Origin of the sequence: Fictibacillus fluitans (genome assembly GCF_030418125.1) — a bacterium.
GTDB lineage: Bacteria > Bacillota > Bacilli > Bacillales > Fictibacillaceae > Fictibacillus_C > Fictibacillus_C fluitans.
This window is the reverse complement of sequence record NZ_JAUHTR010000003.1, coordinates 229,339-396,663: the sequence shown is the minus strand read 5'-3', so window position 1 is coordinate 396,663 and position 167,325 is coordinate 229,339. Positions and strand designations below refer to the sequence as shown.

Below are 167,325 nucleotides of genomic sequence, written 5' to 3'. Positions count from 1 at the left end.
CCCATTTCAGGGCTGTTTTCTTGTTTACTTCTCTTTTTTACACGGTTGTTTGGCTTTTAATGCTGACTCCCTGAATCACGAATCCGCTCTCAGGATACGTTGGCATTCGGGAAAGGCTGTAGCTTAAATCCTGCTCCATTGGCACGTTGTAAATCATCTCATTGGTTAAAAACGAGAAGCTTGTTTTCATAACCTGGAGGGTTGCCATTTCACCCGGACAGCGGTGGCCCGTGGCCTCATCTCCCCCACCCTGGGGAATCAGATCAAAAATGCCGCCGTTCCAGTTCCTGAACCGCTCCGGGTTGAACACGTAAGGCTCTTCCCAAAGCCGGTTATCATGGTTGGTTCCATACACATCGAGGAGGACGAGCTGGCCTTTTTCAAAGGTATGGCCCTTCCATTCGAAGTCGTTCTTCACTTTCGCACCCAGGAAAGGAGCAAACGGGTAGAAACGCCTCACTTCCTGCGCAAACATCTGAACACTTTCTTCATCACCGTCCTGCAGCTTTTCCTTCCAGACATTATGCTGGAACAACGCAAGGGCGCCGAACGTTACCAAGTACGTAACCGCTACGATTGGACGCAGAACATTCAGCAGCTCGACCGCAGCTGTATGTTCATCCAGATGCTTTTCCTTATGGTCGCGGTGCCAGGCCATTTTGTGAAGCGCCGATCCTTCAATCGGCTCCATTCTTCTGTGGCGAATTTCTACAATCAGCCCTTCAAAATAATCTTCCATCTTTTTTCTTGCCTTTCGCCCTTTCTGGTGCCTTGATCCAACCGCACCAAACGCTTCAACCATCGCAATAAAATCGCGGGCCAACGGCTTTACCTCTATCGCATCAATCGGAACGCCAGCCCACCTGCAGGCTACCCTGCACAGGATCTGCGGTACCTCGTCAAAAAGGACCGCTTTGTCCATCTTCGCCCACTCAGCGGCTGCGAGTCTCCATTCTTCTCTCGTCAGCTCCCCTAGCTGTTCCAGTCTTTCTTCCGTCATTAAGGACATAAATAACAGCTTGCGGTGTTCATGCGCCTCTCCATCCAGTGTATGGATGGCGTTTTCCCCAAAAAGAGATTTCTGGATTCGCTTCGGTACGGCCCCTTTTCTTTCAAACTTATCGTTATCATAGAAAAGCTCGGCCCCCTCTTGTCCGCCAATGCAGACGACCTTCTGCCCCAGAAGGCGGGTTTCGAAAAGATCGGTTTTAAATTTCGAACGGCGGCTGGGGATATATTCATATCCTTCCTGTATAAGAGCCAGGCTGTGATCCAACCCTTCTTCCTTTGGTATGTCTGAATGCTTGCTCATTTACTTACACATCCTTCCCATCGGATTTCTCTTTAAATGATACCCTCGTTTTTCATTTACCAATCAACAAAGCGTCACTGTTCCAACGACTCCCGCATCTTTTGCATATAGGCCGGTGCATCCATCGGGTCGTCCACAACAAGCTCGATCAGGCAGAGCTGTTCACCGTTTAATTTTTCCACTTGTGAAATGGCTTCATCCAGCTCCTGGTTTGTTTTAACTTGTGCGGTAAAGACTTCTCTGCCAAACACCTCAGGCAATTTTGTATATTGCCACATCGGAATATCATTATAGGTTTGTTTTTCCACCTTCACCTGAACATTCAGGTATTTTTCAATCGTATAGCCGTCATTGTTCAAAATAAAAATGATCGGTTTGCAGTCATTCTCAAGCATCGAACTGATTTCCTGAACGGTCAGCTGAAGTGAACCGTCACCTGTAAAGAGGAGAACGCGGCGGTCTTTGGCAGCGATGCATGCGCCAAAAGCGGCCGGGGTCGCATAACCTATGCTTTGCCAGCCTCCTTGAGCAATATAGGTTGCTCCCTTGGGCAGCCTTACTTGTGACATCCCATAAGAAAGGGTGCCTGTTTCCGTCACAATGACATCATTTTCCTTCAGCATATGTTGAATCCGCGGATAGTAATAGGCCGCCCTCAGGTGGTCCTCTGCACCTCCTGTAACCGAGTCATACGGAAACGAAGGATCAGGCAGCTTTCCTTCCTGCTTGTATCCTATACCGCACAATTCCTGGATAAAATCGGCTGCCTGAATCTTCATGTAGCTTGCTTCTCCCACTTTAACGGAGTCCGGCTGTATTTCCACCATCTTGAGAGGGTTAAGTTTGATGGTATTTTTCGATGTATTCACATCTGACCACAGCGCTCCGACTGCTATGACCGCATCCGCCCCTTCCACAATGTTTGTGACTTCCTGATCTCCAAACGCTCCTCCATATACACCTATGTACTGTGGATGGCTTTCATCAAATGCACTTTTCCCTTGCATAGAAGAAGCGACGGGAACGTTCCATTGCTCAGCCAGCTGCCTGACCTGTTCCTGAAGGCCATACCTGATGGTTTTCACGTCCGCCAGAATGACAGCACTTTTTGCGCCTTCCAGCAGCGTTTGGCTGTGTGCGATCGCCGCTTTCAAAGCAGAGTCCTTGGTTTCCTCTTCGTTTGTTTGTTTTTCTGAAGGGATGATCGGCTGGGTGACCAGGTCAATAGCAACACTAAGATAGACCGGTTTTTTCTTTTTCTTTGCCACTTCAATTGCAGCCGGTATTTCACGGGCGGCATTCTCCGGTGTTAAAATCGCCGTATATGCGGTTAGATTGTCATATACTTTCCGGAACACATCAAAGTCCTTGTCCATCAGTGTATGGTGGGGCAAAGCCTTTTCCTCCTGCATGGCTGTCTTTGGCGAACCGACAATGTGGATCACCGGGACACTTTCACTGTATGAACCCGCAATCGCGTTGCATGCGCTCATCTCTCCCACTCCAAACGTCGTAATGAGAGCCGAGAGGCCATTCAGCCGGGCATACGCATCTGCGGCATAGCCAGCGTTCAGTTCATTTCTGTTGTTCACGAACTGGATTTCTTCATAATCCTTGAGCGTATCAAGCAAGGAAAAGTTGTAATCTCCCGGCACACCGAAAATTTCTCCAATCCCTTCAGCTTTTAAACAATCCAGTAAATACACTCCTAATGTCTTGCTTTCTGCCAACATGCTCACTCCTTTAATCGTTTCAACTCCTACTCTATGTATATACCCAAACCTTTTTATGCTAATCCCACAGTCGAAAAGAGGCTATTCATGAAGTGTCTTTGAAGCTCTTGAAAGCGTTACTTTCCGTTCCAGGATGCTCGCTTTTACCGGCGTAAACGCCTACCTTGTCTCACCTGTCACGCTTCCCCTGCAGGACAAGGAAGGCTACGGCAGCTGTACATCGCACGAAGAAAATGTGATCTTCATTTTCGAGGAGTCTCGCATCCTCCACTCCAAGTAACCAGTCAATGAAGATGATGACCAACTCCATGCTGCCAAATAAAAAAAGGAGCTTCCATAAGTCAATTTTACTGACTTATGGAAGAGCTCCTTCTAACTTTTATTCTGTGGTTGTTGACTGGGCTTTACTGCGGTTATTGCTTACGCTGTTTGACTGAATTGTATCTTTTTTCGGAGGCGTGGTTGGCTCAGTTGGTTTTTCAGGTTTTTTGTTGTCCTTTGGCGGCGGAGTGGCTGGCGTGTCGGGTTTATCCTGCTGGCCGCCGTCCTGCCCTGTGTCTCCACCCTGATCGGTACCGCCACCCTGATTGCTTCCGTCATCCTGGTTGTTTCCATCATCCTGATTGTTGCCGCCATCCTGGTTGCTTCCGCCCTGTCCGTTGTCTCCATTTCCACCCTGATCGCTGCCGCCCTGATCATCTTTTGGCGGTGTGGCTGGCGTATCAGGAGTGGTGGTGGTTCCATCATCTTTCGGTTTATCTTGATCTGTTTTCTTATCTTCTTCTTTTGTATCTTTTTCTTTGTCGGTGTCTTCTTCCTTTTTCACCTCTTCTGGTTTATCGGAAGTCGATGTATTCTCATCACTTTTTGCGTATTTCGGCTGAGCCAAAGCGGGTACAGAAGTTCCTTGAACATACAGTTCAGAACCCCGGGCTACCACGGAACCCGGCTTTTCAAAATCAGCTGTCATCTTCCCTTCAGAAGCATGGGACACGAGCTGCTTGAAGATCAGCTTGGCGATGACCTGATCATCTTTTCGTACATAAGTGTTAGATCCCGTTTTATCATACCCGGTCCATACCGCTGCTGTATAGCGGGTGGTATAGCCGACAAACCAGGAGTCGCTTGATCCATTTCCATAGACGCCAGGAGGCAGATTGGTTGTTCCCGTTTTTCCGGCTACATCCAGACCCGGAATCTGGGCCATCCGGCCGGTTCCTCTGCTCACTACGCTCTTCAGCATGTCAGTTACCATATACGCCGTATAATCGCTCATCGCTTTTTTCGGTTTATGCTTTATTTCTCGGACTTTTCCGTTCGGATACTCTACCTTACGAAGGGTGGTGGGCTGATTATAGATCCCCTGGTTACCGAAGGCAGAAAATGCGCCAGCCATCGTCATTGGCGAAACCCCGGTTTCAAATCCGCCAATCGCATAGGACGGATAGACTTTATCCAAACCAAGACCGAGATTATTGGCAAACTTTTTTGCATTGTCTTCGCCGACTGCCTGGAAGGCTTTTATCGCCGGAATGTTATAGGATTGAACAAGCGCTTCTCTCATCGTGAGGGTGCCATGGTACGATTTATCCCAGTTCTGCACCTGCTTGCCATTGATTTCAAGCGGTTCATCCCTGATCGGTGTATTCGTAGACCACTTTAAATATTCAATTGCCGGACCGTAATCCAATACCGGCTTAATGGTTGAACCCGGCTGTCTCTTGGTATCAGTGGCATAGTTAAATCCTCTGGAAACCTGTTCTTTTTCGCTCAGGCGGTTACCACCAATAGCCCGGACTTCACCGGTTTTCGTATCAAGAAGCACCGCACCGGCCTGGAATTGATCGTCTGGATAAACCACATAATCATTGGTGCTCAGAATTTTTTCTGCCTGTGACTGGGCATCCGTGTCCAGCGTCGTGTAGATTTTCAAGCCGCCTTCAAACAGGTCTTTTTCAGAAATGCCTTCCTTTTCAGCATCATCAATGACCTGCTGGAGAAATGCTTCATACTTCGGGCCTGACTCCTCTTTTTGTTTAACGACCATCTTTTCTATTGATACAGCCTGGGCTTTCTCTTTTTCCTGCTCGGAAATGTATCCGTTTTTCTCCATAAGTGACAGAACAACATTTCTTCGATGCTCCGCCAGATCCGGACGTTTCACAGGATCATATCCGTTTGGACGCTGCGGCAACCCGGCAAGCAGCGCAATTTCACTTGTTGTTAATTCATCCAACGATTTATCAAAATAGGTTTTTGCTGCGGTTTTAATACCGTATGCCCCATGACCAAAATAAATCTTGTTCAAGTAGAATTCGAGAATCTGGTCTTTGGAGTATTCCCGCTCCAGCTTAAGCGCTAGATAAGCTTCCTGTATTTTTCTTGTTACCGTTTTTTCCGGTGAAAGGAAGGAATTCTTGATTACCTGCTGGGTAATGGTACTTGCTCCCTCTGAACCAAATCCGTGGGTAACGTTTGATAGAATCGCCCCGCCTACACGTTTTGGGTCAATTCCGGAGTGCTTGTAAAAACGGACATCCTCGGTCGCGATAAATGCATTTCGTACACGCGGAGGAATTTCTTTGATAGATGCATAATCACGTTTTTCCTTACCGTTGATGGATATGACCTTTTTATTGTTCATATCATACACGGTAGAAGAGCTTGCATACTTTAAGTTTTGTGCATTCAATTCGGGAGCCTTTTTAATCATTGAAAAGACTGTGATGCCTCCGCCAACGACAACGACAAGAAAGAGAACAAGAAAAGTGACTGCAGTATATGTGAGGAATTTAGAAAAACTCTTTTGTGGCTTTTTGTTCTGTTTTCTTCTTTCCATTCTTGAAGCTGAATTATTCTTTTCCATCATTACTCTCCTTCAATTGTTCCATGATATTTCCTATGCTGAAATAGTTAAATTTATCCTGAACACCAATTTTATACTATTTTCATAGAAAATCATACGATTATCACCCGGAAATGTTACAACTTTATTACAAACAGGCAGGAAGTACTAGATTCATCCAGCTGTTTATATGATATGCATCTGAAAAAGAACAAGAACCAGATGCCTTGTTCCATTTGCCTGTTCTAATGATATACAGGCTGGGAGGCCGTTGACCGAAACGGATGCTCTGGATAATAAAATGATAGATTATGATAGTTCCAGGCATAGCGGCTATGTTTAAAATATGGACTCAGCGGGAGCATTTTCATCTTCTGCCCTTCTATCCAAATTCCTTTATTCCTCGGTTTCTCGCTGTCAAAACCAAATTCTAACATATTATTATTGTAAACCATGGATTCTTTAGTGGTGCTTTCATACAAGTTGTTCACATGGGACAGGACAGCACGGTATCTGTTGAAGTGCTTTGTTATTTTAAAAACATAAATTTTATGCGGGGCATCTGTGATGGCGAGTGTGTATGGACTTTTTGCAACAGGAATAGATTGATAGTTTCTTGTGTTAAGTTCTTCCGCTTCCTTATTAATCACGGATTTTACCGCCTCGCTTTTTGACTGATAGCCGTAATGGATAACAGCTAAATAAAGAGAAGGAATGACCAAAATAAGAAGCAATAGTAAAAGCCATTTTCTGTTCAAATGGTTAACGCCGGTCTTTCTAATAGTAAAATGGTCAAGCTTTCGTTCCCAACCATATTCAGGATTAATTCCATAATTCTTCACCCTCCTGTTTCATTCCTCATTTTACCACAAGTTTCCCTATATATTGTAAAAAAAAGAAGCCTTTCTTCAAGAAAGACTTCTTTCGGTTACTTATGTTTTGGATGGCCAGGAACCCTGCAGTTTTCGAAGCTGAACAATCTGCCCGGTATGAAACGAATCATGCCTTATCAGGCTTGAAATATAATTCCCCATAGGATCACCTTCAGGAAGAAGGGTATCAAACTCTTCGTCATCTTTGGTTCCAATGATGTTCAGCAGTTCCTGCTGCACCTCCTCGATCCGGGAAACAGTCTGCTGCCAGGCCTCAGCATCATGGGGAGAGTGTACTAAAAACGTTTCATTGTTCGTTTGTGCGGGATCGGAAAGTTTTTCACCTTTTAAATAATGCAGAAGCTGCCGCTTGTAATACAGCAAATGATTGGCTGTCTCCCAAATGGTGTTCACATGTCCTCCTTCCGGCCGCCAGCTTGCCTGTTGTACAGACAAACCTTCGAGCGCCGGTTTGAGCGGCTCATGCCAATCCCTTTGATCATACGCATGCCTCATCTCACCCAGTAATAATTCAAACTTACTCATTGTTTTCCTCCTTTCGTTCCCAATACACCATATCTCCCTCTAATCCTGTACGCCTCATCTTCACTTTTTCCAATACACGTACCGATGGTTGATTGTCTCTCAGACATTCTGCAATAATTCTTTGGACATTGTCAGAGGTGAACGCCCACTGGATCAATCGTTCTACCGCTTCGGTGGCATACCCCTGATTACGGGCAGATGGATCAAACCCATATCCGACTTCCACTTTCTTTTCTTCATCCGGCTTTCCTTTAAATCCGATATCCCCCACAATGCGGCCTGTTTCTTTTTCCGTTACCAGCCAGACGCCCCAGCCGTATTCATCCGGATCCTGGTCCAGCTTTTTCAAATGTGTTGTGATGTGACCGCCCAGTGGATATTCATCCTCGGACAATGAGGCAACATACGGACGGGTACACGGCATGAGGGTTAATCGTTCTGTTTCCAGTTTCATGGATTGGTTCCCTTTCTCTTTAAGTCGTTCTAAGTCTTTTTATGTATTCTGCTTTCCTCCCGTAAATCCTTTTACACGCATAAAAAGGCGCCGGAACGCTGCCGGCACCCTTTACCACTATTCATTTATGCTTTTTACTTGTTTTTGATTATCATCCGGTTCTTCTTCCTCCCACCACAGGGCTTTTTCCGGATTTTTCAACACCTCTTCTACTTCGGCCGGCTCCTCAACTACTGGCAGAGAGCCACGAAGCGAGCGGCCGGCTGTCTCTCTAACAAAGAAAGCAACAACGATGATTCCTATGGTACATACAGCCATTAAATAGTACGCAGGGAACAATTTATTGTTGGTCTCTTTGATCATCCAAGACACGATCAGCGGTGTGGTTCCTCCAAAAATGGAGGTGGATACATTATAGGTTAGCGCAAGCGATCCATACCGGACGTTTGTGAAAAATAGAGATGGCAGGGTCGCAGGCAGCGTTCCTTGAAAAGCTGTCAGCAGGCATCCCAGGATCAGTACTCCCCAAAAGGCATTGATACCATGGCTGTTTCCGGCCAACATAAATGCCGGGATGCTGAGAACAATGGTTAAAATAAGAGCTGAAATGAGGATTTTATTCCGTCCGATCCGGTCTCCCAAATAGCCCATACCAATAACAAATGGAATCATAATAACCATTACGATCAGAATAAGGAGAAGGCCTTTGGTCTCGCCATAGCCGAGCTGCTCGGTCAGATAGGAAGGCATATAGGTTAATACCATGTAAACGATTGTATTATAAAACAGTACAACCCCCACACAAATTAGTAGAGATTTCCAGTGATTAACAAAAATTTCTTTAAGGGAAGACTTGCTTTTACTTTCCTCCTTTTCTTCCTCCATCGCTTTAAATGCCGGTGTTTCTTCGAGATGAGAACGGAAATAGAGGCCAATCAGTCCCAGTGGCGCCGCGACAAAAAACGGGATTCTCCAGCCCCATTCAAGCATGGTTTCTGTTCCAAGAATGAACGTAAGCAGCGTTACCAGGCCAGAGCCGGCAATATAGCCAACCAGTGTTCCCACTTCCAGCACACTCGACATCACACTCCGCTTTTTATCGGGTGTGGATTCTGCAATGAACGTCATCGCACCGGCATATTCTCCTCCAGTGGAAAATCCCTGGACAAGCCTTGCGACCAGCAAAAGAATGGGCGCTGCTATACCTATGGACGAATAGCCGGGAATCAGCCCGATGGTCAATGTGGCAATAGCCATCATAATCAATGTTATGGCCAATACCTTTTTTCTTCCAAGCCGGTCACCCAGCATTCCGAAAACAATTCCGCCAATCGGCCTGGCAATAAATGCGACAGCGAAGGTTGCAAATGCATAAATAACCTGGGTGGACGGGTCAACTTCCGGGAAAAACACTTTACCGATGGTTACTGCTAAATAGGAATAAATACCAAAATCAAACCATTCCATCGCATTGCCGAGTGAAGTTCCCAAAATCGACTGCTTTGCAATTTTCTTATCAACTACGGTAATATCCCCTTTTTTTAATTTCCTTCTCATACCTTTAGCCACAGCGTACCTCCTTCAATTTGCAAGAATTTTAGTTGCTTTACTAAACCATTTCCCCAAACATTTTCTTATTAACCGTTAACCTTGGTTTATGGCCCACGTCTTGCTTAAAACAGAAAGGCTGCCTGATGTCCGGCAGCCTTTTTATTCATTGAATATTGCTTGCGTTTTTCTGCTGAGATCCCAATAATCCTGGTGAAATGCCTGCTCGTTCTTCTCTTTTCACCAGTTCTTCCTTCCACCAGAATGCTGTCTCTGGATCGAGTTCCGCTGCTTCACTTTCATGCTCCACTGTTGGCTTTGAGCCCCTCAATGAACGCCCCCCTGTTTCTTTTACAAACAGAGTGACAACAAAGAGACCGATGACACATACGCCGATTAAAAAGTAAGCAGGAAGCATATTTACGCCCGTTGACTTCACAAGCCATGCGACCACAAGCGGTGTGGTGCCGCCAAAAATGGAGGTGGATACATTGTAGGTAAGTGCCAATGACCCGTACCGGACCTCTGTGAAAAACAAGGATGGCAGTGCGGCCGGCAGTGTACCCTGGAAGGCTGTAAATAAACAGCTCAGCACCAATAAACCAATAAATGCTGCCACGCTTGAACCTGTATCCATCAGGTAGAATGCCGGAATGCTCAGAACAATGGTGCCGATTAAGCCCGTTACGATTAACCGGTTCCTGCCAATGCGGTCAGCCCAGCGTCCCATGAGCAGAACACAGGGAATCATCGCGATCATGACAAACAGGATAAGGACAAGGCCTTTCATTTCTCCGAAACCAATCTGTTCCGACAGGTATGACGGCATATAGGTAAGAATCATGTAGTTGATGGTGTTATAGAAGAAAACAACTCCAATGCAGATGAGCAGCGAACGCCAGTGCTCTGTGAAAATCTTCTTAAGAGAGGCTTGATTCTTTCTCTCTTTGGCCGTTTCCTTCATTTCTTTAAATGCAGGAGTTTCCTCCAAATGTGAACGGAAATACAATCCGATCATACCTAATGGAGCCGCGATAAAGAATGGAATTCTCCAGCCCCATGCAAGCATGGTTTCGGATCCCAGCAGAAAAGTAAGCAATGTAACAAGGCCAGAGCCGGCGATAAAACCGACAAGGGTCCCTACTTCAAGGAAGCTCGACATAAAGCTCCGCTTTTTATCAGGGGTGGACTCGGCAATAAACGTCATAGCACCGGCATACTCTCCGCCTGTGGAAAACCCCTGAACCAGACGGGCAGCCAGCAGTAAAGCCGGAGCGGCGGCGCCAATGGTGGCGTACCCGGGGATGAGGCCGATGCTCAATGTCGCCACGGCCATCATGATCAGTGTGATGGCAAGGACTTTCTTTCGGCCCAGACGGTCACCCATCATACCAAAGACGAGACCGCCAATCGGCCGGGCAATAAAAGCGACAGCAAACGTTGCAAAAGCATAGATCAACTGGACAGATGGATCGATTTCAGGAAAGAATACTTTGCCAATGGTAACGGCCAGATAGGAGTAAATTCCAAAATCAAACCACTCCATGGCATTGCCCAGAGACGTTCCAAATATTGATTTCTTCGCGATCTTTGTATCAACAACTGTGATATCTTCTTTGGTCAGCTTATTGATTTGTCCTCTTTCCACAACGTACCTCCTCTTATTACCGTAATCTTGCCTCTTTCTTTAACCCTCTTTCACTTTTCAATTAGATAATTTGTAGCAAACAACTTTTGGCTCAGTCATTTCCTGTATGGCAAATTTGATGCCTTCTCTTCCAAGACCTGATTTTTTTACACCGCCAAACGGCATGGCGTCAATCCGGTAATCACTGCTGTCATTGATCATGATGCCTCCGACTTCCATGTTGGCAATGGCCTTTTGGGCTTGGTCCATGTTTTTTGTGAAAATGCCTCCTTGCAGGCCATAGCTGACCGCATTCGCTTTTTCAATCGCCTCGTCCACGTTCTCCACTTCAAAAAGAAGAACGACCGGGCCGAAAATTTCTTCCCTGGCAATAGCACAATGCTCAGGAACGTTTTTTAACACCGTTGGAGAGTAGAAAGCACCCTTTCTTTCCCCGCCTGTCAGCAGCTCTGCCCCTTCATCAATTGCTTCATTTACAAGGTTTTCGATACGCACCGCTTCCTTCTCTGTAATGAGCGGCCCCATATCCGTCAGCTCTGACAGCTTATCTCCCACACGATATTGTTTAGTTCGTTGTACAAAGCCTTCTTTAAATGGATCCATCACTTTCTGCTGGACGTATATGCGCTGGACGCTCAGGCAATTCTGGCCAGCTGCCCAAAACGCTCCGGACACCGTGGATTCCACCGCATCTTCCAAATCAGCGTCTTCAAGCACAATAACAGGGGAATTCGAACCAAGCTCCATGCTGATTTTTTTCAACCCCGCTTTTTTTACAATCTCTTCTCCTGCCTCTACACCGCCTGTAAATGAAATCATGCGGATCGCCGGGTGTGTAACCAGCACATCGCCAATTTCACTGCCATACCCCGTAATAACGGACAGCACTTTCGGCGGAAGCCCGCTTTGTGAAAAAGCTTCTGCAAGCAGCAAGGCACTGAGCGGTGTAACCGTAGCAGGTTTCACAATGATCGCATTTCCTGATGCGATGGCCGGTCCGACTTTATGGGCCACCAGGTTCAGCGGGTCGTTGAATGGAGTGATCGCTCCGATAATGCCAATGGGAAAACGCTGATAGTAGCCGACACGGTTTTGGCTGCCCTCCATCTGGTCAAAGGGAATGGTCTCTCCCTGGATGCGCCTTGCCTCTTCGGCACTGATCCGGAGAGTCTGAATGCACCTTGCTGTCTCTTTTGCCGCTTCACGGATGGTTTTTGAGCCTTCCTGAGCAATAATGGAAGCATATTTTTCCTTGTTCGCTTCGATGTAATCAGCCGCCCTGTGAATGACCGACATGCGTTCGTAAACCGGCATCGCGGCCGCAATTTTTGCTCCTTCTTTCGCAAGCTCGATACAGGACAGCATATCTTCCTCTGAGGCGGCCGGAACGGTGTCAATCAATGTATTATCCTGCGGGTCCCTTACCTCAATGACTTTTTCGCGATTTACCCAGGAGCCTCCTAAAAACATCTTTTGTCCAGCAATCTGAATGGTCATAATTTCCCCGCCTTTCTTGTTTAGATGTTTACCAGTTTCCGTTCACGGTCAATGTTGATCAAGTCAATGAGCAGAGAGAATCCCGTTTCCACTTTGCCTGCTCCGGCTCCGCTCAATGTTACGGTACCTAAAAGGTCACAGTCATAAGCAATTGCATTTACCGTTCCTTTGATGGATGCGAGAGGATCAGTGGCCTCTACTTTTTCGGGAGCAATGGAAGCAACAACTCTTCCATTCTCTTTTCGCGCCTTTGCGAGAAGCTTCCACCGTTTGCCCTCCGCTTTGGCGGTTTCAATATCATGCCGGTTAATTTCCGTGATTCCCCTGCAGGAAATCTCATCTACAGAAAGCGGCTGCTTCATGACATAGTTTGCAAGAATCGCAATTTTATACCGCGCGTCATATCCCTCCAAATCGCTTGTCGGATCGGCTTCTGCATAGCCAAGGGCCTGAGCCTCCATCAATGCTTCCTCATACGTAACCCCTTCATCCTCCATTTTCGTCAGGATATAATTGGTCGTCCCGTTTAAAATACCGCGGATTTCATAGATTTCATTTCCAGCAAGCGCAGCGATTGGCATGCGCAAGGATGGCGTCCCGCTCATCACAGTGCCTTCAAAACCCCAATGAACACCTTGCATTTCTGCCAGGTGTGACAGCTCCTGATACGCCAGCGCAACAGGGCCCTTGTTTGTCATCACCACATTCTTTTGGGCCCTAAACGCGGTGCGGCAATGGTCAATTGCGGGCTGCCCTGTTTTGACATCGGTATAGGATACTTCGACAATGGTATCCGCATTGGATTCACGGATGGTCGTAAGGCTGTCCCATCCCGTCACGAGACCAGGTGAAGAAGGATAGTTTTCCAGATTTCCGGTTTCCTTGAGCACTCCAAGCACTGTTCCAATTTCAAGACCTCTTGGGTGATAGATGGATCCTTTATTAAAGTCTGATATGGCCACTATTTCTGCTTCGAAATTTTCATTCACCTTTAACTGTTCTTTCTTGTTTTCTAAAATTTCAGCCAGCCCCTGACCGACTGTCCCAAACCCGATAAATGCGAGTTTATGTGCCATGAATGTCGACCTCCACCTTTTTGCGGTTTGGCAGAACTGCCTCGCCCTTTAAATAATTGATTACTGTTTGTGCCAGGATTGCCGTACCAATTGGCAGGCACTCCTCATCGATGTCAAAAATCGGGGTATGCAAATCCTTTTGCTCACCGTCAGGTTCAGCACATCCCAGAAAAAACAGCGCACCTGGTACCCTTTCCGTTACGTATCCAAAATCCTCCCCGCCCATTCCGAAAGGACCTCTTGTGATATTAATAGTTGGATACAACTGCTCGGCCGCCTTGATAAACCACTGATTTACTGTCGGGTCATTTTTCAACGCAGGCTCGCCGCGGTCGATTCGAAAGGAATACTCTCCGCCGAGCGGTTCAACAATGGAAAACGCCCGCTGCAGCTCCACCGCCAGCTTGTCCCGCACTTCCGGTGAATAGCTGCGCATGGTGCCAGTTATGGATACTTCGGTAGGAATAATGTTGCTTGCTGAACCTGCGTGTATTTCTCCGATACTGACCACAGCCGAATCCAAAGCCGAGAGTTTCCTTGCCACGATGCCATGAAGTGCCTGCAGCACCGGGCCCAGCATCCAGATTGGGTCTGTCCCCTGCTCCGGGTAAGCCCCATGGCCGCCTGTCCCCGTAATCACTCCCTGGAACACGTCGACATTCGCCATGCTGTATCCGTCGTTCACTTGCATGGAACCTGTGGGCAGCCACGGACACATGTGAAGAGCAATGGCCGCATCCACTCCATCATAGGCACCGGCCCTGATCATGTATGGAGAGCCGGAAAGACCATTTTCATCCATACTTTCTTCTGCCGGCTGGAAAATAAACTTCACGGTTCCCGCCAGCTCCCCTGTTTGTAAGTGTTCCGACAGCAATGTGGCTACTCCAAGGACAATCGACGTGTGTGCATCATGTCCACAGGCGTGCATCACTCCATCGTTTTCTGAGGAATAGCGCACATTGTTTTCTTCTGTAATCGGCAGGGCGTCGATATCCGCCCTGATCGCGATCACAGGTCCTTCTCCCGCAGACAAAGTGCCGACGACCCCGGTAGCCCAGCCTACTTCAGTTTCTGTCTTCATCCCCGGCATCTTTCTTAAAGCATTGGCAATGTAACTTGACGTTTCAAACTCCTGAAAGCTGAGTTCCGGCCTTTGATGAATATGCTCCCGCCAGGCCACAAGCTTTTCCTTCATACTCTCTGTCCATTCCGGATGTTTCATAGACCACTCATCTCCTCAAACCCGGAAAATGTCTTAAACCTTCAACCCGCTTTCCACATGCTGAAAGGCTTGTTCAAAATCGGCAATAATGTCCTCAATATCTTCAATGCCGCAGGAGATCCTGATTAATCCTTCCGGGATGCCCATGGCTGCCCGCTCTTCCGGCGTACATTCAACATGGCTTGTGGTACGCGCCGGTCCGACGGTTGTTTCTACCGCACCAAGGTTTGCTGCCCGGTTGGCATATTGCAATTTCGGAAGAAGGTCCCGCACCGTTTCGACGCCGCCTTTTACGGCAAAGCTGAGCATCCCGCCAAATCCTCTCATCTGTTTTTTGGCGATGTCATGGTTTGGATGTGTTTCAAGTCCCGGATAATAAACTCCCTCCACAAGCTCTTGCGTCTCGAGGAACCTGGCCAGTGCCAATGCATTTTCACTTTGCTGGCGGACACGGAGCTTCAATGTTTTCATGCCGCGCAGCATCAGGTAGGCTGCCATTGGATCCATGGTTGCTCCGTTAATTTCACGGAAATGATAGATTTTTTCCACCAGTTCGGCAGAACCGCACACAACGCCTCCAAGCGCGTCGGCATGGCCGCCAAGGAACTTGGTTGCACTGTGGATAACCAAATCCGCACCAAGTGCAAGGGGATTTTGATTAATCGGTGTTCCAAACGTGTTATCCACCACCACGAGTGCCCCGGCTTCACGGCCCGCCTTGGCCATTCGTTCAATGTCTGTGATCTTAACGGTCGGATTCGTTGGTGTCTCCAGATAAAGAATGGAACATCCTTTGCCTACTTCTTCTTCGATTTGTTCATGGTTGCCTGTTTCACACAGAACCACCTCTATCTGCTGGCGGGGAAGAAATTCAGTGAAAATCTTATTCGTTCCGCCGTATGTATCCTTGATGGAAACAATCCGGTCACCCGGCACAAGGAACGTGGACAGCGTGTTGCTGATCGCAGCCATTCCGGTTGAAAAACTTGTAGCCGCTTCTGCCCCCTCAAGAATCTTTACTTTATCTTCAAACGCCTGAACGGTTGGATTCGTATTCCTGCCGTAAATATGTCCTTTTTTCTTGCCGATGGCCACGTCATACCATTCATCCATATCGTCATAGCCATAAGCCACACTTAAAACCACCGGCACCTGGGTTGCGCCGTGCACCAAATAGTCTTTCTCTCCTGCCCAAACGGATTGTGTTCCTGCTTTTGCCTTCTGTGTCATACGATGACTCCTCCTTTAGTTTTGTTTTCAATTTTCAGGCCAAGACCCCGGTTCACCATCTCCTGAAAAGCGAACAGAGCAATCGCCGTATCCTGTACACCTGTTCCTGTCAGATCACACACTGTAATCTGCTCATCATTCTGACGGCCTGCAGCCTGCTTTGAGGTAAGCTCACCGACTTCTGGGATATCTTTTGTCTGCGAAATCACTCCCTGGGAGACCGCGTGATGAAGCTCGCCCATCCGCTCACATTGAGCGACCGTATCACAGACCAGAACGTCAGCTTTCGCCAGAACCTCTGCTTCAAGCTCCTGTTTGTGCTCTGCATCCGAGCCCATCGCCGTGATATGAATTCCGGGATGAAGCCACTCAGCTTTAATCACCGGTTCACTTGCCGGTGTTGTTGTAATGACAAGATCACTCTGGATAACGGCCTCTTTTGCACTGCCGGCCGCCAATACCTCTACACCAAGCTCTTTGGTCATTTCCTTCACATACGCTTGTACCCGGTCCTGTGATCTTCCATAGACAAGCACCTGTTTGAAATTACGGACAAGCTTAAGCGCTTTTACCTGATACCGTCCCTGGCTGCCGCACCCGATCACACCTACCGTATCAATATCCTTTTTCGCCAGGTATTTCGATGCGATCGCCCCCGCCGCGGCTGTCCGCACATCGGTCAGGTATCCATTGTCGAGCAGGAGCGCCTCAGGAACTCCGGTTGTTGCGCTTACGAGCATCATCAGCCCGCTTCCGCTTGGCAGTCCGAGCTGGTAATTGTTAAAAAATCCTGAAGACACTTTAATTGCAAACTTATCCTTGCCTTTGATATAGGCCGTTTTCACATCTACTTCGCCGTTGTGGTCATGCACGTCCACCCTCATGATGGGAGGCATGACCGCTCTTTTTTCAGCGAGGCTTGTGAACCCGTCTTCTACCACCGATAATGCTTTATGGTTAAGTGATATGTGCTGCCTTAACTCTTCTTCTGTAAAAATGTACATCTGCCGCTCTCCTTTTAGTTAAAGTTGGTTTCAAGAGCTCCTTCTTTAATCACCAGCTGTCTTGGCAAGGAAGCAAATGTTTCACAGCCTGTTGCTGTTACCCTTAGCGCTTCGCTCGCTTCAAATCCATACTGATCAAGCCAGATGCCCGGGATGAGATGGAACGTCATATTGGGCTGGAGGATCGTTTTGTCTCCCTTACGGATACTGGCTGTATGCTCGCCCCAATCCGGAGGATAGTTCAGACCCACTGCATAACCAAGACGTGATTCCTTAACGATCCCGCTTTTATGAATGGTCTTTCTCCACGTTTCTTCAATTTCTTCACAGGCAATGCCCGGTTTGATCATATCCAGACAGGCATTCAATCCCTCTACCACCACTTCGGAAAGGTATTGCAGCCGTTCAGACGGTTTTCCAATATTGACCGTTCTGGCAAGAGGGGAATGATACCGTTTGTAGCAGCCGGCCAGCTCCAGGATGACTGAATCCCCTTTTTTATATCTGTCATCGGTCCAGGTCAAGTGGGGTGTGGATGTTTTTTCCCCTGATGGCAGCAAGGGAACGATAGACGGATAATCTCCTCCGAATTCCTTGGTTCCCGTGATCTGGGTATGAAAAATCCTGGCCGCCACATCGCATTCCCGTACACCTTCGTTAATCATCCCGATTCCGTCCATCATAGCCTTTTCCACGATTTTGGCCGCACGTTTCATATACTCTATCTCTGTATCTGATTTAATGAGGCGGATCCAATTGACGAGCAGAGTTGCATCCTTGAATTCGGCGTCCGGCAGTCCCTTTTTCAGCTGTTCATAGCATTTGGCGGTGAAATAGTAGTTATCCATCTCTACTCCACACGTCCGTTTGTCCTGTCCGATCTGCTTTAAAATATCAGCAACAAAGTCCATCGGATGCTTCGTATCGGATTGAACATAATCATCCGGATAAGGAATCAGGTTCTCATGATAGAGCCAGGATGTGGCTTTGGCTCCATTCGCATCCTGATTGCGGCCGATCCAAATGGGCTGGTCTTCATCATCAATGACGATCAGCATTTGATGAACATAAAAGGACCATCCATCATAACCGGATAAGTAATTCATATTTGCGGGATCCGTGATCAGCAGGACCTCAACTCCCTTTTCCGCCATTCTTTGTTTCGTTCTCAAAATTCTCTCCTGATATTCAGTTGTTCCAAATGACATTGAACCCACCCTCCCCGTTACACTTATTGATTGAATTTTATGAATATTTAATCTATGAGTCTAGTATAAAAGAAAAGCCGGTTTTCTCTCATCTGCAAAAATGTATGAAGTTTTTGTAAAAATTTCAGCCACTTTATCAGAAATGTGTATAAAAAAACAAAGACCACACACACAGGTCTTTGTTTCAATACACGAACATCAAATGGTTTCTGAGTAAACAGGAGATTCAGTAAGACCCAGTCTCCACGTCTTTATACTGAGGTCAAGCAGGAATAAATCATCCGTATCAATGAGGGAAAGGCCTGTCAACGTTTCAATTTTGCGCAGTCTGTACAATAAAGACTGCCGGTGGAGATTGAGCAGGCGGGCAGTCTGGCTGACGTTCCCGTGGCATTCATTATAGGTGCTGAAGGTGCCGATCAGATCCATGTTACGCTGCTGGTCATATTGGATGAGCGGATCGATGGCAGTGACAATGATTTCTTTCATTTCCTTGTTTTGGGCGAGGGTTAACAGCACCCTGTCCACCTTCGTATTCTCATACAGCACCCGGTACCCTGCCCCTTTTTTCTTTCTGCCGATTTGAAGAGCCGTTTGTGCATGATCATAGCCCGTTCTAAATCCTGCGATGGTTTCTTGTGCCCCCCCGATTCCCCATGAAATGATCACATCCGGCAGCAAATTCCGGAGTCGCCTCTCCACCAGGTCCAGAAAATGATGGGCAGGATTTTCATTGTTTTTGGCCTGTACAAAGAGGATTAGTTTATCTCCCTGGTAAGTCATCATGACTTCTTTTTCAAGCGACCCGGCAGCATAATAAATCTCTTCCTCAATGTAACGGATCATGCTGTCGAGCCAATGCTCATATGAAAGGTCATGCTGCTTTCTTTTTTTAAACAGCATCTCAAGGTTCTCCGGATAACCGGCAATACAGACATAAGAAAGCTTAAGATTGAACCCGAGCAGTTTGGCCCGGGATTCCGCTTGTTCATCAGTAGTAAATTCGCCTTTGGCCAATTCCTGTATAAAATCACTGCGAAGGCGCATCTCGGTTTCTTCAATGGCATTTTGGCGCGACAGCCAAAGCGCGATGGTGGTAGCTGAATGCTCAAGCACATTTACCCGGTATTGAGTGAGAAAATCCTCAATTTTTTCATTCTTCGGGAACAAAACAAATAAATATCCTTGAACATCTCCGGAAGCATTCAGAATCGGAAGCCGGAGAACAGGTTCACCATCGAGCTCAATCATTTGGAACTTTTGATACATCGGATCCTGGGGCAAAAGGGAGGGCCTCTTTTTTGTGGAAATTCCATCCTTCAGGTTATAATACTTCCATTTTCCGTCCGGGTCGCCCGCTTCCGTCCGGTCCTGAACGATACCTGCCCGGTCGGTAATAATGATCGGACAGCCCACCTGATGCTGGATGTAACCGGAAATTTCCCCAAGACTCGTTTCCTTGAGAATCAGCTGGAGAAGCTCCTGCTGCGCTTTTTCCGACTTCTCCCGTTCTTTATGCTGAATATCATTCAGTTCTCTCAACACTTCTTCTATAATGGTAGAAAACCGGACTTCCCACGGTATCTCCATAATGATAAATTGATGCTTTTCGGCCAGCTCCACAACTTCTTTGGGAACGTCAAAGATATAACGCCCCAATGCAATAATCAAGGCGGAAGCTTCTGAATGGATAATATCCTCCACAAACGTTTTAAATAATTGAACATCATGCCCGCAGCCGATCGCTGTACTGAGGACGACTTCGTTCTTACGCACAAAGTTTTCCACAGGCATTTCAATGGCAGAAATCCACTGGACATGCTTTTCCTTAAGATGGGAGCTCCCGGTCCGAACCCTGGCATTTCCCATAATTTCTAAGCCTAACAGATCATTCACCGCTAACTTCAACCGCTCTCCCCCCTGGCAGCAAGATTATTTTCTAAATATTCATATAGTTAACTATACCAAAACTTGCAGCAGGCGGGGAGTCCTATTCAGGGTGATACCCATTCAGTACATGCTGAACAACTGATAAATCCACATTATGTCCTGTAATAATGACGGCGACCGCCCCATCCTTGTACTCGATATGATTTCCCAGCAGTGCCGCAATTCCAGTCGCCGCTGCTCCTTCCATAATCATTCGGTGATGGTCCATCATGAACGCCATACTGTGGGCAATTTCCTCTTCTGGAATTAATACCCCCCGGTCCATGTATTTTTGGACCATGCCAAACGTATACCGGTTATCCAGTCCGATGCCCCCGAGCAGGCTGTCGGCAAGCGTATCCTTTTCGGGCATCTTAACCGGTCTGCCTGCTCTTAAACTTTCATGCATGACGGCTGATTCTACCATGGAAACACCCGTCACACGAATGGAAGGGTCATTCGTTTTGACTGCCATACCGATTCCTGACAACAGTCCTCCCCCTGAAAGAGGGACCACCACATCCTTCAAATGAGGAATGTCCTCCAGAAGTTCGAGGCCGATGGTTCCCTGCCCGGCAATGACCTCCGGATCATCAAAGGGTTCGATGACGGTTAAACCGTGATCATTTTCCAGCATCAGACAGCGTTCGCCTGCTTCATCCTGGCTCTCTCCGCAAAATTCAATCGCGGCGCCGAGCCTTTTCAATGAATCTACTTTTGCCTTCGGTACCCGGTTGGAGATGCAAACGGTCGCTTGAATTCCGAGCTTTTTGGCTACATAAGCCACTGCCATTCCGTGGTTGCCGGTCGAATAGGTCGCTACTCCCAGCTTTCTTTCCTCCTCACTTAAACTGAGGATTTTATTGGCTGCTCCCCTCACCTTAAAGGCTCCTGTATCATGGACCGTTTCGAGCTTCAGGTAGACCGGACGGCCCAACTTTTCTGATAGAATAAAAGATTCGACAGCCGGCGTTCTGCCGATTAAAGAACTGATCCTTTTCCTTGCTCCCCATACATTTTGTATCGTTACCTGAGATTTGATTTCCTTCATTTTGTTCCCTCCCTGTTAAAGCATCTCTACTTCGGATTATATAGTAACAATATTCTGTAATCTATTGTGAAAAGTGACTAGTAACAGGAAGGGCTTTTACTACAGAATGATAAAAACCGCCGGAATCCTCCAGCGGTTTCTAAGCTTATTATTATCGTCCATCCAGCACAACGGTACTGAGGGCCGGTACTTTAACAGTTTTGCCCATTACGATTCCTAGGGGTTTGTTGCCCGCCTCTTCGCCATTTGCAAGGATTCTCCACGGACCGATCTTTGGAAGAGAGATCGTTTGAACGCTTGTGTTGGCGTTGTATACCACAACAAGATCCTTTGATCTGTCTTTGTTCGCATGACCTGTCAGATCATAGGCAACCGTATTTTTCGGTGCAGGGAGGAACTTGATATGGCTCCTGATATCAGCAGCCGTTCGCATCCGGAAGGCAGGATGGCCTTTTCGGAGCTTAATCAAGCCTTTCATATAGTCTACCTCTTTGCTGAAATCGGCACGACGCTGCCAGTCCAGCTGGTTGACCGCGTCAGGCGACTTGTAGCTGTTATGATCGCCGCCTTTCGTTCTCATGAATTCCTGTCCCGCGTGCAGGAAGGAAATCCCTTGAGAAGTCAGGATGATCGATGACGCAAGCTTGTGCATCTTTTTACGGGTATCCACCGGGCTTTCCGGATTTGTCAGCTGCAGCTTGTCCCACAGCGTGTGGTTATCGTGAGCCTCAACATAGGTGATCACCTGCTCCGGATCTTTATAGGTCGCCATTGTGTCCGGGTAATCGATCCCTGCTTTGACGCCTTCTTTAATTGTTTCTTCGGTATCAGGTTTTCCGTTCACAAACCCTTTGTCTGTATCGACAAACACGCTGCCCTTTAAGCCGTCGCGGATACCATCGTTAAAATGGGCAATGCCATTCATTTTTCCGGCATTCTTTTGATTGGCCTTCAAGGACGGATCAAGCGGGGTATTGAGGTCCCATCCTTCACCGAGTACGATGATCGAAGGGTCAATTTTGTTCAATGCCTTTCTGACCTCATTCATTGTTTTTACATCATGAATGCCCATCAAATCAAACCGGAAGCCGTCCAGATTGTATTCCTTTACCCAGTAGCTGACGGATTCCACAATAAATTTGCGCATCATTTTGCGTTCAGAAGCCGTATCGTTCCCTACTCCCGTTCCGTTTGCCAGTGTACCGTCTTCGTTATAGCGGAAGTAATAACCCGGTACAAGCTTTTGGAAGTTCGATTCCTCTGCTGAGAACATGTGGTTATACACGACATCCATTATTACTCTTAAATTGTTGTGATGCATTGTATTGACCATCTGCTTCATTTCTTTGATCCTGACAGCCGGCTTGTAAGGATTTGTCGAATAAGATCCTTCCGGTGCATTGTAGTTCTGCGGATCATATCCCCAGTTAAACTGAGGCTGGTCGAGCTTGGTTTCATCTACCGTCTTATAATCATAAATCGGCAGAAGCTGGACATGTGTCACACCGAGATCTTTGATATGGTTCAGCCCTGTTTTTACACCTTCTGGTCCTGTTGTGTTTTCTTCAGCCACTCCCAGAAATTTACCTTTATGCTTGATTCCGCTTTTCGGGTGCATGGAAAGGTCTCTGACATGAAGTTCATAAATGACAGCATCTTCCGGAGTGAAAGCTTTCATCCGTTTATGGAAGTGCTTTGGATCGGTTTTGTCCAAATCGATGACAGCCCCTTTTTGGCCGTTTACGGTAACCGCACGGGCATAGGGATCAACCGCCTCATTCCATTGGTTTCCGATCTTCACCTTGTACGTATAGACCAGACCTTCCTGGTTGCCTTTTAGTGTTACTTTCCATGTTCCACGCTTGCCTTTTTTCAATGGAACCTCTGTACCCTTTTCGTCCTGCCATGATTTGTACATCACGAGCTTCGCCTCACTGGCAGTTGGCGCCCAAAGCCGGAATTTTGTTTCCTTTTTGGAATAGCTGTTTCCCAAGTCATCTCCGCTGTAAAAGAACTTGTTGTCAAATTCCGGTGTGCGGACCACCTTGCCTGCTTGAACTGCAGCTTCTCCAAAGTTTTCTTTGGAAACCTTGTACACTTTGGTCAGATCCAAATCTTCGGAAGTGATAATCTTCACTTTATTTGTGAAGTCACCCGCTTCCTTGTCCGCAGGAAGAACTTGTTTGATGGACGCACCGCCGGCAAGGCTGATGCCATGTTCTTTTACATCAAACGGAAAATTGGTTTCAAAGGTAATTTCACGAAAGCCATCGATCGATGCTTTTACAATTTTCGGTGTACGGTCTATTTGGTCTTTATCATAGTAAATGCGCTCCTGCCCCTGCGCAATCCATACCTCGGCAGAGCCGTCTTCCTTAAACTTCGTAACATAGCGGTCATTGAACTCCTTTTCGGCCCAATCATTGCCTGGTATGCTCTTTCTTACAATCAGCCCCAGCTTGTGAACGTCTTTCAGGTTCTCCATTTTGATTGTTGCCACTTTGCCGAACGCATCTTCCTCTGTAAACTGGACCGCTTTTCCTTCACCGTTCTCCGGCCATGTCCACAGATTCCATCCGTCGTATTGATTATCGTATCGGAAATAATGCACTTTCACATTGAGGTTTTCATAGGCAGGCAAGTCACGGTATTCACCGTCAGGCGGCTCGGTATAGGTGTTGTCATCCCCTGACTTCACCCAGACCTCTCCTTCGCCTCCAGTAATATCAATGAAACGGTCGACTCCGTCTTTTTCCCAGCTGTCAGTGCGGACAATAAAGCCCACTTTTTTGTATGTACCATCCAGCTCGACCTCGGCCAGCTTTCCGAATTTGTCCTCTCCGGTAAACGGATATGCTTTTCCTTCCCCGCCTTCAGGAAAAATCCATAAACTCCAGTCCTTCGTATTCCCCTCGGAAGGCTTGTAATGAATGGTTACTTTTGTTTTCCCTCCTGAAGAAGTCCCCTCTGCAAACGATTGCACAGAATGGAATGAAAAAAAGACTCCCAGAAGCAAAGTGAAAATGGATACTAAAGAAATAAAGCGTTTGATCTTGGTCCCTGCCATATCCTGTCCTCCCCTTAACATGAAAATTTTGGATTGCTATCACAACTTTACCATGATAAAGCAGTAAGTGAAAGCGTTTGCATAATAGATGGGTCAAAAGGCACAAAAAAAAGCCGAAAAGCGATACTCAGCTTTTTTCGGCTTCTGCCTGCAACTCTTTCATTTTGTTTTGAAAATAGGTTACCTGTTCAGGGTAATCTCCTAATTCCTTTTTCCCTTTTTCACTTATCGAATAGATGCCCCGGGAAATTTTTTCAAACCAGCCATAGTAGTTTTTGTTTAAAATGGAGAGCGTTTTGTCTCCCGTTCCCCATCCGCGCAGTGCTTTCGGTGTCAGCGGACCGAATTCCTCCAGCAGGCAGGCGATGTAAATGCAGGTTTCCATGTAGGCGGTAATCAGTTTCGTTTTGCTGCTTCCGCCAACATTGTAATCCCCATTCCTGCCTCTGATCTCCTCCAGGAGCTTCGTCCGTCTTTTTTTATACCGCTGCTGGCTTTTCTTGCGGTCAAAGGCTCCGGGATCAAGAATTGTTTCCACGACCGCTCCTTTTTTTGTAAAAGATACATGGAGAAGCCCAAGCTCAAGACGCTTAATTAAGTGCAGCACATCATGCCACTTTTTTGAATTCCGTTTGTACTTAGGCTTGGGGACTGCTATATAAACAAAGTCTGTCAGCCGCTGCCGGTTCGTCGCCTGCACCAGCAGATCCACGTTTAGGGTGAGCTTGAGTTCAACGATAACGAGCTCTTCTTCTTTGATCATGGCGACATCACAATGATGGACTTCACCGTAGACTTCATATCCTTTTTCAATGAAATAATCCCTAACAGGCATATACAGGTCGGTTTCATAGCGTTTTTCTTTACTCGTCTTCATAACTACCTCGCTTTGGTGCCCATTATAATCGGTTCCCATATCTTTGAAAAGCTTTTTATCTCACCACTTTTCATTCCCTACATATTCTGTTAGTACTCACCGGGCGCCTGCCCATTGGCCCGGTACATGAATGCGAAGGGAGAGAACAGATATGGGCGTTGAATTAACAGCCCTTCATTGGATTTATGTTGTGTTCATCTTTTTAATCATCGGCTTTATGGCAGCAAGAAGAGATACGACCCTCATCTGTATTGTGGGGATTTTCTTGATTGCCCTCACTGCCACAAGCTCGCTGAGCGCCTCGATAAGCAGCATCTTCAACAGCTTTGCCTACGCGATCACCGAGCTCCTCTCCACGATCCTCGTCATCTCGATCATTGTGGCCATGAGTAAAACACTGACCGCTTCAGGAATCAATGATGTGATGATTTCCCCTTTTTCAAAGCTCATACGGTCACCGGCCCTCGCTTACTGGACGATCGGGCTGCTCATGATGTTGATCTCCTTTTTCTTTTGGCCCTCTCCCGCCGTTGCCCTGATGGGAGCTGTGTTGCTTCCTGTTGCCATTCGGGCCGGTCTTCCGGCTCTTGGAGTAGCCATGGCCATGAACCTCTTCGGTCACGGTATCGCATTGTCCGGTGACTTTGTCATCCAGGGTGCACCCAAACTGACCGCGGACGCAGCCGGCCTTCCCGTCAGCCAGGTTATCCAGGCCAGCTTACCACTTGTCATTGTCATGGGTGCCGTTACGACCGGTTGTGCATTTTACTTTTTAAGGCGGGATTTAAAAAACGGCAAGCTTACGGGCTCTATAGGATTGGCCGCAGTCCCCGCTTCTTCTCAGGAAAGCCTCGTCGAAAATGAAGAACCCGCCTTGCTCTCCTCCAGCCAAAAACGCTTTTTCGCGCTGCTCATTCCTGTTTTATTTGCTTTGGATGTTGCCGCCATGTTTATGTTTCACCTTCAGGGCGGTGATGCGACCGCACTGATCGGCGGCACCTCTGTTATCATTCTGCTTCTGATTTCGATGGCCGGACACAAAGGTACGGGATTGGAGAAAACCACCAGTTATCTTATTGAAGGTTTTCAGTTTGGATTTAAAGTTTTTGGTCCGGTTATTCCGATTGCTGCCTTCTTTTATCTCGGAGACGCCGGTTTCAACACCATCATCGGGAACCTGTTGCCCAAACATTCACACGGCATTGTGAATGACCTTGGCGTATCACTCGCATCTGTTGTGCCGCTGACCAAAGAAATCGGTGCTGTCACCTTAACAGGTGTGGGAGCCATTACGGGCCTGGACGGCTCCGGTTTCTCCGGTATTTCGCTTGCCGGCTCCATTGCCGCGTTATTTGCCCATGCCATAGGTGCAGGAGCAGCTACACTAACTGCCCTTGGCCAAATTGCGGCCATTTGGGTCGGCGGAGGCACACTGGTGCCATGGGCGCTGATTCCGGCTGCAGCCATCTGCGGAGTAGATCCTTTTGAGCTTGCCAGAAGAAATTTGCTCCCTGTGACCATCGGGCTTGTGGTCACCACCATTGTGGCTATGTTCTTGATTTGACACTAAAGAAGACCCCGGTTACAGGGTCTTCTTCTTTACATTTACAAAACAAATTCCTGTTTCATTTCCATTTTCACTCCAAATCCGTTATAATTCGCCCCAAGGGCAATTTTGAAAGGAGTGAAATAATGAAAAAGATTATTTCAATTTTAATGATCGCAATGCTTGCCATCGCATTGACAGCTTGCGGTTCAGATGATAAAGACAAAAAGGCTTCAGATACAAAGGACAAAGAAAAAACATCTCAAGCCGATAACCAGAAAAAGCAAGAAGAACAAATGAAAGAAATGCAGAAGAAACTGGATGCACAAAAAGTGGATGACAAGAAAGTCGTGGCAACGGTAAATGATGAGAAGATCGTAGGCAAAGATTACAACATGGCTCTTTCTTCTTCACAAATGCAAATGCAGCAGATGGGACAAGACCCTTCCTCCAAAGAAGCTGCAAAGCAAGTGAAAGACCAGACTGTAGAAAGCCTGATTGGACAATCCCTTATCCTTCAGGATGCAGAGAAAAAAGGATACAAAGCATCAGATAAAGAAGTGAACGAGCAGTTAGCTCAAACCAAGAAGCAATATAAAGATGAGAAAAAATTCGCAGCAGCCCTTAAACAAGCGAACCTGAGCGAGTCAGATCTTAAAGGGCAAATTGCTGACGGCATCGCTTCACAAAAGTATATCCAAAAAGAAGTTCCTGCGGATAACGTATCTGACAAGGAAATTCAAGATTACTACAATAAATATGCCAAACAAAGTACTGGAAAAGATCAAAAAGCGCCAAAACTCGAAGAAGTAAAACCTCAGATCAAGCAGCAGCTCGAACAGCAGCAGCAGCAGCAAAAACTCGTTAAAAAAGTTGAAGGTCTGAAAAAGAACGCTAAGATTGATGTAAAAATCTAATGTCGCAAAAAAGGATGGACTCCTTAGAGGTCCATCCTTTTTTTGTGGTCTTGTTTAACGAATTGACCATGAAGGATCCAGGGGAGTTACCGTGCCCTGATGAAAGTAAAGCTGCCACCTTCCATCCATGTGCTTCCAGATGGAACTCCTCAATGTGTTCCGGTCTTTTGTCTCATTACGGATAATATAGGTAGTTAATATAATGTCAGGCGCCAGCATCCGAGCTTCAAAATTAGAGAGGAATAAATCATCAACTGCCAGATCACCTGTCAAGCAGTCCTCTTTTCGTATCAGATAACCCGAACTGCCGAATTCAAGGAAATCATCGGCAAGCAGTTCATCCAGCTTTTCGACCGACGTTCGGACATCCGGCCGCAAATGGCTCTCCTCCAGCTCCCTCATCTGTTCTTTCATTATGTCATCCATTGATCTCATTCCTTTATACTGTGTTCCTTTTACTATTCTTCTTCTAAAAGGGTTATCCTTTCCACTCCGGCTCTATTTTTTTAACAAGAAATCACTCCTGTCCACATATAGTTTAAAGACAAGCTGATGGAGGTGGAGCAATTGAAAATTTGGTATGTTCCAAGAAAATGGATTTTACTGTTCTTTTTATGTATTTGTATCGGGCTCGGCACATGGTACGCTGTAAAACCGGATGCGGTAGAAACAACGGGGTCACCGGCCAGCGCAAAACATCTGACCATCAACATGGTCACAGGGGAGTTTAAATCCAAGCTGGATAACGGGAAAGAAATTGAAGCTTACCGATGGGATCCGGGCACGATTTATATTCCGCATGATCAGCCCGTCACCCTGAGCATTTATGGGGTAAACGGCAAAGCACATCCTTTTTACATCGAGGGAACGAATGTGAAGGGCAATGTCGTAAAAGGCAAGGAAACGGTTCTGAACCTGCGCTTTAAGAAGGAAGGAATTTACCGGCTGATCTGTAAAACACACGCAGACATTTCCCATAACGGCCCCATGATTGCCTACCTGGTTGTTGATTGATTCGTTTGAAAGCATTCGTAGCTGAATGCTTTCTTTTTTTTTTTTTGCGAAAAATGCTGCCTGACGATTGGAGTGCAAGGGCGAGACTCCAGCTGGGCCCCTTCCAATTCTTACAATCCAGCCGGAAGGTGATTTCCGTCCATAGAATCATCGGCCGAATCTATGGAATATCCATTTTTGTCAGTGTTCCGGCAGGTATTTATCTGGCTGTTTATGCCACAGGAGGTCTTGCCTCTTCGATCGCTTTTATCATTCTTGATGCTGCCTGGTTCATGACGGCTTTTATCGGCTTAAAGCGCATCCGCGAAAAAAAGGCGGTCAGGCATCAGGAATGGATGCTTCGGAGTTACGCCGTTACTCTCGTCTTCGTGACGTTCCGTGTCTTTCTTCCGCTGCTCACCATTGCCGGCCTGCCATTATCTCTATCGTTTTCCCTGTCTGTATACCTTTCAATGGCTGTTAATCTCGGATGGGCCGAATGGTACCTTTGGAGAAAAAAAGGAAGATCCCTGAAGCCGAATATTTCCGCATAAACGAAAGAAGGAGAAAAACAGGTTGGTTTTTCTCCTTCTTTCTACAGGTACTCTTTATACAATTGATTTACTTTTGCATAAAAATGGTTTGCATTTTTATATGAAAACTTTCTTGAATAATAAGCCGCCAGTTCTTCATACATTTCAATCAGGTGAAGACGGTCCTGCGTCTTTTCCAAAAACGGCAGCGCTTCCTCTTCGATAAACCGCTGATAGGCTTCTTCCTGATCCCGCTGGTTAACATTAAACTCTAATTTTTTTAACCGGATATAATGAATGGTAATTTCGCTCTGATCAATCGCTTGAAACCCTTTTTTCAGCCACTGTTTCGCTTCCTTTATTTTTTGCAGGTTAAAATAAGTATGAGCAATAAGGGCGATGGTGGACGCTGTATTGGACCCTTTTCTTTTTTCGAGACACTCTCTTAGCACGGAAAGGGCTTCATCATATTGTTCCGCCTGGAAATGGGAATGTCCCAAGTTATGAAGAATTCCTGGAAGCATTGCATTCAAGGCAGGGTTGAATTTGGATGCATTCAGTGCAATCGAATAATGAGAACGGGCACTTTCAAAGTCCTTTAGCCGGCTGTAATTGATACCAAGGATAATGTGGCAATCAATACTGCGGGAATAATTGGCTTCGGCATTGAACGCCTCAAGTGCGGTTATCCCATAAAAAAGGGATTGTGAAAAGTAGCCAAGCCTCATGGTGAGATTGGCCAGCTGGTAATAGAGCTCTTCGTCATCAATTCGCAGTGTTCTCGATAACACATACGCTTTTTTATAATAATCCAGAGAAAGCCTGTAGTTATCGTAAAGAAATTCATACAAGCCCCTGAATTGCAGGGTATAAAATTCAATTTCACTGGTAGACAGCTTTTTCACTTCAGCGAGCCGGTCAAGCAGGCCTTTCGCTTTATCCATGTCGTCTATATAAATATAATACCTGGCAGCCATAACCTCATAGAGGTTGACAAGCCCCGGGTCATCCATATCCTTCATCCGGTTTTCAAAATCAGCAAATTTTTGCCGGGCCACCTGTTCATTCCGGTACTTTATATCCTTGTACCAAATATGAATCTCTTTCCTCAGTGCAATGATGGCTTCCTCGCTGACATAGGAATATTCAATATCCAGCCGCTCACATAACAGCTGCAGGATTTCCGGGCTTGGGGTTATGCTGTTGTTCTCAATTTTACTTAAATATGAAACCGAGCAAATTCCTTCGCAAGCCGCTTTTTGTGTTAATCCCTTTTTAATTCTGTAAAAGAAAACTTTCTTGCCGTCAATCAATGGCTTCCCCCTTAAATTCTCAGAGCAGATAATATTTTCCTAGTAAAAATATTACCACAAAATCTACCAGACCAGCCACTTTACAGAATGAGAGTTTTACAGAAAAAAATTAGTTTTTATTATAGGTGGGAATGGACAGCAGTTTTTGGTAGCAGTTTAAAAGCTCGTTTAATTCATTTCCGCGGGTAAGGGTTTCTTCACTTTGAAAACCGGTCTCCCTTGCTGAATGAATCATTTCATTACGTTTATGTTCAATTAATTCTATTAATTCCTGGTTTAAATCCGGACTCATTTCATCCACTCCTGAAATATCATTTCTCCCCTCATGATAAATCAAAATATAATCCATTAGTAGCAAAATTCGACAATTTGAGGTTGAGAAAATCGGGGGGAAAACCACCTGTTTTAAGCCGATTTCAGGAAGTGTTTCTCAACCTGTAAAAAAATAACGGCTGTTTCCCCTGGGAAACAGCCGTTGATTCTTATCCTTTATAGATATATAGTGTTTGATTTTGTGACGGGCCAAAAGACATAGTGCTCTTCTTCTCATTGTCGCTTGACCTCCACTCATTCGCAGGTACTTTTTCACAATTTTCCTTAATCCAGTTGTTGACCTCCTCATTTCCTCTGCCACCCATTCGGCCATCGCTGCCGCCTGAAATCAAGAAATATTTAATCTCTCCTGCTTTGGCCAGCTTCTCCAATTTGTGTGCTGTCAGTGCAGGATCGCTTCCGGAAAAACCGCCCATCGCCATAACCGCATAATTTGTGTTTAAGATAATCGGCGCAGCAGATTGAGAACTTTCTGTAGCTACCAGATACTTTTCGCCCTTATACTGTTTCTTTAAATAGCTGATCAATTTTTTGTTCACCTGCTGGTTCATCGGGTTATTGCCTTTTTTCATTTCAGGTATTGCGGCACGATTGATCCGTTCGAAGCCCTGGCTGTTTCCTTTATTGCCCCCGCCATTCACTGGAAATCCATTGCTTCCAGGGGGATTGCCTTGCATATCACTTCTGGCAGACATTCCTGGAGGACCTCCCATACCTCCGCCAAATCCATGGTAGGAGGGGCCAGCTACCGGAATAGATGAATTTCCGCCTTGAATGGTGAGAACGCTCCAATACAGCGGTAAAACCAAAGTGAGCATCAGCCCGGCAAGAGAAGCCTTAAAGCTGGGTATCTTTCTTATGAAAAGAAGAACAGCCACCAGAATTCCCGCCAAGACGGCACCTGCCGCCCATCCAAGAGAAACCGATTCTTTGTTCTGGTAAACAATTAATGCTTCAAAAAGAAAAGTGATCAGGATTCCAACAGACAGAAGCCATTTCCCTGCTCCTTCCCCTTCTTTATATTGCTGCCATAACAGGACCCAGCCGGTTCCCACGAGTGCAGCAATGGCAGGTCCCATCATGCTTAAATAATATTGATGAAAGAAGCCGGCGACACTGAAGAACACCATCATCGGAAGAAGCCAGGCAAGCCAGAACAACGATTGCTTATGCTGGATCGTAAATTCCTTCGTTCGCCTGAATTGAATGAGGGAGCCGATGACTCCGAACAATACGAACGGCAGCAGCCAGCTGATCTGGCCAGATAATTCGCCCGAGAAAAGCCGCAGGACACCGGGTGACCCTGTGCCAAACATTCCGCCGCTCTGTTTCATTTTCTTCATTTGTCCATCTATGTTTGGAGGAGTTCCTGCACCTCCATTTTGAGTGTTATCTGCCGCAACCGTGCCAGATTTATTCTGCTGGGCCTGTTTCTGATTTTGATTGTTATTCCCTTGTGGCACCCCGCCTTTTGACCCTGGACCCTGGTTTCCTGTAAGCCGCGATATTCCGTTATATCCCAGAGCCAGTTCAAGAACCGAGTTGGTCTGGCTGCTTCCGATATACGGCCGTTCGCTTTTCGGTACAGAGTCTACAACAACCGCCCACGACAGGGACACGCCAGCCAACACAACAGAGGCTGTCAACAGATGCAGGATACGTTTTTTCCAGTTCACCTTAACACCTAAAAAGTAAAATAAATAAAATGCCGGTAACACCATATAGGCCTGAAGCATCTTTATATTGAAGCCAATTCCAACGAGCACCACACTCAGGATCAGCCAGCCCCATTTCTGCTTCTCTACCGATTTCATGAGTGCCCAGGCTGCGATCAATAAGGTTACTATTAAAATACTATCCACGTTGTTCGTTCGCACCACTCCGACAAAAATAGGGGAGCAGGCAAGAACAAGGCTTGCTATCAGGGCAGCACTTCGTCCAAACCCGGGCTTAATCAATACATACATCAACGCAACTGAAATGACTCCTGCCAGGGCTTCCGGCAGAAGGACGCTAAAATCACTGACACCTAGCAGGTAAGCGCTCCCTGCCTGTATCCATAAGGCGACTGGCGGTTTATCCACCGTAATAAAACCCGCGGAATCAAGTGATCCGTAAAAGAAAGCGTGGAAGTTCTGCAGCATGCTTTTCACGGCCGCCGTGTAATACGTATTGGAGCCTGCGTCTCCAAGACTGTAAAAGTTCAGTGCTGCAGAAAACAGGACAATCAAGAGCAGCAAATAGTCAATCTTCCATTTTCCCATTTGTTTCATCATATTAATGACCCCTCCCTTTCCGTCTCAGAACGATCGGCATCATTTCTTTCGGCTGTGCTTTTGTTGCCGGCAGAAACCGCGTTCCAAGGCCAGCAACAGGAATGACTGCTTTTCTTATTTTCATGTATGTTCCCCTCTTTTCCATTCTTTTTCCGAAAAAACCAATAGCTTCGTACCCGCGAAGTTAATCATTGTTCCGACGACGGTAGCTCCAAGTTTACTGCTGTAGACACCCAGGCTTCCCTGCTCATGGAATAGCCAGAGCACAAGTGAAGTGGCCAGGAATGTAACTCCATTGGTAAGCATAAAGCGGAAAAATTCCGCAAAGCTGGCTTTTTCTGTTTGTTTAAATGTCCATGTCCGGTTCAAAAAATAACTGTTAAGAACACCCGCACTGTATGAAATGCATTGTGCCGCCATATATGCCATTCCCGACCCGGCAAGAAGGCTAAAAAGACTGTAATCCAGCAGGGTGTTCAGCGCACCGACACTGCCAAACCTGGTGATTTCTGCTGTATTTCTACCCATGGCGCAATGAGCGGGGCCCTCTCATCTCCTGAGCAGATAACCCGTAAGTTTCCTTTACAATGTAGAGCGGCCTGTCTTTTGTTTCATCGTATATACGCCCGATGTATTCCCCCATCATGCCAAGGATCATGAGAACAAATCCGCCAAAGAGCAGCTGAATGACAACAAGGGAAGACCAGCCCGGAACGGTTGTCTCCGTAAAGAACGTTTGAAACAAAACAGCGAGCATATAGACAAAGCCAACAATTGATAAGGCCATTCCGCCATAACTCGCCAGCTTCAGCGGCTTATAGGAAAACGAGGTAATGCCATCGAGGGAAAGTTTAATCATTCTCTTCAGCGGATATTTGGTTGCACCCGCTGCCCGTTCGTCCCGTTCATACTCCACAGCGGTTTGGCGGAAGCCGACCCAGCTTACCAATCCCCGTACGAACCGGTTCTTTTCCTGAATGCCCTTGAGCTCATCGCACACTTTTCGGTCAAGCAGCCGGAAATCACCCGTATCTACCGGAATTTCAATATCCGTCATCCTTCTCAGTGTTCTGTAAAAAAGGGAAGCAGTCTGCTTTTTAAAAAGGGTCTCCCCTTTTCTCGCTGTCCGTTTGGCATACACCACATCATAGCCCGTTTCCCATTTACCAATCATATCCAGAATAAGTTCCGGGGGATCCTGCAGGTCTGCATCGATGACAATGACCGCTCTTCCCCTGGCATAATCCATCCCTGCAGAAATTGCCACCTGATGGCCAAAGTTCCTTGAGAAATCAATCAGCTTCACATTGAAATCCTGCTGCCGGATTCTTAGCAGCTTTTCAACCGTTGCATCTCTGCTTCCGTCGTTCACAAAGAGAAGTTCATAGGGTTCTTTTGTTGTATCCATCACCGCTTTCAGCCTGCGGTATGTTTGTTCAATGACTTCCTCCTCATTAAAGACAGGAACCACAACAGAATAAATACACGTCCTCTCTCTTTCCATTCACATCTCCATCCTTTCCAATAAATAACCTATGGTCAGTTTAGAGAAGCAAGCTTAACTCTTCCTTAAGTTCATTAATCAAAACAAAAAACCAGATTTCCGATGAACGGAGATCTGGTTTTGGTTAGATTTCATATACAATTTTCCTGAGAGGTGCAGGTCGTAGCCTTTTAATTGGCTGAGCTGGGTTTGATATTCGGGAGAAGCGATGGTGTCCATCACGTGCTGAATGAGGTTTCGGCTGTCTTTTAGCACCACCAGATCGTATTGTTCCTGAATCAGGGGGCTAAAATCCACTTCGGCCATTTTGGCTGCGTTCTCGATTCCTATTATAATAAGTTATAATGAATCTACTTAATTTGAAACGAGGGATATGGATTTGAAAAAAACAATTTATCTTGTACTCTTTCTCTTTCTATTTTCGATCTTGTCCGCTTGCGGGGAGAATCAGAACAACAACGCCAACAGCAAGAAAACGACAGAACTGACGATTTCTGCTGCAGCGAGTCTGAGTGATGCCCTGAAAGATGTACAGAAAAGATATGAAAAAGTGCATCCAAACGTTAAGCTTCACTTCAATTTCGGCGCTTCCGGAACCTTGCAGCAGCAGATTTCCCAGGGAGCCCCGGCCGATTTATTCTTTTCTGCCGCAGAGGACAAATTTAATGTGCTGGTAAAGAGTGGATTGATCAATAAAAGCGAAGGGATCAATCTCGTCGGTAATGAGGTGGTACTGGTTATACCCAAGGATTCAGATACAAAGATCTCGTCATTTACCGAACTTTCAAAGCCATCCATAAAAAAGATATCTATTGGAACACCTGAAGCCGTGCCTGCCGGCGCTTATGCTGAGGAAACCTTTAAAAACATGAAGCTGTGGGATAGTCTTCAGCCCAGGCTGGTTTATGCCAAGGATGTTCGCCAGGTTCTTTCCTATGTAGAAACCGGAAATGTTGATGCCGGTGTTGTGTATAAAACGGATGCCCTGATCTCAAAGAAAGTTAAGATTGTCGATTCAGCCGATCCAAAGACCCACAGCCCAATCGTCTATCCGGTTGGCATTATTAAAGATACAAAACATAAAAAAGAAGCAAAAGCATTTTACAAGTACCTGCAGAAGCCTTCCACTGTAAAGGTTCTGGAAAATTACGGCTTCAAAAAAATCAGCTGATTGCAAAAGGCAGTTCACACCATGGTGAACTGCCTTTTGCAGTATTCATATTGTCTTTGTCCTTTTCATACATATATAGGCAGCAGTAAACTCTATCCTTTGAGAGGTGAAGTTCTTGAATGTAAGAATCGTCAACCGCAAGCTTGCTGTTCATGAGTTCAATATCATAGGTGTGAGTATTTCTTCTGTTTTGCTGATCGGAGATGCAGAATCCATCTCCGCGGGTTCTACTTTCGATACTCCCCCCACCTCTCTTGTAGTCGGCCCTCTCCTTGTGCCTATTCAGGGTATTCTTGAACCTGCACCCCAGAATACAGCACCTCCAGAAACCGGTGCTTCTGTTCCGTTAACACCCGCTCCTCCTGCCGCAGCCTCTCCACCCGCAGGAGCAGCACCTCCTGCACCATCTGCAGGAAGCGGAGGAGCTCCTGCAGGAACATAAAAAAACAAAAAGCCAGTTTCCCAATAAGGGAGACCGGCTTTTGTCTTTATGATTTCAATTATTGATTACCCTGCTTGACCCACTCGGCAACATTAACCGTACGCTTCGCCTGATGCTTCACGGCACCCTGAACATCTTCAACCATATTGCCGCTCTGGTCGACAGTAACACTTGTGCCGTAAGGGTTTCCTCCCGCTCCATATAGCACTGGATCCGAATAGCCAGGCGTGGCAACAATCGCACCCCAATGGTACATCGTTGTATACAACGATAAAATGGTGGCTTCCTGTCCCCCATGAGGGTTTTGAGCTGAGGTCATGGCGCTGACCACCTTGTTAACCAGCTTCCCTTGAAACCAAAGGCCTCCTGTTGTATCCAGAAACTGTTTTACCTGTGCCGGGACGTTTCCGAAACGGGTCGGCACACTGAAAATAATGGCATCTGCCCACTCAAGATCGCTCAGTTGAACTTCAGGAACATGCTTTGTCTCCTCCACATGAGCTTTCCACGCAGCATTGGATTCAATCGCTTCTGGTGGCGCCAGTTCGGGAACCTTCAAAACTTTGACTTCCGCTCCCGCTTCTCTTCCACTTTCAGCAGCCCAATTCGCAAGTTGATAGTTTGTTCCTGTCGAGCTGTAATAAATGACAGCCAGATTGATTGCAGCCATTCTATTCATCTCCTTTTTAAAAAGTACACTATTTTCTTACTACCCTTAACATAACCTATTAAATATAATTTAAACCTCTATTTTTAGTTAATAAGGAATTGTAAGTATGTACCTTTAATTTATAGGAAATGATCTTATTTTTTGTTGCCTGTTCTAAGAATAATTACCTGATTGATATCATAAAAGTCTGCGGTTGGCTTAATATAGGCAATGCTCGTCAGGCCATATGGATCCGGCTTTACTTTAACAATGGTTCCGATATCCAAATTCGGAGGCAATATTTCTCCAAGTCCTGAAGTGACTACCTTTTCACCTTTTTTCAGATTTTTGTTCAGAATGTCACGGACCATTAAATACTTATTGCTCGGGTCAAAACCGTTCAATATACCGTTCACATTTTTTTTGCCTTGAATGGCGGCAGAAATACGATATCTTTTATCTTTGCTTGACAGCAGCTTCACTTCCGAGAGTGTAGGCTTTACCTGTGTAATCTTGCCGATCAGTCCATCCTTGGTCATGACAGCCATGTTCTCTTGAACGTTATCTTTACTTCCTTTGTCAATAATAACCGTCTCATACCAGTTGGCCGGATCTGCATCCCTGTGCATCACACTTGCCTGCAATGGATTATATTGCTGCACTTCTTTTGTTTTATCAACAACCGTCTGAAGGTTTTTATTTTCACGCTTCAATTCCAACTGCTGGACAGACAGCGTTTTCTGTTCCTCCAGTTTCGCCTTTAAAACCTTGTTTTCTTTTTCAATCGAGGCCATATCCTTAACATTTTGGACAATATTTGAAACGGATTGCTGCCCGGGAATCGTAATATTCGTAAAATAATACAGCAGCATTACTGCTAATACAGCGATACAAACCAACAGCAGTAAAAATCGCAAACTAAAAAATCTCATGAATGAAACTTCACCTTTCACATTTATCTGTTAATGAATCATTTTAAATTAATCATGTCATAGACAGAGACGCTTCGTCACATACGTTCCATCATAACTAATATCCGAAAGAAATTCGCATTTAGTGATTGATTTACACACAATGTTCAAATTCAGCCGTAAAACTTATACCATTGTACCATGAAATATAAAAAATGGTGCCAGCCATCTTGGAAATTCGATGAACCGGCACCATTGCATTTCTTAGCTTTATTTGTGTTTATGATGAAAAGGACACTTGCCTTCAATCGGTTTAACATCGTCGCCGATAAAATATTGCTTCCATTCTTTGTGTTCGGGATCTCCATAATGGCTGATGTTGGGATGAGTCGGCAGGTTGTCCCACTTCTCAACCCGTTCCCTTACCTTTTCACGGGACATGATGCCACCCTTTGATGTACCTTCCAGTCCTTCAAAGATACGTCGGGGCTGGAATCCGAGCACCAGGCTGTTCCCCAGATCCCGTGTCTTTCTTTGTTTGTAGGCGGGCGCATTTCCAAACACGAAGAATGGCTCTCCAGCAAACGTAAAGTTCCACAGATAGTGGTCCGGGTCGACCGGCTTATCCTCCGGCCAGGGAACGTTATCTACTTCATGCATATATTGAAGAAGGTTCCAGAAGTACTCTCTATAATAAGGTATGGATTTTTCATCACTTTCCGGCTCTACAAATACAAACAATCCGTGCCGGATCAACTTTGGTGCGTCGAACAGCTCCAGGAATTCTTCAACGGCACCTGGCAGGTTGGACCAATCGTCGCGGGTAACATAGGCGTAACGCAGCTCACCCTTCTTTTCGGCATTCATCCCGAAATAGCACGGAAACGTCTTGTCTGTTACCGTTTGATGAAAATTCTCGTACTCATCGATTACCCATTGCGGCACGATTTCCGGGTTCGTCATATCTTCTTTCTCTAAGAGATATCGATTGGCTGTTTTCAAATTACCACTCCCATGTAAAAATCTTGTACATAAGAGCCGTTTCCCTTATACCGAGTTAATTAAACAGTAAGAAGGTTAATTGGAATACCTTACCAATGGCAATGTGCAGCATCTGAAGGAGCCGCCGGATTTAATAATTTCCGAAAGATCTACTTCAATGACTTCATAGCCTCTTTCCCGCAGTTTGCGGTTAACCTTCTTATTAAAAGGCAGACTAAATACTTTCTTATTCCCAATGGAAAGAACGTTGGTGCCCAAAGTAAATTGTTCTTCCTGGCTCACTTCAATAAGATCATACATTTTGGATAGAATATCGAGTTCTTTTTCTTGAAAAGCAGGAGGGTAGATTAACGCTTCCTTGGGCGAAAGAATATTGAAGACACAGTCCAGATGCAAATACTTTTTATCAAATGGAATGGCCATCACATTTTTTTCGGGAAGATGTTGTTGAAGTGCCTTAATAGAAATGTTTGAAGTGCGGCCGCTCACCCCGACAAACACATTTTCACGGTCGGCAACCACGTCTCCGCCTTCAATTTTCGTGCCAGGCAGCGGCTGCATATTTACCTTTTGGGAAATAAGCCATTTTTTTAATATTTCTTCCTCACCTTTTCGGATCGTGCTACCCATGTTACAAAGAAAAACAGTCGAATCGATAGTAAAGCCGATATCACGGGTAAATACCTGTTCCGGGTATTGCTGATCTGGTTTCAATTCAACAACTTCCACCCCCTGATTGCGAAGAGCATGCACAAATTCTTTATGCTGGGTGGAGGCTAAGCTTCTGTTTATATTTTCGCGGGCATAATGCCGTTGGGTTTCATTGATAACCTCTGAGATGGACATGTACTGTGGCTCACATACAATAACGCGGGCAAGATAATCATATTCGCTTTGGCATTTGATGCTTTCTGTGGGCTTCAATGCGATAGACATGTGGTTCCTCCGATTCGATTAGTTACTATTTTATTTCCCATTGTATGCTTCCCTTTAAACATCAGGCAAAAGAAAAGCAGCTGTCGAAGCGACAGCTGCTCTATTCTTGTTTATCTATGATTTTCTACCGGAGAACTTGTTCTTGCAATTGATTCTATGATTGTGGCCCAATCTATGTGATGCAGTTCATGGCCAGAACCTTTAAGGGAGATCAATTGAGAATGTGGAATCGCCCTGGCAAGCGCCTTCCCGTGCTCATAGGGAAGAGCAGGATCTTCCGTACCATGGATGACCACTGCCGGAACCGCTATCTCACCCATCCGGTCGTAGTATTCTTCTCCGCCACCCAGCAGCGCATGATTAAACCTGCTTTGCAGCTGTCTGGCCCGGTCTACTTCCCTTTCTGCCAGCCGGTACATTCGTTCCTTTTCAAATGGCTTGGAGCCCGCCAGTGTTTTCCATCCATCAGCAAGATAGGCAATAACCGCTTCCCGGTCGGACCAGTCTATGGAAGCATTCTTCGCATGATGCTCAAGAACTTTCGGATCCATCGGCGGAAGCTTCTCCTGTTCCGTTCCGAACACACTTGAAGCAATCAGGGTAAGTGAAAGGACTCTCTGGGGGTATCGAACAGCAAGGATCTGGCCGACCATTCCCCCCATGGACATGCCGACAATATGAGCTTTTTCTAAAGAATACGCATCCAGCACTTGTATTGCATCATCAGCAAGGTCGGTAATGCTGTAATTGGAAGTCCCGGGCTCATACACAACGGATTTGCCCAAATCGCGGTGATCATACCGAATGACAAATCTTCCTTTCGATGCCAATGCGCTGCAGAAGTCTTCATCCCACCAATCAAGCGAGGACATGGCTCCCATGATCAGTAAAATGGCCGGATCCCCCGGTTTCCCAAAGTTTTCAGTACAAATATTCATTCCATTACAAGATATTATTTTTTCCTTCATAACGATCCCTCCGTACTTTTTATTATCCAACGCCGGCTGAATCAGGCGCAGATCCTTTACTCGTAACGGAGCAGCAGGTCTGCACCTGTCATTATCTGACTCTCATCCATTTGATAATCATGACGATGCAGCCTCCTTTGATTAAAATTGTGGGGATATCCCCCTTTCACTATACCATGGTATACGGGAAAATAATCCAATTACTTCTTAGCATTTTTCTATTCAGCAATCGACTTTTATTAGTCTTGAAGGTTAATAATCTATCTTCAGAGAATAGATTAAAACGCAGGTTTGGAAAGGGGATTATTACGATGGCTGATGAACTATTTGAGAATCCAAGACTCGCTTCAATTTATGACCCCTTTGACCCTGATCGTTCTGATTTAGATGCTTACGAATCCATGGTTCATGATTTTGGGGCTCATACTGTACTTGATATCGGTTGCGGAACCGGGACGTTTGCCTGTCGTCTGGCAGTGAAAGGGATGGGGGTTATTGGGCTGGACCCGGCTGCGGCGTCATTAAAGGTGGCTAAAACAAAGCAAGGGGCTGATCGTGTAAGGTGGATTCACGGAAGTGCCCGGAACCTGCCACCTTTAAAGGTAGATCTTGTTACAATGACTGGTAATGTTGCTCAGGTCTTCCTGACCGATAAAGAGTGGAAAGAGACATTACTTGCCATTCGAGACACTTTGCATCCAAGCGGACGATTGGTGTTTGAAACACGAAAGCCAGAGTCACAAGCATGGTTGGATTGGAACAAAGAAAAAACCTTTACGAGGGTTAATGTGCCTCATTGTGGGTTTGTCCATGGCTGGACCGATGTGACTGAAGTTTGGAACTCCTTCGTGTCTTTTCGTTCGACTTATGTTTTCGAAAACGATAATCAGTCCATTTCCTCAGATTCCACATTACGGTTTAGAAGCTTTCATGAAATAAACAAAACTCTTAACAGTGCAGGTTTCTCAGTGGAAGATGTAAGAGAAGCCCCAGACCGTCCAGGACGGGAATACGTGTTTATAGCCCGTCCAAATGAAATATGAGTTGAAAATACAAAAACCATTGCTGGCTGCAGTGGTTTTGCTTTTTCTGCTATATAAAGTACTCCTTATAATAAAACGCTGTGGCAATAACTGAACAGACCGTATAGCCGACAGCTGTATAGAAGGCAATACCGGGAGAAAAAGCCCTTTTTTCCTCTTCCTCTTTTATTCCTGTCTGGGCCTGTGCCTGAAGTCTCGCTTTGTTGGAGAAAAATCCACCGCTTGATGTGAAAAACTTCAGCAAAACTGCTGATGCGAGTCCGATGATAAATGCCACATCGATAAATAAAACGTTGGCTGCCCATGAGCAGACGAGGTTGAGTACGACTATCCCTATTAATGTAATACTGAACGTAACGATTGACCTCTTCATTGCTTCGCCTCCGCGTATCTCATATCTGACAACGTCACTGGCACTACCAGGACATCATATCCTTCTTTTACTCCTGTACAGCCTTCGAGTTGTATTGTGGAACCACTAAAGGCTTTACATTTATATGTTTTCCGTTCTCCAAGAGAAGGTACCGTATTTTTGTAGATGATTTGTTTTCCGTTATATTCCAGTGTATTCTCGTAAATCTTGTCGCCCAGAAAATAATGGATACTAGTCTTAAAAGGCATGCCCTGCTCCGCTTCCTTCTTTAAGCGCAGCATGTATTCAAGATTCTTGGTTTTGCTGTCAGGTATCCATTTTTCGTTTAAATACGAAACTACTTCTCCCTTCTTAGTCGCTTCTTTCACTACTTGTTGTTGTTTCATCTCGGTTTTCGTAATGGTTCTTCCTGAGGCGGGATCGAGCTTACCGTGATTCGTCACCAGAGAGGTCGATAAAAAGAAGAGCAATGCACAAACAGCGAGACTGGCAGCTGTCATAACCAATGGACGTTTGCGTTTTGTCCTATTTTCCGTCTCCATGCTTCTGTACCGCTGATGCACCGCCTTCCGGTTGCTTTCATCAAACTGATGGTCATTAAAGACCGTTGTCTTCAGTTGATTTCGTAATCCTTTGAGCTCTTCCATTTTTACTTCCCTCCTTTGATTGCATCTTTTAGCAGCGATCTTGCTTTCGTTAATCTGGATTTGACCGTACTCAGGTTGGTGTTGAGTGTATTGCTGATTTCCTGAAGGGTTAGTTCTTCATAATAGTATAAAAAAATAATTTCGCGGTACTTCAATGGCAGCTTGAAAATGTGCTGAGAGAGCATCTTCTTCTCATCCCTGTACAGAGCGATTTCCTCTACAGAAGAAGATGTTCCTTTTATGTACATTTGAATTTTATGGGTCACCATGGAATAACGGTAATGCGCGCTTTTTACATAATCTTTGCAGTGGTTTGCCGCAATCTTGTACAGCCATGTTTTTACCTTCGCCTCCCCCTTGAACGTATCCGCCTTCTCATAGACCTTAATGAAGACTTCCTGTGCCAGGTCCTCGGCCAGATTCCATTCCTTCACATAGGTGTAGCAAAGATACAGTACATCGTTACCATACTCCTTCATGAGTTGTTCCATGGTCTCTTCTTGTGTCATTGCTGCTGTTAAAACTGGCTTTCTGCTAAATGACTGTAAGTGCATGTGTTCACTCCCTCCACCCCTCTCTATAACTATAGACGAAGCAGACCTGGTAAAAGTTGATAAATTTTAAAAAATAGCAAACAAAAAAGGACCCTGACCAGGATCCTTCATGCTTAAGAATGGCTGTTCACTTTTTCTGCTTCAGTTTCTTCGCTTTCGCTTTGCCAGCCTTTGCAAATGTCCACCCATTCTTTGGCTGAGGCATATGTATACAATTCATCACATGTCAGTTCGATTGCGGAGCTGGGGCTGCCGCATGCCGGAAAGAGGGTGTCGAAGCGCTTCATGGATTCATCGAGATACACGTCGAGTTCATTTTTCAAACCGAAAGGACACACTCCCCCTACCGCATGGCCTGTTTGGTCAAGAACCTCTTCCGGTGAAAGCATTCGGGCTTTAAATCCAAACCGCTGGCGGAACTTCTTGTTATCTATCTTCGCGTCTCCTGCTGCCACGATTAAGATTGCCTGCTCTCCCTCTCCCCTGAACGACAGGGTTTTTGCAATCCGTGCAGGAATAACGCCAATCGTATCGGCCGCCTCCTGGACCGTTGCACTGGATGCTTCAAATTCCATTACATCCTGTTCACGGTTAAATTGTTTGAAATGTTGTCTAACACTTTCAATAGCCATTTCTATCATCCCTTCCAAGCAGATATTTCTAGCATCTTATCATTTCTAGTCAAATATATCGAAAAAAGCGATCACGGCTTAAAGTGCTGCAGGACGGTTCCACTTCCTTCGGCCGCTTCCACTTCCGCCCAGGCTCCATTAATGAATGTGATCTGAGGGGGCACATGCCCGCAATCTATATCATAGATGACCGGAATCTTCAGTTCTTGGGCAATATCTTGATAAACATCTTCAACTGTATATCCGCCTACTGGCTCATTGGCGGCACTTCGGCCAAACACGATACCTGCGCATCCGTCAAACCAGCCGGCCAGCTTCATTTGCACCAGGGATCGGCGAAGGTCTGCTGTATTTAGCTCGCAGTTTTCCAGATACCAGATCACTGGCTCTCCTGCAATATGTTTTTCTTTAAAGGCAGCGACATTGCCATAAGGAGTGCCCACCAAATGGCGGATGACATCAACACAACCGCCCAACAGGCGTCCTTTAATTTTTTCTGCCCTACGCGATACTGTTTTCCATTCGGTTTTTTCAGTCAGATGAAACACGTGTGGCGAAGGATGTTTATGGTCCCATTTTTCCTGATACTGAGCGGAAGAATGCTGCAGCACCGAACGGTCTTCTGTTGTGTACAATACCGTTTCCCACAAAGCTGTTGTGGCATCCGTCTCTTCTCCACGCAAATCGATCAGGCAAGTGCCATGTGCCGTTGCCATTCCTGTCGTTAATGTGGTTGCCAATAGCAGAGCACTAATGTCTGAATAACCGAGGATCCATTTTGGTTTTTCTATCGAATAATCAACAAAAGGCAGCATTTCGATTAACAGTTCCCCGCCCCATGGAGGGATAATAAGATCGACGTCGCTTCTTTTCATCATGTCATTGAATTCTGCTGCTCTTACTTTGGCATCCGCGGATTTTGCCTTTTGCTGTGTCCATGGTGTTTCTCCTAAGACCACTTTGTAACCCGCTTGTTCCAGCCTTTCCTTTGCCTGATGCAGAAGCGGATGAAGATCGGAATTCAGACCCGAGGATGGCGCAGTGACACCAATTGTTGCTTCTTTCTCTAAAGTCGGATAAATAATCAATGCCGTTTCCTCCCTTTACAAGCTTTTATTCATAACCGCTCGGTTTCCATTCACGAGATATCCGTTTTTCTCATAAAACCTTTGCGCAAGTCCGTCGGTTGCTGTTAACAAATAAATGCTCTGGACTCCTCTTCCCTTCAGTTCTTCTTCCAGTAGTTTTAACATTTTTGATCCATAGCCCTTCCCTTGATTCTCTGAATTTACGCAGCATTCCGCGATGTAGTAGGTGAGTCCCTGGAAAGTTCTCTTACTGTTGCCTGCGATGAACCCTGCCAGCTCTTCCCCTTCATAGAACATGAATCCGAAAAACTTTGGGGTATTCACCAGATCGTTCAGCCTTTCCCCTGCCGTTTCATGGGTCCAGCTCTCGTTCCATGGTTCACGGTTGAATACCTTTTGGTACAGCGTAACGCAGCCATTCACATTCTCATTGGTCATCAATACAGTGGTGAGCGGCACGGCAGTTCTTCCTTTCTCTTTTTGAAGTACGAAATATTCCGTCTATTATAACAAAAACGGTTCAGTTGTTTAACTGAACCGTTTGACTCCCTCTTTTGAATAATCCATTCTGGCAAAGGGCATACCGGACATGGTTTTTACAACCAGGACAGCAGAAAAAATACCGAACAGCCCGCCCGTCACAACATCCACAGGGTAATGCACCCCTACCCAGACACGGGATATAGCGACTAAGCACGCAATAAACATCCAGATGGCTCCTGTCTTTCTTTTAAAAAGCAGCAATACCGTACAGACAGAGAAAAAAATAATGGAATGGTCGCTAGGAAAGGAGTTATCAATCGCGTGGTCAATCAACTGGTTGGCGTCCGGCAGTACGGAAAACGGCTGATGATGGGAATAGAACAGCCCTGCCAGCCTCCCGAAAATCTCTGCCACCAGACAGCTTACAATCGCAAAACCCACCATAATCCGATTCCGTTTTGAACGGGTCAAAACATAACCAATCAACACCATTCCTAATATGTACAGCATATACTCTGCCATAAAGACCATAAAGGGATTTAAAGCGGACCAGGAATCTGCCAGCTGATTGATGCTTCGAAACGTTTCATTATTAAATTGAGTAAAATCCATTCGTTACCCCCTATTATTTTCAAGTATCCTTTTTCTTCTTTTTCTCTTTCTAATGTATATGGAAAATAAACGGGCCGGCATCGAAACATCTTACAATTCTCTTACAATGTTGTAAGAACTTCCTTACCGTTATTTGCATACAGCCGCATATTGGCCTTTTGTTACTTCAATTAAATCTTGTGGAGACAATTCTACTTGATGGCCAATTTTCCCCGCGCTTACAATGACCGTCTCCAGTCCGGCTGCTTGTTCTTCTACTATGGTGACATAGAGCTTTTTCATCCCAATGGGTGAACAGCCCCCACGGACATATCCTGTGACAGAAAGCAGTTCTTTGACCGCGAGCATCTCTACTTTTTTCTCGCCAGCCGCCTTTGCTGCCTTTTTCAAATCCAGTTCCGCTTCCACCGGAATCACAAAAACGTAATAATCCTTTCCAGCCCCCTGTGCCACCAGTGTCTTATATACCGTTCCAGGCTCTCTACCAATTTTATGGGCAACAGAAACGCCGTCTATTTTACCGTCATCCGTACTGTAATTCATTGATTGATAATCCACTTTGTCTTTGTCCAAAATTCTCATCGCATTTGTTTTTACTTTTTTCATCAAAAACTCCTTCTCTCTGCCATTACAAGTTTCGGCGGTTATTCCCTGCATATCGTAAATTTCACTAAAAGAAAAACACCCCTAAATTCTAGACACTGTCTAAAATTTGTGGTGCAGTACACGAACGTGTCATTTACTTTACCTTTTTGATTATATTAATGAATGAATGATGTTTGATGCTGTATGCAATCAAAGATACAACGGTTGATGTAACTACAGCTGTACCAATGACAGTGGGTATCCCATATGTATAGTAACCACCAAATAATAGCATGAAAATTAAGGGAAATCCAAACCATTTGGAAGCAAAAATGCTTCTTATAAAACTCATATTAATAACCCCTTTAGCGCTGTTCTTTATTATTTACGAGTATTAGCATTATTTTCCCTTCTTTTAATTATAAATCAGGTCCCTTTTATGTAAATTCATCATTTTGCAAGACTGTCCTAAGTTGTTCTTCTCTTTTCGATTTAAACATGGTATACTTATCTCTGCGATGAGCTTATTTTGCATAAGACGAGATTGACCCGCCGATTTTAGGCAATGCACAAATGTGGAGTGCTGTCTCTCGCCGCAAAACGCCAAAAAGACGTCCTTTGGGACGTCTTTTTTTATTACATAAATTTTTTTATGCTTTCACTCCATGAATAGCGCTCAACGCTTGTAAAAGATACTTTCTAAATTCCTCATGGTTTTCACTCATTGGGAAGTGGCCGATGCCCTCCATTTCAATAAATTCAGCATTCTTAATCTGGCTGGCAGTACGTTTCCCGGCTTCAGGTGGTGTTAGGTAATCATAACTCCCTGTAAGCATGACCACTTTTACTTTATCCCCTTGAATTTGCTCAAGCTTCCCGCGAAGGTCGTGATCAACAGAATAGTAATACAAGTCACCTTTAAACGCTTCTGCACCTTGAGAATAATAGAACCAGGTCGCCCAGCGTTCTTTATCTGGAGATTGCGGAGCCATTAAATCCCAGACCCCGCTCGCACAAACCTGTGCCGCGTTAGCGTGGGGATGCTGCCACCAGTCCAGATAAAATCCTGGTGAATAGTCAGCTCCTTCCACAGGAATAACTGCATCAAAACGATCGGGGTAATGAAGAGCAAGCTGAAGTGCTACGTTACCGCCAAAAGAGGATCCCATGAAAATCGGGTTCTCCAGTTCAAGAGCATCGCAAAAAGCCACAATGAACTTGGTAAAAAAGTCTGCTGTTAATTTATATTCTTCCTTCCACCATTCTTTATTAAGCGGCGGATCGGATTTGCCATGACGGGGCAGGTCATAGGCAATTACACGGTAATTCTCGGTAATTTCTTCATCCTCCAGCAGACCGCGCCATTGGTGGTTATGGCATCCTGCTGTATGCTGGCACACAAGAGGCTGTCCTGTTCCGTTCTCCAAATAAAATACCTTGTACTCTTCTTCCTCCACGTCAAAGGAAACATACCGGCCGACTACAGATGATATCTTAGCATTTGCCATTTTTTATCCTCCTTTAATTGTTCTTGATTTAAGCTGGTATTCCAACAACCCGCAGAAGCTCTAACTGAGTGGTCAGGCACCGGAGATTTTGCATCAATACAAGCAAATCACCCTCCAGCTTCATATCCCGCTGAAAGCTTGCCGCAAAAATCCCATGATACATTGGCGGCGGAGTTGGCATTGAAAACTTGCTCCATGTGTCTTGACTTGCCCGGATGGCAAATTGATAAGGATCGAGCGGGCCAGGATCCATCGTGATCTTTTCAATTTTCCCGCCGTGGGTTTGTACGAGAATTTTGGTTGTTTCCATATCTAATAGATAAGAACATGAAAAATATTTTCCGTGCGCATTTAATTCTTCATTTGAATCATTAAGCTCTTTGAAGCGATTGGACCAGTCATTTGTCGTAGTAACTGTCATATTATTTCCCCTCCTAATAATTTGATAGCGTTTTCAAAAACTATTTAAAGGAGCTGAATAACCCGGCATTCCTGCCAGGCTATTCAACAACTATTTACTGAATATCATTCTTGTATTCCATATAAACTGCATGGGTCACGAGGAAATCTCCGATACCATGCTTGCCGTCCGCACCGCCAAGGCCGGACTTTCTCTGGCCAGCGTGATAGCCCTGGATCGCTTCAAAGTTTTCACGGTTGACGAACGTTTCCCCATATTTCAGTTCATTGGCTGCCCTCATCGCTTCGTGCACATTCTCGGTGTAGATGGAGGAAGACAGTCCATACTCGGAATCATTTGACCATTCAATCGCCTGATCAAGAGTGCTGTAGGTCACAACCGGCAAAACAGGTCCAAAGATCTCCTGCTGGATAATTTTCATGTCCTGGGTGACATTCGTAATAACGGTTGGTTCATAAAAGAACCCCTTATCCATATTTGCACGCTTGCCGCCCGTTGCCACCTTGGCTCCACTGCTCACCGCATTCTCCACCATTTCATGCACGGTTTCCAGTCTGTCCTGACTGACCAGCGGTCCCATCTCTGTACGATCTTCTGAAGCATTGCCGACGGTAGTATCTCTCATGGCGTTGACCATCTTATCGACAAACGCATCAGCCACGCTTTCATGAACATAAACGCGTTCTGCATTCGTACAAGCCTGTCCGGCATTCGTGATCCTCGACGTTTTGATCTTTTCTACGGCCAAATCAAGATCCGCATGCTGGGTGACGATGGCCGGTGCTTTGCCGCCAAGCTCAAGGTTCACTTTTGTGATATTTTTCGAGGCGGCTTCCATGACCTTCGCCCCGGCACCGATGCTGCCAGTCATCGTTATGATGCCTACTTTCGGATGGGAGGCCATCGCATTGCCAATCACAGATCCTTTACCTGTAACCAGGTTATACACACCGGCCGGAATTTCATCCTTCATTCCGTCAATGAGCTTGGTGAACTCAACCGCCGTGTTCGGTGTCTGCTGGCTTGGCTTAAGAACAATGGAGCATCCCGTAATAAGCGCGGTCGCAACCTTTCTGGCCAAAATAAACACCGGGAAGTTCCATGGGACGATCCCCGCTACGACGCCTATTGGCTTGCGGTAAATAAATATATTTTCATTGGGCCGGTCGCTGGGGATGATTTCCCCTTCGATACGGCGCGCCCATTCAGACATGTAGTGGAAATATTCAATGGCTGTATCGACCTCCATGCTGGCCGCATCATACGGTTTGCCCTGTTCTTCAGACAGCAGCTGAATGAAGGTTTCTCTTTTTTCCTGAATTAAATCCCCAAGTTTCCGTACTGCTTTTCCGCGCTTAAAGCTAGGCACCTTCTCCCATTGCTTTTGCGCTTCAAATGCTGCATTTATCGCTTTATCAACATCTTCTTCTGTCCCGTTATAAATGGAAGAGATAACCTCCTCCGTTGATGGGTTTAAAATATCAATCGTTTCATCGGATGTGGAAGGTACGTATTCACCATTAATGTAAAGCTTATGTGGTTGCACTAAAAAATCCTCCCTTACTTCTTTTAAGTACATCCGTTATCTTCCACATTTTAGATATGGTGAAACATTATGGGTTTTTGAATACCCGCCATTTTGATCAATTTACCCGCCATTTTGATCAATTTACCCGCCATTATTATAAAATACCAGCCATTATCAACGATTTACCCGCCATTTCCCGATTATGTAAACATCAAACTCCCCAGTCATGTCATGTCCCGTCCATCTTCATGCATACAATTAAGGAGTGGACAAGAAGGAGTGGCGGAATGAACGATTGGATAACATTGATTCATTTTATTGTGCTGGGGTTAAGTTTAGCCGCACCGATCGGGCCGATGAATATAGAAGTTATGAGACGGGGATTGACGGAAGGTTTTTTCGCCTCATGGTGTGTGGGGCTTGGTGGATTGACAGGAGATATACTGCTGCTGCTCGGCATCTATATCGGATTGGGAAAGGTCATGCAGATACCGGGTGTACAGATTGGCATGTATATAATCGGAATTGTTCTCTTATCGTTGTTGGGCTGGCAAAGCTTCAGCCATGCGTTTCGGACAAAAGAAAGACAAGATACGGCTTCTAAAGAAACCAGCCCAAAAGGTGCCTTCATGACAGGACTTATGATATCCATTGCCAATCCAATCAGTTTAATTTTTTGGTTTGGTGTGTTTGGTACCTCCCTGCATGTTCTGACTGCCTCCCATTCGGCGGTCTTTTCGATACTTTGCAGCTTTGCCATTATACTTGGCTTATTTTTATGGAATCTTAATTTGGTGTTCACTGTTCATTTTTCCAAACGGCTGTTGAGCCTGAATGTGATGAGAACCATTATGGTCTTGGCCGGACTATGTCTGTTGGGTTTCGCTTGCCATTTTTCCTATCAATTATATAATTTAATTCTATGAATTTATCGTAAAAGGAGGGTCGTCATGGGAAATGTATGGGATGCTGAATACGTCGTTACTCCCTCACTCGCCGAGCTGCTAATTGAAGCCCAATTCCCTCAATTAACCCCAGTCTGTGTAACTGAGCTTGGCAAAGGTTTTGATAATACGGTCTACTCCGTAAACGAACAATATGTATTTCGTTTTCCCCGCCGCTCCATTGCCGTCCCGCTTTTGAAAACAGAGAATGCGTTACTTCCCCAACTGGCAAGGGTACTGCCCATTCCGATCGCCACTCCTTGCTTTTTTGGCCGCCCGGAACCTGGCCTGTTTCCCTGGCTGTTTACAGGATATCACCTTCTTCCCGGACGACTGCCAGGAAATTTACCCTATGAACAGCGCATAAGATCGGCAGCTGCTCTCGCAATCTTCCTGCGGGAGCTTCACTCCTTTCCTGTTGAAGAAGCGCTAAAAATGGGAGTGCCCTTTGATGATCTTGACCGGCTGGATGTTAACTTACGAAAACCAAGGCTCTTGGAGTTTTTGGAGAAAATAAAAGCAATAGGATTGTACAATGAGGTTGATAAATTGATCCAAATGGTCTTGCACACCTCTCCTCATCACACTGGCGCACAAACCTTTCTTGTTCATGGGGATCTGCACATCAGGAACATGATTTTAAATGAGGATGGAATCATATCAGGTATTATCGACTGGGGTGACGTTCATGCGGGACACCCTGCTGTGGATTTATCCATCATTTATAGTTTTCTTCCTCCCGAGGGCAGGGAGCGTTTTTATTACATTTACGGTGAAGTGACGCCAGAGACCAAAGAACTTGCAAGGTTTAAAGCTCTTTATACCACAGCGATCCTCCTGCTCTATGCTCATGACACAGGAGATTTGCACCTGCAAAAAGCTGCCGCTCAAAGCATGGATCTTCTTCGATCCTGAGCGGCAGCTTTACTTTATAGCGGAAACCGCAAGATAACGGTCGTCCCCTTTCCTTCTTCACTTTTCAGTTCCATGGTTCCCTCATGAATCTGCATAATCTTCCTGGATACCATTAAGCCGAGACCGATTCCTTTTTCTTTATTGGAATAAAAGGGCTCTCCCAGCCGGTCAAGGCGCTCAGCCGGCATGCCCTGTCCATCGTCCTTAAGGGTTATGCACACTTGCTGTTCATCCACAGCGGCAGAAATCCAAAGGTTACCGCCATTCGGCATGGCATCTGAAGCATTTTTGGCTAAGTTTAACATCAATTGACGAATGTGTTTTTCATCACATTTGATAAAAGGAATATCAATATTCAGATCGGAAATTATTGTAATGTTTTGCAGAAAGGGCTCTTTCTTCATCTGTCTCAGGAGATCTTTCAAGATAAGGGATATATTTTTCTTTATCAGCTTTATTTCATGGTGGGGCTTGGCAAGGATGAGAAATTCATGAAGAACTTGCTCGATCGTTTCAAGCTCAGACATAATGATCTCAGCATATGGAATATTTATATGCTCGTTCATTTGCATGAATCCTTTAACCGTCGTTAAAGGATTTCGAATTTCATGGGCAACCCCGGCAGCTAGCTGACTGACAATCTCAAATTTCTCCGCTTTTTGGATCTGTTGTTCCTTTTCTTTGAGGTCGGTGATATCCTCCCAGATGCTGACGTTTTTGAACACTTTATTTTTAACGGGAAACACAGGATATCTGCGCCACCGAATCCAGCGCTGTCCTCTTTTGGGATGATTCAGGCGGTAATCTATATTAATAATGGTTTCGGGACGCTTTCCACCGGTGGTACGCACCGCTTCCTGATCTTCAGGATGGATGCATTGCAATGCATGTACCGGGTGGTTCAGGATCTCAGCCAGCGGCTTGCCTAAAATATCCTCACCGCCAGCGCTTAAAAAGTAGATTTTGGAGAAATCGGGGGAATGGATGCAAAAGTTTTCCTTTGCATTCTCTGTAATTTCACGCAAAATTTCCTGGCTTTCCTGAAGTTTGTGAAGAACGTTCTGAAGTTCGGTGTAATCTTTTAAAAACACGGCTATACCGTTATCCGTGGGATAGGTGCGGATATCAAAATATTTTCCGAACGTTTTTGAATACACTTGAAAATTGCATGGAACCTGCTCTTCGATGGTTTTTCTGAAGTTCTCTTTAAAAGGATGCTGCAAAACAACCGGGAAAGCATCCGATATCACCTTGCCAATCAGGTCCTCGGCAGGAATCTTCCACATTTTCTGCAGCGGCTTGTTCATGTAGGTGAACCGCAATTCCTCGTCCAATGTGTAGAAACCGTCCGTTATGCTTTCGAGAATCGTTTCACACCGCTTATTGGCTTCCTTCAATTCCTCAGTTTTTCTTCCCAATTCCCACTCGATCCGTTTCCGCTTTGTGATATCTCTTGTTACAGCACTTAATGCGATTACATTGCCACTATCGTCCTGGATTGGAGAGATCGTAACACTTACGGAAATTAATTCCCCGTTCTTTTTCAATCTCTGTGTTTCAAGATTTTCAATTCTCTGGCCGGTTTTCGCCACCTCCAGATAATGAAGGAAACTTGGATACAGCAACGGTGGAATGGTGGATAATGTTTGTCCGATCATTTCATTTTGGGTCCAGCCGAACAATTCTTCAAAAGGCCGGTTTATGGCCAGTACATTTGTTTCGGGATCAATCATTACTGCCGGATCTGCTTGTTTTTCAATGACGGCCTTGTGCATATCAATCGTTACTTTCCCATGACTGACAGGCGAGAGAATACCTTTCAAATACAGCATCTGTTGATCAACAATCGCTCCATGGGTCCATTTCAACTGTCTGATATCCCCTGTTTTGACCAGAACCTGGCAATCGAACTGGGCAAATTCCGAAGTGCTCAGCCCGCTGCTCCAGCGTGTAAACTGCTCATGCAGTTCAGGTGGAAAAAAACTGATCAATGGCCGGTGAAGGGTTTCCTGCTGTTCATAGCCGGTGAGGTTATTCCAAGCTGAGTTTGTCTGTTGGATAAGGCCTTTTTCATTGCAAACAATATATATTTCTTCGGATACTTGAAAAAACCACTCTGCATTCAACTCTATCCCTCCTTTTCTTCTAATGATGAACCACAAATCCAAAAATTTCACCCGCTATTTTTTTACAATTATACTTCTCCGTTTTCTGTATCGGCCAAACCTGTGATGTTTCAATTCAAGTAAAAAAAATTCTATAAAAAAGAAGGAAATCTTTTTTAGATTTCCTTCTCGCTCAACGCCTCTTCTTTCTTTTTCAATTCCATATGCTCCACATGGGCAGCTCCCCACTTGTGCATGGCATCCATGACCATTTCCAGGCTTCTTCCGTATTCGGTAATTGAATATTCTACTTTCGGAGGAATCTGAGGATAAACCTTTCTTTGGACAATATCCTGCTCCTCAAGCTCTCGCAGGTGAAGAGTAAGCATGCGCTGAGTAATATCAGGCATTAACCTTCTGAGTTCATTAAAACGCAGTACATCTCCATTCAACAGATGTTGTATTATAACCGGTTTCCACTTTCCTACAATCATATCCAGGGCCACAACGACCTGGCATTGCTCCGGATTCTTCTTCATGTTGCTGCCTCCACTTTTACAGTACCTTTTTTTATACTATACCACATAAATGTGCCTACTTCACAAATTCAATCCTAAGAGTGATAATAACACATGCACATGTTGTGCGTTGAAATTTAGGAGAAAAGGTGGAATTAACAATGGCAAAAGTATTATACATCACTGCCCACCCTCATGATGAGGCTCAATCATTTAGCATGGCTGCCGGAAAGGCATTTATCGATGAATATAAAAACTTGAATGCCGGAGATGAGATCGTTCATATCGATCTTTATAAAGAAAACATCCCGCAAATTGATGCAGATGTATTCAGCGGCTGGGGAAAACTTCAAAGCGGTAAAGGCTTCGAAGAATTATCTGCAGGAGAAAAGGAAAAAGTGGAGCGTTTAGGTCAGCTTAGCGAGCAATTCGTTGAAGCCGACAAATACGTTTTCGTTACACCGCTTTGGAACTTCTCATTCCCGCCTGTAATGAAGGCATACCTTGACTCTGTTGCCGTAGCAGGAAAAACATTCAAATATACAGAGCTTGGGCCTGTAGGCCTTTTAACAGACAAAAAAGCAATTCACATTCAAGCTCGCGGCGGCATCTATTCTGAAGGCCCTGCAGCAGAACTTGAAATGGGTCACCGTTACCTTGGCATCATGATGAACTTCTTCGGTGTTCCTTCATTCGATGGCGTGTTTATCGAAGGACATGCAGCATTGCCGGAAAAAGCACAAGAAATCAAAGAAAATGGTGTTGCACGCGCTAAGGATGCAGCTCGCACTTTCTAAAAAAATACTCAATCAAGCAAGGCAGATCTTTCACTGAGATCTGCCTTTTTTGTTTGACTAAAAAAGCACAGGATCGAACGCCTCTTGTAAATAGCTGTTGATCAGGGGAATCGTAAATTCCTTGTTATATTTCTCAGAGGCCACACATCTTCCATCCCATTGAAGTGTATCCAGCTTGGTTTCGCTGTCTTCATTTCTCAACAGGATAGAAATGATGCCATTGGGTGACCGTTCAAAACAGAGCACCCTTTGTTTGATCATGATTTGGGCAAAGACACCGGGGATAGATTGATTAGTTACAATGTTAATTTCATCCGTTTTTTCTTCTACTGATTTTAATTTGTACTTCATATCACCAAAAAACACGTTAATGGAATGCTGGGCTTTATCGATATGAACACGAGCGTTATGGTCCAATATGTACATTTCCCTTACCTTTTGAATGAGTTTTTCTGAATATGACATACATCGCACCTGCCTTTTTCTTTTCCTGCAATACATTCGATAATCACACAAAAATTTCCTTCCTGTTTCTGTCTATTTTTCTGTTTTAACGTCATTTTGTGTCTATGTAATATCACTCTTGTAAAAAGGACAGACTATATTAAGTTTTGAACGAGACCATAAGCACATTGTTTTATCGCACAATTCGGATTGTGTTACCATGATTTTGATTATAATTCTTTTAACCACAGGAGGAGTCTTGTCCATGCCACATCTTTTTTCTCCACTAACCATTAAAGATATTACACTTCGAAACCGAATCGGTGTCTCACCCATGTGCCAATACAGTGCGGAAGACGGAATGCCCAATGACTGGCACTTCGTGCATTTAGGATCACGTGCAGTCGGTGGCGCCGGTCTTGTGATCGTGGAAGCTACTGCCGTAGAACCAAGAGGACGCATCTCACCAGAAGACCTGGGAATTTATACGGATGAGCATATCGAACCCTTCAAACGCATCAATGCCTTTTTGAAAGAGCATGGTGCCGTCCCAGGAATACAGCTCGCCCATGCTGGAAGAAAAGCTTCCACCTACAGCCCATGGAAGGAAAAAGAAGCACCCGCTGCCGGAGTACCAAACGACCAGGGCGGCTGGGATGTAGTCGGACCGAGTGCCATCCCGTTTAATGACGGATACAAAGAACCGAAGGAATTGAGCGTGGAAGAAATCAAGGACATTCAGGAGAACTTCCGCCTGGCCACCATCCGGGCACGGGAAGCCGGCTTTGAATGGATGGAATTCCATGGTGCACATGGATACCTGGCTCACAGCTTTTACTCCCCGCTATCCAATAAGCGTACAGATGAATATGGCGGAAGCTTTGACAACCGTATCCGTTTTGTATTGGAAACGGTCCGTATCATGCGCAAAGAATGGCCGGAGAACCTGCCGTTTACTGTCCGTATTTCATCTACAGACTGGGTGGATGACGGCTGGACACTGGAGGAATCCGTGGAACTGTCCAAACGCCTGAAGGAAGAAGGCGTAGACCTTATCGACTGCAGCTCAGGCGGCAATCTTCCAAAAGCGCCGATCCCGGTTGGTGCTGGTTACCAAAACCTTTTTGCTGAAAAAATCCGCCAGCAGGCAGGTATTGCAACAGCTGCCGTCGGCATGATCACACAAGGCATGCAGGCAGACGAAATTATTCGCAACGAAAAAGCAGATCTCGTTCTGCTGGCCCGCGAGCTTCTCCGCGATCCATACTGGCCGCTTCGTGCTGCGGAAACCGTGCATAAGAAAAACGAACTACAAATCCCGCCTCAATACGAGCGGGGATGGTAAGAAAAAGGGCAAGGGTGCTGCGGCATCCCTGCCCTTTTTTGATTTCCTGGGAAAATCTTTTCTTGGTGGTTATGGCCCAACCTTCTTTTTTATATATTAAAAAAGAACGATATGGAGGTGATATGGTGGCTGTTGTGCAAGCCAGCAATGCAGACATTAACCTTCTCGCCCGTCTGCTCAGAGCGGAAGGTGAAGGTGAAGGAGTCCGCGGGATGCAGCTGATCGGCAACGTTGGGATCAACCGGATCAGGGCCAATTGTTCCGACTTTAAAGGCCTCAGAACCATTCCTCAAATGATTTACCAGCCACACGCTTTCGAAGCCATCACGCATGGCTATTTTTATCAGGCTGCCCGATCAAATGAAAAACGGCTCGCCAAGCGTGCAATTAACGGAGAACGGTTTTGGCCTGCCAAATATAGTCTATGGTATTTCAGGCCGCAGGGTAATTGCCCATCGACCTGGTACGACCAGCCGTTTGTTGCACGATATAAGCTTCATTGTTTTTATCAGCCTACTGCTGAAGAATGTGACAATGTTTATAGCACATTTTAACCGGATGGGCATGATATAAGACTGCTGATTTCACGCTAAATTCAGCCTTATATCATGACTGTCCATTTTTTCCAGTTTAAAAGGAACGTACGTTCGGTTATCATAGGTAGAAAGGAGGATGAATGAAGTGATACGGGACCGTGGTAACATAAAATGGAAAACAAGCTTGATGCTGCCCGAGACAGTGACACATCTTAAGAACTATTTTCTGGAGGAATATTACAAAGAAGAAGAGTTGGAGATGGATGAACAGCACCTGCAGGAGATGGATCAGCTGATGCTTGAAGCCATGGAATTTTCCTATGCGTTACGGTTTGACGTCTATCAAAACGGCCATATGGTTAATGTAAAAGGAAAAATCCATTATATGGATGAAAAACAGCGCATCCTGAGAGTTATGGATGAAGACGACCAGCTACATATTTTGCGTATTCCAGCCATTAAAGACATTTCAAAAGCGGAGGAGTAAATAATGAAAGAGGGGGCAAACCGCCTTGGTTTGCCCCCCCTTTTTTAATGGATATTTTTAATGGCCTGCTTGACACTGCCATGTACCTTAATCGATGTAAAATCAATGCCTGCGTGAACAATCCGGCCGGCCAGTTCGGGACGTATTCCTGTAACCATGATATCAATGCCAAGAAGCCGAAAAACGCTGTGTATATTAAAAATATACATCGCTACTTCTGTGTTAATGTTCACGATTCCGGAAAAATCAATGATCAGGTGCTCAATGCGCAGCTGCTGAATCCTTGGAACGACCTGAGTGAGTAAATGATCTGTCCGGTCCGCATCCACCTTTCCAATCAAGGGAAGAATGGCAATTTTGTCTTGAATGGGGACAACCGGATTGGATAATTCTTTGATTTCATTTTGTGCATCTGTAATGAGATGATCTTTGAACCGTTCAAATGCCAGAACCGTTTCATTAATGCTGAGATCGAGTATGTGGTTCACACGCTTGATAACCTTTACAATATCCTGAGTGCCCAGCTGATATTCCAACCCCAGATTTGTCATATAATCAGCAAAAACGATCCGGGTATCTGGATATCTCATCAAAATTTGCGAGATTTCCAGCCCGCTTTTGGCAGCTGTCTCTCCGTTCTTTTTACTCCACTCCATTAACACCTCAGGAACAGAGCCTTCTTCACAATCCAGAGAATCTGCCAGAAACACAATAAATTCATTATACATTTTTTTTGCCTGTATAATTTCATCTTCCGGAATATGAAATTCAAACCGCTCTGTGATTTCGTTCACCACTTCTGAAGCAAGGGACGCTGAATGATTGGTAAGATAGTTTGCCAAGGTAATAATAGAGTCCATGGTTACTCTCCTATTAAGATAGTAATGTTTAATCGATAGGTGTTTTAATAGTTAAGCATCTAAACAACCTAAGCTAATTATAGCTTATTTCAACATAATAGGAAGAAAATTGTTATCACTCCGCCATGAAAACTTTTGCTGTGCTAGGATATAAGAAAAGAAGGTGAATCTATGAGTGAAAAAGAAGAATCTTTCCTTTTACAGCCAATAGAATCCCTCCATGTGGAATGTATGCTTCAGCTCGAGGTAAACAATCGTGAGTTTTTTCAAACGTTCACCCCTTTAAGGCATTCCGATTTCTACACACTGGAAGGCCAGCGGGAAAGGTTGAATATGATCAAGCGGATGCGCGAGCTCAGGCAGCAATATACGTTTGGGATTTTTGCTAAGGACACCGGCGATTTAATCGGGGATGCCTCCCTGTTTAAAATAGAAAGGGAACCTGTGCACAGCTGTATGCTTGGATACTGCCTGGACCAGGATTACAACGGAAGAGGATACATGAGCATCATCGTTAAAAGAATGGTTTCCTTTGCCTTTGGTGAACTCAAACTGCATCGTATTGAAGCGGGAGCCATGCCTCATAATAAGGGCTCCATCCGTGTCCTGGAAAAAGCCGGGTTCCATAAAGAAGGCATCGCCGTAAAATCCGTCAGGATCAACGGGAAGTGGGAAGACCACCAGATGATGGCTATCATCAATAATGACGTTTGAAAGACCGCTCGTTACAACGAGCGGTCTTTTTATTCATTAAATGATGTTTTTCTTCTCCAGAAACTCCTTTGCTACCCGGGCCGGTGACATGCCTTTCACATTCACCTTATAGTTCATCTCCCTCATTTCATCGTCTGTAATTTGCCCAGCCAGCTTGTTCAGTGCGGTTTTAATCTCAGGGTACCTTTCAGCTGTTTCCTTCCGCATGAGCGGAGCTCCCTGGTACGGCGGAAACAAGTGCTTGTCATCCTTTAGGACTTTCAGGCGGTATTGCTCGAGCTCGCTATCGGTGGAATAAGCATCCACAATATTAATGTCGCCCTTCTTGACGGCATTGTACCGAAGCTTCGGCTCCATCGTCTTCACATTTCCCAGTGTAAGGTCATATTTTTTCTTGATGCCCCGGTAACCGTCTTCCCTGTCGGCAAATTCCAGTGTAAACCCGGCGTTCATCTTCTGGCTGACCTTCCTTACATCGGAAATTGTACTCAGACCATATTGTTTTGCCGTTTGCTCCGGAACCGCCAGAGCATAGGTGTTATTATATTTCATGGGACGGAGCAGCTGCATGTCAAATTTTTCAGCCATTCCTTTCTGTGCCTGATCGTATACTTTCCCGCTATCTGTACTTGATGCGGTTTCTTTTAAAAATTCCGTGATAGCTGTACCCGTAAACTCAGGGTATACATCAATGCTGCCGGATTTCAGCGCGTTAAAGACGAAGGAAGTTTTTCCAAGACCCGGTTTAAGCTCAACCTTCAAATCGGTTTCATCTTCGATTAATAGCTTGTACATATTAATGAGTATTTCCGGTTCTGAGCCAAGCTTTCCAGCAATGACAATTTCCTTCTGTTCTCCCCGCATCGCAAAAGGAACTACTGCAACCAGAAGGATCACCAGACCCAAGATGCCAAAGGTCATCATGGACCGTTTAAATGAAAGAAGTTCAAATCTTCTAAGAAGCACATCAAACAGGATCGCCAGCAAAGCCGCGGGAATGGCACCCAGTACGATGAGGGTTGAGTTGTTCCGGTCGATGCCAAGCAAGATTATATCCCCAAGTCCGCCGGCACCGATCAGCGCAGCAAGCGTTGCTGTACCAATGATCAAAACCATAGCCGTCCGGATTCCTGCCATAATTACTGGCATCGCCAGGGGAAGCTCCACTTTTATGAGCCGCTTTCCGCTGTCCATACCCATCGCTTTTGCGGCTTCAATTAAGGATGGATCTACTTCCTTGATACCGGTGTATGTATTTCTGAGAATGGGAAGCAAGGCGTACACGACCAATGCGATGATGGCCGGAATTTTCCCGATTCCAAACAAAGGAATTAATAATCCTAAGAGTGCTAATGAAGGAATCGTCTGCAAAACCGCTGTGACGCCAATGATGGGTTCAGCTGCTTTTGGTTTTTTCGTTAAATAGATTCCAAGTGGTATGGAGATCAGGACCGCAAACAAAAGGGCAATAAAAGATATCTGGATGTGTTCAAGAAGAGCGCTTGCCAGTTCCCCTTTCCTTTCCTGAAACAGGTTAAAAAAATTATTCATGGCCGCTGCCCCTTTCCTCCAAATGATCTGAAAGGTATTGAATCACGGCTTGTCTGCTGAGGGTGCCGATCAACTCCCCTTCTTCCTCAACACACAGTTCTTCTTCATCCTTTAAAAGAACCAGAGCATCCTTTAACGAAGCTGATGCAGAAATTGTTTTCACCCCGTTCAAAAAACTGTCATCCGCCGGAAGCGGAACCGCCAAACAGGAAAGCTCCCCTTTCGCTTCATAGGTTTTTTCGTTACTGCCAACAAAATCCCGGACAAAAGGATCAGCAGGATGCTGCAGCAGATCTTCGGGGGTTCCAACTTGAACAATTTCTCCGCCATTCATGATACAAATGCGGTCACCCAGCTTTAACGCTTCTTTCATATCATGCGTAACAAATACAATGGTTTTCTTGATATTGCGCTGTAAGTCGTATAAATCATCCTGCAGCTTTTCCCGGCTGATAGGATCGAGAGCACTGAACGGCTCGTCCATGAGAATGATTTCCGGATCAGCGGCCAGCGCCCGGATCACGCCGATGCGCTGCTGCTGTCCGCCCGAAAGTTCTTTTGGCTTCCTTCCGCGGTAAGTACCGGGATCCAAACCAACCATATCCAGCAGTTCATCCACCCGCTTGTTTATTTTTTCTTTGCTCCATCCCCTGAGTTCTGGAACAACCGAAATATTTTCCTGAATGGACATATGGGGAAATAGAGCAATTTGCTGAAGAACATACCCTATATTCCAGCGCAGTTCGTGAATATCGTAATCACTGATCCTCTTTCCATTAATGAAAAGTGTCCCTTCTGACAATTGAATCAGACGGTTGATCATTTTGAGCATGGTCGTTTTACCGCACCCGCTCGGGCCGATAATGACAAAGAACTCTCCTGCCTGGATCTCCAGATTGAGAGATTTCACTGCAACGGTTCCATCCTTGTACTTTTTCGAGACATTATCAAATCTAATCATTCACATACTCCTTATTTTATGTTTACTAATTGCTTTTCTGGTATGTAACCATATCCTTTGTATTTTCACGCAACTGGATAAATTAAAACATCAGCAGCCTTCCTATAAAAAAACAGGGCCATACCTGCACAGTTTCCATAACTTGCGCAAGTAAAGCCCTTCTACAAAACGATACAGATTCCTCCTTTTACAACATGAACTCAGATTCCCAATGATTCTTTTAAAAAGGCGGTTAAATAATCGGTATTGGTTATTTTTTTATTGCACTCACTGCTGTCGGCGCAGATCAGATTGCCAATCGCTTTGTAGTAATCCGGATTTTTTGAATTCTTCGCTTTGGTTACAGTGGAAAAATAAGCGACCTCTCCAGCACATTTGCAAAATGAACAATAGCTCTTCTTGCCCGCTGGTTCAAATTTGCATTCAATGCCTACCAATTGTCCCTCCAGTTTATATACAATAAATTTTTTGTTGGATCTGAGATCATTCCAGCTCAGGTATGTTAGCTTACTGTGGTCCATCAATGATAAATCGGGCAGCTTTAACTTTTTATTTTTCGGAAACATTTTTTTCAATTGCTGCCCGGTTATGTTTGGAAAAGGCAGCAAAAAATCAGAAAGATGCTGAATATACTGGTCGAACTCATCATCGGTTTTCAATCTTGAAAGGTTCAGCATTTCTAGTTGAGTGGATGATGCATTTGGGAAAAGCCCGAGTATTTTAGCGTTGGCCATGTCAATGGCAGCTCTCAAAACAGCTGGAGCCACATGTTTCTGAGCCGTGTCCTTTATCAGTGCAATCTGCTTTTTTATAAAATTCAACTGTTCGTTTTTAATAAACTTCTCCGTCATCAATCGTCTCTCCCATCATTATCGGCGCCTTTTACATTCAGTATAAAAAATCCGGCAAGCTTTCAAAATGGAAAAAATGAATTAGAACCGTTTTTGGCATAAAAAGGGCACCGGTGAAAAGAATGCACCAGTGCCTTGAACTTACGTTTTTCGTGAATAGACAATCTTCTTAATGGTTTCAGTGGAAAGATGATATTCCCTGGCCAGCTGTTCGATGCTGCTCCCGTTATGAAAAGCAGCTTTCATTCCTGCATTGCGTTCGTCAAGCAGCCGCCTGCCGCCGCTCGTAACTCCCCATTGCCGGTACTCATTTTCCTGCTTTGGAATGTAAAGGGTCTCCCCCTGGACATACTTTTGGATTTCGATAATGAGTTTCTCAGGTAAAACTTTACTAGCATTACTATATTTCATTTTTGCCAGCCCCTTATTTTAATTTCCAACAAAATAAGGCGCAAAGCCAACATACTAGAAAAGCTGTATTATTGCGATCAATTAAAGGTTTCGCCCCATGCAAAGGATCGCCTTTCTAATAACAGGCTTTGCATGAGTGAAAGAAGTCCCGGACAATCGTATGTGATTCTCCAACCGGATGCACCCCCTTTAACCATTATCATACCAAAATTCGCAACCTGTTGAATATTTTTGTTGAATGTCTAAAATGTCCCACATTCCATGATAGCTGTGTACAAGCTGGTATAGTAAAGACATCCCAACAACCCCTTTTCATATTTAGACGTAATGCCCGGCTGTCCCGCCGGGTATTTTTTTATTTCTTATGTATCCGCTTACATCATAAACTGTATTAGTTTTTTTCTCTTTTTTACTCACACAGATTTCTATTCCAATTATTTTCCGCTGGGAAAGAAGTGTGTTTTTGTGGTACAATGCATACAATCAAAATATTCAAACAATGGAACAGAATTCAACAGTAAGGGATTACAGTTAAGGAAGGTGAAGTCATGACTACAACTTTAGAATCCGCAAAAGCTGAAAATAATAGCTCTCCCCTGCGCCGGGATGTCAAATACCTTGGGCAGCTGCTGGGTAATGTCCTGGTACAGCAAGGCGGACAGGATTTATTGGACAAAGTAGAAAAAATCAGAGAAATGACCAAGTCACTTCGCAACAATGACCAATTATCCTATCAAGAGCTGAAAAATGAAATTGCTGGGCTGCAATTGCCGCAAAGACAGCAGGTCATTCGTGCTTTTGCCATTTATTTTCACCTGGTTAACATCGCAGAACAAAATCACCGTATCCGTCGCCGAAGAGAATACCAGCTTCTTGACGGAAACCAGCCGGGTTCCCTTGAATCAACCGTAAGCTCGTTTAAAGAAAGTGGAGTCGAAGCCGATCTTATAAAAAATGTAATTGATAAGCTTTCGATGGAATTGATCATTACCGCGCACCCAACGGAATCCACCCGAAGAAGTGTACTTGAAATTCATAAGAGAATCGCCCTTTTGCTGCATCAGCTTGATCAGACGGTTCTTACCACCAAGGAGCGCCAGGACGTTCAGGACAAACTGTTCAATGAGATTACCATCCTGTGGCAGACCGACGAGCTTCGCGACCGCAAGCCGACGGTTATGGATGAAGTGGCAAATGGTCTTTATTATTTTGATGAGACACTCTTTGAGGTGCTGCCGCAAATTCATGAGGAACTCGAAGAAACCCTTCAGACGCATTATCCTTCTGAAGAGTGGCACGTTCCGAACATACTCCGTTTTGGTTCGTGGATCGGCGGGGACCGTGATGGAAACCCGAATGTCACTCCTTCCCTTACATGGGAAACGCTGACCAAGCACCGGAAACTGGCGTTGCGGAAATATCACCAGGCGCTGACCAGCCTGATGAAACAGATGAGTCAATCAACAAAGCACGTTCAGATTTCAGAAGAATTGATCGCTGCCAACAAAAAGGATGCTGCATTCCTTCAAGAGGATGAAAAATGGAAAGTCGAACATGAAGCCTATCGTGTTAAAATCGCCATCATGCTGAAAAAATTAAAGCTTGTCAGCAAAGATGCGCAAGGCTACGAGCATGCCAATGAATTTCTGGAAGATTTGCTGCAAATCAAGCAAAGCTTTGAGCAGCATTCCCCTGCTGGCAGCCGTTTGAAAGATCTAGACCAGCTGATCCGACAGGTAGAGCTCTTCGGGTTCCATTTGGCGACACTTGATATCCGAAATCACAGCGGCGAGCATGAGGCAGCTATTACAGAAATCTTCCGTTCGGTCAGCCTGGCAGAAGATTACGCCGCCCTGGAGGAAGAAGAAAAAGTAGCATTATTGACCGGGGTACTCGAAGATCCCCGTCCACTTCTGCTTCCTTTTTCTGAGGATTATTCCAAAGAGACCCGCCAGATCATTGATGTATTTACAATGATCAAGGAAGCTCATCAGGAGTTTGGGGATCGTGCAATAGAAGTCTACCTTGTCAGTATGACGGAATCGGTGAGCGATTTGCTTGAAGTGCTTGTTCTCGCCAAGGAAGCAGGGTTATACCGGCTTCATGCGGACGGCCGCATCGAAAGCAAACTGAATGTCGCGCCGCTGCTTGAAACGATTGATGATTTGATTGCCGGTCCTGCGATCATGGAAAAGCTGTTTTCCATGGATTTCTATCGCAAACAGCTTGAGAAGCATAACAATGTGCAGGAAATCATGCTGGGATATTCCGATGGAAGCAAAGACGGCGGCACATTGACGGCCAACTGGAAATTATATAAAGCTCAGCAGGAAATCCATGAAGTCGCTGAAAAATATAATGTAAGACTTAAATTTTTCCACGGTCGCGGCGGCTCACTCGGACGAGGCGGCGGACCGCTGTATCGAAGCATCCTTTCCCAGCCTGCCGAGACCCTCGGTGACGGCTTTAAGATTACCGAGCAGGGTGAGGTTTTATCTTCACGTTATTCACTGTATGACATATCTTATCGAAGCCTGGAACAGGCCACGTCTACCCTTCTTTCAGCCGCGGCTCATGTTTCATCAGAAGCGGAACAAAACAATATCCGGACGAAAGAATGGGAAAAGATGATGGACGAGATGTCGGCGGCGGCTCTTAAAAAATATCAGGAGCTTGTCTTTAATGATCCTGATTTCTTAACTTATTTCAAACAGGCGACGCCTCTGCCGGAACTTGGTTCCCTGAACATTGGTTCACGTCCAATGAGCCGGAAAGGGAGCGAGCGGTTTGAGGACCTGCGGGCAATCCCTTGGGTATTCGCATGGACGCAGAGCCGCCAGCTTCTTCCCGCCTGGTATGCGGCCGGCACCGGACTTCAGCGTTTTACAGAAACAGAAGAACAGCTTCGCCTGCTTCAGCAAATGTATCAGGAATGGCCGTTCTTCCGTTCCACTATTGATAATCTTCAAATGGCGTTGATGAAGGCTGACCTGACTGCCGCACGTGAATATACAGCGATGGTGGAAGACCAGGAGATGGCCCAGCGCATTTTTGCAGAAATTGAAAATGAGTATAACCTGACAAAAGATGCGATTTTACTTATTACCCGCCAGGAACAGCTCATGGACCATATTCCTAACATTAAAGAATCCATCCGTCTTCGAAATCCGTATGTGGATCCGCTCAGCTTTCTTCAGGTTGAACTGATTTCAAAACTGCGGGAAAATGAACAAATCGATGAAGAGCTCCTCAGAGAAGCATTACTTACGATCAATGGCATTGCCGCGGGGCTCCGAAATACAGGCTGATCAAGCAAAACAAGCCATTCGCTCATAAGCGAATGGCTTGTTTTTTTAGTTGTGGCCTTATTTTTCATCAACCGGGATTTGAATCAACGAGTTTGTTCCGGTCGCTTTTGGCATCTTTCCATCCCATTTTTCAATCCACTTGTTTTGAATGACTTCTTTAGAGATCGATTTTTTGATGATGGCGTTATAGTCTGCAATCCCTTTGGCTTCAATTTGCTTCTTTTCAGCCTCTGCTTTTGCGATTTTCAGCTCGATTTGTTTTCGTTCCAATTCCTGAGCTGCTTCGACTCTTTTATCGATAGCTGCCTGAGTTGATTTATCAGGCTTTGGCACCCCAAGCGTCAAGTTATTAACGTTAAAGCCAAGCTGACGAACATCATCTGCAAAAATTTTCTGCACGTTGCCTGCTGCCTCTGATGATTTCTCACCGTATGTATCAATGACCGAATATTTTGCGATGGCTTTCCGTCCCGCATCCCATAATCGTGTACGCAAATATGACCCTTCAATTTCTTCGATTTCCACCGGGCCAAACTTATTGAACACCTGTACCACTTTATCAGGCTGAATGCTGTAATTGTAAGCAAAATCAATTGTCACACTCTTACCGTCGGATGTAGCCACTTGAATATTGCTGTAATTAACGGTCTGCATCCGTACAGGATAAATCGTGACTTTATCAAATAAGCCGACCAAGTGCCACCCCTGACCTAACGTATCTTCCTGAACACCGCCGTTTGGACTGTACACGACCCCTACATAGCCATTGGGTACCTTCTCGATGAACAACGAAGTAACACCCACTGCGAGGATTAAAGCTACCGCAATAATGATGCCTCCAAGTACTTTACGGTTATTCCCCTTCTTGCTTTTCTTCTCCATTTTCTTCCCCCTGTACATTCTCTCTGAACTTATGGGCAGTATTCCCCACTTTTTTAAATGAAGGAGACAGAATGAGCCATACGCCAAAACAGATCACCAGGACAACAATGATCGAACCAATCAGTACCTTCATATTTCTCCCTCCCCTATACTACTATTACAACAGTTTCCAATTATGCCATATCTGCCAGTTAATTACCATACATATGTGCGAATTCACATAGAAAAAAGAGCCCTGTTGGCTCTTTTTTAATGTCATTTTCTTGTTGGATCCTCATCCTCCGCAAACTCTGTTACAAACCGGAGTTTAGGTGTGGTGCCCGGATGAGAGTGCATTTCTTCCTTCTTGATTGGTATGTGTTTTGCTAAGAATTTATGAACATAGACTTCTCCCGCGGTGATAATGACCGCTGATATCGCACTCCCCCACGCAATCTGCAAATAGCTGTGCAGGAGAATGGATCCAAACAACCAGACAATGCTATACGTCAGCAAAAATTCTGCCATCAGTGTGTTGCCTTTCCCCAGCCGCGGCAAAAGAATTCGGTCAGCAAGGATGTACGTAGCTACCGTGGTTGTGACACTGAAAGAAATAATATCGGTTAGTGTTGCGTTGAAAAACATATCCAACCCAACTGAAAATGCGATGAGGCAAACAATAAATTTAAGTAAAATCACTTTTGCTTGTTCCAAATTAAAAAACCTCCTTTTTCTGTTCCTAGTTTGCAACAAAAAAAGAAGGTTCATTCTTTAATTTTGTGTTGTAGTCAAGCTTAATGCTGAATCAGGCTGAACCCAATATGCGTTAAGGCATCTTCCAGGCTTCCCTTAATCGTTATATCTGCGAGTTCTTCCGCACTGTCCACACTGCGCCTTGCCATATCAGGCCTGAAGCCGGTAATAATCGGATATACTCCGAGCAGTGACAGCGTTTTTGTAATCGTTAATAAATAATTGGTCACATACTCATTGATTTGAGTGATAGCAGAGAGATCAATCACAAGGCTTTCCAGAGAAAGTGTTTGTGTTTTCTCCAGAGTCAGATGAATGATGGCTTCTGCCCTGCTTTCCGTGATTTCCCCTATTATCGGAAGGATGGCGACCCCCTTGGTGATCGAAATGATGGGAGCCGACAAATGATTGATTTCTTTATTCGCCCGGCTTAATCCCAGAACGTAGGTCATGAGAGAAGCCATCGTGGTGAAAAGTTCAATATGCTCCTCTGTAAATGAAAAGGATTCCTGGTCTAGTCCGCAGATCGTCCCATAGTTCTCTCCATTTTCATAGTAAATGGGAATGCCGATAAAGCTTCCATTTCCAAGGTTCCTTGTTACGCTTAAATTTTTAGTAAGCGGGTCTTCGGAAATATCTGCAATAACAAGGGCATTTCTTCCGTTTTCCACGCTAAGATTGCAATACGTTTCTCTGAAGGGAAGCTGATCTCCTTCATTCAAAAGTACATAGTCGCGATTATGGACCTTAACCATTTCATTGGTAAATGTATCATTTCTCGCTATAAATAAGGTATTAATGGATATAAATTTACTCATTAAACTCAGAATACTGTCGGCAGCTTCTTCGAAATCAGAAAAAGGCGTCACTAACGATCTTTTATTCAAATTTCCCGGACTCCTTTCTTTTACTAGCACGAATCTTTACCATCATACCATTAATGAAACAGTTGCAAAGAAAATAACTTCAATTCATAAATGAGCTGATCCTTTTGCTCTTTCCTGAAAAGGAAATATTATGTAATAAATGTATCGCAGAATGAAATATTCCCCTTTGATCAGGCTAATAAAAAACGATTGAAAGGCAGGTGCTGTATCATGAAGCTGGGTTGTCATATAAGTATCAGGAACGGGTATTATGGTGCTGCGAAACATGCCGCTTCGATCGGGGCAAACGCTTTTCAATTTTTCCCTAAAAATCCGAGAAGTCTTTCGGTCAAAGAATTTAACCGGGATGATGCCGAGCAATGCAAAAACTTTTGCCTTCAACACGATATACTTTCGATCGCCCATACCCCATACCCGACAAGCCTTACACCTCATGATGATAAAAAGGAACTTATCCTCCGTTCACTAGCCAATGACCTTGAAATTTCACAGGCCTGTGGTGCAGCCGGAGTTGTCGTTCATTTTGGTAATCGCACGATCGGAAATGATCCTCTTGCGGCGTATCAAACCATGATCTCCATGCTGAACGAAGTCCTTGCCGGCTGGGAAGGCAACTGCAAGGTCCTGCTTGAAAACAACGCAGGGCGGCCTGGCTCTATGGGTACTACGCTTGAGGAACTCGTTCAGGTGCGCAGCCTGACCCATTATCCCGACAAAATAGGCTTTTGCCTGGACACGTGCCATGCCTACGCCAGCGGTCTTTGGAACGGGGACAACTGGGAAGAGATTGTGGATCATGGCGAGCAGCTCGGATACATTCAACACCTGACAGCCATTCACCTTAATAACTCGAAATATCCTTACGCGGAAGGCAAAGACCGCCATGCCAATATTCTAAAGAATGGTTATATCTCTCGTGAACAGTTTCAAACCTTCTTTCGTTCTCCCCTTATTCAAAAAACCCCTCTCCTCCTTGAAACACCAACTGAGGAAGGAATCAGCCATGCTGAGGAAATTGATCAAATAAAAAAACTCACCCAAACATAAAACTCCTTTCCTCTGGCATGAGGATAAGGAGTTTTATGATTTACACATAATCAGAATCTTCATCGGTTTGTTCCTGGTCCATTAAAAACCGTTCATAATCCTTGTGCATTTTATTAGGTATGATATGGGTGTTGCTTCCATCTATGTCGGTGGCAATAAACCCTTCAATATCTTCTACATACCCGACATTCTCTTCTGATTCCACAAACATTTCGTTGTAATTGAGCATTCCGTTCTCAGAGAAATCCGATGGTGTTTCACTTGTTCCATAAACGGCTACATCCTGCCAGGAATCTTCGGCATCATAGAATGTCGCATCCTTTTCATCATTATCAAACTTTCCATAAGGAGGCATGAGCACTTCCTCTTCAATCGGACGCCGGTTAGAGCCCGTCTGCTCCAGGCTGTGTTCTTTGCAGTAGGCTGTTGCAGGCAGGGCTTCGAGACGTTCCGCAGCTATGGGCTGGCCACACGTCTTACAATAGCCGTATTCCCCGCTGTCGATCCGGTTCAGCGCTTCATTTATGGATTTCAGCTGTGTTTCATTCAGATCATTTAGCGCAATATCCTTTTGCCGCTCAAACAATTCGGTACCCGTATCCCCCGGATGATTGTCATAGTTGGAAAGCTCGCTGACCGATTCTTTAATCAGCTCAAATTCTGATCCATAATGCCCGTTATCCTTTAGCCTGCTGTCCAGGCTCTCCTTCATTTCAAGCAATACTTCTTTAAAATGATTCATTCTCTGTTGTGACCACATGTTGTATTGAACCTCCGATTGTAAACTTCTCCACAACTGTATTATGCAACGCAAGCCCGGACAACATACTGGAAATAAATAAGAGCTGCCTACTGGAGGCAGCCCTTGTCCATTAAATATTCTGTTTTGTCGTCTTCGCTATAATTAGCGTTGTCCACCAAATCCAGAAAGTTGAGATTGAGCTTGAGCAACTAGACGTTTAGTGATTTCTCCACCAACAGATCCGTTAGCACGAGCAGTTTGGTCAGCACCAAGTTGTACACCAAATTCAGAAGCGATTTCGTACTTCATTTGGTCGATAGCTTGTTGAGCACCTTGAACCAATAGTTCGTTGTTGTTTCCACCTTGTTGAGCCATGTGTTTTCACCTCCTCAATTGGTATACTTAAATTCTCTCTCTAATGAGAAAAACAATACCTTGAAATTTTTGTAAATTAATAAAAAGCATTGACATGAAACCATTTGGTTGTATATAATCAATGCGAAACCAAACGGTTACATATTTTATTAAAAGGAGAAGATCTATGTCTGAATCAACTGAACGCGCAAAAGATATACAGTATGAAGAAGTGATTGAAGCTCCCATTGAAAAAGTATGGAATTTGGCAGCCACAGCCGAAGGCATCTCCAGCTGGTTTATGCCCAATGATTTTGAGCCGCATGTCGGCCATGAATTTCATATTCAGTCGCCATTCGGTCCTTCACCATGCAAGGTTCTTCTGGTTGAACCACCAAACAAACTTTCTTTTGCATGGGATCAATTTGGCTGGATTGTTACATTTGAACTTAAAGAAGAAGAAGGAAAAACTCACTTTACCCTTACCCATTCCGGCTGGGGACATCCTGATGCTGTACTGCCTAAGGCCCAGCAAAAAGTTTCTGCGGTCCGAGACAATATGAGCGGCGGCTGGGCAAAAATCATGCAAACCTTGAAAGACACTGCAGAAAAGAAATGAGCACTTCACCAAAGAGGCATGATGTCTTTCAGGCCATCGCTGACCCCACGCGGCGGGAAATTTTGAAACTGCTGGCCGGACGGGAACTTGCGGTTACGGAAGTTGCAGAAAAGTTTCCCATCAGCCGTACAGCCGTATCGAAGCATCTGCTCATTTTGGATGAAGCCGGTCTGGTCGAAAGCAGGAAAACCGGAAGAGAAAAACGGTTTACCCTGAAGCCCGAACCGCTCTCAGAGCTGGAACAATGGCTCTCCTACTTTGAGCAGTTCTGGCAAAATAAAATGTCGATGCTGAAGCACCTTGCTGAAAAAAAGGAAAATTAAAACCCGCGGGCGATTTCATTGCGCGTTTAGCGCAAAAATCAGCCCAGCGGGTTTTTACCATACATTTTTGAAGTTACCTACAATTTTATGAGCCGGAACAGCTGTAATGAACGCTGTTTCATCCACTTCCTTCACAATATCCACAAGATCAGACCATTGGATATTTACAATGACACAAAACACAACCTGTTTGCTCGTATGTGAATACGCTCCTTCACCATCCCAAAACGTAACTCCGCGGTTAAACGCTTCGTTCAGCGCAGACGACACTTCACTTCCCTTATCGGTGACAATCATTACAGAGCTTCTTTCTGCAACCGTAAGGATCGTATCATACGTTTTGGCACCAACATACATGGAAAGAATGGTGAACATTGCTGACTGTACGTTGAAGATTACCGCCGATATTGTAATGATTATAAAGTTCATAATGAGGCCGAACCTTGCAATGGACAGGTTTTTGTATTTGGCAATCACCCTTCCCAATACGTCCAGACCACCATTTGAACCTCCTGCCCGAAGCATGATCGCACCTCCGGCGAAGGAAACCACGCCTCCGAAAATGGCTGCAAGGATAATGTTCTGTGTCCACATCATTTTAATTGGAACCAGATGCAGGAACAAAGAGTCAAAACCTACCGCAAGCAGCGTATACACAATAAATTTCCTGCCAAGATGGATATAAGCCAGAACAAGCAATGGAATATTATAGAGTAAATATTGAGTTCCCACTGACCAGCCGGTTACATTGTATATGATCATACAAATACCCATGAGGCCCCCTGAAAGCAAGTGGGCGGGCAAAAGCAGCGTATTCGACCCTACTGCAACGAGCATGCTTCCAAAAATGATACATGCCACTTCAAATCCTATCCTGACCATTTTATTACCTAACAACATGCGCAACCCTTCTTTTTCAACGATTATGTATAGGAATAAACCATACTATATGGAACTTTACCATGTATAAAAAGAAATAACTATTGTTTTAATATTATCTTTAAAGCTCAAGCTTAAACCAAAAGAAAAGCCGCCTCTTCCATTGTAATGAAAGAGAGCGGCAGCTTTTTATCAGGAGATTTGGCTCGACACTTTTGTTTTCATCAATTGTTTGGCGGTGCTCAGGGCCTCTTCCATCCGTTCAAAGAACCGGTGGTGCCCGATCTCGCGGGTGAGTCCTGTACGCTCCAGTAATAGCTTGGGCTCAGGCTGAAGTCCCACAATCAACAGCTCCCCATTATGCCTGTTCACCTTCTTTACAATATTTAACAACGCTGCCTCTGCGCTGGTATCAATATAGGGGACATCCTGCAGCTTAAGAATGACAACCTTTTCTTTTTGTTTCATACCGACCGATTCTTCAAGAACATCGGTTGATCCGAAAAAGAGAGGGCCCTTCAGGGTAATGACCTCAATGCCTTCCTTCTCATGCTCTGCCAAATGAGTGAGCGCTGTTTTTCCCTTCTTGATGTGCAGGGAACGGCTCATCCTCGTAATAAAAATCACAAAAGCAAGAAGCAATCCGGCAATAACCGCAGTAGCCAAATCGGTGAATACTGTCAGCAAAAAGGTCGTCAGCAATATAACAGAATCCATAGTCTTTGTTTTCAGCACATGCATGAACTGCCTTTTTTCACTCATATTCCAGGCAACAACCATTAAGATCGGTGCCATACTGGCTAGCGGAATGAGAGAAGCATAGGGTGCAAACAAGAGCAGCACAAGCAGAACAACAACTCCATGGAAAACGCCTGACACCTTTGATACGGCTCCGTTTTTAATATTGGTGGCGGTTCTTGCAATAGCACCGGTTGCCGGAATTCCTCCAAAGAGCGGCGCAACGATATTTGCGATACCTTGTCCCACCAGTTCTTTGTTGCTGTCATGTTTGTAGCCTTGTTTCATGCCGTCTGCCACCATCGCTGACAATAGCGATTCAATCCCGCCAAGAAGGGCGATGGCGATGGCAGGAGGAAGAAGATAGATAATCTTTTCAAGCGATAAATCGAAGAATTGAAATTCCGGAAGCTTGTTCGGTATATCTCCAAAAGCGGTACCAATCGTTGGAATCTGTCCCTGGAACAATAAAAATCCTACTAAGGTAGATCCAAGCAGACCGATAAGAGCCGGCGGAATTTTACTCGTTTTTTTTGGCACAGCGATCAATAATGCAAGGCAGACAAGAGCTACCAGCACACTTTTTCCATTCAGTGTTGAAATCTTATCCCAGATTGCCACCATGTTGAGATGAAATTCTTCATGCTTTTCCACATCTTTCAGACCAAGGAAATTAGAAATTTGCCCCGAGAAAATAATGACAGCAATCCCTGCCGTAAAACCAATGATAACGGGCCTGGGTATGTATTTGATGAGTGACCCCCATTTTAAAAGCCCCATGATCACGAGCATGATTCCTGCCATAAAACCGGCAATCAGCAGGTTTTGAAACCCATATTGCATTACAATCCCCAGCAATATCGGAACAAACGCCCCGGTAGGTCCCCCGATCTGATAGCGCGATCCGCCGAGCAGTGAAATCAAAATGCCCGCGATGATAACGGTATACAATCCATTTTCCGGACGAACGCCTGATGCGATGGCAAATGCCATTCCAAGGGGGATCGCGACAATCCCTACAATAAAGCCGGCCACCAGGTCCTTTCTCAAATCAGCCAGTGTATATCCCTTAAAACGGTTAACTAGACTCATTCAATCTCTCCCTCTCTGTTATCTCTCTATTGTCTTTAAGGCTGAAGCGTTTTTACAGCATCATGCATTTCAACAGCCGCCAATCCTCCTGTATGCGGGTCGATAACAAGTCCGTGCACTTTAATTCCTTCAGGAAGCAGCGGATGATTTTTAATCAGTGCCACACTGTGGGCTACGCTATCTTCCACACGGTCAAAGCCTGTCAGCCACTTTTCAAGGTCTATACCTGCACTTTTTAAAAATTCCAGCTGGTCTTGATCAATGCCTTTCTCCTTTACCTTATCAAGAAAAGAATCGTGACGGAGCCCGGACATGCCGCAATCCTTATGGCCAATCACACATACTTCTTCTGCTCCCAATTCATAAATGGCAACAAGGATGCTTCGCATAACACTGCCGAACGGGTGCGAAATAAGCGCTCCGGCATTTTTTATGATTTTGGCGTCTCCATTGCAAAAACCCATCGCTTTAGGCAGCAGTTCTGTAAGCCTCGTATCCATACACGTTAAAATGACCATCTTTTTGTTCGGAAATTTGGTTGTTTCAAAATCTCTGTACACTTCATCTTTCACAAAGGTTTGATTGTGTTCCATGATCTCAGAAATAATTGACATGTTTCTCTCTCCCTTTTTATGTGATGCGCTAATTATACAGTGTAACGTAGTACTGTACGTTTACAGTTTAATTAAGGGAAATTTGGTTGAAAGCGCTATCTTTGAGAAAAAATACATAATTTATGACAATAGAGAGAGATACTTCTAATCAATCATGACCATGGTTGTGCCTGATTTTTGCTCCTTCGTACCCTTATTGATCCGTATGCGCAAATTAAGGTCATTTGAAGGACATACTGTAGGAATAAAGGAGCATAACAACCGGAATCGCCAGGAAACAAGGCAGTTTTTAGAACCCCTGTCCTAGTGATTCACTCCATATATTGACTTAATCTTTGTGTATTCCATAAGAACGTTACAAAAAACGGAAAATGAACGAACGATATAGGGTAGACTATGCGTGTGTTTTAGGAGGAGTCTGATATGTCAAAAATGATCAACAAAAAACCAACTAATTATCTTCAGGAAATCAGTGCGCTGATCTTAGAACAAAAAGAAGCGTTATCCAATTCCATCCTTGACGATGAGCGGTTTAACTATAAGCATTTAGGAAATAACAAAGACCGTCTTCAGGTTTTACGGCTGCAGTTGATTCAGTTGTATGGGGAAACCATCCCGCTTTCTTTAAACATTACAGCTGAAAAACTGAAAGAATGGGGCAATGATTACGCGGATATTTTTGTATCGTTGAACATTCCTCTTGATCATGCGATCGAAGAGGTTCATTTTTACCGCAACAAAATTGGGGTAATCATTAAAGAAGCAGCAAAAAACGAAGATTTGGATCTCGATACGTTTTATGAAATGATTTCAGGATATGACCTGGTAGTGGATACTGCTGTTCAAATAGTAAGTACATCCTACATGGATAAGTATATTTCCCACTTGAGGACCGCTGAGGAAGAGATTGACGAATTGTCTGTTCCGGTGGTTCTTCTGGGAGATGGAATAGGCATACTGCCGATGATTGGGGATATTGATACAAAACGGGCACAGATCCTCATGGACAATGCCTTAACAAGTTCGACAAACCTTGAATTAAGCCACCTTATCCTTGATTTATCGGGAGTTCCCATTATTGATACGATGGTTGCGCAAAAGATTTATCAGGTCATTCAGGCACTGGAGCTTATTGGTGTTGAAACCAAAATCAGCGGTTTACGGCCGGAGCTTGCTCTTACGATGACATCCCTCGGGGTTGAATTTAACGGCATAAAGACTTTCTCAAGCCTGCATCTCGCTCTAAAGCATCTTGGTTTCAAACGAATCATAAACTAAACGTTAAAGAAAAAAGAAGTGTCCTGTAAAGGGCACTTCTTTTTTTTGGTCTTAAATTAATTTGCTCGCATTAATGGCTTCCCTGTATCCTGATCTTGTAAAGTGATAACGATCATCCAGGTACCCCTCACGCTGAAGGGAACTAAGTGTTTCTTCTGGTATGGTAGCTGCCAGTTCATCGAGCTTTCCATTAATTTCTCCCAATGAAGATTCGCTGACAAATTCAGGAGTCAGAAGGCGCACAATGCCTTCAATACGAGAATCCCGCTTTTGGAAAAACTGGGGTGTACGATTGATCGCCTGGGAAATCCGGTTTGTGAACTGAATCAAATCCTGCTTCAGGTTAGTAGCTTGTTTTTCTTTTTCCTGAAGCTGTTCCTGATAGAACTTTCTTTCCTCTTCATTCAGGTTAGCCCTCGAGTACAACTGCTGATAGATCTGAGTCTTGTCCATCTCGATTTGTTTCAATTCTTCCTCTTTCAGCATCTGTGTTTTCATGTCTTCTTCGCTTGGCTCATAATACGTCCAGTCAGTTTCCGTATCTTCCCCATCCATACGGTCAATGGATGGCTCTTCTTTTATTGCAACGTTGTCTGGTTCATCTGCTTCGGCAACTGTTACAGGATCAGCTGCTGACTGAGCCGCTGTTCCTTCAAAGGATTCATCGATTTCCGCTTCCCGGTTCTCAGGCTGGTGCAGGACTTCTTCTCGTTCTTCTGCCTGTTCAGCCTGAACATCCACCGACTGCTTATCATCGACCGGAAGCTCTTCTGCCTCATCTTCTTTCAGCTGGTTCTCTCCTTCTTCAAGAAAAACAGCTTCTACAGCAGGTTCTTCTTTGGTTACGATGCCTTCAGGCAGGGCTGCCACTGCCGGTTCTTCCATTCGTTTTGTATCGGGAGTACGTTCTTCAAGCTTCCGGACCAGGTCGTTGAATTTTTTATAATATAAAACGGAAATGGTCAATGCAAAAAGTGAAGCAAACAAAGAAATAAAGTCCGAAAAACGGAAAACGAATGGCGAGGTCGCAATCTTATAAAATAGTAAAAGTGCAAAAGCCCCGATTACAATGACCTTCAACCAGCTTTCCCGGTTCTGGATTTGCTCACTCTTTTTGGAAGCTTCACCGCTTCCCCCAAGAAAAGATGATAACTTTTTGTTCATAGCGTATTCCTTTCTAAAAGTGTGTCGTTTGTCAGAAACAGTAATATGCACATCTTGAGGTGTGCTCCTACATAAATATCGATTGCTTCCCTTTCTTTCTAGGGGTTTACCCTGCTGGCTGCAATCAGCCGAGTCTCACTCCTTTCCCTTCCCGCCTGGTCTCATGCCTACTGCATATAAAAATAAAATACAGGTTTCTTTTACCCTCTATTCTACCCTTAAATAGCATTTCTGCAAAAAAACAAAGATGTATGTCATAAATTGGGTGTGTAAAAACTAACGATAAAGGTAAAAGTGTACTAGGGTTTAATCAGCCCAATACATAACGAAAGGCACAGTTTTTTCGTTTTTCCAAAAATCCAGACAGATATCCGGGACATTTTTCCTGTAGGAGTGTGTTAAATGGCAAGGTTCAGATTACTTGATAAATACCTAAGACGGTACACCCAGCTTTCAGAGAGAGAATTATCACACCAGCTCCAGACGAACATGTGGTTTACCCCTGTTCTGTATATCATTTTTTCGTTTGTATTGATCGCCCTTTCCTATACATCAGATTACAAATTTCAAATGGGCGAAAGAATGTGGGATATTTTCTCGGTAGATTATGATCTTACACAAGCACTGATCAGCACACTGACTGCAGCAATCCTGACATTGACTACATTCACCTTCAACTTAATTCTTGTCGTATTTACAACCTTTTCCGGCCAATTTTCACCGAGGATATTAAAAAACTTTATAGCAAGCAAAGCAACACAGCGGATCCTGGGAATATTCACTGGCAGCTTCTTCTACATGCTGTTTTCCTTTTTGGTTCTGAACAAACGTTTTGCTGATTATTTTTTCACCGTACCACTCGTGGCTGTTCTTCTTGCTTCCCTGTCCATGGGAACGTTTATCTTTTTCATTAACCATGCAGTAGCGTGGCTGCAGGTAAACAAAATGACAAACGAAATGAAAAAAGAGTCCATGTCCATCGTGAAAGGTTCGCTTCAAAATGAGGTTGATCCATATAAGGTAAAAGATACCGCCCCCCTTAAGGAGTATGTGGAACGGCTGACAAAACGTGAAGGAAAACAGCTCAGAGCCAACAAAGCAGGCTATATCCAACTGATCGACTTTATTGAAATCATGGAAGAAGCAAAGAAAGACGACATCATTATCAAACTCGAATATACAGTTGGGGATTATGTATTTAACTCCACGCCGATTCTTTCATACTGGTCGGAAGAGGAGACTGAGATTGACGAACCCAAATATTTGGCACTTTTCAGCTTTGGAAAACGGCAAACGGAAGTACAAGATGTGGAGTTCAGCATTAATAAACTGGTTGAGGTTGCCATTCGCTCCGTAGGAAATTATGATCCAAAGACCGCCTCAAATGCGATTAATCAACTAGGAGAGCTATTATCGTACATTTCCCATGTAGGTAATCTTAACCCATACCTTGTCGACAGGGACGGACACTTGCGGGTCATCCTTCAAGAAAAGGATTTCAGCTATTATTTATATAACGGTCTTGGATACATCCGCCATTATTCCCAGGACAATGTGATTGTCGGGATTGAGATCTTGAATGTACTTCATTTAATTGCGAAATCGGCAAATCCAAGAGATTATGACGCAATATGGGAATTTGCTGTATATACCACAAAAGGGTTTGAAAAAGACTTTCTTTTTGGGCTCGATAGTGAAAAATTCAACAACCTGCTTTATGCAATCGCCAAATCGACAGGTCATGAATGTGACTTTCAACATATGGAGGCGTAACAAATAAGCCTCTGAATAAAAAAACAATCAGCCCTTTCCGGGTTGATTGTTTTTTATTTTACGCATTGCTTACCGAAGGTTCAAGAATCGTAAACTTGTTATTCACTGTGTCCAACCTGGCCCTGGCACCAATCGGAATCGCCGATTTATAGTAGCCATGGGCTGTCGTCACATTGGTCATCAGCGGTTTTCCCAGCGGAATCATGAAATCTTTGATCAGCTGCTCATAGGTTACGGCATATGCCGGTTCACAGGATGTACATTCCCCCATTACAATTCCCGCACAATCAGCGAATTTGCCTGCAATTTTGAGGTGATTCAAGTACCGGTATACGGTATTCATTGGTTCATGGGTTTCTTCAATCACAAGAATCTTCCCTGTTGTATTAATTTCAAAGGGAGTTCCCAGATTATCCACGAATGATGTAAGATTCCCTCCAACCACCTCTCCAGTCACATTTCCGCGCACTCGGCTGATCTGGGGAATACTGGGAGGATTTACGATTTGACGGGGAGATTGAAAGGTGGAAGTGGCCAAGAAAAACTGGTCGTAGTTATACGCCGGCGTTTCAAGATTAAAGTCGAGGAGCAACAGGCTTTGAAGGGAAATTAAGTTTCCATACTGATACAGGGCGTTGAGAAGGATGGTGATGTCACTGTATCCTGATACGATCTTTGGATTTTGCCGGATGACACTGAAGTTCAGGTATGGAAGGATACCAGCTACCCCGACCCCTCCTCGTGTTGGCAGAATCATTTTTACGGTTTTATTGGAAAACATCGCCATTAAATCAGCGGCCCTCTGTTGATCGGTTCCAGCCAAAAATCCCGTAGTGGTATACACATTTTTTCCCAGCACTGTTTTAAACCCAAGGCTTCCAAGTGTTTTAATTCCTTCATTTATTCGTGCAGGCACCAACGGGCTTCCAAGCGTTACAATCCCGATGGTATCCCCTCTTTTCAGAATTGGTGGTCTGACAGCCATGTACATCCTCCCCCATCCCAAGCGTTCCCCATCGAGATGCATCATTGATGTATATGAAAATCAAAACAATATTATCCGTTTCTGATAAATCTTCCAAAACCATACTTAAAAGGAATTAAAGAGGGTATATAGAAGTAATACATAGACCAGTTATTAGTTTACGAAGTGAACTATCAAATAGAAAGGGGAAAATTCCATGAAAGAGTACAAAATTATTGAAACCAGCGGGCGTTGGACGTTCAGCCTTGATACAATGCCGGACAGCAATATGCCGTTATCATTGGAAGAAGCAGAGCGCGTAAAAGAACAGCTGGAAGAATGTGTCCCCTTCCAGCTTGAGATTGTGAAGATAGATTCAACTGACTGACAGCCTGCCATTTTGGCAGGCTTTTTTATTGAACGACTTTTAATTTAGTCTTTGCTTTATGTTTGAGAAGATCCGCTTTATTAAGAGACTGATGAATTGAACACCACGAGCGTTTCGAATAGCATACCAGAATGTCTTGCTTATTCGCTTTTTTCTTGATAGCCGTGGAAAATTCATGATTAATATAATCAGTCAATACAAGCACCAGATCCACATGGCTCGGTATTTCCTTCTGCGACATTCTTGCTTTTCGCCCGCTTACATGAATAATTTCCTCTACCCCCTCATGCTCGAGCTTCTTTCTGATTTTCCCAAGATGATCGCCGCCTACAATCAACAATGCTGACATCAAAACTACTCCCTTCCACATTTCCGTTCATTTAATGGTTTTGACAGGGTGCCTTCCGTTTTTCCAATCAGCAGCTCACGTTATTATTTATTCTTATCGGTTTACTAGGATTTATTTTTTAATAAAAACCTCTTCCTACAGCATTTTGCGAATAAAAAGAGGTTGTGATACCAATATAGACAGAAAATTTAAATTATTAAAAATAATATACTGGAAGGGTTCTTTCAAGTCAATAGTTATTTCGAAAATTTCTGTATTATGTAGGCAAAAAACCCATACTAAAATATGAGTTTTTGGCTGGTTCTAATTCTGCATATATAATTTTTTAATCAGCCTTGCTTTTAAGCGGCAAATAGGTGTTGGCCACAAATTCTCCAACCGGGTGAATTGCAGAGTTTTCTTGTTTTTTCCCCTGGCTTAAAGGCAGCCTTGGGAAAAGTAATTCCGCTACTCGATATGCTTCTTCCAAATGAGGATAACCCGAAAAGATAAAGTGATCGATACCAATAGACTGGTATTCTTTCATTCGTTGGGCTACGGTATCAGGATCACCGACAAGTGCTGTGCCTGCTCCTCCCCGTACCAGACCAATCCCTGCCCAAAGGTTCGGGCTGATTTCGAGGGATTCCCGTTTCCCATTGTGAAGGGCTGCCATCCGCTTTTGCCCCACAGAATCGTATCTTGCAAATATTTTTTGCGAGGCGGCAACTGTTTCCTCATCCACATGTTGAATTAGTGAGTCTGCTGCTGCCCAGGCTTCTTCCTCGGTCTCCCTTACAATGACATGAAGCCGGATTCCGAAGCTAACAGTCCTGCCCTGGGCAGCTGCAAGCTTTCTGACTCTCGCAATCTTTTCTTCCACTTGCCCGGGTGGCTCGCCCCATGTCAGATAGACATCAATATGCTTGGCAGCCACTTCCAGCGCAGCATCCGAAGAACCGCCAAAATAAAGTGGAGGGTATGGTGCTTGCTGCGGCGGCAGTAACACCTTTGCTCCTTTAATTGTCAGGTGCTCCCCCTCAAAGTCGACCGTTTCTCCTGCCAGTTCCTTTCTCCATACTTCCAGAAATTCGTCAGTCAGCTGGTAGCGTTCGCTATGGGATAAATGGAGCCCATCGCCCGCAAGCTCGACCGGATCTCCTCCCGTCACTACATTGATCAGCAGTCTGCCATTAGATAATCTGTCAAATGTTGAAGCCATCCGTGCAGCAAGTGAAGGTGAGATCAGCCCTGGCCTAACAGCCACCAGAAACTTCATCTTTTCTGTCGCCTGGATGAGGGAAGATGCTGTTATCCACGCATCTTCGCATGAATGCCCCGTAGGAAGAAGCGCTCCTTTAAATCCCAGTTCATCCACCGCCTGCGCAATCTGGCGGAGATAAGAGAGTGTAACCGGCCTCCCTCCCTTTGATGTTCCCAAATACCTGCTGTCTCCATGTGTGGGCAAAAACCAGTAAACATTCATGCACCTGTCCCCCTGCCTTTGGCGGAATCGAGTTCCAATTCTCTGATATAGATGTCTTTTTTCACCTCATCAATCAGCTCATTCAGCGACACAAACAGTCTGTTTTCAATTTCTGGATCAAACCTTATGTCCAGCCCGTTATTGTGCTGCAGCAGCTGATCAATTAAGTAAACTCCGTTTAATATGTTTCTAGCACCAATTGCATACAGTACCGGTTTCAGCGCATAATCGATGCTGAGTAAGTGCGCAGCCGATCCGCCGGCAGCGATGGGCAGCACGCTTTTCCCGGAAAGAATGTCGCGCGGCAGCAAATCCAAAAGGGATTTCAGTACGCCGGAATAAGCTGCCTTATATACCGGTGTTCCGATGATTACTGCCTTTGCCTGCTTCAAACTTTTTTCAATTGCCTTAAGCTCAGGGCTGTTAAAATTGCCCAGCACCAGATCTTCAGGCGGAATGTCCAGCACAGAATAAGATTCTGTTTCCAGACCCGCTTTTTGCGCCAGATTGCTTAAATGGTGAAGAACAATCCCTGTTCTTGACGTTGCCGACGGGCTGCCTGAAATCGCAACAATATCAGCCATTACAACTCCTCCTTCTTCTTCAGTGGTTTTAATGAAGCATTTCTTTGTCTATTAATAAAAAAGGTCTGCAGCGCTCTCGCAAGGCCACCTGTGCCAAAAGTCAGATGCGTACGTTTACCATCCGGGCACCGGCTTTGGACATCAGTTAAAAAGTCCAAAATATACAGCCTCCTGTAGAGAATATTGCTGATACCCTGCTTTGAAAAATAGTCCTCAATCGTGTTATACAGCCCTTTGTTTACCCCGTACCGCTCCCTGCAGACCCCGCTGAACTCAAGGTCGGTCAAATTCACGAGATACAGCTGTTCTTTTGTTGCCGACGATAAAATATTTTGTGGTTTAATCCATTCTTTTAACGATGCTTCACCCATAAATGATTCCTCCCGAATGGTAGTGGATTATTTATTCTCCAGCGCTTTTTCAACAAACTTGTTTTCTATGACTTTAGACGTATCGAGCTTTGTTTTGATTCCCCCTGCTTTATAAAGGAAATCCGCCTGATCCTGATGAGCTTTGGCAAACTCCGTGTTTGTTGGAGAAAGGATTAAGTTAGACCGTTTCAAGACTCTGCTTACGATTTTCGGATCAAGCTTTTCCTTTTTGGCAATTTCGGAAGACACTTTATCCGGATGTTCAATAAATTGCTTCATGACTTTCTCATAGGTTTTCAAAAACAAAACCGTTAAATCCGGGTGATCTGTCGTAAATTGAGTTCTGGCAACAAGAAAGCTTGGCGCATTGATATTCAGGTCCTCTCCATCAGCCAGAGATTTTGCGCCGGTTTGATAAATCGCTGTTGTAGCATAAGGCTCCCATGTGGACCAGGCATCTACTGATCCGTTATCGAGCGCTGGCCTTGCTTCATCCGGCTGCAGCTGAACCACTTTAATATCTTTGTCGGACAGCCCCGCACGGTCGAGTGCCATATAAAGGAAATTATACGCACTGCTTCCTTTCGCAACGGCAATTTTCTTGCCTTTTAAGTCCTTTAATTCTTTAATTTTGCTTCCTTTAGGAATGATGATCGAATTTCCCTTTTTTCCATCTGATGTAACGGCGATCGCCTTAAAATCCACATTGCCGGACTGTCCGGCGATCAATGGCGTCCCTCCAGTGGCGCCAAAGTCCAAACGTCCTGAGGCCAGTGCCTCAAAATGCGGCGGTCCGCTCGCAAACTCGCTCCATTTAACGTTGACTCCTTCTTTTTTAAAGGCTTTCTCAAAGGCTTTGGTCTCTCTTGCATATGGCAGGACCCCCGTACTTCCCTGCACCCCTATATTGACCGTTACATCCCCTTGCTCGGCATTTGTTTGTTTCTCATCGCTGCATCCTGAAAGTACGATCATCATTGTTAAAAGTGCCAGCAATCCTGCTGCTATCGTTTTCTTTTTAAGTTTCATCAATTTTTCCCCTCTCCCTATCCCATTCATTTGGTTAAGCTTGTGCTGAAAGATTGACCGTACCCGTATCCGGCCACTTTAAACCGAGGTGCTCCCTTAAGGTTGTTCCGGAATATTCGGTTCGGAACAGGCCCCTTTCCTGAAGGAGCGGAAGGACATACGTGATAAAATCATCAAGCCCTTCACTCATTAATTGCGGCATAATATTAAAACCGTCTGCTGCTTTGTTTTTGAACCATTTTTCCAATTGATCAGAGATTTGTTCCGGTGTGCCCGCAATGGTGTAATGGCCTCTCCCCCCAGCCAGGCGAAGCAGAAGCTGTCTGATCGTCAGATTTTCGCGAAATGCGAGCTCCTGAATAAGCTTAGTGCGGCTTTGATGTCCATCCGTAGCTGGAAGCTGAGGAAGCGGCCCATCCAGCGGATAAGCAGTAAGATCGGCGCCAACCCGATTTGACAGCTGATAAAGGCTGAACTCTGTATTGGTATAGTCATGAAGCTGTGCTTCTTTTTCTTTTGCTTCCGCTTCTGTCCTGCCTATGACCGGGCATATTCCTGGCAGCACCTTGACTGATTCAGGTGACCTGCCGAACGCTGCAGCACGGGTTTTGATTTCCTGATAAAAGCGCTGTGCTTCCTCCAATGTTTGCTGGGCGGTGAATACGGCTTCGGCATACTGCCCTGCAAAGTCAATCCCGTCCGCTGAAGACCCCGCCTGAACAAGGACAGGCCTTCCCTGCGGTGAACGCGGGATGTTAAGCGGACCTTTAACTGAGAAGAAGTTTCCCCGGTGATGGATTTCATGAACTTTTCGTTCATCCGCAAAAATCCCAGCTTCCTGGTCTGCAATAATCGCATCATCTCCCCAGCTGTCCCATAGCTTGCTTGCCACCTCCAGAAACTCACGTGCCTTTTCATAACGAAGACCATGTGAGGGAATTTTCTTCGAATTGAAATTCTGAGCTTCGCCATCTGTTCCCGAGGTAATAACATTCCAGCCAGCCCGGCCGTTGCTGATATGATCGAGCGAAGCAAACCGTCTTGCCACGTTGTAAGGTTCATTAAAGCTCGTTGAAACCGTTGCGATCAGTCCAATATTTTCTGTTACTGCAGCAAGAGCGGACAGAAGGGTCAGCGGTTCAATGCCTCCCTGCAAACCGTATTTGGCCCCCTGCCGTGATACCGCATATCTGTCAGCCAGAAATAAGGAATCAAATTTGGCTGCCTCCGCTTTTTGTGCGAGTTTCACATAGTGGGATAGCTTCAGGTTACTCCCTATGTCTGATTGCGGATGCCTCCAGGCAGCTTCATGATGCCCCATGCCTGTGAGGAATAAATTAAGATGCAGCTGTCTTTCCGGTTGAGACATGATTTAACACCTCCATCATTTATTTTTCAATCAGCCGATAAAGCTGTCGCGCCATTTCAGAAGTCTTTTCTCAAAATACCTCACCAGTGAATCCGATGCTTTGCCAAACACAGCGAAAATGATAATTCCCACAAACACAATGGATGTCTGGGAAAATTGGCGTGCATCCATGATCAGGTAACCGATCCCTTCGCTGGATCCCATGAGCTCAGCAGCCACCAATGCGAGCCACGCCGCCCCCAAAGACAGCCTCAGTCCGAGCAGAATGTTTGGCAGAGCAGCCGGCAGGATCAGCGTTGTAATCTGCTTCCATTTGCTGAACTGCAGCACTTTTGCGACATCAAACAGTTTTGAATCGACCCCGCGAATGCCAAGAAAAGCGTTAACATACAAAGGGAAGAAAGCAGCTTTTGAAATGAGAAGGATCTTGGATAATTCGCCAAAGCCAAACCAGAGGATAAACAACGGGATAACGGCCAGAGATGGAATGGTCCTCATCATTTGCAGCGTGGGATCCAGTGTTTGTTCGGTTTTGCTTGAAAACCCCACAGCCAGCCCGGCAAGAAGACCGAGACCGCCTCCAAGCAGGAACCCGAGTACAGCCCGGAATAAACTGATTTTCAGGTGAGCGAATAATTCCCCTGACACCATTAAATCCTTAAATGCCACCAGAATCTCACTCGGCCTTGGAAGCAATGTTGCTGAAATCAGCCCATAAGCACCGGCCGCTTCCCAAATCAGAATGACAAGGACTGGCAGTGCCAAACCCCGCACCCAATTGGATAAAGGCCATCTTTTGCGCTGTCTTTTAACCGCTGTTTCCTTTACTGATTGCCCCGTGCGTTCTACACCTGATCTTGTTAAAACTCCCGTTTGGTTGCTCATTTTTTCATCTCCCTTTGAATCATTGGATCGCTCCAGTTGCCTGTTGTTCTTCTACTTTTTCAAATTCACTCAGCACCCTCTGGCGAATTTCCTGAAAAGACACATCTGTTTTCTTTCTTGGATAGGAGAGGTCGACCGGTATCACTTCCCGGATGGTTCCCGGTCTTGGATTCATGATTACTACCCTTGTCGCCAGATAGATCGCTTCGTCAATATCATGGGTAACAAAAAGCATGGTCGTTCGATTTTTCTGCCAAATATCCAGCAGCACCTCCTGCATATGAGAGCGGGTAAAAGCATCGAGGGCGCCGAACGGTTCATCAAGCAGCAGCACCTTCGGATTTCGAAGCAGGGCTCTCGCAATCGCCACCCGCTGCGCCATTCCGCCTGAAAGCTCTTTTGGATAGGCATTTTCAAAGCCTTTCAACCGGACCAGCTCGATCAGCTGCTTCACACTTTCCTTTGTTTCCTTGATATTAACGGGCAGGTTAGCTGCAATATTTTTCTCAACGGTCAGCCAGGGAAACAGCCGCGGTTCCTGAAAAATAAATCCCTTTTCAATGCTGGGTCCAGTGACTTTCCGGTTATCGAGCAGCACTGATCCTTCATGTTCTGTATCCAGCCCGGCTACGATTTTCAGCAACGTGCTTTTCCCGCATCCGCTCGGCCCGATGACTGTAATAAATTCGCCTTTCTTCACATCAAGCTGGATTTTCTCCAGCGCTTTAACCTTGCCATTGGCTGTTTCAAAGCTTTTTTCAACCTCATTGATCTGTAATAATGCCATGTACTGTCCTCCTTTTTTTAATAAGGTGTTCAAAATAAAAACAACCGGAGCCATTTTAATAAACAAAAATGGTCTCCGGTTGTCCGGTCGACGTTAATAAGCTGTTTGCTATTCGGTTTTAAGCATAAAAAAACTTCTTCCAACGTGCCAAAGGGACGGAAAGAAGAAGTGAAGTTCATGCTTCTCTTATCATCCAAGCTTGCGGCTTGTTGGATTTGGCACAGTTCTCTTCAATTGAAAGAGTCCGCTGCCGAGGTTTCAAAGGGCCAATTCCCTCCACCTCTCTTAATAAGATAGAGTATGTAGTTTTTTGAATAAAAGATAATCCTTATCGGATTACTTGTAATTAAAACAGGTCTTCTATTGAAAGTCAATGCGTTTTTCAAAAAAATCTAAAAATAGTGAATTTAACCCCTGGTGGCCAGCTCCAAAATCTCCACATAAAACATATGCCCCTATCCCATACTATTTGTTGGGAGGTTTTCGACTATGTTACTTTCTTGGTTAACGAGTATACTTCTGCTTGTGCAGCCAGTCCCTGTCAACCCGCCGGACAGCATCTCACTTGTGCAGCAGGGACAGACAATCGCCATTATACAGCGTAAGGATTTTATGGTTCCGCTTCCAGGGACCCCTGTTATTGATACCGAAAAACTTAAGCATTTTACGGATAAGCTGGAAGGGCAGGTGTACCGTCCGCCCATCAACGCACGAATCAATGATTACGGAGGAATTTCTCCTGGACAAAATGGTTCTAAGCTCTATCGGGGTGCGTTCAGGGATCAATTTTATGCAGAGTTCTTCAGTAAAGGTCCCGCAAAAATAGAAATTCCGAGTTTGACGGTCCACCCCCGGGTTGACAGTGAACTGCTCGGAAACATACGGACCAATCATCTCGGCCAGTATATGACGTACTTTAACCGCTCCAAAGCCGCTCGAATTCATAATATTTCACTGGCTGCCAAAGCGATTGACAATCACGTCGTTTTTCCCGGGGAAACCTTCTCCTTCAATAAGGTGGTTGGAAACCGGACAAAGGCAAAAGGATATATGCGGGCTCCGGTGATTGTCCGCGGTGAACTGTCCGAAGGAGTCGGCGGCGGCATCTGTCAGGTGTCTTCCACGCTGTTCAATGCAGTGGACCGCGCCGGACTGCATATTGTCCAGCGCTATTCCCATACCCGCAGGGTTCCCTATGTTCCGAAAGGCCGGGATGCGACCGTAAGCTGGTATGGTCCTGATTTCCGTTTTCAAAACCGTTTTAACCAGCCTATCCTGATCCGTGCAAAGGCTTACGGCGGGAGCATTATGGTCATGATTTCTTCTTCAGATGTGATCAATCTTCCTCAGAAAAAAAGGTAACTGTTTCTTCTCTCCATCAATTGTGTCAACATTGTTAACCATTGCACAAACCCATTCCAAATCCATGGTCAGGGTGATAGAATAAATGAGGATTTGATCATCAATTGGAGAGAGTGATGACATGAAAAGTCTTCCATTTTTCTATATGCTATTTCTAATCAACGGATTGCTTCTTGCTGGCGGATTGGTCAGCCCGGCGTACATGGCAGTTGCCCGGTGGAGCATGATTTTCTTTAATATTACGGCATTAGCTGCCCTTATTTATTTTAAAGAGCATGGCAAAGGTGCACGCTGGAGAAAAGTATCATCCCGTGGCCGCATGCTTTGGTGGGGCGCATTTATGTTCAATGTTATTTCAGCTTCCAATGAAGTTCTTCATTCGGCACTATTCCAAGGTTAATAAATAAAATGTACGAAAGCCCGGCAGGTGATCTGCCGGGCTTTTTTCATATGGAGGAAATTACATGTTTGCTTAAAGCGGTTTTAAGGAAGAAAGATAAAGCATGTAACACTGTAAGGGAGATGGCTGCTTTGTTTGGCTTCACAGAAATCTGGAAATTTTTCTTTTCATTCTTTTTGGTATTACCTGGTGTGACTTTACTGCATGAATTTGGTCACTATTTTTTTGCCCGTATTTTTGGCGGAAAGGTCCGGATGCACGTAGGTACAGGAAATGTGCTAATGAAAGTAGGACCTCTTCGCATCCGTAAACTCTACTTTTACGATGGCTGGTGTGAATATGTGTCATTAAAAGAAGGCGGCAAATATTCCAAAGTTCTCGTTTACCTTGGCGGCTCTCTTTTTAATCTGGCAGCCATTCTTTTATTGAACTCTCTCGTTCTTCAAGGCATCTTGGAGGCAAACCTATTCTTTTATCAATTTACGTACTTCTCGTTTTACTATGTATTCTTTTCTCTAATGCCGATGGAACAGTCAAGCGGTTGTCCGAGCGACGGACTTGCAGCCCTGAATACGCTTAAAGGCATCGAGTTAAAAAGCCATCCTGCTGATTAACATACAGCAGCCCGCCTTTTTTGGCGGGCTGTTTTTTTATTCTTTAATAATATTTATAATAGCTTTCTGTACAGCCAGTTATATGACAGCCGTTTTTTTGGAACACGCGCTGCATCTTTAAATTTTTCTGATGTGTGCTTCCAACATAATATTTCGCACCCATCTCCTTTAAACAGGTCAGCGCCTGTCTGTGCATACATGTTCCTGTTCCTTTTGACCGGATGCCTTGAAGCACCCCAAAGTAAAACAATCGTCCCTCAGTTGTTGTACCCTGTTCGATATGGGGGATGGCTATTCCGATTGGCTGATCTTCTTGATAAAAAATCCTGCAGGAATGTTTCCATCTGAAGCCAAGCTCAAGCTTAACCGACTGAAGATGCTGCTCCATCGACAGAGTTGATGCTGCATTATCCGATCCCTGCATACACATTCCCCATAACTCCATAAAACCTTCTTCAGTACATCGGTGATCTTCAAGTGTTCGCCACGTATAGGGATGGTACTCTTCCATGTCATCCAATTCGCGATACACATCGACTTTTGATGCATAATGCTCAAAACCAGAACGAATTAAGTAATCGGAGCGTTGCTCAAAATCTTGGTGATTGCGATGAAGCGTTATTCCTACTCTATTGACATCCTCTATTTCAGCCTTTTGGAGGACCGCTACTATCCCCTTTTTCCACTCGTTTATTTCCACTATTTCCTCTGTAGGTTCAATCAGAATATATTCCGGGGTTCCATCTTTCACTTTCATCAGCCTTCCCCTACTGTCTTTTGCTGATAAAATTTGTTGATCACACTTTGGAAGGCTTCCTTCTCTTCCAAAAAAGGATAATGATTGCTGTAATCAAAAACAGCAAGCTGCACATCGGGAATAAGTTCCGCCATTTCCCTTGAGAAAGCAAACGGACACTGAACATCGTGGAGCCCGCAAGCTACAAGCGTTCGGGTACTGATTTTATACAGCTGCCTAGTTACATCAAAAAGGAGGATCTCCCTTGAGAAGAACTCCATCCGCCGAGCGGACATGGATTTATGGACATCTCCTGAAAAATACTCATCATATCTTACAGGCTCATACAGCGATAATTTAGTCCGTTCTCTGGCCAAATGGTTTCTTTCATCAGCCGGGAGATTTGTTTTTAATTGCTCAATCAGCGACTGCATGTTTGCAAATTGCGGATGCTCCGGATGATAAATGCAAAAAGGGGATGAAGACGCATATTCTCGTGCCGCCGCACTGGCTATGATTAAAGATTCAAGGGATTCAGAATGCCATATTCCATATACCAGTCCCAGCATTCCTCCTGTGGAATGTCCCGCATAATGCCAGACGGGATAACCGAGTTCTTCTCTTACCGCTTCAAGATCCAGTACAGTTTCAATCATGCTAAGCTGATGTGGTTCATGAGCCGCTTCTGATCTTCCCGCTTCTCTCAGGTTAATCAGAAATACCTGATGCGACTCTGTGAACGTGTCAGCAAAACGGTCCCCTGTTTCATTGAATTCTGAATAAAGGTGGGATACACATAACGGCGCACCTTCCCCTTTACTGAACACTTCAAAAATGCCCCTTTTTGTTGGAATCATCAATGTCTTCCAAGTGGTCATCATTATCCTTCTCTCTGCTCTTTCGTCTTCTATACTAAAACAACATTCTCTGTTCCTTTACAAAATTCCTTTTTGCCATTTGTCGAACGATTTTTGTTCACTAAATTGATTTTTACCATTAAAATAAATTTTAACAATAAATAATATTTTAGTAGGAAGGAGATTTAATAATGGCGACCACTTTGGCCCAAGAACAAAGGATGGTAAGAAAACAAAGATTCGGAGGCATCCTCGCCAACCGGCAATTTTTATTTCTGTGGATTGCCAGCATCTTTACGGGATTATCCTTCTCGATTTACTTAATCTCAGAAACATGGTTTGTTCTTCAGGCACTAAAAGCGCCTTCCAAGCTGGGAATTATAATGATGCTCACCACCATCCCCCGTGTGTTGCTCATGGCCGTTGGAGGAGTAATGGCTGACAGTATAAAGCGGTCCCACATAATTTTAATCACAAATTCAACCAGGGGACTGCTGGTTCTTGGATTGGCTGTACTTATCCTGAACCACAGTATGAACCTTTACCTTCTTGGTGCTTTTGCTCTTCTTTTTGGCGTTCTAGACGCTTTTTTCTGGCCTGCCAACCAGTCTATGCTTCCCACCCTTGTTAAAAAAGAGCAGATCGTCCGCGCCAACTCTCTCGTGCAGACGACCAATCAGCTTTCATTGCTGACGGGTCCGGTCATCGCAGGTTTTATGATTAAATTCGGCTCGTTTTTCGGTGTCTTTGTATGCACCTCCATGTTGCTATTCTGCAGCAGCATACTAATCGGTCAAATCCGCCATCCTGAAAACCCGTCCACTGTCAGCAAGCAGAAAGAGCCGGTGTTCAGGCAGCTGAAGGAAGGAATTATTTACGTCAGGACGGTCCCCTATCTGCTGCTCACCATGTTCACTTCCATCTTCGTTAATTTGCTGCTTGTCGGTCCCTTGAATATTGGACTGCCTTTAATGGTGGATCAGCAGCTGAAAGGGGATGTTCTGTCCCTAAGTTATCTGGAAAGCTCGCTGGCGCTTGGGATGGTGGCGGGGGCTTTTCTTACCGGCATACTGAACATCAAAAGTAAACGGCCAATCATCAGCCTTTCACTGATTGCCGTACTTTCATTCTTAAATATCTTTCTCAGCCAAATGACCGCCTTGTGGCACGGAATCCTGATCTTGTCGCTTGCCGGAATCTGCCTGTCCATTTCCAATATCATTGCTCCTTCTCTGGTTCAGGAGATGACGGAGAAACGGATGATGGGAAGAGTCCAAAGTTTGATGTCAACTGCCTCGATGGGCTTTATACCGCTTTCCTTTGCCCTTGTTTCTGCCCTGCTCTCGAGCGGCCTTCCAATCGACATGATTATTTTGTACTCAAGCATCGCCCTTACCCTTTTTGTCCTAACTGTTCTTTGGAGGAGCAAAATCATTCGCACCATTGATTAGTCACGTACAACCTTTGAATTGTGGTATTCTTTTTAGTAACACAATGTTTAGGTGGGATATAACGTGGCACAATGGAAAACACAGTCAATCGATTTAATGAAGATTTTTTCTGATCCCAGACGCCTGAGGATTCTTCATCTTGCTTCCGAACAGCCGATCACCGTTAAACAGCTGGCTGCTGAATTAAATGAACATCCTTCAAGACTTTATTATCATGTAAAAAAGCTTGAGGATGCCGAGCTTTTGGCAGTGGCCGAAACAAAGCAGCTGGGCAACTTGGTGGAGAAATATTATCAAACCATCAATATGGACGATGTATTATACCGCGGAGATTTACAGGCACAGGCGGAACAGCCGGAGGTAGCTCTTTCCCTAACGTACCGGCTCATTGAACCCGCACTGAAGCTATACGAAAAGTCGCTCGCCAAGCTGCGGGAAGAAAGAAAGCATGGCGAAGAACTCAATGAAATGCCGTATCACGTTACCATTAATTCCTCCAGTGACCGCATGACTGCCAAAGAATGGAGAGAATCCTTTCCTGCCATCATGAAAGCACTCGGTAAAAATGAAAAGAAAGACTACGAATGGCCCGAACGCTCCTTTACCTCTGAAGAAGAAGCAAACAAAGTCGGTACCTACCAGTACGTTTTGCTCAGTTACCGGATTGAGGACGCAGAAGAACTAGGAGTCGTAACCGAAAACGAGGAAGAGAAATAAATATAGCTGCCTTTAGCACATGCTGAAGGCGGTTTTTTTTGTAAAAGCACCGATAAGGCGCTCCTACATATAGTGACATCATAGCTTTCATTTAACGTGCAGATTGTTTTTCTGGAGGTATATAAACGTGCAAACCTTACATGAACGTTCGGAAAGACTGCTGAAGGAGCGGATCAGCTGTCTGGGGAATCATGGCTTTAACTTTGTTTTTCTTGGAGACAGCAGAGGCCGCGGCCCTGAAGATAATTGTTTCACCATGAGTGGAGAATTTGAACTGGTATTACAGAAAGCCGTCGACCTGGATCCCCTTTTTATTATTCATGGCGGTGATACCGTATTCACCGGAGAAAAGAAATACCTGGAGGATTTTGTCCGGGTGGTCAAACGAATCGCAAAGGATATCCCTGTTTTTGTATGTGTAGGAAATCATGATGAATTACCTATCCCGGAAAGTAATCTGGCGAATTTCCGTGCTACGATCGGCAAAGTTCACTGGATTATAGATGTGCTCAAGTTTAATTTCAGAACCATAGCCATTAACAATATCATCAGTCCCGGGAATAAAATCTACGGATTCACAGACAATGAATTGAATTATTTACGGCGCCAACTGATGACCAGTCCCCGGCAAACCGTCCTGGCTATGCATGCCCAGCCCAATATCGGACGATGGGCGGATTTAGGCGGGTTTCCGGTGGATACTACTCAGAGCCATATTTTCTTTGATATGATTCAGCAGCATGGTGTCAAAAAAGTAATGGTCAGCCATGTGCATGCATATGACGAACAGTTTATATGGAAAAACAAGGACGGCACTTTTACCCTTGGGCAGGGAACTGATTTTGTTCTTTCAGGCGCTGCCGGAGCCCCCCTGGACCTTGAACCACCATTAATCTTAAATGATTACAGTCTGGCTGAGTTTTTTGTGAACAAGGAATTAATAACGGCGCCTCTTTTATGGAGAGTCACTGGAACGCCCCGGAGAGCATGTATTTAAAAAGAGAAAAAGCTGTTCTTTTCCAATTGAAAAGAACAGCTTTTTATTAAGCATGTAAAACGGAAGGGTGTTTAAAGTGAAGGAAAATATGCAAGGATTTTCCTGCCTGCCTTAATTGGCATATAAGCGGTACGAGTCGGTTAATGTTTCGCCATTCCCATAAATATATGCCCTTGACGGAGAATAGGTATCGCTGCTATCGTACTTCCATTCAACTCTTAGCGCCATGTACCCGCCTGCTCCGTATCGGTTGGTTCCTCTTTTTTCAATATATTGAGAAAAGCTGTCCCACGTTCTGGGCCCAACCACGCCGTCAACGACTAAATTATGCGTTTTTTGATATTTTTTTACTGCCGCTTCTGTTTTCGGACCGAAAATCCCATCCGAATCAATAACGGAAGAATCGGTGTAAAATCGAAGAACGTTAATGATGTACTGCATGTTTTTAACTTCAACCCCGCGGGTGTCTTTTCGCAAAATCGAGTTTTTATCCCAGTCGGCCGGATGATGAAACCCGGGTGCCGAGGCAGATGCGGTAGAAAAGGAAATTCCCCAAGCCAAAAGAACAATTACCATACTGGCTACTATTTTCTTCACAATGCCATCTCCCTTTTATTAATTGGTGCAAACCCCTTACAAATTTCCCCTCCTTCTGAAATTTCCCCCTTTTCATAAATTGAACCCTATCATTCTTATGACCAATGCCCTGTTTTCTTTCTGTATCTTTGGAATTAGTGTCCACGCGGCTCAAGGAAGAATAGGATATTCAGTGTGAAAATAAGGAGGTTTTTGGATGAATGAATTTTATGGGCAGCATTCCAACCCAAGAATGTTTCCCCAACTTCCCGGTCAGGGCTCAGGCCAACAGGCTCCCGGGTTTCATGGCTTTTACCCTCAGGGACAGCAGCAGATGCCTCAGATCCCCGGGCTTTTCCCCGGCATGCCCGGCGGGCAGATGCAACAGGGACAGCAAGGCGGACAAGCTCAGCAGGGACAAGGCGGACAGCAGCAGATGCCCCAGATGCCAGGACTTTTCCCCGGCATGCCTGGCGGGCAGCAGCAACAGGGACAGCAAGGCGGGCAAGCTCAGCAGGGACAGGGTGGACAGCAGCAGATGCCTCAGATGCCAGGACTTTTCCCCGGGATGCCTGGCGGTCAGCAGCAGCAGGGACAGCAAGGCGGACAATCCCAACAGGGACAGGGTGGGCAGCAGCAGATGCCTCAGATCCCCGGGCTTTTCCCCGGCATGCCCGGCGGGCAGCAGCAGGGACAGCAAGGCGGACAATCCCAACAGGGACAGGGTGGGCAGCAGCAGATGCCTCAGATCCCCGGGCTTTTCCCCGGTATGCCTGGTGGGCAGCAGCAGGGACAGCCAGCTCAGCAGGTGTTTTATCCTTATTACTACCCTCCTGGCATGTTTTAAGCCGGTCGGACAGTAAATTCTTGAAACAAGCCAGTAAAGTTTGAATTTCGGCCAGTAACCTGATGATTCTGGACAGTAACTTTCGCTTTTCGGCCAGTATTTCTGTGCAAATACCAAAAACAAGAGAATTCCTCGTAAGGAATTCCCTTGTTTTTAACAAAATAAAGCTTATTTTTCTGTTTTCTCTTGCATCTTCTGCTTTTCCCACCGCAGTACCCCATCGTCTTCATCAAATTCGATGGTGACATCGGTGACTCCTTTTTCCTGCATAATCTTTTCTTCCAGCCGGTCTTTAATATCGTCGGCCTGCGCAACAGTCAGTGAAGGATCGACCTCCACCTCAAGTTCCACATGAAGTTCCTCGCCTTCCTTGATAACAACCACTTCAACTACGTCTTTCACTTCAGGGTCACGCAAGGCAAGTTCTCCAATTTTGTCTTCCATTTCCTCATCCGCTTCTCCAAGGACTCCTGCTGCATTATCAAGAAATACTTTTCCTACAACAAAGAACATCATGAGACCAATAATAATCGAAGCAATTCCTTCCGCCTGATGAAAAGGGGTAAAATGAGAGATGACGATAGCGATGATTGCCAGAATTCCTCCCGCTGTCGCCACGAGATCCTCCATAAACACCAGTTTGGTGGCTGGTTTGGCTTTTGGCAGATGGCCGAAGCTTTTAAGGAAAACCCCAAAACCACTCGTTGTATCGCCAACATCATGCATAATCTCTCTCATTGCTTTAAAGAGAACAAACGCTTCAAGCAGAACTGCGGCACCGAGCACCGCAATGTTAATTGCAAAACCGGTAGATTCCGTTGGGTGGAAAATATGAGAAAAACCTTCCTTAATGGTTTCAAAAGACATAATTCCCACAATAATAACGGCTCCGAGCAGGACCAGGTGAACCAGTCTGCCAAATCCATTCGGAAAGCGGTTCGTCGCACCTCTTTTGCTCAATGCCGAACCAATAAAAACAAAAAATTGATTGGCCGCATCTCCAAGGCTGTGCATGGTTTCTGCGAACATCGCCACATTTCCCGTGTACATATAGGTTCCGCCTTTGATTATGGCGATAATCGTGTTCACAATCGCCGCCAGGAAAGCGGATTTGTTACCGTTTTTTAATGATTTAAATAATCTTCCCATTGGATCCTCTCTCTCATTATGTATATAGTTCAATTTCATTTTACCCTCTGTGATCTTTACCTACACTTTATTTACCTTTCTTGCGGACTAAAAAAACCCTTTCCTCCCTATTTTAGCGATTCATCAATAGGAAGGAAAGGGTAACTGGCTGACTATTTGCTCCAAATGGCATGCTTTACGTGATGTTGAACCTGAGTGTATTTACGAATAAGGACTTTAACAAACGGATCAATCACAGGGGACATCATATAAATCAGAATACTGATTATCCCTGCCACCACTATACTTCCTGCAACATCAAGAGGATAGTGCTGTCCTACCCATATTCGTGATAACCCGGTTAACGCCGCTGCTGCCAGCATGGCACTTCCCAGCTTTTTGTGGGTTAGGAATACGGCAAACGATAAGGCAAATGCTCCTGTTGTATGGTCACTCGGAAATGAAGCATCCGCAGCATGTTTGAACAATAAATGCACATGGTGGCTGACAAACGGCCTTGGCTCATAATAAAAAAGAGTGATGATATAGTTTACGATCAGCCCAACAATTCCAGTTATTCCGGAATAGATTGCTAACCTTTTATACGAAACATCCCTCATCCAAAAAACCAAAAGAACAATAGCATAAATATAAAGCGCCTTTTGGCTTAAAAAGATCATAAAACCATCCAATACAGGATGAGAAACGGACAAATTATTAATATCTTGAAACCACTGGTAGTTCATTTTCTTCCCTTTCTTTTGGCTTATTTCCCACTTTATTCAAATTAAGACTTGTTTCAATCGAATATTTCGGACGCCTTTTTACTTCTCTGAAAATTTTCCCGATATATTCACCGATAACCCCAATTCCCATCAGCTGCAGACCGCCAATGAACCAGATTGAAACCATCAATGATGACCATCCGGCTGCTGTATTTCCCACTATTTTATGCACCATTGTGTATGCCCCTGTGAGCATACTGAGACAAACCGCCATAACGCCAATCACTGTAACAAATCGAATGGGGACGATACTGAACGAAGTGATTCCATCCGCTGCAAAGGCCAGCATCTTTTTTAACGGGTATTTCGTTTCTCCTGCCAGCCGCTCTTTTCGATCGTAATATACATTCGCCGTTTTCATCCCGATCAGCGGAATAATCCCTCTCAAAAAGGGATTGCTCTCTTCATAGCGGCATAGCTCAACAAGTGCCCGTTTGCTCATCAGGCGAAAGTCTGCATGATTGGGAATAAGATCGATACCAATTTTCTTCATGAATCCGTAAAAACCATTAGCGGTCACCCGCTTGAAAAAGGTATCGCTGTCCCGTCTTTTGCGGACACCGTATACGATTTCGCATCCTTCTTTATATTTTAGAATAAAATCACGGATCACCCCGATATCATCCTGCAAATCGGCATCAATGGAAATCACGCAATCGGAAAAATCCTTCGCCTCCATGAGCCCGGCTAACAGCGCATTCTGATGGCCGGCATTGCGGGACAATTTCAAGCCTGTAACAAATCCATTCACCAGACTTTCTTTTTCAATGAGTTCCCATGTCCCGTCTTTGCTGCCATCATCAACAAACAGGATTCTGCTTTGCGGATGAATCCATCTGTCTGTCTCCAGATCTTCCATCAGATAAGTTAATTGTCTGGTTGTTTCACCCAGGACTTCTTCTTCGTTATAGCAGGGAACCACTATGGTCACAACCGGTTGATTCATCAGTTCCACTTCCTTTCGCTCATGCTGCAGTTCATCTCTTCTGGTATGAATACCTTCCATACCGAATGAGGATCGGTGAATACCTTTTTTATATCAAGTGATCTTGTTTGGCATTCGCGAGCATCGATGGAAAGAGGGCATGAAGCCAGACACGCTACTGAGCTCCTTTTAATGGAGTCCAAAATATCATGAATGCGTATATAAGCAATCTCCCCAGGAAGAATCGGGGGAGAGATAGATCAGAAGGATCATTACTGCAACAGTTAAATATTGGGTTTCAGTTAATTGATTCCCTCTGAACAAACGATATACACCTGTCAGAATGTAATGAATGTGTTAAGCTTGCCGGGTTAAGGTAAACGCCGGCTCCAGCAAGGATTGAATAAATTTAGTAATCTGATCAGGCGATAGCATTTCGAGCCCTTTTTCATAAGCATTTTTGGCGGATTGCCAATTTTTCATGGCAGGCTGATTTCGCAGTACGCGTTTCAACTGAGATTCCAGCGGTAAGGACTTGTTGATCCGGAAAACCAAATTCTTTTCCTCCAAGTACTCAAGATTGATTTCTTCTTGTCCCGGGAGTACGGAATGTACAAATATCGGCAGGTTTTTCCTTAGTGCTTCACTCACGGTAATTCCGCCAGGCTTTGTAACGATGGCATCTACCCTGTCATACCAATCATTCATTTCGCTCCGTGATGAAATATACGGCAGAGGATGGATATTCACCGCACCCAGCGAACGGATCTTTTCATACAGCTTTTTGTTTTTTCCGCACAAAACATAGTAATCAAAGGTGTTGGAAGAGCTCGCTGCGGTAATCAATTCATAGATATCACCCAATCCGCTGCTGCCGCCTGAGATCAATACTTTTCTTCTGCTGCCCTTTGGTAAATTGGTTGATTTTCTTTTGAACTGCTCATGAACCGGAATACCCGAAACAATGATTTTCTCCTGAAGAATATGGTGTTCATCCATAAGTTTTGTTTTCATGTCCTGATTAGGAACGAAATGGTAATCAATTTCTTCTTTACCCCATACGTCATTAATGAAAAAATCAGTATAAATATTCATGACAGGTATGTCACATTTCCCCTTGCGTTTTAATTCGTTCACAAGGTAAGAGGGTATGCTGTGCGTGCATATGATAACATCAGGCTGTTCATCCTCCAAAAGCTTGTACATTGCCTTTAAAAACAACAGATTATATCCTTTAAAGGATTCTCTTCGAATGGTGGAATACGTAAAGTTCTTATATATAAGTTCATAGGTTCCTGGCAAATGTTTAATCCATTTCAAGTAGGTCTTAGTCACCATTTTTTCAAGAGGAACGTTTATATAGCTCAGCAAGTCCACTTTTTTTAAAACAATATCCTTCTCTCTGATTTTCAGCATGTCGATCAATGCTTCTGCTGCCTGATGGTGGCCGGATGGCATCTGTAAAAACGGCAAAAATAATATTTTCTTCATTCTTCATCACCTGTTTTATAAATAAAATTTCATTTAATAAATCTTGTACACTTAAAAAGACGGAAGTTAGACCAAAAAGTTCATTCCAAACAAAAAAAAGTCCCGGCAAATCCTGCCAGGGACTATATTTATTTTGTTTTGCGTGCCCGAAAGCGTTCAAACAGAAATTTAAAAGCTCCTCCCAATGATAGAAAAAAGAGAAGAAAGAAGAAAATACTGCCAATAATCGGGAAGTTGAACAAGGAAACCAGCAAAAAAGATCCTGTCAAATACTGAATCCATGGAGGCTTATTCTCCAGGCTGGAAATTTGCGCCGCCAATTGATGGCTATAGATGGCCAGCCCCGTAATAAATACAAGTACCGGAAATAGTAAAAGCAGGATGGAGACTGGAATTCCTATGACCGTAATAGCAAGTAATACACTTACAGCCAGCAGTGCGGCACTGATAATGGCTCCAGATAATATTAGTCGCGGAGCTTGTCCCTTTGTTAATCCTGCCAGTCTGTTTGTTCGTTTATGAAGCGACAGGCCGGCAATTACGGTTAAGAAAACCAGCACAATGTTTGCAATAAGCCGGAGAAGCCAGCCGCTGATCAGGACCATCCCCCCAAGAAAAAGGCTGTTCTGGGATGGACTGTTCAAGTTCACGGCTATGATGTTATCGGTTACCTTGGAGCCTGCTTCTTGTTTAACATGCCCGCCGATGACAAGGACCAGTTCCTTAACTTTTGCTTTTTTCTTGATATCTACATCTCCATTAATTACAATGACGGCGGTTTTCACCTTGCCCTTTACAATCGCATCGTGTCCAAAAACAATGACATTTTCCACACTTTGTTTTGCGGGCACCATCACTTCTTTTTGTTTGATCACATTCTTTTCAGCACCATAAGCGCTTGGAGCTGAAAGGGTAAGGGCCGTCATGAAAACAATCGTTATGCTAAGTAAAATACGGTACTTTTTCATTGCTGCCCTCCTCACCCTGTTGACTTTGTATCCAGTAATCTTCGCACAGACCATCCTGATGCCAGCAGCACGATTAGCGCCAGCACGAGGAAAATCTCAAGCAGATTCGGCAGAGCTCCCGCGACCGAAAAGGCTGAACGGATTAAACTGAATGATATCGATGTGAGAGTAACCCCCACATGAATCCCTTTCGTAATAACCGATGAGGCGAACCATAGAAAAGCGATCAGAATCATAGCCCCTGCTAAGGCTGCAGCCACTCCTCCCCGGGAAGACTGCGGCTCGTGTGCAGATTCTGAACGAATCCTGGCCAACACCATTTGCTCCATGTTGCTGTTTTTCATTTCAAGTTCCTCATACGTGGAGGACAGCAACGTTTTTAATTCCAACAGCTGGGCCACTTCATCCCTGCATTCCCCGCAGACACTCATATGCTTTTCAACTTCTTTTCGTTGCTTGCTGCCCAGCTCATCATCCGCATAAGCGGAAAGAAGTCCATTTATTTCCTCATGCATCACCATCACCCCCTCAAAAGTTCTTTTCTCAGTTCTTTACGGGCCAAGTTAATTCTGGATTTAACCGTCCCCTCCGGTATTTCCAAAATGTCCGCAATCTCTTGATAAGAAAATCCCTGGATATCCCTTAAAACAATGACTGTCCGATGCCCGGGAGTAAGCTTCTGCATGGCAAGCTGCAAACTAATTTTCAACTGCAGATTTTCCACTTCCGATTGGGTATCGGCTATTAACTCTGTTTGTTCCGGGTCCATTTGCAGCTGTGGCTGTTTCTCTCTCTTTTTTATCCGGTCATAACAAAGGTTGGCTACAATTTTTGTAAGCCAGGAGGAAAAGGCAAACTCCTCTTTCAAATGATCCATTGAAAAATAGGCTTTGACGAAAGCTTCTTGCGTAATATCTTCAGCTTCCATCTGATCATGGACCATCGCAAAAGCATGCCGGAACACTTTTCTTTTATATCTTTGAATCAGTTCAGAAAAGGAATCCTGGTCTCCCTTCTTGGCTTTTACGATTAATTGCTGAAGTTCATGGTCCACACTTTTTTCACCCGTTTCTGGACAGACTGCCTTTTAGAAAAATGGTTTCTACTTAAAATGACGTAAAATGATGAAATAAGTTCACTTTTATTTTTTGTTTCTTTTCTTTTATTTTGGATCAAGCGGAATTCATTCATTCTCATTATTATCCAACATAGCACGAACATAAAAAAAAGCCCCGCTGAGGAGGTTTTTAATTTTCTTCCACTCTCGGTTTTAGGGGGTTGCAGCCCGGTTCCGCCGTCTGCGAGGCCATCGCCACCTTTGTAAGGTAATAGCATTCTTCCCTTGCCATATGGTCGGCCATCAGGGCGGAAAACGTACCGAGCACCTCATGCGAAAGCTCAAGCTCCTCAATCTCTTTTAAAAATTTCCGGAACAGCAGAATCTCCATCTTCACTTCCTGATTCATCCGTTTCAAGGCCGGAAATTCTTTAAGGTTTGTCCTTAAATAGCCTGCCAGCTCTACCGCCTTGATATAAAATTGTTCAAAATGAACGCTGTATTCCTTGCTTCGCGCCTTTATATCTTTTTCTACCGCATCCATTGTGTCCGAAATCGCTCCTGCATGGCCTGCGGCATCAGGAAGCCATACCATATGGTAATTCAGCTCATGGTAAAGCGGCGGCATTTGTTCTGTCTTTAAATGTTTCAGGATTCCTATATATTCTTCCACCTCATTCACCATATGGTTTAGAAAGGTTGGTGATAGATGGATGCTTATTTTGCCAGTCAGGTGCCTCCTGATCATATGAAGCTTAAAATCCCTGATTGAAGTCGCCATTTCTTCCGCCGCAGCAGTAAGCTTTTTGAGATCTCCATTTCCTCTTGCCTCTTGCAGGAGGCGGTCAAACCCTTCTTTGTATCGTTTCGCTGCTTCAATTTCTTTCGTTTCCTTTGATGCCAGGGTATCCAAAAAGAAGCGCGCATGATCCCCCAGCACCTGAAGCCAGAACTGATGCTCAAACCGCGCGCTTTTTTCCCATGTTTGCCGGTCCATCTTCATCTCCTCCTTTGCACCTCTTTCATATGTATCAAAGAAAAAGACAAGTTATGCAAAAAAGAATCACCCGGTTTCTGTTTTTCTCCATACCTTTCTCATAAAAAAGGAGGCGATGCCAATGATCGCGGCTAACAGAATACTTACATAAAAGCCGGGACGGATCGTTTTTTCAGCGAGCGTTCCGCTTATGCTTGCCACAATCAAAAGAAGCCCCACACCTGAAAACACTTTGCTCCACATTTTTTGCTTGAGCACTTTCAAGGAAGAAATAAGGATGAACAGCCAATTATATAGAAGCAGAATTCCGGCTGCCGTTGTGATGTATTCATAAATTTTCCCCGGCATCAATAACGCAGTAATGATGGAAGCAAGGAGACCCGCAGCCCCCAGTCCCAGTGAGGCTAACGGCAGATCCTTTAATTTTTTGATTTTCTTGCTGAAAAGTGACGGGGCATCACCATCCTCTGACATTGTGCAAAGAAGGTTGGTGACACCAAAAAGAGAAGCAGTCATGGTAGAAAAGCCTGCAATAATTATGGCTCCATTAAACACATGCGGAAAAAACGCAAGATGGTAATCAGCCAAAGCTGTGACAAACGGGCTTTCCTTATCATCAAACGCGCCCTGAAAAACCATGGTGACGGCCAGTCCCATGGAGATTACATAAATTCCTGCCAAAACAAACATCATGACTTTGCCCGCTTTTGGTCCGTCTTCCTTCTTTTTCAGCTGCATCGCCATCAGCCCGATGACTTCAATGCCTCCAAAGGCATAAAACGCGTAAATTAATGAGGACCAAAATCCCCGAAACCCATCATGAAAGAAATCATCTGGGCTGTCAGGAAGACCCGGCTTTTTCACATCGCCATCCAGCCAGCCAAGAAGCGTAGCCCCTGCGATAATAATGAACATTAAAATAGCCGCCACTTTTACAACGGCCAGGATGTTCTCCACTTTGTCAAAGCCATCAGTCCCGGTTAACACGACAATGACAGAAAGAATCGCATAGCCGGCTGCAAACACCCACAAAGGCACTTGATCAAACCAGAAGCGTGACAAAATGGAGAGAGCCGTCAGCTGGCTTCCCATGACGAGAATATTGGACAGCCAGTAATTCCATCCGCAGCTGAAACCTGCCCAGTGGCCGAATGCCTTTTTGGCATATGCGCAAAACGATCCTTTCTGCGGATCCTCCGCAGTCATCTGTGCCAATACATTAAAAACAATATAAGTTCCGAGCGCAGCAAGGACAAAGGAAATGACAATAGAAGGTCCGGTCATCATAATTCCGATGGAAGACCCTAAAAAATACCCTGTTCCAATCGTGCAGCCAATGCCCATTAAAGGCAGCTGCCACCATTTCAAATTCCCGCTTCCGCCGTTTCCACCTGAAGGAGAGCCGCATTTCGTCTGACTCATCATACCACCCCTGTTCTGCCGTTAGTTTTTGTAGATCAGGGTAGAATATGTAATGCTGCCGTTACCAGTAATTGTTTATTACTACAGGTGATTTGCTATATAATCAAGGCATAAAGAAATTAATTAAAATGAGGAGGATGAAATGAATCCATTTATTTGCAGCACTTGCGGAGTACAATATCCCCCATCCGAGCACCCTCCCAAATCCTGCATCATTTGCACAGAGGAACGCCAATTTGTTTTACCTACGGGACAGTCATGGACCACGCTGAAAGAGATGAAAAACCAAAATTTCAAAAATACCATTCAAGAAGACGAATCACATCTGTACAGCATACATACCGAACCGGCTTTTGCGATTTCGCAAACGGCCTACCTTGTACAGACTAACCGCTTCAATCTTTTATGGGACTGCGTGACCTATCTTGATGATGAAACGATTGAGCACCTTAAGCAATTAGGAGGGATTGATGCCATCGCACTATCTCATCCACATTACTATTCCACCCAGGTGGAATGGGCGGAAGCATTTGACGCACCAATCTATATTCATGAGGATGACAAAGAGTGGATCACCCGTTCAAGTCCGATGATCAAATTTTGGTCCGGCGAAACGCTCGAACTCAGCGAAGGCCTTACCCTCTGGAGGCTTGGTGGTCATTACAAAGGCGGTGCTGTTGTCCACTGGTCTTTGGGCAATGACGGAAAAGGGGTACTTCTGACAGGTGACATTATCCAGGTAGCAGCAGACAGAAATTGGGTCAGTTTCATGTACAGCTATCCAAATTTAATTCCACTTCCCGCATCCACCGTGGAACGCATGGCAAGCACGGTAGAAGCCCTGCCTTTTAGCCGGCTATACAATGCATTCCACAGGGTTGTGAAGGAAAATGCTTCCCAGTCGGTTCAGCAATCTGCCAAAAGGTACATTAAGGCACTTAAGGGAGAATGGTTCTCTACCTAAAATAAAAAGCGAAGGCGTTATGCGCCTTCGCTTTTTTGATGCGGTCAAAAGCTTTGTGCCATTTCCTGCGCTCTTGTGATCGCCTGTTGTTTAATCTCTTCGGCCCGGTCGGGGAATTGATTTTGCCCTTCCACAAACAAACCTTCGAATGAAGGAATGCCAAAAAAGTTCATGATGACACCGATGTACCGGTGGCCCATCTCAAGTCCTGCTGCCGGCCCTTCTGTATAGATGCCTCCGCGTGCCTGGATATGCAGTGCTTTTTTGTCAGTCAGCAGCCCAACAGGCCCCTGTTCGGTATATTTAAACGTCTTTCCTGCTGTACAAATTGAATCAATATAGGCTTTCATTACCGGAGGAAACGAAAAATTCCACAGAGGTGTTACGAAAATATATTTATCTGCCGCTGTAAACTGATCGGTCAGTTCAGAAAGTCTCTGTACTTTTGTTTTTTCATCTTCTGACAGTTGATCAAAGGTAGAACCCGTTCTAAGTTTTCCCCATCCGCTGAACACATCCACATCAATTTGAGGAATATGTTCTTTGTACAAATCCAGGTGAACAATCTTATCAGTTGGATTGGCCTGTTTATAGGCATCAATAAATGCTTTTCCAACCGCCATACTGTAGGATTGTGTATCATCATGAGGGTGCGCCGTTATATATAATACTGTTGTCATTTGTATCCCTTCCTTTATCCTTTGTACAGAATTAATATGATACAAAGAAAGGAAGCACATACCCTTTATTTACGGTAATTTTGTTTCCAGCGGTTTCAGCCTGGACTCGATCTCCTGGCGTTTTGGCTCCAGAAATGGCGGAAGCGCCAATGATTCTCCCAGATGCTCCATATCTTCATCCGTAGCAAATCCTGGTCCGTCCGTGGCAAGTTCAAATAAAATACCGTTTAATTCCCGGAAGTAAAGCGACTTAAAGTAAAACCGGTCAACAAATCCGGAGTTGGGGAACTGGGCATTCTGAACTTTTTCTATCCAGTTCCTCAGCTCCTCCTCATCAGGAACACGGAAGGCAACATGATGCACGCCCCCTCTTCCAAGGCGTTCAGGGGCCAAATCCTTTCGTTCTTCGATATGAAGCTCTGCCCCTGTACCGCCTTCGCCTGTTTCATACACCACAATATCCGGCTGTCCGGGCTGAAACGGCGGGTATTCTCCTTTTTTTCTGAATCCTAAAAGCTCGGTAATGACCTCCTCTGTAAGCTCTTTCGTTCGTACAGTCAGCCTGACGGGACCCAGCCCGGTGATGCCGTATTCTTTTGGAACCGGGCTTTTATCCCAGGGTACACCCGCAGACACTCCTCTATTGGTTTCATCCGATACCAGCAAAAGGCGCTGTCCCTCATCATCTTTAAACATGAGGGACATACGGCCGAATCGTTCCGACATTTCCTCATGGTTTACGTTCATTTCTTCAAATCGCTTCTTCCAGAATTTCAATGCCTCGTCATCTTTTACCCTCAGCGAAATTTCAGAAATACTGTTGGCGCCATCATGATTTCTTCCTGCCATCGGGATTTCAAAAAAAGTTAATTCTGTTCCCGCATTTCCCTTTTCATCACCGTAAAACAAATGGTAAACAGAGGTGTCATCCTGATTGACCGTCTTCTTGATCAGGCGCATTCCGAGCACCTTTGTGTAAAAGTCGTAATTCTTTCCTGCCTTAGCCGTAATCGCTGACACGTGGTGAATCCCTTTTAATTCCATATGTCCTCCTTTTTTGTAGCCTTTGTTGCTCTTGCAAGAAGTTGTTCTCCGCTCAAGGATGCTCGCACCTTGTGCTACAACAACTGATCAAGAAGCTTTTACAAAGATCACATAAAGTTTAAGCAAAACCTTTTTGAATAGTCTCTTATGTATATCATACCCTCATGCCCGGTAAATTCAAAAAAACAGCATTACGAATCGTGAATGCTGTTTTTGGATGTGAATAACTATTTATTTTTGCTGGTCTCTAAAATCAATGGCCTGGGCCAGTGTTGAGGTTACTGATACCCGGTCAAAGGAAAGACCCAGTTGAACCGCAGTTGTAGCAATCTCGGGACGGATTCCGGACAATGTAGTCTTTACTCCAACAAGATTAAGCGCATCAATCAGCTGAAACAATTCGTGGGCAACCATCGTATCGATCATCACCACTCCTGATAAATCGATAAACAAATGGCCAATCCGTTTCTGTACGCATTGATTTAATGTATTTTCCAGAATAAATTTCGCTCTGGCTGTATCGACATCACCTACAAGAGGCAATAATGCCGTATCGTTATTCAGCGAAATCACCGGAGAGCTTAATTCATTGAGCAGTTCCTGCTGGGCACGCAGCCGGTCGGTGGAATATTTATGTGTCTCCTCGATAAATTGCAGCATGACAGCATCAAACACTTTAATCATCAGACGGTTCCATTCATCGATTTCCTCTTGATTCAGAGAATCACGGTTTAACGCTGCAAACTCATTGATATAATCAAAATATTGCTGGCGTACCCGCATGAATTCTTTGATGATTAAATGGATGGGCGTTCTCTGATGCTCATTATCTTTGGCGATTTTTACTATCCAATCTGCAAACTCTTTAAAGAAAATCTCCTCCGGCTTTACAAGAACCTCGCATAGATGAATGTGGAACTCGTAATTTTGCGCTTTCAGCGTTTCAATCACTGTCGGGTCATTGGAGGTATATACTCCGGAAGTGCTGGATTTATCGAGAGAATTATACCATTCCTCGGTCAGATTCCTGGCCCTTTTTAAAAGAAATTGATGTAATTCTTGATTTTTATTCATTGAAAATACTCCTTGTATAATTAAATATCTTTATACAAAAAGTTTACTTCCCCTATTATCGGATGTCTAGCGGGAGGTGCTTGAAATTTTCTCGAATCCTTCTTCCACAAGATAATCATGTGCCTCTATATACGACTCAAACGCTGCTTCGAGATTAAGACCGGCATAAATATTCCATAATTCATCTTCGTTCACAAGAAGCAGCCTTTCATTGTCAGCGCCTCCTGTCCAAAATTCCTTCACAGGATCTTTCGGCTTGGGAGCAGCCACTGACTCTTCGCTGCTTAAATACGCTATGGAGTTTGAAATGATAGAAATAAGATCTTCTGCGCTGTACTCGCGAATGTTAACCAATTCCTTGTCATCCTTTTGCCTGCGGTCCAGGTGGCCTGCATACACAAAGCCGTTTCCATTCGGATGCAGCTGCTGTACGACAACTTTCTTATCTCTTTTGCTTTCTTCCAGGTGGTAATTGACTCGTCCGAGTGAGATATTTTTTCTGTTAAGCTGAGGGAAATTTGTTTCTATAAGTTCTATTTTTTCTTGAAATGATAGCATGCTTTGCCTCTTTCTATAATTAATTTCGCCTGATTATACCATAACCCGATGCCAATAATATCATTCCGCAAATTTACCCATGAAAAAAACACCGTGTGATCACGGTGCTCATTTATGTCTGCAGAATTCTGCGGTAATCGCATCAGTGGCGGCAGTTACGTTTGCAAATGAGACTACTTCCTGATTTTCGCTGTATTTTAGTTGAAAAACATGTTCCCTTTTACTGTAGCTAATAGAAAGGAAAGGAATGTTATTTTGACTTAGTGTGTGGGTTATTTCAGATTCAATGTACTGCTTTGCTTTTAAATCGACCAACATCTCTTGAATTTTAGATTGATTCATGGTCATCAATCCCCTTTCCAATATGAGGGACAAAAAGCGAAAAAACCCAAATATTTTTTATTGATTCTATTAATCATAACATAAAACAGGTTTCATTTAAAGAGATTATGGGAATAATTATATCTTTATATTATTTCAGGACAAATGTCATAGTCAAAAAAAACAGTACTGCCTTGTACGGCGTACTGTCTCTTAAAATGCTTTGCCTTTTGCTAATAGCTTTTCTTTAAAGCCAAGAAGAACTTCCTCTCTCCTGGGATAGTCTTCTTCGTCCTGTTCCCAATGGTTCAGGTCCGCTCCACGATCAATAAGCTCAATGGCTCTGGTCCTGATTTCCTCCAACAGTTTATCCTCTTCAAGCTGTCCGGCAGCAAGCCCGAAATATACTTGTGATAAAACTTCAAGGTCTTCTTGTTCGTCATATTGCTTGTGATAGTCATCAAGTATCATTTTCGTCGCTTCGTGGACGGTTACATCATCATTCAACAGTTCCTCGAATCTTTCTTTGACACGACTTGCTGTTTCATTGTCGAGCAGGCCTGTTCCCCGTGTACCCATCGTATCAGGCTCCTTTTTTAGTATCCTACTCTACTACCATTCCTCCTGCAGCTTTATGACAAACCAAAATTTATCAATTAAACCTGACAAAAAATTATACTCTATTTTTAGTGTCTTGACACTTGGGAAAACATCATGCCGGATACGAGAGAAATCAAAAGAAAATTACACTATTTTTCCCAATAACGTAAATATTCCCCTATGCTATGATGAGGATAAGGGCGCCCCCTATAAAGAACATTAGGAGGGTATTTATGAAAAAAGGTGTTATTGCATTATTATCCGCAGGTCTGTTATTCAGTTCCGCCTACCAGGCAGCAGCAGCCAACGAGCCGGGAACAAAATCGCAAAAGCTTGTTCTTCATGAGAATAGCCAAACCCTTACTCCTCAGGTCCAAGTCACAACATCTAAGGACAAAGCCATTCCTTCCTTTATTGCAGGGAAACTTTCAAAAGGTACATATCATACCGAGAAAGAAGTTCTTGCCTTTATTGACAGCAACAAACAGCTCTTTCAATTCAATGCTTCTCATCACCTTACACTTGTAACGAAAGAAAAGGACAGCCTGGGCATGACACATTATGTGTTCAACCAATCCATTAACGGGGTTCCTGTTGACGGAGCGGTGTTCATGGTCCATACCGATAAACAAGGAAGAATTATGGCAATTAATGGAGACGTCCATGCCAATCTTCCCGAGAACGTGAAGTCATCCAAAAAGCTTACAGGTATCAGCGCCATCCGTGCTGCATGGAAACATATCGGTGAACAGCCGAAAAAAGAGAACAGCAAGCCGCTTGCTTTTAAAGGAGCGAAGGTCAGCGACACCGTCGAAAAATCCAAACTGGTCATCCTTAAGGATCAAAATCAATACAAGCTCGCCTACCGGGTGGCGCTTCAATTCATTGATCCCTATCCTGCAAACTGGCAGGTATATGTGGATGCCGCCAGCGGAAAAGTTTTGAAAAGCTTTAACGCCGTCAACCAGGACGGCCCAACCTCTGGCTCCGGCTACGGTGTTCTTGGAGATTATAAAACGTTGAACACGTACCTTTCTGGCGGCACTTACTATTTGTATGACACCACTAAAGCCATGTCCGGCGTGATTGAGACGTATACAGCACGAAATGGTTCCAGCCTTCCCGGCGTTTATTCGACAGATGCTGATAATGCATGGAATTCCACTTCTCAAGGAGCAGATGTGGATGCGAACTACTATGCCGGCAAAGTATATGATTATTATAAAAATACACACAGCCGCAACAGCTTTGATAACGCAGGTTCCACTATCAGGTCTACCGTCCACTATAGCTCGGGATACAACAATGCGTTCTGGAATGGTTCGCAGATGGTCTATGGGGACGGGGATGGACAAGTCTTCCGTCCGCTGTCTGGCGCACTTGACGTTGTGGCGCATGAGCTGACCCATGCTGTTACCGAGAGGACAGCAGGACTCAATTACTCCTATCAATCCGGGGCCTTGAATGAATCAATGTCCGATGTTTTCGGTTATTTCCTTGATCCAAACGACTGGCTGATGGGAGAAGATGTTTATACACCAGGCACAGCCGGAGACGGCCTGCGCAGTTTGTCCAATCCAAAACTTTACGGTCAGCCTGACCATATGAGCGGTTATGTCAACACCTCCAGTGACAATGGGGGCGTGCATACGAACAGCGGAATTCCAAACAAAGCCGCCTACAATACCATCACCGCTATTGGAAAAGCCAAAGCAGAGAAAATTTATTACAGAGCATTGACCCGCTATATGACACCATCGACCAATTTCAGTGGTGCACGTGCTGCTTTACTTAGTGCAGCTGCTGATTTATACGGAAACACAAGCACAGAGTACAATGCGGTGAAAACAGCCTGGACCAATGTCGGCGTAAACTAAATAATAAGGATATTCCACCGCAGGTTTCCTATAGGAAGCCTGCGGTTGTTTATGCGGAATGTTTTTATAAAGAATCTAGGGGTACAGAAGAGAAAGGTAATAGAGGGAAAAGGAGCTGAGAACGGTATGACTTTAAAGGCACTTGTGATTAATTGTACACTGAATCCAAGCAACCAAACATCGAATACCAGGGCTTTAATTGATGAAGTGGTGAAAATTTTTGATAAAAAGGAAATGGTAACAGAAATTATTACACTTGTTGATTACAACATCGAATATGGAGTTACCGGAGAAGCAATCAGCGACCAGGATGAATGGCCTGTTATTTATGAAAAGGTGAAAGAAGCTGATGTTTTGATCATTGGATCTCCCATCTGGCTTGGCCAGCAGAGCAGTTTGACGACCGTTTTGATTGAACGTCTCTACGGGGCAAGCAGCGAAACCAATGAGCAAGGTCAATATATCTTTTATAATAAAGTGGGAGGTGTGGTAGTTACTGGCAACGAGGACGGAGCAAAACAGGTCAGCCGGTCTGTGATCTATGCACTCTCGCACATCGGATTTACGATCCCGCCAAATGTTGACACCTATTGGGTGGGAGAAGCGGGACCCGGTCCTTCGTATATAGAAGCAAAAGGATATGAAAATGAATTTACCATGCAGCACGCCGAAATTATGGGGTACAACCTTTATCATTTCGCTCGCCTGCTCAAGGAAAATCCCATTCCGCCAGAAGGAAATGTCATCAAGCAATCCTATTAAAGCCGGCCACTCTGCCGGCTTTTTTATTTTTCCTCTTCAAAACGGATAAGGGCTGCCTTTGCCCGATCCCTGAGGGAAACCAGATCACCTTCCACCTTTAGAATATTCTTTTTTTTCTGTTCCAAAAGTTTTAGCTGCTCCTCAACAGTGTCAAGAACCTTTTCAAGCTTTTCTCTTTGAAGCTCTGTTCCCTTCACCTGTCTGTAATCATGGCGCTGGAGTTCAAGCGTATCGTTCAGCTTAATGAATTCCTGAAGTTCCGCAAGAGAAAAACCCATTACTTCTTTGGCATTTGTAATCTTCTTTAAAAAATTAACATGTTCCTCTGAATATAACCTGAATCCCCCCTCACTTCGAGGCGGTGAAGACAGCAGCCCAATCTGCTCATAGTAACGGATTGTTCGTTTTGTCAGTCCGCTTTGCTTTGCCACTTCATCTATTTTTAAACCCGTCATTTGAAAAATCTCCTTTAAAGAACATTGGATTCCAAAACTCTATACTCAAAATAACATAAAGCTATATAAAAAAGGAAATAGTTACGTTGACGTAAATGTTAACTTATAATATAATTTTTGAGTACTGATTTTAATTCGCATGAATTACATTTAACTTTGTTAAGTAAATTTGATGAAAAGGGGTTTTACAACATGCGTCAAGAAGCGCTTGAGATTCAGAACCAGTCTGCCAAACAGCCACTGGTCATCTGGGTCATCTTTTTTGCAACTATTATTTCGTTTATGGGATTAGGACTGGTCGACCCGATCCTTCCCGCCATCGCCAAGCAGCTTAACGCAACTCCAAGCCAGGTTTCGTTATTGTTTTCAAGTTATAACCTGATCACCGGTGTTGCCATGCTGATAACCGGTGTTGTTTCCAGCCGGGTTGGTGTTAAATGGACATTATTATCGGGTATTTTACTTATTATTGTCTTCTCGGCATTAGCAGGTTCCTCTGATGCTATCTCCCAAATCGTTGGATTTCGCGGAGGTTGGGGTCTTGGTAACTCTTTATTTATCGCAACAGCTCTGTCAGCTATCGTTGGACTATCTATTGGCGGGACCGCAAAAGCCATTATCCTTTATGAAGCAGCGATTGGGCTGGGAATCTCCGTGGGGCCTCTTCTTGGCGGCGAACTCGGTTCCATTTCCTGGCGCGGACCTTTTTACGGAGTAAGTGTTTTAATGGTTATTGCCTTTTTTGCTTTATTGATTAAAATGCCTCAAGTACCGAAACCAAAAGTGAAAAGCTCTGTCCTTGATCCAATCAAAGCCTTGAAATACCCAGGATTGCTCAGACTCGGACTTACAGCCTTTTTCTACAATATCGGTTTCTTCACGCTGATGGCTTATTCTCCATTTGTTATGAATCTCGATGAACACGGCTTGGGCTATGTGTTCCTTGGATGGGGACTTTGCCTTGCTATTACTTCTGTATTTGTAGCACCAAAGATTCAAGCACGATTTGGTACGGTTAAGTCCATGTGTGCCATGCTGATCTTGTTTGCCTTAACGCTGCTTTCCATGGGGATTTGGACCGATCACGCCATTGTGGTCATCATTGCTGTTGTTGTAGCCGGACTGTTCCTCGGTACAAATAACACATTGATCACCACCGCAGTAATGCAGGTAGCACCGGTTGAACGGGCAACTGCTTCAGCAGCTTACAGTTTTGTCCGCTTTATTGGGGGTGCCATTGGTCCGTGGCTGGCAAACAAATTGGCTGAAACGTATTCGCCTCATGTTCCTTTTGTAACCGGAGCAATCTTTGTTCTGTTGGCCATGCTGGTTGTTGCCTTCGGACGCAAGCACTTAGCACATGTTGACACTGCTTCTCACTAATTAAAAAGGAAGGTCTTACTTATGTACAATAAAATTCTAATCGCCTTTGACGGTTCGCCTTCTTCTGCACGTGCCTTGATGCACGGAGTCGAGCTGGCTAAAACATTCGAATCCGAGCGCGTAACCATCGTTCATGTGAATAAAAATCTTCCCATGCAAGAACCGGTGATGACCATCAATCTTGATGAACTGATCGAGGAAGAAGACAAGGAATTATTGCTTCCTGCAGTAAAATATCTTTCCGATTCGGGTATCCACTACGAAACGCATACGTTTCAGGGTGATCCCGGCCATGTGATTGCTTCCTACGCAAACGAAAATGGCTTTGATGCGATCATTATCGGAAGCACCGGAAAAGGCTTGATAAAAGAGGCATTGCTAGGAAGTGTCAGTCACAGCGTTGCACAACTGGCAGACTGCCCAGTTATTATTGTTAAATAAAAAAAATCGGTTCCTTTTTAAAGGAGCCGATTTTTTTATGCTGTCCAGCCCGGCTGGTAAAAATACTTAACGTTCCCGCCGCCGCCCGGAACAATAATTCCCCTGAATGCCTTTTTGTCATCCTGCTGTACAAGAACATCACGAAATAAAGGAAATTCCTCTTTTATTACAATATATTCACTGAGATTTCCGTTCCGCAAATCCGAAAGAATTTCATTGGCTAAATGTTCATTCATTATGATTTCCTCCATTATTTCCATTCACCACTAGTACACCACAACCTTCTTTGGTATGTCCACTGTCAATTAAACAAAAACTAAGCAAGACATGCGATATTCAATACTTCATAAAAAAGGATTTAATAAAATGAAAAGTATATTTAATGTGTTTCGTACCGATTGGAAAGAGGTATTAACCATCCCTTCTGCCGCCCTGATCATAATTGGCCTGATCTTTCTTCCATCCGTCTATGCCTGGGTGAACATTAAAGCAATGTGGGATCCCTACGAGAACACGAAAGGGATTAAAATTGCCATCAGCAATGACGACAGAGGAACCGTATTTCAGGATAAAAACCTCAATATCGGAAACGAAGTCGTCCAAAATTTAAAGAACAATCAGAAGCTTGGCTGGACGTTTGTTACCAAGGAAAAAGCTCACAATGGTGTTGTTATGGGAAATTATTATGCAAGCCTCTATATCCCGAAAGACTTTTCCAAAAAGATAGCAAGTATCGCGAGCGAGTCACCCGAAAAACCGGTCATCGATTATACGGTAAACGAGAAAATCAATGCGGTTTCTCCGAAAATTACTCAGAGTGGAGTCTCCACCATCATCAACCAGGTTAGTGACAGCTTCACAAGAAATGTAGGAAAGGCCATCTTTTCAAAGTTCAACGAAGCAGGAATCACACTTGAAAGGAATTTACCCACGATCCAAAACTTTGAAAAGAAACTCTTTACCCTCGAAAAAGACCTTCCGAAAATCAACGAAATGGCCCGGCACATCATTTCACTTGATGAGAAGCTTGCCTTATTGCATAAACAAACAGCTTTACTGAACCTGCAAAATGTGACTTCCGATTTCGAGAAAGTTAATTCGCTTCTGAAAAGCGGTGAAAAAGCGGTTCCAGAAATAGAGCAGGTGCTGGAACAGGCCTCCTCCGCAGAGGGCAGCCTTTCCATCTTTCAATCAGCAGGGCAAACGGCAGACCAACTAGACAACACCCTCTCGGAGCTCCAGTCGGTGACAAGTCAAGCCGTACAAAAAGCACGGGAAGCACAAGGTGCTTCACCGGGCATGCCTTATCCAACAGAACAGCTTTCCACGATTAAAAACGACTTGGATCATCTGCGTGCGCTCACTGAAAAAAATCGCCGTTCATTAAGTGAACAGAGCGGAAGCCTTACTTCCCTGCAAGATCTTGCGGTCTATTACAAAGAAGATTGGCCAGCCGCCAAGAAAAAAATCAGTGAGTCATCAGCCCGACTTAAAAAGGGATCTCCCCAGCTTGCCGCTGCCTCCCTGAAGACGGAAATACCTAAAATGGAAAGTGCCGTCCACCGTGCGGCCATACTGGCTGAGAAAGACCTTCCTCAAATGGAGAAAGCCATTACAGAAACAGCGGACAAGATCAGAGATTTTGAGAGAAATCTGAATCTCCGTGATATCATCAGGGCGTTGAAAAACAACCCGGGAAAAGAGAGCGATTTTCTTGCCTCTCCCATTGTTCTAAAAGAACATAAAATTTTCCCGATCCCCAACTACGGCTCTGCCATGACTCCCTTTTATACTGTTTTGGCACTCTGGGTAGGAGGCATGCTTCTCATTTCCTCTCTTAAAGCGGGCAGAACAGCAAGTAATAAGAGCGATTCCGGCATGGTGTTTTTCTGGGGAAGATGGTTTACGTTTATTTCAATCGGCATTCTCCAGGCACTGGTGGTTTCCCTAGGAAATATATTTGTGATATCTGCATACATTGTGGATCAGCTTCAATTTGTGTTTTTTTCTATCCTCTTGAGCATCATATTCATATCAATCATCTATTCGCTCGTTTTCATTTTTGGAAACATCGGCAAAGCGCTGGCAGTGATTTTCCTTGTTCTGCAATTCTCAAGTTCAGGAGGTACGTTTCCCGTATCGATGACCTCGCCTTTTTTTCAAAAACTTAATCCGTACATGCCCTTTACGTATGGCGTCAGCTTGCTGCGGGAAGCAACTGGAGGCATGATCAGAGAGATCGTTCTTTCAGACATCTGGCATCTCATTCTCTTTCCAGCCAGTTTTCTGTTGTTGGCGGTCATTTTATCCAGGCCGCTTTCAAGGATATTCTCAAGTAAGAAAAAGGGATGGAAAAAGGCGCGTATCCTTCAATAATTTAAATCATCCCTTTTCTTTAATAACCATATTTTTTGAAACTGACCGCTTTGCCGTATTCTTCTTCAAGATCGGTCAGGGTGAGCTGAAACAAATGACGTTCTTCCTTCTTGTACACCCCCATCTTGATAAGACTTGTAATGAGCTGGTTCCTTTTGCTTTCTACCGCTTTACGCAATTGATTTCCCATGATTTCTCCTCCTTTTCGGACAAAAAATAAACGCATGTCATGAGATCGACATGGCGCCTTTGGTTGACCAATCAGCAGCTGTTCAAAATGAAAAGCCTCTTCCTGCATAAATCGTAAGCAAGAAGAGGCGGGTAGTGCACAGTGTACGGGCTCTTCTTATCTTTCAAGCTGTAAGCTTGTGGAATTGGCACAGTACTCGTAATCGAGTCCGCTGCCGAGGCTTCACAGGGCCATTCCCTCCACCTCTCTTCATAAGAACATTAAACCGTTATTTTTTGTTTTTTAGTTAACCTGCTCTTTGTTCCTTGGAAGATTTTCTCCCGGCTGGAGCACGAGAGGATTGACCTCTATCGTATCCGGGTATTTGATTCCCTGGCCAGTGTTCAGGCAAAGCACGCGTTCCCCTTGCCCAATCCAGCCTTTGTCTCTTAATTTTTTTGCTGCCGCAAATGTTGCTGCACCTTCAGGACAAATGAAACTTCCTTCCAGTTCAGCCGCCTGGCGGAGGGCTTGTTGAATTTCATCTTCTGAAACGGCGACCGCACAGCCTTCAGTTTCATAGATAGCTTCAAGAACCAAAAAATCTCCGATGGCTTTCGGCACATTAATTCCGAAGGCTGCTGTTTTGGAGTCCTCCCAGAATTCCGATTCATTTTTGCGCTCCTCCCACGCTTTCACAATAGGGGCGCATCCCTCTGCCTGAACGGCTACAAGGCGCGGGAACTTGCTTCCTTTAAAAAGTCCCAGTTCCTTAAATTCCTTTAATGCTTTATAAATCCCGATCAGTCCAACGCCTCCGCCGGTAGGATAAAGGATGACATCTGGAGTTTCGCCTCCGGACTGCTCAATTATTTCATACCCCATCGTTTTCTTGCCCTCGATCCGATATGGTTCCTTTAACGTCGAAGCATCATACAGGCCTTCGTCTTTCACCAGACCGGCAACCATTTTTCCCGCATCACTGATCAGGCCGTCCACAAGGTAAAGCTCAGCTCCGGAAATGGCCGTTTCTTTCCTGGTGATAACAGGAGCATCGACAGGCATGACAATCGTTGGCTTAATACCTGCTCTCGCGCAATAAAGCGACCATGCGGCTCCTGCGTTCCCATTGGTTGGCATAGCGAGTTGTGTAACTCCCAGCTCCTTTGCTTTTGAAACCCCGACCGCGGCTCCTCTGGCTTTGAATGAACCCGTCGGTATAAGACCTTCATCTTTCATATATAACGATTCAATTCCCAATTCCGCACCCAGTTCAGGCATCTGCAAGTATGGAGTCATTCCTTCACCCAGAGATATTATATGTTCCTCACCCGTAACCGGCAGCAGCTTGTGATAACGCCAAAGATCGTTCCGTGTTTGATCAATAATAGTGTCTTCCTCTTTCAATCTCTCAAGATCATAATCCACAAGGAGCGGTGAACCGCAGGTACAAAGCTGGTGCATCTCATTATGATCATAGGTTTTAGAGCATTTTGGACATACAAGATGGCTTACATAGCTAAATGACATATCAAAAAACTCCTCCAAAGTTGTGAAAAGCCTGGAGCATTATGCCGGAGATCCCTTTCCTGCCAGCGCAGCAGAGCACAGTAAAAGAGACACTGCCCTGCATCGCAAAGAAGTGCCTTCAGTTTTCTGATCAGCTTTTCATATTGTGTTTTTGTTGTGTACATTTTAATTGAAGTATCCCGATAAGTCAACTTTGTTTTACTGTTGAATTCTTATGTCCTGGCCAGCACCCTGTCCTTGATTTCCTTGATTTGCTCCAGGTGCCTTTCTTCATGATAACCGACAAATGGAATCCATTGCTCCAGCGGCATAGGGCCAAATACGGGATGTGGATAGGATTTGCGTTTCAGCTCTTCCTGGTTGGCACTTGCCGCTACCTTATTCAGCTCGATTCTTGATTCTTCCAATTTGTTTTTCATTTTTTCAAGGGTCAGGTGCTTTTTCGTAGGAACAACAAAAACGGGTGCATTGACTTTCATACTTCGATCCACTGTCCTGTCAATCGGCTTTCTTTCTGCAGGCGCTGTTATTTTGCTTTTCAGACGGTTCGAGATAATGATTGCCACCGACCGTTCCATAAGGTAAAGATGGTGCAGAGTCTGCATGATGGACCATCTGCCCTTTTCCTCCGGTTCATTTAATTGATCGTCGGTTAAGCCATTTACCGTTTCCAGTACTTCCTTTCTGATTTCATCATTATGCGTCACATGGACCGCCTCCCGGTTTACTGAATACATTCTAAATTTCTTCTTCCGCACCCTTTCATTTCCCTTTAATTTTAAAAATTATTAAAAAGTTTTAAAAAAAAGTGATCCAACTGCAAATTCCGTGCGTTTTCTGTATGAAATTACAAAAAAGGCCACCAGGCCAAAAAATTTGAAGGAGTGAATTTCACATGAAAATGAAAAAAGTACTTGCACCCGTTCTTGGACTCTCTCTTCTTTTCCCATCCATGGCTAGCGCTGCAGACAATGCGCCTGCAGTTAAAACACCGGCAGCCGACCTGAGGGCCGGGCTGGATCATCTGCTGTCCGAGCATTTTGCTTTATCCGTTATTGAAATGGAAAAACGGTATGAAGGCGCACAGGATGCGGACGCTGCCAAAAAAGCACTGGACCAAAACGCGGCTGACATGAAGCCGGCTATCGCTTCCATTTACGGTGCCGATGCGGCTCAGCAATTCAACGATATTTTTGCTCCTCATAACGACTACACAGATGATTATGTAAAAGCGGTAAAAGCAAAAGATATGGATGCGAAAAAAGAGGCCGAAATGAAAATTGACAGATTCGCAAAAGACTTCGGTATGTTCCTTGGAAAAGCTACAGGAGGAAAACTGCCTGAGGATGCAGCCGTTAAAGCGGTACAGGCTCATGAAGATGATGTACAAAAAGCATTTGACTCATATGCAGCCGGGGACTACAAGCAATCAAACCAGGCTTTCCGCGATGGCTTCCACCGCATGTTTGATATCAGCAAAGCATTGTCCACCGCAATCGTGTCCCAATCACCAGATAAATTTGAGAATTCTAAAGCGGATACCGCAGCGGCTGATTTGCGTTCAACGTTAAACAGCCTGACTTCCGAACATTTTGCTCTGGCTGCAATGAGCATGCAAAAAGGCGTGGATGGCGCGAAGGACTATGATTTTGTGAACTGGGCTGAAGATCAGCATACAGCAGATTTCACGGCAGCCATTAAAGGCATTTACGGTGCGGAGGGCGCATCGCAATTCGAAAAAGTATGGCAGGGCGATCACATCAATGCACAGGGTGACCTGGTCAGTGCCACTCTTGAGAAGGACGAAAACGCCATGAATGAAGCCAAAGACAGGCTTACATCACAATTTGCAACCGATTTCGGCAACTTCCTGGCTGCTGCCACAGAAAATAATTTACCGACAAAAGATGCGATGGGTGCCGTGAAAATGCACGAGGACCAAGTGATTCAAACGTTTGAACAATACGTGAATGATGATTATGATATGTCCTACCAAACTTTCCGTGAGGGCTTCAAATTCACTTTCGGAATTGGCGAAACACTTGGAGGAGCTATCGTTAAACAAATGCCTGACAAATTTGCAGGACAAGGAATGCCGGATATGCCAAAAACCGGAATGGGCGGCAGTGAAGCTTCAACCGATACTCTCGTTTGGGTTTCAATCGGTGCTCTTGCCGCGGCTGGCCTGTCCCTGATTCTTAGAAAACGATTAAGCCGCCAGCAATAATTGCAGCATTTCTAAATGAAGAGAGGGCAAGACTCCCTCTCTTTTTTCAAATCATAACCACCGGAAAGGAGGAATCTCTTCCCATGAAAAATGGATCCACAATACTCCTCATTGCTGCGACCTGTATGATGCTTGGCATTTTCACACATTTTAATATGGATAAAAGAAACGAAACCATCGCCAATGCTAATCCTTCCCTTGTAAAAGAAACGGAAAAACAAAACCAAAAAGAGAACAAAACAGCCAAAGAAAGCCAAAAACTTTCCGAGTTCAAGGTTCTCGACAATAAACTTAGAAAAGCAGTTGAAATCATCAAAAAAGAACATATGGAAGCTGGCATCATACCTGCAAAGCTTATGATCCCAAAGATTAATGTAAAAGCGAATATTGAACGGGTTGGCGTTCTTGAAAATGGGCAGATGGGGGTTCCTTCAAATATTGAGAACACGGGCTGGTTCGAACCAGGAACGAAGCCCGGTGCACAGGGCAATGCAGTGATTGATGGACACGTTGACAGCAAAACAGGTCCTGCTGTTTTCTTTGATTTAAAAGACCTTAAGCCCGGCGACGAAATCCTCCTTTCCGATCAAAAAGGAAAGACGATTACCTTTATTGTCAAAAAGCTCAAAAGCTATCCAAATGATAAGGCGCCTCTCAAGGAGATCTTTGGACCGGCAAGCACAAGGAACCTTAATTTAATCACATGTACCGGTGTTTTCAACCATACCAAAGGCACACATGAAGAACGTCTGGTGGTGTACACGGAATTAAAAGAGAAAACTGCCCATTCTCCTAAAAAGCAGCAGAACGCCAAGCGGCCGATATCACCGGATCATGTATCAGTTGAAGGTACATTTGTTTCTTGGCACGCCGTGCGCGACAAGGATATTGTCGGCTACAGGGTGTATAAAGGAAAGAAAAACAAACCATTTAAGCATGTTGCCAGCATATCGGCTTACGAGCGGAAAACGTATACCGATCAAGAGGCAGAAAAATACAGCTACTATGTTACTTCCATTACCAAGCAAGGGATGGAGTCAAAGCCATCAAGTATTATTCATCCTGAAAAACAGCCATAGAAAAAGAATGCCGAGGGGCATTCTTTTTTAATAAAGCCGGGTTTGATAGCTTTCTTTCAGTCCTTCAGCCACTTGCTCTTCTCCCATAGCCGGCAGATTCATGTGGGCTGCCATAATTGCAGCAGCAGAAGGCAGCAATTCCTTCGAAAGCCATGTTTGCGGGTCCCATATTCCCGACCTGATAAAAGCCTTGGCACAGTGGATAAAACATTCCTCTGCTTTTACAATTACACCGAAAAGCGGAGGATTGCCCTTAACAGAGTCCTGCTCGAGAAGCTTGGAATCACGGGTGAGCATCGCTTTGCCATTGATCCGCAGGGTTTCTCCCATGCCCGGAATCATGAACAGGAGGCCCACACCGGGATTCTTTAGTATATTTTTTGCCGAATCCAGCCGGTTGTTCCCTTTGCGTTCAGGGATAAACAAGTATTGTTCACTCAATACAGTAACAAAACCAGGCTGATCCCCCCGGGGTGAAACATCACAGCAGCCGTCAGGACCATAAGTAGCCAATGAAAGAAATGGAGACTTTGAAATAAAATTTACGCAATGTGCATCAAGCCGGTCAATGACTTTATTGGCAGCGCGTATACTCGGGCTGCCAGCATGGGCTTGCAGCTCTTGAAACTGCTCCTCGGTCGTAATAAGGTTTTGAAACTCCATCGCCATCCCCCTCTTGGATTCACTTCCATTATCAGGATAACACGAAGCTTCTCAGCCGGAAAATCTTTTTTCCATAATAAATGGCCTGAACTCGTGAGAAATGTGAGTTCAGGCCTTTTAATTCAACATTGGCATATGCTCCTGGAAAATCAATTTGGGTTTAAAAAGGTTAATTCATACTCAGGCTTTCTGTTTTCATCCGGTTTTTCCAATGTCCCCGCTGCCCTTAATAACGGCTGCTTAGGAACGGACTGCGTTATTTGCTTCGAAACGGGCTGCTCAACTTGATTGATCTCCATTTGTCCATCCCTCCTTAACAAGTTTCTAACTCTATTCCCCCTCTTTAAAAGAGATAAACATGAAAATTCAATATTTTCAATTATTTATTTTATGAAAGTTTAACGAATCGGTTCATTATACGGTGAGAAGTTCATATAACGTTCAGTTTCACACATGGTCCAGGGGGGAAGTTTAGATATAATAGAAAAGAATTAAATATCTCTTTTCATTCATCTTAAATGATGGTAAAGTATTTTTCTGAACGTCATCTGAAAGGAAGTTTTACCTATGAAAGTCAAATTGGTGTCCGGACTGTCTTTAGCCTTGAGCCTTGTTCTGTTTACAGGCTGCTCGAACGATGAGCCTTCCCAAAAAGAAAGCACATCCCACAAGACTGAAGATCATGCAAAAGAAACACAGCAAGAGAAAGATCAATCTAAAAAGAACGATGATAACAAAACGTCAAATCAAAACAAGCCAAGTGATGAAACCAAAAATAATGGCGGGAAAGTCAGCCAGGATCCTGAACCAAAGGACGGGCAGGAACCTGCAAAGAACGATCCAACCGAGCCTTCTCAGGATACGAAAAAGCCTAAACCAGAAACCAAGAATAACGACAGCATTTCTGTTGTCGCACATCCTGAAAGTATACCGGTTCTTGTAAATAAGCGTTCTAAACTTCCCGAAGATTATAAGCCGGCAGACCTTGTGTATCCGGACGTACCTTTTATTTTCAGTGAGAAAATTGAAAAACGGATGATGCGCAAACAAGCAGCAGGAGCACTCGAACAAATGTTTGATGCTGCAAAAAAAGACGGGATTAACCTTACTGGGGTTTCAGCCTATCGTTCCCATGAGACCCAAACATCCCTTTTTAACAACTACGCCAAACGAGATGGCTACGAAAAGGCCCGTACATACAGTGCGCTGCCTGGCACAAGTGAACACGAAACAGGACTTGCCATCGATGTAGCCGGCGACGGTGGCAAATGCCCTGCTCAGGATTGTTTCGGCGATACGGCTGAAGCAAAGTGGCTGGCAAAGAACGCTCCTGATTTCGGTTTTATCATCAGGTATCCTGAAGGCAAGGAAAATATTACAGGCTATAAATACGAACCATGGCATATCCGTTATGTCGGTAAATCTGTTTCCAAAAAGATTGTGGCCAAGAATGGGACACTTGAAGAATATTTCAACGCAGTTCCTGTAACAAACGGCGAATAAACGAAAAAATACCAGCCTTGAGGGCTGGTATTTTTTTATTGGTAATGAACCGTTTTATTTTTTTGTAACATCACATCCAATGACAACAAACAGCTGCCGTTCAACAACAAAAATACAGAGATGACCAAATACGCCAAGTCTAGTTCATATCCGGCTGACTGGCCGTTCCCGGTAAAGCCCGCTTGTGCTTTTACCGTAAAGACCGCACCAAGCAGAATAACGGCAAACAAAAAAGCGACCACACGGGTTCCCAAACCAAGAATCAACAGAACTCCCCCTGCCAGTTCAATAACCGCAACGATGTAAGCTAAAAAACCAGGTAAACCGATGCTGTCAAACCAGCCTGCTGTATTTCCGATTCCCCCCTGAAATTTTAAAGATCCGTGTATTAAAAAGGCAACACCGATAAAAATTCTTAAAATAAAGGCTCCTGCATCCTTTCCTCTCATCGCATCATACCTCCTGACAACTAGAATATTACCCACCAAGTTACTTAACATAAGTTAGTATAAATAAATAACTAATTGACGTCAAGTAATTATGTATAAAAAAGTGTATAAGTAACAACTTCGGCCTGGAAAGTTTTTTAAAAAGTAAAAGAGCCCTCTCCTTTCCGGAGAAGGCTCTTCTTATATAACTAAGCGGTTGGTCCTTTCAGTTCAGGGTTCTCATCCCCTGCAATGTCTTCGTCATCATTATCAATGATGGCTTTTGGAAGTCCAGAATACTTAGCCCAGAAATAAATGGCGAGCGCCCCAATGGCAATGATAATCAAATCCCATGGATTGCCCAATATTCCTTTCCCTCCGCCAAACGAACCGATGTAAGAGATGATCAGCATCATTACATAGTAGACAATGAGCCACCATGATGATTTGATTTGCTGTGACAGGCTGACATCCTTTGTCGGTACGTATTTGGAAAACAGCAAATAGATGATGAACATCAAGAGCTGTGAACCAATCAGCCATGAAATGGTCTTCCATCCTGACCAGTATACGATATAGGTGGCGAAGATAAATGACAATGGAGCAATAATATTCATACCCTTTAACGTAAAAGGCTTGTGAAGGTCTTTTGCATTAATGCGGAACGCTGCAGATGAAATTGGAGCAATCGCATAAGATAGAATCAGCGCCACTGAACATACGTTGACCAAGGCATTCCAGGACGGAAATGGCAGCGTCCAAAATACGGCCAGACCGAATGAGAGCCACAGGGAAGGTCTTGGAATCCCCGTTTTTTCATTTACTTTTGAAAAAACATTAAACAGGGTCCCGGTCCTGCTCCATGCATACACAAGACGGGATGTAGTATTCATAAAAATATTCCCGTTTCCTCCTGGAGAGATAATGGCATCCAGCACAACGATTGTAGCAAGCCAGCCCAATCCGAGTGCAACGGCAATATCTTTAAAAGGAAGCGCAAATTCCTGTGCAATTTTCGGCCATCCATTAGACAGGATATCGGTCGGGATTGCACCAATAAACAAAACCTGGAGCAGCGTATAAATAATGGCCGCAAGTACGATACAGACAATCAAAGCGATCGGAATATTCCGCTGCGGATTTTTTACTTCCCCCGCCACAGAAACAATGGGATGAAGACCCAGATAGGCAAACATCACACCGCCCGTTGATATGGCTGCCTGAACTCCCTGAAACCCGAATGGAGCAAACCCTTCTGTTGAAAAGTTACCTGATTTAAAATGAAACGCAAGAACGACGATGATCGTAAGCGGAACAAAATATTTAAAGATAGAAATAATTACATTTGACTTGGTAAACGCCTTGACACTCCAATAATTTAAAAGGAAGAAAAGGCATAGCAGGGCGAACTGCAGCAGCCAGCCGGCAATGGTGGGGGAATCCGATCCTGCCTTGGTGAGTCCCGGGAACCAATAAGCCACATACTGTCTTACTGCTGTAACTTCAATTGATATTAGACTGGTGTAGGCAACTATCGTGATAAATGAAATCAAGTAGCCTACTAAGGGTCCATGCGAATAAACTGGATATCTTAAGATACCTCCTGTACGCGGGAGAGCTGCGCCCAGTTCGGCGTAAACAAACCCGATGAGGAGAACAATAAGGCCGCCGATAATCCATGAGAAACTGCCGATCGGTCCAGCTTTTGATGCAACATTACTTACAGCAAACAGCCAGGCTGATCCGAATATAGCTCCTAGTCCAATTAGTATAAGATCTAACAATGATATCGACTTTTTGAATGGTCCTTGATCTGACATAATTTCCTCCTTAGTGATTTCCGTTACCCCTTCTTCTCCTCCTTTCGATATTTTTCGACTTAATTTGACAAAACATACATAATCAATATTTATCCATTTCCGCCTTATTTAAAACCTCTTTTTCTTTTGCTTGCTGGTTTATTCGAAACTCTTCATTATGTCTGGAAGCAGCTCACTTACATCACTGGCCAATAGCCCCCGCTGTGCTTTTGTTTTTCCCCAGTGGTCTGCACTGCAGCCATGAAAATAAACAGCGTTTGCCACAGCCGATTTGATGTCTTTTTCCGCAGAAACAAAAGCCAGGAGCATACCGGTCAGTGTATCGCCTGTGCCTCCCTTTGCAAGGCCCGCATTTCCGGTTTCATTTACAAACAAATCTCCATCTGGAAAGGCAATCACGGTATTTCTTCCTTTTAAGACGGTAATAACACCTTGTTCCTGTGCATACTTTTGGGCAAAGTAAAGACGGTTTTTTTGAATATCCGGAACAGGAATACCGGTCATTTTGCTGAATTCTCCAGGATGCGGCGTCAAAATGATTTCAGCTTTCCTGCTCGGATACCGGCGTTCTTGGAGTGCTCCTGCATCGATAATCAGGGGTAAATCGGATTGAAACAATACCTTTAAAGCCTGTTCAATCTCTTCTGGATTCGGAAGCCCCGGTCCGATCGCACAAGCCTTCATACCTTTTGGCACCTGGCCATTCACCACTTTCTGAAGCCCATCGTGCGCATACATGGCCTCCGGAATCCGCCCTGCAAGAACACCTGCCACAAACCGGCTTGTGCCAATCGTCAATTTGCCAATTCCGCTCCGCAGCGCACCTATTCCGGCTAGAAGCGCACTTCCAGGCATTTCATCCGAACCGGCAAGAAGCAGCCCCGTTCCAAACGTTCCTTTGTGGGCTTTTTGCTCCCTTTTTTGGAAGGTCCGTTTTACATGCTCTTCTGTCCATACCTGCCATTTCGATTCTTGTGGCAAACCTATCCCAAGAACCTTTTTCTCTCCGTAATAATCTGTGCTTCCTTCCAAAAATGCGGAAGGTTTATATCCGTGGAGGCAATATGTATAATTCGCCTGAAAAGCTTCATCCGCCCATCCCTCATCTGCCGATACTCCCGTTGGCAGATCCACAGCAATTTTAAGGGCATGCTGTTCGTTCGCCCAATGGATCACCTTTTGTATCTCACCTTGTAAAGGAGGTGTTGCTCCTGCCCCAAGAAGGGCATCAACGATCACATCATATTTCCCCTGTATTTCTGATACTTTAAGCCCGCAGGACGTATAGTGGGTAAAATGCTTCAGGGCAGTTTCACTTTTAGGCTTTCCGGCAGGTAAAACAAGTTCGCAAGAATAGCCATGCTGCTGCAAATACCGGGCCAGCACAATTCCGTCACCGCCATTGTTTCCTTTTCCTGACATAATCAGAATCCGGTCTTTTTTGCCAATGTGCTTCTTCATTTCCTCAAACAACGCTCGTCCTGCATTTTCCATCAATGTGAAAACATCAAGTCCGCTTTTTTGGGCGATTTGATCGATTTGTTTAATTTCTGCTCCCGTAAAGATATGCATATACAGCACCTCCAATTAATCAATGAACAGCTGATTTTTCTGGATATAAAAAAGCCCTTGATGGATTAAAGGCTTTTTTGTTTATTCGGTATCCTGTTTTTCCATGGCTGCCGGATTTGGCCCTGGATTTGGTTGATCCTGTTGATTGTTCTCATTGTTTTGGTTTGGCGGCATTGTTTCATCTGGATCCGCATCGTTATCTGCTTCCATATCCTTTGCTGGCCCAGGATTTTTCTCCACATCAGGCTTGTTCTTTGGATCTGCCTTTTGCGGTGGTTCCGGCTTCTTTGGCTTTTTTGGCTTCTTCGGTTTTTTTTCTGCTTTTTCCGGTTTTGCCTTAGGCGGATGGGCGGGTGGTCCTGCAGGTTTTTTCTTTTTTACAATTTTGCTTTCATTTTTATGTTTGCCTTTTTGTTTTCCTTCGTTCTTATCTTTCTCCTTTTGCTCCTTGCTGTTACGCTCTTTTTTTACTTTTGTTTTTTCTTTATCATTATTTTTTTGCTCTATCTTTTCGGGCACGGCTGCTGCTTTGTTCTCCGTCTTTTCGACCTTTTCTTTTTCAGCAGGACTGCCAGTATTAACAGGCTGCTCCATCCTTTGTACCGGGACGTTCTGAAAAAGCTGATCCGTAGAAATGACCTGCTCCAGTAGAATTTGTTGATCGTTATTATGTAATTGATCAGTTGAAACAATTACATTTGATAACGTATGGATGGTCTTGGTTTCACTTGCCTTTGCCTTTGTTTCAGGTGTTGCCGATTTTTCCTGTCCTTCATATCCCAGCCATATTCCTATCAGCAGAAGCGGTATGGCAATCATAAACTTATACATTTCTTACACCTTCCTCATAGCTACATACCACGGCAGCGGCCTTCGTAAACCCATTTAAAACAAACGGATTAATCTCAATTTTATAAAAACTTGGGAAAATAGAGTCTGAAACACCTCATTTATTGTAATAATTTCGGGTTCACTTTCCCAAGTTTACTTTTTCCATTATATGCTACTATTTTGATATAACCTTCTTAAGGAGAGTTATCATGATATTACAAACAGAAAAGGCGTCTGAAGTCATTGAATTGCTCAGTCGATGGAATGTAAGTATGAGGGATCGCAATCTGGCAGTTGCCGAGGAATTAAATGTTGAGATACTGGAACAGCTTGATCCTGCTGAACTGGATCATCAGGAACTGCTATGGCACTCTCTGCTGGAGACGCGGTATACACTCATCCATAAAAGGTATGAAGACACCGAAGTCCTTTTGCAGCAACTGGAACTGCTGGAAGGACAACTTTCCCCTGAAATGGCGTTTTATTATCACTTCTTAAATGGCATGTTTGCGTCCAGCATGAACCGGCACGTAAATGCTGTTACCTGTTACCAGATCGCAGAGCGCTTTTTAGGCTGTGTGGAGGATAAAATTGAAGTGGCTGAATTCTTTTATAAAGCGGCTGCCGCCTTCTATCATACCCGGAAATTTTTGCTTGCCATCAATTATGCAAAAATGGCCAGGGAGACCTTTGAAGATGTTTCAAAGAATGATTTAAGATGCGCGGATTGTGAAAACATACTGGGTTTGTGCAGCCTCAGCCTCAAACAATATGAACAGGCAGAAGAGCATTTTTTAGATTCTCTGGATATCGCGGAAAAATTTAAAAATGAAGAATTGCTCAACTTTATCCGCTATAATCTGGGTTTTCTTTATTCTGAACAAAACTTGTCCGATATTGCCATCCGTCATCTGGGCGAGCTCTACAGTAAAAAATTTATTCCTCACAAGCTTACCTTTCTGCTTGCACGTGAATACTTCAAGATGAATGATAAGGAAAATGGATTTTATTATCTTCATCAAGGCATGGATGTGTGCAGCAGCGCTGAAAATGAAGAGTATCTCCACCACCTGCAAATTTTAAATGCCCAGTACTCTGATCTTCCTTTCGGGGAAATTGAACAGATTGTCATTGAGCATTTGAAATACTTTGAAGAAAAACAGCTTTGGGGTTTTGTGCAGGATTACACAGAAGCTCTTGCTACCCTTCTTCATCATGAAAGACAATTTGAAAAAGCCAGCACTTACTTTTACCAAGCGTTCCGCGCTAAAACCAAAATCGAAGAAATGGGGTATTTACGATGAAAAAAGCAAAAATTCTTTTGGGAACATTTTTGGTTTTGACCGCGCTCTTCGGCGCAGTTGCAAGTAATGGAAGCTTCGAAGCCGAGCATGGCGTAATTCGTGACAATCCTACACATCTTTAATTGAAAAAAAAGAGCCCGCCGGCTCTTTTTTTATGGAATTATTTATTTGTTGCTAATCCCCTGGCATTAAAGATTCGGTCTATCAACTTTCCATTTTTCCCCCGGTTAATGAGCTCATCAGCCTGTTTAATGGCACGTGCCCCGTCATTGAAGGACGCATTAGGAGTCAGCGACCAATGAGACTGCAAAATGATTTTGGTGGCTGCATCCCTTCCCAGTGCGCTGGCCAATTCATAAAGTGGCTGAGACCAGATTTCTCCGTCTGCATGAACTTCCCCCACTGCATCCTTCGGGTATACTTTGTTTTCATCCAGTCTACGGAGACAAGGCGGATCGCCTTCGGAATACGAGGTGGCATCCCATTCGGCTACACAAGCTCTGCCAAACGAATTTCCGGAAAGCGCGTCTTCATAAACAGCACCGAGATAATCTCCGAAGCCTTCACCCATAGAGCCTCCTTCGATCGAATCTCCATAGCCCGGAACCTGATTGTCCTGTATGGAATGACCATACTCATGGGCAATGACTCCGGCGTCCTCCGCATCATCCACACCGCCTGATCCAAAGGTCAGGTCTTTTTTGGTGGGGCTGTAAAAAGAGTTGTCTCCTTTATATGTATTCACATTCGCTGTTATGGAACGGTTATTGATATTAGTAAAGCCAAGCGACTGAATGTAGCGCTGCAGCCGGTCGAGATGATAGTAGGCCATTACGTCTTCAAAGCGGTCATCGGACCGGGTATAACGGAAAACATTGCTCTTGTTTTTCGTTTTTGCTTTGGAATAGACATATACAAAATCACCGGTAAGCGTGCCTGAACCGTCAAGGCCCTGAAGAGCCACTGTTTTAAGCTGTGCCGTTAATTCCGGAGAATCGGCATCGTTGTTATCCGCAAGATTGGAGGCACTTCCATTTGACTCTACCGGGTTCGGATAAAATACTTGTCCTGACCCCATCGCTTTTTGGTTCAAATCTTTCTTCTTCATCAGCTTCCCAGTACCTGCGTGGACAATGGTTTCCCATGCGCCAAAAGGAGCTTTTGCGTGTACAATTACCTTGTATGCCGGTATGGCCTTGCCATTTTGGATCACATAGCCAAACGTATTCTTTGTCGTTCCCCAATCTCCCTCTCCTTTGTCTCCGATCCATTTATGCGCTTTGGACTCAGCCTGGCTCTTGGAAAGCTTGTCCTCCACCCGTTCTACTGATGTGTACGGGACATAGTCCGACACTGCAAGAGTCACCTTTCCGGAAGGATCCACGGTTACTGCAAGCTGTCTCCCGAATACCTGGTACCCATTAACCGTTTGCTGGTATCGCACGTAGCTCCCCGCCTCTGTCTGCACCGTATTGACGTATGAGAGACCGGACAGATCCTGAGGCAGCTTTAAGGCGTGCGCTTGTTCTTTTAAATACGCTTCAGCCACCCCTTTCGCATCAATGTCTTGCGCTTTGACAATTGGACTCTGATCCATTGGACCTCCATGCTTGTAAATGGGGACTCCCATTGTAATGAAAAGCGCTGCTGTTGCAGACCAGATCATTTTCTTTCTCATCATCTCATTTTCTCCTATTCTTTTTAAATTTTCAGATAACTTAATTGTATGCTGTGAAATTAGAACCAGGCAATAGACACAATGAGCTATTTTTACAAGTATTGGATATTGTTTGATCAGGTGAAAGTACTTTTCAAATATATTAATGTGCGTTATAATAAGTTTGTGAATCATTGAGCATACTTTTCTGTGAGCAACTCCCTCCTTATCGGGGAGGGAGTAAAAGTACGCTACATTAACCAAGAGATGTAAATAGGCAAAGAAATCAACGATAAAATTGTACTGATTACAAACGAAGAAGCTGTTTCAGCAGATAACGATTCAAAGCGTGTGGATATCATGGCAGCGACAGCTGAACCAGGAAATGCCACAAGCAGAATAGCTTTTACAGTATCTGCGTGGTTAAGTCCGATCGTGTGTGACACCAAAACCATGAATAATGGAAGAGCTACCACTTTCAATACGGAAATGCCGACAGCAACCGGCTGGAAGCTGATTTTGCGAATACCGACGGTTACACCAACCGCAAACAGAGCAACACCAGATGTAACAGAACCAATTTGATCCAAAGCACTTTTCATCAGTTGAGGCGCCTGGAATCCAAATAAGGTCAAGACAACGGCGAGCAACGGAATACAGGCCAGCGGTTCACTGAGCCCATGAAGAATAATTCCCAGTGTGCTTGATTTCTCCCCTTCTGCTTTCCCTTTGCTGCTTTGTCCGATGGTACCTACAATAGTAGCCAGCGGATCCAGCAGCGCATTAACCACAATACCTGTTACTGCGATGGGAATCGCTACTTCCTGGGCACCGAACAAGCTTCCAAGAACGGAAATCCCCATAAATGCAAAGGCAGGCTGGGTAGAGTTTAATGAAAACATGGATGCTTTCGTTAAGTCGTATTTAAACGCAAACCGGGCGATCAGAAGCATAATGATATAAAATCCGATGATGCAAAGCGTCATGGTTAGAAAGAACGTCCATTGGCTGATCAGCGTTTGCTTGGATGTTGACGTGATCCCGATAAATAAATGAGCTGGCAAAGCAAATTTGGTAACGAGTGTATTCAGGCCCTTCGAAGAATCTTTGTTAAAGACCTTAAAATAGCCTCCCATGTACCCGATGATAATGGTAAAGAAGATCGGGATTAGCGTTAGAAAAATATTCCCTATAGACATAATAACTGCACTTCACTTTCCCCAAAAATTGTAGTTGTTAAAAATGGCAGAAAAGAACCCGCCTCAGCTTTTTAGAAGTAAGGCAAAGGCGGCGCCTCCCCTGCATTGGACAAACCTTATATGGCAAGAGTTGTGATTGTTTTGTATTCAGGCTTCCACATTGCTTCGGTTACCGCTTGCTCAAGGTCAGAAATATCGGCTGATGCAATGCCTTCTTCGATTGCTGTCTTAGCCACTTCGATGGCCACAGCCTTGGAAACCTCATGCAGCTGATCAATGGAAGGCAGAAGCGATGCACCAGGTGTACTGCTGTCCGACATTCCGGCAACCGCGTTTGCGGCTGCTGCCAGCATTCCTTTTGAAATAACCTTAGCTTTTGCAACAATTGCTCCAAGTCCAAGACCCGGGAAAACAAAAGCATTGTTGGATTGTCCGATTTCGCAGGACACACCCTCATAAGCTACCGGTTGGAACGGGCTTCCTGTAGCAATCAATGCTTTGCCGTTTGTCCATTTGATCAAATCTTCAGGAATAGCCTCCGCTAAAGGTGTTGGATTGGACATTGGCATAATGATCGGGCGCTCCACATGCTTAGCCATTTCTTTTACAACTTCCTCTGAAAAAGCTCCAGCTTGTCCGGAAGTACCAATTAATATGGTTGGTTTTACTCGTTTGATGACTTCCAATAAAGGAATAATGCCTTCTGCATTTCGTTCCCAGTCTTTTACTTCCTCCGCTTTTCGGGTATACGGCTGCTGAAATTTAAATACATCCGCTATATCGTCGGTAAGAAGGCCACGGTAATCTACCGCCCAAAAACGGTCATAGGCTTCTTCTTCAGATAATCCCTCAAGCGTCATGGTCTCAACAATCTGGTCCGCATTACCGATTCCCGCAGCTCCTGGTCCAAAGACAAGAACCCGCTGATCTTTCAAAGGAACTTCGGTTACTTGAAGTGCAGACATGATGGCTGCAAGTGTAACTGCACCGGTTCCCTGGATATCGTCATTGAAAGTAAGGATCTGCTCACCATATTTGTCGATGATGTTTCTTGCATTTACGTTGCCAAGATCTTCCCAGTGAAGCAGCACATCAGGGAAATATGTGGTTGCCTTCTGTACAAACGCATCGATAAATTCATCATAGCTTTTGCCGCGAACCCTGCTGAATTTGTTGCCGATGTATAGAGGGTCTTCAATCAGCGCCTGATTGTTGGTACCTACATCAAGTACAACCGGCAGCACACGGCTTGGGTCAATTCCTGCTGCTGCAGTGTACACAGCCAGTTTGCCAATTGCGATGTTAATACCGCCTACACCCTGGTCACCGATCCCCAAAATACTTTCGGAATCCGTCACAACGATCAGGTCGACACCACTTCCTGCAAGATTAAGATTTTCAAATGCCTGATCCATACCTTCAAGATCATCAATTGAAAGATATAGTCCACCTGGACGGCGGTATTCGTGTGAATACTTCTGAATTGCTTCTCCGACTGTCGGCGTATAAATAATAGGAAGCATTTCACTTAAATGATCCTGGAGCAGCCGATAAAATAGAACGACATTACGGTTATACAGATCATAAAGAAGTCCATTTTTGCGGATATCGCTTGTTTGGGCCGAAAACTGTTCGTATGCACGCTTTGCCTGCTCGTCAAGATTCAACACTTGAGACGGCAGCAAGCCTTGCAGACCGAGTGTTTCCCTTTCCTGCTTTGTAAACGCAACGCCTTTATTGATAAAGGGGTTGCTGAGAACCTCTTTCCCTTTCAAGGTTGTTTTGAGAACTTTTCTTGTCATAACTGCATTCGTCATGAAACATCCTTCTTTCTAAAAAAGTTTACTGAAGTATAACCAAAACAAAGAACAGCTGCGATCCGAATCTCAGCCATTCACCTATCAAAATACGTATATTCAGCCTGCCACCAGACAGGCTATATAACGGTATACACTTCGTCTTTACTTGTATTATGTTAGTGGCTTTACGGACATTTCACCAGTTTATTTCATTTAGTTAAGCATTATGTAATTAAAAAAAGTAAGCAGCGGGAAGGGCTGCTTACAAATAATGTTGAATCCTATGTGTTTGATCCTCTTTGAGGGTATGCTGTGAAACCGGCCGTCCAACCGTGCCATAATGAATGTTCACCTCAAGAATTCCTATGTCACTTAAAAATTTAAGGTACTTTCGCACGGAAACTCTGGAAATCCCGGTTTGGAATACAATATCATCTGTAGAGAAGGAGGTTGACCTTAATTGTTCAATAACCTCCCAGATCACTTTGAGTGTTTCCTGCGATAAACCCTTTGGCAGTTCTTCCGGAAGCGGCTTTTCATCTTGACGGTGAATCAGCTGATCCAATTCTTCCTGGCTGAGCGTACTCTGGTTTTTCCAAAAAAGCGACTTTTCCCTGTAGGATGACAAGGCCGCATTAAAGCGTTCAAATTCAAAGGGTTTGATTAAGTAATCGACCGCCCCCAGCCGCATGGCTTTTTGGATTCTTTCTTTATCTGATGCAGCGGAAATAACGATTACATCAATCTCTATTTCACTATTACGGATATAAGCAAGAAGATCCAGACCGCTTTGGCCCGCCATAAAAATATCAAGCAAAAGCAGTTCAACTCTGTGATTCTTCAGCTCCTTCATCGCCTCTTCTGCAGATCGGCAGCTGACCGCCGTTTCAAATCCTTCAATTTGTTCCAGATATCGCTTATTAAATTCGGCTACCATCGGATCGTCTTCCACAATCATTACCCTAATCATCCTGTATCCCCTTTGCTTTATAAGGAATATAAACCACAAATTTCGTACCTTCTCCAACTTTGGAAGAGTAGTCCAGCTCCCCTCCCAATTTTGTCAGGCTCTCCTTCAGCAGATGCAGGCCTATCCCTCTGTTTTCTCCTTTTGTTGAGTACCCTTTTGTAAAAATGTTATCCAGATCAGTGGTTGAAATGCCGGTGCCTGTGTCGCGAACTTCTACAGTTAAGATCTCATCCGCGTAATCAAACATGACATCGATCGATTTGGCCGGCCTTTTCTCCACCGCATCCACGGCATTGTCGATTAAATTCCCGACGATCGTAATCAATTCGTGGGTAATTTCCGAATCGGCAGGCTCCGGCAGCGGAAAATCCGAAAATACGTACAATCGTGCTCCCCGTTCCCGGGCATGGCTCATTTTTCCGATCAAAAAGCCGGCCAGTACCGGATCTTTAATGTACTCGGTTATGGAATTCATTTCATCCTTACTGCGTCCTACAAGGTCGCTGATGTAATGGGATAATTGATCATAGTCCTTCATGTGCACCATGCCAAGGACGACATGAAGCTTGTTCATGAATTCATGCGATTGAGCTCTCAGCGCTTCAGCATACATCCGCACGCCGGTTAATTGTACGGCCAGCTGCTGGACTTCCGTCTTATCCCGGAAGGTTGAGACAGCGCCGACGATTTGATCATTTACGATCACCGGCAATCTGTTTACCAAAAGATGCGTACCCTTTAAATCCATTTCTTCGTTCAGGTCTTCCTTCCCTGTTTTCAGCACTTTTTCCAGCTTAGATGCCGTAAAAAAGTACTCCGCCCTTTTTCCAAGCGGATTATCGGAGATGCCTGCTTTTTTTAATGTATTCATCGCCGCTTTATTGACAAGAGTAATTCTTGAGTCAGGATCAACCGCGATGATTCCCTCATGAACCGACTGAAGAATGGCACTTCGTTCTTTCAGCAGTTTGGCAATCGCGACCGGCTCAAGTCCGAACAATATGGTTTTAATATATCTGGCGAGTAAAACCGCGCCAAGAATTCCGGCCAAAATTCCGAAAAGCGTACCGGTATATATATTCAGCCTGTTTTTGAATACAGCTTCCTGAACCGTTTGCAATGAGATGCCGACAGCAACAGCCCCTGCCTGTTTGCCTTTTTCATCATATACCGGGGTAAATGAGCGCAGCGACTTCCCCAATGTTCCTTTAGAAATGGAAATATGCTCTTTCCCTTTTAGAACCTGTCCCTCATCTCCACCTTCAAACTTACGTCCGATTTTGGAAGGATCCGGGTGGGTTTTGCGGATTCCGTTGTTGTCCATAACAACGATGAATTCCACTCCTGTAGCCTTTCGAATGCTGTTGGTGTAGCGCTGCACAGCCCTTTGGGGATCATCTCCCGTTAAAGCCCCAATGACCAGCGGCGTCCTGGCCACAGTACGGGCAATATTCTCGGCCTTTTCACCCTGGCTCTTTTCAATCGTTTCGGAAACGGTGCGGCTGATCAGAATATCCGTTACAAAAAGCGAGAGCGCCACCACCAAGCACACCATGATCATAATGGTGAACTGCAGACTCCATTTCCCTTTTCTCATTTCCACTCACCTCTTAAATCGATCCGTGCTTTATTTTATTATCCATTCCCATAGTTTACTTCTTTTACCCGAATATACAAAGGCTTTCATTGAAGAAGGATTAGCTGTTATAATAAGGAAACAATTCCTTTAATCAAAAAGCGATGATGAGAAAGAGTAGAATCCCACCATTTTCCACAGAGAGCTTCGGCAGCTGAAAAGAAGCAAAAATGACGATTCGAATATGGTCTCAGAGCTCTGTCCTGAACGCAGACCTTATGAGTAAGGAGCAGCGAGTGGTGGCACTTGTTATCAAAACCACAGTATAAGAGTGTTCTTTTTACTCACTCTGTACTTGCTGAGATGACAGGCGCAAGCCTCTCATAAATAAAGGTGGTACCACGGGTATACAAACCCCGTCCTTATCTGTTATTAGATATGGACGGGGTTTTTTGTTGTTTAGTATGAATAACAGGGGTTACGGGAAAGGGTAACAAACCCGGCTCAATTACAAGGAGGAATACGGATGGCTATTTTCATTGGAGGGGCATGGCCCTATGCGAACGGCTCTCTTCACACGGGACATATTTCAAGCCTGCTGCCCGGTGATATACTCGCGCGCTATTATCGGTTAAAAGGTGAAAAGGTGCTGTATGTATCAGGCAGCGACTGCAACGGCACACCCATCACGATCAGGGCAAGGCAGGAAGGAATAACTCCAGGGGAAGTGGCGGACCGCTTTCACACGGAGTTTGAAAATAACTTTAATAAGCTTGGTTTCTCATATGACTGTTATACCCGTACAGATCATCCCCATCATCATAAAACAGTTCAGGAAATCTTTCTTTCTCTTTATAAGGAAGGATATATTTATCCAAAGGAAATTGAACAGGCGTATTGCGAAACCTACGGACAATTCCTTCCTGACCGCTACGTGGAAGGCACCTGTCCGGTATGCGGGAGCCATGCACGGGGAGACCAATGTGACAACTGCTCCACTATTCTCGATCCGTCAGACCTCATTGACAGAACGTGCAAGCTTTGCGGCAAACCTCCAGTATTCAAACGAACCGAGCATCTGTACTTTGCTCTTCACTCCTTTCAGGAGCCGCTGGAAAAGGATGTGGCAGAAGCGGAACTGAAGCATGCCTGGCGAACAAATGCCATCCAGCTGAGCAAACGTTATCTGAGAGAAGGATTGATCGACCGGGCCGTTTCCCGTGATCTTCCCATAGGAGTTCCCGTGCCGATTGAAGGCTATGAAAACAAGAAGGTTTATGTATGGATTGAAGCTGTCTCAGGATATTACTCTGCGAGTAAACGATGGGCTGAGGTAACAGGGAATGATGATTCTCTGTTCTGGCAGGAAGATACCATATCTTATTATGTACACGGCAAAGACAACATTCCCTTTCATACCATTATCTGGCCGGCGATTCTCCATGGCATCGGAAATCCCGCTATCCCCCGCCATATCGTGTCCAATGAATATTTGACATTGGAGAAGAAGAAGCTTTCAACAAGCAGAAACTGGGCGGTATGGGTTCCGGATCTAATAGAACGGTATCATCCCGATTCCATCCGTTATTTCCTGACCATCAATGCCCCGGAGAACCGCGATACCGATTTTTCATGGCGCGAATTTATTTACAGCCACAACAGCGAGCTCCTTGGAGCCTACGGTAATTTCGTTAACCGGACACTGAAGTTTATCGAAAAATCGTTCAACGGAGTGGTTCCCGATGGCCCACTCGACAGCATCGCAAGAGAGGAACTGCTTCCTTTGTATGACCAAATCGGGTCCCTCATTGAAGCGTCCCGTTTTAGAGAAGGACTCGACGAGATCTTTTCCTACATTCGTTCTGCCAATAAATACTTTGATGAACAGCAGCCATGGAAACAGATCAAGGAAGTGGATCAAAGCGGTGTTAACCGGACACTTGCGACCTGTGTGGCCATCATCGCCAATCTCGCCCAGCTTCTCGATCCCTTCCTGCCTTTTTCCAGTCAAATGGTACGTGAAACGCTCAAGCTGGAAGGCGCATCATGGGAGATGATCACTCCAAAAAATATTGTGGTTTCCGGAGTATCCCCGCTGTTTGAACGGATTGACCTTAAGCAAATTGATGAAGAACTTGAACGTTTGGGAAGTGACGCTTAAACACAAAAAGGAACGAAGCCGTTATTTGGTTTCGTTCCTAACGTTTGCGTTTGATACCAGAATCTCTTATGCTCACAATATCTCAACCCGTGTTTACATTGCCAAAATTAACCATGTGTGTATATAGTTTTTTGGATATAGACAAACAAAAACGGATGGAAGTTTTCCACCCGTTTTCTTCGTAAATTATGAATTAATGGCTTCCGCTTCTTCCTTAGGAAAAGCAGGAATCCAGTCACCGTGTGCTTCAATGAGATCGTCACATAGCGCAACAATGTCATCCAGCGAAAGTTCTGCAGCAGTATGCGGATCCAAAAATGCCGCCTGGTACAGGCTGTCGCGGTTTCCTGTAACTGCTGCCTCAATCGTCATCAGCTGCGTGTTGATGTTCGTTCGGTTTAGCGCAGCGAGCTGTTCTGGAAGCTCTCCCATATAGCATGGCTTGATTCCGTTCCGGTCGGCGACACACGGAACTTCCACGACCGCTTTTGACGGAAGGTTGGAGATCAAACTTCCTTCGTTCAGCACATTTCCGCCAAATACAAACGGCTGATTCGTTTCCATTGCTTCAATGATTCTTGATCCATATTCGTGTGAACGCACATGGGTCAACTGGTCATTGTCCACAATGCTGTCGCGCATTTTTTCCCAGCCTGCGATTTGCTGCTCACAGCGCCTTGGATATTCATCCAGCGGTATATTGAACTTTTCAATCAGTTCAGGATAATTTCTTTTAATAAAGTAAGGATGATACTCCGCATTATGCTCAGACGATTCCGTTACATAGTAGCCGAATTTATCCATCAGCTCGAAGCGCACCATGTCATTGTGCTTTTCTTTTTGCTTTTCTTTCGCACGTCGCTTGATTTCCGGGTACAGGTCTTCCCCGTTGCGTTTGATCTCGAGCAGCCAGGCCATGTGGTTAATCCCTGCAATTCGTTCTTCAATGCCGTCTGCCGGAAGATCAAGTGATTCCAGTAAATCTCTTGTGCATACCTGAACACTGTGGCACAGACCGACAGCCTTTATTGACGTATAGCGTAAAATAACACCTGTCAAAGCAGCCATCGGATTGGTATAGTTCAGAAGCCAGGCATCCGGGCACACACTTTCCATGTCTTTTGCGATATCTAGCATGACCGGAATCGTCCGTAACGCACGGAAAATCCCGCCAATCCCGATGGTATCCGCGATCGTCTGCTCCAAGCCGTACTTTTTCGGAATTTCAAAATCGATCACCGTGCTTGGTTTATAGCCTCCAACCTGAATCGCATTAATGACATACGAAGCACCCGTTAAAGCGGGAATTCTTTCTGAATAGGATTTTATCGCAATGTCTGCTTTCAGATTTTTTTTAAGCTGATTCAGCATAGCTTCTGATTCACTGAGACGTTTAGGATCAATGTCAAACAGTGCAAATTCAAAATTTTGAAGCGCCGGTGACATCATGCAGTCACCCAATACATTTTTGGCAAAAATGGTGCTTCCTGCTCCGATAAAGGTAATCTTTTTCATTACGCGCTCTCCTCCAACATGCAATTTATTGTTATTATTTTTCCAAAGATAATTATGAGAATGTTTGTTATACTCAATATTAAATCGCTTACATTACATTATCAATGGTAAAATACTGTTTTTGGAGGGTAATAAATTGCTGAACCACGTATTAGAGAAACCTTACGGCAACAGCGTATTTCAGTACCGCAAAAAGGATATATCCATGCCGGCCAACCTGTGGTACGCGGGATGGGAGCTTCAAACCTCTTCCGACTACCGCTGGAACGGGAATACAAGGAACGATGGTGATCATACATTTATCTTTCAATACACAACAAAGGGAGAAGGAAGAATCCGGGTGAACGAAACCACCTATCCTCTTTTACCGGGAGACGCATTCCTTGTTGCTGTTCCAAGTGATCACGAATACTGGCTCCCCGAAGAGAGCAGGGAATGGGAATTCATGTTCATTACCCTGGTTGGTGAAAGCACGGAAATGTGCTGGAAGGCATTCATCGAAAAGAAGGGGCCGGTTCTCGATATTCCCTACTCCTCCCGTGTAATTCAGCTTCTTCATCAAATCAACCAGGAAGCTGCCAATAAAGAAATCAAGGATGCCTATATGGCCTCTAGCCGGGCCTATGAATTCGTTATGGCCTTGCACCGGTTTGGCCAGGGATATACCGAGGATACTTCACCCTTGCCGGAAAGCCTGCAGCAGGTGATCACTTATATTCATCAAAATCTCGGCTCGCCTCTTCACCTGGAAGAGCTGGCTGCTGTAGCCGGCTTGTCCAAATTCTACTTTATCCAGCTGTTTCAGTCCCATCTTCAGACGACTCCCATGCAGTATGTTACAAAAACAAGGATTGAACAGGCGATGGCCTGGCTGTCGAATTCGACCATCCCGGTACAGGAAATCTCCCGCAAGAGCGGGTTTGAATCCTCGAATTATTTCAGCAAGGTGTTCAGACGCTATACCGGAGAATCACCGAGCAGTTTTCGGGAGCGCACAAGGCACCGCAAATTCACCAACGTTTTTTTGGATTAAAAAACCTCACTCCATGCGGAATGAGATTTTTAGTCTTCCTGTATGCTGTTGAGTATTTTCCCGAGTGTACTCCTTAATTGGAAAAGCTCCTTTTCATCAAGATCCATATTTTCGAGCAAGGCGCCCGGTATGCATGCCGCCTCCTCCTTCAGAGCTTCCCCTTTTTTTGTAAGTGAGACGATTACACTCCGCTCATCCTGTTTTGAACGCTGCCTGAGAATCAGCTCATGTGACTCCATGCGCTTGAGCATCGGTGTCAATGTACCCGAATCTAGAAACAGTTTCTTTCCCAGTTCTTTCACGGACACTTCCTTCTGTTCCCAGAGCACCAGCAATGCAAGGTACTGAGGATAGGTTACATCCAATTTTTCAAGAAGCGGGCGATATTGTTTAGTCATCTCCCGGGCTGCTGCATAGACCATAAAGCAAATTTGATTTTCTAATTTTAAGTGGTCTTGTTCCAAGTGTCTGTCACCTCTTTTTCACTTTCCAATTCCTTTCTTTACTATAATGCACAAAAAATCATGGGTCAAATTAAATTGCGAACAACTTAATTTTTGACAACTGTTTTTACATATGATAAATTAACATCTAGCAATTAAGTTGTGCACAACACAAATAGCGAAAAGGAGAGATTGTTTATGTTAGACGCATTATATACAGCAAAAGCAACAGCAAACGGTGGACGACAGGGTAAAGTTCAATCCACTGACGGAACCATCGACTTTTCATTATCCATGCCAAAAGCTCTTGGCGGAAAAGAAGAAGCAGGTGCAACCAATCCAGAACAACTATTTGCGGCCGGTTATGCGGCATGCTTTGACAGTGCTCTTCAGCTTGTTGCCCGCCAGGCAAGAAAGCGGGTCGAATCCAGTGTGACAGCAGAAGTCAGCATTGGGAAAGATACAGACGGAGGATTTGGACTTGCCGTCGCGTTGCATGCGAAGATAAAAGGAACAAGCCAGGAAGAAGCAGAGCAGTTGATCCAACAGGCTCACCAGGTGTGCCCTTATTCCAAAGCAACCCGCGGAAATATTGAGGTTACGCTAAACGTTTCTGCAGAATAATAATAAAGCCAGTCTCTCAGCCTAAAGGGACTGGCTTTTTCTTGGGCAAATCAAATGACTTTTTAAATCTTGTCCGGTATAGTGGCTTAAACAACGAAAACGGGAGGAATAGTAATGAGTGCCATAGCTGTTCCCGCTGAATTAAAAGCCAAATCAGGCAAGGAACAACAAACACTGGATGTACTGCTCGAAGTGATGAGACATTCCAGAAAAGAAGAAGGATGTCTTCTCTATAATCTGCATCAGGCACAGGATGACCCTCAAACGTTCATGCTGTATGAACTTTGGAGCGATCAGCAGTCCATCGACCGCCATATTGAAACCGCCCACTACAAAGCCTACCGATCCAGCATCGAGCCTCTTCTCCATGATCGCCAGGTTATGAAGTGGAACCAGATTGACTGATTACATAAGACCCTGCAGGGAGGCATTCTGTTGATACAATTAAGCATCCTTGACCAAGTTCCCATTCCTAAAAATCACACGGCCTCTGAGACCCTGCATCAAAGTGTAGAGCTAGCTCAGCTTGCGGAACAATGGGGCTACAAACGATACTGGTTTGCCGAACACCATAGTACAAAGGGACTCGCAAGCACAGCACCTGAAATCATGATGGCACATACCGCTGCCAGAACAAAAACCATCCGGGTGGGTTCGGGCGGGGTGCTGCTTCCCCAGTACAGTCCCTTTAAAGTGGCAGAAACTTTTTTACAGCTCGAAGCGCTGTATCCCGGACGAATTGACCTTGGTGTCGGCCGTTCACCGGGAGGAACGATGAAAACAAGGCTCGCACTGACGGACAGCATCAAAAAAAGCATGACGGAATTTCCCCGCCAGCTTCAGGACCTTGCCTATTATTTATCAGGACCGCTTCCGTCTGATCATCCGTATTACGGAATTAAGGCCGCCCCCTTTGTCCCTTCTCCTCCACCGGTTTGGGAGCTCGGACTGGGAGAAAACAGTGCACGGCAGGCAGCTTCGCTCGGAATGGGTTATGTATTCGGACACTTTATCCACCCTGACCGTGGACAGGGGGCATACAAAGCATACTATTCAAGCTTTATTCCTTCGCCGCTTCTTAAACAGCCCGCAGGAATTACGGCCATCTTTGTCATATGCGGGGAAAGTGATGAACACGCTGAAGAACTCGCATTAAGCCAGGATTTATGGCTTCTTTCTGTGGAAAAAGGGCTCGACAGCAGAATACCGGGCCTGGAAGAAGCTAGATCCTATTCCTTTTCACAAGCCGACAAGGAAAAAATAAAGACGAACAGAAAGCGCATGGTGATCGGTTCTCCCCAAACGGTAAAAAGACAGCTGGAAAGCTTGGCCGAACGGTACCGAACGGATGAATTTATGGTGTTGACCAACCTTTATTCCTTTGAAGAACGAAAGAAATCGTATAAGAGACTGGCGGATGTTTTTTCTTAATCCTTCGCTGCACAAAAAAAGAGACCCTATCAAGGTCCCTTTTTTTATTATTTAAAGATTTTCACCCGGTCTTCAAGCGGTTGGAATTCTTTTTCCCCTGGTACCGCAGCAGGTTTGCCAAACGGCATTTGCGCAATCAGATTCCAGCTTTCCGGCACATTCCATTCCTGTTTTACCTCTTCATCGATCAGTGGATTGTAGTGCTGAAGCGAGGCTCCAAAACCTTCGTTTTCAAGCGCGGTCCAGATGACCAATTGCAGCATTCCTGAAGAATGGTGAGACCAGATCGGAAAGTTGTCAGCATAAGCTGCAAATGTTTCCTGAAGTCCTTCGATTACTTTTTGGTCTTCAAAGAATAAGACTGTTCCGTATCCGCTGCCAAAAGCATTCATTTTCTCTTCGGTTGGAGCGAATTTTTCTGCAGGCACCATTTTGCGCAGAGTTTCTTTTGTGAGGCTCCATAGTTTGTCATGATTTTCACCCAAAAGGACAACCACACGTGCACTTTGAGAGTTAAAAGAAGAAGGTGTATGCTTTACTGCATGCTCGATAATTTCCTGAATTCTCTCATCAGAAACCACAGCTTCTTTACTGATTCCATAATAGGTGCGTCGATCTTCAATAGATTTCAAAAAAGCCTTTGCCATAATCGCTTTTCCCTCCAACAATTTTTTAATGTTAATTACTTTATATAAGTAAGTATAGTAATTATATTTTATTACGTCAAGTAAAATATGATAAATAAATTAGCTCATTTACATGGTTAATTCTGATCAATAGGGGGAATTCTTTTTAAAACCCTAATGAGGAGGATTCACCATGAAAACGTATGAAGTAAAAACGTATTTTCTTGAGGACGATGGCTTTATTCCCAACAATCCCCGTCTGCCCGTTTTATTTTATGAAGGTGTTTTGTCCGGAAAACCTCAGCAGGCAGAAGAAATCTTCCGTTCTAACAATTGGCTGAACAGCTGGCAGGGAGGAGTTTACGATTTTCACCATTATCACAGCAATACCCATGAGGCATTGGGTGTGGTCTCTGGCTTTGCCACAGTAAAAATCGGAGGTAAATCAGGTGAGGAACTTCAGGTCCATACGGGGGATGTACTTATTCTCCCAGCAGGAACCGGGCATATGAATGTGGATTCCAGCTCCGATTTTCAGGTTGCAGGTGCCTATCCACAAGGTATGGAACATAACCTGATGCGTGGAGTTGACGGTGAACGCCCGCATGTACTGGAGGAAATCGATTCGGTCCCACTTCCTGAAACTGATCCTTTATTCGGAACAGACGGCCCCCTTCTCCAGTATTGGAATGTAAAATAAAAATGGCCCGAATCACACAGCGATTCGGGCTTTTCCTATGCCAGTGATTCCGGCGGCAGCGGCTCTTTTTTTATTGTAGGTTTATCCCATTTTGATTTCGTTTTGATCACTGAAATTACTGCTATAGCCAAACCGCCTGTCGTGTCCGCGATCAAATCAATCATCGTATCGCTGTTCCCGCCGCCCTGCAATGTCATTTGGAACATCTGATCCATACTGAATTCGTACATTTCCCACACCACCCCGCCTAGAACAGCAAAGGAAAGCACGAACCAAAATACAAGCCAGGGTGAAATTTCTGTTTTTCCTTCCCTGTGAATGAGTCGTTCATAAAGAGCGATGGCCACGAATGCCAGTAGAGCTCCGCTCAGGAGGTGCAAGAAGGTATCCCACCATCCAAGTCCGTAAAAATGCAGGATCGACCCCAGATATTGGCTCGCAAAGAGAAAGGCGAGATAAGAAAGTGTAATAGATAGGTTAAACGTCATTTTCGTAAATTTCGCCAACAGGAGCGGTATGGCCCCGCATAAAACCCCGCCAAGCGCGACCTGATAGCTGTGTGTTGTACCCTTTGAGAAATAATAGAAAAACAAAACCGCCATAAAAACGGTGTAGGCCAGACTGAGCATGAGCACCCATTTTCGCTTCATAACAACACCTCTTTATTTCATCCTTCTTATAAATTATTGCCACTCCCTCCTGAAATATGAATATTTCCATAACACAAAAAGACCCGGAACAAAATTTCGTCCCGGGCCGAACACTGTAAAGCCTTATTGTTTGGTTGTATCAATTCGTTTTCTGATAGGTTTAATTACGTTCATATCCACATTATATGTCTTTCCGTTGTATGTCACTTTTGCCTTGTCGTCTCCATCCCGGCCGGTAATCTTCACGCTCTTGCTTTCGATTAGAAAGCTTCCGTCCTTCTTTTCCACATGTTTGGCATTTCCCATCTCTTTATTGATCACAGGTTCAATGGTTTTCTCATAGGCTTTCGAGGCGGAATTTGCGCCTTCTTTACCGATATCTGCGATCTTTCCGGGGCTGACCCCAAATACAACAATGGCGATAAGGGCAATAATTCCAAAAAGAATGGCAGCACGTACTGCAAGCTTCAGCAAGAAAATAAAAACTAGTATGGCAACAACAGCAAGTATAACAAGCAGGAGGTGATTCTCCAACCAATCCATAATTTTGTCATCCCTTCCTTTTTAACAGAGTATTACCCTATTTACCAAGAAAGTAGGCAAGGAAAGAACTTCCTTTTATTAAGAAGCGCTTGCCTTCCTCAGTGCCTGCTTTACTGTTGAACGGGAGACATAGCTGTGCAGTACCATGCCAAGCATAACCAGAACCATACCAATCCAGCTTAATGCCGTGGGCAGCGGCAATGAAAGCAGCCAGATTTCTCCTGCGGCTGCAAACAATACTTCTGCCGACTGGGTCGCTTCTACTGCAGCAAGCTGCTGCATGTTTCCCCGGACCAGGTCCGTCGCGTAAAAGAACAGCACCGTTGCAATTACCCCTGAAGAAAGAGCCACAATTCCAGTTTGCAGGACTTGTTCTTTTGCAGGCGGACCCACTGTCAGTAAACCGGCAATGGAAAGAATGATCCATAATGGCAAGCTTGCCAGCGTCATTCCCAGCACCCTCTGATACGCATCGAGTCTTCCCCCGCATACTTCCATCATCTTGCGGTTTCCAAGCGGATAAGCAAACGAAGCCACTATCACAGGAAAAACGCCAAGCAGGATATCGTTAAACGACAATGTCCCTGCCTGCTCGAGCTGCATTAGTACAATGCCAAGCAGGATAATGAGAGACATCGACAAGCCTTTGAACGGTATTTTCCCCCGCACGGCTTCCAGTCCGTTTGCTGTTTGAACCTGCTCCTTAAAAAAAGGAACCAGGAGTGATCCGGAGATGATGGTAATCTGCCATGTTCCCGCTATCAGCCACCCCGGCTCGTATGCCGCCGCAAAGCAAATGGGCGCGTAAAAAAAGCCGAACCCAATAATGCTCCAAATCCCCCAGGCTTTCGGATTTTCCTTCATCACCCGTAAAAGGGGCTGCAAATTCCCTCTCATTCCCACAATGATCAGAAGAAAAGGCACCATGAACAAATACCGGAGCGAAGCACTCCAGATCCAGCTTCCTCCCGAAACTTCCATCAATGAATTAAGAACGAATGTAAAAGCGAAAAAGAATGCTGAACCTATTCCAATAAATACCGGACGCATGACAAACACCTCTGTTTTATTCTTGTGTAAGCAGTTCTCCAAGACTCAGCCAGTTCTTTTCCGTTAACTGTGCGGTCTTTTCCCTATCCTTTTCTATGCAGGCAGAGATGATTTGCTCATGCTGCTCCACCGATTTGATTCCTTTTAATGAACCGAATTGTGCCATTTCGAGTCTGCGAATTTTGGCCGTACAGGTCTCAAGGGCTTTTCTCAACTCCGGGTTACCGGCAGCTACAAGAAATACCTCATGAAACATTTCATCCGCTTCAATCGCCCGGCTTACGTTTTTTTCCTCTATGGCTCTTTTGAAAATTTGATTGCACTCCTTCAATTTTTGTATATTATCTTTCTCTAAGCCAGGAACGGCTAACCTGGCTGCAAGTGCATGCAAGGCAGCCACTAAAGTAAAGGCATGCTTTGCCTCCTCTTTATGGAGTGGTGCCACCCGTGTCGCCGAACCCGGCATCGCTTCCACCAGTCCCTCATCTTCCAATCGTTTTAGCGCCTCTCTCACCGGCGTCCGGCTAATCCCAAACTGTTCGGCCAAATCCTTGTCATTGAGCCTTTCTTCCGGTTCCAGTTCAAGTGAGAGAATGGCGTCCCTTAAATGATGGTACACTTCATCCCGCAGCGATTGACGTTTAATTCGTTGAATGTTTTTCATAAAACCAATATATCGCATATCAGTTGAATGCTCAATAAAAAATCAGTTTCCTCCGAAACTGATTTTAAAGGCTATACCCGTCTTCGTCTGTAGACAATTTCTCCATCATACTCTTCTCCTGTCGGCACATAGCCCAACTTTTCGTAAAGAGAAATGGCAAGGTGATTTTCCCGGTTTACTGTGAGCCGTGTTTCTTTAGAATGAGGAAATTTTTTCTCAATCCAGGAAATCATCTCTGTCAATGCCTGCTTTCCATAGCCTTTGCCCTGCTGCTGTTCATCAATAAGGAAGCCATTGATCCAATACATGCTTTCTGTCTCGGGTACACAGGCATGCATAATGAAACCGACCATCCTGCCATTAACATAAATCGAGAAAGGCAAATAATTCACCTCATCACCGTCAGGCTTGATGTACACTTTGGCCAGAGAGACTGCAACTGACGGCACCAGTTTGACCTGCTCGCTCTTCACCTTCAATTTTATTGCTTGTTCCCAATTTTCACGATCGACTTTCCTTAGCTCCATCTTCCGGTATCCTCCTGCCTGGCAGTTTTCTTTCTCTTCATTTCCTCTCCTGGTTTGCACTTTCCTTTAGAAGAACAAAAAAACCGGCGTCTGCCGGTTTTTGTTTAAGCCGTTTTTCTGTATTTTCCCGAAATGCCAATCGCAAAACAGATTATGGTCGTAATGAGCAAAGCCTGAGTAATCGAGCTTAAAAGCGGACTAAAGGCCATTGCGCTGTAGATTTGAACGGAAATGCCGATCGGAACTCCCAAAAATAAAACAGCAGATCCGAAAAGCGCATTTTTGGTCGTTGTCAGTGACGTGCGGTGCGCCCAGTCGAGAATACGCAAAGCTCCGATCCAAAAAATGCTGACAACCGCCCAGAAAAAGAGAAGGGCAGCAACAAAGGAATGGGACGATAAACCAAAAAGTACTTGCTCGGAATACAAATTGATATTCATAAATACTTTAATGGTTTGATAGGCCCCTACTCCAAACAACAGTGTAAGGTAAAACAAAGCAAACTCCATGCCTCTATGGTTCTGTAATCTCCGTTTCCATGAATGCATCATCTTTCCCCCAAAAAATGACTTATTTGTTTATCGTCTTATCATACAAAAAACAATCTGAAATTTAAACCTGTTTTTTTAAAATTTTTGCAAAATAACGTTAATTGGTAAGATTGTACTACTTTTTAACTCGCTTGTCTAATTTCATATACGATAAAATTTCACTATCAATCTTGCCTTTCTCCTGCTCCCTGTCTTCAAAATTTTCGGTATGGATATAGGTTGTCAGCGCCTTATACAGCTTGCCGTCATCTGCCGAGGCTCCTTTCATGTAGTTTAATCTGAGCAGCTCCCTGCTTATTTCCTGCTTAACCTCTTCATCAATCTCTATAATATCTTCCGGTTTGGAAGGAGCGAAATATAATTGGTGCAGCTTATAAATCCGTTTCAGTTCTTTAATCGGTTCCTGGTGATCCTCCACTCTTAAATCAATATAGCGGTCATTGAACCCTCCATAGCCGCCCTTATCTTTCACAACCAGCAAAGCAGCAGACTGCTGGCCCCGGCTGTCTCCGCCAGCCTCTTGTCCTGCCTGCAGGGCTGCAAGCAAACGTTCAGCAAGTGACCCCTGCGCCTCAGAAAAGGTTCGTCCCATGGCTTCTACCGTGGCGGAACTGACCAAAATATTGCCCTGGGCAGCAAAGTTAGGACCGGTTATTCCTCCTGCCCAGTCATAGCATTCTTTCCCGGTAAAGGTAGCACCATGTCCATTGGCATCGATCAGGCCAACCTGCCTCATTTCCCGCTGCTCGTCCTTTTCAATCAGCATCTTCAGCGTTTCCTCCGCTGATTTACCCTGTTCCATCGCCTCCAGTGCCTGTGGACCGTATGAGGTATTGGCATAGGATTGTGTGGCAACAGCGCCAACTCCTGCCTTTGCCCACGGAACGACCGCGCCCACTCCCAAAAATTTGGACTGCACCGCAATTCCCCACTCTTTTTCACTAGGATCATAGCCCGCAATTGAATATGTCATTTAAAAACCTCTCCTGTCTTTTATTATGTATGGATGATAGATTTTATGCTTTTTAGAATAAAACGGTTTGGAAACCAGAACTATTCCTTGTCCATGCTCCTTTTACTTCTGCAAAATGCCATTTAATTCCTCTTTTTTCCACATAATTCGTCAGAACGAACTAGACTTTATTAAAGGTTGCTTGCGCAGGATTTCTTCCAAGTACTTCGTTGAAAGGTTGATTGCAGTGCAAGGTGCGAGACTCCTCGAAAATGAACACTACATTTTCTTCGTGCGATGTTTCGCTGCCGAAGCCTTCCTTGTCCTACGGGAAAAGCGGGACAGATGAGACCAATAAGGCGCTCGCGCCGTTCCCGCAGGAGCTTGCGACGAGGAGGTAGGCGCTTGTGCCGGTAAGGCTCAGCGCACGCCCGTGAAAGTAGGCGCTCGCGCCGGTAAAAGCGAGCGACCTGGAACGGAAATCAACTACTTTCAAACCAACATAGGTTATACCCCCAAAAAAAGAAAGAGCCTCGAGGGCTCTTTCTTCCATGAATATAGTTATGAAGCATTGATTACAGCAGGGTTTCTGCTCCGTCAATATAGATTTCTGTGCCTGAAATATGGCTGGATCGTTCGGATGCCAGAAACAAGGCAAGATCTGCGACTTGCTCGGGATCGCCCGCCTTATGCTCAAGCGGCTGATCGCCCTCGGGATATTTGACAGGAATACTGATTTCTTTTACATCTTCTGTTGGGAAGGTATTTTGCCCGATGTTAGTAGTGATGGCTCCCGGGCAGATGGCGTTCACCCTGATTTTGTACCGGGCAAGCTCCAGCGCGGCCATTTTCATAAAGGCCACCTGTGCCGCTTTGGTAGAGCTGTATGCCGACATCCCGAATCCTGAATAACGGCGGTTTCCATTGATGGATGCCGTAATGACAATGCTTCCACCCTCTTTTTTCAAATGAGGCACCGCATGCTTAACGGTTAAAAAAGTTCCCGTTAAATTAGTGGAAATCGTCGTGTTCCAATCCTCCAGCTCAAATTTTTCGATAGACGAAAGGGTTCCATTGATGCCAGCATTGGCATAAAGAACATCCAGCCTGCCCCATTCTTTTACTGCCTTTTCAATGCCTGCTCTCACCTGTTTCTCATTTGTAACATCCACTTCTCCGGCAATGGCTTCTCCGCCCGCTTCCCTGATTTCATTTACGGTTTCTTGTGCCCGCTCCTCTTTTACATCCAGAACACATACCTTCATTCCTTCTTTCGCAAACGCAAGGCACGAAGCCTTGCCAATCCCTGATCCTCCACCTGTGACCACGGCTACTTTGCCTTCTTCATGGCTATAAATGGTTCCCATATGTATCTCCTCCTTTAGATTTAATACTTATATACCCACTTATTCAGTATTTTTTTGAAATTTTAAAAACTTTATTATGTTACACTATGTCTGAGGATTGCAAACTTAAAAATTGAAACGTTTCAATTGATGAGGAGGAAAATTTATGGCACCACTTTCCAATGATGAATTGATGGAACTTGAAAGCAAACATTCCTTCCTGTTTTTCTGGCGGGAGGCCAACAGTAATCCAGAAAGCCAGGGATTCGGATTGATCCGCGACCGCGCGCCGGGCGATCCCGAGATGTGTTCTGTCGCTTCGGTCGGCTATGGATTAACTGCGCTTGTCATCGGTGCGGAACGGCAATGGGTTTCCACTGATGAAGCCAGTCAGCGCGCCGAAGGAACACTTGATACGCTATTGCTTTACGCAGAAGAAGTGAACGGTTTTTTCTATCACTTTCTTTCCATGAACACAGGTAAACGATACGGCAATTCCGAGGTTTCCGTTATTGATACAGCGATTGCCGTGTGCGGGGCAATTACGGCAGGTGAATATTTTGGCGGAAAATTGAAGGAAAAAGCACAGCAGCTGTATGAACGGGTAGATTGGGAATGGTACAGAAATCCTGAGACCAACCAGTTTTATATGGGATATACACCTGAGCGCGGCCATTGGGGTGCCTGGGACATGTACGCCGAGCAGTTCATGATGTATTTTCTGGCGGCAGCTTCGCCTTCCCATCCGGTGGATCCTGAGATGTTTTACGATTTCCATCGCCAGGTCAGCACCTATGGCGATGTTCCCCTTTTCATTTATACCTGGACAGGCTCTTTGTTTACTTATCAATTTTCCCATGCCTGGTTTGATTTGCAGAACAAGACGGACCGGGACGGCCTGGACTGGTGGGAAAATTCGGTTAAAGCCACGCTTGCCCACCGGCAGTATGGCATGGACGAATCGGCCAGCTTCAGGACCTTTGGACCGAACTCATGGGGGCTGACGGCATGTGACGGCCCTTATGGATACAGAGGGAATTATGGAGCTCCTCCGTCCGGACGGTCCGGAGCCAATGACCAGCATCATCCCGACGGGACGGTTCCTCCTGCCGGTGCCATCGGATCCATCCCCTTTACACCGAAGGAAAGCCTGGAGGCGATGCAGCACTACTATAACCAAGTTCCGGAGCTTTGGGGAGAATACGGCTTCAGGGATGCATACAATCTGGATGTTTCTCCTGCATGGTATGGGCGCGACGTCATCGGGATTGATAAGGGCATTTCACTGCTTATGATCGAAAACTACCGGACCGGACTGGTGTGGAAATGGTTCATGAAAAACAAGTTTGCCAAAAAAGGTCTGGAACTGACCGGCTTTACCGAGAAACCACTATAAAAAATGCCTGCCGGGCTTGAGCCTGACAGGCATTTTTTGCTTATTCTCCTGAAATTCCTGTTTTGTCTGTTGCCTCCACAAACCATCGCTGAGCCACAAAATACAGCACCAGCAGCGGAAAAATGACGAGCATCGTTCCTGCCAGTTTAATGGATTCGTTAATATCGGTTTTTGCTGATGCAGCCTGGCTTCCGCCAAACATATTTTTAAATGCATCGTTAAACTCCTGAAGTTTTAAAGGCAGCGTGGACATGGCATCCCCAAGATACAGTGACGCCATATAGGTTTCATTCCAATGCCATACAAAGGAAAAGAGAAACACAACCATCATTGCGGGTACCGAAATGGGAAGCACGATCCGGAAAAAGATTGAGATTCTTCCGGCTCCGTCAATCTGCGCCGCCTCTTCAAGGGCTACAGGAATGGACTTGAAAAACTGGGTGTAGATCAGGATAAACAGCGTGCTTTTAATTCCCATGGCAAAAATGGCCGGCAGGATAAATGGCAGGGAAGAACCGGTCATCCCATAGTTTTCAAACAAGAGATACAGCGGGATCATAACTACCTGCGCCGGGATAATAAATGTGATGATCATCAGTACAAAAAATATCGGTTTTCCCGGAAAACTAAATTTTGCAAAGCCGTAACCTACGAGGGCACAGGAAATCGTTTGTGCCACCGCTGGCAGAGCTGCATTCATAAGTGTTGTGCTTAAGGTTTTCGGGAAATCAAGAACCTGCCATGCCTGAATATAGTTCTCCAGGTTAAACTCCCGCGGAATCCACATGACAGTCGGATCAAGCAAATCATCCATGCTTTTAAAGCTCTGCGAAAGGATGAACAGTATCGGATACAAGTACACAAAGCCGATGCAAATCAAAAGGTAATACGTAAAAAACTTAAAGATGAGTCCGTCATTCCCCTGTTTACCCAATAAAAGACGCCTGGCACGGAGAAGGAGCGGGTTTTTCCCGTACATCCCTTTAGCAAGAACAGAGCCCGCAGGCGGTGTTATTTTTTCGTGTTCTGCGATGCTTTTCATGAGACTGTCCCCCTTTTCACTCGTGGCTTCCGGTACCCAAGCTTACGCTCTTTCTTGCCTTCCTTATTTCTGAAAAAGAAAAAGATGACCAAAAGGATGAGTAAAATCAACCCCTGATAGATCCAGGAAAGCGCAGTAGCATAACCGAATCCGGTTTCAATTTTGAACATATTCTCCTTAATCAACTTGATGACGTCGTTCACCGAATTGGTAAACAAGTCAACGGTGGTGTAAATCAGGTTGACAAGAATAAACGGTTTTAAGCCGGGCAGTGTAATCTTCCAAAACGTTTCCCACGGTGAAGCTCCGTCGATCGCAGCCGCCTCGTATATGCTTCTGTTAATTTTCTGGAGTCCTGCCAGAAAGATCAGGATCTGGACACCCGAGAACCAAAGAATCAGGATGAACTTCTGAATCACTTCAATGATGGGATCTGCAAGCCCCGGACCCAAAGAATCCTTAAGCATGGTTACAATGCCGTACTGCTCAACCATGGGAATGGTTCCCGCTCCCTGGGCAAACAGCTCATTGATCACTGCACCACTCGAAATCACGACCGGCAGGAAAAAGACGGCGCGGAACATCCCCTTCATCTTAATGGGCTGATTGATCAAAAGGGCAACGATCATGGAAAAGATGACGACAATCGGTACCATGAGAATCACCGTCTTGGTAAAGTTAAATACTTCATCCATAAAATACGGATCCTTGAACAGCGCGTATTGATAGTTATCGAGCTTTACAAATTCGGACTGAATGCCTTCCGGCGTGATGAACACTTTTTCAAAACTCATTTTCAAAGAAGAATAGATGGGATACGCCATGAAAAATAGAAAGCCAATCAGCCAGGGAGAGATGAACAACAATCCTGTCAGTGTATTTTTCCGTTGGTTGGTCATTGCCTGCTCCCCCTTTTCGATAGAAGAAAGTCTCTTGCCGGAATGGTACGGCCATCTGCTTTTACTGCTTTGGATTCATAGTTTACAAGGATGACTGTTCCATTTGAATAAGTCACTTCAACTACACCCGGCTGATAGACTTTCCGGTTTTCAATGGTTTCCCCCGCCACTGCACCAAGCGGCTTTTTCACTCTTTCATAGATCTCTTTGGCATCATCCAGCCAGTCCTTGTAATAGGAAGCACCAATAGACTTTGACGGCCCTTTGCTTAACAGATGAGAAGGTTGCTTTGTAAAATAAAAGGATGGATAAGCTCCTGTTTCTACCATCTTCAAGACCATTTCATTCTTGTCTGCCGCAAAATTCAGCGGAGATGTAAAGTAATTGATATAACCGTGAAGCACCATCTGTACAAAGGGAACGGTGTCCGTCGCATACATGTATTGCGAGGAATCCATTTCAATATTGTAGATTTTCGATGCATGCTTTAAGAGATAGGCATTTGGCTGATACAGTGCCAAATCATCAAATTGGTTAGAAAGGTGGTCCGCAAGTTTCATATAATCAGAGGCAGCTTCATCACGGCCCACAGGGTTCGACTTCCTGAAATCCGAGAACAGGACAGACCCTGTATTTTCAAGTGCTGCACCAGCAGAAGGAATATTCTTTAACTCTTTCGTATCCTCCCTGGCCAGGTTTACCGCCTTGTGTGGAGAAATGTAATACCGCTCCAAATCGATTTTTTCCTTTTCAAACGGATCGCTTCCAATGCGCTCAATCAACACCTGATTCGTAATCTTGCGCGCCGCTTCCGTTTTCTCATTGAAATTATTGGCACCTTCATAGCCATACGTATAATCCAGCTGAAGCGACAATGCAATTCCCCGGTTCTTCAGCACATGGGCCAGATCCGTTAAACCATCTTCGCCGCCGAGCTCACTGGCAACAGGAAACCGCTCGGGGTTGCTGCCGGTAAGGCCGCCATGGTTCCATCCCCGCAGGAGCACGTCGAGATTGGAAAGACCTTCTGCTTTTAATGTTTTCGTAATGTCATCGACATCCTGAAATTTTGTCATCTCCACAAATTTTCGGCTGAACAAGCCTTTTTCCATTTCACCGCCAAGAAATTCAACATGTGCCGGCACATCTGTTTTTGCTGGCTTTGTTTTCTTCAGAATCCCTTTATTCTCCAGGTAGCTTCGGTACGACTTGGCCATCCCGGTATATGATGCCTCGTCTTTTTGGAGAAAAGAGTACCTGATTTTCAGGTCAGTCTGTATTCTTGTTTTTTGGTAGGTGTTGTAGCCGCCCATATTTTTGCTTGTTGGCTGAAAGTAGGCGTTACGGATGATAAACCGCGGGCTAATCCAGTTGAAATTGGTGTTCAATCCTGCCGGATAGGCTACGATTTCCGCATTATACTGGCCCTTTTCCACAATGCCGAGAAAGCCATTCTGCCCTTCGCCATGAACCGCTCCAAATACCGGCATGGTTACGTTAATGTTCCTGTTGCCCCCCATTCTTGGAGGGTTGACGGAATAATCCTGGCCAAAAATTCTTCCGACAAACGGCTCGTCATAGGAAACTGAAGGCTTTTGATAGCGGATAAGGGCACCACTTCCATCCGGAATCATCATATAGCCGGGAACATCATCCAGACGGGTGCTTCCCAGAAAAGGATAGACGTAAATATTCGCCAGCTTATGGTCTTTTTCACTCCAGCTTTTTTCCGGAACGTTTACAACAAGCCCGCTTTCCTCAATGCTTACCTGCACATCAAAGGACGTTTTTAGTTTCTTTAAATCCACGGTAAATTGAAAGCCGTTTTTGATGGCTTTTTTGTTCATCACCTGGCCGTCAAGCGAGGCTACACTTCCTCGATCAAGCCCGGCATTATCGTTAAAATAATCAATCATCACCGGGGAGCGGACAAGCATGCTCCAGTCCTCGTTCAACTGCTCTTTTTTCAAGGTATCTTTTGAAGGATAAGAAGACCATACATATCCTGTCTTTTTATTTTCCACCATGATGCCCATCGTTTTGCTGTCAACATAAAGTGCGAGGGACGGCGTTTCTGCTTCTTTCTTGTATTCAGCCGGAATGGAAGGGGATTTTACTTCCTTTTGTTTTTTGTCCGGCTGTGTATAGCGGTTGGAACTCAGCTCAACGGCCGAGAGTTCTTCATGTTTTTTCAGCATTTCCTGTGGCGGCACATCCTTCGTTTTGGTAAAAAGCCCTGATGCACCTGTAATGCCGCTTGAAATCAGCAGCAGTACCGCAAGCATGACACCAAACACTGCTTTTTTCACTGTGAATCTAAACACGGGCCTTCACCTCCGAAAGGATAGCATCTACAAAATCATACAGCTGGTTGGTCAAACCAAACATCATAAATCCGATCAGCCCGAGAATACCCATGCCCGCAAAGGTTAAAAGAATATTCTTTACGGTTTGTCCAAGCTCGAACCGGTGGATCTCCTTGACCATTAAAAACATGAGAAGGGCTGTCCAAACCATCATCCCGTACCGGGAAATGTCATAAATTACCGATTCCATCAATGTCAGTCCATTGGAAACGATGGCAATTGGAATTCCCAAAAAGATATAAGGGCTGAAGGCATAGGCCGTTCCAATATAAACGTCACGCAGTTTTCCTTTACCGTCATTGATGGTGCTCACCAGGTAGTTGGCGATAATCCAGACAGCAATCGGGACGAGAACCTTCCACAACTCATTGAACAGCCTGATGTTGTCGGGATCTTCAGCACTGAACAGAAAGTTGGTATAAATAAGATCGATGAAATAGACGGCAACGAGCAAAACGTAAAGGATCGTGGCCATGAACACAGAGCCTTTTCCTCTTTGGATAAGCTCCCAATAGCCCTCGATTGGATGTCTCATGATCCGGAAGGACTGAAGAAATTGCGAAATATATCTTTCCTTTTTCATGGCCTGCCACTGGTTCATCACGCCAGCTCCAAGTCCCTTTTTACGATACAGACGTCTCATAAGAAAATAGGCAGCGAGAAGAACAGCGCCTGCAATGATAAAAGAAGACGTGTGCTCAAGCATCCATTTCCGCCGGATTTCCCAGTAAGCCGTGGAGTAGCCTTCCATATCTTTTGAAATCGAAAACCGTTCGAGTGCCTCTTCGTAATTTCCTTTTTTCAGAGCTGCCATTCCCATCCCCTGATGAGCAAGGCCGAACATGCTGTTATACTTGAGAACTTCTTTCCAGTACACTTCACTTTTTTCGTAGCGGCCTTCCGAGTAATAGGACATTGCCTTATGCACAAGATTCGCATAGGCGGTGGGCTGGAAGACCTGAATGGCTCCGCGCTGTTTATCAAGCACGAATACACGTCCCTTTGAATTCACCGCGATGCCGGACGGGCTCTTTGTCAGTCCAAGGCGCTGGTTTCCGCTGTCCTCTCCGCTGAAGGTGAAGATCAGATTGCCTTCAGAATCATATTCATAAATATAACCAAATTCGCCGTCAACGGAATAGATGTTACCCATAAAATCCACGGTGACGTCTGAAAGGCTGTCACTGCCCATGACCGATGGAATAAGATTGGAGCCTGAAATGTTCAGCTTTTTGATGCTTTCTGTTTTGGCTCCTGTGGTGCTGGTATAAATCAGCCCCTCATCATCAATGGCAAGGTTGCTTGCTGAAGGCGGTTGTTTGCTTTCAAGCTTTTTCATCTGTTCCTTTGTATACAGCACATCCTGGACCTTTCGTTTCAGGTCAAAGCCGGTCTGGTTGGCTCCGAAATATCCCAGAAACTCACCCTTTGAACTGAACTGCGCCAGCCCTTCAACCGATCCTTCGAGTACCGCGTACAAGTTCCCCCGCTTATCGACAATCACCTTTTTCGGAACAAAGTTGGTGTCTTTGCCAAAGAGAACCGATTCTGGCTTTCCAAACTCGTTCACTTTTTTGCCCTTAGCGTCAAATTCAAACAGCTTCTGGCTCCCGTAATCGGCCACAAATACATGTCCGTTCTCCTTCACAAAAACCCCGGTGGGCTGGGTGAGCACACCTTTGCCGATACTTCTGCTGTACGTACCATCAGGGCTAAGAACCGCAATTCTTCCATTGCCGGCATCCGCGACATAAATTTGGTCCTTACGGTCAATAAAGATGTCTTCCGGCTGGGAAAAAGGCTGAAGTTTTTCTTTTCCGACACCTTCTGTATTTCCGATGGAAGCCAGCCCATTGATCATTCCGGTCGGCAGGTAGGCATCCTGGGTAAGCATCCATTCACCGTCAGGATTTATTGTATACGTATCATAAGGTGCAGAGGCTTGAGTTTTTCCCGGAAGCCAAAGGAGAAAAACAATGAACATGAGTACCATTTTTTTTGCCATAGTCTTTCCCCCTTATTTCAGACCTGAATGGGCCATCGTATTGATTACTTTACTTTGCATGAAAATGAAAATAATAAGGTTCGGAATGAACATGATCAATCCTGCAGCTGCTGCCATCCCCTGGCCGGCCACGTTATTTTCGAGCTTGGAGGTCAGCGTGTTCATGTAAAAAGCAAAGGTTTTTAAATTTTCGTCGTTCATGAAAATAACAGAGGTTTCAATGTTGTTCCAGGCCAGCTGGAACGCAAGGATCGCCACGGTGGCCAGTGCCGGCATGATCATCGGAAAGATAATCTTGCGGAACAGCACAAAATCGTTGGCACCGTCAATGGAGGCTGCGTCAAGAAGCGAATCGGGAATCTGATCCACAAATTGCTTAACAAGAAATACGCTGACAGGCAAAGCAAGAAGCGGCAGAATATGGCCAAGAAACGTATCTGTCAGGCCAAGCGTCTCAATAATAAAATACCTTGGAATCATGACGGCTGCCGGAACAAACATCATCGCAATAATGTTGGCTTCAAAAATAACTTTCTTCATCATAAAATTCTTTTTTGAGAGCGCAAAACCGGCCATGGCACTCACAAGACACGTTAACAGTACAACAGAGCCCGTGATGATAACACTGTTAAACAGATAGCGTGTAATCGGCACCAGCGTCGTGGAGGTTTGCGACATCAAATCCCCAAAGTTCTCCATCGTCGGTTTATGGACCAGGAAACGCGGCGGATACAGGAACAGCTCATCCATAGGTTTCAGTGCCTGAGAAAACATGAAAATGATCGGTAAAATCATGAATGTGCTCAGTGCCAGCAAAATCACGTAAAACTTCCACTGGCTGATATGAAATTTATCCGGGTTGATTTTTGTTGATTTAATTGACATCGGGCTCAGCTCCTTCATGTGGAAGTAGATCAGTCTTTTTCACCGAATAACCTCCAGCACAGCTTAGAAAAAAGATAGACGATCAGCAAAAGGATCACTGAAATTGCCGAAGCATATCCCATTTCATAGCGGATAAATCCATAATCGTCGATATGGTTGATGATTAGCTGTCCGGCATACTGCGGAGTGGGGTTCGCACCCGACAGCTGCACGCCGATCACCCCTGCCTGCACGGTTCCCACAACGGCCATCACCGCTCCAAACAGCATCTGCGGCTTCATGGAAGGAATCGTAATGTAGAAAACCTCCTGAAGACGGCTTTTGATTCCGTCGATGTAGGCTGCTTCATACAGCTCCTTATCCACGTTCAAAATTCCGGCAAGCATCGCAAGAAATCCAACACCCATGCTTCCCCATAACGACACAACCACCATGATGGGCATTAAATAATCTGGTGACTGCGTCCATTGGACCGGCTCATAGATCAGGCCAAGCTTCAGAAGCATGCTGTTTAAATAACCTGCACTGTCGCCGCTGAAAATAATGAGCCAGACAACTGCCATGGCAATTCCCGCTGTCATCGAGGGCGAGTAGATGACAAGGGTAAGCACAGTGCGCGATTTTTTTGGAATCTGCGCCAGCAGCCAGGCGAGCCAGAATGACAGGGCATAACCTATAGGGCCGACGATCAGGGAAAATTTGATGGTATTGGGCAATACGTACATCATAAAAACATTGTCCTGCGTCAGCAGATTAACGTAGTTCTGAAGACCGATGAACTTCGGCGCTTCCACTGTATTGAAGTACGTAAATGACAGACCGATCGCAGCAATGACCGGGATGACAATGAAGAGAATAAATAGAATCAGAAAAGGGCCGATAAAAACCATGGCGCTTCCCTCTTCCCTCCACTTTTTCTTTTGAAGAAACGTGGCTTTCCCCAGGGTTGGCCGCTTACCTTCAGAGGCTCCCGCCTGCTTTGGCAGGACCGCAGGATTGCTCTCCTCTTCTCTTTGCACAGACACATCGGGTAAACTCATTCATGTCACCTCACTTCTCCTGGAATTCAGGCATCTTAATTTTCTTCACAACTTTTCCGTTCTTCACATAGCCAAATTCCTCTTGCTTTTTCTTCATCTCCCGGTTGGAAAGAACAATGGCGTCTTCAAGTGCTTTTCTCGGGTTTTCTCCATCAAACACGATCGAATTCCAGGCGTTGCTGATTTCCCGTTCGAGCAGGTAATCTCCGGGAACATGGGTAACATCCTTAAGCCACTTCCACTGCTCATTGATTACCTTTTTATCTTCGTCCGGCCACGGAAGTCCTTTAAAGGCCTCAAGATTACTTGTGTTCCATTTATAGGAAGGCCCGTAGTTCACTTCCATCTTCGTTCCATATTCCTGCTGGACATTGCTTGACGTCCACCACTTCAAAAACTCCCACGCCTCATCTTTATGCTTGGTTTTTTTGAAAATCAGACCCGATTGCCCGGTTCCCGGAGCCCAGCGCTGGATCTTGCCATTTTTATCGCGCACACCAGGCTGAGGTGCAATCTTCCACCAACCGGCAAGTTCCGGAGCCGCAGAAGTCAGCTGAACATAGGTTTCATAATCGGAAATTCCGATCGGCAGATTTCCCTCACGGAAATGGTTGTAAAAGTTGGGAACCTGCATGGACATACTGTAGATAGTGAACGCTTTGGTCATCAGTTCAAAGCCTTTTAATGCTTCATCCGTTCCGATATTGGCCTTCATCCCGTCTTTCGTGTAAAGAGATCCGCCAAACTGGTACAGATATGGCGTGGTCAGATGAAAAGGCTTAAACCCGCCTGCCTGTGACAGCGGTGTATAGAAGTTCATGCCATATCGCTGAAGTTCCGGAAGCATATTCAAAACTTCATCCCACGTTTGGGGTATCTTCATATGAAGAGCATCGAGAATATCTTTTCGGTAAAACATGACCCAAAAGTTCTGGGTTTCCGGGACAGCATAGACGCCATCGTCATAGTAAAAAGGAAGCATGGCACCCGGTGAAAAGCGTTTATTTACCGTTTGGAAATCCGGGAATTTTTTCAGATCAAGTATTGCGCCACGAAGGGCCATATTGTATGGCAGCTGATTGCTCACACCGAGGGCAACGTCAGGTGACTTGTTGGCCGCATTTGCCAAAATCAGCTTTTGCTCATCGGGCATGATGGAAAATGAAACCTTGATACCTGTTTTTTTCGTAAAATCCTGGTCCGCCATCTGCTGCATCATGCTTACATATTGCTGTGGGCGGTTGACCCAGACGGTAAGCTTTTTCTCTTTTTTCTTTTCCGGCGGTGATGTGCGGTTAAATGAAAGGAAAAATTTCGAAACCTGGCTTCCCAGCTTCTTTGTCCAGCCTGCTTCAGGGCTTGGCAGTTCGCCATTGGACAGATAGAGTCTGTCCAGCTGCATTCGCTGGTTCGGCAGTTCTGCCAAAAGGTCTCCAAGCTGCTGTGAGGCTGACCCTGATCCCTGGTCAAGCATACTTAACTTGTCTGGCACCTCATTCGGGTTCTGTGCCAATTTTTTCAGCTGGTTGGCAGCCATCATTAAATTTCTGGCGGCATCCGGCTTGTTTCCTGTGATTTTCTGCAAATAGGCATATTCTTTGCTCAATCGATCCGCATTGTCGGTTAATATCTTTTTAAGGTCTGGGATCTGCGTTGCAATCTCCCATTCCCGGTTTCGGTCGACCGAGTTTCCGGTGGCCATTTTTATCCGAAGAGAAAGCTTTTTGATCTCGTCCATTACCTTTCGGACAGTTGTTACTGTTCGCTGAATCGGCTGTCCGTTGACCACCAGTGAAAGGGTATGTTCTCCTTGATCCAATTGAATGTTGTAAGGTTTCCCTTTACTGCCAAGGGTTTCATTGCTCCATGCCTGGTTATAGGAAAAAGGATATGCCTCCAGTTCCTGAAACGGAATTTTGCCATCTATGAGCACCGTTCGGAAGACCGGCATGTTAACTTTTTGATCCTGTAAGTATTTAAAAGACAAATGATACGTTCCCGCTTCTTTCACATTGACTTTCCAAGTGACTTTCTGCCCCCCCAGCTCAAAGGATTTATCACCCGGTGTGCCGAGCGTGTTCAGCAGCTCTTTTTTGACACTGTACGGCTCCACATTCGTATCGGGTAAAGCGACTGGCTGAATATAGGGAACATTTTTATACGTAAACCGCTCCGCTTCCAAAGTGATAGTTTTGGACGGCTTTTTGTCTGATTCATTGGCGGTTTCATAATCTTTATAGGTTGCCGGCTTTTCTGGTGAGGAGATATGCATTTGAGCCAGCAGCATAGGTTCCCTCACGTATTCAAGCGTTACCGTATTTTTGCCCTTTTTTAAATAAAATTGCAGTGGTTTATCTTCAAAATAACTGGCATCCATGGCATAGGTCTGCTGCCACTTTTTTACTTCTTTCAATTCTTGGGGATATTCGTTCCCTGATTCATCATGAGGGAATTTTCCGGTGGGACTTTCCCATTTACGGTCAAATACGATTCTTCTCGCCTCAAAGAACGGATACTTTCCGTTTACTTTTATGCCCCGCTCCACTGTATTCACATTTTCTTCAAGGGGCATGTAATCGAAAGCGAGCTGATACAACCCGGATTCCGCCACCTCTACGGGGATCGATAATTCCTTCAACCCTTCATCAAACCGAACAGCTTTATTTCCCTGCTTCATTTCCGTATGGCCTTTGGCCCCCGAAAGCTCGCTTAACGAAATGTCCATCGTCTTGGCTGATGTGCTTTTCAGACCTGCTTTCTTCCACTCGGCCAGTACATCACTGTAACTGCTCTCCACCATTTTTGAGATCAGAGATTCGTCCGCCTGTTTTCCGGATGAAGCTTTTTTATCTTTTTTCTTGTCTATTACGTTTGTTTTCTTTTTATCAAAAAGATCATTCAAAAGGCTTTTGGTATCATTTTTCTCGGCAAACGTCTGTGCCGGTGACCATACGGTCTGAAAAATGAGCAGCAGCGCAGCAAGGCGAAGGACCCACTTACATTTCATGGCATAAACTCCTTTATGAAGGTAAGGCCCCTTCTGCTGAGAGAAGGGAGCCCGGTACCTTGCCTATTTTGTAGCTTCATCCATCTTTTTCTTGGCGTCCTCGTATGCCTCGTTCGAACGCTTCTGAAGATCCTGGCTGATGTCTTCCGGCTTGATTTCGCCTTTAACAAATTTCTCATAGTTGTTGCCGACAATCTTGTTCATCACTTCCTGATAGCCCGGAAGCCACTTCCAGCCGTCGACAAATCCGTCGGAAATCATCGGAACAACATTTTTCATTCCAGCTGGTACTTCTTTGCTGTCCAGGTATTTCTCCCATACACTCTTGTCATTGATCAGAGGGAAGCTCGTAATCGGCTTTTCCACATCAATTCTGCTTTCCCAGCCTTCTTTGGAATAGGTCATCCATTTCACGAGTTCAAACGCTGCCTCTTTATGCTTTGAAGACTTGGCCATCCCGATATAATCTGTTACAAGCGGTGTACGCTGGCCTTTGTCCTTTGGCATCGGAAGGAAATCCCAGTCAAACTTCAACTCTTTGGACTGCCAGCCGAAATCAGAAGATCCGCCATAACGCATTGCTGCTTTACCGACATTCCATGAAGATTTGCCTTTGCCAAACTCTTTGTCGCGGTCTTCCTGAGGAAGGATTTCAGCAGACACTTTATCCTTGGTGAGCATGTCTGTAACAATTTTATTGGATTGAACAAATGCAGGCTTATCAAAGTTGTACTTTTCGCCATCCCAGGTTAACCAGCCCTGTGAAGGATCAAGCTGAGGGATCAGTGTTTCACGCAAACCGCCGACTCCATCAAAACCATATTGCTTCTCACTGACTTTGGTCAGCTTCACGGCTTTTTCACGCATTTCATTAATCGTCCAGTCAGGCTTTGGAAGTTCAACATTTTCTTTTTTGAATATATCCTTGTTGACGAAGATTCCATTCGCATACAATCCTTGTGGAAGAGCATATTGCTTGCCGTTATACTCGGCTGTTTCCGTCAAATTCCCGAATACTTTATCTTTGCTGTATTCTTTGTCTTTCTTTAAATAAGGAGTAAGATCTTCAAGCCAGCCATTGGTTACGCTTGGCGGAACACTGAATACAAAAAAGACATCCGGAAGCTTGTTGGCTGCTGCCGCTGCTGCAAGCTTTTCATCCCATGGCCAGGTGACCGCCTTGTTCATTTTCACTTCAATATCCGGGTGCGCTTTCATAAAAGCGTCAACACGCCGCTTCTCAACAGCAGGGTCTGCCCAGCTTGAATACGTGATTGTTACCTTCTTACCGTCTTTTTTACTGTCTTCATCTGCCTGGTTCCCGCTTGATTTTTTTGAATCTGAACAGCCTGCCAGCACAACAGACAAACATAATAGAACAGTCATTAACAAAGCATACGTCTTTTTCATCATAATCCCCCTCAGTTTGGTTTTACTTTTATTATCCAACCTTATCAATCACACCTGCTCCCGTTGCCCCCTCACCTCCTTCATTAGCTCCCGGGAAGAATCTCTAATGATTAAT

At 44.8% G+C, this 167,325-nt stretch carries 167 protein-coding genes, 3 pseudogenes, 2 riboswitches and 1 other annotated feature (1 of these 173 only partly in view); of the genes and pseudogenes, 45 read left to right on the top strand and 125 right to left on the bottom strand.

The window, feature by feature from the left end; all coding sequences use genetic code 11:
• Positions 1–37: 37 nt before the first annotated feature.
• From cypC to QYB97_RS09135, 18 genes are all read right to left on the bottom strand, one after another.
• On the bottom strand, positions 38–1,312 hold the full coding sequence (gene cypC / locus QYB97_RS09220; RefSeq protein WP_301165689.1) for a CYP152 family fatty-acid peroxygenase CypC: 1,275 nt from the start codon (positions 1,310–1,312) through the stop codon (positions 38–40).
• A 74-nt stretch (positions 1,313–1,386) separates the two neighbouring features.
• Complete coding sequence (locus tag QYB97_RS09215) at positions 1,387–3,045, bottom strand: alpha-keto acid decarboxylase family protein (protein WP_301165688.1); 1,659 nt, start codon at positions 3,043–3,045, stop codon at positions 1,387–1,389.
• Positions 3,046–3,424: 379 nt separating this feature from the next.
• Positions 3,425–5,911, bottom strand: coding sequence for a transglycosylase domain-containing protein (locus tag QYB97_RS09210; RefSeq protein WP_301165687.1), 2,487 nt, complete (start codon positions 5,909–5,911; stop codon positions 3,425–3,427).
• A gap of 224 nt (positions 5,912–6,135) precedes the next feature.
• Positions 6,136–6,732, bottom strand: a complete 597-nt coding sequence (locus QYB97_RS09205) for a hypothetical protein (protein WP_301165686.1) — start codon at positions 6,730–6,732, stop codon at positions 6,136–6,138.
• A 90-nt stretch (positions 6,733–6,822) separates the two neighbouring features.
• A complete protein-coding gene (locus tag QYB97_RS09200) occupies positions 6,823–7,308 on the bottom strand; it encodes a DinB family protein (protein WP_301165685.1) in 486 nt (161 codons plus the stop codon).
• A complete protein-coding gene (locus QYB97_RS09195; RefSeq protein WP_301165684.1) occupies positions 7,301–7,762 on the bottom strand; it encodes a GNAT family N-acetyltransferase in 462 nt (153 codons plus the stop codon). The genes QYB97_RS09200 and QYB97_RS09195 overlap by 8 nt, the downstream gene beginning before the upstream one ends.
• 117 nt (positions 7,763–7,879) lie before the next feature.
• Positions 7,880–9,319 (bottom strand): MFS transporter, encoded by a 1,440-nt coding sequence (locus QYB97_RS09190; protein WP_301165707.1) that lies wholly within the window; start codon positions 9,317–9,319, stop codon positions 7,880–7,882.
• A gap of 157 nt (positions 9,320–9,476) precedes the next feature.
• Positions 9,477–10,958, bottom strand: a complete 1,482-nt coding sequence (locus QYB97_RS09185) for an MFS transporter (RefSeq protein WP_301165683.1) — start codon at positions 10,956–10,958, stop codon at positions 9,477–9,479.
• 57 nt (positions 10,959–11,015) lie between these two features.
• Positions 11,016–12,455, bottom strand: coding sequence for an aldehyde dehydrogenase family protein (locus QYB97_RS09180; protein ID WP_301165682.1), 1,440 nt, complete (start codon positions 12,453–12,455; stop codon positions 11,016–11,018).
• A gap of 20 nt (positions 12,456–12,475) precedes the next feature.
• Positions 12,476–13,531 (bottom strand): homoserine dehydrogenase, encoded by a 1,056-nt coding sequence (locus QYB97_RS09175; protein ID WP_301165681.1) that lies wholly within the window; start codon positions 13,529–13,531, stop codon positions 12,476–12,478.
• On the bottom strand, positions 13,521–14,756 hold the full coding sequence (locus QYB97_RS09170) for a M20 metallopeptidase family protein (RefSeq protein WP_301165680.1): 1,236 nt from the start codon (positions 14,754–14,756) through the stop codon (positions 13,521–13,523). Before QYB97_RS09170 ends, QYB97_RS09175 begins: the two co-directional genes overlap by 11 nt.
• Positions 14,757–14,789: 33 nt before the next feature.
• Positions 14,790–15,986 (bottom strand): cystathionine gamma-synthase family protein, encoded by a 1,197-nt coding sequence (locus QYB97_RS09165; protein ID WP_301165679.1) that lies wholly within the window; start codon positions 15,984–15,986, stop codon positions 14,790–14,792.
• Positions 15,983–16,990, bottom strand: coding sequence for a cyclodeaminase (locus QYB97_RS09160; RefSeq protein WP_301165678.1), 1,008 nt, complete (start codon positions 16,988–16,990; stop codon positions 15,983–15,985). The genes QYB97_RS09165 and QYB97_RS09160 overlap by 4 nt, the downstream gene beginning before the upstream one ends.
• Positions 16,991–17,004: 14 nt before the next feature.
• On the bottom strand, positions 17,005–18,198 hold the full coding sequence (locus QYB97_RS09155) for a M24 family metallopeptidase (protein ID WP_301165677.1): 1,194 nt from the start codon (positions 18,196–18,198) through the stop codon (positions 17,005–17,007).
• Between the two features lie 198 nt (positions 18,199–18,396).
• Complete coding sequence (locus QYB97_RS09150) at positions 18,397–20,106, bottom strand: PucR family transcriptional regulator (RefSeq protein WP_301165676.1); 1,710 nt, start codon at positions 20,104–20,106, stop codon at positions 18,397–18,399.
• 82 nt (positions 20,107–20,188) lie between these two features.
• Entirely contained in the window at positions 20,189–21,178 is a 990-nt protein-coding gene (eutB, locus tag QYB97_RS09145) for a hydroxyectoine utilization dehydratase EutB (RefSeq protein ID WP_301165675.1), read from the bottom strand.
• 151 nt (positions 21,179–21,329) lie between these two features.
• Entirely contained in the window at positions 21,330–24,245 is a 2,916-nt protein-coding gene (gene pulA / locus QYB97_RS09140) for a type I pullulanase (RefSeq protein ID WP_301165674.1), read from the bottom strand.
• A 127-nt stretch (positions 24,246–24,372) separates the two neighbouring features.
• A complete protein-coding gene (locus QYB97_RS09135) occupies positions 24,373–25,122 on the bottom strand; it encodes a DUF2161 domain-containing phosphodiesterase (RefSeq protein ID WP_301165673.1) in 750 nt (249 codons plus the stop codon).
• A gap of 151 nt (positions 25,123–25,273) precedes the next feature.
• Here QYB97_RS09135 and QYB97_RS09130 point away from each other — a divergent pair, with 151 nt between their 5' ends.
• Both QYB97_RS09130 and QYB97_RS09125 read left to right on the top strand, forming a co-directional pair.
• Positions 25,274–26,686 (top strand): hypothetical protein, encoded by a 1,413-nt coding sequence (locus tag QYB97_RS09130; protein WP_301165672.1) that lies wholly within the window; start codon positions 25,274–25,276, stop codon positions 26,684–26,686.
• Positions 26,687–26,814: 128 nt separating this feature from the next.
• Entirely contained in the window at positions 26,815–27,585 is a 771-nt protein-coding gene (locus tag QYB97_RS09125; RefSeq protein WP_301165671.1) for a SurA N-terminal domain-containing protein, read from the top strand.
• A 54-nt stretch (positions 27,586–27,639) separates the two neighbouring features.
• Here QYB97_RS09125 and QYB97_RS09120 read toward each other — a convergent pair whose 3' ends face one another.
• Positions 27,640–28,011 carry a nuclear transport factor 2 family protein gene (locus tag QYB97_RS09120; RefSeq protein WP_301165670.1) on the bottom strand — a complete coding sequence of 124 codons (372 nt, stop codon included), beginning with the start codon at positions 28,009–28,011 and terminating at the stop codon, positions 27,640–27,642.
• A gap of 141 nt (positions 28,012–28,152) precedes the next feature.
• On the opposite strand from QYB97_RS09120, the gene QYB97_RS09115 reads away from it, so the two are divergent.
• Together QYB97_RS09115 and QYB97_RS09110 are read left to right on the top strand one after the other, a co-directional pair.
• Entirely contained in the window at positions 28,153–28,599 is a 447-nt protein-coding gene (locus tag QYB97_RS09115) for a cupredoxin domain-containing protein (RefSeq protein WP_301165669.1), read from the top strand.
• 53 nt (positions 28,600–28,652) lie between these two features.
• Positions 28,653–29,132 carry a DUF2306 domain-containing protein gene (locus QYB97_RS09110; RefSeq protein ID WP_301165706.1) on the top strand — a complete coding sequence of 160 codons (480 nt, stop codon included), beginning with the start codon at positions 28,653–28,655 and terminating at the stop codon, positions 29,130–29,132.
• Positions 29,133–29,173: 41 nt separating this feature from the next.
• Here the strand turns inward: QYB97_RS09110 and QYB97_RS09105 are convergent, their stop codons facing one another.
• The 7 genes and pseudogenes from QYB97_RS09105 to QYB97_RS09075 form a co-directional block, all read right to left on the bottom strand.
• Positions 29,174–30,424, bottom strand: a complete 1,251-nt coding sequence (locus tag QYB97_RS09105; RefSeq protein WP_301165668.1) for a helix-turn-helix domain-containing protein — start codon at positions 30,422–30,424, stop codon at positions 29,174–29,176.
• Positions 30,425–30,533: 109 nt separating this feature from the next.
• Positions 30,534–30,716, bottom strand: coding sequence for an aspartyl-phosphate phosphatase Spo0E family protein (locus QYB97_RS09100; RefSeq protein ID WP_301165667.1), 183 nt, complete (start codon positions 30,714–30,716; stop codon positions 30,534–30,536).
• Between the two features lie 190 nt (positions 30,717–30,906).
• Positions 30,907–33,033, bottom strand: coding sequence for a glycosyltransferase family 39 protein (locus QYB97_RS09095; protein WP_301165666.1), 2,127 nt, complete (start codon positions 33,031–33,033; stop codon positions 30,907–30,909).
• Positions 33,034–33,061: 28 nt separating this feature from the next.
• A pseudogene (locus tag QYB97_RS09090) lies at positions 33,062–33,157 on the bottom strand (UTP--glucose-1-phosphate uridylyltransferase); the annotation flags it as partial.
• The gene (locus QYB97_RS09085; RefSeq protein WP_301165665.1) at positions 33,154–33,561 is read right to left on the bottom strand and encodes a GtrA family protein; all 408 of its coding nucleotides are present in this window, start codon (positions 33,559–33,561) and stop codon (positions 33,154–33,156) included. The pseudogene QYB97_RS09090 and the gene QYB97_RS09085, both read right to left, overlap by 4 nt.
• Positions 33,554–34,537 (bottom strand): glycosyltransferase family 2 protein, encoded by a 984-nt coding sequence (locus QYB97_RS09080; RefSeq protein ID WP_301165664.1) that lies wholly within the window; start codon positions 34,535–34,537, stop codon positions 33,554–33,556. Before QYB97_RS09080 ends, QYB97_RS09085 begins: the two co-directional genes overlap by 8 nt.
• A 78-nt stretch (positions 34,538–34,615) precedes the next feature.
• Complete coding sequence (locus QYB97_RS09075) at positions 34,616–34,861, bottom strand: hypothetical protein (RefSeq protein WP_356948173.1); 246 nt, start codon at positions 34,859–34,861, stop codon at positions 34,616–34,618.
• A gap of 55 nt (positions 34,862–34,916) precedes the next feature.
• Between QYB97_RS09075 and modA the strand changes: the two genes are divergently transcribed.
• Together modA and QYB97_RS25185 are read left to right on the top strand one after the other, a co-directional pair.
• Positions 34,917–35,708: a molybdate ABC transporter substrate-binding protein gene (gene modA / locus QYB97_RS09070; RefSeq protein ID WP_425589782.1), complete on the top strand. Its 792-nt coding sequence runs from the start codon at positions 34,917–34,919 to the stop codon at positions 35,706–35,708.
• Positions 35,709–35,823: 115 nt separating this feature from the next.
• Complete coding sequence (locus QYB97_RS25185; protein WP_356948172.1) at positions 35,824–36,150, top strand: hypothetical protein; 327 nt, start codon at positions 35,824–35,826, stop codon at positions 36,148–36,150.
• 58 nt (positions 36,151–36,208) lie between these two features.
• Here the strand turns inward: QYB97_RS25185 and wrbA are convergent, their stop codons facing one another.
• The 5 genes from wrbA to mle all read right to left on the bottom strand — a co-directional run bounded on the left by wrbA (position 36,209) and on the right by mle (position 40,616).
• On the bottom strand, positions 36,209–36,820 hold the full coding sequence (gene wrbA / locus QYB97_RS09060) for an NAD(P)H:quinone oxidoreductase (protein ID WP_301165662.1): 612 nt from the start codon (positions 36,818–36,820) through the stop codon (positions 36,209–36,211).
• A gap of 134 nt (positions 36,821–36,954) precedes the next feature.
• Positions 36,955–37,731, bottom strand: coding sequence for a rod shape-determining protein MreC (gene mreC, locus QYB97_RS09055; RefSeq protein WP_301165661.1), 777 nt, complete (start codon positions 37,729–37,731; stop codon positions 36,955–36,957).
• 249 nt (positions 37,732–37,980) lie between these two features.
• Positions 37,981–38,673 carry a YqcI/YcgG family protein gene (locus QYB97_RS09050; RefSeq protein ID WP_301165704.1) on the bottom strand — a complete coding sequence of 231 codons (693 nt, stop codon included), beginning with the start codon at positions 38,671–38,673 and terminating at the stop codon, positions 37,981–37,983.
• A 114-nt stretch (positions 38,674–38,787) separates the two neighbouring features.
• Positions 38,788–39,648, bottom strand: a complete 861-nt coding sequence (locus tag QYB97_RS09045) for a dimethylarginine dimethylaminohydrolase family protein (RefSeq protein WP_301165660.1) — start codon at positions 39,646–39,648, stop codon at positions 38,788–38,790.
• Between the two features lie 110 nt (positions 39,649–39,758).
• Entirely contained in the window at positions 39,759–40,616 is an 858-nt protein-coding gene (gene mle / locus QYB97_RS09040) for an alpha/beta fold macrolide esterase (protein WP_301165659.1), read from the bottom strand.
• A 311-nt stretch (positions 40,617–40,927) separates the two neighbouring features.
• On the opposite strand from mle, the gene QYB97_RS09035 reads away from it, so the two are divergent.
• Positions 40,928–41,659 carry a class I SAM-dependent methyltransferase gene (locus QYB97_RS09035; protein ID WP_301165658.1) on the top strand — a complete coding sequence of 244 codons (732 nt, stop codon included), beginning with the start codon at positions 40,928–40,930 and terminating at the stop codon, positions 41,657–41,659.
• A gap of 49 nt (positions 41,660–41,708) precedes the next feature.
• On the opposite strand, the gene QYB97_RS09030 is transcribed toward QYB97_RS09035, so the two are convergent.
• The 11 genes from QYB97_RS09030 to aldA all read right to left on the bottom strand — a co-directional run bounded on the left by QYB97_RS09030 (position 41,709) and on the right by aldA (position 50,108).
• Positions 41,709–42,032: a hypothetical protein gene (locus tag QYB97_RS09030; RefSeq protein ID WP_301165657.1), complete on the bottom strand. Its 324-nt coding sequence runs from the start codon at positions 42,030–42,032 to the stop codon at positions 41,709–41,711.
• The gene (locus QYB97_RS09025) at positions 42,029–42,679 is read right to left on the bottom strand and encodes a hypothetical protein (RefSeq protein ID WP_301165656.1); all 651 of its coding nucleotides are present in this window, start codon (positions 42,677–42,679) and stop codon (positions 42,029–42,031) included. Before QYB97_RS09025 ends, QYB97_RS09030 begins: the two co-directional genes overlap by 4 nt.
• 2 nt (positions 42,680–42,681) lie before the next feature.
• Entirely contained in the window at positions 42,682–43,233 is a 552-nt protein-coding gene (locus QYB97_RS09020) for a sigma-70 family RNA polymerase sigma factor (protein ID WP_301165655.1), read from the bottom strand.
• 113 nt (positions 43,234–43,346) lie between these two features.
• Positions 43,347–43,865, bottom strand: a complete 519-nt coding sequence (locus tag QYB97_RS09015) for a YbaK/EbsC family protein (protein ID WP_301165654.1) — start codon at positions 43,863–43,865, stop codon at positions 43,347–43,349.
• A 71-nt stretch (positions 43,866–43,936) separates the two neighbouring features.
• Positions 43,937–44,953 (bottom strand): S66 family peptidase, encoded by a 1,017-nt coding sequence (locus tag QYB97_RS09010; protein ID WP_301165653.1) that lies wholly within the window; start codon positions 44,951–44,953, stop codon positions 43,937–43,939.
• Between the two features lie 15 nt (positions 44,954–44,968).
• Positions 44,969–45,412, bottom strand: a complete 444-nt coding sequence (locus QYB97_RS09005) for a GNAT family N-acetyltransferase (protein WP_301165652.1) — start codon at positions 45,410–45,412, stop codon at positions 44,969–44,971.
• Between the two features lie 69 nt (positions 45,413–45,481).
• Positions 45,482–46,048, bottom strand: a complete 567-nt coding sequence (locus QYB97_RS09000) for an undecaprenyl-diphosphatase (protein ID WP_301165651.1) — start codon at positions 46,046–46,048, stop codon at positions 45,482–45,484.
• Between the two features lie 129 nt (positions 46,049–46,177).
• Entirely contained in the window at positions 46,178–46,654 is a 477-nt protein-coding gene (ybaK, locus tag QYB97_RS08995; RefSeq protein WP_301165650.1) for a Cys-tRNA(Pro) deacylase, read from the bottom strand.
• Between the two features lie 629 nt (positions 46,655–47,283).
• Positions 47,284–48,141 carry an alpha/beta fold hydrolase gene (locus tag QYB97_RS08990; protein WP_301165649.1) on the bottom strand — a complete coding sequence of 286 codons (858 nt, stop codon included), beginning with the start codon at positions 48,139–48,141 and terminating at the stop codon, positions 47,284–47,286.
• A gap of 28 nt (positions 48,142–48,169) precedes the next feature.
• A complete protein-coding gene (locus QYB97_RS08985) occupies positions 48,170–48,562 on the bottom strand; it encodes a hypothetical protein (protein WP_301165648.1) in 393 nt (130 codons plus the stop codon).
• Between the two features lie 94 nt (positions 48,563–48,656).
• A complete protein-coding gene (gene aldA, locus QYB97_RS08980) occupies positions 48,657–50,108 on the bottom strand; it encodes an aldehyde dehydrogenase (protein WP_301165647.1) in 1,452 nt (483 codons plus the stop codon).
• Between the two features lie 269 nt (positions 50,109–50,377).
• On the opposite strand from aldA, the gene QYB97_RS08975 reads away from it, so the two are divergent.
• Both QYB97_RS08975 and QYB97_RS08970 read left to right on the top strand, forming a co-directional pair.
• Positions 50,378–51,016: a LysE family translocator gene (locus QYB97_RS08975; protein WP_301165646.1), complete on the top strand. Its 639-nt coding sequence runs from the start codon at positions 50,378–50,380 to the stop codon at positions 51,014–51,016.
• 24 nt (positions 51,017–51,040) lie between these two features.
• Positions 51,041–51,949, top strand: a complete 909-nt coding sequence (locus QYB97_RS08970; RefSeq protein WP_301165645.1) for a phosphotransferase — start codon at positions 51,041–51,043, stop codon at positions 51,947–51,949.
• Between the two features lie 14 nt (positions 51,950–51,963).
• Here QYB97_RS08970 and QYB97_RS08965 read toward each other — a convergent pair whose 3' ends face one another.
• Positions 51,964–54,075, bottom strand: a complete 2,112-nt coding sequence (locus QYB97_RS08965; protein ID WP_301165644.1) for a PAS domain S-box protein — start codon at positions 54,073–54,075, stop codon at positions 51,964–51,966.
• 155 nt (positions 54,076–54,230) lie between these two features.
• Positions 54,231–54,593 (bottom strand): winged helix-turn-helix transcriptional regulator, encoded by a 363-nt coding sequence (locus QYB97_RS08960; RefSeq protein WP_301165643.1) that lies wholly within the window; start codon positions 54,591–54,593, stop codon positions 54,231–54,233.
• A 140-nt stretch (positions 54,594–54,733) separates the two neighbouring features.
• On the opposite strand from QYB97_RS08960, the gene QYB97_RS08955 reads away from it, so the two are divergent.
• Positions 54,734–55,369: an FMN-dependent NADH-azoreductase gene (locus QYB97_RS08955; protein ID WP_301165642.1), complete on the top strand. Its 636-nt coding sequence runs from the start codon at positions 54,734–54,736 to the stop codon at positions 55,367–55,369.
• A 57-nt stretch (positions 55,370–55,426) separates the two neighbouring features.
• Here the strand turns inward: QYB97_RS08955 and QYB97_RS08950 are convergent, their stop codons facing one another.
• Positions 55,427–55,834: a hypothetical protein gene (locus tag QYB97_RS08950; RefSeq protein WP_301165641.1), complete on the bottom strand. Its 408-nt coding sequence runs from the start codon at positions 55,832–55,834 to the stop codon at positions 55,427–55,429.
• A gap of 244 nt (positions 55,835–56,078) precedes the next feature.
• Between QYB97_RS08950 and QYB97_RS08945 the strand changes: the two genes are divergently transcribed.
• The 3 genes from QYB97_RS08945 (at position 56,079) to QYB97_RS08935 (ending at position 58,181) form a co-directional block, all read left to right on the top strand.
• Complete coding sequence (locus tag QYB97_RS08945) at positions 56,079–57,158, top strand: NADH:flavin oxidoreductase/NADH oxidase (RefSeq protein WP_301165640.1); 1,080 nt, start codon at positions 56,079–56,081, stop codon at positions 57,156–57,158.
• A 122-nt stretch (positions 57,159–57,280) separates the two neighbouring features.
• The gene (locus tag QYB97_RS08940) at positions 57,281–57,712 is read left to right on the top strand and encodes a cell wall hydrolase (protein WP_301165639.1); all 432 of its coding nucleotides are present in this window, start codon (positions 57,281–57,283) and stop codon (positions 57,710–57,712) included.
• 118 nt (positions 57,713–57,830) lie between these two features.
• The gene (locus tag QYB97_RS08935) at positions 57,831–58,181 is read left to right on the top strand and encodes a YolD-like family protein (protein WP_301165638.1); all 351 of its coding nucleotides are present in this window, start codon (positions 57,831–57,833) and stop codon (positions 58,179–58,181) included.
• A 44-nt stretch (positions 58,182–58,225) separates the two neighbouring features.
• Here QYB97_RS08935 and QYB97_RS08930 read toward each other — a convergent pair whose 3' ends face one another.
• The gene (locus QYB97_RS08930; RefSeq protein ID WP_301165637.1) at positions 58,226–59,041 is read right to left on the bottom strand and encodes an STAS domain-containing protein; all 816 of its coding nucleotides are present in this window, start codon (positions 59,039–59,041) and stop codon (positions 58,226–58,228) included.
• Positions 59,042–59,212: 171 nt separating this feature from the next.
• Here QYB97_RS08930 and QYB97_RS08925 point away from each other — a divergent pair, with 171 nt between their 5' ends.
• Positions 59,213–59,755, top strand: coding sequence for a GNAT family N-acetyltransferase (locus QYB97_RS08925; protein WP_301165636.1), 543 nt, complete (start codon positions 59,213–59,215; stop codon positions 59,753–59,755).
• Between the two features lie 36 nt (positions 59,756–59,791).
• Here the strand turns inward: QYB97_RS08925 and QYB97_RS25270 are convergent.
• The 5 genes and pseudogenes from QYB97_RS25270 to QYB97_RS08905 all read right to left on the bottom strand — a co-directional run.
• A pseudogene (locus tag QYB97_RS25270) lies at positions 59,792–60,604 on the bottom strand (glycine betaine ABC transporter substrate-binding protein); the annotation flags it as partial.
• A gap of 74 nt (positions 60,605–60,678) precedes the next feature.
• Positions 60,679–61,306: pseudogene (locus tag QYB97_RS25265) on the bottom strand (ABC transporter permease); the annotation flags it as partial.
• Positions 61,299–62,267, bottom strand: a complete 969-nt coding sequence (locus QYB97_RS08915) for an ABC transporter ATP-binding protein (RefSeq protein WP_301165634.1) — start codon at positions 62,265–62,267, stop codon at positions 61,299–61,301. The pseudogene QYB97_RS25265 and the gene QYB97_RS08915, both read right to left, overlap by 8 nt.
• Before the next feature lie 200 nt (positions 62,268–62,467).
• Positions 62,468–63,118 carry a FusB/FusC family EF-G-binding protein gene (locus tag QYB97_RS08910; protein WP_301165633.1) on the bottom strand — a complete coding sequence of 217 codons (651 nt, stop codon included), beginning with the start codon at positions 63,116–63,118 and terminating at the stop codon, positions 62,468–62,470.
• A 141-nt stretch (positions 63,119–63,259) separates the two neighbouring features.
• A complete protein-coding gene (locus QYB97_RS08905) occupies positions 63,260–63,529 on the bottom strand; it encodes a CD3324 family protein (protein WP_301165632.1) in 270 nt (89 codons plus the stop codon).
• Between the two features lie 548 nt (positions 63,530–64,077).
• Here QYB97_RS08905 and ppc point away from each other — a divergent pair.
• Positions 64,078–66,837: a phosphoenolpyruvate carboxylase gene (ppc, locus tag QYB97_RS08900; protein WP_301165631.1), complete on the top strand. Its 2,760-nt coding sequence runs from the start codon at positions 64,078–64,080 to the stop codon at positions 66,835–66,837.
• Positions 66,838–66,894: 57 nt separating this feature from the next.
• Here ppc and QYB97_RS08895 read toward each other — a convergent pair whose 3' ends face one another.
• From QYB97_RS08895 to QYB97_RS08880, 4 genes are all read right to left on the bottom strand, one after another.
• Entirely contained in the window at positions 66,895–67,719 is an 825-nt protein-coding gene (locus tag QYB97_RS08895) for a prohibitin family protein (RefSeq protein ID WP_301165630.1), read from the bottom strand.
• Entirely contained in the window at positions 67,691–67,852 is a 162-nt protein-coding gene (locus QYB97_RS08890) for a hypothetical protein (RefSeq protein ID WP_301165629.1), read from the bottom strand. The genes QYB97_RS08895 and QYB97_RS08890 overlap by 29 nt, the downstream gene beginning before the upstream one ends.
• A gap of 122 nt (positions 67,853–67,974) precedes the next feature.
• Positions 67,975–68,412: a YndM family protein gene (locus QYB97_RS08885; protein ID WP_301165628.1), complete on the bottom strand. Its 438-nt coding sequence runs from the start codon at positions 68,410–68,412 to the stop codon at positions 67,975–67,977.
• Positions 68,413–68,492: 80 nt separating this feature from the next.
• A complete protein-coding gene (locus tag QYB97_RS08880) occupies positions 68,493–69,338 on the bottom strand; it encodes a GAF domain-containing protein (RefSeq protein ID WP_301165627.1) in 846 nt (281 codons plus the stop codon).
• Positions 69,339–69,548: 210 nt separating this feature from the next.
• On the opposite strand from QYB97_RS08880, the gene QYB97_RS08875 reads away from it, so the two are divergent.
• Positions 69,549–70,385 carry a deoxyribonuclease IV gene (locus QYB97_RS08875; RefSeq protein ID WP_301165626.1) on the top strand — a complete coding sequence of 279 codons (837 nt, stop codon included), beginning with the start codon at positions 69,549–69,551 and terminating at the stop codon, positions 70,383–70,385.
• 40 nt (positions 70,386–70,425) lie between these two features.
• Here QYB97_RS08875 and QYB97_RS08870 read toward each other — a convergent pair whose 3' ends face one another.
• Together QYB97_RS08870 and QYB97_RS08865 are read right to left on the bottom strand one after the other, a co-directional pair.
• Complete coding sequence (locus QYB97_RS08870; protein WP_301165625.1) at positions 70,426–71,145, bottom strand: TraR/DksA C4-type zinc finger protein; 720 nt, start codon at positions 71,143–71,145, stop codon at positions 70,426–70,428.
• A gap of 144 nt (positions 71,146–71,289) precedes the next feature.
• Complete coding sequence (locus tag QYB97_RS08865) at positions 71,290–71,502, bottom strand: alpha/beta-type small acid-soluble spore protein (RefSeq protein ID WP_061967841.1); 213 nt, start codon at positions 71,500–71,502, stop codon at positions 71,290–71,292.
• 166 nt (positions 71,503–71,668) lie between these two features.
• On the opposite strand from QYB97_RS08865, the gene QYB97_RS08860 reads away from it, so the two are divergent.
• Both QYB97_RS08860 and QYB97_RS08855 read left to right on the top strand, forming a co-directional pair.
• The gene (locus QYB97_RS08860) at positions 71,669–72,100 is read left to right on the top strand and encodes an SRPBCC family protein (RefSeq protein ID WP_301165624.1); all 432 of its coding nucleotides are present in this window, start codon (positions 71,669–71,671) and stop codon (positions 72,098–72,100) included.
• Entirely contained in the window at positions 72,097–72,423 is a 327-nt protein-coding gene (locus QYB97_RS08855) for an ArsR/SmtB family transcription factor (RefSeq protein ID WP_301165623.1), read from the top strand. The genes QYB97_RS08860 and QYB97_RS08855 overlap by 4 nt, the downstream gene beginning before the upstream one ends.
• Positions 72,424–72,477: 54 nt before the next feature.
• Here the strand turns inward: QYB97_RS08855 and QYB97_RS08850 are convergent, their stop codons facing one another.
• The 3 genes from QYB97_RS08850 to QYB97_RS08840 all read right to left on the bottom strand — a co-directional run bounded on the left by QYB97_RS08850 (position 72,478) and on the right by QYB97_RS08840 (position 75,746).
• The gene (locus QYB97_RS08850) at positions 72,478–73,323 is read right to left on the bottom strand and encodes a YitT family protein (RefSeq protein WP_301165622.1); all 846 of its coding nucleotides are present in this window, start codon (positions 73,321–73,323) and stop codon (positions 72,478–72,480) included.
• Between the two features lie 171 nt (positions 73,324–73,494).
• On the bottom strand, positions 73,495–75,132 hold the full coding sequence (locus QYB97_RS08845) for a SulP family inorganic anion transporter (protein WP_301165621.1): 1,638 nt from the start codon (positions 75,130–75,132) through the stop codon (positions 73,495–73,497).
• A 35-nt stretch (positions 75,133–75,167) separates the two neighbouring features.
• A complete protein-coding gene (locus tag QYB97_RS08840) occupies positions 75,168–75,746 on the bottom strand; it encodes a beta-class carbonic anhydrase (protein ID WP_301165620.1) in 579 nt (192 codons plus the stop codon).
• Positions 75,747–76,169: 423 nt separating this feature from the next.
• Between QYB97_RS08840 and QYB97_RS08835 the strand changes: the two genes are divergently transcribed.
• Positions 76,170–77,024, top strand: coding sequence for an STAS domain-containing protein (locus QYB97_RS08835; protein ID WP_301165619.1), 855 nt, complete (start codon positions 76,170–76,172; stop codon positions 77,022–77,024).
• 51 nt (positions 77,025–77,075) lie between these two features.
• Here the strand turns inward: QYB97_RS08835 and QYB97_RS08830 are convergent, their stop codons facing one another.
• The gene (locus QYB97_RS08830; RefSeq protein ID WP_301165618.1) at positions 77,076–78,188 is read right to left on the bottom strand and encodes a hypothetical protein; all 1,113 of its coding nucleotides are present in this window, start codon (positions 78,186–78,188) and stop codon (positions 77,076–77,078) included.
• A 402-nt stretch (positions 78,189–78,590) separates the two neighbouring features.
• On the opposite strand from QYB97_RS08830, the gene QYB97_RS08825 reads away from it, so the two are divergent.
• Positions 78,591–79,961, top strand: coding sequence for a DUF2254 domain-containing protein (locus tag QYB97_RS08825; protein WP_301165617.1), 1,371 nt, complete (start codon positions 78,591–78,593; stop codon positions 79,959–79,961).
• A gap of 58 nt (positions 79,962–80,019) precedes the next feature.
• Here the strand turns inward: QYB97_RS08825 and QYB97_RS08820 are convergent, their stop codons facing one another.
• Complete coding sequence (locus tag QYB97_RS08820) at positions 80,020–80,946, bottom strand: S66 peptidase family protein (protein ID WP_301165616.1); 927 nt, start codon at positions 80,944–80,946, stop codon at positions 80,020–80,022.
• A 196-nt stretch (positions 80,947–81,142) separates the two neighbouring features.
• Here QYB97_RS08820 and QYB97_RS08815 point away from each other — a divergent pair, with 196 nt between their 5' ends.
• Positions 81,143–81,313 (top strand): hypothetical protein, encoded by a 171-nt coding sequence (locus tag QYB97_RS08815; RefSeq protein ID WP_301165615.1) that lies wholly within the window; start codon positions 81,143–81,145, stop codon positions 81,311–81,313.
• Between the two features lie 25 nt (positions 81,314–81,338).
• On the opposite strand, the gene QYB97_RS08810 is transcribed toward QYB97_RS08815, so the two are convergent.
• From QYB97_RS08810 to QYB97_RS08775, 8 genes are all read right to left on the bottom strand, one after another.
• Positions 81,339–81,662: a DUF2325 domain-containing protein gene (locus QYB97_RS08810; RefSeq protein WP_301165614.1), complete on the bottom strand. Its 324-nt coding sequence runs from the start codon at positions 81,660–81,662 to the stop codon at positions 81,339–81,341.
• Between the two features lie 325 nt (positions 81,663–81,987).
• Positions 81,988–83,127 (bottom strand): FMNH2-dependent alkanesulfonate monooxygenase, encoded by a 1,140-nt coding sequence (gene ssuD / locus QYB97_RS08805; protein ID WP_301165613.1) that lies wholly within the window; start codon positions 83,125–83,127, stop codon positions 81,988–81,990.
• Positions 83,124–83,711, bottom strand: coding sequence for an NADPH-dependent FMN reductase (gene ssuE, locus QYB97_RS08800; protein WP_301165612.1), 588 nt, complete (start codon positions 83,709–83,711; stop codon positions 83,124–83,126). Before ssuE ends, ssuD begins: the two co-directional genes overlap by 4 nt.
• A complete protein-coding gene (locus tag QYB97_RS08795; RefSeq protein WP_301165611.1) occupies positions 83,711–84,082 on the bottom strand; it encodes a hypothetical protein in 372 nt (123 codons plus the stop codon). Before QYB97_RS08795 ends, ssuE begins: the two co-directional genes overlap by 1 nt.
• A 27-nt stretch (positions 84,083–84,109) precedes the next feature.
• Positions 84,110–85,111, bottom strand: a complete 1,002-nt coding sequence (locus QYB97_RS08790) for an aliphatic sulfonate ABC transporter substrate-binding protein (RefSeq protein ID WP_301165610.1) — start codon at positions 85,109–85,111, stop codon at positions 84,110–84,112.
• Positions 85,112–85,145: 34 nt separating this feature from the next.
• Positions 85,146–86,480 (bottom strand): LLM class flavin-dependent oxidoreductase, encoded by a 1,335-nt coding sequence (locus tag QYB97_RS08785; protein ID WP_301165609.1) that lies wholly within the window; start codon positions 86,478–86,480, stop codon positions 85,146–85,148.
• Positions 86,481–86,510: 30 nt separating this feature from the next.
• Positions 86,511–87,365 carry an ABC transporter permease gene (locus QYB97_RS08780; RefSeq protein WP_301165608.1) on the bottom strand — a complete coding sequence of 285 codons (855 nt, stop codon included), beginning with the start codon at positions 87,363–87,365 and terminating at the stop codon, positions 86,511–86,513.
• Positions 87,366–87,384: 19 nt separating this feature from the next.
• Positions 87,385–88,152: an ABC transporter ATP-binding protein gene (locus QYB97_RS08775; protein ID WP_301165607.1), complete on the bottom strand. Its 768-nt coding sequence runs from the start codon at positions 88,150–88,152 to the stop codon at positions 87,385–87,387.
• A gap of 183 nt (positions 88,153–88,335) precedes the next feature.
• Positions 88,336–88,447: riboswitch (SAM riboswitch) on the bottom strand.
• Positions 88,448–88,641: 194 nt separating this feature from the next.
• On the opposite strand from QYB97_RS08775, the gene QYB97_RS08770 reads away from it, so the two are divergent.
• The 3 genes from QYB97_RS08770 to QYB97_RS08760 all read left to right on the top strand — a co-directional run bounded on the left by QYB97_RS08770 (position 88,642) and on the right by QYB97_RS08760 (position 90,528).
• On the top strand, positions 88,642–89,514 hold the full coding sequence (locus QYB97_RS08770) for a VanW family protein (RefSeq protein WP_301165606.1): 873 nt from the start codon (positions 88,642–88,644) through the stop codon (positions 89,512–89,514).
• Positions 89,515–89,635: 121 nt separating this feature from the next.
• The gene (locus tag QYB97_RS08765; protein WP_301165605.1) at positions 89,636–89,914 is read left to right on the top strand and encodes a hypothetical protein; all 279 of its coding nucleotides are present in this window, start codon (positions 89,636–89,638) and stop codon (positions 89,912–89,914) included.
• 8 nt (positions 89,915–89,922) lie between these two features.
• Positions 89,923–90,528: a zinc metalloprotease gene (locus tag QYB97_RS08760; RefSeq protein WP_356948171.1), complete on the top strand. Its 606-nt coding sequence runs from the start codon at positions 89,923–89,925 to the stop codon at positions 90,526–90,528.
• 43 nt (positions 90,529–90,571) lie between these two features.
• Here the strand turns inward: QYB97_RS08760 and QYB97_RS08755 are convergent, their stop codons facing one another.
• Both QYB97_RS08755 and QYB97_RS08750 read right to left on the bottom strand, forming a co-directional pair.
• Positions 90,572–91,285 (bottom strand): GNAT family N-acetyltransferase, encoded by a 714-nt coding sequence (locus tag QYB97_RS08755; RefSeq protein ID WP_301165604.1) that lies wholly within the window; start codon positions 91,283–91,285, stop codon positions 90,572–90,574.
• A complete protein-coding gene (locus tag QYB97_RS08750) occupies positions 91,285–92,142 on the bottom strand; it encodes an alpha/beta fold hydrolase (RefSeq protein ID WP_301165702.1) in 858 nt (285 codons plus the stop codon). Before QYB97_RS08750 ends, QYB97_RS08755 begins: the two co-directional genes overlap by 1 nt.
• A gap of 170 nt (positions 92,143–92,312) precedes the next feature.
• Here QYB97_RS08750 and QYB97_RS08745 point away from each other — a divergent pair, with 170 nt between their 5' ends.
• The 3 genes from QYB97_RS08745 (at position 92,313) to QYB97_RS08735 (ending at position 95,286) form a co-directional block, all read left to right on the top strand.
• Positions 92,313–93,572 carry an MFS transporter gene (locus QYB97_RS08745; protein WP_301165603.1) on the top strand — a complete coding sequence of 420 codons (1,260 nt, stop codon included), beginning with the start codon at positions 92,313–92,315 and terminating at the stop codon, positions 93,570–93,572.
• Positions 93,573–93,635: 63 nt separating this feature from the next.
• Complete coding sequence (locus QYB97_RS08740; protein WP_301165602.1) at positions 93,636–94,289, top strand: ArsR/SmtB family transcription factor; 654 nt, start codon at positions 93,636–93,638, stop codon at positions 94,287–94,289.
• 127 nt (positions 94,290–94,416) lie between these two features.
• Positions 94,417–95,286 carry a metallophosphoesterase family protein gene (locus tag QYB97_RS08735; protein WP_301165601.1) on the top strand — a complete coding sequence of 290 codons (870 nt, stop codon included), beginning with the start codon at positions 94,417–94,419 and terminating at the stop codon, positions 95,284–95,286.
• A gap of 111 nt (positions 95,287–95,397) precedes the next feature.
• Here the strand turns inward: QYB97_RS08735 and QYB97_RS08730 are convergent, their stop codons facing one another.
• The 11 genes from QYB97_RS08730 to QYB97_RS08680 all read right to left on the bottom strand — a co-directional run bounded on the left by QYB97_RS08730 (position 95,398) and on the right by QYB97_RS08680 (position 105,482).
• Entirely contained in the window at positions 95,398–95,883 is a 486-nt protein-coding gene (locus QYB97_RS08730) for a peptidoglycan-binding domain-containing protein (RefSeq protein WP_301165600.1), read from the bottom strand.
• Positions 95,884–96,017: 134 nt separating this feature from the next.
• A complete protein-coding gene (locus QYB97_RS08725; RefSeq protein WP_301165599.1) occupies positions 96,018–96,917 on the bottom strand; it encodes a hypothetical protein in 900 nt (299 codons plus the stop codon).
• Positions 96,878–97,858 carry a cation diffusion facilitator family transporter gene (locus QYB97_RS08720; RefSeq protein ID WP_301165598.1) on the bottom strand — a complete coding sequence of 327 codons (981 nt, stop codon included), beginning with the start codon at positions 97,856–97,858 and terminating at the stop codon, positions 96,878–96,880. Before QYB97_RS08720 ends, QYB97_RS08725 begins: the two co-directional genes overlap by 40 nt.
• A gap of 152 nt (positions 97,859–98,010) precedes the next feature.
• Positions 98,011–98,583, bottom strand: a complete 573-nt coding sequence (locus tag QYB97_RS08715; RefSeq protein WP_301165597.1) for an undecaprenyl-diphosphatase — start codon at positions 98,581–98,583, stop codon at positions 98,011–98,013.
• Complete coding sequence (locus QYB97_RS08710; RefSeq protein ID WP_301165596.1) at positions 98,555–99,568, bottom strand: glycosyltransferase family 2 protein; 1,014 nt, start codon at positions 99,566–99,568, stop codon at positions 98,555–98,557. The genes QYB97_RS08715 and QYB97_RS08710 overlap by 29 nt, the downstream gene beginning before the upstream one ends.
• A 336-nt stretch (positions 99,569–99,904) precedes the next feature.
• The gene (locus tag QYB97_RS08705; RefSeq protein WP_301165595.1) at positions 99,905–101,038 is read right to left on the bottom strand and encodes an MGDG synthase family glycosyltransferase; all 1,134 of its coding nucleotides are present in this window, start codon (positions 101,036–101,038) and stop codon (positions 99,905–99,907) included.
• Positions 101,039–101,166: 128 nt separating this feature from the next.
• Complete coding sequence (locus QYB97_RS08700) at positions 101,167–102,006, bottom strand: hypothetical protein (protein ID WP_301165594.1); 840 nt, start codon at positions 102,004–102,006, stop codon at positions 101,167–101,169.
• A gap of 11 nt (positions 102,007–102,017) precedes the next feature.
• Entirely contained in the window at positions 102,018–102,521 is a 504-nt protein-coding gene (locus QYB97_RS08695) for an anti-sigma factor family protein (protein ID WP_301165593.1), read from the bottom strand.
• Positions 102,522–102,526: 5 nt separating this feature from the next.
• Entirely contained in the window at positions 102,527–103,060 is a 534-nt protein-coding gene (locus QYB97_RS08690) for an RNA polymerase sigma factor (protein ID WP_301165592.1), read from the bottom strand.
• Between the two features lie 193 nt (positions 103,061–103,253).
• Complete coding sequence (locus QYB97_RS08685) at positions 103,254–104,060, bottom strand: DUF2935 domain-containing protein (protein ID WP_301165591.1); 807 nt, start codon at positions 104,058–104,060, stop codon at positions 103,254–103,256.
• A 66-nt stretch (positions 104,061–104,126) separates the two neighbouring features.
• Complete coding sequence (locus tag QYB97_RS08680) at positions 104,127–105,482, bottom strand: amino acid permease (protein WP_301165590.1); 1,356 nt, start codon at positions 105,480–105,482, stop codon at positions 104,127–104,129.
• Between the two features lie 142 nt (positions 105,483–105,624).
• On the opposite strand from QYB97_RS08680, the gene QYB97_RS08675 reads away from it, so the two are divergent.
• Positions 105,625–106,446 (top strand): MBL fold metallo-hydrolase, encoded by an 822-nt coding sequence (locus QYB97_RS08675; RefSeq protein ID WP_301165589.1) that lies wholly within the window; start codon positions 105,625–105,627, stop codon positions 106,444–106,446.
• Between the two features lie 44 nt (positions 106,447–106,490).
• Here QYB97_RS08675 and QYB97_RS08670 read toward each other — a convergent pair whose 3' ends face one another.
• The 6 genes from QYB97_RS08670 to QYB97_RS08645 all read right to left on the bottom strand — a co-directional run bounded on the left by QYB97_RS08670 (position 106,491) and on the right by QYB97_RS08645 (position 110,702).
• Entirely contained in the window at positions 106,491–107,126 is a 636-nt protein-coding gene (locus QYB97_RS08670) for an FMN-dependent NADH-azoreductase (RefSeq protein ID WP_301165588.1), read from the bottom strand.
• 69 nt (positions 107,127–107,195) lie between these two features.
• A complete protein-coding gene (locus tag QYB97_RS08665) occupies positions 107,196–108,170 on the bottom strand; it encodes a ring-cleaving dioxygenase (RefSeq protein WP_301165587.1) in 975 nt (324 codons plus the stop codon).
• Between the two features lie 231 nt (positions 108,171–108,401).
• Positions 108,402–109,244 (bottom strand): STAS domain-containing protein, encoded by an 843-nt coding sequence (locus tag QYB97_RS08660; RefSeq protein ID WP_301165586.1) that lies wholly within the window; start codon positions 109,242–109,244, stop codon positions 108,402–108,404.
• A gap of 66 nt (positions 109,245–109,310) precedes the next feature.
• Complete coding sequence (locus tag QYB97_RS08655) at positions 109,311–109,802, bottom strand: hypothetical protein (protein WP_301165585.1); 492 nt, start codon at positions 109,800–109,802, stop codon at positions 109,311–109,313.
• Between the two features lie 108 nt (positions 109,803–109,910).
• Positions 109,911–110,144, bottom strand: a complete 234-nt coding sequence (locus QYB97_RS08650; protein ID WP_301165584.1) for a hypothetical protein — start codon at positions 110,142–110,144, stop codon at positions 109,911–109,913.
• 192 nt (positions 110,145–110,336) lie between these two features.
• Complete coding sequence (locus QYB97_RS08645; protein WP_301165583.1) at positions 110,337–110,702, bottom strand: MarR family transcriptional regulator; 366 nt, start codon at positions 110,700–110,702, stop codon at positions 110,337–110,339.
• A gap of 254 nt (positions 110,703–110,956) precedes the next feature.
• Between QYB97_RS08645 and QYB97_RS08640 the strand changes: the two genes are divergently transcribed.
• Together QYB97_RS08640 and QYB97_RS08635 are read left to right on the top strand one after the other, a co-directional pair.
• Positions 110,957–112,600, top strand: coding sequence for a M4 family metallopeptidase (locus QYB97_RS08640; RefSeq protein WP_301165582.1), 1,644 nt, complete (start codon positions 110,957–110,959; stop codon positions 112,598–112,600).
• 126 nt (positions 112,601–112,726) lie between these two features.
• Complete coding sequence (locus tag QYB97_RS08635; RefSeq protein WP_301165581.1) at positions 112,727–113,362, top strand: flavodoxin family protein; 636 nt, start codon at positions 112,727–112,729, stop codon at positions 113,360–113,362.
• Positions 113,363–113,385: 23 nt separating this feature from the next.
• On the opposite strand, the gene QYB97_RS08630 is transcribed toward QYB97_RS08635, so the two are convergent.
• Positions 113,386–113,817: a MerR family transcriptional regulator gene (locus QYB97_RS08630; RefSeq protein ID WP_301165580.1), complete on the bottom strand. Its 432-nt coding sequence runs from the start codon at positions 113,815–113,817 to the stop codon at positions 113,386–113,388.
• A 192-nt stretch (positions 113,818–114,009) separates the two neighbouring features.
• Here QYB97_RS08630 and QYB97_RS08625 point away from each other — a divergent pair, with 192 nt between their 5' ends.
• Positions 114,010–115,200, top strand: coding sequence for an MFS transporter (locus QYB97_RS08625; RefSeq protein WP_301165579.1), 1,191 nt, complete (start codon positions 114,010–114,012; stop codon positions 115,198–115,200).
• 21 nt (positions 115,201–115,221) lie between these two features.
• Positions 115,222–115,641 carry a universal stress protein gene (locus tag QYB97_RS08620; protein WP_301165578.1) on the top strand — a complete coding sequence of 140 codons (420 nt, stop codon included), beginning with the start codon at positions 115,222–115,224 and terminating at the stop codon, positions 115,639–115,641.
• A 35-nt stretch (positions 115,642–115,676) separates the two neighbouring features.
• On the opposite strand, the gene QYB97_RS08615 is transcribed toward QYB97_RS08620, so the two are convergent.
• Complete coding sequence (locus QYB97_RS08615) at positions 115,677–115,877, bottom strand: hypothetical protein (RefSeq protein WP_301165577.1); 201 nt, start codon at positions 115,875–115,877, stop codon at positions 115,677–115,679.
• Between the two features lie 130 nt (positions 115,878–116,007).
• On the opposite strand from QYB97_RS08615, the gene QYB97_RS08610 reads away from it, so the two are divergent.
• Entirely contained in the window at positions 116,008–118,017 is a 2,010-nt protein-coding gene (locus tag QYB97_RS08610; RefSeq protein ID WP_301165576.1) for a YhgE/Pip domain-containing protein, read from the top strand.
• 19 nt (positions 118,018–118,036) lie between these two features.
• On the opposite strand, the gene QYB97_RS08605 is transcribed toward QYB97_RS08610, so the two are convergent.
• The 3 genes from QYB97_RS08605 to QYB97_RS08595 form a co-directional block, all read right to left on the bottom strand.
• On the bottom strand, positions 118,037–118,207 hold the full coding sequence (locus QYB97_RS08605) for a Fur-regulated basic protein FbpA (protein WP_301165575.1): 171 nt from the start codon (positions 118,205–118,207) through the stop codon (positions 118,037–118,039).
• A gap of 153 nt (positions 118,208–118,360) precedes the next feature.
• Positions 118,361–118,465: riboswitch (SAM riboswitch) on the bottom strand.
• A gap of 24 nt (positions 118,466–118,489) precedes the next feature.
• A complete protein-coding gene (locus QYB97_RS08600) occupies positions 118,490–119,716 on the bottom strand; it encodes a threonine synthase (RefSeq protein WP_301165574.1) in 1,227 nt (408 codons plus the stop codon).
• A 212-nt stretch (positions 119,717–119,928) separates the two neighbouring features.
• Positions 119,929–120,423 (bottom strand): DinB family protein, encoded by a 495-nt coding sequence (locus tag QYB97_RS08595; RefSeq protein ID WP_301165573.1) that lies wholly within the window; start codon positions 120,421–120,423, stop codon positions 119,929–119,931.
• A gap of 188 nt (positions 120,424–120,611) precedes the next feature.
• On the opposite strand from QYB97_RS08595, the gene QYB97_RS08590 reads away from it, so the two are divergent.
• Both QYB97_RS08590 and QYB97_RS08585 read left to right on the top strand, forming a co-directional pair.
• Entirely contained in the window at positions 120,612–121,943 is a 1,332-nt protein-coding gene (locus QYB97_RS08590) for a copper amine oxidase (protein ID WP_301165572.1), read from the top strand.
• Positions 121,944–122,026: 83 nt separating this feature from the next.
• Positions 122,027–123,022, top strand: coding sequence for a class F sortase (locus QYB97_RS08585; protein WP_301165571.1), 996 nt, complete (start codon positions 122,027–122,029; stop codon positions 123,020–123,022).
• Between the two features lie 27 nt (positions 123,023–123,049).
• Here the strand turns inward: QYB97_RS08585 and QYB97_RS08580 are convergent, their stop codons facing one another.
• Entirely contained in the window at positions 123,050–123,685 is a 636-nt protein-coding gene (locus QYB97_RS08580; protein WP_301165570.1) for a pyridoxamine 5'-phosphate oxidase family protein, read from the bottom strand.
• Positions 123,686–123,834: 149 nt separating this feature from the next.
• Positions 123,835–123,984 carry a hypothetical protein gene (locus tag QYB97_RS08575; protein ID WP_156412545.1) on the bottom strand — a complete coding sequence of 50 codons (150 nt, stop codon included), beginning with the start codon at positions 123,982–123,984 and terminating at the stop codon, positions 123,835–123,837.
• A 268-nt stretch (positions 123,985–124,252) separates the two neighbouring features.
• On the opposite strand from QYB97_RS08575, the gene QYB97_RS08570 reads away from it, so the two are divergent.
• Positions 124,253–125,188 carry a M15 family metallopeptidase gene (locus QYB97_RS08570; RefSeq protein WP_301165569.1) on the top strand — a complete coding sequence of 312 codons (936 nt, stop codon included), beginning with the start codon at positions 124,253–124,255 and terminating at the stop codon, positions 125,186–125,188.
• 35 nt (positions 125,189–125,223) lie between these two features.
• Here the strand turns inward: QYB97_RS08570 and QYB97_RS08565 are convergent, their stop codons facing one another.
• The 4 genes from QYB97_RS08565 to QYB97_RS08550 all read right to left on the bottom strand — a co-directional run bounded on the left by QYB97_RS08565 (position 125,224) and on the right by QYB97_RS08550 (position 129,839).
• Positions 125,224–125,637, bottom strand: coding sequence for a DoxX family protein (locus tag QYB97_RS08565; protein ID WP_301165568.1), 414 nt, complete (start codon positions 125,635–125,637; stop codon positions 125,224–125,226).
• Between the two features lie 188 nt (positions 125,638–125,825).
• Positions 125,826–127,436: an APC family permease gene (locus QYB97_RS08560; RefSeq protein ID WP_301165567.1), complete on the bottom strand. Its 1,611-nt coding sequence runs from the start codon at positions 127,434–127,436 to the stop codon at positions 125,826–125,828.
• Positions 127,437–127,574: 138 nt separating this feature from the next.
• The gene (locus tag QYB97_RS08555; RefSeq protein WP_301165566.1) at positions 127,575–129,008 is read right to left on the bottom strand and encodes an NAD(P)H-hydrate dehydratase; all 1,434 of its coding nucleotides are present in this window, start codon (positions 129,006–129,008) and stop codon (positions 127,575–127,577) included.
• An 81-nt stretch (positions 129,009–129,089) separates the two neighbouring features.
• Positions 129,090–129,839, bottom strand: a complete 750-nt coding sequence (locus QYB97_RS08550) for a hypothetical protein (protein WP_301165565.1) — start codon at positions 129,837–129,839, stop codon at positions 129,090–129,092.
• 209 nt (positions 129,840–130,048) lie between these two features.
• Between QYB97_RS08550 and QYB97_RS08545 the strand changes: the two genes are divergently transcribed.
• Positions 130,049–131,143: a hypothetical protein gene (locus QYB97_RS08545; protein ID WP_301165564.1), complete on the top strand. Its 1,095-nt coding sequence runs from the start codon at positions 130,049–130,051 to the stop codon at positions 131,141–131,143.
• Positions 131,140–131,265: a hypothetical protein gene (locus QYB97_RS08540; RefSeq protein WP_301165563.1), complete on the top strand. Its 126-nt coding sequence runs from the start codon at positions 131,140–131,142 to the stop codon at positions 131,263–131,265. Before QYB97_RS08545 ends, QYB97_RS08540 begins: the two co-directional genes overlap by 4 nt.
• Positions 131,266–131,303: 38 nt before the next feature.
• Here the strand turns inward: QYB97_RS08540 and QYB97_RS08535 are convergent, their stop codons facing one another.
• From QYB97_RS08535 to dcuS, 5 genes are all read right to left on the bottom strand, one after another.
• Positions 131,304–132,824, bottom strand: coding sequence for a M36 family metallopeptidase (locus tag QYB97_RS08535; protein ID WP_301165562.1), 1,521 nt, complete (start codon positions 132,822–132,824; stop codon positions 131,304–131,306).
• 227 nt (positions 132,825–133,051) lie between these two features.
• On the bottom strand, positions 133,052–133,999 hold the full coding sequence (locus QYB97_RS08530) for an AEC family transporter (protein ID WP_301165561.1): 948 nt from the start codon (positions 133,997–133,999) through the stop codon (positions 133,052–133,054).
• 116 nt (positions 134,000–134,115) lie between these two features.
• Entirely contained in the window at positions 134,116–135,816 is a 1,701-nt protein-coding gene (locus QYB97_RS08525; protein WP_301165560.1) for an NAD-dependent malic enzyme, read from the bottom strand.
• 244 nt (positions 135,817–136,060) lie between these two features.
• Positions 136,061–136,768: a response regulator gene (locus QYB97_RS08520; protein ID WP_301165559.1), complete on the bottom strand. Its 708-nt coding sequence runs from the start codon at positions 136,766–136,768 to the stop codon at positions 136,061–136,063.
• Entirely contained in the window at positions 136,761–138,371 is a 1,611-nt protein-coding gene (gene dcuS / locus QYB97_RS08515) for a DcuS/MalK family sensor histidine kinase (protein ID WP_301165558.1), read from the bottom strand. Before dcuS ends, QYB97_RS08520 begins: the two co-directional genes overlap by 8 nt.
• Before the next feature lie 128 nt (positions 138,372–138,499).
• Positions 138,500–138,771 (top strand) — a binding site (T-box leader).
• A 99-nt stretch (positions 138,772–138,870) separates the two neighbouring features.
• Here dcuS and metG point away from each other — a divergent pair.
• Positions 138,871–140,505, top strand: coding sequence for a methionine--tRNA ligase (gene metG / locus QYB97_RS08510; RefSeq protein ID WP_301165557.1), 1,635 nt, complete (start codon positions 138,871–138,873; stop codon positions 140,503–140,505).
• 186 nt (positions 140,506–140,691) lie between these two features.
• Here metG and melA read toward each other — a convergent pair whose 3' ends face one another.
• Positions 140,692–142,020, bottom strand: a complete 1,329-nt coding sequence (melA, locus tag QYB97_RS08505; protein WP_301165556.1) for an alpha-glucosidase/alpha-galactosidase — start codon at positions 142,018–142,020, stop codon at positions 140,692–140,694.
• Between the two features lie 136 nt (positions 142,021–142,156).
• On the opposite strand from melA, the gene QYB97_RS08500 reads away from it, so the two are divergent.
• On the top strand, positions 142,157–143,053 hold the full coding sequence (locus QYB97_RS08500; protein ID WP_301165555.1) for an AraC family transcriptional regulator: 897 nt from the start codon (positions 142,157–142,159) through the stop codon (positions 143,051–143,053).
• A 29-nt stretch (positions 143,054–143,082) separates the two neighbouring features.
• Here QYB97_RS08500 and QYB97_RS08495 read toward each other — a convergent pair whose 3' ends face one another.
• Positions 143,083–143,517 (bottom strand): MarR family winged helix-turn-helix transcriptional regulator, encoded by a 435-nt coding sequence (locus QYB97_RS08495; RefSeq protein ID WP_301165554.1) that lies wholly within the window; start codon positions 143,515–143,517, stop codon positions 143,083–143,085.
• Between the two features lie 177 nt (positions 143,518–143,694).
• Here QYB97_RS08495 and QYB97_RS08490 point away from each other — a divergent pair, with 177 nt between their 5' ends.
• The 3 genes from QYB97_RS08490 (at position 143,695) to QYB97_RS08480 (ending at position 145,551) form a co-directional block, all read left to right on the top strand.
• Positions 143,695–144,120: an organic hydroperoxide resistance protein gene (locus tag QYB97_RS08490; RefSeq protein WP_301165553.1), complete on the top strand. Its 426-nt coding sequence runs from the start codon at positions 143,695–143,697 to the stop codon at positions 144,118–144,120.
• Positions 144,121–144,234: 114 nt separating this feature from the next.
• Positions 144,235–144,525, top strand: a complete 291-nt coding sequence (locus tag QYB97_RS08485; RefSeq protein WP_301165552.1) for a putative quinol monooxygenase — start codon at positions 144,235–144,237, stop codon at positions 144,523–144,525.
• A gap of 30 nt (positions 144,526–144,555) precedes the next feature.
• Positions 144,556–145,551 (top strand): LLM class flavin-dependent oxidoreductase, encoded by a 996-nt coding sequence (locus QYB97_RS08480; protein WP_301165551.1) that lies wholly within the window; start codon positions 144,556–144,558, stop codon positions 145,549–145,551.
• 47 nt (positions 145,552–145,598) lie between these two features.
• Here QYB97_RS08480 and QYB97_RS08475 read toward each other — a convergent pair whose 3' ends face one another.
• Entirely contained in the window at positions 145,599–146,198 is a 600-nt protein-coding gene (locus QYB97_RS08475; protein WP_301165550.1) for a nitroreductase family protein, read from the bottom strand.
• 172 nt (positions 146,199–146,370) lie between these two features.
• Here QYB97_RS08475 and QYB97_RS08470 point away from each other — a divergent pair, with 172 nt between their 5' ends.
• Entirely contained in the window at positions 146,371–146,877 is a 507-nt protein-coding gene (locus tag QYB97_RS08470; RefSeq protein ID WP_301165549.1) for a cupin domain-containing protein, read from the top strand.
• 35 nt (positions 146,878–146,912) lie between these two features.
• On the opposite strand, the gene QYB97_RS08465 is transcribed toward QYB97_RS08470, so the two are convergent.
• From QYB97_RS08465 to QYB97_RS08430, 8 genes are all read right to left on the bottom strand, one after another.
• On the bottom strand, positions 146,913–147,527 hold the full coding sequence (locus tag QYB97_RS08465) for a DUF2238 domain-containing protein (protein ID WP_301165548.1): 615 nt from the start codon (positions 147,525–147,527) through the stop codon (positions 146,913–146,915).
• Between the two features lie 123 nt (positions 147,528–147,650).
• Entirely contained in the window at positions 147,651–148,070 is a 420-nt protein-coding gene (locus tag QYB97_RS08460; protein ID WP_301165547.1) for a hypothetical protein, read from the bottom strand.
• 78 nt (positions 148,071–148,148) lie between these two features.
• A complete protein-coding gene (locus tag QYB97_RS08455; RefSeq protein WP_301165546.1) occupies positions 148,149–149,120 on the bottom strand; it encodes a DMT family transporter in 972 nt (323 codons plus the stop codon).
• A 16-nt stretch (positions 149,121–149,136) separates the two neighbouring features.
• Positions 149,137–149,802, bottom strand: coding sequence for a GntR family transcriptional regulator (locus QYB97_RS08450; protein ID WP_425589781.1), 666 nt, complete (start codon positions 149,800–149,802; stop codon positions 149,137–149,139).
• Positions 149,803–149,855: 53 nt separating this feature from the next.
• Entirely contained in the window at positions 149,856–150,311 is a 456-nt protein-coding gene (locus QYB97_RS08445) for a GNAT family N-acetyltransferase (RefSeq protein WP_301165545.1), read from the bottom strand.
• Between the two features lie 104 nt (positions 150,312–150,415).
• A complete protein-coding gene (locus QYB97_RS08440; protein ID WP_301165544.1) occupies positions 150,416–150,862 on the bottom strand; it encodes a hypothetical protein in 447 nt (148 codons plus the stop codon).
• Between the two features lie 115 nt (positions 150,863–150,977).
• The gene (locus QYB97_RS08435) at positions 150,978–151,835 is read right to left on the bottom strand and encodes a DUF1028 domain-containing protein (RefSeq protein WP_301165543.1); all 858 of its coding nucleotides are present in this window, start codon (positions 151,833–151,835) and stop codon (positions 150,978–150,980) included.
• 554 nt (positions 151,836–152,389) lie between these two features.
• Positions 152,390–153,181, bottom strand: coding sequence for an SDR family oxidoreductase (locus QYB97_RS08430; protein WP_301165542.1), 792 nt, complete (start codon positions 153,179–153,181; stop codon positions 152,390–152,392).
• Between the two features lie 145 nt (positions 153,182–153,326).
• On the opposite strand from QYB97_RS08430, the gene QYB97_RS08425 reads away from it, so the two are divergent.
• The gene (locus QYB97_RS08425; RefSeq protein ID WP_301165541.1) at positions 153,327–154,556 is read left to right on the top strand and encodes a glucoamylase family protein; all 1,230 of its coding nucleotides are present in this window, start codon (positions 153,327–153,329) and stop codon (positions 154,554–154,556) included.
• A gap of 40 nt (positions 154,557–154,596) precedes the next feature.
• On the opposite strand, the gene QYB97_RS08420 is transcribed toward QYB97_RS08425, so the two are convergent.
• The 9 genes from QYB97_RS08420 to QYB97_RS08380 form a co-directional block, all read right to left on the bottom strand.
• Entirely contained in the window at positions 154,597–155,598 is a 1,002-nt protein-coding gene (locus tag QYB97_RS08420; protein ID WP_301165540.1) for a carbohydrate ABC transporter permease, read from the bottom strand.
• Positions 155,595–156,497 carry a carbohydrate ABC transporter permease gene (locus tag QYB97_RS08415; RefSeq protein WP_301165539.1) on the bottom strand — a complete coding sequence of 301 codons (903 nt, stop codon included), beginning with the start codon at positions 156,495–156,497 and terminating at the stop codon, positions 155,595–155,597. Before QYB97_RS08415 ends, QYB97_RS08420 begins: the two co-directional genes overlap by 4 nt.
• A complete protein-coding gene (locus tag QYB97_RS08410) occupies positions 156,494–158,821 on the bottom strand; it encodes a DUF5696 domain-containing protein (protein ID WP_301165538.1) in 2,328 nt (775 codons plus the stop codon). Before QYB97_RS08410 ends, QYB97_RS08415 begins: the two co-directional genes overlap by 4 nt.
• Complete coding sequence (locus QYB97_RS08405; protein ID WP_301165537.1) at positions 158,814–160,868, bottom strand: YIP1 family protein; 2,055 nt, start codon at positions 160,866–160,868, stop codon at positions 158,814–158,816. The genes QYB97_RS08410 and QYB97_RS08405 overlap by 8 nt, the downstream gene beginning before the upstream one ends.
• A 12-nt stretch (positions 160,869–160,880) precedes the next feature.
• Positions 160,881–161,753 carry a carbohydrate ABC transporter permease gene (locus QYB97_RS08400; RefSeq protein WP_301165536.1) on the bottom strand — a complete coding sequence of 291 codons (873 nt, stop codon included), beginning with the start codon at positions 161,751–161,753 and terminating at the stop codon, positions 160,881–160,883.
• A gap of 29 nt (positions 161,754–161,782) precedes the next feature.
• On the bottom strand, positions 161,783–162,793 hold the full coding sequence (locus QYB97_RS08395; protein ID WP_425589780.1) for a carbohydrate ABC transporter permease: 1,011 nt from the start codon (positions 162,791–162,793) through the stop codon (positions 161,783–161,785).
• Positions 162,794–162,803: 10 nt separating this feature from the next.
• Complete coding sequence (locus QYB97_RS08390) at positions 162,804–165,800, bottom strand: extracellular solute-binding protein (RefSeq protein ID WP_301165535.1); 2,997 nt, start codon at positions 165,798–165,800, stop codon at positions 162,804–162,806.
• Positions 165,801–165,863: 63 nt separating this feature from the next.
• Positions 165,864–167,210, bottom strand: a complete 1,347-nt coding sequence (locus QYB97_RS08385) for an ABC transporter substrate-binding protein (RefSeq protein WP_301165534.1) — start codon at positions 167,208–167,210, stop codon at positions 165,864–165,866.
• Between the two features lie 48 nt (positions 167,211–167,258).
• On the bottom strand, positions 167,259–167,325 hold the 3' portion of the coding sequence (locus QYB97_RS08380) for a LacI family DNA-binding transcriptional regulator (protein ID WP_301165533.1). Its footprint extends 959 nt past the window's final position; 67 of the gene's 1,026 nt are visible here — the last part of the coding sequence; its start codon lies off the right edge, out of view; it ends in the stop codon at positions 167,259–167,261.

Bases quoted from the DNA above. Each gene is read 5' to 3' on its own strand.
- cypC (WP_301165689.1), bottom strand. From the start codon at position 1,312: ATGAGCAAGCATTCAGACATACCAAAGGAAGAAGGGTTGGATCACAGC.
- QYB97_RS09215 (WP_301165688.1), bottom strand. From the start codon at position 3,045: ATGTTGGCAGAAAGCAAGACATTAGGAGTGTATTTACTGGATTGTTTA.
- QYB97_RS09210 (WP_301165687.1), bottom strand. From the start codon at position 5,911: ATGGAAAAGAATAATTCAGCTTCAAGAATGGAAAGAAGAAAACAGAAC.
- QYB97_RS09200 (WP_301165685.1), bottom strand. From the start codon at position 7,308: ATGAGTAAGTTTGAATTATTACTGGGTGAGATGAGGCATGCGTATGAT.
- QYB97_RS09195 (WP_301165684.1), bottom strand. From the start codon at position 7,762: ATGAAACTGGAAACAGAACGATTAACCCTCATGCCGTGTACCCGTCCG.
- QYB97_RS09190 (WP_301165707.1), bottom strand. From the start codon at position 9,319: ATGAGAAGGAAATTAAAAAAAGGGGATATTACCGTAGTTGATAAGAAA.
- QYB97_RS09180 (WP_301165682.1), bottom strand. From the start codon at position 12,455: ATGACCATTCAGATTGCTGGACAAAAGATGTTTTTAGGAGGCTCCTGG.
- QYB97_RS09175 (WP_301165681.1), bottom strand. From the start codon at position 13,531: ATGGCACATAAACTCGCATTTATCGGGTTTGGGACAGTCGGTCAGGGG.
- QYB97_RS09170 (WP_301165680.1), bottom strand. From the start codon at position 14,756: ATGAAACATCCGGAATGGACAGAGAGTATGAAGGAAAAGCTTGTGGCC.
- QYB97_RS09165 (WP_301165679.1), bottom strand. From the start codon at position 15,986: ATGACACAGAAGGCAAAAGCAGGAACACAATCCGTTTGGGCAGGAGAG.
- QYB97_RS09160 (WP_301165678.1), bottom strand. From the start codon at position 16,990: ATGTACATTTTTACAGAAGAAGAGTTAAGGCAGCACATATCACTTAAC.
- QYB97_RS09155 (WP_301165677.1), bottom strand. From the start codon at position 18,198: ATGTCATTTGGAACAACTGAATATCAGGAGAGAATTTTGAGAACGAAA.
- eutB (WP_301165675.1), bottom strand. From the start codon at position 21,178: ATGAAGGAAATCAAATCTCAGGTAACGATACAAAATGTATGGGGAGCA.
- pulA (WP_301165674.1), bottom strand. From the start codon at position 24,245: ATGGCAGGGACCAAGATCAAACGCTTTATTTCTTTAGTATCCATTTTC.
- QYB97_RS09135 (WP_301165673.1), bottom strand. From the start codon at position 25,122: ATGAAGACGAGTAAAGAAAAACGCTATGAAACCGACCTGTATATGCCT.
- QYB97_RS09130 (WP_301165672.1), top strand. From the start codon at position 25,274: ATGGGCGTTGAATTAACAGCCCTTCATTGGATTTATGTTGTGTTCATC.
- QYB97_RS09125 (WP_301165671.1), top strand. From the start codon at position 26,815: ATGAAAAAGATTATTTCAATTTTAATGATCGCAATGCTTGCCATCGCA.
- QYB97_RS09120 (WP_301165670.1), bottom strand. From the start codon at position 28,011: ATGGATGACATAATGAAAGAACAGATGAGGGAGCTGGAGGAGAGCCAT.
- QYB97_RS09110 (WP_301165706.1), top strand. From the start codon at position 28,653: ATGCTGCCTGACGATTGGAGTGCAAGGGCGAGACTCCAGCTGGGCCCC.
- QYB97_RS09100 (WP_301165667.1), bottom strand. From the start codon at position 30,716: ATGAGTCCGGATTTAAACCAGGAATTAATAGAATTAATTGAACATAAA.
- QYB97_RS09095 (WP_301165666.1), bottom strand. From the start codon at position 33,033: ATGATGAAACAAATGGGAAAATGGAAGATTGACTATTTGCTGCTCTTG.
- QYB97_RS09085 (WP_301165665.1), bottom strand. From the start codon at position 33,561: ATGGGTAGAAATACAGCAGAAATCACCAGGTTTGGCAGTGTCGGTGCG.
- QYB97_RS09080 (WP_301165664.1), bottom strand. From the start codon at position 34,537: ATGGAAAGAGAGAGGACGTGTATTTATTCTGTTGTGGTTCCTGTCTTT.
- wrbA (WP_301165662.1), bottom strand. From the start codon at position 36,820: ATGGCTGCAATCAATCTGGCTGTCATTTATTACAGCTCGACAGGAACA.
- mreC (WP_301165661.1), bottom strand. From the start codon at position 37,731: ATGAGATTTTTTAGTTTGCGATTTTTACTGCTGTTGGTTTGTATCGCT.
- QYB97_RS09050 (WP_301165704.1), bottom strand. From the start codon at position 38,673: ATGACGAACCCGGAAATCGTGCCGCAATGGGTAATCGATGAGTACGAG.
- QYB97_RS09045 (WP_301165660.1), bottom strand. From the start codon at position 39,648: ATGTCTATCGCATTGAAGCCCACAGAAAGCATCAAATGCCAAAGCGAA.
- mle (WP_301165659.1), bottom strand. From the start codon at position 40,616: ATGAAGGAAAAAATAATATCTTGTAATGGAATGAATATTTGTACTGAA.
- QYB97_RS09035 (WP_301165658.1), top strand. From the start codon at position 40,928: ATGGCTGATGAACTATTTGAGAATCCAAGACTCGCTTCAATTTATGAC.
- QYB97_RS09030 (WP_301165657.1), bottom strand. From the start codon at position 42,032: ATGAAGAGGTCAATCGTTACGTTCAGTATTACATTAATAGGGATAGTC.
- QYB97_RS09025 (WP_301165656.1), bottom strand. From the start codon at position 42,679: ATGGAAGAGCTCAAAGGATTACGAAATCAACTGAAGACAACGGTCTTT.
- QYB97_RS09020 (WP_301165655.1), bottom strand. From the start codon at position 43,233: ATGCACTTACAGTCATTTAGCAGAAAGCCAGTTTTAACAGCAGCAATG.
- QYB97_RS09015 (WP_301165654.1), bottom strand. From the start codon at position 43,865: ATGGCTATTGAAAGTGTTAGACAACATTTCAAACAATTTAACCGTGAA.
- QYB97_RS09000 (WP_301165651.1), bottom strand. From the start codon at position 46,048: ATGGATTTTACTCAATTTAATAATGAAACGTTTCGAAGCATCAATCAG.
- ybaK (WP_301165650.1), bottom strand. From the start codon at position 46,654: ATGAAAAAAGTAAAAACAAATGCGATGAGAATTTTGGACAAAGACAAA.
- QYB97_RS08990 (WP_301165649.1), bottom strand. From the start codon at position 48,141: ATGGCAAATGCTAAGATATCATCTGTAGTCGGCCGGTATGTTTCCTTT.
- QYB97_RS08985 (WP_301165648.1), bottom strand. From the start codon at position 48,562: ATGACAGTTACTACGACAAATGACTGGTCCAATCGCTTCAAAGAGCTT.
- QYB97_RS08975 (WP_301165646.1), top strand. From the start codon at position 50,378: ATGAACGATTGGATAACATTGATTCATTTTATTGTGCTGGGGTTAAGT.
- QYB97_RS08970 (WP_301165645.1), top strand. From the start codon at position 51,041: ATGGGAAATGTATGGGATGCTGAATACGTCGTTACTCCCTCACTCGCC.
- QYB97_RS08960 (WP_301165643.1), bottom strand. From the start codon at position 54,593: ATGAAGAAGAATCCGGAGCAATGCCAGGTCGTTGTGGCCCTGGATATG.
- QYB97_RS08955 (WP_301165642.1), top strand. From the start codon at position 54,734: ATGGCAAAAGTATTATACATCACTGCCCACCCTCATGATGAGGCTCAA.
- QYB97_RS08950 (WP_301165641.1), bottom strand. From the start codon at position 55,834: ATGTCATATTCAGAAAAACTCATTCAAAAGGTAAGGGAAATGTACATA.
- QYB97_RS08945 (WP_301165640.1), top strand. From the start codon at position 56,079: ATGCCACATCTTTTTTCTCCACTAACCATTAAAGATATTACACTTCGA.
- QYB97_RS08940 (WP_301165639.1), top strand. From the start codon at position 57,281: ATGGTGGCTGTTGTGCAAGCCAGCAATGCAGACATTAACCTTCTCGCC.
- QYB97_RS08935 (WP_301165638.1), top strand. From the start codon at position 57,831: ATGAATGAAGTGATACGGGACCGTGGTAACATAAAATGGAAAACAAGC.
- QYB97_RS08930 (WP_301165637.1), bottom strand. From the start codon at position 59,041: ATGGACTCTATTATTACCTTGGCAAACTATCTTACCAATCATTCAGCG.
- QYB97_RS08925 (WP_301165636.1), top strand. From the start codon at position 59,213: ATGAGTGAAAAAGAAGAATCTTTCCTTTTACAGCCAATAGAATCCCTC.
- QYB97_RS08915 (WP_301165634.1), bottom strand. From the start codon at position 62,267: ATGATTAGATTTGATAATGTCTCGAAAAAGTACAAGGATGGAACCGTT.
- QYB97_RS08910 (WP_301165633.1), bottom strand. From the start codon at position 63,118: ATGACGGAGAAGTTTATTAAAAACGAACAGTTGAATTTTATAAAAAAG.
- QYB97_RS08905 (WP_301165632.1), bottom strand. From the start codon at position 63,529: ATGAAATATAGTAATGCTAGTAAAGTTTTACCTGAGAAACTCATTATC.
- ppc (WP_301165631.1), top strand. From the start codon at position 64,078: ATGACTACAACTTTAGAATCCGCAAAAGCTGAAAATAATAGCTCTCCC.
- QYB97_RS08895 (WP_301165630.1), bottom strand. From the start codon at position 67,719: ATGGAGAAGAAAAGCAAGAAGGGGAATAACCGTAAAGTACTTGGAGGC.
- QYB97_RS08890 (WP_301165629.1), bottom strand. From the start codon at position 67,852: ATGAAGGTACTGATTGGTTCGATCATTGTTGTCCTGGTGATCTGTTTT.
- QYB97_RS08875 (WP_301165626.1), top strand. From the start codon at position 69,549: ATGAAGCTGGGTTGTCATATAAGTATCAGGAACGGGTATTATGGTGCT.
- QYB97_RS08870 (WP_301165625.1), bottom strand. From the start codon at position 71,145: ATGTGGTCACAACAGAGAATGAATCATTTTAAAGAAGTATTGCTTGAA.
- QYB97_RS08865 (WP_061967841.1), bottom strand. From the start codon at position 71,502: ATGGCTCAACAAGGTGGAAACAACAACGAACTATTGGTTCAAGGTGCT.
- QYB97_RS08860 (WP_301165624.1), top strand. From the start codon at position 71,669: ATGTCTGAATCAACTGAACGCGCAAAAGATATACAGTATGAAGAAGTG.
- QYB97_RS08855 (WP_301165623.1), top strand. From the start codon at position 72,097: ATGAGCACTTCACCAAAGAGGCATGATGTCTTTCAGGCCATCGCTGAC.
- QYB97_RS08850 (WP_301165622.1), bottom strand. From the start codon at position 73,323: ATGTTGTTAGGTAATAAAATGGTCAGGATAGGATTTGAAGTGGCATGT.
- QYB97_RS08845 (WP_301165621.1), bottom strand. From the start codon at position 75,132: ATGAGTCTAGTTAACCGTTTTAAGGGATATACACTGGCTGATTTGAGA.
- QYB97_RS08840 (WP_301165620.1), bottom strand. From the start codon at position 75,746: ATGTCAATTATTTCTGAGATCATGGAACACAATCAAACCTTTGTGAAA.
- QYB97_RS08835 (WP_301165619.1), top strand. From the start codon at position 76,170: ATGTCAAAAATGATCAACAAAAAACCAACTAATTATCTTCAGGAAATC.
- QYB97_RS08830 (WP_301165618.1), bottom strand. From the start codon at position 78,188: ATGAACAAAAAGTTATCATCTTTTCTTGGGGGAAGCGGTGAAGCTTCC.
- QYB97_RS08825 (WP_301165617.1), top strand. From the start codon at position 78,591: ATGGCAAGGTTCAGATTACTTGATAAATACCTAAGACGGTACACCCAG.
- QYB97_RS08820 (WP_301165616.1), bottom strand. From the start codon at position 80,946: ATGGCTGTCAGACCACCAATTCTGAAAAGAGGGGATACCATCGGGATT.
- QYB97_RS08815 (WP_301165615.1), top strand. From the start codon at position 81,143: ATGAAAGAGTACAAAATTATTGAAACCAGCGGGCGTTGGACGTTCAGC.
- QYB97_RS08810 (WP_301165614.1), bottom strand. From the start codon at position 81,662: ATGTCAGCATTGTTGATTGTAGGCGGCGATCATCTTGGGAAAATCAGA.
- ssuD (WP_301165613.1), bottom strand. From the start codon at position 83,127: ATGAATGTTTACTGGTTTTTGCCCACACATGGAGACAGCAGGTATTTG.
- ssuE (WP_301165612.1), bottom strand. From the start codon at position 83,711: ATGGCTGATATTGTTGCGATTTCAGGCAGCCCGTCGGCAACGTCAAGA.
- QYB97_RS08795 (WP_301165611.1), bottom strand. From the start codon at position 84,082: ATGGGTGAAGCATCGTTAAAAGAATGGATTAAACCACAAAATATTTTA.
- QYB97_RS08790 (WP_301165610.1), bottom strand. From the start codon at position 85,111: ATGAAACTTAAAAAGAAAACGATAGCAGCAGGATTGCTGGCACTTTTA.
- QYB97_RS08785 (WP_301165609.1), bottom strand. From the start codon at position 86,480: ATGTCTCAACCGGAAAGACAGCTGCATCTTAATTTATTCCTCACAGGC.
- QYB97_RS08780 (WP_301165608.1), bottom strand. From the start codon at position 87,365: ATGAGCAACCAAACGGGAGTTTTAACAAGATCAGGTGTAGAACGCACG.
- QYB97_RS08775 (WP_301165607.1), bottom strand. From the start codon at position 88,152: ATGGCATTATTACAGATCAATGAGGTTGAAAAAAGCTTTGAAACAGCC.
- QYB97_RS08770 (WP_301165606.1), top strand. From the start codon at position 88,642: ATGTTACTTTCTTGGTTAACGAGTATACTTCTGCTTGTGCAGCCAGTC.
- QYB97_RS08765 (WP_301165605.1), top strand. From the start codon at position 89,636: ATGAAAAGTCTTCCATTTTTCTATATGCTATTTCTAATCAACGGATTG.
- QYB97_RS08760 (WP_356948171.1), top strand. From the start codon at position 89,923: ATGTACGAAAGCCCGGCAGGTGATCTGCCGGGCTTTTTTCATATGGAG.
- QYB97_RS08755 (WP_301165604.1), bottom strand. From the start codon at position 91,285: ATGAAAGTGAAAGATGGAACCCCGGAATATATTCTGATTGAACCTACA.
- QYB97_RS08750 (WP_301165702.1), bottom strand. From the start codon at position 92,142: ATGACCACTTGGAAGACATTGATGATTCCAACAAAAAGGGGCATTTTT.
- QYB97_RS08745 (WP_301165603.1), top strand. From the start codon at position 92,313: ATGGCGACCACTTTGGCCCAAGAACAAAGGATGGTAAGAAAACAAAGA.
- QYB97_RS08720 (WP_301165598.1), bottom strand. From the start codon at position 97,858: ATGGGAAGATTATTTAAATCATTAAAAAACGGTAACAAATCCGCTTTC.
- QYB97_RS08715 (WP_301165597.1), bottom strand. From the start codon at position 98,583: ATGAACTACCAGTGGTTTCAAGATATTAATAATTTGTCCGTTTCTCAT.
- QYB97_RS08710 (WP_301165596.1), bottom strand. From the start codon at position 99,568: ATGAATCAACCGGTTGTGACCATAGTGGTTCCCTGCTATAACGAAGAA.
- QYB97_RS08705 (WP_301165595.1), bottom strand. From the start codon at position 101,038: ATGAAGAAAATATTATTTTTGCCGTTTTTACAGATGCCATCCGGCCAC.
- QYB97_RS08700 (WP_301165594.1), bottom strand. From the start codon at position 102,006: ATGAAAAAGTACCGTATTTTACTTAGCATAACGATTGTTTTCATGACG.
- QYB97_RS08695 (WP_301165593.1), bottom strand. From the start codon at position 102,521: ATGCATGAGGAAATAAATGGACTTCTTTCCGCTTATGCGGATGATGAG.
- QYB97_RS08685 (WP_301165591.1), bottom strand. From the start codon at position 104,060: ATGGACCGGCAAACATGGGAAAAAAGCGCGCGGTTTGAGCATCAGTTC.
- QYB97_RS08680 (WP_301165590.1), bottom strand. From the start codon at position 105,482: ATGAGTCAGACGAAATGCGGCTCTCCTTCAGGTGGAAACGGCGGAAGC.
- QYB97_RS08675 (WP_301165589.1), top strand. From the start codon at position 105,625: ATGAATCCATTTATTTGCAGCACTTGCGGAGTACAATATCCCCCATCC.
- QYB97_RS08670 (WP_301165588.1), bottom strand. From the start codon at position 107,126: ATGACAACAGTATTATATATAACGGCGCACCCTCATGATGATACACAA.
- QYB97_RS08665 (WP_301165587.1), bottom strand. From the start codon at position 108,170: ATGGAATTAAAAGGGATTCACCACGTGTCAGCGATTACGGCTAAGGCA.
- QYB97_RS08660 (WP_301165586.1), bottom strand. From the start codon at position 109,244: ATGAATAAAAATCAAGAATTACATCAATTTCTTTTAAAAAGGGCCAGG.
- QYB97_RS08655 (WP_301165585.1), bottom strand. From the start codon at position 109,802: ATGCTATCATTTCAAGAAAAAATAGAACTTATAGAAACAAATTTCCCT.
- QYB97_RS08650 (WP_301165584.1), bottom strand. From the start codon at position 110,144: ATGAATCAATCTAAAATTCAAGAGATGTTGGTCGATTTAAAAGCAAAG.
- QYB97_RS08645 (WP_301165583.1), bottom strand. From the start codon at position 110,702: ATGGGTACACGGGGAACAGGCCTGCTCGACAATGAAACAGCAAGTCGT.
- QYB97_RS08640 (WP_301165582.1), top strand. From the start codon at position 110,957: ATGAAAAAAGGTGTTATTGCATTATTATCCGCAGGTCTGTTATTCAGT.
- QYB97_RS08635 (WP_301165581.1), top strand. From the start codon at position 112,727: ATGACTTTAAAGGCACTTGTGATTAATTGTACACTGAATCCAAGCAAC.
- QYB97_RS08630 (WP_301165580.1), bottom strand. From the start codon at position 113,817: ATGACGGGTTTAAAAATAGATGAAGTGGCAAAGCAAAGCGGACTGACA.
- QYB97_RS08625 (WP_301165579.1), top strand. From the start codon at position 114,010: ATGCGTCAAGAAGCGCTTGAGATTCAGAACCAGTCTGCCAAACAGCCA.
- QYB97_RS08620 (WP_301165578.1), top strand. From the start codon at position 115,222: ATGTACAATAAAATTCTAATCGCCTTTGACGGTTCGCCTTCTTCTGCA.
- QYB97_RS08615 (WP_301165577.1), bottom strand. From the start codon at position 115,877: ATGAATGAACATTTAGCCAATGAAATTCTTTCGGATTTGCGGAACGGA.
- QYB97_RS08610 (WP_301165576.1), top strand. From the start codon at position 116,008: ATGAAAAGTATATTTAATGTGTTTCGTACCGATTGGAAAGAGGTATTA.
- QYB97_RS08605 (WP_301165575.1), bottom strand. From the start codon at position 118,207: ATGGGAAATCAATTGCGTAAAGCGGTAGAAAGCAAAAGGAACCAGCTC.
- QYB97_RS08600 (WP_301165574.1), bottom strand. From the start codon at position 119,716: ATGTCATTTAGCTATGTAAGCCATCTTGTATGTCCAAAATGCTCTAAA.
- QYB97_RS08590 (WP_301165572.1), top strand. From the start codon at position 120,612: ATGAAAATGAAAAAAGTACTTGCACCCGTTCTTGGACTCTCTCTTCTT.
- QYB97_RS08585 (WP_301165571.1), top strand. From the start codon at position 122,027: ATGAAAAATGGATCCACAATACTCCTCATTGCTGCGACCTGTATGATG.
- QYB97_RS08580 (WP_301165570.1), bottom strand. From the start codon at position 123,685: ATGGAGTTTCAAAACCTTATTACGACCGAGGAGCAGTTTCAAGAGCTG.
- QYB97_RS08575 (WP_156412545.1), bottom strand. From the start codon at position 123,984: ATGGAGATCAATCAAGTTGAGCAGCCCGTTTCGAAGCAAATAACGCAG.
- QYB97_RS08570 (WP_301165569.1), top strand. From the start codon at position 124,253: ATGAAAGTCAAATTGGTGTCCGGACTGTCTTTAGCCTTGAGCCTTGTT.
- QYB97_RS08565 (WP_301165568.1), bottom strand. From the start codon at position 125,637: ATGAGAGGAAAGGATGCAGGAGCCTTTATTTTAAGAATTTTTATCGGT.
- QYB97_RS08560 (WP_301165567.1), bottom strand. From the start codon at position 127,436: ATGTCAGATCAAGGACCATTCAAAAAGTCGATATCATTGTTAGATCTT.
- QYB97_RS08555 (WP_301165566.1), bottom strand. From the start codon at position 129,008: ATGCATATCTTTACGGGAGCAGAAATTAAACAAATCGATCAAATCGCC.
- QYB97_RS08550 (WP_301165565.1), bottom strand. From the start codon at position 129,839: ATGTATAAGTTTATGATTGCCATACCGCTTCTGCTGATAGGAATATGG.
- QYB97_RS08545 (WP_301165564.1), top strand. From the start codon at position 130,049: ATGATATTACAAACAGAAAAGGCGTCTGAAGTCATTGAATTGCTCAGT.
- QYB97_RS08540 (WP_301165563.1), top strand. From the start codon at position 131,140: ATGAAAAAAGCAAAAATTCTTTTGGGAACATTTTTGGTTTTGACCGCG.
- QYB97_RS08535 (WP_301165562.1), bottom strand. From the start codon at position 132,824: ATGATGAGAAAGAAAATGATCTGGTCTGCAACAGCAGCGCTTTTCATT.
- QYB97_RS08530 (WP_301165561.1), bottom strand. From the start codon at position 133,999: ATGTCTATAGGGAATATTTTTCTAACGCTAATCCCGATCTTCTTTACC.
- QYB97_RS08525 (WP_301165560.1), bottom strand. From the start codon at position 135,816: ATGACGAATGCAGTTATGACAAGAAAAGTTCTCAAAACAACCTTGAAA.
- QYB97_RS08520 (WP_301165559.1), bottom strand. From the start codon at position 136,768: ATGATTAGGGTAATGATTGTGGAAGACGATCCGATGGTAGCCGAATTT.
- metG (WP_301165557.1), top strand. From the start codon at position 138,871: ATGGCTATTTTCATTGGAGGGGCATGGCCCTATGCGAACGGCTCTCTT.
- melA (WP_301165556.1), bottom strand. From the start codon at position 142,020: ATGAAAAAGATTACCTTTATCGGAGCAGGAAGCACCATTTTTGCCAAA.
- QYB97_RS08490 (WP_301165553.1), top strand. From the start codon at position 143,695: ATGTTAGACGCATTATATACAGCAAAAGCAACAGCAAACGGTGGACGA.
- QYB97_RS08485 (WP_301165552.1), top strand. From the start codon at position 144,235: ATGAGTGCCATAGCTGTTCCCGCTGAATTAAAAGCCAAATCAGGCAAG.
- QYB97_RS08475 (WP_301165550.1), bottom strand. From the start codon at position 146,198: ATGGCAAAGGCTTTTTTGAAATCTATTGAAGATCGACGCACCTATTAT.
- QYB97_RS08470 (WP_301165549.1), top strand. From the start codon at position 146,371: ATGAAAACGTATGAAGTAAAAACGTATTTTCTTGAGGACGATGGCTTT.
- QYB97_RS08465 (WP_301165548.1), bottom strand. From the start codon at position 147,527: ATGAAGCGAAAATGGGTGCTCATGCTCAGTCTGGCCTACACCGTTTTT.
- QYB97_RS08460 (WP_301165547.1), bottom strand. From the start codon at position 148,070: ATGGATTGGTTGGAGAATCACCTCCTGCTTGTTATACTTGCTGTTGTT.
- QYB97_RS08455 (WP_301165546.1), bottom strand. From the start codon at position 149,120: ATGCGTCCGGTATTTATTGGAATAGGTTCAGCATTCTTTTTCGCTTTT.
- QYB97_RS08450 (WP_425589781.1), bottom strand. From the start codon at position 149,802: ATGCGATATATTGGTTTTATGAAAAACATTCAACGAATTAAACGTCAA.
- QYB97_RS08445 (WP_301165545.1), bottom strand. From the start codon at position 150,311: ATGGAGCTAAGGAAAGTCGATCGTGAAAATTGGGAACAAGCAATAAAA.
- QYB97_RS08440 (WP_301165544.1), bottom strand. From the start codon at position 150,862: ATGATGCATTCATGGAAACGGAGATTACAGAACCATAGAGGCATGGAG.
- QYB97_RS08435 (WP_301165543.1), bottom strand. From the start codon at position 151,835: ATGACATATTCAATTGCGGGCTATGATCCTAGTGAAAAAGAGTGGGGA.
- QYB97_RS08430 (WP_301165542.1), bottom strand. From the start codon at position 153,181: ATGGGAACCATTTATAGCCATGAAGAAGGCAAAGTAGCCGTGGTCACA.
- QYB97_RS08425 (WP_301165541.1), top strand. From the start codon at position 153,327: ATGGCACCACTTTCCAATGATGAATTGATGGAACTTGAAAGCAAACAT.
- QYB97_RS08420 (WP_301165540.1), bottom strand. From the start codon at position 155,598: ATGAAAAGCATCGCAGAACACGAAAAAATAACACCGCCTGCGGGCTCT.
- QYB97_RS08415 (WP_301165539.1), bottom strand. From the start codon at position 156,497: ATGACCAACCAACGGAAAAATACACTGACAGGATTGTTGTTCATCTCT.
- QYB97_RS08405 (WP_301165537.1), bottom strand. From the start codon at position 160,868: ATGGCAAAAAAAATGGTACTCATGTTCATTGTTTTTCTCCTTTGGCTT.
- QYB97_RS08400 (WP_301165536.1), bottom strand. From the start codon at position 161,753: ATGTCAATTAAATCAACAAAAATCAACCCGGATAAATTTCATATCAGC.
- QYB97_RS08395 (WP_425589780.1), bottom strand. From the start codon at position 162,793: ATGAGTTTACCCGATGTGTCTGTGCAAAGAGAAGAGGAGAGCAATCCT.
- QYB97_RS08390 (WP_301165535.1), bottom strand. From the start codon at position 165,800: ATGAAATGTAAGTGGGTCCTTCGCCTTGCTGCGCTGCTGCTCATTTTT.
- QYB97_RS08385 (WP_301165534.1), bottom strand. From the start codon at position 167,210: ATGAAAAAGACGTATGCTTTGTTAATGACTGTTCTATTATGTTTGTCT.